General features: G+C 64.6%; 180 protein-coding genes and 1 pseudogene (1 of these 181 cut by a window edge). 103 read left to right on the top strand and 78 right to left on the bottom strand.

The window, feature by feature from the left end; translation table 11 throughout:
• A protein-coding gene (locus M3I54_RS00920) for a CdaR family transcriptional regulator (protein ID WP_254332256.1) crosses the window boundary here: on the top strand, positions 1–814 show its 3' portion. 428 nt of this gene lie to the left of the window's left edge; the window shows 814 of its 1,242 coding nt (coding positions 429–1,242); its start codon lies off the left edge, out of view; the stop codon is at positions 812–814.
• A gap of 289 nt (positions 815–1,103) precedes the next feature.
• Here the strand turns inward: M3I54_RS00920 and M3I54_RS00915 are convergent, their stop codons facing one another.
• The 3 genes from M3I54_RS00915 to M3I54_RS00905 all read right to left on the bottom strand — a co-directional run bounded on the left by M3I54_RS00915 (position 1,104) and on the right by M3I54_RS00905 (position 2,822).
• Positions 1,104–1,376 carry a hypothetical protein gene (locus M3I54_RS00915; protein WP_254332254.1) on the bottom strand — a complete coding sequence of 91 codons (273 nt, stop codon included), beginning with the start codon at positions 1,374–1,376 and terminating at the stop codon, positions 1,104–1,106.
• 487 nt (positions 1,377–1,863) lie between these two features.
• A complete protein-coding gene (locus M3I54_RS00910; protein ID WP_254332252.1) occupies positions 1,864–2,349 on the bottom strand; it encodes a hypothetical protein in 486 nt (161 codons plus the stop codon).
• Between the two features lie 110 nt (positions 2,350–2,459).
• Entirely contained in the window at positions 2,460–2,822 is a 363-nt protein-coding gene (locus tag M3I54_RS00905) for a hypothetical protein (protein ID WP_254332250.1), read from the bottom strand.
• Positions 2,823–2,920: 98 nt separating this feature from the next.
• On the opposite strand from M3I54_RS00905, the gene M3I54_RS45065 reads away from it, so the two are divergent.
• The 4 genes from M3I54_RS45065 (at position 2,921) to M3I54_RS00885 (ending at position 5,527) form a co-directional block, all read left to right on the top strand.
• Positions 2,921–3,391: a BON domain-containing protein gene (locus M3I54_RS45065; RefSeq protein ID WP_309249581.1), complete on the top strand. Its 471-nt coding sequence runs from the start codon at positions 2,921–2,923 to the stop codon at positions 3,389–3,391.
• A gap of 397 nt (positions 3,392–3,788) precedes the next feature.
• A complete protein-coding gene (locus M3I54_RS00895) occupies positions 3,789–4,115 on the top strand; it encodes a hypothetical protein (protein WP_254332248.1) in 327 nt (108 codons plus the stop codon).
• Positions 4,116–4,271: 156 nt separating this feature from the next.
• Entirely contained in the window at positions 4,272–5,117 is an 846-nt protein-coding gene (locus M3I54_RS00890; RefSeq protein WP_254332247.1) for an alpha/beta hydrolase family protein, read from the top strand.
• Between the two features lie 245 nt (positions 5,118–5,362).
• On the top strand, positions 5,363–5,527 hold the full coding sequence (locus M3I54_RS00885) for a DUF1328 family protein (RefSeq protein WP_028203076.1): 165 nt from the start codon (positions 5,363–5,365) through the stop codon (positions 5,525–5,527).
• Between the two features lie 80 nt (positions 5,528–5,607).
• On the opposite strand, the gene M3I54_RS00880 is transcribed toward M3I54_RS00885, so the two are convergent.
• The 5 genes from M3I54_RS00880 to M3I54_RS00860 form a co-directional block, all read right to left on the bottom strand.
• Complete coding sequence (locus M3I54_RS00880) at positions 5,608–6,402, bottom strand: SDR family NAD(P)-dependent oxidoreductase (protein ID WP_254332245.1); 795 nt, start codon at positions 6,400–6,402, stop codon at positions 5,608–5,610.
• A gap of 136 nt (positions 6,403–6,538) precedes the next feature.
• Positions 6,539–8,671, bottom strand: coding sequence for a phosphocholine-specific phospholipase C (locus M3I54_RS00875; RefSeq protein ID WP_254332243.1), 2,133 nt, complete (start codon positions 8,669–8,671; stop codon positions 6,539–6,541).
• 457 nt (positions 8,672–9,128) lie between these two features.
• Positions 9,129–9,479 (bottom strand): response regulator, encoded by a 351-nt coding sequence (locus M3I54_RS00870; RefSeq protein WP_254332242.1) that lies wholly within the window; start codon positions 9,477–9,479, stop codon positions 9,129–9,131.
• Between the two features lie 166 nt (positions 9,480–9,645).
• A complete protein-coding gene (locus tag M3I54_RS00865; protein WP_254332241.1) occupies positions 9,646–9,948 on the bottom strand; it encodes a DUF2795 domain-containing protein in 303 nt (100 codons plus the stop codon).
• A 120-nt stretch (positions 9,949–10,068) separates the two neighbouring features.
• Complete coding sequence (locus tag M3I54_RS00860; RefSeq protein WP_254332240.1) at positions 10,069–10,371, bottom strand: putative quinol monooxygenase; 303 nt, start codon at positions 10,369–10,371, stop codon at positions 10,069–10,071.
• 290 nt (positions 10,372–10,661) lie between these two features.
• Here M3I54_RS00860 and M3I54_RS00855 point away from each other — a divergent pair, with 290 nt between their 5' ends.
• Positions 10,662–11,831 carry a GGDEF domain-containing protein gene (locus M3I54_RS00855; protein WP_254332239.1) on the top strand — a complete coding sequence of 390 codons (1,170 nt, stop codon included), beginning with the start codon at positions 10,662–10,664 and terminating at the stop codon, positions 11,829–11,831.
• A gap of 589 nt (positions 11,832–12,420) precedes the next feature.
• Positions 12,421–13,722: an alpha-hydroxyketone-type quorum-sensing autoinducer synthase gene (cqsA, locus tag M3I54_RS00850; RefSeq protein WP_051481303.1), complete on the top strand. Its 1,302-nt coding sequence runs from the start codon at positions 12,421–12,423 to the stop codon at positions 13,720–13,722.
• Positions 13,723–13,808: 86 nt separating this feature from the next.
• Here the strand turns inward: cqsA and M3I54_RS00845 are convergent, their stop codons facing one another.
• From M3I54_RS00845 to M3I54_RS00830, 4 genes are all read right to left on the bottom strand, one after another.
• Positions 13,809–14,834, bottom strand: a complete 1,026-nt coding sequence (locus M3I54_RS00845) for a response regulator (RefSeq protein WP_254332238.1) — start codon at positions 14,832–14,834, stop codon at positions 13,809–13,811.
• Positions 14,831–16,192, bottom strand: a complete 1,362-nt coding sequence (locus tag M3I54_RS00840; RefSeq protein ID WP_254332237.1) for a sensor histidine kinase KdpD — start codon at positions 16,190–16,192, stop codon at positions 14,831–14,833. The genes M3I54_RS00845 and M3I54_RS00840 overlap by 4 nt, the downstream gene beginning before the upstream one ends.
• A gap of 294 nt (positions 16,193–16,486) precedes the next feature.
• Positions 16,487–17,308 carry an alpha/beta fold hydrolase gene (locus tag M3I54_RS00835; RefSeq protein WP_254332236.1) on the bottom strand — a complete coding sequence of 274 codons (822 nt, stop codon included), beginning with the start codon at positions 17,306–17,308 and terminating at the stop codon, positions 16,487–16,489.
• A gap of 14 nt (positions 17,309–17,322) precedes the next feature.
• Entirely contained in the window at positions 17,323–18,948 is a 1,626-nt protein-coding gene (locus M3I54_RS00830) for a benzoate-CoA ligase family protein (RefSeq protein WP_375542075.1), read from the bottom strand.
• 129 nt (positions 18,949–19,077) lie between these two features.
• Here M3I54_RS00830 and M3I54_RS00825 point away from each other — a divergent pair, with 129 nt between their 5' ends.
• The 5 genes from M3I54_RS00825 to M3I54_RS00805 all read left to right on the top strand — a co-directional run bounded on the left by M3I54_RS00825 (position 19,078) and on the right by M3I54_RS00805 (position 25,244).
• Complete coding sequence (locus tag M3I54_RS00825; protein ID WP_254332235.1) at positions 19,078–20,034, top strand: helix-turn-helix transcriptional regulator; 957 nt, start codon at positions 19,078–19,080, stop codon at positions 20,032–20,034.
• A 126-nt stretch (positions 20,035–20,160) separates the two neighbouring features.
• Entirely contained in the window at positions 20,161–21,846 is a 1,686-nt protein-coding gene (gene boxC, locus M3I54_RS00820; protein ID WP_254332234.1) for a 2,3-epoxybenzoyl-CoA dihydrolase, read from the top strand.
• A 57-nt stretch (positions 21,847–21,903) separates the two neighbouring features.
• Complete coding sequence (gene boxB / locus M3I54_RS00815) at positions 21,904–23,331, top strand: benzoyl-CoA 2,3-epoxidase subunit BoxB (RefSeq protein ID WP_254332233.1); 1,428 nt, start codon at positions 21,904–21,906, stop codon at positions 23,329–23,331.
• A gap of 52 nt (positions 23,332–23,383) precedes the next feature.
• Positions 23,384–24,643: a benzoyl-CoA 2,3-epoxidase subunit BoxA gene (gene boxA, locus M3I54_RS00810; protein ID WP_254332232.1), complete on the top strand. Its 1,260-nt coding sequence runs from the start codon at positions 23,384–23,386 to the stop codon at positions 24,641–24,643.
• Between the two features lie 151 nt (positions 24,644–24,794).
• The gene (locus tag M3I54_RS00805) at positions 24,795–25,244 is read left to right on the top strand and encodes a PaaI family thioesterase (protein ID WP_254332230.1); all 450 of its coding nucleotides are present in this window, start codon (positions 24,795–24,797) and stop codon (positions 25,242–25,244) included.
• 35 nt (positions 25,245–25,279) lie between these two features.
• Here the strand turns inward: M3I54_RS00805 and M3I54_RS00800 are convergent, their stop codons facing one another.
• Entirely contained in the window at positions 25,280–26,191 is a 912-nt protein-coding gene (locus M3I54_RS00800) for a ketopantoate reductase family protein (RefSeq protein ID WP_254332229.1), read from the bottom strand.
• A gap of 65 nt (positions 26,192–26,256) precedes the next feature.
• Positions 26,257–27,114: an NADPH-dependent oxidoreductase gene (locus tag M3I54_RS00795; RefSeq protein WP_254332227.1), complete on the bottom strand. Its 858-nt coding sequence runs from the start codon at positions 27,112–27,114 to the stop codon at positions 26,257–26,259.
• Between the two features lie 287 nt (positions 27,115–27,401).
• Between M3I54_RS00795 and M3I54_RS00790 the strand changes: the two genes are divergently transcribed.
• On the top strand, positions 27,402–28,262 hold the full coding sequence (locus M3I54_RS00790) for an oxidoreductase (protein WP_254332224.1): 861 nt from the start codon (positions 27,402–27,404) through the stop codon (positions 28,260–28,262).
• A gap of 9 nt (positions 28,263–28,271) precedes the next feature.
• Here M3I54_RS00790 and M3I54_RS00785 read toward each other — a convergent pair whose 3' ends face one another.
• The gene (locus M3I54_RS00785) at positions 28,272–28,913 is read right to left on the bottom strand and encodes a hypothetical protein (RefSeq protein WP_254332222.1); all 642 of its coding nucleotides are present in this window, start codon (positions 28,911–28,913) and stop codon (positions 28,272–28,274) included.
• A gap of 14 nt (positions 28,914–28,927) precedes the next feature.
• Positions 28,928–30,322, bottom strand: a complete 1,395-nt coding sequence (locus tag M3I54_RS00780; protein WP_254332220.1) for a selenium-binding family protein — start codon at positions 30,320–30,322, stop codon at positions 28,928–28,930.
• Positions 30,323–30,575: 253 nt separating this feature from the next.
• On the opposite strand from M3I54_RS00780, the gene M3I54_RS00775 reads away from it, so the two are divergent.
• Positions 30,576–30,911, top strand: a complete 336-nt coding sequence (locus tag M3I54_RS00775; protein WP_254332218.1) for a DUF4148 domain-containing protein — start codon at positions 30,576–30,578, stop codon at positions 30,909–30,911.
• A 121-nt stretch (positions 30,912–31,032) separates the two neighbouring features.
• Here the strand turns inward: M3I54_RS00775 and M3I54_RS00770 are convergent, their stop codons facing one another.
• Complete coding sequence (locus tag M3I54_RS00770) at positions 31,033–31,596, bottom strand: TetR/AcrR family transcriptional regulator (RefSeq protein WP_254332215.1); 564 nt, start codon at positions 31,594–31,596, stop codon at positions 31,033–31,035.
• 110 nt (positions 31,597–31,706) lie between these two features.
• Here M3I54_RS00770 and M3I54_RS00765 point away from each other — a divergent pair, with 110 nt between their 5' ends.
• The 3 genes from M3I54_RS00765 to pbpC all read left to right on the top strand — a co-directional run bounded on the left by M3I54_RS00765 (position 31,707) and on the right by pbpC (position 41,173).
• The gene (locus M3I54_RS00765; protein ID WP_254332214.1) at positions 31,707–32,495 is read left to right on the top strand and encodes an SDR family oxidoreductase; all 789 of its coding nucleotides are present in this window, start codon (positions 31,707–31,709) and stop codon (positions 32,493–32,495) included.
• A gap of 366 nt (positions 32,496–32,861) precedes the next feature.
• Positions 32,862–38,900: an MG2 domain-containing protein gene (locus M3I54_RS00760; RefSeq protein WP_254332212.1), complete on the top strand. Its 6,039-nt coding sequence runs from the start codon at positions 32,862–32,864 to the stop codon at positions 38,898–38,900.
• Between the two features lie 29 nt (positions 38,901–38,929).
• Entirely contained in the window at positions 38,930–41,173 is a 2,244-nt protein-coding gene (pbpC, locus tag M3I54_RS00755; protein ID WP_254332325.1) for a penicillin-binding protein 1C, read from the top strand.
• Between the two features lie 17 nt (positions 41,174–41,190).
• Here pbpC and M3I54_RS00750 read toward each other — a convergent pair whose 3' ends face one another.
• The 6 genes from M3I54_RS00750 to M3I54_RS00725 all read right to left on the bottom strand — a co-directional run bounded on the left by M3I54_RS00750 (position 41,191) and on the right by M3I54_RS00725 (position 47,443).
• On the bottom strand, positions 41,191–42,726 hold the full coding sequence (locus tag M3I54_RS00750; protein WP_254332210.1) for an efflux transporter outer membrane subunit: 1,536 nt from the start codon (positions 42,724–42,726) through the stop codon (positions 41,191–41,193).
• Positions 42,723–43,709 carry an HlyD family secretion protein gene (locus tag M3I54_RS00745; RefSeq protein ID WP_254332324.1) on the bottom strand — a complete coding sequence of 329 codons (987 nt, stop codon included), beginning with the start codon at positions 43,707–43,709 and terminating at the stop codon, positions 42,723–42,725. The genes M3I54_RS00750 and M3I54_RS00745 overlap by 4 nt, the downstream gene beginning before the upstream one ends.
• 7 nt (positions 43,710–43,716) lie before the next feature.
• Positions 43,717–43,926: a DUF1656 domain-containing protein gene (locus M3I54_RS00740; protein WP_027818583.1), complete on the bottom strand. Its 210-nt coding sequence runs from the start codon at positions 43,924–43,926 to the stop codon at positions 43,717–43,719.
• A 37-nt stretch (positions 43,927–43,963) separates the two neighbouring features.
• Complete coding sequence (locus M3I54_RS00735) at positions 43,964–46,102, bottom strand: FUSC family protein (RefSeq protein WP_254332208.1); 2,139 nt, start codon at positions 46,100–46,102, stop codon at positions 43,964–43,966.
• Between the two features lie 17 nt (positions 46,103–46,119).
• Complete coding sequence (locus M3I54_RS00730) at positions 46,120–46,584, bottom strand: MarR family winged helix-turn-helix transcriptional regulator (RefSeq protein WP_028203102.1); 465 nt, start codon at positions 46,582–46,584, stop codon at positions 46,120–46,122.
• Positions 46,585–46,756: 172 nt separating this feature from the next.
• Positions 46,757–47,443, bottom strand: a complete 687-nt coding sequence (locus M3I54_RS00725; protein WP_254332207.1) for an HAD family phosphatase — start codon at positions 47,441–47,443, stop codon at positions 46,757–46,759.
• A 234-nt stretch (positions 47,444–47,677) separates the two neighbouring features.
• Between M3I54_RS00725 and M3I54_RS00720 the strand changes: the two genes are divergently transcribed.
• Positions 47,678–48,436 carry a class I SAM-dependent methyltransferase gene (locus M3I54_RS00720; RefSeq protein ID WP_254332206.1) on the top strand — a complete coding sequence of 253 codons (759 nt, stop codon included), beginning with the start codon at positions 47,678–47,680 and terminating at the stop codon, positions 48,434–48,436.
• A 32-nt stretch (positions 48,437–48,468) separates the two neighbouring features.
• On the opposite strand, the gene M3I54_RS00715 is transcribed toward M3I54_RS00720, so the two are convergent.
• Positions 48,469–49,746 (bottom strand): alanine--glyoxylate aminotransferase family protein, encoded by a 1,278-nt coding sequence (locus M3I54_RS00715; RefSeq protein WP_309249580.1) that lies wholly within the window; start codon positions 49,744–49,746, stop codon positions 48,469–48,471.
• Between the two features lie 212 nt (positions 49,747–49,958).
• On the opposite strand from M3I54_RS00715, the gene M3I54_RS00710 reads away from it, so the two are divergent.
• Positions 49,959–50,360 (top strand): PaaI family thioesterase, encoded by a 402-nt coding sequence (locus tag M3I54_RS00710; RefSeq protein WP_254332205.1) that lies wholly within the window; start codon positions 49,959–49,961, stop codon positions 50,358–50,360.
• Positions 50,361–50,465: 105 nt separating this feature from the next.
• On the opposite strand, the gene M3I54_RS00705 is transcribed toward M3I54_RS00710, so the two are convergent.
• The 3 genes from M3I54_RS00705 to M3I54_RS00695 all read right to left on the bottom strand — a co-directional run bounded on the left by M3I54_RS00705 (position 50,466) and on the right by M3I54_RS00695 (position 53,309).
• Positions 50,466–51,260, bottom strand: coding sequence for an ABC transporter ATP-binding protein (locus M3I54_RS00705; protein WP_254332204.1), 795 nt, complete (start codon positions 51,258–51,260; stop codon positions 50,466–50,468).
• Position 51,261: 1 nt separating this feature from the next.
• Entirely contained in the window at positions 51,262–52,158 is an 897-nt protein-coding gene (locus M3I54_RS00700) for an ABC transporter permease (protein ID WP_254332203.1), read from the bottom strand.
• A 161-nt stretch (positions 52,159–52,319) separates the two neighbouring features.
• A complete protein-coding gene (locus M3I54_RS00695; protein ID WP_254332202.1) occupies positions 52,320–53,309 on the bottom strand; it encodes an ABC transporter substrate-binding protein in 990 nt (329 codons plus the stop codon).
• A gap of 1,010 nt (positions 53,310–54,319) precedes the next feature.
• On the opposite strand from M3I54_RS00695, the gene M3I54_RS00690 reads away from it, so the two are divergent.
• The 5 genes from M3I54_RS00690 (at position 54,320) to M3I54_RS00670 (ending at position 59,246) form a co-directional block, all read left to right on the top strand.
• On the top strand, positions 54,320–55,435 hold the full coding sequence (locus tag M3I54_RS00690) for a branched-chain amino acid ABC transporter substrate-binding protein (protein ID WP_028203110.1): 1,116 nt from the start codon (positions 54,320–54,322) through the stop codon (positions 55,433–55,435).
• A 137-nt stretch (positions 55,436–55,572) separates the two neighbouring features.
• Positions 55,573–56,499: a high-affinity branched-chain amino acid ABC transporter permease LivH gene (gene livH, locus M3I54_RS00685; protein ID WP_254332200.1), complete on the top strand. Its 927-nt coding sequence runs from the start codon at positions 55,573–55,575 to the stop codon at positions 56,497–56,499.
• Between the two features lie 7 nt (positions 56,500–56,506).
• On the top strand, positions 56,507–57,778 hold the full coding sequence (locus tag M3I54_RS00680; protein WP_254332198.1) for a high-affinity branched-chain amino acid ABC transporter permease LivM: 1,272 nt from the start codon (positions 56,507–56,509) through the stop codon (positions 57,776–57,778).
• Positions 57,775–58,545 (top strand): high-affinity branched-chain amino acid ABC transporter ATP-binding protein LivG, encoded by a 771-nt coding sequence (gene livG, locus M3I54_RS00675; protein ID WP_133180235.1) that lies wholly within the window; start codon positions 57,775–57,777, stop codon positions 58,543–58,545. The genes M3I54_RS00680 and livG overlap by 4 nt, the downstream gene beginning before the upstream one ends.
• On the top strand, positions 58,545–59,246 hold the full coding sequence (locus tag M3I54_RS00670; RefSeq protein ID WP_254332196.1) for an ABC transporter ATP-binding protein: 702 nt from the start codon (positions 58,545–58,547) through the stop codon (positions 59,244–59,246). Before livG ends, M3I54_RS00670 begins: the two co-directional genes overlap by 1 nt.
• A gap of 40 nt (positions 59,247–59,286) precedes the next feature.
• Here the strand turns inward: M3I54_RS00670 and M3I54_RS00665 are convergent, their stop codons facing one another.
• On the bottom strand, positions 59,287–60,498 hold the full coding sequence (locus tag M3I54_RS00665) for a helix-turn-helix transcriptional regulator (RefSeq protein WP_254332194.1): 1,212 nt from the start codon (positions 60,496–60,498) through the stop codon (positions 59,287–59,289).
• Between the two features lie 419 nt (positions 60,499–60,917).
• On the opposite strand from M3I54_RS00665, the gene M3I54_RS00660 reads away from it, so the two are divergent.
• Positions 60,918–61,520 (top strand): DUF4337 domain-containing protein, encoded by a 603-nt coding sequence (locus M3I54_RS00660; RefSeq protein ID WP_254332192.1) that lies wholly within the window; start codon positions 60,918–60,920, stop codon positions 61,518–61,520.
• A 4-nt stretch (positions 61,521–61,524) separates the two neighbouring features.
• Here the strand turns inward: M3I54_RS00660 and M3I54_RS00655 are convergent, their stop codons facing one another.
• Together M3I54_RS00655 and M3I54_RS00650 are read right to left on the bottom strand one after the other, a co-directional pair.
• Positions 61,525–62,079 carry a hypothetical protein gene (locus M3I54_RS00655; RefSeq protein ID WP_254332190.1) on the bottom strand — a complete coding sequence of 185 codons (555 nt, stop codon included), beginning with the start codon at positions 62,077–62,079 and terminating at the stop codon, positions 61,525–61,527.
• 65 nt (positions 62,080–62,144) lie between these two features.
• Positions 62,145–62,642, bottom strand: coding sequence for a DUF2501 domain-containing protein (locus M3I54_RS00650; RefSeq protein ID WP_375542074.1), 498 nt, complete (start codon positions 62,640–62,642; stop codon positions 62,145–62,147).
• A 652-nt stretch (positions 62,643–63,294) separates the two neighbouring features.
• Between M3I54_RS00650 and M3I54_RS00645 the strand changes: the two genes are divergently transcribed.
• On the top strand, positions 63,295–64,530 hold the full coding sequence (locus M3I54_RS00645) for a transposase (RefSeq protein WP_254332188.1): 1,236 nt from the start codon (positions 63,295–63,297) through the stop codon (positions 64,528–64,530).
• 59 nt (positions 64,531–64,589) lie between these two features.
• On the opposite strand, the gene M3I54_RS00640 is transcribed toward M3I54_RS00645, so the two are convergent.
• Entirely contained in the window at positions 64,590–66,110 is a 1,521-nt protein-coding gene (locus M3I54_RS00640) for a mannose-1-phosphate guanylyltransferase/mannose-6-phosphate isomerase (RefSeq protein WP_254332186.1), read from the bottom strand.
• A 499-nt stretch (positions 66,111–66,609) separates the two neighbouring features.
• Here M3I54_RS00640 and M3I54_RS00635 point away from each other — a divergent pair, with 499 nt between their 5' ends.
• The 10 genes from M3I54_RS00635 (at position 66,610) to M3I54_RS00590 (ending at position 79,502) form a co-directional block, all read left to right on the top strand.
• Positions 66,610–67,989 carry an undecaprenyl-phosphate glucose phosphotransferase gene (locus tag M3I54_RS00635; RefSeq protein ID WP_254332184.1) on the top strand — a complete coding sequence of 460 codons (1,380 nt, stop codon included), beginning with the start codon at positions 66,610–66,612 and terminating at the stop codon, positions 67,987–67,989.
• A gap of 77 nt (positions 67,990–68,066) precedes the next feature.
• Positions 68,067–69,482 (top strand): UDP-glucose/GDP-mannose dehydrogenase family protein, encoded by a 1,416-nt coding sequence (locus M3I54_RS00630; RefSeq protein ID WP_254332182.1) that lies wholly within the window; start codon positions 68,067–68,069, stop codon positions 69,480–69,482.
• A 53-nt stretch (positions 69,483–69,535) separates the two neighbouring features.
• Positions 69,536–69,985, top strand: coding sequence for a low molecular weight phosphotyrosine protein phosphatase (locus M3I54_RS00625; protein ID WP_254332180.1), 450 nt, complete (start codon positions 69,536–69,538; stop codon positions 69,983–69,985).
• Positions 69,982–71,157 carry a polysaccharide biosynthesis/export family protein gene (locus M3I54_RS00620; protein WP_254332178.1) on the top strand — a complete coding sequence of 392 codons (1,176 nt, stop codon included), beginning with the start codon at positions 69,982–69,984 and terminating at the stop codon, positions 71,155–71,157. Before M3I54_RS00625 ends, M3I54_RS00620 begins: the two co-directional genes overlap by 4 nt.
• Before the next feature lie 61 nt (positions 71,158–71,218).
• On the top strand, positions 71,219–73,465 hold the full coding sequence (locus M3I54_RS00615; protein ID WP_254332320.1) for a polysaccharide biosynthesis tyrosine autokinase: 2,247 nt from the start codon (positions 71,219–71,221) through the stop codon (positions 73,463–73,465).
• A gap of 40 nt (positions 73,466–73,505) precedes the next feature.
• Positions 73,506–74,432: a glycosyltransferase family 2 protein gene (locus M3I54_RS00610; RefSeq protein ID WP_254332176.1), complete on the top strand. Its 927-nt coding sequence runs from the start codon at positions 73,506–73,508 to the stop codon at positions 74,430–74,432.
• A gap of 34 nt (positions 74,433–74,466) precedes the next feature.
• A complete protein-coding gene (locus tag M3I54_RS00605) occupies positions 74,467–75,612 on the top strand; it encodes a glycosyltransferase (protein ID WP_254332174.1) in 1,146 nt (381 codons plus the stop codon).
• Positions 75,613–75,614: 2 nt separating this feature from the next.
• On the top strand, positions 75,615–77,096 hold the full coding sequence (locus M3I54_RS00600) for a glucose-6-phosphate isomerase (RefSeq protein WP_254332172.1): 1,482 nt from the start codon (positions 75,615–75,617) through the stop codon (positions 77,094–77,096).
• A complete protein-coding gene (locus M3I54_RS00595) occupies positions 77,093–78,313 on the top strand; it encodes a glycosyltransferase family 4 protein (RefSeq protein ID WP_254332170.1) in 1,221 nt (406 codons plus the stop codon). The genes M3I54_RS00600 and M3I54_RS00595 overlap by 4 nt, the downstream gene beginning before the upstream one ends.
• A gap of 31 nt (positions 78,314–78,344) precedes the next feature.
• Positions 78,345–79,502, top strand: coding sequence for a glycosyltransferase family 4 protein (locus tag M3I54_RS00590; protein WP_254332168.1), 1,158 nt, complete (start codon positions 78,345–78,347; stop codon positions 79,500–79,502).
• A gap of 77 nt (positions 79,503–79,579) precedes the next feature.
• On the opposite strand, the gene M3I54_RS00585 is transcribed toward M3I54_RS00590, so the two are convergent.
• The 3 genes from M3I54_RS00585 to M3I54_RS00575 are packed head-to-tail and all read right to left on the bottom strand — an operon-like array spanning position 79,580 to position 82,698.
• Complete coding sequence (locus M3I54_RS00585) at positions 79,580–80,536, bottom strand: GDP-mannose 4,6-dehydratase (RefSeq protein WP_254332166.1); 957 nt, start codon at positions 80,534–80,536, stop codon at positions 79,580–79,582.
• Complete coding sequence (gene gmd, locus M3I54_RS00580) at positions 80,523–81,566, bottom strand: GDP-mannose 4,6-dehydratase (RefSeq protein WP_254332164.1); 1,044 nt, start codon at positions 81,564–81,566, stop codon at positions 80,523–80,525. Before gmd ends, M3I54_RS00585 begins: the two co-directional genes overlap by 14 nt.
• Before the next feature lie 37 nt (positions 81,567–81,603).
• Complete coding sequence (locus M3I54_RS00575) at positions 81,604–82,698, bottom strand: acyltransferase (RefSeq protein ID WP_254332162.1); 1,095 nt, start codon at positions 82,696–82,698, stop codon at positions 81,604–81,606.
• A 409-nt stretch (positions 82,699–83,107) separates the two neighbouring features.
• Between M3I54_RS00575 and M3I54_RS00570 the strand changes: the two genes are divergently transcribed.
• From M3I54_RS00570 to M3I54_RS00560, 3 genes are read left to right on the top strand one after another with little or no spacing between them, the layout of a single operon-like run.
• Positions 83,108–85,276, top strand: coding sequence for a hypothetical protein (locus M3I54_RS00570; RefSeq protein WP_254332318.1), 2,169 nt, complete (start codon positions 83,108–83,110; stop codon positions 85,274–85,276).
• Positions 85,277–85,306: 30 nt separating this feature from the next.
• Positions 85,307–86,773, top strand: a complete 1,467-nt coding sequence (locus M3I54_RS00565) for a flippase (protein WP_254332160.1) — start codon at positions 85,307–85,309, stop codon at positions 86,771–86,773.
• The gene (locus M3I54_RS00560) at positions 86,770–89,247 is read left to right on the top strand and encodes a glycosyltransferase family 4 protein (protein WP_254332158.1); all 2,478 of its coding nucleotides are present in this window, start codon (positions 86,770–86,772) and stop codon (positions 89,245–89,247) included. Before M3I54_RS00565 ends, M3I54_RS00560 begins: the two co-directional genes overlap by 4 nt.
• Before the next feature lie 601 nt (positions 89,248–89,848).
• On the opposite strand, the gene M3I54_RS00555 is transcribed toward M3I54_RS00560, so the two are convergent.
• Positions 89,849–91,033, bottom strand: a complete 1,185-nt coding sequence (locus tag M3I54_RS00555; protein ID WP_254332156.1) for an acyltransferase — start codon at positions 91,031–91,033, stop codon at positions 89,849–89,851.
• A gap of 199 nt (positions 91,034–91,232) precedes the next feature.
• On the opposite strand from M3I54_RS00555, the gene M3I54_RS00550 reads away from it, so the two are divergent.
• The 4 genes from M3I54_RS00550 (at position 91,233) to M3I54_RS00535 (ending at position 96,323) form a co-directional block, all read left to right on the top strand.
• Complete coding sequence (locus M3I54_RS00550) at positions 91,233–91,376, top strand: hypothetical protein (RefSeq protein ID WP_199272116.1); 144 nt, start codon at positions 91,233–91,235, stop codon at positions 91,374–91,376.
• A 266-nt stretch (positions 91,377–91,642) separates the two neighbouring features.
• Positions 91,643–92,533 carry a UTP--glucose-1-phosphate uridylyltransferase GalU gene (galU, locus tag M3I54_RS00545; protein ID WP_254332154.1) on the top strand — a complete coding sequence of 297 codons (891 nt, stop codon included), beginning with the start codon at positions 91,643–91,645 and terminating at the stop codon, positions 92,531–92,533.
• 343 nt (positions 92,534–92,876) lie between these two features.
• Complete coding sequence (locus tag M3I54_RS00540; RefSeq protein ID WP_254332152.1) at positions 92,877–94,526, top strand: protease pro-enzyme activation domain-containing protein; 1,650 nt, start codon at positions 92,877–92,879, stop codon at positions 94,524–94,526.
• 123 nt (positions 94,527–94,649) lie between these two features.
• Positions 94,650–96,323: a S10 family peptidase gene (locus tag M3I54_RS00535; RefSeq protein ID WP_375542073.1), complete on the top strand. Its 1,674-nt coding sequence runs from the start codon at positions 94,650–94,652 to the stop codon at positions 96,321–96,323.
• 38 nt (positions 96,324–96,361) lie between these two features.
• On the opposite strand, the gene M3I54_RS00530 is transcribed toward M3I54_RS00535, so the two are convergent.
• Entirely contained in the window at positions 96,362–96,886 is a 525-nt protein-coding gene (locus tag M3I54_RS00530) for a nucleoside 2-deoxyribosyltransferase (protein WP_254332150.1), read from the bottom strand.
• 190 nt (positions 96,887–97,076) lie between these two features.
• Between M3I54_RS00530 and M3I54_RS00525 the strand changes: the two genes are divergently transcribed.
• The 9 genes from M3I54_RS00525 (at position 97,077) to recD (ending at position 113,921) form a co-directional block, all read left to right on the top strand.
• Positions 97,077–98,384: an MFS transporter gene (locus M3I54_RS00525; protein WP_254332148.1), complete on the top strand. Its 1,308-nt coding sequence runs from the start codon at positions 97,077–97,079 to the stop codon at positions 98,382–98,384.
• Between the two features lie 202 nt (positions 98,385–98,586).
• Complete coding sequence (locus M3I54_RS00520) at positions 98,587–99,495, top strand: transporter substrate-binding domain-containing protein (RefSeq protein ID WP_254332147.1); 909 nt, start codon at positions 98,587–98,589, stop codon at positions 99,493–99,495.
• A gap of 162 nt (positions 99,496–99,657) precedes the next feature.
• The gene (locus tag M3I54_RS00515) at positions 99,658–100,899 is read left to right on the top strand and encodes an NAD(P)/FAD-dependent oxidoreductase (RefSeq protein ID WP_254332146.1); all 1,242 of its coding nucleotides are present in this window, start codon (positions 99,658–99,660) and stop codon (positions 100,897–100,899) included.
• 316 nt (positions 100,900–101,215) lie between these two features.
• Complete coding sequence (gene ugpA / locus M3I54_RS00510) at positions 101,216–102,097, top strand: sn-glycerol-3-phosphate ABC transporter permease UgpA (protein ID WP_254332145.1); 882 nt, start codon at positions 101,216–101,218, stop codon at positions 102,095–102,097.
• Complete coding sequence (ugpE, locus tag M3I54_RS00505; RefSeq protein WP_254332144.1) at positions 102,097–102,942, top strand: sn-glycerol-3-phosphate ABC transporter permease UgpE; 846 nt, start codon at positions 102,097–102,099, stop codon at positions 102,940–102,942. The genes ugpA and ugpE overlap by 1 nt, the downstream gene beginning before the upstream one ends.
• Before the next feature lie 25 nt (positions 102,943–102,967).
• A complete protein-coding gene (locus tag M3I54_RS00500) occupies positions 102,968–104,044 on the top strand; it encodes a sn-glycerol-3-phosphate import ATP-binding protein UgpC (RefSeq protein WP_254332143.1) in 1,077 nt (358 codons plus the stop codon).
• A 237-nt stretch (positions 104,045–104,281) separates the two neighbouring features.
• Positions 104,282–107,866 carry an exodeoxyribonuclease V subunit gamma gene (gene recC, locus M3I54_RS00495; RefSeq protein ID WP_254332142.1) on the top strand — a complete coding sequence of 1,195 codons (3,585 nt, stop codon included), beginning with the start codon at positions 104,282–104,284 and terminating at the stop codon, positions 107,864–107,866.
• Complete coding sequence (gene recB, locus M3I54_RS00490; RefSeq protein WP_254332140.1) at positions 107,863–111,699, top strand: exodeoxyribonuclease V subunit beta; 3,837 nt, start codon at positions 107,863–107,865, stop codon at positions 111,697–111,699. The genes recC and recB overlap by 4 nt, the downstream gene beginning before the upstream one ends.
• Positions 111,696–113,921 (top strand): exodeoxyribonuclease V subunit alpha, encoded by a 2,226-nt coding sequence (gene recD, locus M3I54_RS00485; protein ID WP_254332138.1) that lies wholly within the window; start codon positions 111,696–111,698, stop codon positions 113,919–113,921. Before recB ends, recD begins: the two co-directional genes overlap by 4 nt.
• Positions 113,922–113,988: 67 nt before the next feature.
• Here recD and M3I54_RS00480 read toward each other — a convergent pair whose 3' ends face one another.
• The 4 genes from M3I54_RS00480 to M3I54_RS00465 all read right to left on the bottom strand — a co-directional run bounded on the left by M3I54_RS00480 (position 113,989) and on the right by M3I54_RS00465 (position 116,833).
• Positions 113,989–114,414 carry an organic hydroperoxide resistance protein gene (locus tag M3I54_RS00480; protein WP_254332136.1) on the bottom strand — a complete coding sequence of 142 codons (426 nt, stop codon included), beginning with the start codon at positions 114,412–114,414 and terminating at the stop codon, positions 113,989–113,991.
• Between the two features lie 280 nt (positions 114,415–114,694).
• A complete protein-coding gene (locus M3I54_RS00475) occupies positions 114,695–115,261 on the bottom strand; it encodes a TetR/AcrR family transcriptional regulator (RefSeq protein ID WP_254332134.1) in 567 nt (188 codons plus the stop codon).
• Positions 115,262–115,361: 100 nt separating this feature from the next.
• Positions 115,362–115,997: a LysE family translocator gene (locus M3I54_RS00470; protein ID WP_254332132.1), complete on the bottom strand. Its 636-nt coding sequence runs from the start codon at positions 115,995–115,997 to the stop codon at positions 115,362–115,364.
• A gap of 113 nt (positions 115,998–116,110) precedes the next feature.
• Positions 116,111–116,833, bottom strand: a complete 723-nt coding sequence (locus tag M3I54_RS00465) for a CerR family C-terminal domain-containing protein (protein ID WP_254332130.1) — start codon at positions 116,831–116,833, stop codon at positions 116,111–116,113.
• 95 nt (positions 116,834–116,928) lie between these two features.
• Between M3I54_RS00465 and M3I54_RS00460 the strand changes: the two genes are divergently transcribed.
• The 3 genes from M3I54_RS00460 to M3I54_RS00450 are packed head-to-tail and all read left to right on the top strand — an operon-like array spanning position 116,929 to position 121,172.
• On the top strand, positions 116,929–118,065 hold the full coding sequence (locus M3I54_RS00460; RefSeq protein ID WP_254332128.1) for an HlyD family secretion protein: 1,137 nt from the start codon (positions 116,929–116,931) through the stop codon (positions 118,063–118,065).
• Entirely contained in the window at positions 118,001–119,647 is a 1,647-nt protein-coding gene (locus M3I54_RS00455) for an MDR family MFS transporter (protein WP_375542072.1), read from the top strand. The genes M3I54_RS00460 and M3I54_RS00455 overlap by 65 nt, the downstream gene beginning before the upstream one ends.
• 16 nt (positions 119,648–119,663) lie before the next feature.
• Positions 119,664–121,172, top strand: coding sequence for an efflux transporter outer membrane subunit (locus M3I54_RS00450; RefSeq protein WP_254332126.1), 1,509 nt, complete (start codon positions 119,664–119,666; stop codon positions 121,170–121,172).
• Here M3I54_RS00450 and kdgR read toward each other — a convergent pair.
• The 3 genes from kdgR to kduI form a co-directional block, all read right to left on the bottom strand.
• Complete coding sequence (kdgR, locus tag M3I54_RS00445) at positions 121,169–121,990, bottom strand: DNA-binding transcriptional regulator KdgR (RefSeq protein ID WP_254332125.1); 822 nt, start codon at positions 121,988–121,990, stop codon at positions 121,169–121,171. The genes M3I54_RS00450 and kdgR overlap by 4 nt on opposite strands.
• 127 nt (positions 121,991–122,117) lie before the next feature.
• Positions 122,118–122,888, bottom strand: a complete 771-nt coding sequence (gene kduD, locus M3I54_RS00440) for a 2-dehydro-3-deoxy-D-gluconate 5-dehydrogenase KduD (protein WP_254332124.1) — start codon at positions 122,886–122,888, stop codon at positions 122,118–122,120.
• 43 nt (positions 122,889–122,931) lie between these two features.
• Positions 122,932–123,768: a 5-dehydro-4-deoxy-D-glucuronate isomerase gene (kduI, locus tag M3I54_RS00435; protein WP_254332122.1), complete on the bottom strand. Its 837-nt coding sequence runs from the start codon at positions 123,766–123,768 to the stop codon at positions 122,932–122,934.
• Between the two features lie 289 nt (positions 123,769–124,057).
• Between kduI and kdgT the strand changes: the two genes are divergently transcribed.
• Positions 124,058–125,074 (top strand): 2-keto-3-deoxygluconate transporter, encoded by a 1,017-nt coding sequence (gene kdgT, locus M3I54_RS00430; RefSeq protein ID WP_254332120.1) that lies wholly within the window; start codon positions 124,058–124,060, stop codon positions 125,072–125,074.
• A 47-nt stretch (positions 125,075–125,121) separates the two neighbouring features.
• On the opposite strand, the gene M3I54_RS00425 is transcribed toward kdgT, so the two are convergent.
• Positions 125,122–125,667 (bottom strand): cytochrome b, encoded by a 546-nt coding sequence (locus M3I54_RS00425; RefSeq protein ID WP_254332118.1) that lies wholly within the window; start codon positions 125,665–125,667, stop codon positions 125,122–125,124.
• Entirely contained in the window at positions 125,664–126,722 is a 1,059-nt protein-coding gene (locus M3I54_RS00420) for a catalase family peroxidase (protein WP_254332116.1), read from the bottom strand. The genes M3I54_RS00425 and M3I54_RS00420 overlap by 4 nt, the downstream gene beginning before the upstream one ends.
• A 215-nt stretch (positions 126,723–126,937) precedes the next feature.
• Between M3I54_RS00420 and M3I54_RS00415 the strand changes: the two genes are divergently transcribed.
• Positions 126,938–127,336, top strand: coding sequence for a GFA family protein (locus tag M3I54_RS00415; protein ID WP_254332114.1), 399 nt, complete (start codon positions 126,938–126,940; stop codon positions 127,334–127,336).
• Between the two features lie 35 nt (positions 127,337–127,371).
• Here the strand turns inward: M3I54_RS00415 and M3I54_RS00410 are convergent, their stop codons facing one another.
• The 4 genes from M3I54_RS00410 to M3I54_RS00395 all read right to left on the bottom strand — a co-directional run bounded on the left by M3I54_RS00410 (position 127,372) and on the right by M3I54_RS00395 (position 132,293).
• On the bottom strand, positions 127,372–128,814 hold the full coding sequence (locus M3I54_RS00410; protein WP_201700195.1) for an NAD-dependent succinate-semialdehyde dehydrogenase: 1,443 nt from the start codon (positions 128,812–128,814) through the stop codon (positions 127,372–127,374).
• 304 nt (positions 128,815–129,118) lie between these two features.
• Positions 129,119–131,248, bottom strand: coding sequence for a phosphocholine-specific phospholipase C (locus M3I54_RS00405; protein WP_254332112.1), 2,130 nt, complete (start codon positions 131,246–131,248; stop codon positions 129,119–129,121).
• 78 nt (positions 131,249–131,326) lie between these two features.
• A complete protein-coding gene (locus tag M3I54_RS00400) occupies positions 131,327–131,788 on the bottom strand; it encodes a hypothetical protein (RefSeq protein WP_254332111.1) in 462 nt (153 codons plus the stop codon).
• Positions 131,789–131,945: 157 nt separating this feature from the next.
• Positions 131,946–132,293: a DUF1330 domain-containing protein gene (locus M3I54_RS00395; RefSeq protein WP_254332110.1), complete on the bottom strand. Its 348-nt coding sequence runs from the start codon at positions 132,291–132,293 to the stop codon at positions 131,946–131,948.
• Between the two features lie 187 nt (positions 132,294–132,480).
• Here M3I54_RS00395 and M3I54_RS00390 point away from each other — a divergent pair, with 187 nt between their 5' ends.
• Complete coding sequence (locus tag M3I54_RS00390; RefSeq protein WP_028206128.1) at positions 132,481–132,699, top strand: hypothetical protein; 219 nt, start codon at positions 132,481–132,483, stop codon at positions 132,697–132,699.
• Positions 132,700–132,744: 45 nt separating this feature from the next.
• Here M3I54_RS00390 and M3I54_RS00385 read toward each other — a convergent pair whose 3' ends face one another.
• Entirely contained in the window at positions 132,745–134,880 is a 2,136-nt protein-coding gene (locus M3I54_RS00385) for a tetratricopeptide repeat protein (RefSeq protein ID WP_254332109.1), read from the bottom strand.
• Between the two features lie 318 nt (positions 134,881–135,198).
• Positions 135,199–136,263, bottom strand: a complete 1,065-nt coding sequence (locus M3I54_RS00380; protein WP_254332316.1) for an alcohol dehydrogenase — start codon at positions 136,261–136,263, stop codon at positions 135,199–135,201.
• 202 nt (positions 136,264–136,465) lie between these two features.
• Between M3I54_RS00380 and M3I54_RS00375 the strand changes: the two genes are divergently transcribed.
• On the top strand, positions 136,466–136,882 hold the full coding sequence (locus tag M3I54_RS00375; RefSeq protein ID WP_254332314.1) for a MarR family winged helix-turn-helix transcriptional regulator: 417 nt from the start codon (positions 136,466–136,468) through the stop codon (positions 136,880–136,882).
• A gap of 66 nt (positions 136,883–136,948) precedes the next feature.
• On the top strand, positions 136,949–137,098 hold the full coding sequence (locus M3I54_RS00370) for a hypothetical protein (protein WP_254332108.1): 150 nt from the start codon (positions 136,949–136,951) through the stop codon (positions 137,096–137,098).
• Positions 137,099–137,149: 51 nt separating this feature from the next.
• Here M3I54_RS00370 and zwf read toward each other — a convergent pair whose 3' ends face one another.
• Positions 137,150–138,625: a glucose-6-phosphate dehydrogenase gene (gene zwf / locus M3I54_RS00365; RefSeq protein WP_254332106.1), complete on the bottom strand. Its 1,476-nt coding sequence runs from the start codon at positions 138,623–138,625 to the stop codon at positions 137,150–137,152.
• A 227-nt stretch (positions 138,626–138,852) separates the two neighbouring features.
• Positions 138,853–140,178: an Nramp family divalent metal transporter gene (locus M3I54_RS00360; RefSeq protein WP_254332104.1), complete on the bottom strand. Its 1,326-nt coding sequence runs from the start codon at positions 140,176–140,178 to the stop codon at positions 138,853–138,855.
• Positions 140,179–140,415: 237 nt separating this feature from the next.
• Here M3I54_RS00360 and M3I54_RS00355 point away from each other — a divergent pair, with 237 nt between their 5' ends.
• The 3 genes from M3I54_RS00355 to M3I54_RS00345 all read left to right on the top strand — a co-directional run bounded on the left by M3I54_RS00355 (position 140,416) and on the right by M3I54_RS00345 (position 143,712).
• The gene (locus M3I54_RS00355) at positions 140,416–141,402 is read left to right on the top strand and encodes a beta-propeller fold lactonase family protein (RefSeq protein WP_375542071.1); all 987 of its coding nucleotides are present in this window, start codon (positions 140,416–140,418) and stop codon (positions 141,400–141,402) included.
• Positions 141,403–141,415: 13 nt separating this feature from the next.
• A complete protein-coding gene (locus M3I54_RS00350; protein ID WP_254332102.1) occupies positions 141,416–142,423 on the top strand; it encodes a sterol desaturase family protein in 1,008 nt (335 codons plus the stop codon).
• Positions 142,424–142,590: 167 nt separating this feature from the next.
• On the top strand, positions 142,591–143,712 hold the full coding sequence (locus M3I54_RS00345) for a 3-deoxy-7-phosphoheptulonate synthase (RefSeq protein ID WP_254332100.1): 1,122 nt from the start codon (positions 142,591–142,593) through the stop codon (positions 143,710–143,712).
• Positions 143,713–143,717: 5 nt separating this feature from the next.
• On the opposite strand, the gene M3I54_RS00340 is transcribed toward M3I54_RS00345, so the two are convergent.
• The 6 genes from M3I54_RS00340 to dbpA form a co-directional block, all read right to left on the bottom strand.
• Positions 143,718–144,380 carry a DUF2894 domain-containing protein gene (locus tag M3I54_RS00340; protein WP_254332098.1) on the bottom strand — a complete coding sequence of 221 codons (663 nt, stop codon included), beginning with the start codon at positions 144,378–144,380 and terminating at the stop codon, positions 143,718–143,720.
• The gene (locus tag M3I54_RS00335) at positions 144,370–145,017 is read right to left on the bottom strand and encodes an OmpA family protein (protein WP_254332097.1); all 648 of its coding nucleotides are present in this window, start codon (positions 145,015–145,017) and stop codon (positions 144,370–144,372) included. The genes M3I54_RS00340 and M3I54_RS00335 overlap by 11 nt, the downstream gene beginning before the upstream one ends.
• Positions 145,014–147,371 (bottom strand): DUF802 domain-containing protein, encoded by a 2,358-nt coding sequence (locus tag M3I54_RS00330; protein WP_254332096.1) that lies wholly within the window; start codon positions 147,369–147,371, stop codon positions 145,014–145,016. Before M3I54_RS00330 ends, M3I54_RS00335 begins: the two co-directional genes overlap by 4 nt.
• Before the next feature lie 22 nt (positions 147,372–147,393).
• A complete protein-coding gene (locus tag M3I54_RS00325) occupies positions 147,394–148,101 on the bottom strand; it encodes a DUF3348 domain-containing protein (RefSeq protein WP_254332095.1) in 708 nt (235 codons plus the stop codon).
• 162 nt (positions 148,102–148,263) lie between these two features.
• Positions 148,264–148,914 (bottom strand): DsbA family oxidoreductase, encoded by a 651-nt coding sequence (locus M3I54_RS00320; RefSeq protein WP_254332094.1) that lies wholly within the window; start codon positions 148,912–148,914, stop codon positions 148,264–148,266.
• Positions 148,915–149,009: 95 nt separating this feature from the next.
• Positions 149,010–150,416, bottom strand: coding sequence for an ATP-dependent RNA helicase DbpA (gene dbpA, locus M3I54_RS00315; protein WP_254332093.1), 1,407 nt, complete (start codon positions 150,414–150,416; stop codon positions 149,010–149,012).
• A gap of 596 nt (positions 150,417–151,012) precedes the next feature.
• On the opposite strand from dbpA, the gene M3I54_RS00310 reads away from it, so the two are divergent.
• On the top strand, positions 151,013–152,167 hold the full coding sequence (locus tag M3I54_RS00310) for a porin (protein WP_254332090.1): 1,155 nt from the start codon (positions 151,013–151,015) through the stop codon (positions 152,165–152,167).
• Positions 152,168–152,362: 195 nt separating this feature from the next.
• Here the strand turns inward: M3I54_RS00310 and M3I54_RS00305 are convergent, their stop codons facing one another.
• The 3 genes from M3I54_RS00305 to M3I54_RS00295 form a co-directional block, all read right to left on the bottom strand.
• Positions 152,363–153,652, bottom strand: coding sequence for an MFS transporter (locus M3I54_RS00305; RefSeq protein ID WP_254332088.1), 1,290 nt, complete (start codon positions 153,650–153,652; stop codon positions 152,363–152,365).
• A gap of 61 nt (positions 153,653–153,713) precedes the next feature.
• A complete protein-coding gene (locus M3I54_RS00300) occupies positions 153,714–154,523 on the bottom strand; it encodes a siderophore-interacting protein (protein WP_254332086.1) in 810 nt (269 codons plus the stop codon).
• 65 nt (positions 154,524–154,588) lie between these two features.
• Entirely contained in the window at positions 154,589–155,323 is a 735-nt protein-coding gene (locus M3I54_RS00295) for a helix-turn-helix transcriptional regulator (protein WP_375542070.1), read from the bottom strand.
• 198 nt (positions 155,324–155,521) lie between these two features.
• Between M3I54_RS00295 and M3I54_RS00290 the strand changes: the two are divergent.
• Positions 155,522–156,084, top strand: a pseudogene (locus M3I54_RS00290) (nitric oxide dioxygenase); the annotation flags it as partial.
• A gap of 7 nt (positions 156,085–156,091) precedes the next feature.
• On the opposite strand, the gene M3I54_RS00285 reads toward M3I54_RS00290, so the two are convergent.
• The 10 genes from M3I54_RS00285 to M3I54_RS00240 all read right to left on the bottom strand — a co-directional run bounded on the left by M3I54_RS00285 (position 156,092) and on the right by M3I54_RS00240 (position 170,609).
• Positions 156,092–156,994 carry a toll/interleukin-1 receptor domain-containing protein gene (locus M3I54_RS00285; RefSeq protein WP_254332084.1) on the bottom strand — a complete coding sequence of 301 codons (903 nt, stop codon included), beginning with the start codon at positions 156,992–156,994 and terminating at the stop codon, positions 156,092–156,094.
• 34 nt (positions 156,995–157,028) lie between these two features.
• The gene (locus tag M3I54_RS00280) at positions 157,029–158,396 is read right to left on the bottom strand and encodes a TRAFs-binding domain-containing protein (protein ID WP_254332083.1); all 1,368 of its coding nucleotides are present in this window, start codon (positions 158,394–158,396) and stop codon (positions 157,029–157,031) included.
• Between the two features lie 7 nt (positions 158,397–158,403).
• On the bottom strand, positions 158,404–158,988 hold the full coding sequence (locus tag M3I54_RS00275; RefSeq protein ID WP_254332082.1) for a hypothetical protein: 585 nt from the start codon (positions 158,986–158,988) through the stop codon (positions 158,404–158,406).
• Between the two features lie 51 nt (positions 158,989–159,039).
• Positions 159,040–161,064: a CHAT domain-containing protein gene (locus M3I54_RS00270; RefSeq protein ID WP_254332081.1), complete on the bottom strand. Its 2,025-nt coding sequence runs from the start codon at positions 161,062–161,064 to the stop codon at positions 159,040–159,042.
• A gap of 2 nt (positions 161,065–161,066) precedes the next feature.
• Positions 161,067–162,569, bottom strand: coding sequence for a metallophosphoesterase (locus M3I54_RS00265; protein ID WP_254332080.1), 1,503 nt, complete (start codon positions 162,567–162,569; stop codon positions 161,067–161,069).
• A gap of 281 nt (positions 162,570–162,850) precedes the next feature.
• The gene (locus M3I54_RS00260; RefSeq protein ID WP_254332079.1) at positions 162,851–164,866 is read right to left on the bottom strand and encodes a hypothetical protein; all 2,016 of its coding nucleotides are present in this window, start codon (positions 164,864–164,866) and stop codon (positions 162,851–162,853) included.
• Positions 164,863–168,078, bottom strand: coding sequence for a hypothetical protein (locus tag M3I54_RS00255; protein WP_254332078.1), 3,216 nt, complete (start codon positions 168,076–168,078; stop codon positions 164,863–164,865). Before M3I54_RS00255 ends, M3I54_RS00260 begins: the two co-directional genes overlap by 4 nt.
• Positions 168,075–169,277: a MoxR family ATPase gene (locus M3I54_RS00250; protein WP_254332076.1), complete on the bottom strand. Its 1,203-nt coding sequence runs from the start codon at positions 169,275–169,277 to the stop codon at positions 168,075–168,077. Before M3I54_RS00250 ends, M3I54_RS00255 begins: the two co-directional genes overlap by 4 nt.
• A gap of 37 nt (positions 169,278–169,314) precedes the next feature.
• Positions 169,315–170,037: an ATP-binding protein gene (locus M3I54_RS00245; RefSeq protein WP_254332074.1), complete on the bottom strand. Its 723-nt coding sequence runs from the start codon at positions 170,035–170,037 to the stop codon at positions 169,315–169,317.
• The gene (locus M3I54_RS00240) at positions 170,034–170,609 is read right to left on the bottom strand and encodes a toll/interleukin-1 receptor domain-containing protein (RefSeq protein WP_254332072.1); all 576 of its coding nucleotides are present in this window, start codon (positions 170,607–170,609) and stop codon (positions 170,034–170,036) included. Before M3I54_RS00240 ends, M3I54_RS00245 begins: the two co-directional genes overlap by 4 nt.
• A 731-nt stretch (positions 170,610–171,340) precedes the next feature.
• Between M3I54_RS00240 and M3I54_RS00235 the strand changes: the two genes are divergently transcribed.
• The 25 genes from M3I54_RS00235 (at position 171,341) to M3I54_RS00105 (ending at position 206,606) form a co-directional block, all read left to right on the top strand.
• Positions 171,341–174,028 (top strand): glycoside hydrolase family 15 protein, encoded by a 2,688-nt coding sequence (locus M3I54_RS00235; protein WP_254332070.1) that lies wholly within the window; start codon positions 171,341–171,343, stop codon positions 174,026–174,028.
• Between the two features lie 490 nt (positions 174,029–174,518).
• Positions 174,519–175,574, top strand: coding sequence for a sigma 54-interacting transcriptional regulator (locus tag M3I54_RS00225; protein WP_254332068.1), 1,056 nt, complete (start codon positions 174,519–174,521; stop codon positions 175,572–175,574).
• 379 nt (positions 175,575–175,953) lie between these two features.
• Entirely contained in the window at positions 175,954–176,211 is a 258-nt protein-coding gene (locus tag M3I54_RS00220; protein WP_254332066.1) for a hypothetical protein, read from the top strand.
• Positions 176,212–176,296: 85 nt separating this feature from the next.
• Positions 176,297–178,327 carry a phage tail sheath C-terminal domain-containing protein gene (locus M3I54_RS00215; RefSeq protein ID WP_254332064.1) on the top strand — a complete coding sequence of 677 codons (2,031 nt, stop codon included), beginning with the start codon at positions 176,297–176,299 and terminating at the stop codon, positions 178,325–178,327.
• 30 nt (positions 178,328–178,357) lie between these two features.
• A complete protein-coding gene (locus M3I54_RS00210) occupies positions 178,358–178,879 on the top strand; it encodes a phage tail protein (protein WP_254332062.1) in 522 nt (173 codons plus the stop codon).
• Between the two features lie 84 nt (positions 178,880–178,963).
• Complete coding sequence (locus M3I54_RS00205) at positions 178,964–179,695, top strand: hypothetical protein (RefSeq protein ID WP_254332060.1); 732 nt, start codon at positions 178,964–178,966, stop codon at positions 179,693–179,695.
• Positions 179,692–180,534, top strand: a complete 843-nt coding sequence (locus M3I54_RS00200; RefSeq protein ID WP_254332058.1) for a hypothetical protein — start codon at positions 179,692–179,694, stop codon at positions 180,532–180,534. The genes M3I54_RS00205 and M3I54_RS00200 overlap by 4 nt, the downstream gene beginning before the upstream one ends.
• On the top strand, positions 180,531–181,805 hold the full coding sequence (locus M3I54_RS00195; protein WP_254332056.1) for a Pvc16 family protein: 1,275 nt from the start codon (positions 180,531–180,533) through the stop codon (positions 181,803–181,805). The genes M3I54_RS00200 and M3I54_RS00195 overlap by 4 nt, the downstream gene beginning before the upstream one ends.
• Positions 181,802–183,769 (top strand): ATP-binding protein, encoded by a 1,968-nt coding sequence (locus M3I54_RS00190; protein WP_254332054.1) that lies wholly within the window; start codon positions 181,802–181,804, stop codon positions 183,767–183,769. Before M3I54_RS00195 ends, M3I54_RS00190 begins: the two co-directional genes overlap by 4 nt.
• Positions 183,760–184,218 carry a hypothetical protein gene (locus tag M3I54_RS00185; RefSeq protein ID WP_254332052.1) on the top strand — a complete coding sequence of 153 codons (459 nt, stop codon included), beginning with the start codon at positions 183,760–183,762 and terminating at the stop codon, positions 184,216–184,218. Before M3I54_RS00190 ends, M3I54_RS00185 begins: the two co-directional genes overlap by 10 nt.
• Positions 184,219–184,869 carry a hypothetical protein gene (locus tag M3I54_RS00180; protein ID WP_254332050.1) on the top strand — a complete coding sequence of 217 codons (651 nt, stop codon included), beginning with the start codon at positions 184,219–184,221 and terminating at the stop codon, positions 184,867–184,869.
• Positions 184,866–185,222, top strand: a complete 357-nt coding sequence (locus M3I54_RS00175) for a LysM domain-containing protein (RefSeq protein ID WP_254332048.1) — start codon at positions 184,866–184,868, stop codon at positions 185,220–185,222. Before M3I54_RS00180 ends, M3I54_RS00175 begins: the two co-directional genes overlap by 4 nt.
• A gap of 1 nt (position 185,223) precedes the next feature.
• On the top strand, positions 185,224–186,354 hold the full coding sequence (locus M3I54_RS00170; RefSeq protein WP_254332046.1) for a hypothetical protein: 1,131 nt from the start codon (positions 185,224–185,226) through the stop codon (positions 186,352–186,354).
• A 35-nt stretch (positions 186,355–186,389) separates the two neighbouring features.
• On the top strand, positions 186,390–186,896 hold the full coding sequence (locus tag M3I54_RS00165) for a phage baseplate assembly protein V (RefSeq protein WP_175163982.1): 507 nt from the start codon (positions 186,390–186,392) through the stop codon (positions 186,894–186,896).
• 38 nt (positions 186,897–186,934) lie between these two features.
• Positions 186,935–187,252, top strand: a complete 318-nt coding sequence (locus M3I54_RS00160; RefSeq protein WP_254332044.1) for a hypothetical protein — start codon at positions 186,935–186,937, stop codon at positions 187,250–187,252.
• Between the two features lie 32 nt (positions 187,253–187,284).
• Positions 187,285–187,650 carry a GPW/gp25 family protein gene (locus tag M3I54_RS00155; RefSeq protein WP_175163978.1) on the top strand — a complete coding sequence of 122 codons (366 nt, stop codon included), beginning with the start codon at positions 187,285–187,287 and terminating at the stop codon, positions 187,648–187,650.
• Positions 187,647–190,154 (top strand): baseplate J/gp47 family protein, encoded by a 2,508-nt coding sequence (locus M3I54_RS00150; RefSeq protein WP_254332042.1) that lies wholly within the window; start codon positions 187,647–187,649, stop codon positions 190,152–190,154. Before M3I54_RS00155 ends, M3I54_RS00150 begins: the two co-directional genes overlap by 4 nt.
• Complete coding sequence (locus M3I54_RS00145) at positions 190,151–193,147, top strand: putative baseplate assembly protein (RefSeq protein ID WP_254332040.1); 2,997 nt, start codon at positions 190,151–190,153, stop codon at positions 193,145–193,147. Before M3I54_RS00150 ends, M3I54_RS00145 begins: the two co-directional genes overlap by 4 nt.
• Positions 193,148–193,157: 10 nt before the next feature.
• On the top strand, positions 193,158–195,527 hold the full coding sequence (locus tag M3I54_RS00140) for a hypothetical protein (RefSeq protein ID WP_254332038.1): 2,370 nt from the start codon (positions 193,158–193,160) through the stop codon (positions 195,525–195,527).
• Between the two features lie 47 nt (positions 195,528–195,574).
• Positions 195,575–198,340, top strand: a complete 2,766-nt coding sequence (locus M3I54_RS00135; protein ID WP_254332037.1) for a DUF6519 domain-containing protein — start codon at positions 195,575–195,577, stop codon at positions 198,338–198,340.
• 47 nt (positions 198,341–198,387) lie between these two features.
• Positions 198,388–199,290 carry a DUF6734 family protein gene (locus M3I54_RS00130; protein ID WP_254332036.1) on the top strand — a complete coding sequence of 301 codons (903 nt, stop codon included), beginning with the start codon at positions 198,388–198,390 and terminating at the stop codon, positions 199,288–199,290.
• A gap of 194 nt (positions 199,291–199,484) precedes the next feature.
• Complete coding sequence (locus M3I54_RS00125; RefSeq protein ID WP_309249579.1) at positions 199,485–201,743, top strand: DUF4157 domain-containing protein; 2,259 nt, start codon at positions 199,485–199,487, stop codon at positions 201,741–201,743.
• Positions 201,744–202,222: 479 nt separating this feature from the next.
• Entirely contained in the window at positions 202,223–203,431 is a 1,209-nt protein-coding gene (locus M3I54_RS00120) for a DUF4157 domain-containing protein (RefSeq protein WP_254332034.1), read from the top strand.
• A 297-nt stretch (positions 203,432–203,728) separates the two neighbouring features.
• Positions 203,729–205,012: a DUF4157 domain-containing protein gene (locus M3I54_RS44730; protein WP_302058774.1), complete on the top strand. Its 1,284-nt coding sequence runs from the start codon at positions 203,729–203,731 to the stop codon at positions 205,010–205,012.
• An 844-nt stretch (positions 205,013–205,856) separates the two neighbouring features.
• Positions 205,857–206,606 carry a DUF899 domain-containing protein gene (locus tag M3I54_RS00105; RefSeq protein WP_375542069.1) on the top strand — a complete coding sequence of 250 codons (750 nt, stop codon included), beginning with the start codon at positions 205,857–205,859 and terminating at the stop codon, positions 206,604–206,606.
• Between the two features lie 70 nt (positions 206,607–206,676).
• Here the strand turns inward: M3I54_RS00105 and M3I54_RS00100 are convergent, their stop codons facing one another.
• Positions 206,677–209,991: an adenylate/guanylate cyclase domain-containing protein gene (locus M3I54_RS00100; protein ID WP_254332032.1), complete on the bottom strand. Its 3,315-nt coding sequence runs from the start codon at positions 209,989–209,991 to the stop codon at positions 206,677–206,679.
• Between the two features lie 186 nt (positions 209,992–210,177).
• On the opposite strand from M3I54_RS00100, the gene M3I54_RS00095 reads away from it, so the two are divergent.
• Positions 210,178–212,406 (top strand): SLC26A/SulP transporter family protein, encoded by a 2,229-nt coding sequence (locus M3I54_RS00095; protein ID WP_254332030.1) that lies wholly within the window; start codon positions 210,178–210,180, stop codon positions 212,404–212,406.
• A 20-nt stretch (positions 212,407–212,426) separates the two neighbouring features.
• On the opposite strand, the gene M3I54_RS00090 is transcribed toward M3I54_RS00095, so the two are convergent.
• The 4 genes from M3I54_RS00090 to M3I54_RS00075 all read right to left on the bottom strand — a co-directional run bounded on the left by M3I54_RS00090 (position 212,427) and on the right by M3I54_RS00075 (position 217,288).
• On the bottom strand, positions 212,427–213,788 hold the full coding sequence (locus tag M3I54_RS00090; RefSeq protein WP_254332027.1) for an MFS transporter: 1,362 nt from the start codon (positions 213,786–213,788) through the stop codon (positions 212,427–212,429).
• 243 nt (positions 213,789–214,031) lie between these two features.
• Entirely contained in the window at positions 214,032–215,636 is a 1,605-nt protein-coding gene (locus M3I54_RS00085) for an AMP-binding protein (protein ID WP_309249578.1), read from the bottom strand.
• Between the two features lie 217 nt (positions 215,637–215,853).
• Positions 215,854–216,396: a hypothetical protein gene (locus M3I54_RS00080; protein ID WP_254332024.1), complete on the bottom strand. Its 543-nt coding sequence runs from the start codon at positions 216,394–216,396 to the stop codon at positions 215,854–215,856.
• A gap of 76 nt (positions 216,397–216,472) precedes the next feature.
• Positions 216,473–217,288 (bottom strand): LytTR family DNA-binding domain-containing protein, encoded by an 816-nt coding sequence (locus M3I54_RS00075; RefSeq protein ID WP_254332023.1) that lies wholly within the window; start codon positions 217,286–217,288, stop codon positions 216,473–216,475.
• A 204-nt stretch (positions 217,289–217,492) separates the two neighbouring features.
• Here M3I54_RS00075 and M3I54_RS00070 point away from each other — a divergent pair, with 204 nt between their 5' ends.
• The 9 genes from M3I54_RS00070 (at position 217,493) to M3I54_RS00030 (ending at position 226,974) form a co-directional block, all read left to right on the top strand.
• Positions 217,493–218,371 (top strand): xanthine dehydrogenase family protein subunit M, encoded by an 879-nt coding sequence (locus M3I54_RS00070; RefSeq protein ID WP_254332022.1) that lies wholly within the window; start codon positions 217,493–217,495, stop codon positions 218,369–218,371.
• Between the two features lie 17 nt (positions 218,372–218,388).
• Positions 218,389–218,919, top strand: coding sequence for a (2Fe-2S)-binding protein (locus tag M3I54_RS00065; protein ID WP_254332021.1), 531 nt, complete (start codon positions 218,389–218,391; stop codon positions 218,917–218,919).
• A 17-nt stretch (positions 218,920–218,936) separates the two neighbouring features.
• Positions 218,937–221,351 (top strand): aerobic carbon-monoxide dehydrogenase large subunit, encoded by a 2,415-nt coding sequence (locus M3I54_RS00060; RefSeq protein WP_254332020.1) that lies wholly within the window; start codon positions 218,937–218,939, stop codon positions 221,349–221,351.
• 30 nt (positions 221,352–221,381) lie between these two features.
• Positions 221,382–222,017, top strand: coding sequence for an SRPBCC family protein (locus M3I54_RS00055; protein WP_254332019.1), 636 nt, complete (start codon positions 221,382–221,384; stop codon positions 222,015–222,017).
• An 8-nt stretch (positions 222,018–222,025) separates the two neighbouring features.
• The gene (locus M3I54_RS00050) at positions 222,026–222,922 is read left to right on the top strand and encodes a MoxR family ATPase (RefSeq protein WP_254332017.1); all 897 of its coding nucleotides are present in this window, start codon (positions 222,026–222,028) and stop codon (positions 222,920–222,922) included.
• On the top strand, positions 222,916–224,118 hold the full coding sequence (locus M3I54_RS00045) for a VWA domain-containing protein (RefSeq protein ID WP_254332015.1): 1,203 nt from the start codon (positions 222,916–222,918) through the stop codon (positions 224,116–224,118). The genes M3I54_RS00050 and M3I54_RS00045 overlap by 7 nt, the downstream gene beginning before the upstream one ends.
• Complete coding sequence (locus tag M3I54_RS00040; protein ID WP_254332013.1) at positions 224,115–225,221, top strand: XdhC family protein; 1,107 nt, start codon at positions 224,115–224,117, stop codon at positions 225,219–225,221. The genes M3I54_RS00045 and M3I54_RS00040 overlap by 4 nt, the downstream gene beginning before the upstream one ends.
• Complete coding sequence (locus tag M3I54_RS00035) at positions 225,218–225,847, top strand: NTP transferase domain-containing protein (RefSeq protein WP_254332011.1); 630 nt, start codon at positions 225,218–225,220, stop codon at positions 225,845–225,847. Before M3I54_RS00040 ends, M3I54_RS00035 begins: the two co-directional genes overlap by 4 nt.
• 131 nt (positions 225,848–225,978) lie before the next feature.
• Positions 225,979–226,974, top strand: coding sequence for an alpha/beta fold hydrolase (locus M3I54_RS00030; RefSeq protein ID WP_254332008.1), 996 nt, complete (start codon positions 225,979–225,981; stop codon positions 226,972–226,974).
• Positions 226,975–226,994: 20 nt separating this feature from the next.
• Here M3I54_RS00030 and M3I54_RS00025 read toward each other — a convergent pair whose 3' ends face one another.
• Positions 226,995–227,183: a hypothetical protein gene (locus tag M3I54_RS00025; protein WP_254332006.1), complete on the bottom strand. Its 189-nt coding sequence runs from the start codon at positions 227,181–227,183 to the stop codon at positions 226,995–226,997.
• Positions 227,184–227,432: 249 nt separating this feature from the next.
• Between M3I54_RS00025 and M3I54_RS00020 the strand changes: the two genes are divergently transcribed.
• The 3 genes from M3I54_RS00020 to M3I54_RS44725 all read left to right on the top strand — a co-directional run bounded on the left by M3I54_RS00020 (position 227,433) and on the right by M3I54_RS44725 (position 230,373).
• A complete protein-coding gene (locus tag M3I54_RS00020; RefSeq protein WP_254332004.1) occupies positions 227,433–227,720 on the top strand; it encodes a hypothetical protein in 288 nt (95 codons plus the stop codon).
• Between the two features lie 204 nt (positions 227,721–227,924).
• On the top strand, positions 227,925–228,545 hold the full coding sequence (locus tag M3I54_RS00015) for a glycine zipper 2TM domain-containing protein (RefSeq protein WP_254332002.1): 621 nt from the start codon (positions 227,925–227,927) through the stop codon (positions 228,543–228,545).
• Between the two features lie 277 nt (positions 228,546–228,822).
• Complete coding sequence (locus M3I54_RS44725) at positions 228,823–230,373, top strand: methyl-accepting chemotaxis protein (protein ID WP_309249577.1); 1,551 nt, start codon at positions 228,823–228,825, stop codon at positions 230,371–230,373.
• Positions 230,374–230,686: the final 313 nt, after the last annotated feature.

Genomic DNA, 230,686 nt, shown 5'->3' with positions numbered 1-230,686 from the left:
GAGCATCGCGCAAAGCTATCTCGAGGAGCAGTATCAGCAAGCGCGTTGGCGCGAGGCGTTGCGCCATCAGCTCTACAACATTGTCTTTTATACACCGGAAGATCACGACGGCTTTCGGGAAACCGCGGAAGCGCTGGGTCTCGATTCCACCGCGCCACGGGTGGCGCTCGCCATCGATATCGAACTGCCCGATCACACGTCCTACGAACGTGAACGGGAACTCGACCGCATCGCACTGGCGTCATCGCGTCATCTCGCTGCCGCGCCAGGCGATCTGGTGCGCGCGTGGCATCGTGGCCGGCTGATTCTGTGGGCTCCCTGCCTGCGAGGCGATTCGATCAACCGAATCGATCGCCTGACGGCAGAACGGGCCGGTACGCTGGCGGCTGCGGTGCCGGAGCTTCGTCGTATCGGCGTTGGCCTGATGAACGAGGGCGCGTCGGGTTGGGCGGCCACGGTCGACGAAGCGATCAGGGCATTGGACTTCACACCCAAAAGCCAGGGTCAGTCGCAGGTCGCAATGTATTCGAGTATCCTCATTGAAGAAAGCGCGCGTCACGCATCGAATGCGCGGCGCTACCTCGTCTCCCTGCTCGAACAGCTAGCCAATGAACCCGAACTGGTGGCGACGCTGCGGACCTATTTCGAACAGGGGCAGCGGCGCGGCCAGTCAGCGGCCGCACTTGGCATTCATCCAAACACATTGAACTACAGGATGGAACGCATTGAAGCGCTGCTTGGGGCGAGCCTGGATGACGTCGGCTGGATTGAGAAGCTCGATATCGCTCTGAAGTTACGCCGGGCGACGACGTGAATCCTCGGCTCACAGGTTGCCGTCAAGTCGTGGGTTGGCGCTCGTGATACGAAAGTTTAATTCGAATTGCGAGCCGATGCGCTGGTGGAAGCCAGCGTGGACTTTGCAGGGCATCAACGGGTCGACAAATGCACTCATAAGGAGGTCAACGCCGTTTCGTGGATGACCCTGTTTACGCATTCACGCTGTTCCTCTGCTTGACGGACGCGGTAAGGTGGGTGCGGCGTTTACCGGGAGCGACATCAATGCATGAACTTGCGGCACCGGTGTCATCCGGTCTGGAAACATGTCAGACCGCAAAATGAATCGGGCGTCTTCCGTCGAGCCAACTGTTGACCGACGCGAACCAGAATGCGAGCCGCCAGCCATCTTTCGTCTCATCAAACACACGCAGGACCCTGGCAAGGGTAGCTAACGGTCGGTACTGCCGGTCAGGATCGAGCCCGTAGGACGGAAAGTATTCGCCTTGTCCATGCCGGACAGAAAAGAGCTGCCCCTCCTGCTTCCAGCGCTCCGCCTGGAGAGGATGGGTATTAGCATCCGGGCAGGCGAGCCTGTCCACCTGCTCCGCTGTCAGCCAGTCGCACACGTCCAATACAGCCCGGTCGTCGGGCAGGTCGCGGTACGCCTCGGCTATCTACTGGTTGTCGATGTCGAGGGTGAATCACATATTGCCTCGATCGCCGTACAGGAATCGTCGAGTGTTCGTGGTAGAGCCTTCGACGAGTGCGCTCAGGTCCGTCTAGTCCTCTGATCGTCGCGTCGCGCCGGATCGGCGAACTGTATGCAATTGAAGCCGCGATTTGCGGCAACCCACCGGATGATCGAAGCACTCGCCAAAACGGCGCTCGTCCGGCGCGCTTACCATTTAACGCATGGCTGCCGAATGGCAACCTCCTGCATCAGCGAACTCACACTTTCGACCCGAAGCAGTCGGTCGGCGTTCTACAAAGCAGTCATTCAAACGTCGGTTTGGTGTCCACGACAATGAGAAAGTTTCATAAGCGAGTCTCCGTGGCAAGGTATGCGGAACGCCACGCCGCGACCGGTCACGAGAGCGATTCCCGAATGACCGTATCGCCAACTATTACGAGATGCTCACCGTCGCCGCTGGGAGTGAAAAATCGCCAATCCTCCCCATCCGCAATGCTGTCTGGCGTGATGACGATCTGCAAGCCTTTCGACAACACAAGCGATACACCGCCAGACTCACCCGCCTGCACATCGGCCACCGTTGCGGGAACAGACGCGACCACTAACGCGCGGATCTCTTCAGTCATCTGATTTATCTGGTCATCTGAACCACCAAAATCACTGTGTGTAGCGAGAACGTGATCTGCGCGCTCAATAGTCCACCTGCATTGGACATGTAGCGCCCACGCGCCAACTTGTTTTGTAGTGCCTCTGCGAGTAGTGACCGTTCTCAGCGGTCCGAAACTCAATGTGAGCATATCCGCAGCATGGCTAACGCCGCTTATTTCGAGGCCAACGAGAACCGCCAGAGAACGTTCAATTTCCCTATCGGGATGAGTCATTTCCTTTTCTCCCTGACGTGTATCACGCGCGCTTCGCCTTCCTGAAGCCCAAACTTCGACAACTTACCGGCAAATGTCGACCGCCCGCAAGTGGCCGATCGTCGCCTAACTTAGAGCACCGTTTTCGGAGAATAATCGGTGAATTTCGATGCGACCCATTCAGCATTCTCCGTATCGTAGGAGTATCCGGCAATCGGCATCACGCTCAGTTGATAAAGTTCATCTTCCTCGTCGGGCATAGCCTGCCATGCAGTCGGCTCGACACCGTACCCTTGCCCGGCATCTCGCTTGGCCTCGTCCAAAGTGGAATACCAGTGATCCCCTTCAACATCGCGAGTTGAAAACGAGAAGTAACGGATGAGTAGGACACCGTCGGTCAGCCCAAGGATCAGAACCGATTCTATGTTCGGCCACTCCCGTGAGTTGGCCTTGGCCCACAAGCGCATTGCTTCCTCGAATTCTTGTTCCCGCACACATTGTCGACGATCCAGCCCGTCGCGTCGACCGTCCGCTCCTGGCCGCACTGAGTCCCACGGCCTGCGACGTCGGATCCCCTCGCGCGCCTCGCTCCATGCAGAAGACATACCCCCTTGAGTCATTCACCGATAACGACGAACCTAAACGAAGACCGGACTTGTGGATCTATCGTCTTTTGCTGAAAGGGAGCATGAATATGAGCGGTGCGAGCGTCAAAATCTGCGCGATCCTGGCGATGGTCCCCATGAGTTGTGGCCCGATCCAGGCTGGCGCACACATGGGTGAGGACACGGGCGCTGGCGCGACAGCGCATCGGGTAGCGTACTCGACGTCGCGGCTTCAGAACAGGCCGGATAGTGCCGTGAGTCGTGACGTCCGCAGCGCCCTCGGGCGGACACCGAGCCTGGATGCTTCAGGGATTCGGGTCAGGGCGCGCCTCGGCGTCGTGACGCTCACGGGATGGGTGCCTGAGCGCAGGCAGATCGCGCTCGCCGGCAACGCGGCAAGATCGGTGCGCGGAGTCAGGTCGGTGACGAATCAGTTGACCTTGCGGAACAGCCGTTAGCCAGCGACTCGCGAAAATGAAGTGAGTACATCACTGGTAGGCCACGCGATGAACGCCACATAGCTTCAATGACCGGCTATACCGTTTGTATTCCTTGCGTTCCATGAGACACCTCGCGGAGCTAGTACGCTCCTTTCAAGGTGTCCACTGAACGTGGGTAAGATCAATCTTCTCGGCATAGAACAACGAGACAGACGAGTGACGTAGCAGATAGGCGTCGAAGTCGTATTCCTCTCCCATCAAGTAGGGGGTCTCTGGGGTCCTTGGATAACAATCCCATCCCAGCCAAGCCTTTGCCCGCTCAAATACCTCCTCAATGGTCCCGCGATTGCCAATCGGCCCGCCATGCTCCGACATGTGATAGGCTGTATAAATATACAGTGTTTTGGGGCGGAAAATGGGACGGGATCATCGTCACCTCCCTCCGCTCACGGCGGCGGATCTGGCTGAAATCTACGATCGGAATCCCTTGCCCGTCGTATTGCGGTTGCTATGGGAAATCCACCGGCTGCGCTCCACCATCAGCCGGGCGAACCAGATCCGGCTCACGATCGGTACGCGCGTCGGCACAGCGAATACGCCAGCGGGCATGTGGGAGCGTTTCGAGCAGGAACTCGACGCGGAGCCGTGTTTGACCGATCCGCTCACGGCGCGTCAAAAGGGTTTGCTGCACGAGGGCGAGCCGGAAGGACGGCTGCGGCGCAGGCGGCGCAATGGCGATTGACAGATAGCCGGCACGGCGTTTCATCTCCCACCATGTGGGTTCTCACACGCTCGCCAGCCATTCGAATGGCACGTTGAAATTTGGCTGTAAGTGGCCCTTGTTAGAGTCCTCGAAAGCAGTTGTCTTTCGTGGCAGTCAACACAAGAGCGACTTCTCATGGCTATTGTCCGCGCATGCTGGTTTGTTCTGGCTCTGCTTCTCAGTGCTCCCGTCTGGGCTTACCAGACGCGTATCGTTTCGATCCCCAGCGCCGCGATGCAGCGCTCGTTCGACGCGACCGTCGTCTTGCCCGACGACTACGCGCGCGGCAAGCCCGCCGCGCGCTTTCCGGTGATCTATGTGCTGCACGGTTCGGGCGGCAGTTATGCCGACTGGACCTCGAACACCCACATCGGCAAGCTCGCCGACCGCTATCACGTGGTGCTCGTGATGCCGGACGGCGGTCACGAGAGCTGGTACATCGACAGCCCGTTTGATCGGAGCAGTCGTTATGAAACGTATGTTGGCAGCGAGGTCGTGTCGTATATCGACACGCATTTCCGTACGATCGCCATGCGCGAGGCGCGCGCGATCACGGGTTTGAGCATGGGCGGTTTCGGCGCGCTGCGCATCGCGCTGGACCGGCAGGAGACGTTCGGCGCGGCCGGCAGCATTAGCGGCGCAGTCGATCCGCGCAACTGCGAAGACGAGCCCGGCATCGATCACGTATTCGGCGATCCCGCGCGGCACGCGTCGTTCTGGAACAGCAATGCGATCGTAGATAGCGCGCAAGCCTTCGAACACGCTCATATCGCGCTCACCATCGACTGCGGCGTGAGCGACTTCTTCGTGCAGTCGAACCGCACGTTGCATGAAAAGCTCGTCGAACTTGGCGTGCCTCACGATTACGCGGAACGCCCCGGCGGCCATACGTGGTCCTATTGGTCGAACTCGATCCGCTACCAGGTGCTTTTCTTCGCCACGGCGTTTCAGCGCGCCGGCTGGCATCCGCAAGTGGTGTAACGCATCACGGCGCGCGCTTTTCCGGCGCGCGAGCGTTTGCCAACATCCGTCCAACGTGATTGCGTCACACGATACCCGGGGGCGCGCAGCCGACCTCAGGCACCGCGCTTGCTGCAATGGTCCTGCAGGGGCGGGCGCGTAGATCCGTCCTGCTCAACCATATGCCGGGCATCAGGCGACCGCACGCGGCGCCGGGGCGCGGCGACCACCCTTGAGCCGGTTCGCACCGGATGCAGGAGGACGTCATGCTTCAATACGCTGTCATTTTCTTCATCATCGCGATCATCGCGGCCGTGTTCGGTTTTGGCGGCATCGCGGCGGGTGCGGCATCGATCGCCAAGATCCTGTTCTTCATCTTCCTCGTGATTTTCCTCGTCACGTTGTTGCTTGGCGTCGTGAGAAGGGGCTAATCAGCGAGCCACGCTTGCTGCAGTCGAATCGCAGCCCGCCCGCGCGGGCTGCGTTTTTGTATTCGACGGCTGCGTTCCTTTCACGCGATGGTATCCACCACGCCGCCGTCCACGCGCAAGGCCGCGCCCGTGGTTGCGGAAGCCTCTTTCGAGCACGCGTAGACGATCATGTTCGCCACTTCCTCCACGCTTGCGGCGCGCCGGATGATGGAAGAGCCTCGATGTGTCTGCACGAACTGCGCGGCGACTTCCTCGACGGTTTTTCCCGAAGCGGCCACTTCGTCCTTGAGCATCTGCGTCACGCCTTCTGAAAGTGTCGGGCCCGGCAGTACCGAATTGACCGTGACGCCCGTACCCGCAAGGCGCTTGGCGAGGCCGCGTGCAAGCGCGAGTTGCGCGGTTTTCGTCATGCCGTAGTGGATCATGTCGGCGGGAATGTTCAATCCCGATTCCGACGAGATGAACACGATGCGCCCCCAGCCGCGCTCGACCATTGCATTCACATAGGCGCGCGAGAGACGTACGCCCGACATCACATTCGTTTCGAAGAAACGCAGCCACTCGGCATCGGGAATCTCGAAGAAGTCCTGCAGCTGAAACACGCCGAGATTGTTCACGAGAATGTCCACCTGCGGATGCGCCTTCACGAGTGCGTCGCATCCTTGAGCGTTGGAAAGATCGCCGACGAAGCCCTGCACCCGCGCGCCGGGCGCAGCGGTACGCAGCGCAGCCTCGGCTTCGCGCACGCTTTCGGTGTGACGGCTGCTGACGATCACGTCGGCACCCGCGAGCGCGAGGCCTTTGGCCGCGGCAAGACCGATGCCTGCAGCCGAGCCAGTGACGAGCGCGAGTTTTCCAGTCAGATCGATTTTCATGCGAGCTCCTTGAGGGGAAAGGCTGGCCACGCTGCTGAACGCGAGTTGAGCGTGTGGGACGCAACGTCGCGCGCGGCCATCGTGAAGGGAACGGGCAGTGTACTGCGCAGGCGTTCTGGATGTTTTCTCAGGCGCCTCACGTACCCATCGCCGGATCGCTCACGCTGTCCTTGCCGGTTTCTACACGGCCCGCGAAGCGCCGTATCACACCGTTCTCCGCGCTCAGCGTGAAGTCGTACCAGCCCCCCGAATCCGCGAGCGCCCAGTTCGACTGAACCTGCTCGCCGGCGCGCAACGCGTAAGTCCAGGGCCCGTCGCTGCGGTACGCATTGGCCGTCACGCTCACGTTCGAAGCCGCGCTCGCGCGATTCGCGATGCTCAGCTCGAGTGCGTTGCTCGCGGCGTCGTAGCGCACGCGCACTTCGGGATTGGGTCCGTGCGCCGCCGCGCGCACGTTGCCCTCGAATGCGCGATGAAAGCCATTCGGCCCAAGCACCCACAGGCGGTATGCGCCGTCGTCGGCGGCGGTGGGCGTCCACGTGTCGCGCAGTGTCTTGCCTGCTTCGACGGTGTAGCGACGCGGTGGCTTATCGAGGTGAAGCGGGTCGTACACGTGAAAGACGGCGCCTGCTTTCCCTTCGTTACCGAACTCCAGTTGAACCTTGTGATGACGCCCCTCGACGCTCGCATCCACGTTGAGGCGGTACGGCAGTGCGCGCGAGGGCCGCGCCTTGCGCGCCTGCTGCGGCATGGTCTGCGTGTCGGGCTGTGGCACCGGCACGGGATTGAGTGCGTTCTGTTGCTTGTTCAGCGCATCGGCCTCGGCCGTCGTGGGTGCGGAAAACGCCTGTACAGGATTTTCGTTCGGTGTGCTGAAGTTGAATGCCGAGGTGAGGTCGCCGAAAACCGCGCGCCGCCACGGGCTGATATTCGGTTCGCGCACGCCGAAGCGCATTTCGATGAAGCGCAGCACCGACGTGTGATCGAAGACTTCGGAGTTCACATAGCCGCCCGCGCTCCACGGCGAGACGACGATCATCGGCACGCGCGGCCCGGGCCCGAACGGCAAGCCGTCTGGCGTGACCGGCTTGCCGTCGCCGGGAGGATTCGGCATGGTGAAGTATTCGTGGCGCGTACTGGCCGTGGATTTGCCTGCGTACTCGCCGTCCTTGATGCGCGAGGGCGGGCAAGGCGGCGGCATGTGATCGAAGAAGCAGTCGTTCTCGTCGAAATTCACGAAGAGTACGGTCTTGCTCCAGATGTCCGGGTTGCGCGTAAGCGCTTCGAGCAGCTTCTGGAGATAGTACGCACCCTGGCCTGGCGTCGAAACGGCGGGGTGTTCGGAATAGGCCTGCGGCGCGATGATCCAGCTCACCTGAGGCAACTGGTTCGCTGCAATGTCGTCGTTGAGCGCCTGCAGGAAGCCGCCATCGGGCATCGTATTGCCGACGCCCTTGTACAGCGGCTCGCGTGCGTCGAGCGCCTGGGTCCACGGCACGTTGGGTGAACCTTCGATTGCCTCGAGAACCTTGCGATAGCTCGCGAACCCGACGAGCGGATTGTCGCTGTAGTTTTCGGGCTGGTTTTCGTACACCTTCCACGTCACACCTGCGGCCTGCAAGCGTTCCGGATACGTGGTCCATTTCAGACCAGTGGACGGCGCGCCGATGTTGTCCCAACCGTTGTTGTCGACCACGGCATAAGGCGAGGCCGTGGGGCCATTCGTGCCGGTGAACAGAAAGAGCCGGTTCGAATTGGTGCCGCCGTGCAGCGAGCAATAGTAGGCGTCGCAGATCGTGAAGGCGTTGGCGAGCGCGAAGTGGAATGGCAGGTCGGAGGCTTGAAAATAGCCCATCGAGGCGTCGCCCTTGAACTTGGGCCAATGCGTCATGCGACCATGGGCCCAGGCCTCGTGGGCGTCGGCCCAGTTATGCGCGCCGCCCGCGAGCAACGCGTTGCCCTTGCGGCTGTCCAGGTAGAACGGCAGCAGCGTGCGTGCGCCGTCGCTCTGTTGCCACACGTTGGCGCCGTCGGGCAAGGGAATCGTGATGCGGTCCGAGAAGCCGCGCACACCGGGCAGCGTGCCGAAGTAATGGTCGAACGCGCGGTTTTCCTGCATGAAGACGACGATATGCTGCACGTCTTCGATCGTTCCGGTTGCGTTGTTTGCAGGAATGGCCAGCGCCCGCTGGATGGCGGGGGAAGCCAGGCTGAGCGTCGCGCCCGCGGCGGCGGCGCGAAGGAAATCACGGCGGTCCATCGAAGTCATGGTGTGTTCGCGTTGTTGTCGTTGTGCTCGCGAGCATTAGCATGACACGTTGGCGCCGCCGCGGGCGCTCGATGAACGGTTGTGGGTGAGCGTGCGCGCTCGTCAGAGCTTCACGCCTCCGGCCTCGGGCGGCCCGCGCGCGGCGCGCGCCGGTTATCCAGAAGGTTGCGGAAGTTGAGGGCACAACGATGCGCCCTGGCGGTCGTGGTCGCTTGCAGGGGGATTCAGTCGCTCTTGCCGCCGCCGTCCAGGCCGTTCGATCCCCATGCCGGCACGAACTGGACCGGCCACGCCGAATCCACAGCATCAGTCATGCCCTGGCTGCCAGGCGTGGCTATCGATCAGGAACCCAAAGCAAGGAAACGCCAGCGAGTGGGCGCGTTGCGCGCCCCCGTTTCGCGTCAGTCGCTACAACGACGATGTAAATCGTTCATGCGGTGTACGAGGCTCGAGCTTGTCAGGGCATGGCGACCCGGTGGAGGATGTCGAGCAGTTGCGAAACCGCGAAGGGCTTGCGCAGGAAGCCCACGACGTCGGCGTCGGGGGGCAGGGTGACGAGCGCGGAGACGAGCACGAGCGGCACGCTCGCGAGCTTGCTGCTGCGCCTCATTTCGCGCATGAGGGAGAGACCGTCCATGCGCGGCATCATGCAGTCGGAGATCACGACATCGGGTGGGTCGTCGAGCGCGCTTTGCAGCGCATCAGAACCGTCTGTGGCCGTTCTGACCCGGTAACCTTCCTGTCCGACCAGTTCCTTGAGTGCATCGAGCGCGTTGGTGTCGTCGTCGACTAGTAATACGGTAGCCATACGTTGCTTGCGTGAGCGGCCCGGCCGAACGTGGCGGCTGCGCCTTTGTTCTTCGTGATCGCGTCGCGGCGGGCCGAGAGGATCCGGCGACCGTCCCAAAGTGCGCAATTTCTGTTCCCGTGACGCGTAATCGAGGCCACGGTCGGCATCGTTTCGGTTTCGCCCGTCATCCTTGTGTTGCGGGACCTCGCTGGGCGGTGGAGTCGCGCGCGCTCAGTTGCGCCGCGACGATGAGTGCCGAGACTTCGGGAAAGCTGCCGAACGCCTCGTCGGGCAACCGGCGCAAGGCGTCGATCACGTCGCGCGGCGCCCCGCTGCGCTCGGCGCTTTCGATCAGCGTGGCGGGGTGCGCAGGCCAGGTGACGCATTCGAGGGCGTGCAGCACGCGCCCGGTCAGCACCTCGGCGTTCGAACGCGCCTGGTCTGGGTTGTCAGCTCCTGTTGCATCGCAAGCGGAAGCAGGCTTCATCGGCTTCTCCTTCGAAGATCCTGATCCCCCCGCAGATGCCATTCCTGCCGCCTTTTACCTGTGCTCCCCTATTTACGAATGTGGGCGCGCGCCGGTCCTCTCGGGCAATCTGGCGGTCGTTCAGGCGGGAAGCTTGTCGGCGAGCACATCGGCGCGGCGGATCTGTGGCGGCGCGGCCAGCAGTTCCCCCGCGCGCGCCATCAATGCCGCGGCCACCTGGCCGTTCAGATGCGCGTTGCGGCCGGCTTCATCGTCGAATGCGTCGAAGATCGCAAACGTCGTTGCGTCGAAGCGCACGCCGAACCAGGCCGCCGTGGCGGGCTCTGCATCGACCAGCGGCTTCGCGCTCGCGAGAAATGCCGCCAATTCCTCTTCCTTGCCGGGCTGCGCGTGCAGCTCGACGTACAACGCATGTTGGGTCATGACATGGCTCCTGTTACGACGTGGCGTCTCAGGCATGGTCGCGGTCCTTTGGGGTGTTCGTCAAGCGCCGGGAGGGCGCGGCGGGTTTTTCCTGTTTGCTGCGTGAAGATTACGATTCGTAGTCCAAATGGAGTCGGGAAGATTCAGGGTTCTTTTTCACTATGCCGAGTCACAGCCGCGCTTCACCCGGCCAGCCATCCAGTTTCGAATAAACCCTCTACACGGGGCCAGGACGAATGTTTTTCAAATTGATGCCGTAAACTCAGGCATATCTTCAGACCACGCCGTACATGTTAGATCCGGTCAATATTCTTCTCGTCACGGTGCTTTCGAGCATCATGAGCCTCGCCATTCTTGGCTCCCTGCGGCCTGCGGGTATTCCCGGCGTCGGGCGGTGGATCGGCGCCTATTTGATGGCGAGCGTGGCGCTTCTGCTTGCGGGCCTGCAACGGCTCGGCTTGCCCATCCTGACCGTCTTCGTTTCGAATACGTTGCTGGCGCTCGCCGTAGTACGCCTGCTCGAGGGCTGCCGCCAGTTCTTCGGGCTCAAGCCGCGCGTGCCGCTTGCCTACGCGGGAACCGTTGCGCTAGCAACGGGTATTGTGTGGTGGTATTGGGTGACGCCCAGTCTCGGCGCACGCGTGGCGGTCGTCTCCGCATTTCATGCGGCCATTTACACGTCGCTCGGCTGGCTCTCACTGCGTTGCCGCCCGCCCGAGCGCCCCGTGTACAGCTACCGGTTCGTGACCCTGGCGGCCTGGCTGGGCGCGTTCGCGCACGCGCTGCGCGGGGTGATGTATGGCAGCGGCTTCGTGAAGCAGTATGGGCTGCTCGACTTCACGCCGCTCAACGTGGCATGGCTCGCGCTCGGCATTCTCGTGCTGCCTTCGCTTTCGATCGGCATGGTCCTGCTCGCGCACGACCGTATGGCCGAGCGGCTCGAACGGCTCGCGAACCAGGACGAGCTGACCGGCGCGCTCACACGCCGCGCCTTTCTCGCCCAGGCGAACGCGTCGCTCGAAGCCGCGCGCGCGAAGGGCCAGCGGGTCGCGTTCGCGATTGTCGATATCGATCACTTCAAGTCGATCAACGACCGCTACGGACACGCCACAGGTGACCGCGTGCTCGCGCAGTTCTGCCGCATCGTGAAGGGCGGCGTGCGCGTAGAGGACCTGTTTGGCCGCCTCGGCGGCGAGGAATTCGCGTTGCTCTTCGTGGGCATGACCCGCGACGACGCCGTGAGGCGTCTCGATGAATTGCGCGTGTTGACGCTCTCCGTGTGCCGCAGCGCTGACGCTCACACCCGCGAATCCGCGCAAGTGGCCCATGACGGGCTGACATTCAGCGCGGGCGTGGATGAACTCCAGGCGCAAGATTCACTCGCCACGTTGACGGCGCGCGCCGACGCCGCGCTCTATGTCGCCAAGTCACGCGGGCGCGACCGCGTCGTGACCATCTGACGATTCTGTCGGTCTCCTTCGCGCAATCTATGCGTTGTGAATCGAGGCTCGCGCCCTTTCGCGGCGCGGCGGCCAAACCTTGTCGAAACTCCATGCGCTATGCATAGTTGCGCACGGCGAAGGTCTTAACAGCACTGTTTTTAAACGATAATTATCAATGGCGCGACTGACGTTGCGTGCAGCGTGAAGGCGCTTTCGCTGCATGACGTGCATGGTCCAGGTGGCCTGCGTGGCGCGCCTCAAAAATTTTCGGGCGGGCGTTTCTTCCCTTGTAACCAGTGGCGATCACGCGAAGCGGGATTCGTGCGGATATGAAGGCGCCTGCTCCTGGCGCCCTGCGCCCGCATTGGTTTTCTCTCAAGCGCGCTCTGGCGCCGCCGGCCGTGACCGCTCCCCGCCGCGCGCCGCGACTCACGCGCTCGCCGGTCATTGCATCACCCACATTCAAAAGTCCGCTGCCGAAACGTGCACGTCATGCCTCATCGCGCGTGTCGTTTCGCTGCGGGCACATTACGGGCCTGCCTTCCGGAATCCATTCTGACCAGACAAGTCGCCTCCGGGGCCGGCCTTTAACCACAAGGAGCCTGAGATGAAAGTTGGCAGCAACTGGCGTAACGCACATAACAACGACGCGGCATTGCCCGCATTCCTCGCAGCACGTGTCGATCGCTACTACACCGAGCGCGTGCAGGAAAGCTGGGCCGGGGGCCACATCATGAAGGGCCGTGTTGCCGATGCTGATGCCTTGCACCTTTCGAGTAACGACTACCTTTCGATTGCGCGCCACCCCGAGATTCTTGATGCAATGTGCATGAGCATCCGCTCGGAGGGCAACGGGCTTTTGATGTCGGGCGTGTTCCTGCACGGCGACGACTGCCCGCAACTCGCGCTCGAAGACCGTTTCGCGTCGTACATGGGGGCCGAAGCGAGTGTGTTGTGCCAGTCGGGTTTTGCCGCGAATACAGGGCTGATTCAATCGATCGCCAATGCGCAGACGCCGGTGTACGTCGACATGATGGCGCATATGTCGCTGTGGGAAGGCATACGCAGCGCCGGCGCACGCGCGATTAGTTTCTTCCACAACGATGTCGATCATCTCGAGCAGCGCATCCAGCGCTACGGGGCCGGGATTGTGATCGTCGATTCGGTATACAGCACAAACGGCAGCGTTGCGCCGCTCGCGGCGATCGCCGAAGTGTGCGCCGAGCACGACTGCGTGCTGGTCGTCGACGAGTCGCATTCACTCGGCACGCACGGCCCGCACGGCGCGGGCATGGTGGCCGAGCTCGGGCTCATCGACCGCGTGCATTTCCGCACGGCGAGTCTTGCGAAGGCGTTTGCCGGGCGCGCGGGCATCATCAGCTGTTCGCGCCGTTTTCAGGAGTATTTCAAGTGCGAGGCGCTGCCCGCCATTTTCAGTTCGACGCTGCTGCCGCATGAAACGGCGGGTCTCGCGGCGACGCTCGACGTGATCGAGCGCGAAGACTGGCGGCGCGCGCGTGTCGCGGCCAACGCGCGCTACGTGCGCTCACGGCTTGCCGAGCTTGGCTACAACCTGAACGGCAGCGAAACGCAGATCATCGCGCTCGAAGCCGGGCCGGAGCCGCAGACGATCGTGCTGCGCGACGCGCTCGAGGCGCGCGGCATTTTTGGTTCGGTGTTCTGTGCGCCCGCCACGGCGCAGAACCGCTCGCTCGTGCGGCTCTCGCTCAATGCGGCACTGTGCGAGGAAGAACTGGAGCGGCTCGTGGAAGTGTGTGCGGAGATTCGCGACGAGGTGCAGATGTGGAACTGGCCGTCCACGCGCCGCAACGAACGCAACGCGGGCCGTGCGCGCGTGCGTCTGCCGCAGGCTGTGGTGAACATGCCGATGGTGGCCGTCGCGGCTTGAGCCGCGCGCCGTTGAGGTGGCATGGAGCGAGACAGCGATAGCGTGGGGTGCGCCTGATTTACGGCCTGCGGAAAACGCAGCGTAAATCAGGGCGAGTCCCACGCCGCCTGGATCTCGCGGTCCAATTGGTCGAGATGCCGGTCGTAGGGCAGCACGTTGTCGAGCGCGAGCCCCGCCGGCTTCTTCACGACTGCGTAGAGATAACGGCGGTCGCCGTGAAATTCCGATGCGGGGTGCATATACGGCTGCCATTCCACGCACTGTGACGGGTAATAGCCTTCCGTGCGCCAGAAATAGGGCAGGCTGCGACGGCTGTCGAGTTCCGCGAGGAAGCTGATGGGCGCACCTTGTTCGACGGCGATTTCGCGCACGCCGCGCAGCGATTCGTCGGTGTGAATGACGAGCAGGTACGCCGTGCCGACACCGTCGAACATCAGGAGTCCGTGCGGTTGATACGAGAGATAGTGCTCGACGATGCCCAATGAATCGGCAATGCTCTTCACGTGCTCGGCGAGCGCATGATCCTTGAGGAATGCATATTCGGAAACGGCGAGCGCGTCTAGCACCGTGCTGCAGCAGCGGTCGAAATACGCGCGCTGCATATCGTCGATCGCCTGGTTCAGCGTTTCCACCGCATCGACCTCATGCTTGCGGATGAAGCGGTCGATCAGCCCTTCGTTAAAGCTCTTCACGGCCACGTGCTCGTCGGCTTTGCCGGTCAGCACGATTTTCCGGATCGACGGGTCGGTAATACGGCGGCAAAACTCCATGCCGTTGAGTTCGGGCATGTCGTAATCGACCACCACGACCGAAACCGATTCGAAGCGCGACGCGTTATGTACGAGACTACGTATCGCATCGACGCGCATGGCGATGACCTGGTGCGCATCGTTTTCTTCAGTACGGTCCAGATAGGGGCTGAAGATAGGCTCCGCCGCGCGGTCGTGCGGCGTACGGCCATTGAGGAACTTCAGCGCCTCCGAGGGCGAGCTGAACAGGCGGAAGGCCAGGTCGGGGTCGAGTTGCAGGCTCAGGTTCGAAAGGAACGCGGCGCTGTCGTCGACGAATGCGACGGTGGTCGGATAGGAGAACGGCTGAATGGCTTTCGTCATGGCGCAGGGAATGTCAAAACGAACTCGGTATATTCGCCTTTTACGGAAGAGCAGGCAATTGCTCCACCCATCGCTTGCATGACATCGCGGCAGAATGCCAGCCCGATTCCTGCTCCGAGCGTCACGTCATCGGTGGCGGTTGTCGAAGTATAAAAGCGCGTGAAGATGTGCGGCAATACCTCAGGGGAAATACCGGTGCCCGTATCACTGAAAATCAAACGATTGGCCCGTTGCCCTGATTCAAGACGAATCGAAATCTGCGCGCCGTCGATGCTGCCCATATGCCGGAAGGCATTTTTGAGCAGATTGAAGAGCACGTGAACGGTAAGCATTTCAGATCCGTGGAATTCGAAATCGGGGCGCAGATTGCAGATTACCCGACGCCGGTCGCCTTCGCGAAACGGAAAGCGCGCGAGCGCGGTTTCCACGCAATGTACGATCGAACACGTCGTTGCGTTTTGCATGTTGCCGCCCGTGAAGCGCGCCGTGGCGAGCAGCATGTCGATGATCGCGTTCGAATGCAGTGCTTCCTGTTCAATGCGGCCGACCACGCCTTGCAGGGAATGAAGATGCGCCACGCGTATTTTGGGCACGGGCAAGCGGCTGCGCTGGGCAAGCTGATAGGTGTCGAGCAGCGCGGGCAAATAGCGCATGAGGCCCGCGGCGCCCACGCGTATCGCCACGAGCGGGGTGCGCAGTTCGTGCGCCACGCTACCCGCTGTGGCCAGCATGGCGCGTTCCTGTTCGATCTGAATGCGGTCCTGATCGTAATTGGCCACCGCGCCGATCGCCACCGCGAACGAAAAAATCGCCAGATGCGTGAAGTAGTTCGGCCCGAGAACAATGGGGTACGTGGTGAGGCAATACGCGATCACAGCGAGGCTGATGCCCGCGAGAAACTGCAGCACGAGCATGAGCCAGTCGAGCAGCAGCACCATCACGAACGCCGCGATCAGCGCGCTTTCCACCCACACTTCGTTGCCGTTGTTCTTGAGCAGCATGAACGTGAAAAAGAACGGCAGTGCGTAGAGCGTGCAGAAGTACCAGTACCACGGCAGCAGCTTTTTCAGCGCGGCGGGCCAGCGCTCGAACGCCAGGATCGGCACGAACAGCAACGAGCCGATCAGGCGCAGCGTGAGATTTTCATACGGCTGAGGAAAGAGGTCTTTCCAGACGTAGTAGTAAAGCGGGAAGCCCACGCTCGCCACGACGGCGAGCGGGCGCATGCGGCGCTTCACGTATTGCAGGTTGCGCAGCGCGGGCGCGAAGGCGCGCACGAAGCGCGGACGCATCGACGCCCAGGCTCGCCTCAGTCGCACCGAGGTTCTTGAAACGTTCATCAGGATGGAATCGCTCATCGTTCTGGCCGGCGCGCGTGATCCGGCCGGTCTTCTTGCGTCTCGCTTTTTGGTGCCCCGTTTTACCGTTGGGTTCGCGTGGTCGGACCCCGTCTCCACCCCGCAAAGAAAGACAATATCACCAAAGGATTGCAGCGATGAGGCGGGTTTGGCCCTTAGTTTGGCCTTGGATGGGCTTCGGGACAGTGCTGGAAGGGGAGTTCTATGCGCGGTGCATCGGTTTACGCGCGGTTGGAGGCATTCGATGGGCGCTAGAGGGTCTTGCGGGGGCGCTGAGATTTGCGTGCGCGGCCTTCAGTTTGCCGGCTTCCGTTGTGCAAGAACGAATTGCTCGATGGCGTCGTCCAGCGGCTGCGGCGCGTCGCGATGCGGAGAGTGGCCGCCCTGCGCGAGCGTGTGGACGCGTGCGTGCGGCACGGCCGCGCCAATTGCCTCGACTTGCGCCATGGTGCCGTAGTGGTCGTCGAGGGCCTGCACGGCGAGCAACGGCGCGCGAATCGACGCCAGTTCGCCGACGATGTTCCAGGACCGGAAGGCGGGATCGAGCCAGATATCGTTCCAGCCATAGAACGCGGAATCGACATCGTCGTGATAGCGCGCGAGTTTTTCGCGCAGGTTCGTCGTTGCGTACGCAACCTTCGCCTCGCCGATGCTTTCGACCGAAATGTCTTCGACGAACACGTGCGGCGCAATCGCCACCGCGCCCGCGAGTGCTTCGGGGAAGGCGGCGGCGTAGAGCAGCGCGATGGATGCGCCGTCGCTATGACCGATCAGCCACATGCGCGCGCGCTCGCCGGCGCTTACGCCGAGCGCGTCGAGCAGCGCAGGTAAAACGCCGCGCGCCTGCGCCGACATGAAATCGACCGGCCATTTCACGCCTTGCGCGCGCGGTGTAGAACGCCCGTAACCCGGGCGCGAATAAACAAGCCCGCGCATGCCGAGGCGCTCGCAGAGCGCGGCAGGCCAGTCCCTCCACATCGCGATCGAGCCGAGACCCTCATGCAGGAACACGGCGAGCGGCGCATCGCTGGCGGCCGCCGCAATCCAGCGATATTCGATGCGCAGCGCTTCGCGCGTGGACGTGGCGGGCAGCTCGGCAAATTCGCTTTCGTTCATGGCGCTTGTCACTGTCACGACTGAAACTGCTGACGCAGCCGGAAACGCTGGATTTTACCGGTCGCCGTTTTCGGCAGATCGTCGACGAACAGAATGTCGCGCGGATACTTGTGCGGCGCGAGCCGCGTTTTGACGAACGCCTTCAACTGCTCGGCCAACGTGTCATGCGAGGTTTCCACTGCCAACGGCTTGAGGACGACGAACGCGCAGGTCTTCACGAGCCCGCCCTGATCGACGCCGATCACGGCCGCTTCGAGTACCGCGTCGTGCTGCATGAGCACCATTTCCACTTCGATGGGCGAGACATACTGGCCGCTCACCTTGAGCATGTCGTCGCTGCGGCCCGCATAGACATAGGCGCCGCCCGGCAGGCGCCGGTACTTGTCGCCGCTCCTCACCCAGTCGCCGAGGAAGGTCGCGCGCGACTTCTCGCGATTGCACCAGTACATCACTGCCGCGCTCGGGCCGCGGATAAAGAGGTCGCCGATCTCGCCGTCGGACACGAGCGCGCCGGTCTCGTCGCGCAGTTCGATTTCGTAGCCGGGCACGGGGCGTCCGGTGGTGCCGTATTCGACCGCGCCTGGACGGTTCGAAAGGAAGATGTGCAGCATTTCCGTGGAGCCGAGGCCGTCGAGAATGTCGCTGCCGAAGTGCTCCCTGAAGCGCTCGCCCAGTTCGCGCGGCAGCGCTTCGCCCGCGGAGGTGCACACGCGCAGCGCGACGTCGGCGCGTGCCGGGAGGTTGGGTGAGGCCATCATGCTCGCGTAAAGGGTGGGCACGCCGTAGAACACCGTGGGCCGGTGCTGCACGAGGCGCGCGAATACGGCGTTGGCGGTGGGGCGTTCGGCCATCAGGATCGTGGTCGCGCCTACCGACAGCGGAAACGAAAGGCCATTGCCGAGGCCATAGGCGAAGAACAGCTTGGCCGCCGAAAACACGATGTCGTTTTCGCGTATGCCGAGAATGGGCTTCGCGTAAGTCTCGACGGTCCAGTAGAGATTGGCGTGCGTATGCACCGTGCCTTTGGGTTTGCCCGTCGATCCCGACGAGTAGAGCCAGAATGCAATGTCGTCGCAGCCCGTTTGCGCGGCGCGCGGGGCGGGCTCGGCGCGCGCGATCAGATCGGCGAGAACGCTTTGTGGTTCTTGCAAAACGGGCTGAGAAGCGGGCTGAGAAGAAGGCTGAGAAGCGGGCTGCGAGACGATTAACTTGCAGTCCTCACAGTGTGCTTCGGTCAGCGCTGCGCTCACGGCGGGCAGCACCTCGCCCGACGCGATCACCACGCGCGCGCGGCTGTGCGTGAGCATATACACATAGTCGGCTGACGTGAGCAGCGTATTGACGACCACCGGCACGATTCCGGCATAGAGCGCGCCGAGAAACGCGACGGGCAGCTCGACGGTATCGAGCATCACGAGCAGAACGCGCTCCTCCGTGTGGACGCCCAGCGCGCGCATGGCGGCCGCGAAGCGGCGGGCCTGCGTTTCGAGTTCGCCGTAGTTCAGCGTGAGCGTGTCGTCGATATAAGCGGTCTTTGCGGCGCGCGCGGCGTTGAGCGAGAACAGGTGCGTGGCGAAGTTGAATTGCGCGGGCGGCGGCACGGCCGCGGCGTGTTCCGGCGACACTGCTTGGATTGGCACGGTGTTGTCTCCGCTCTGTCTGCCTCGATCGGATTTGTCGTCGATCAACCTTTTCGCGGAAAATTAGCGGTTAGTAAAATGCATGTCAAGCACTATAGTACATAAACGCAGGTTCAGGGATTCCCTAAGATGAAGCAAACTTACATTGCCGAGCTACCAGCGGAAGCCGTCGACGACGCCGCGCGCGGCGAGCGCACCGAACGCGATCCGTTCCTGACTGCCATGGGCGAGCGCGTACGCATGCTGCGCGCGCGGCGCGGCATGACGCGCAAGACGCTGGCGGCGGAAACCGGGCTCTCGGAGCGGCATCTGGCGAATCTGGAGTCCGGGGTGGGGAATGCCTCCGTGCTGGTGTTGCGGCAAATCGCGAACACGCTGAACTGCCCGCTCGCCGAGGTGACCGGCGACGTCACGACTTCGTCGGCGGAATGGCTCCTGATCCGCGAGTTGCTGCAGGGGCGCGATCCGGCTGCCTTGCAGCGCGCGCGCGTGGCGCTTGCCGAGATGTTCTCGCACACGAGCGCCGATCCACACCGCAACGAGCGCATCGCGCTCATCGGCCTGCGCGGGGCGGGCAAGTCCACGCTCGGGCGCATGCTCGCACAGGAGTTGAAGGTGCCGTTCGTCGAGCTGACACGGGTGATCGAACAGCTGGCGGGCTGTCCGCCTTCGGAAATCCATTCGCTGTATGGCGCGAGCGCTTATCGCCGCTACGAGCACCGGGCGCTCGAGGCCGTGGTCGCGGAGCACCCGCGCGCCGTGATCGCCTCGCCGGGCGGCCTCGTTTCCGAGCCCGCCACGTTCAATGTGCTGCTCGCGCATTGCTTTACCGTCTGGCTGCAGGCCGCGCCCGAAGAGCACATGCGCCGCGTCGTGGCGCAGGGCGACTTGCGGCCCATGTCGGGCAATTCAGGCGATAGCGAGGCGATGGACGACCTCAAGCGCATTCTGGCTGGCCGCAGCGAGCTGTATGGCCGCGCCGACATGACCTTCGACACCAGCGAAAAGACGCTCGCCGACGCCTATCTGCAACTGCGTGACCGGCTCGCCGCCCGTTTGGCAGCGGAGGCGCCCCGCATCGAGTGAGTGGCGGACGCGGGCTGCGGCATCGCGGGTTTACCCATTTCATGCATTAAAATGCACTAATATGCTTTACATGAGCATTCCATTGCACTATCGTTCATTGAAACGAAGTGTAGACAGGAGACGCTCATGGCCGCAGCCGAAACCGTCGTCGCCCCGCAGCGGGTCGATTACCGCACCGATCCCTCGCAGTACCGGCACTGGAAGCTTTCGTTCGACGGTGCCGTGGCGACGCTCGGCATGGATATCGCCGAGGACGGCGGCATTCGCGACGGCTACAAGCTGAAGCTGAACTCGTACGACCTCGGCGTCGATATCGAACTGCACGATGCGCTCCAGCGCATCCGCTTCGAGCATCCGGAAGTGCGCACCGTCGTGCTGACCAGCCTGAAGGACCGCGTGTTCTGCTCGGGCGCCAACATCTTCATGCTCGGCCTCTCCACCCACGCCTGGAAGGTCAACTTCTGCAAGTTCACCAACGAAACGCGCAACGGCATGGAAGATTCGTCGCGCCATTCGGGCCTGAAATTCATCGCGGCCGTGAACGGCGCGTGTGCCGGCGGCGGCTACGAACTCGCACTCGCCTGCGACGAGATCATGCTCGTGGACGACCGGTCGTCATCGGTCGCGCTGCCGGAAGTGCCGCTGCTCGGCGTGCTGCCGGGCACGGGTGGCCTCACGCGCCTCACCGACAAGCGCAAGGTGCGCCACGACCGCGCCGATATCTTCTGCACGGTGGTGGAAGGCGTTCGCGGCGAGCGCGCGAAGGCCTGGCGCCTCGTGGACGAAGTCGTGAAGCCCAATCAGTTCGGCCAGGCCGTGCAGGCACGCGCGCTCGAGCTGGCCGCCGGGAGCGATCGTCCCGCAGACGCGAAGGGCATTGCGCTCGCGCGCATCGAACGCGTGGAGCCCATGGGGAACGACGGCGGCCTGAGCTATTCAACTGTTGATGTGACGATCGACCGCGCGAAGCGCACCGCGACATTCACGGCGAAAGCGCCCGCCGTGGCACCTGTTTCGGATATCGAATCAATCGTCGCCGCCGGTGCATCGTGGTGGCCGCTGCAGTTCGCGCGCGAGTTGGACGACGCGATTCTCTCCATGCGCACCAACGAGCTCGACATCGGCACGTGGATTCTCAAGACCGAAGGCGACGCGCGTACCGTGCTCGCCGCCGACGCCGCGCTGCTCGCGCACCGCGACCACTGGTTCGTGCGCGAGACCATCGGCATGCTGCGCCGCACGCTGGCGCGCATCGATGTCTCTTCGCGTTCGCTGTTCGCGCTGATCGAGCCGGGCTCATGCTTCGCCGGCACCTTCGCCGAACTCGCGTTCGCCGCGGACCGCACGTACATGGCCGCGCTGCCCGCGAACGAAGACGAAGAACCGGCTATCACGCTCTCTGAAGCGAATTTCGGCCTCTACCCGATGGTCACGCATCAATCGCGCCTCGCGCGGCGTTTCTATGAGGAAACCGAACCACTCGATGCCGCGCGCGCGAAGATTGGCGAAGCGGTCAAGCCGGTCGAGGCGGAGCGCCTCGGCCTCGTGACGGCCTCGCCCGACGACATCGACTGGCCCGACGAAATCCGCCTCGCGCTGGAAGAGCGCGCGGTCATGTCGCCCGACGCGCTCACGGGCCTGGAAGCGAATCTGCGCTTCAACGGACCGGAGACCATGGAAACGCGCATCTTCGGCCGGCTCTCCGCATGGCAGAACTGGATCTTCAACCGGCCCAACGCCGTGGGCGAGAAAGGCGCGCTCAAGGTGTACGGCAAGGGCAGCAAGGCGCAGTTCGACGTCGCCCGCGTTTGATATCCGTATCCGCCGCCACATTTGCCGCGTCTGTCGAATATGCCGCAAGGAACCGCAATGTCCACGATCAATTACAGCGAAAAGATCCCGAACAACGTCAACCTCGCCGACGACCGCGCGCTGCAGCGCGCTCTCGAACAGTGGCAGCCGAACTTCCTCTCGTGGTGGGGCGACATGGGCCCCGACGGATCGCACGGCTACGACGTCTATCTGCGCACGGCGGTGAGCGTCGACGCGGGCGGCTGGGCGCACTTCGACCACGTGAAGATGCCTGACTATCGCTGGGGCATCTTCCTCACGCCGGGCGATGCGGATCGCAAGATCCATTTCGGCGCGCACAAGGGCGAGGCGGCGTGGCAGGACGTGCCGGGCGAGCACCGCGCGAATCTGCGCCGCATCATCGTCACGCAGGGCGACACGGAGCCCGCCTCCGTCGAGCAGCAGCGCCATCTCGGCCTCACCGCGCCCTCCATGTACGACCTGCGCAACCTGTTCCAGGTGAATGTGGAGGAAGGCCGGCATCTGTGGGCGATGGTGTATCTGCTGCATCGCTACTTCGGCCGCGATGGTCGTGAGGAAGCCGAAGCATTGCTGGAGCGCCGCTCGGGCGACGACGACAACCCGCGCATTCTCGGCGCGTTCAACGAGAAAACGCCCGACTGGCTGGCGTTCTTCATGTTCACGTACTTCACCGACCGCGACGGCAAGTTCCAGCTTTCGGCGCTATCCGAATCCGGCTTCGACCCGCTCGCGCGCACGACGAAATTCATGCTGACCGAAGAAGCGCATCACATGTTCGTCGGCGAGTCGGGCGTCTCGCGCGTCGTGCAACGCACCGCGCAGGTCATGAACGAGCTGAAGACCGACGACGTGAAACGCTTGCGCGCCGCGGGCGTGATCGACCTCGAAACGATCCAGCGTTACCTGAATTTCCACTACTCGGTGACGATCGACCTGTTCGGCGCCGACCACTCGTCGAATGCCGCCACCTTCTACAGCTCGGGCCTGAAGGGCCGCTATGAAGAGACCAAACGCGACGACGACCACCAGCTCGAAGGCCAGCAATACCGCTTGCTCGACGTGCAGGACGGCAAGCTCGTGGAGCGCGAAGTGCCGATGCTCAACGCCATGAACGAAGTGCTGCGCGACGACTACATCAAGGACTCGATTGCGGGCGTGAACCGCTGGAACAAGGTGCTGGAAAAGGCTGGTATCGATGTTCGCCTCACCGTGCCGCACAAGGCCTTCAACCGCCAGATCGGCACGTTCGCGGGCGTGCGCGTGTCGCCGGACGGCCGCGTGATCGGCGAGACCGAATGGGCCGCGAACGAAGCAAAATGGCTGCCCACCGCGGAAGACCGCGCCTACGTGGCCTCGCTCATGGGCCGTGTGATCGAGCCGGGCAAGTTCGCCAACTGGATCGCGCCACCGGCCATGGGCATCAATCGGCAGCCAATCGATTTCGAATACGTGCGCTTTAACTGAGGGGCGCGGCGGCGCGTAGCATCGCGTTCGCGCGCCGCGGTGGGAGACAATCATGAACGGTCCGCTACCCGTGGATATTCTCAGGCAACACCTGATCGATCCTGAAATCTGCATACGCTGCAATACGTGCGAGGAAACGTGTCCTGTCGACGCGATCACGCACGACGGCACCAACTATGTGGTGAAGGCCGATGTCTGCAACGCTTGCATGGCGTGTGTGCCGCCGTGCCCGACCGGCGCGATCGACAACTGGCGCAACGTGCTCAAGGCCGGGGCGTACACCATTGACGAGCAGTACACGTGGGACGAACTGCCCGCGCAGAATCCATCGGTGGGAGCGCCGGTCGTTGCGCCGGAATCGGGCGATGGGGCGAGCGTTGCGCAAGCGGCGCCGAATGCCGCCGATGCGCCCGTCGGCGGCTCCGACATGGTGCGTGGCTCGACCGTACCGCCGTGGTCGGCGGCGCGCCCCTATGTCCAGCTCTACACGCACAAGGCGCCCACCACGGCGACGGTGGTCGGCAACTATCGCCTCACCGACGACGCCACCGAAAGCGACATCCATCACATCGTGCTCGACTTCGGCGCCATGCCGTTCCCGGTGCTGGAAGGCCAGTCTATCGGCATCCTGCCGCCGGGCGCGAACCCGGACGGCCGGGCCCATCACGCACGCCAGTACTCGATTGCGAGCCCACGCGACGGCGAGCGCCCCGGCTACAACAACGTTTCGCTCACGGTGAAGCGCGTGACGCGCGATCACAGCGGCAATGCAACTGATGGCGTGTGCTCGAACTATCTCTGCGATCTGAAGAAGGGCGACGTGGTGACCGTGATCGGGCCGTTCGGCAATACCTTCCTCATGCCGAATCATCCGAACTCGCATCTGCTGATGATCTGCACGGGCACCGGTTCCGCGCCCATGCGCGCGATGACCGAATATCGCCGCCGCCGCAGGCTCAAGGGTGCGACCGGCAAGCTCATGCTCTTTTTCGGCGCACGCACGCAGCAGGAATTGCCCTACTTCGGACCCCTGATGAATCTGCCGAAAGATTTCATCGACACGAACCTCGCCTTCTCACGCACCCCGCGTGAGCCCCGGCGCTATGTGCAAGACGCCATGCGCGAGCGCGCCGTGGACGTCGCGCAACTGCTCAAGGACGGTAACACGCATGTCTATGTTTGCGGGTTGAAGGGCATGGAAGATGGCGTGCTGCAGGCGCTTCAGGAGATCGCCGAAAAGCACGGCATGGGCTGGGAGGCGTTGTGGGAGCGCCTCAAGCGGGAAGGGCGGCTGCATCTCGAGACGTATTGAAACGTCCGGCGCAATGAATCGAGGCCTGAATCCAGACACGCGAGAGGCGCGCGATAATTTAAGCACGATCGTTCTAAAAGCGTTACGATGGCGAATCGCAAAGGCGCGCACAGTTGCGAACAGACGCGCGCCGTAGACGGAGATCGCCTCGATGAACCTCGTTGCTGAAATGCCCGCCGGCCTGACCGGCGTCGAACAGTTGCGGCACATGCTGCACGGGACTCGTGGCCCGGCCATTGGCGAAACGCTCGGCTTCAGACTTGTCGAAGTCGAGGAGGGCCGCGCCGTGTTCGAGGGCACGCCCGGTCTACACGTGTACAACCCCATCGGCACGGTGCACGGCGGTTATGCAGCCACGCTGCTCGATTCCGCATGCGGGTGCGCCGCGCACTCGCGGCTCGGCCCGAATCAGGGCTATACCACGCTGGAGCTGAAGGTCGCGTACCACCGGCCCATGACCGCCGACACCGGCATCGTGCGCGCAGAAGGGCGCGTGCTCAGCATTGGCCGCCGCGCGGCCTTCACGGAGGCCAGCATCACGGATGCGCAGGGCAAGCTCTACGCGTCCGCCACCTCCACCTTGCTCGTGTTCGACCGCTGACGTATCGCGAACGGCGCGTCACCGGCGCGCGCGAGCTAGATCGCCGAGCGCGCCTTGTCCTCGATGAGCCGCACGAGCGTTTGCAGCATACGGTTCGCAGGCGTGGGCACGCCAAGCGCCGCGCCACGTTGCACGACATAGCCGTTGAGGTGATCGATTTCGCTGAGCTTGCCGCGCGCGAGATCCTGCGCCGTGGACGAGTATTGGCCCGGCATGGTCTGCGCGATGCGTGTCACCGCGCTGTCCATGTCCGGCGGCAGCGTTACGCCGTCGGCCTGCGCGACGGCCACGCATTCGCCCACGATGTCGCGCATCGTTTCGCTCACGCCCACGCCCTTCACGAGACGCCCATAAGGCAATTGCGTGATCGCCGAGAGTGCGTTGTAGGCGCAGTTCACGATCAGCTTCGCCCAGAGCGCGCCGCGCACATTGGGTGAGATTTCCGTGGGCACGCCCGCGTCGATGAGCGTGCGCGCAGCGGCGTCGCTCGCGCGCGAAGGCTCGATCACCAGCTCGCCGCGGCCGTGATGGCGTACGTGGCCGGGCCCCGCCATTTCAGTCGCGACATAGACCACGGCAGCCGCCACGTCCTGCGGAATCGCGGTGCGCAGGCGCTCCGCGTTATCCGCGCCGTTCTGCAGCGTGAGCACGAGCGTGTCGGCGCCCAGATGCGGTTCGATCGCGGCGCCCGCGTCTTCGGTGTCGGTCGACTTCACGCAGAACAGCACGAGGTCCGCGCCCGCCACGGCGGCGGCTTCGGTGCTGGCCGTGAGATGCGGCGCGCCGATGCGCTCGTCGAACTGCTGCGCTTCGAGGCGCAGCCCGTCGCGCGTAATGGCCTCGACATGCTGGGGCCGGCCGATCAAGACCACATCGTGTCGCGCGCGCGCGAGCATGCCGCCGAAAAAGCAGCCTACTGCGCCTGCGCCCATGACGGCGACTTTCATTTGCGTATCTCCTGTGTGGCGTGCGTGCTTCGTCGCCGGTGATGTCCCGCGATGTGTCCGTGCGTTCAGCGCAACTCGAAGCCGAGCGCGTTTAGCGCGTCGCGCAAGCGGTCGCGGCCGTGCAGCGACTCGCGGCTGCGCCAGCGCGCGAGCGAACGCACGGTCCAGCCCGCCGCGCTCAAACCCTGGACGGTCTGGAAGCCGCCCATGACTTCGTCGTACTGCGCAATGGCGGCCGCTTGCGAAGGCGCATCGTATTGCTCGCGATGGAGCACGACCTCCTGCGGCAAGCGCGGCTTCACATCCGCAGGGCGTGTTTCGTCGGGATAGCCCACGCACAGGCCGAACACGGGGAGCACGCGCGGCGGCAGACCCAGTTCCGCGGCCACCTGTTCAGGCCGATTGCGGATGCCGCCGATATACACGGCGCTCATACCGAGCGATTCGAGTGCGACCACGGCGTTCTGCGCGGCGAGCGCCGCGTCGATCATGCCGACGACCAGCGTCTCCATGTAGTGCAGACCTTCGACGCTCGCCCCGGTACGCGCACCGGCCGCTTCGAGGCGCGAGAGGTCCGCGAGCCATACGAGAAAGAGCGGCGCTGCGCGAACGTGCGACTGGCCGCCCGCGAGCTCGGCGAGGCGCGCCCGGCGCTCGGGGTTTTCGATGGCAACCACGCTCCACGTTTGCAGGTTAGACGAGGTCGAGGCCGATTGCGCCGCGGCGATCAGCGTTTCGAGCGTGCCATCGGGCAGCGGACGGTCCGCGTAGTTACGCACCGAGCGGTGCGCGAGCAGCGTGTCGAGCGTATCGTTCCAGGCCGGCAGCGGCGCGGACCACGGCGTGCCATAGCGCGCTTCGAGCGCGCGCATGGCATCGGCGATATCGGCGGCGGGTCGTGCGGGCGTGGTGACGGTGGACATCGGGTTTCTTCTCCGGCAAATGACAGTTGATTCGTGGCGCGCCGAAATCGATCACGGCGCCAAGCGCCGTATGGTACATGGCTCGGGCGATCGGCGCAGGCGCTCATCGGCACGGGCTCGAGGGCGCGCCAGCAGAGTTCGTGCGTGACCGGTATCATCAGATACTGCGCATGCGTTCGAACGGGCTCATTGACCTCTCAGTGACCTGCTTCGTGCGGCGGCGCCATCTTCCGCTTTCCCCTGTCTTCGGCAGCTTTGTCTGCCCCCTTCTTCCGGGAGGCCTTCCCATGTCCGTTGATGCCCCGAATGCAACGCCGGTCTGGTTCGTGAGCGGCTGTTCGACCGGCTTCGGCCGTGAGCTTGCCCGCGCGGTGCTCGCGCGCGGCTGGCGCTGTGTCGCGACCGCGCGCAACAAGGCGTCGCTCGACGATCTCGCGCCCGAGGCCGGCGATCGCCTGCTGCCCGTCTCGCTCGATGTGACCGACGCTGCGCAAATCGACGCCGCCGTCGCGGCCGCGCAAAAGCAGTTCGGCGCGATCGACGTGCTCGTCAACAACGCGGGCTACGGCTATCAGAGTTCGATCGAGGAGGGCGAGGAGCGCGAGATCCGCGCGCAGTTCGATGCCAACGCATTCGGCCTGTTCGCGCTCACGCGTGCGGTGCTGCCGGGCATGCGTGCGCGCCGCAAGGGCCACGTCATCAACATTACGTCGGTCGCGGGGCTCGCGGGCTTTCCGGGTTCTGGCTACTATGCGGCCTCGAAACACGCCGTGGAGGGATTCTCCGATTCGCTGCTGGCGGAAGTCGGCCCGCTCGGCATCAAGGTGACCTGCGTGGAACCGGGGCCGTTTCGCACGGACTGGGCAGGCCGCTCGCTCGTACAAACGGCGAGCCGTATCGATGACTATGCCGAAACGGCGGGCGCGCGTATGCAGCGCACGGCGCAAGGCAGCGGGCATCAGCCGGGCGATCCGGTGCGCGCGGCGCAGGCGATGATACGCATCACGGAAACCGAAAAGCCGCCGCGGCATCTCGTGCTGGGCGCATTCGGCGTGGATGCGGTGGCGAATCGCTTGCGCGCGGCGCTTGCGGATATCGAGGCGTGGCGCGAGTTGAGCCTTGGCACGGACTATCCGGCGGGGAGTTGAGTCAGTGGCTCACGCCGTTGCGATCATCAACGTGCCCGTGGCGACGAGCGCCCCGCGCCAGATCCAGTCGAAGTTGATCCAGCCTCGCCGCAGCACGCCAAGACCGAGATATTCGTAGGCGAGCAGCGCGATGGTGGCCGTGGTGGCGAGCGTCGCGACGGTATGCAGCGCGGTGAACGCAAACGAAAGCGCAAGCGGGTTCGCAAGGCCCGCAGCGCCGCCCGCTCCACCGCACAGCGGCAGCATGGCGGGCATCAGCATGAGTCCCGCGCCGTGCAACGTGGCCATCAACGCCGACCACGCCGCAAGCCCGACAAAGCCCACGGTCATTCCCACGCGCACGCGGTGCCGGTGCCCATACGCGTGCTGCCACGCGGCCCACGCGATCAGGAGCGCGCCCAGGCACCCATGCAGCGCTGCGCCCGGCAGGTGCGCACCCAGCGCCGCGGTGGAACTCGTGAACAGCAGAATGGACGCGGCGTGACCGAGTGCGATGGGCGGCAAAGCGAGCAGCAGCGCCGCGCGGCTCCCGCGTTGCAGCCCGAGCGCCGTCGCGAACAGCCAACCCATCGCCGGATTCACGCCGTGAAAGACGCCGCTGCCCACCACGGCTGCCCAGGCGCCCCAGTGCGCGCCGAAGACTCCCTCCATATCATGCTCCGCGCTTATGGGTAGCAGTACGAATCAGATGAGCAATCGCCGCCTTCGAGCCGGATCTGGTGCGGCCGGTGCGACTTCGGCCATTCGACAAAGAAGCGCTCGTCGAATTCGAGGCCGCCTTCCGGCGCGGCGTCGAGTTTCACCATCCAGCCGTCGATGCCTTCGGGATAGAACTGCGTGTCGATCGCGCCATAAAGCGAGTTGCTGAAATAGACGCGCCGGCCGTCGCGGCTCACTTCCACCATTTGCGGGCCGCCGTTCAGCGCGCGCCCGGGCGCAAACGGATGCGCCGCGCGCGCCGCGATGCCGCCAATGCGCACGCAACCTGTGAGGTGCGCATGTTCCGGGTCCGACACATCGTACTGGCGCAAATCGCCCGTTCCCCAGCACGCCGCGTAGAGGAAGCGGTCGTCGAGCGAGAGGGCGATATCGGTGACGAGCGGCGGCACGGCCGCAAATCCCTTGAGCATGGGCGGCAGATGCTCGGGGTCGGCCGGCTCGGCAGGAATTTCGATGATCTTGCGCGCGGCCCACTGGTCGCCGTCGAGATACCACTGCCAGATCGAGGCCGAAAGGTCCTTCAGGCTGATCACGGAGTTCACGAAGCCGTAGGGCCGCGTGGGGTTGTGCGCGGGGCGTAGCTCGAACACGAGCTGGTTTTCCGCGCCAAAGTCGAGCACCTGCTTGTGCTGGCGCGTGTGCAGATCCCAGAAGTGCAGGCGATGGCCATACTGGCCGCCGAGCAGGACCTCGGGCACGAGGCCATTCTCGAAGGTCGCGGGCAGTCCCCACTCGCTGGTCACGAGCGTGTCGTAGCCAAGGTGCCACCAGCCGTCGTAGGCGAGCTGTTGCTGGCCGCGGTCGATCTCCCACTGGCCGAGAATATCGAAACTCTCGTGGTCCATCAGGAAGACGCCGCCGGGCGCCTCGCCCTGGGCGTTCGCAAGCGACGTCACGTAAATGCCATCCGGCCCGCAATGCACGGTGTGCGGGCGCGTGTAGCCCGCGCGCTGCGCGACGCTCTCGGGCTCGTGCACGCGCGCGATATGCGGGCGGCGCGCATCAGGCTTCGTGTCGACAATATGAATGCGCGAGGAGCGTATGCCGGGCACGATGAGATAGCGGCGCTCGGTATGCGCGTGGGGGGCGTTGGGGCACAGGCACGAACTGCAGGCATTCCAGCCGAAATGGTGGAGTTCGTCGCCGACGTTGGGCATAGCCAGCCGATGCACGATGCGCCCGAATTCCGGCGAGCTAGGGTCCAGATCGACCACGTCGAGCGAATCGGGCACGCTGCGCGTGGGGTCGAAGCTGGCGACGTACGCCAGTGTCTCCGGTGGGGCATCGCCTGCCATGCGCGCAGACGGGTAGAAGGTCGGGTCCGGTTGCCACGTCGCCATTGCTGCCCCCTCATCGAAGATTCGGAAGAGTCCCTATCATGCATCAGAGTGGGACAGTGCGTTGCTCACATGTTCTATATTCCATCCGGATAGAAGCTTATGCATTGGGGCAATGAAAGCCGATTATCTGCGCTGAGAGAATAGTAAATTCGCCTTTGCAGCATTTATTCGAGAGGCCAACGTTCCTAGACTTGTACCCAACGGATGCAGACAAGCCGCTGCGCCGATTCGATCAAGTTACTGGAGGTTAGTCATGAGAACGCTCATCAAGGCCGTTGCGATCGCTGCGGTGTTTGCAGTGCCGGCCATTTCATTTGCACAGTCGCAAGGCAGCAATGGTCCTGTGACGCGTGCCCAGGTGCGCAATGAGCTGGTACAGCTCGAAGCCGCCGGTTATCGTCCTTCGGTGAACGACCTGTATTACCCCGCCGACCTGCAACAAGCCCAGGCGCGTGTAAACGCGCAAGGCGGTGGGGCCGCTGCGCAGGCGACCGGCTATGGCCCGGCCACGAGCGGCTCGTCGCAAAGCGGCTCGCGTAGCGACGGCGCGGTTAGCAGCTATTCGCCGCCCGTGTATAACGTACGTTGAGTGTTACGGCGGTATGAAGTCGATTCGTGCCGCATGATGAATATCGGCCCGCGACGGCGCGAAGGCGCACCGCGGGCTGATTCATTTCCGCCTGTGCACACAGCACACACAGCGGCCACACTCAGTTTGAGTCTCGCGGCGCCTCACGCTCGCCAATCCACATGCGCGTGGACTCGAGGATCTCGTTAGAGAGCGCGGGATCGTCGCACAGTCGCGCAAGCACGACCGCACCCACCATTGCGGCCCAGCCGCCTATTGCCGCCTGGCGCGCCGCTGCCGCGCCGGCGCCGTTCATGCCGCCGCTCAAGCGCTCGATCTGACGCTCCAAACCTGCCGCCATGACGGCACGCGCTTCGGGCGTTTGCCGCGCGGTTTCAGCGGCGAGCGCCGCGGTCGGACAGCCGGCCGCCACGTTGTCGCGATGTTCGGCACTGAGGTAGCGCGACGCATAGCGCGCCAGATCGGAATCGCCGCCTTCGCCCTGTGCAAAGACGTGGGCGAGCGTTTGCGCGATCAACTCGTCCTTCGATTTGAAATAGCCGTAGAAGCCGCCGTGCGTAAGTCCGGCGGCGCTCATTACGTCCGCGACGGTCACCGCATCGTAGCCGTGCTCGCGAAAGAGCCGGCCGGCGGCTTCCAGGATCTGCTGGCGATTCGCTTCCACCTGTTCGCGACTGACCCTCATTGTTCTCTCCGCTTGCCATTGTTCGACGCTTGACATTATACATGATGATCATCATGATTCCGTTTACATGACGTTCATCATGTAAACGGAATGCTCAAGGAGAAGTTTTGATGTCTGGTAAAGCTGCTGTTCTGATCACTGGCGCGTCCACGGGCATCGGCGCCGTCTACGCCGACCGCTTCGCAAAGCGCGGTCATGACCTCGTGCTGGTGGCGCGCGATCGCGCCCGCATGGAGGACCTCGCTGCGCGCCTGCGCGAGCGCGATGGCGTGAACGTGGATATCGTTCGCGCCGATCTGGCCTCGCATGCGGATCTTGCGCTATTAGAAGCGCGCCTCGCCGATGACGCACGCATCGGTGTGCTCATCAATAATGCGGGTGCGAGCCTGCCGGGCACGTTCGTCGAGCAGGGTCCGGACGCCGTGGGCGGCCTCATTGGTCTGAACGTCACGGCGCTCGCGCGCCTCGCCGCCGCGGTCGCGCCGCGTTTTGCGCGTGAAGGCAAGGGAGCGATCGTGAATATCGGTTCCGTCATTGGCCTCGCACCTGAGTTCCGCTCGAGCGTGTACGGCGCGACGAAGGCGTTCGTGCTGTATTTTTCGCAGTCGTTGAGTCTGGAACTCGGCGCCAGGGGCGTGTACGTGCAGGCCGTCGTGCCTGGCGCCACGCGTACCGAGATCTGGGAGCGTTCCGGCAAGGACGTGAATGCATTGCCGGCCGTGATGGAAGTGGACGATCTTGTCGACGCGGCGCTCGTGGGCTTCGACCGGCGCGAGACGGTAACGATCCCGCCGCTGCCCGACGCGCAGCAGTGGGACGATTACGAAGCCGCCCGGTCCGCGATGTTCGCGAACTTCGGGCAGTCGCAGCCGGCGGCGAGGTATCGCGAAGCCATGTAGTCCGATGTATTGCGGGCGGCCAGCGGCCGCCCGCGGTCGATGGCGAGCCGCGAGGCGCGGCAGCCGTCACAGCGCACCTTCACTCCGCCTTCACCTCTTCTCTCACCGGCTCGCGTTTGCAAGCCCGCCTAGCATCTTCCCCGCGGTCCTCCCTTCGTCTTGGCCCATTCGCTAATTCAGCGCTTTCCGATATCGCGAGTTCCCAATTTGCTGCATGCTGCGCGCCGGCGCTCGCGTTCGGCGTGAGCCGCCTGCGTGAGCGCGTGGCCGGCCCGTCCCGGCGCGCGGGCGCGCTGCGCCCTGTACCATTCACCGCACGCCGCACGGCAATGGCCACGCGGCGTGCGCGCAAACGAGGACCGGTCGATGCAACGAATAACACGAAAAACTGGCGGGTGGTGGACGTTGGCGCTTGCCCTGGTGCTGGGCATATGCCTGGCGTGGGCGTGGCGCGCCTATGCCGCGCGCGCGGTGAGCGTGTCGCCGCAGGGAACCGTGGCGCAGGTGCGCCAGGTGGTGGTGAAGTTCGACGAGGCCATGGTGGCGTTCGGCGCGCCCGATGCGAAGGACCCCGCGCGCCTGCAATGCACCAACGTAGCTGCCAGCGCGGGCCAGGGTCGGTGGATCGACGGCAAAACGTGGGCTTACGATTTCGCCGCCGACTTGCCGCCCGACGTGCAATGCAGCGTCATGCTCGCCGACGGGCTCAAATCGCAGGCGGGCAACGCAGTGACGGGCGTGCGCCGCTTCACATTCTCCACGGGCGGCCCGTTCCCGGTGAACGTGCGTCCCTACGGTGGCGAAATAGAGGAAAACCAGGCATTCGTGCTGAAGCTGAATGGCCCCGCCACGCCGGCTTCCGTGCGCGAACACGTATGGTGCGAGTCGGGCGGACTCGGCAACCGCATTCCGGTGCAGCCTGTCGATGCGTCCACGCGCGCGGCGCTGCTCAAGCATTTCCGGCTCGAAAAGGACAGCGCGAGCGTGCTCACGCTCACCTGCCAGCAAACGCTGCCCTCCAGCGCGAAGATGCAGCTCGTGTACGGAAAGGGCGTGCTCGGACCGAACGGCACGCCCAACGACGTGGAGCGCCGTTTCGACTTCACGGTGCGCGCGCCGTTCACCGCGAGCATGAGTTGCGAGCGCGAGAATGCGAAGGCGCCATGCACGCCGCTGCGGCCCGTGCGCATCGATCTGAGCGCGCCGATTGCGCGCGCCGACGCGCAGAAGTTCCGTTTGCAAGGGCCGAAGGGGGAAGTCGCGCCGACTTTCCGCCCAGACGACAAGGATAACGAAGTCAGCTCGATTTCATTCTCCGCGCCCTTGCCCGAGCGCGCGACGCTCACGATCACCGCACCCGCCGGCCTCAAGGACGCAAGCGGGCGAGCGCTCGCGAACGCCGATCTTTTCCCGCTGCATACGGCGACCGCGCCGATGCCGCCGCTCGCGAAATTCCCGTCCTCGACCTTCGGCATCATCGAGCGCTATGCGGAGCCGGGCACGCCGCCGCTCGTGCCGGTCACTTTGCGCAACGTCGAAGCCGACCTGCACGTGCAGGGGCTCAACGCGGGCGAGGCGAAGTTCGCAAAGCTCGCGGTGCAGTCCGATGCCGACATGCGCCGCTGGATGCGCCTCGTCGACCGATTCGACAATTTCGGCATGAGCGAGACGTCGATCGACAAGCTGATGCCGGGGCTGCTCGCGCGCGCGAAGTCGCCGGTGGTGATTCCGCGCACGACAGGCGAGGGGGGAGACGACGCGAAGGAGCGCATCATCGACGTGCGCTCGCTCTCGCTGCTCGAGGGCCAGCCCGGCGTGCAGACGCTCACGCTGCCCAAAGCCGATCCAAAAGCGTTGCGACCGTTCGAAGTGGTGGGCGTTCCCGTGCCGAAGCCGGGCTTCTACGTGATCGAACTCGCTTCGCCTTCGCTCGGCGCCTCCTTGCTCGGCAAGCCAGCGCCCATGTACGTGCGCACGACCGTGCTCGTCACCAATCTGGGCGTGCACTTCAAGCAAGGTCGCGAGAATAGCGTGGTGTGGGTCACATCGCTCGACAAGGGCGAGCCGGTAGCGGGCGCGGACGTGCACGTATCGGATTGCAATGGCGAGACGCTCGCCACGGGAAAGACGGATTCCCATGGACTACTGACGATAGACGGGCCGCTTTCGAATCGTCGTGACTGCGGCGAAAACAGCTTTAGCGGGCTGTTCGTTTCGGCGCGTATCGACGACCCGAAAACGGGTCCCGACATGGCCTTCGTGCAATCGGACTGGAATCGCGGCATCGAGTCGTGGCGCTTCAATGTGCCGACCGACACGAGCGTGGAGCCCACGGTGCGCGCGCGTACCGTGTTCGACCGTACGTTGCTGCGCGCGGGCGAGACGGTGTCGATGAAACACTTCATCCGCGCCCAGACGATGCATGGCTTCGTGTTCCCGCAGCAATACCCTACGCGCGTGACGATACGCCACGCCGGCAGCGGGCAGACCTGGCATCTGCCGCTCAAGTGGGCCGCAGACCATACGGCAGACTCTACCTTTGTGTTGCCGCCCGAAGCGAAGCTCGGCGAATACGACGTCTCGCTCGACGACGGGGACGCGAACGCGAGCACGGCAAGCGTTGGCAACGACGAAGCGGACAACGGCGCGGACGCCATTCATATGAGCTACGACAGCGGCAGCTTCCGCGTGGAAGCATTCCGCTTGCCGGTGCTCAAGGGCACGATCGCTGTACAGAACGAGAAAACTTCGCCGCTCGTCGCCGCCACGCAGGCGAGCGTTGCGGTGCAGATCGATTATGTGTCGGGCGGCGCGGCTTCAAATCTGCCCGTGCAGGTTTCGGCGCTCGTGAAGGACACGACGCCGTCATTCGCCAGCACGTACAGCGATTTCAGTTTCGCGCCGTATGTGAGCGGGAGCCAGGCCGACAACACGTCCGAAGACGAGGATAGCGGCCCACAGGAGGGCAACGCGGTTGCGAAGCTCGTGGCCGACAAGGAGCCGCTCACGCTCGACCGCAACGGTGCGGGTACGCTCGTGCTGAAGAACCTGCCGGGCGTGGATGCGCCAAGGCGCCTCGCGCTCGAAGCGACCTTCGCGGACCCGAACGGCGAAGTGCAGACCATCAGCGGCGCGGCCACGCTCTGGCCCGCTGCCGTGGTGGCGGGCATCAAGTCGGGGCATTGGGTCTCCGTGGGCAGGACGGTGCCGGTCACCGCGCTTGCGCTCGATCTGCAGGGCAAGCCGCACGCGGGCGTGAAGCTCGAAGTGCGTGGTGTGGCGAAGATCACGACGACTTCGCGCAAGCGCATGGTGGGCGGTTTCTACGCCTACGACAACCACACGGAAACGCGCGATCTCGGCACGCTGTGCAGCGGCACGAGCGACGATCACGGCTTGCTCACGTGCGACGCGAAACTCAAGGAAGCGGGCGACATCCAGCTCGTGGCCACGGCGCGCGACGGCGACGGCCATGCCTCGACGGCAACGACCTCGGTATGGGTCACGCGCGAGGACGAACTCTGGTTCGGCAGCGAGAACACGGATCGCATCGACGTGTTGCCCGAAAAGACGAGCTACGAACCCGGCGAGACTGCGCGCTTCCAGGTGCGTATGCCGTTTCGCTTTGCGACGGCGCTCGTGGCCGTGGAGCGCGAGGGCATCATCGAAACGCACGTGGTTCAACTCGACGGGCGCGACCCGACCGTCGAATTGAAGGTGAGCGACACATGGGGGCCCAACGTCTACGTTTCGGTGCTCGCGCTGCGTGGGCGCATTCACGAAGTGCCGTGGTATTCGTTCTTCACCTGGGGGTGGAAAGCGCCGCTCGAATGGGCGCGCGCGTTCTGGTACGAAGGCCGCCAGTACGAGGCGCCCACGCCGCTCGTCGATCTTTCGAAGCCTGCTTTCCGTTACGGGCTCGCGCAAATCCGCGTGGGCGACGCGGCGCACCGCCTCGCGGTGAGCGTGACGCCCGACGCGAAACGCTACGCGGTACGCGCAACGTCGCACGTACAGTTGCGCGTGCAACTTCCGGGCGGTCAGCCGGTGCCGGCGGGTACGCAGATCGCCGTGGCGGCCGTGGATGAAGCGCTGCTCGAACTCATGCCCAACCGCAGTTGGGATCTGCTCGACGCCATGCTGCAGCAACGCGCCTACGGCGTGGAGACGGCTACGGCGCAAATGGAGATCGTCGGGCGGCGGCACTTCGGGCGCAAGGCGGTGCCGGCGGGCGGCGGCGGCGGGCATGGCGCGACGCGCGAACTCTTCGACACGCTGCTCTACTGGAACCCGCGCGTCACGCTCGATGCGAAGGGCGAGGCGCAAGTGAACGTGCCGCTGAACGACTCGATCACGCGTTTTCGCATTGTCGCAATTGCGGCGAGCGGGGTGGCGCGCTTCGGCACGGGCAGCGCGACGATCGAGAGCACGCAGGATCTGCAGCTGATCTCGGGCCTGCCGCCGCAGGTGCGCGAAGGCGACATCTTCCGCGCGCAGTTCACGCTGCGCAATACGACCACGCGCGCGATGAAAGTGCTGGTCACGCCGAACGTGCCGCCGCTCGCGCTCGCCGCGCAGACCGTGGACCTCGCACCCAATTCGTCGCGTGAGATTGCGTGGACAGCAGCGGTTCCCGACGATCTCGCCGAAGCGGAGCGGCCCGCGCTCGTGTGGAACGTGAGCGCGGCGGAGCAGGGCGGCGCGCATGCGGCGGACGCGGTGAAGCTCGCGCAGCAGGCGAGCGCGGCAATCCCCGTGACGGTGCAGCAGGCCACGCTCGCGCAAGTGGACGGCACGCTCTCGATTCCCGTTGCGCCGCCGGCCAACGCGAGCATGACGCGTGCAGGCGTGGTGCGTGGCGGCATTGCGGTGTCGCTGCAGCCGAAGCTTGCGGACGGCCTGCCCGGCGTGCGCCGCTGGTTCACGCGCTATCCGTATTCCTGCCTCGAGCAGCAAACGTCGATAGCGATCGGCCTGCGGGATCCGGTGCGCTGGCAGGCGGAACTTGCGCGCATGCCGGTGTATCTGGACCACGACGGCCTCGCGAACTACTTCCCGCCTGCCGACGACAGCGCGAGCCGTGGCAGCACCGCGCTCACCGCGTATCTGCTCACAGTGAGCGACGAGGCGTCGAAGCTCGACCCGCGCTTCGCGCTTCCGGACGCGTTGCGCAGCAAGATGGTGGAGGGCCTCACGCGCTTCGTGGAAGGCCGCATCGAGCGCAACTCCTGGGCGCCGCGCCGCGATCTCGATCTGCGCAAGCTCGCCGCCATCGACGCCCTATCGCGCTATGGCGCGGCGAACGCACGCCAGTTCGGCTCGATCGAGATCGCGCCGAACCAGTGGCCCACGTCGGCGGTGATCGACTATGCGGAGAGTCTCGCGCGCATGCGCGATGTGCCGGATCGCGCGGAAAAGCTGGCGCAGCTCGAGCAGATCCTGCGCTCGCGTCTCACATGGCAGGGCACGCAGCTTACGTTCTCGACGGCCGCCGAAGACGATTTGTGGTGGCTCATGACGGGCACGGAGGTCAACGCGGCGCGCCTCGCGCTGGCCTTTGTCGATAACCCCGCGTGGAAGGAGGAAATGCCGCGGCTCGTGGCGGGCCTGCTCGCGCTGCAACGCAACGGCGCATGGAGCACGACGACGGCGAACGCGTATGGCTCGCTCGCGGTCGAGCGCTTCTCGCGCGTGTTCGAGCACGATCCGGTGACGGGCGTGACGAAGATCCAGTTCGGCGATACGTCTCGCGTCGTTGGCTGGAACGCGGCGTCGCAAGCGGCGTCGCAATCGGCACCGGGCGCCAGCGGGGCCACGGCGGCGACGCTAAACGCACCCGCGCGCAGCACGCTGCTCGCATGGCCAAAGCAGAACGCGGGCGCGCCGCTCACGTTGACGCAGGAAGGAAGCGGCAAGCCGTGGGCCACGGTGGAAAGCCTCGCGGCGGTCGCGTTGCGTGCGCCGTTCGCGGCGGGCTATCGCATCACGAAGACCATCACGCCGGTGGACGCCGCGGCGAAGGGCGTGTATACGCGTGGCGACGTCGTACGCGTGCGCCTCGACATCGACGCACAGACCGATATGACGTGGGTGGTCGTGAACGACCCGATTCCCGCGGGCGCGACGATCCTCGGCTCCGGGCTCGGGCGCGATTCGGCCGTGGCGACCCAGGGCGAGAAGCAGGACGAGAACGGTCCGTGGCCCGCGTTCATCGAGCGCGGCTTCGACGGTTATCGCGCCTATTACGAGTTTCTGCCGAAGGGCAAAGTCTCGGTGGAGTACACGGCGCGGCTCAACAACGTCGGCACCTTCGGGTTGCCGCCCACGCGCGTGGAGGCGCTCTACGCGCCGGCCACGTTCGGCGTCGCGCCGAATGCGCCGGTGGTTGTGAAGGCGGCGCCATGAGCGGCCCATTCGCGCTACGGCATCGCGGTATGGGGGCACTCGGCGTTGCCGCGCTGTGCCTCGTGCTGCTGCCGTTGCCCGCGTTCGCACTGCCGACTTTCGATGACGTGCGCGGCCAGTGGAAAAGCTCCGACTGGGTCCTGCTGGCGCGCGACGGCACGCCGTTGCAGCGCACGCGGGTGGAACACACCGCGAGGCGCGGCGACTGGGTCGCGCTCGCCGACGTTTCGCCCGCGCTGCGCGAGGCAATCGTCGTTTCGGAGGACAAACGATTCTACGAGCACAGCGGCGTCGACTGGCGTGGCGCGACGGCCGCCGCCTGGGCGAACCTGTGGAGTACTCGCACGCGCGGGGCATCCACGGTCACGATGCAGCTCACAGGCCTGCTCGACGACGACCCGAAGCACTCGGGCCAGCGCTCGCTCGCGCAAAAGGCCGTCCAAGCCGTGGACGCGCTGCGGCTCGAGCGCAGTTGGCGCAAGGATCAGATTCTCGAGGCGTATTTGAACCTCGTGCCGTTCCGTGGCGAGGCAGTGGGTCTTTCCGCGCTTTCGCAAACGCTGTTCGGCAAGGCACCGTCGGGGCTCGACGAACGCGAATCGGCCGTCGCCGCCGCGCTGATCCGCGCGCCCAATGCGCCTTATACGAAGGTCGCCATGCGCGCGTGCCGCATCCTGCGCGACATGCGCGCAGCGAACGTCGATAGCGGCTGCCCGAATCTCGATGCCTTCGTGCAGATGGCGTTCGCGCGCCCGGCCATCGCCGCCGACGACCCCTCGTTCGACGGGCGCAGCGAAAACTCGCCGCAGCTGGCACCCCACTTCGCGCGCCAGATCGCGAACGCCGTGCATCCCGCGCCCGGCATGCGCGTGCGCTCGACGCTCGACGCGAACCTGCAACGCTACGCGCGCGACACGCTCACGCGCACGCTCATCGAACTCAATGCGCGCGCGCATCCGCGCAATGTGCAGGACGGCGCGGTCGTCGTTCTGGATAACGCAACGGGCGAAGTGCGCGCGTGGGTCGGGTCATCAGGAGGCCTGTCGAAGGCGCGCGAGGTCGACGCGGCGCTCGCGTTGCGCCAGGCAGGCTCGACGCTCAAGCCTTTTCTTTACGCCGAGGCCATCGACGAGCGCCGCGTGACGACCGCGTCGCTGCTCGACGACGCCCCGCTCGATCTCGCGGCGGGCGGCGGCCTCTACATGCCGCAGAACTACGACAAGGGCTTCAAGGGCTGGGTGAGCGTGCGCACCGCGCTCGGCTCGTCGCTGAACGTGCCGGCCGTGCGCACGCTCGTGATGGTTACGCCGCATCGATTCGCGAAGACGCTCACGGCGCTCGGCCTGCCGCTCACGCAGGCGGGCGACTACTATGGCTTCAGTCTCGCGCTGGGCAGCGCGGACGTGAGCCTCGTCACGCTCACCAATGCGTATCGCGCGCTGGCCAATGGCGGCGTCGTGAGCCCGATCGCCGAATTGCCTGCGCCAGCGAAGTCCGCATCGAATAGCGCGTCGAAGCGGGTATTCAGCCGTGAGTCCGCGTTCATCGTCACGGACGTGCTCGCCGACAACAATGCGCGCACGCGTACCTTCGATTTCGACAGTCCGCTGGATACGCGCATGTTTTCCGCGGTCAAGACGGGCACGAGCAAGGACATGCGCGACAACTGGACCGTGGGCTTCACGTCGCGCTATACGGTGGGCGTGTGGGTCGGTAACGCGGATGGCTCGCCCATGTGGGACGTCTCGGGCGTGACCGGCGCGGCGCCGGTGTGGGCTGCCATCGTCGGCTATCTGCATCGGCGCGTGCCGAGTGTCGCGCCTGCCGCGCCGCCTGGCGTCGAGCGCGTGCGCGTGCAGTTCGCCAATGCGGTGGAGCCTTCTCGCAACGAGTGGTTCATCGCGGGCACGTCTACGCCGCTAGTGGGGCTCGCATCGAATGCAGCCGATCTCGCGCGTGGACCCGCGCAAATCGGCAGCCCCGTGGACGGCACCATTGTCGCGCTCGATCCCGACATTCCCGCGCAGCGTCAGCGTGTCTGGTTCGAGCGTGCGACGGGCTCGAATGCGCGCGTGAACTGGCGCCTGGACGGCAAGGCGTTGGGCGGCGCCGCGCGCGTCGCGTGGCTGCCCTGGCCGGGCAAGCACACGCTCGAACTCGTCGATGCGAGCGGGCAGGTGACCGATACCGTGCGCTTCGAGGTCCGCGGCGCGACTACGAAGCCACGGAAGTCGGTGCGCGCCGACGCCGCGCAAGGCGGCGTAGCGCGCTGAAGGAGAGGCAAGCGCCTTTAATTCGCGGGCGCGGTCGCAGCGGTTGCCGCCGGTGCCGGTTGGGTGCCTTGCGCCCCCGGCTGCTGCATCGTTTGCTGATTCCCTTCCCAGCCGCCGCCCAGCGCGAGGAACAACCGCACCTGGTCGAGCGCGACCTGGCCTTCGGCGGCGGCGACCTGCGCGTGCACACTGGTGAGCGTGCGCGTGGCATCGAGGTCGGAGAGGAACGCTTCGCGGCCCGCCCCATACAGACGATGCGTTTCGTCCGCCGACTGCTGCGCGGACGTATAGGCCGTGCGCAGCGCATCCGCGCGCTGGTCGTCGGCGGCATACGTCGCGAGGCTCGACTGCGTTTCGCGCAGCGCGTTGAGCACCACGCCGTCGAAGTGCGCGAGCGCGCCGCCCGTCGCGGCCTCTGCGGCGCGCACGCGGTCGCGCTGGCCGTTGACCGGGAAGGTCCAGCTGATCAGGGGGCCGAATGACCAGGCATTGGTCGCCGGGGTGAACAGGTCGCTGGTCAGGCCGATCGTGCCCACGCCCGCGCCGAACGTGACGTCGGGGTACATCTCGGCGATCGCTACACCAATGCGCGCCGTCGATGCCGCGAGTTGACGTTCCGCCTCGCGCACGTCGGGGCGGCGCTTGAGGAGCGCGGCGCCGTCACCGACGGGAATCGGCTGCTTGAGCCTGGGCAGGCGGTTGCACGCGAGCGCGGCGGGGGGCAGGTCCTTGGGCGCGCGCGCGAGCAGCATGGCGAGCTGGTATTGGGCGACGCGGCGGTGTCCCTCGAAGCGCGGGATATCGGCGGCGATCGTATTGGCCTGGGTCTGCCCGCGCGTCACGTCGGGCTGGTTGCCACGGCCCGCGTCGCGCAGGCGCTTCGTGAGCGCCACGCGCTCGTTCTGCAGCTTGAGCGATTCCTGCGCGATCTGCAGTTCTTCGGCGGCCGAGCACGATTCCACGTAAGCCTGCGCCACGTTGGCGACCACGGTGATGCGCGCGAGATCGGCCGCGGCTTCCACGGCCGCGTCGTCGGCGCGCGCGGCCTCCACGCCGCGCCGGAGCTTGCCGAACAGGTCGAACTCGTACGACACGTTGACGCCGAGGTCGCCCAAGGTCGCGACAGGCACCTTTTCGAACAGGAGAAACTGCTCGCCCGACACCTGCGCGCGCTCGGCGGAGGCATGCGCGTTGCCCGAGAAGCCGCCCTGTGCGTTGGCGACGTCGACCGCCGCGCGCGAGCGCGCGAGATTCGCCGCCGCCACGCGCAGATCCGTGTTCGACTTCAGCGCTTCCTGCACGAGTTCGTTGAGCGTGGGGTCGTCATAGAGCTGCCACCAGTTGGCGGGCACGCCCAGTTGCGAGACCGGCGCATGGTCCGCGCCTTCAATCGGCCCCTGCGCGAGCGGCGCATTGACCACGGCTTCCTGCGGCACGTGGTAGTTGGGACCGAGCGTGATGCACGCGCCCAGCGCGAGCGTGAGCGGCGCGAGCGCGAGCTTGGGTGAGACGTTTGGCCAGAAGCGGCGGCGCGAGAGGCTGCGGCGTGTCATTGCGAAGCTCCGGCAGCCTGGGAAGCGGGGGGGGCGGGGGCGCTCGCACCCGTAGCGGGCTGCGAGGCGACGGCGCCGCTGGCATTATTCGCGCGCGCGGCCTGGCGGTCGTTGCCCGCTTCGGTGCGCACGGCCACGGTTGCCGTGCGGCCCGCGATCATGCGGAAATCGTCGGGCACTTCATCGAGTGCCACGCGCACCGGAATGCGCTGCGCGAGACGCACCCAGCTGAACGCCGGATTCACGTTGGGCAGCAGGTTCGGCGCCGCCTGGCGGTCGCGGTCCTCGATCGCTGCGACGATGCTTTGCACATGACCACGCAGCGGGCGCGTCTCGCCCATCACCGTGATCTCCACGGGTTGGCCGATTTGAATGCCGTGCAGGCGCGTTTCCTCGAAGTAGCCGTCCACGCGGAACGAATGCATGTCCACCACGGCGACCACCGCGCGGCCTGCCGTGACGTACTCGCCAACACGCGGCGCGCGGTCGTTCAAATAGCCGTCCACGGGGCTCACGATCGTCGTGCGCTGAAGATTGAGCTTGGCGGTGTCGACCTGGACCTGGGCGTCGGCCGCCGCGGCTTCGCCCTGATCGACGCGCGTGCGGCTTTCCTCCAGCGTTTCCGCCGCCACGAGATTGCCGAGCGCGATATTGCGCGCGTACTCGCGCTTTGCCTGGGCGAGCGTGGCCTTGCGCTGCTCGAGCGAAGCCTGGGCGAGGCGCAGCGCGAGCGAATAGCGCGCCTGGTCGATCACGAACAGCACCTGGCCTTGCTTGACTTGCTGGTTGTCGGCTACGTCGACGCTGGTGATGAGGCCGCCGACGTCGGGCGCGACCTGGATCACGTCGGCGCGCACGCGGCCGTCGCGCGTCCAGGGCGAGAACATGTAGTAGTTGACGATGCGCCACAGCACGAGGGCGGCGACCACGACGACGATGAGCGTCAGCAGGATCTGTCCTGCGGAGAACCAGGTTTTTTTCACGTTCACGTTAATTCACGAAGCGATGCGACACGATGATGACGGCAGCCAGCACAAAGACGTAGATGCCGAGATCGAAAATGGAACGATGCCACACGAGCCGGTAAAAGCCGACGCGCGTGAGCACCTTGCCGATCACGACATTGATGAGGTACGCGATCAGCATCAGCACGAGCACGGCGGGCACGAACACGCCAAAGATATCGATTTCGCCGATCATGATGCGGGTTTCGAAAAAGGACGGGAGGGATGCGCGCTCATACCGTGGCCTCCGGGCTGGATGGCGATTGCGCCGCAAGAGCCGGATAGAGCGCGATGCGCAGGCCCACCAGCGCGTGCAGCGTGTCGCGCAGCCAGCGCTGCGAGACGAGCGCGCGCGGCGCGGGCTGGGCATCTGCGTCGGCAAGGGCGGCGGGCGGCAGTTGCGCGCGCGCGCGGGCCGCGACGCGGCGCATGGCGTCGTCGATGTTGGCGAGTAGCGCGGACGGGGCGTCCTGACGCGCGCTCGCCCGCGCGCAGCGCGCATAGTGGTCGCTTACGCCCGCGAGCACGCGGTCGATCGCGTCGGGCACGTCGCCGTCGAGCTTGTGGCGCGAGCGGCGCAAATCGAGCGAATTGAGCGCGATACGCAGGTCGCGGAAGCTCTCGATCGACGGATGGCGGTGCTCGTCGGAAGCCGCGAGACGCGGAATGAGCTGCATGAGGCGATCGACCATGCGCGAGGTGAGATTGCGCTGGTCCGCGACAGGCGTGTCCGATGCCGACAGCGCGACGTCGCTCCAGCTCGAGCGCAAGAGGCGCCGCGCCGCGAGTTCGGCGCCGAACGGGCGCGTGACGCGCGTCCAGAGATAGGCGAACAGGAGGCCCGCCACGCCGGCAATATTGCTATTCAGGAATATAAAGAAGTCTGACTCGTACGCACTCTGCACGCTGATGAAGGTGGCCGTGTTCACGGCCACGAGCATCGTCACCATGTTGAAGGCCGGGCGCGGAATGAGCGTGCCGATCAGGATGAACGGGCCTGCAAACAGCAGCACGAGCATCGCGAAGTCGTGCACCTTGGGCAGCGCGACGAAAAGATAAAGGCCCGCGAATACCACGCTCGCCGCGGTGGCGAGGAAAAAGCGGAACACCAGCGGCGCGGGCTCGTCGGACGCCGCAAAAAAGCAGCAGGCCACGGCCGCAAGCGTCACCGCGCCCGCGCCGTCGTGCCAGCCCGAACTGACCCATAGCCAGCAGGCCACGAGAATCGCGCTCACCGGCACGAGGCACGAGAACACCATGAGGCCGCGATCGTAGAAGCGTTCGGTGCCCCCAAGGCGCCAGTGACGATAGCGCGGCCGCCACGAGCCGATTTTCGCTTCGTGCGCGATGAGCGCGCGCAGTGCGCGGCAGTCCTGCCAAACGTCGATCACCTGGCCAAGCCGCCAGAGCGCGTTCGAGAGCAGCGCGCCTTCCCAGCTCGAGAGCGCATCGCGCGCGGGCTGCAGCGTCGCGATGCGCTTGCGCAGATTCTCTGCGGTCGGGTCGCCCGCGTCGTCGTGCATCTCGGCGGCGCGCGTGGGCAGCGGTTCGTCGAACCAGCGCGCCGCGTCGGCGAGCAGGCTATTCAGACCCTCTGGCCACACGTGCAGATCGCGGCGCAGCGCGACGAGCGGGTCGGCGAGCGCGGAGATCATCGGCAGAAAGAGCTGCATGCGCCCGCGCAGCGACTCGGCGCGCTCAAGGATTTCGGGGTGCGTGTGGTCGTAGCTCAGCTGGCTCAGCAGGAATTCGAGCTGGTTGACCGTGGCGGCGAGACGTTGACGGCAGGCCGAAAGCGCCTTGCCCGCAATATGGCCCGAGAGCGTTTCGCTGCCGTACCAGGCGGCGTCGCGGAACCATGCGTCGGCGCGCTCGATGAGCGTGGGCGCGAGGCGGCTAGGCAGGAAGTTGCTGCCCACCACACTCGCGCAAATGATGCCGACCGTAATTTCCTGCGTGCGCGCGATCGCCACGTCGAACACGGTGGTGGGATCGGTCACGGTGGGCAGCGCGATGAGGGGCATCGTATAGCCCGCGAGCATGAACACATAACTGCGCGCGGTGCGGTCGGAGATCGCCAGATAGAGCAGCGTGCCCGTCCAGGTCGCGACGATCGCGCTGAAGAGCAGCGGCGTTTCGACGAAGGGCGGCACGAGCACGATGGCGGCGGCCGCGCCGAGCGCGGTGCCGAGCGCGCGGTAAAGCGCCTTCGAGCGCGTGGCGCCCACGAACGGGTTCGAGACGATGTACACGCTGGCCATCGCCCAATAGGGGCGCGGCAGCTGAAATTTGAGCGCGATATAGAGCGCGAGCATCGACGCGGCGAAGGTCTTGACCGAAAAGAGCCAGTCGCGGATGGAGGGGTAGGTCATGAGTCCGCTGTCCGCTTTCAGTCGTGTAAGGCCCGGTCAGCCTGGTCTGCGGGAGGGGCTGCATTGAACGCGTTGAGCACGCGCAGCGTCGCTTCGAGGTCGGCGCGGCTCACGCCCTTGAGCACGCGGGCGCGCAGCGAGCGCAGTTCGTCCTCCATGCGCTCGGTCACGGCGCGGCCTTCGCTCGTGAGCGAGATCGTTTTCGCGCGGCGGTCGTCGGGGTCTTCGTCGCGGCGCACGAGGCCTGCGGCGCAGAGTTGGTCGAGCAGACGCACGAGCGAAGGGCCTTCGATGCCCACGTGCTCCGCAAGCGTCACCTGGCGCACGGCTTCGCCAAGCCGACCGGCGGTGAGAAGCGGCGCGGCGCATGCTTCGGAGACGTTGTATGCGGTGAGGGCGCCGTGCGTCGTGCGCCGCCATTTGCGTGCCGCCACGACGAGCGTACTGCTAACCGCAAGACGTAAAGTATGAAGATTTGACATCGGCGGATGATAGCCCAAAGCGATTCGATAGCAAACTATCTTTTTCTTTCGCGGCGCCACGAATCGGATGGTATGCGACTCGTGGGCAGCCTGCTTTCTATCTGGTGCGCGGTGACGCGTACGGCCAACAGTGCGCGAGGGCGCGGCTTTTTTGGCGTTGTTTTATACGCGCTTAACTATTTGACCAGCGGGAAAGCAGGGTGGGAAGCTGCACCATGTCGGTGAAGACGTGCGCAACGCCCGCTTCGAGCAGCGCCTGCGCGCTGCTGTGGCCGGGCTCGGGCGGGCTGTAGCCGAACACGGTGGCGCCCGCCGCGAGGCCCGCGCGCGCGCCCGTGACCGTGTCCTCGATCACGGCGCAGCGGGCGGGCTCCACGCCAAGACCGGCCGCCGCCGCGAGGTAGACATCGGGATGCGGCTTGCTACGCGGCGTTTCGTGGCCGCTGTAGATGTGACGGTCGAAGCAGTCGAGCAGGTTCACCTTGCGCAGTTGCAACTCGACCTTGCGCCGGTCCGCACCCGAGGCGACGGCGATGCGCCCATTCATTGCCGCGTGCACCGCGCGAACGGCCGCGGGCGCGCCCGGGATCTCGACGAGATCGCGCTCCAGCGCTTCATTGCGGCGCGCGCGAAAGCCTTCGAGCCAGGCGTCGGTAATCGCAAAGCCCGTATGCGCCTCGATGCGCGCGGCTTCGTCTTTCACGGCCTTGCCGACGAAGATGCGCATGGCTTCGTCAACCGGGAGCGTCCAGCCGAGTTCGCCCAGCATCTGCGTGAGCACCACGTGCGTAATGCGTTCCGAGTCGACGAGAACGCCGTCGCAGTCGAAGAGGATGGCGTCGAAAGGGATGGGGGACATCGTTTGCCTGCGGTTGCTGTTGCGGTCGTCATGCGGCGCGCATTGGTATCGCAGTCAGAGGACGGAAAGCGGGATCGCGCACGCGAGAGCGCGATGATAACCGGGGTCGCGTTTGCGTGGGCTTTTCGCGGGCAAGTCGCAGAGGCGGGCCGGCCCGCCGTGCAGGGTGCGGCGTTGGTCCGCCGGTGCGAAACGATGGACAATAGCGTACCCAATCGCCACCCAACCGCTCTCATGTCCACCGACGACAAGAACCCCACCACAGCGTCCGACGAACTCCCCGGCCGCGCCAGCTACACACAATTCGCCGAACGCTACGCCGAACAGGCCCCCGTCAAGCCGCACAACGCGCTCTACGAGCGGCCCGCCACTCGCTCGCTGCTTGGCGCGGTGGCGGGGCTCGACGTGCTCGACGCGGGCTGCGGGCCCGGCATCGTGAGCGCGGAACTGGCGGGCGACGGCGCTCGCATGCAGGCCTTCGACGTCACGCCCGCGATGGTCGAACTGGCTAAGGCGCGTTGTGCTGGCCTCGCGGTCGACATCGCGCAGGGCGACCTCGCGCGGCCGCTCGAATGGCTCGCGAGTGCTTCGGTCGATCGCATTGTGTGCTCGCTTGCCCTCGACTACGTCGAGCACCTCACGCCGACGTTTCAGGAGTTCCACCGTGTGGCGCGCCCCGGCGCGCAGCTGGTGTTTTCAATGTCCCATCCCATGCGCGACTGGATCGACACGCGCACGCGCGGTTCGCGCAGCTACTTCGAGACGACGCGATTCGGCCTGCATTGGGGCGGCTTCGGCGAGCCGAAGCCGTGGGTGGAAGCGTTCAGGCGCCCGCTTGCCGATATCTTCAACGCGCTCATGGAAGCGGGCTGGGCCATCGACCGCGTGCTCGAGCCCATGCCGCAACCGGAAATGAAGGCGGTGTCGCCGGCGCTGCACGCAGAGCTGGTGCAGGCGCCGGCGTTCATCTGCGTGCGCGCGCGGCGCGTTTGAGTGGTCGAGCGGCCGCGTGGCGCTGAAAGCGCTTAACGTCGCGTTTCGCGCGAGCCGGCGGAAAGCGACTCTTCGAGCGCGGCAACCCCAGCGGGCAGATTGACCTTCACGCCGAGATCGCTCATCGTGCGGCCAAGCGCGTGCACGGTGCGAAAGAGGTTGTGCTCGCGGCACTGCTCGCCCATCTGCCCGATGCGAACGATCGGGAGACCGAACGATCCCGCGATCTCCACCTGGTATTGCTGCGAGATGTGATTGCACACCTCGCGCGCGGTGACGCCCTCGGGCAGCCCGATGCCGACCACGGAATTCAGGCGGCACGTTTGCGGCGTATAAAGCGCGAGGCCGAGCGCGCTCACGCCGCTTTGCAGCGCGAGCGAGCAGCGCAGGTGGCGCGCGTAGCGTTTTTCGAGCGTTTCCGTGCACACGAGGCGCAGCGCCTCGTGCAGCGCCAGCACGCCCGAGACGGGCGCAGTGTAGTGATAGCCGGCGTTGTGCCAGAAGTTTTCGGCGAGCATGGCGTCGAGGCACCAATGCGTGTTCGGCGCGGTGCGCGTGCGCACGCGCTCCCAGGCGGCGTCCGAAAAGGCGATGAGCGAAACGCCAGGGATCGAAGAGAGGCCTTTTTGCCCGCCCGTGATGACGACGTCGATGCCCCAGGCGTCCATTTCCAGCGGCATGGTGCTCAGCGTGCAGACGGCGTCGACCACCACGAGCGCGCCGGCGGCCTTCGCGAGCTGCACGATTTCCTTGAGCTCGCGGTTCCACACTGTATTGGAAGTTTCGCCGTGCACAATCGTGACGACAGCCGGGCGCGTGCGCTCGATGGCTTGCGCCACGGCTTCGAGCGAGGCGATCTCGCGGTCGGCCACGTCGAGCGTGGTGACCTCGGCGCCGACGCGGCCCGCCATTTCGGCCATGCGTTGGCTGAAGAAGCCATTGACGATGGAGAGCACGCGGGTGCCTGGCCACGCGAGGTTCGAGATCGCCATTTCCATGGCCGCCGAGCCGGGGCCTGCCACGCCGAGCACCCAGTTCGAACGCGTCTGGAACACGTAGCGTGCCATCGTCTTCACCTGGTGAATGACGCGCGCCATGGTGTCGCCGAGGTGATTGATGACGACGGTGTTGGCCTTGGCCACGGCGTCGGGGATCGGCACGGGGCCCGCACCCATCATGAGGAGCGGCTCCTCGGGCAGGATGCGGTCGAGCGTTTCGACGATGGGGCAAGGCACGGGCGCGGCCTCGGCCGCTGCCGCCGCTGTGCGCGAAGTGGCCAGCGGATCGGGGTGGAGCGCGTTGTCGTTCATCTTGAGTACCTGGTTTTACCTTGAAGGGGGTTGCGTGAGACGCGCGCCTGGCGCGCCTTCAGGCAGTGTTGTGCGGCGCGGCAGCGCTGGCCATGTACAGTTGCGCGGTATTTTTCTGAACAGTCGTACGGGCGGCGCTGCGGCCCGCTGCGGCATTGCGGCAGCCACCCTATAATCAATCGCATCGCCAGATAATGCAAGGAAGACAGCGCATGTCGCAATTCGCCGTAGACAATCCGTTTCTTGAAACGCTCGGTGTGAGCGTCGCGCAGTGGCGCGAGGGCTATGCGGAACTCGTAATGCCCATCGACGCCTCGAAGCTCAATCGCCAGGGCGTGCTGCAAGGCGGCGCGATTGCCACGCTGCTCGACGCCGCTGCGGGCTACGCGGGGCTCTTCGCGCCGCTTGGCGACCCGCCGCGTCATGGCTTCACGCTCTCGCTCACGACCAACTACCTCGACAAGGGCCTTGGCCAATTCGTGCGCGCGAAGGGGTTTCTGGAGCGCGGCGGCCGCTCGATCTTCTTTGCGCGCGCCGAGGCGTGGGTCGATGACCGCGTGCTGATCGCGAGCGCGCAGGGGACCTTCAAGTATTCGTATCCGAACAAGGCATGATCGAAGCGTCTTCCAGTTGAATCGGTATCCGAAATAATTTCACCGATATGCAGAAGCCCGCCACTTCGACCGAGGGGCGGGCTTTTTAACGCTGCGCGCGGACACTTATCCCAGCAGCAACGCGTCGTCGTCGAGCTTCTCGTGGCGGTTCTGCTCGAACATGCGCAGCAAGTCCGGCACGTCGAGGCCACGGCGCGCATCGCCCGAAACGTCGAGCACAACCTGCCCCTGGTGCAGCATCACCGTGCGCTGCCCGTAGTCGAGTGCCTGGCGCATGCTATGCGTGACCATCATGGTCGTGAGCTTCGCCTCTTCCACAATCCGTGCGGTCAACTCCAGCACGAACGCGGCCGTTTTCGGATCGAGCGCCGCCGTATGCTCGTCGAGCAGCAGGATACGCGAAGGCTGCAGTGACGCCATCAGTAGACTCACCGCCTGGCGCTGGCCGCCCGAAAGCAGGCCGATGCGATCGGTCAGGCGATTTTCCAGGCCCAGATTCAAGAGACGCAGTTTCGCGCGAAACAGCTCGCGATCCTGCTTCTTCAGCGCGGGGCCGAAGCCGCGGCGCTTGCCGCGCGCCATCGCGAGCGCCATGTTTTCTTCGATGGTGAGCGCCTCGCAGGTGCCGGTCATCGGGTCCTGGAACACGCGTGCGACGAGATGCGCGCGGTCCCATGCCTGTTTCTTCGTGACGTCCTGGCCGTCGATGGTGATCGTGCCGCTATCCACCCTCTGGTCGCCGCTGATCGCGTTGAGGAACGTGGACTTGCCCGCGCCGTTCGAGCCGATGACGGCCACGAACTGGCCGCTCGGAATGTCGAGCGTGAGGCCGCGCAGCGCGCGTGTTTCGATCGGCGTGCCGGGGTTGAAAGTCAGTCTGAGGTCTTTGGCGCTTAGCATCTCATGCCCTCCCATTCTTGCGGCCAAACAGCTTCTTGCGCGTGGCGGGCAGCACGAGCGCGATCGTCACGAGCACGGCGGTGACGAGATTCAGGTCCTGCGCCTTCAGGCCGATGAAGTCGCTGTTGAGCGCAAGCGCAATGAAGAAGCGATAAAGAATCGCGCCGAGCACGGCGGCGAGCGTGGTGAGCATGAGCCGGCGCGCGGGCAGGATGCTCTCGCCGATGATCACCGCCGCAAGCCCGATCACGATGGTGCCGATGCCCATCGAAATGTCCGAGCCGCCCTGGGTTTGCGCGAAGAGCGCGCCAGCCAAAGCGACGAGCGCGTTGGAGAGCGCCATGCCGGCGAGTGTCGCGCGGCCGGTGGCGATGCCCTGTGCGCGCGCCATGCGGGGGTTCGCGCCAGTCGCGCGCAGCGCGAGGCCGTATTGCGACGAAAAGAACCCGTCCACGCCGAACTTCGCGGCCAGCACGACGACGAAGAGCGCGAGCGGACGCAGCACGTAGTCGGGCAGCCATGCGGGCTGGATGATCGTGAAGACCGTGGACTCGGAAATGAGCGGCACGTTCGGCGCGCCCATCACGCGCAGGTTGATCGAATAGAGCGCGATCATCATCAGGATGCTCGCGAGCAGATCCATGATCTTCAGGCGCACGTTGAGCCAGCCGGTGATGAAGCCGGCGATGGCGCCCGCCACGATCGCACAGGCCGTGGCGAGAAACGGATCGTGACCGGCTGCGATCAGCGTGGCCGCCACGGCGCCACCCAGCGGGAAGCTGCCGTCGACGGTGAGGTCGGGGAAGTTGAGGATGCGAAACGAGATCAGCACCCCGAGGGCCACGAGACTGAAGATCAAGCCGATCTCGAGCGCGCCCAGAAGCGAGTAGAGGGACATGGGGAAGAATCCTGTTGCGGTCTGCGGCGGCGGTGCGCCGGAGTCGACGCGCGGCGCACCGCCCGGATGGGGCGGCGCGCCGTTGCGCACGTAAGTGGCCTTTATCGGGCCTGGCAGTGTGACTGCGTGCGATGCGCCATGCCGGCGCCCACGCCTGCGGCTTACTTCACGACCGTGGTCGCGTCCTTGAGCAGGTCGGCGGAGAGCGTCACGCCCTGCTTTTGCGCGGCGGCCGGGTTCACGAACAGTTGCAGCTTGCTGCTGGTCTCCGAGGCGATCGCGCCGGGCTTCTCGCCCTTGAGAATGCGCACGACGACCTTGCCCGTCTGATGGCCGAGGTCGCTGTAGTCGATGCCGAGCGCGGCGATGGCGCCGCGCTTCACGCTGTCGGTATCCGAGGCGACGAGCGGGATCTTGGCGTCGTTGGCGACCTTCACGAGCGCTTCGTAAGCCGAAACGACGTTGTTGTCGGTGTTCGTGTAGATCACGTCGACCTTGCCGATCAGGCTCTTCGCAGCGGGGCCGATGTCCACGGTGCGCGGCGCGGCGGCTTCCTTGAGTGTCATGCCCTGTTGCGCGAGGAGTGCCTTGAGCGCCTTCACGACGACGACCGAATTCGCTTCGCCGGGGTTATAGACCATGCCGACGGTCTTCGCATTGGGTACGACGCGCTTGATGAGCGCGACCTGCTTGTCGAGCGGCAGCTTGTCGGAAACGCCGGTCACGTTCGTGCCGCTGGGCGTCCACGTCTTGACGAGCTGCGCGGCCACCGGATCGGTCACGCCCGAGTACACCACGGGCACGGACTTCGTTGCGGCTACAACGGCTTGTGCCGAAGGCGTCGCGATGGCAACGATCGCGCTCGGGTTGTCGCCCACGAACTTGCGTGCGATCTGTGCGGCGGTGCCGGTGTTGCCCTGCGCGCTCTGGTATTCCCACTTGAGGTTCTTGCCGGCGTCGTAGCCCGCGGCTTTGAGTTCATCGCGCACGCCGTCGCGGATCGCGTCGAGCGCGGGGTGCTCGACGATCGAAAGCACTTCCACAGTCGCGGTTTCGGCGGCGCGTGCGGCGCCCGAAGTCAGCGCGAGCGCGGCGGCGCTGGCGATCAGGGAAAGGGTGGCGGCAATGGTTGCCTGCTTGAAGGTCTTCATTCTGTTTGATCTCCCCCGAGTGCTGGGTTCTTGCGGTTTTTTGGATCTGCACGGTGCGGCGTCGCCGGCTTCACGCGTGGCGCGAGAGCACGCGGCATGCGCCGTAGTGGTGCATGCGGGCGCGGCGAGGGAGCGAGGATACCACCGTCTCTTGCGGGGCTGGAACGCGCTGGCGGGTCAGTGAGGCGGGCGCGCCACGGTGTCGCGCAGATTAATTCGAAATTACACGATCCGATTATGAGAAAAATCCGCGCTTTGGTGAAATATTTCTCATTTTTCGGATTGGGATGCAGAAATTGGAGTTGGTGTGAGATTTATGACGACAGTACGACAAATGCAAGGGTTTTATTTTAATGATTTCGTAATATTTATCCTTTTGGATCAATGATTTGGCGCGTTTTGCATTTAGGGTATTCCCGGAATCTTGATAATTAGACAGGCGATTTTATTGCGATAAAAATTAATCTTGAGTTTCTCGTGCAAGTTGCGATTCGTCGATCAGATTTTGTTGAAATTAAAATAACGATCGGGAGTGTGTAAAAATCAAAAAAACCGGTGATTCCGTACACCCGCGCCGGACGGTCATTCCAGCCTGGTGAGTGGCCCGCCCCCAGTCTGACGGGCTATTTTTCTGAGCTTTTTCAAGCGCTTTCCAGTACTCCCCTCAATTGACGGATGTAAAAACTCAAATCGATATCCGAAAAAACCCTTGGTTGCGGTGAAATTCGATTATTGATAGCATCCGCGGGTCGCTGATTCGGGCCGGTCCACCTTTCCGGTATGAATTGCAGCGAACGGGGCAGGCGGATCGCTTGCGCAACAGAGTCTGTAACTCAGCAGTCTCTCCGAACTCAGCCGCCTACCAGGGCGCTGATACACGCCGGGCCCCGTCACGTCTTTTTCTCTGGTGCTCGTCGTGGTTGTTCCCATTGAAGGTCATTGGGGCGCTGTTCGTTTGCGCAGGTCATTCCGTCTGACCGGTTGACCCGAAAACAATCGAGGAGCTCCTGATGATGTTGTCCCGTCTTACCGCTGTTTCCGTGGCCGCAGCGCTGCTCGCATTTGGTGCAAGCGCGAACGCCGACACCGTGAAGATCGCCATTGCCGGTCCGTTCAGCGGCCCGGTCGCCCAGTACGGCGACATGGTCAAGGCGGGCGCGCTGACTGCGATCGAGCAGATCAACGCCGCCGGCGGTGTGAACGGCAACAAGCTCGAAGCCGTCCTGATGGATGACTCGTGCGAGCCGAAGCAGGCTGTCGCCGTCGCCAACAAGATCGTTTCGCAGCACATCCAGTACGTGGTCGGCCACGTCTGCTCGGGCTCGACGATTCCCGCTTCGGACATCTACGAGAACGAAGGCGTCGTGATGGTCACGCCGTCGGCCACCGCGCCGCAGCTGACCGAAGGCAAGAAGCGCCAGTTCATCTTCCGCACCATCGGCCGCGACGACCAGCAAGGTCCGGCAGCCGCCGCCTACATCATCAACAAGGTCAAGCCGAAGAAGGTCGCGATCCTGCACGACAAGCAGTCGTACGGCCAGGGCATCGCCACGTCGGTCAAGGCCGCGCTCGACAAGGCGCACATTCCGGTCGTCGTGTTCGAAGGCATCAACGCCGGTGATTCGGACTACTCGGCAGTCGTCACGAAGCTCAAGTCGCAGGGCGTGGACTTCGTGTACTTCGGCGGCTATCACCCGGAAATGGGCCTGCTCATGCGCCAGTCGCGTGAACAGGGCGTGAAGGCCACGTTCATGGGTCCGGAAGGCGTGGGCAACAAGGACGTGACGGCCATCGCCGGCCCGGCTTCGGAAGGCATGCTCGTCACGCTGCCGGCCGACTTCGCCTCGGATCCCGCCAACGCGAAGCTCGTGAAGGCGTTCGCCGACGCCAAGCGCGACGCGAACGGCCCGTTCCAGATGCCGTCGTACGCGGCAGTCGAAGTGATCGCCGACGGCATTGCCGGTGCGAAGAGCACGGACCCGACCAAGGTCGCGGCCTACCTGCACAAGAACGCGTTCAACACGCCGATCGGCAAGGTCGAATACGACGCACAGGGCGACCTGAAGTCGTTCCGCTTCGTCGTCTACACGTGGCACAAGGACGCCACCAAGACCGCCGCGAACTGATCCCGGCGCTGCACGCTGCAAACGCCCCGCCTTTTCTTGCGGCGGGGCGTTTTTATAGCGGTTGTGCGCGCAACCAGAAAAAGGGTTGGTACGGTTCCAAAGGTCTCTCATCGGCTTCACGGCCGCGGGGCTTACGCATGAATGATTTTCTTCCTCAGTTTACCCAGCAGCTCGTCAACGGGCTCACGCTGGGTGCGATCTATGCGCTGATCGCCATCGGCTACACGATGGTCTACGGCATCATCGGCATGATCAACTTCGCTCACGGCGAGATCTACATGATCGGCGCCTATGTGGGCCTCGTCACGCTCACGGCCATCGGCACCTCGGCGGGTTATCCGCTGCCGCTCGTGCTGGGCGCGGCGCTCATCGTCTCGGTGGTGGTCACCGGGCTCTACGGTTTTGCGGTCGAGCGCGTGGCGTACCGGCCGCTGCGCGGCGGGCCGCGCCTCGTGCCGCTCATCTCCGCCATCGGCATGTCCATCTTCCTGCAGAACTACGTGCAGATCGGGCAGGGCGCACGCGACGTGTCCGTGCCGATGCTCATTTCCGGCGCGCTCGACTTCAACATGGGCGGCGACTTCGAAGTGACGATTCCGTACTCGCGCATGCTGATCGTCGGCGTGACGCTCGTGCTGATGATCGCGCTCACGCTCTTCATCTCGCGCTCGCGCATGGGCCGCGCGTGCCGCGCCTGCGCGGAAGACATGAAGATGGCGAACCTGCTCGGCATCGACACGAACCGCGTGATCTCGTTCACCTTCGTGCTCGGCGCCATGCTCGCGGCGGTGGGCGGCGTGCTGATCGGTCTCACGATCGGCAAGCTCAATCCGTATATCGGCTTCATTGCGGGCATCAAGGCGTTTACGGCCGCGGTGCTGGGCGGCATCGGCAGTATTCCGGGCGCGATGCTCGGCGGCGTGCTGCTCGGCCTCGCCGAAACCTTCGCCTCGGGATACATGCCTGCGGAGTACAAGGACGTCGTGGCCTTTGGCCTGCTCGTGCTCGTGCTGCTCTTCCGTCCCACCGGCCTGCTTGGCAAGCCGGACGTCGAAAAGGTGTGAGGTCGAAATGAGTCAGACTGTTTCGGTTCGCGTGGCAGCAGTTGGCCCGTCCTCGTCGCAAACGGTAAAGGGCGCGCTTGCGGCCGCCGTCGCGACCATCATCCTCACGGCGCCCATTCTCGGCCTGCAGCTCACGCTGGATGGCTATCAGGTCGTGCTGCAGCAGCACTGGCGCCCGGTGTGGATCGCGGCCGCTGTGGTGTTCGTGTTCCAGCTCGTCAAGCCGATGTTTGTGCGCGCAACGAGTCGCGTACGCTTGCCCAGGACCCCCGCGCTCGGCGCGCGTCAGCAGCGCGTGGCGATCTGGGTGCTGCTCGCGTTCGGCGCGGTGTTCCCGTTCCTCGGTTCGCGCGGCTCGATCGACGTGGCGACGCTCGCACTCATCTACGTGATTCTCGGCCTCGGCCTCAATATCGTGGTGGGCTTCGCGGGTCTGCTCGACCTCGGCTACGTGGGCTTCTACGCAGTGGGCGGCTATACATATGCGCTGCTCAACCAGTACTTCGGCTTCACGTTCTGGGAATGCCTGCCGCTCGCGGCGCTCGCCGCGGCCACGTTCGGCTTCGTGCTCGGCTTCCCGGTGCTGCGCCTGCGCGGCGACTATCTCGCCATCGTCACGCTCGGCTTCGGCGAGATCATCCGCCTCCTGCTCAACAACCTCACGAGCATCACGGGCGGCCCGGACGGCATTTCCAGCATTCCCAAGCCCACCGTGTTCGGCTTCGAAATGGCCCGCCACGCGAGCGTGGAAGGCGCAAAGACGTTCAACGAACTGATCGGCATCGAGTACAGCGGCGAGCACATGGTGATCTTCCTGTACCTGCTTGCGCTCGTGCTGGTGGCGTTCACGCTGTTCGTCACGAGCCGCCTGTTGCGCATGCCGATGGGCCGCGCCTGGGAAGCGCTGCGCGAAGACGAGATCGCGTGCCGCTCGCTGGGTCTGAACCCCACGCGCATCAAGCTCTCGGCGTTCACGCTGGGCGCGTCGTTCGCGGGTCTCGCCGGAGCGTTCTTTGCGGCGCGCCAGGGGCTCGTCACGCCCGAGTCGTTCACCTTCATCGAGTCGGCGCTCATTCTCGCCGTGGTGGTGCTGGGCGGTATGGGTTCGCAGCTGGGCGTGGTGCTCGCCGCGATCCTGCTCACGGCGCTGCCCGAAGTGGCACGCGGCTTTGCCGAGTACCGCATGCTGATCTTCGGTCTGGTAATGGTGCTGATGATGATGTGGCGTCCGCAGGGCCTGTTGCCCGCGAGTCGTCCGCATGTGGAGTTGCCGCAATGAGCGCACAAGCGTTGTTGAAAGTAGCAGGCCTGCAGATGCGCTTCGGCGGTCTGCTGGCCGTGGACGGCATCGACTTCGACGTGCGTCCGAACGAAGTGTTCGCGATCATCGGGCCGAACGGCGCGGGCAAGACCACGGTGTTCAACTGTGTGGGCGGCTTCTACAAGCCCACCGCGGGCGACATCGTGCTCGAAGGCCATGCCATCACGGGCCAGCCGAGCCACCAGGTCGCGCGCCGCGGCCTCGTGCGCACGTTCCAGAACATTCGCCTCTTCAAGCAGTTGACGGTGCTGGAAAACCTCATGGTCGCGCAGCACCTGAAGGTGAACCGCAACATGCTGAGCGGCCTGTTCGCAACGCCCGCGTATCGCCGCGCCGAACGCGCCGCGCTCGAACGCGCCGCGTACTGGCTCGAGCGCGTGGGCCTGAAGCAGGTCGCGAACCGCGAGGCGGGCACGCTTTCGTACGGCCATCAGCGCCGGCTCGAAATCGCGCGCTGCATGATCACCGATCCGCGTCTGTTGATGCTCGACGAGCCCGCGGCAGGCTTGAACCCGCAGGAGAAGGTCGAGCTGCAGCAGATGGTGGACGGCCTGCGCAACGAGTTCGGAATCTCCGTACTCCTGATCGAACACGACATGAGCCTCGTGATGGGCGTGTCGGACCGCATCCTGGTGATGGAGCACGGCAAGCCGATCATGATCGGCAAGCCCGACGAAGTGCGCAACGACCCGCGCGTGATCAAGGCCTATCTCGGAGAGGACTGATGCTGAAGCTGGAAAAGGTCCATACCCACTACGGCGCGGTGGAAGCGCTGGCGGGCGTGTCGATCGAAGTGAACAAGGGCGAGATCGTCACGCTGATCGGCAGCAACGGCGCCGGCAAGACCACGCTCATGATGACCGTGTGCGGCACGCCGCGCGCTTCTGCGGGGAAAGTGACGTTCGAAGGCGAGGACATCACGCGCATGCCCACGCATGAAATCATGCGCCTGGGCATGGCGATTTCGCCGGAAGGCCGCCGCGTGTTCCCGAGCCTTACGGTGTTCGAAAACCTGCAGATGGGCGGCTTCTTCGCCTCGCAGCACGAGATCGATTCAGGCATCGAGCACGTGTTCAAGCTGTTTCCGCGCCTGAACCAGCGTGCGAAGCAGCGCGCGGGCACGATGTCGGGCGGCGAGCAGCAGATGCTCGCCATCGGCCGTGCGCTGATGAGCAAGCCGCGTTTGCTGCTGCTCGATGAACCCACGCTCGGCCTCGCGCCGCTCGTGATCGCGCAGATCTTCGACATCATCCGGACGATTCGCGAGGAGGGCGTGACGGTGTTCCTCGTCGAGCAGAACGCGAACAAGGCGCTGCAAGTGGCCGATCGCGGCTATGTGCTGGAAACCGGACGCGTGGTGCTCGCCGATAGCGCCGACAATCTGCTCGCCAACGACAACATCAAGCGCGCCTATCTGGGCGGTTGATCGTCGCAGACAAGACCGCGCTGCGGCAACGAATGTTGGATCAATCGCCGCGGGCAATCGCAAGCTGCGCGATCAAACGCATCAGCTCGGCCTGGCGGCGCGTGGTGGTTTTTGCGAACACGTGATGCAGATGCGTGCGTACGGTCGAGGGCAGCACCTGCAGCGCTTCGGCCACGTCTTTCGGGTTGAGGCCCTTGCCGACCTCGCAGGCCACGCGCGCTTCCGCCGGCGTGAGGCCGAACAGCGCGATGAGTCGCGTTTCCACGCCGCGGCGCGACGACTGCGGATCGATCACGATGAGCATGGCCGTGCCGGCGCGCGCGCCGTAGGCGAAATAGTCGGCGTTCCGGTGCGCGCCTAGCGGCGAAATGAGCGCCTGGAGCGGCTCGTCGGGCGGCTGGCGGGCGATCAGCATCGCGCCGCCGGTGCGGCCGCGCACGTCGCGCCCGGCCGCGCGCGCGATCAGCGAGCGCAACTGCTGCGTGGCGGCAGCCGTGGCGGCGCTGAGCGCGGCGTGTTCGGTGCGCAGCCCGTTTGCGCGTGCGAGCTGCGCCGTGGCAGCGCGATTCGCGAACACGATGTGCGCATCGGCGTCGACGATCAGCACGCCATGCGCGAGCGCGTCGAGTGCGTCCGCGGGGGCATCTGCGCTTTGGTCGTGCGAGGCGAGGGTGCGGGCCGTGTGCCGCTGTACGCGCAAGGCATTGCGCAGATGCGGTAGCAGCGTGCGCAGCGCGTCCAGTTCGTCTTCGCTATAGAAGCGCGTTTCGTGACGCAGCGCGCCGAGCACGGCGGCCATATCGCCTTCGCGCAGCACGTTCGCGAAGGCCACTGTGTAGAAGCGCTGCGGGCGCACCCACTCCTGCACGAAGGCGCTGTGTTCCAGACTCCCCTGCGGGTGGATCATCGTGTCGGTGACGAGCGTGCCGGCGGCCCAGCGGCGCACCTGCGGCACGAGCGGATCGAAGCCGCCGTAGTGCTGCGCATACGAATGGGCAAACGAAGCGTCGATGCCGTCCCACTCGGCGAGCGAGAACGTGCTTTCGGGCGGCAGCATGGTGAGATTGACGTGTTGCGCGCCGATGCGTTGCGCAATGCGCGCGCACACATCCGGCCAGCGCTGCGCGTCGAAGCCGGCATCGTAGATCGCGTCGATCAGGCCGCCCGTTTCATCCGGCTCGCCAAGACCCACGCGCGCGCTGTGTGCAACAGTATCGATGGCGGCGGCGTGCGCGGCCGTTGTGGGCCCCATGATGGTTTCCAGGCTGGAATTTATTAACGGCAGAAGGCCTCAGGGCATGCCGTGCGAGGTTGCATATAGGGCCATGTGGCACTGCAACGACGCAGGGGGGCACTCAGGGCGCAAATCCACGTTTGCAAACGGCGGGCGGGAGGGGATGCACTGCAACATCCCGGGGTACCTATTCTGAATGAATAGACGATAAAACCTACGATTCGCTTTCGTCTGGAGAGATTTCGGGTTTCGTTACATCCAATGCATTTCGGGTACTGGACAAGCGCGCCGCGCTCACGATAATTGAGCGTCCCACACAGGCGCGCCGCACGGGGAAAAGGCGCCGCGCGCCGCGCCCGTTTGTCGCGACTACAGCGCAAACGAAGGGCGGCAGGGCGACGAGTCGGTGAAAGTCAGATAAAGCGGAGAGTCTTTGGATGTCTGAAGAGTACGAAGTGCACGGGCCGCACGACCACGCGGTCGAACACGCCGCGGCGGGCCATGGCGGCCACGGCGAGGGCGATGCGTTCCCGGGCCGCATGGCGGTGATGACGGCGATCCTCGCTTCCATTGGAGCGATCTTTGCCTACCAGAGCGGCAACAGCGAAAACCTGGCGCTCTATTACAAGAACGAAGCGGCGATTCGCAAGACCGAAGCCGCGAATCAATGGGCTTACTACCAGGCGAAGGGCGAGAAGCAGAATCTGGCGGAACTGGGCGCGCAACTTTCCGCGCTCGCGCCGAATTCGGACGCCGCACAGAAGCGCTTTGCCGCCGACGCCGACCGCTATCGCCAGCAGAAGGAGCCGATCCGCGCCAAGGCGGAGGCGCTCGAAAAAATCGTCGAGCAGGACGATGCGCAAAGCGAGCAGGTTTTGCACGGCCATCATCGCTGGGCTCAGGCCACGACGCTCATCCAGATCTCGATCGCGCTGACTGCGATTACGCTGCTCACGCGGCGGCGCTGGCTGCTCAATACCTCGGTGGGCGTCGCCATCGTGGGGGTGGGGCTGGGCGCTTTGGCGTTCTTCGGCGGCTGAGTGCTCACCCGCCGCACACGATCGCCGTGAGCAGCAGCGGCACGACCGATTGCACGGTGGCGTCGCTGTTGGCTTCGCGCACGCGCGAGCGCACCTTCTCCGCGGGCGCGGACACGACCACGCCATAAAGCGGCGAGGTGATCTCCTTGCCCGCGCCGCGCTTGAAGAGCGTGTCGTCGCGGTCGTAGCCGAGCACCACGTATATGGGGAAGCCGAAAGCGCTCAGGCGGGTTCCGGGCAAGGGGCTGAACGCGTTGACCGAATTCGCTTCGACCCGGCTCGGCTCGGGCTCGATGGATTTTTCGTCAATGAGCGACGAAATGAACGTGTGGGGATCGGACTTGCAGTCGAACTGCTGGTCGCGCATGGTGGATTGCGCATGCGCGGCCACCGGGACCAGCAGGGCGGCAAAAGCGGCAAGGCCGCTAAGCGCGCTCCGCAGCGTAGTGGCCGGCAACGCGAATATCACGGGAGTGTGGCGCTTGGTCATGGCTACGAGCAGCGATGCCGAGAGAAGACCGGTGACTCCATTCGACACCCAGACTTCGTTCGTGTTCAAAGCTTACGGCGCATAAATTGCGCGGGCCGTGCGCCCGCGCACATCCGCATGGCGGATCGGGGCGGCTATAGCATCGACTTCGCCTGGCTCAGGATCTTGTCGCAGACCTGCTTCGTGGCCTCCTCCTTGAGGCCGCCGCCGGTGAGGTCGAGCTTCTGTCCGTTGCCGGCCGTGAGGATGCCGCTCGTGCCCTGCGTATAGCCGCTATCCGACGTGTTCGCGCCGCCGGGCAGCTTGCTGAGCAGCGAGTCCTTCACGTTGCTCGCGGCGTCCGCGTTCAGGTAATTGTTCTTGATGCAGTACTGCAGCACGCCGGTGACATTGCCGAGACTGTTCGAGGTGAGCGAGGGCGCCGAAAGCGAGTTGCCGAGGCCGCCCAGATTGCCGAGCGCCCCCTGCGCCGAACCGCTGTTGCTGCCGCCCTGGTTGAGCAGGTTGCCGAGCTGCGCCTGTGCGGCGCCCCAGGGGGCGAGCAGCGCCACAGTCAGGGTGGCCATCAAGGCCGTGGCGATACGCGGCGTGGCGACGCGCGGCGTGGCGACGCCCGGAACAGAGGTTTGCATACACGAATCTCCGTGGTGGTTCAGTGCGCCCTTACTATAGACGGATTCGTTTGCGCGGCTTCGCTACGTGATGCCGCACGAGCGTTCGGTTAGCGGCGGTGCAACCGGAAGTGCGATCGCCGAGTCTCGCCGTGACCGTTTCGTGATGCATCTGATGATTTCATCGGCATGTCATTTGTTGCGGGCACAACGATAAAGCTGCAGGAGCAAATCCGGGGTCCGCCGAAGTCGATGTGTCTCAAGTGGTATGCACGCGTTTGGAATCGCGTAGGGCGCGGATCGTGCGCCGACAACGCAACGAATGAACCTGTTACAAGTGTATCCACGCCGTAAAACACTGCGTTTCAGGCCTTTTTCGGCAATGTTCCCGACGATTCAAGGTGGAGATTGTTTCTAACCGTAACACTTATTACGGCCCTCCTCATTGGCTGGTTTCAGGTGGTATGCTTCCTGCACAAATTCTCCCTTGCACGAGTGAGACCACGTGTATTGCGTCAATACAGTGAAAGAACGCACTGCCAGAGTGCGCATCTCGACGCAAATGAACACGTCATACAAGCATATGGTGCAACCGAGCTAGCAACGCGGGCAACAAGATCCGCAAGCCAATGCTCCGTCACTGCAGCCCCGGTCCGGCTGCGTGGAGAACAGCATGAATTTCGAAGAACTGAGCGACGACGAGTGGGTGCAGGTGTCCTCGCTCGTGTCAGATGAACCTCCTATTAGACTCAACCGGCGCGGCCGCCCTCGCGCCGAGCCACGCGTCGTGGCCAATGCCGTCCTGTGGATTCTCACCACCGGTGAGTCGTGGTCGCGCCTGCCCGCGCGTTATCCGTCCGGGCCCACCTGCCGTCGTCGTTTCGAGGAATGGCACGGTAGCGGCACGCTGATCGAACTGGTCGAACTGCTCTCGCAGCGCGGCCGCAAATTCGTTTATGTGCCCCAGCCGGCGCAGGCCGATGCGCAACCCGTTGCAGTCGCAGTCGAGGAAGTCGCCGAGGACGACGGCCAGCCGGCCGTATTCTGGAAGAGCCCCGAAGCATGGCAGGCGCCCGCCGCGCTCGCCGACGCGCCGCTTGCCGATCCCATGGAAAGCATGATGCGTCAGCTCGCTGGCGGCGGACCGGCATTGCCCGATTCGATCGACGCGCCTGTCGTGTCTGCTGCAACGAGTGCAACAACAGTTGCGAGTGCGAAGCGTTCGCAAAACGATGCGCCGTTTGCACCGTTCTCACCTTCCCGCGTGAGCAAACCTGTTGCGACTCGCGCGATGCCGCGCGACGCGTCGCTTCGCAGCGCGCACCCGGCGGCCGGCGTGGTGCAGGTCGCGGAATGGCGCGGCTATACGATGAGCCTCACCGTGCAGCCCGTGCGCAACCGCATGTTTCGCGGGGCCGTGGAAATTCTCAAGGATGGCAAGCGCATCGAGCGCTCAGGCCTGATCGGGCCGCCGTTCCAGGATCGCGAATCCGCGAGGAATTTCGCCTTCGACTGGGCACGTGAATGGCTCGATCGCGAAGGCTCGGGCGAGGCCGCGTCCGGCGTCTCGTGGCCGGGTTCGCATCTCGCCAGGCATGCCGCGTCGAAGGGCGCTGCCCAGAGCGGTTCGCAAACGACGTTGCCGGGCACCGCACCGCACGCGCCCCTCCAGGCGCCAGGCGTGACGCGCGGCGACCCGTCCAATGCCGCCGCCGCGCGCGCATTGCCTCCGGCCGTGCCGGGCAGCGTGCGGCTCGCGCCGCTGCAACCGCCGGTACAGCGTTACACCGCCGCGGGCGCACTGCTTTCGGGCAGCGAAGCTCGCGAAGCCAATACGGCGTCGTCCGGCACCGCCGAACGGCGCACCGCTGGCACCACCGGAACGCGCTACCGCACGTTTTCGCGCTGATCTTGCAAGGCCGCGCGCGCGGTGCGCACAGCCTTCCTGCATTGCCTCTACTGCGTTCTTCACTGCCTGCCGTACTGATCGTCGAGACGCACGATATCGTCTTCACCGAGATACGAGCCCGACTGCACCTCGATGATCTCGAGCGGCATCTTGCCCGGATTTTCCAGTCGATGCGACACGCCAAGCGGGATGTACGCTGACTCGTTTTCCGAAACGATGAAGCGTTCTTCCCCACGCGTGACGAGCGCTGTGCCGCGTACGACGACCCAATGCTCGGCGCGATGGTGATGCATCTGCAGCGAGAGGCGTGCGCCCGGTTCGACCACGATCCGCTTGACCTGGAAGCGCTCGCCGCTGTCCACGCTGTCGTAATGACCCCACGGACGATGCACGAGGCGGTGCGCCACGGCTTCGGTGCGGCGTTCCTGCTTCAGGCGTTGCACGATCTTCTTGACGTCCTGGGCGCGCGAGCGGTCGGCGACGAGCAGGGCGTCCGGGGTCTCCACGACCACGAGGTCCTTCGTGCCGAGGCAGGCCACGAGCCGGCCGTCCGAATGCGCGAAGGTGTCGCTGGCGCCTTCGAACATCACGCGGCCGTGCGCAACGTTGCCTTCGTCGTCCTTTGGCGAAACTTGCCAGACGGTGTCCCACGAACCCAGGTCGGTCCAGCCGGCCGTGAGCGGCACGACCACGCCGCTTGCGACCGTCGGGTCGCCGGCGAGCGGTTCCATCACGGCATAGTCGATCGAGTTCGAAGGCGAACGTGCGAACGCTTCGCTATCCACGCGGAAGAAGTCGCCGTCTGCCTTGCCGTGCTCGATCGATTCCGCGCATGCAGCGTAGATGGCCGGATGGAAATGGCGAATCGCCTTGAGCCAGGTCGATGCGCGCACGATGAAAATGCCGCTGTTCCACCAGTAGCGCTGCGAAGCGACGTACTGCTGCGCCAGCTCGAAATAGGGCTTTTCGACGAAACCGTTCAGACGCCGCGCACCGTTGGGTTCGGCGTTCGCGAGCGGCTCGCCCACGTGGATGTAGCCATAGCCCACTTCGGGATGCGTGGGCACGATGCCCATCGTCACGATCTGGCCGTTCGCCGCATGACGCACGCCTTCGGCCACTGCGTTCTGGAACGCTTCGAGGTCGGCGAGCGCATGGTCCGCCGGCATCACCACGAGAATGCCGTCTTCTTGCTTTGCCACCACCGACATCGCGGCGATCGTGAGCGCGGGTGCCGTGTCGCGGCCGGCGGGCTCGAGAATCAGACGCGCATGCTTGCCCGCCGCGCGAACCTGCTCGGCGGTGGTGAATCGATGTTCTTCATTGCAGACGATCAGCAGCTCATCTGCGAGCGTCACGCGCTCGGCGAGCGCATCGAGGCGGCCCGCGGTGTTGGTAAGGAGCGACTCCTCGCCAACGAGGTTGATCATCTGCTTCGGATATTGCTCGCGCGACAGTGGCCACAGCCGCGAGCCCGCGCCGCCCGCAAGCACCACAGGGCAAACCTGCAATGCACTGCGCGTTTCGGCACGCGTCTGTGACGCTTTCGCAGATGCCGTAGCGGAACCCGTATCTGTCATCTCGCTCTCCTGTAAAAGGTATCTGTGATGCGATTTGTAGCATGCTTAAAATCGTCATAAATAGAGTCGTAAAGAAGAAAACGGAAAATATTCGAATTAAATTTAATTCACCCTTCCGTCACACCGTAATTTCGATAAAAAATTCAATAAAAATTCCATTGCCGGTCGCCATATTTTCTTGTCAGAACCCAAAATCAGGGGTCCAGGCAGGAAAAATCTTCCGGGTTTTCCGGGGATGAGAGCCTATGCAGGAGCGCGTTCAGGAAATCTTTACCGACAAAATTCGCGAAAAATTGACCCGAAAGGGACGAAACAATTGGAGATACTTTTGAGGCTTGCAGGCGGAATTTTTATCGCGCCTTATTAGGGTTTATTCGGATCAGAATTCACGGCGCCATGCGTTTTCCTGTGGCGACGCAGTCCCAGAAACTTTTGAAGCGACCGGCCATGATTTGCAGTGCGTGGCCGCGATTCATTTTTTAAACCCGAGGTGCCGGACATGCTCAGCGTTCTAGCCAGAATTTTCGACGTTGCCGCCATTGCCGCTGGAGCGCTGCTCGCGGCCGCCTTGCACCGTGGCCAGGTTGTGCCGCTCACCGACGCGGAGAGCGTGGCGCTCGCGTTCAACTGCGTGCTCGCGATCTGGATGTTCCCGGCGTTTGGGATCTACAAGTCGTGGCGCGGCAAGTCACTCTACGCGCTCTTTGCGCGCGTGTGCGCCGCATGGCTCGCCGTGGAGGGCACGGGCATCCTGCTGAGCTTCAGCCTGCACCGCGCCGATTCGCTCTCGCGGCTGTGGCTCGCGTACTGGGTCGTGGCTTCGGTGGCGCTGCTGATCGTGTCGAAGGCGCTCGTGCACATGGTGCTGCGTGGCATTCGCCGCGAAGGCTACAACCAGAAGGCCGTGGCGGTGGTGGGCGGCCCGCGCTATGGGCGCTTCCTGATCGAGCACATGCGCTTTCACCCGGAAGCGGGCTTTCACCCGGCGCTCGTGTTCGACGAGGACAGCGACGCGGATGGCGCCGCCGCAATCGACGGCGTGCCCGTGGAGCGCAGCCTCCAGGCCATGCTCGAGTTCGTGCGCAAGAACGAAGTGCGCGAGCTGTGGCTCGCCTTGCCGATCACCAAGGAGCGCACGATCCATCGCATCGTCACGGCCTTGCGCAACGACTTCGTGAACATCCGCTTCATTCCGGATGTGCGCAGCCTCTCGTTCTTCAGCCAGCCCGTGGTCGATCTGCTCGGCGTGCCGGCCATCAATCTCGCGGCCTCGCCGGTCACGGACCTGCGCGTGCTGCCCAAGCGCGTGTTCGACATTGTGTTCGCGGGTGGCGTGCTGGTCGCGCTGGCGCCGCTGCTGGCGGTCATTTCAATCGCTGTAAAGCTCACGTCGAAGGGCCCGGTGTTTTTCAAGCAGCGCCGCAAGGGGCTGGATGGCAACGAGTTCGAAATCTACAAGTTCCGCTCGATGAAGGTCCATGCGGAAGTCGCGGGGCAGATCACGCAGGCGCGCCGCAACGATCCGCGCGTGACGCGCGTGGGCGCGTTTCTGCGCCGCACGAGCCTCGACGAGCTGCCGCAATTCATCAACGTGCTCAAGGGCGAGATGTCGGTGGTGGGTCCGCGCCCGCACGCGCTTGCGCACGACGACATCTACAAGGACCTCGTGCGCGGCTACATGGCGCGCTATCGCATCAAGCCGGGCATTACGGGCTGGGCACAGGTCAATGGCTTTCGCGGCGAAACCGATCGCGTGGAAAAGATGCGCGACCGCGTGCGCTTCGATCTGCACTACATGCAGCACTGGAGCTTCGCGCTCGACCTGCGCATCGTAGCGATGACCATGTGGAAGGGCTTCGCAGGCCAGAACGCATATTGAGGCGAAGCGAGTGCGCGCGCTGTTCGTGCGCGTAACGTTTCGCATGACACGAAGAACCAATCACTTTTGAGGTGGGCATGAATCTGACGATCATTGGCAGCGGTTATGTGGGTCTCGTGACGGGCGCCTGTCTCGCCGACATTGGCAACGACGTGTTTTGCCTCGACGTCGACGAACGCAAGATCGACCTGCTCAATCAAGGCATCGTGCCGATTCACGAGCCGGGCCTGAAGGAAATCATCGAGCGTAACGTGCGCGCGCGCCGGCTGAAGTTCTCGACCGACGTGGAAGCGGCGGTCGCGCACGGCGACGTCCAGTTCATCGCCGTGGGGACGCCGCCCGACGAAGATGGCTCCGCCGACCTGCAGTATGTGCTGGGGGCCGCGCGCAACATCGGCCGCCACATGACCGGTTTCAAGGTGGTGGTGGACAAGTCCACGGTGCCGGTCGGCACGGCCGCGCTCGTGCACGACGCGATCGCCTCCGAATTGCGCAAGCGTGGCGAGAGCCACATGTACTCGGTGGTCTCGAACCCCGAGTTCCTCAAGGAAGGCGCGGCAGTCGATGACTTCGCGCGGCCCGACCGCATCGTGCTCGGCTGCAACGACGACGTGCCCGGCGAGCGCGCGAAAGAGGTCATGAAGCGGCTCTATGCGCCGTTCAATCGCAATCACGAGCGCACGCTCTACATGGACGTGCATTCGGCCGAATTCACCAAGTACGCGGCCAACGCCATGCTCGCCACGCGCATTTCGTTCATGAACGAACTCGCGAATCTCGCCGACCGCGTGGGCGCCGATATCGAGGCCGTGCGCCGCGGCGTGGGCTCGGACCCGCGCATTGGCTACGACTTTCTCTATGCGGGCTGCGGCTATGGCGGCTCGTGCTTCCCGAAAGACGTGAAGGCGCTCATGCGCACTGCCGAGGATTTCGGCGAGCCGCTGCAGATCCTGCGCGCCGTGGAGTCCGTCAATGAAGCGCAGAAGCAGGTGCTCGCACAAAAGATCGTCACGCGCTTCGGCTCCGACCTCACGGGCCGCACGTTCGGGGTCTGGGGGCTCGCGTTCAAGCCGAACACCGACGATATGCGTGAGGCGCCGAGCCGCACGCTCATCGCCGAACTGCTCGCGCGCGGCGCCACCGTCAAGGCTTACGACCCGGTCGCGACCGCCGAGGCGAAGCGCGTACTCGCGCTCGATCTCGCGCACGCGCCGCAACATCAGGCGCGGCTGTCGTTCGTGAGCGACGCGATGGAAGCCGCAAGCGAGGCGGATGCCGTTGTGATCGCAACCGAATGGAAGGTATTCAAGGCGCCCGATTTCGAAACGCTCAAGTCGCAGCTGAAAATGCCGATCGTATTCGACGGACGCAATCTCTACGAGCCGTCCGCGCTGCAGGAACTCGGCATCGAGTACCACGCCGTGGGCCGTGCCAGCGCGACGCAGGCAAGCCGCGCGCGCGCCGAAACCGCCGCGGCGCAGGCGCTGGCCTGAGCGTTGCCGGGCTTCGTGCATAGCGTCATGTAAAGGAAGGGAGTCACGCGACCATGATCAAGAACGTGCTCATCGTTTGCCACGCCAACGTCTGCCGCTCTCCGGCGGCGGAGCAGCTCTTTCGCGAGCGTCTGAGCGAACAGAAAGGCTCACGGGCGGAATCGTTTCAATCGGCGGGCCTGCGTGCGCGCGATGGCGACGACATGGACCCCGTGATGCAGTGGCTGCTTGCCGAGCGCGGCGTGAAGGTCGGCGGGCACCAGTCGCGCCGCCTCACGAGCCGCCTCGTGCGCTCGGCGGACCTCGTGCTCGTGACCGAGCGTCGCCAGGTCGCCGCTGTCGAGCGCATTGAACCCACCGCGCGCGGCAAGGTGTACGCGCTCGGTAACTGGGAAAACTCTGATGTCAGCGATCCGCATGGGCTCCACGAGTCCGCGTATCGCCAGAGTCTTGAATTGATGGATCGTATGGTAAAGGGATGGTTGAGCCGAATATGCCAATGACAAAACTGAAACTGACGGCGGTGGTCGCGTTGAGCGTCTTCGTTTCCGCGTGCGCAACGGCGCCCGGCAACTATCTCGACACGTCGAGCCTGAAAGAACAGCCGAACAACCAGCCGCAGCAGCAATTCAACGTGCAGCTCATCACGCAGCAAGTCGTGCTGCAGCAGGCGCAGGCGGCCGCTGCCGAGCCGAAGGCGCCGCTGCCGCCCTCGAAGTTCGCGAATGCCGCCGACTACATCTATCACATCGCGCCGCAGGACATTCTCGGCGTGACTGTGTTCGATCACCCCGAACTTTCGACGCCGCAGGGCTCGACGTTCTCGGCGGGCGGCAACACCACGCAGACGGTGGGCCAGGCGCTCACGCAGCCCTATACCAACGCGCTGCCCGGACAGTCCGACCCGTACGGACAGACCGTCGCCAGGGACGGCACGATCTTCTTCCCGTTCGTGGGCCGCATCATGGCCGCGGGCAAGACGCCCGCCCAGATCCGCGACCAGCTCGCGGCCGGCCTCGGCCCCTACGTGAAGAACCCGCAGGTGGACGTGCGCGTGCTCGCGTACCGCAGCCAGAAGGTGCAGATCACGGGCGACGTGAAGACGCCGGGACCGCTTTCCATGAGCGACGTGCCCCTTACGCTGGTGGACGCCATCACGCGTTCGGGCGGCACGACCGACAGCGCCGACATCAACCGCGTGCGCCTCACGCGCAACGGCAAGCTGTACGTCCTCGACGCGAACCGCATGCTCGATGGCGGCGATTCGACCCAGGACGTGCTGCTGCAGAGCGGCGACGTCATCAATATTCCGGATCGTTCGGATAGCAGAATATTCGTGATGGGCGAAGTGAAGACGCCCACGCAGACGAACCTGATTCGCGGCAACCTCACGATCGCCGACGCGCTCACCCAGGCGGGCGGCATTCTCGATACCGACGCGAACCCGCGCCAGATTTTCGTGATGCGCGGCATGAAGGACAACCCAACGCAGCCCGAGATCTACCGTCTCGACATGACCAAGCCCGACGCGATCATGCTTTCGTCGCAATTCCAGCTCAAGCCGCTGGATGTGGTGTACGTGGGCACGGCCGCTTCGACGACCTTCAACCGTGTGTTGCAGCAGGTGCTGCCGACCATCCAGACCGTCTTCTATCTGAAGCAGATCGCGAAGTAAGCGCGCGAATCGGAGAGCTTCGAATGAAGACGCAGGAGCAACACCTAAACAACGGGATTGAATCGTGACCATACAAGCCAATAGCCAGGCGGCCCCGGCGGCCCGCACAGAGGAAGAGGACGTCGTCCTCGGCCAGTTGCTGCGCGTCATCATCGACGACATCGGCTGGCTCATCGCGATCGCTGCGGCGGTGATCGCCATGGCCGTGTTTTACTGCTTTGTCGCCAAGCCGGTCTATACGGCCGACACCCAGGTTCGCGTGGAGCCGTCCGACTACACGTCGCAGGCCCTCACGCAAACGCAAACGGGCGCGAACATCAGCTCTGGATCGTCGACGGGCAGTCTGCCCACCGACGCCGAAATCCAGATGATCAAGAGCCGCAGCGTGGTCGAGCCGGTGGTGAAGCAGTTCAAGCTGAACACCACCGTCACGCCGGTCACGCTGCCCTTGATCGGCAGCCTTTCCGCGCGTCTCGCGACGCCGGGCACGCCTTCGCGTCCGTGGTTCGGGTTCAGCAACTGGCTCAGCAACTATGCGTGGGGCGGCGAAGTCATCAACATCGACTCGATCGAAGTCACGCCTGAGCTCGAAGGCAAGAAGCTCACGCTCACCGCGCTCGACAACGATCGCTACGTAATTTCGACGCCGGACGGCGCGCGCCTGCTCGAAGGCGCCGTCGGCCAGGTCGAGCAGGGCGGCGGCGTGAAGCTGCTCGTGAACAAACTCGTTGCGCGTCCGGGCACCCGCTTCAACGTCGTTCGCCTGAACGACCTCGACGCGATCAGCGGTTTCCAGAACGCGATCCAGGTGCAGGAGCAGGGCAAGCAAACGGGCGTGATCGACATCTCGCTCGAAGACAACGACCCCGAGCACGCAGCTGCGATCGCGAACGCGGTGGCGCAGTCGTACCTGCGCGAACACGTGGCGACCAAACAAGCCGACGCGAGCAAGATGCTCGACTTCCTGCGCAGCGAACAGCCGCGCCTGAAGTCGGACCTCGAGAACGCCGAAGCGGCGCTCACGGCTTACCAGAGCAAGTCGGGTTCGATCAACGCGAGCGACGAAGCGAAGATCTATCTCGACGGCAGCGTGCAGTACGAGCAGCAAATCTCGGCGCTGCAACTGCAGATCGCCTCGCTCCAGCAGCGCTTTGGCGACCAGCACCCGGTGCTGATCGCCGCGCGCCAGCAGCTCGCGCAACTGCAGGGCGAGCGCGCGAAGTACGACACGAAGTTCCGCGACCTGCCGGCCACGGAAGTGAAGGCCGTGCAGTTGCAGCGTGACGCGAAGGTGGCCGAGGACATCTACGTGCTGCTGCTCAACCGCATTCAGGAGCTTTCGGTGCAGCGCGTGGGCACGGGCGGCAACGTGCATATCGTCGATCCGGCCTTGCGGCCCGGCAAACCGTCGAAGCCCAAGAAGCTGCTGATCGTCTCGGCGGCGTCACTGCTCGGCATCATTCTCGGCACGGGCTTCGTGCTCATGCGCCGCAACATGTTCAAGGGCATCGTCGATCCGGACCAGATCGAGCGCTCGTTCCAGTTGCCCGTGTACGGCCTCGTGCCGCTTTCTCCCGAGCAGATGGCGCTCGAAAAGCGCGGTCCGGTGCGCGGCGGCACGCGCCTGCGCGAAGTGCTCGCCAACGCGCGCCCCAAGGACCTCACGGTCGAAAGCCTGCGTAGCCTGCGCACCTCGTTGCAGTTCAGCGTGATGGACGCGCGCAATCGCGTAGTCATGCTGACGGGTTCGGTGCCGGGCGTCGGCAAGAGCTTTCTCACCGCGAACCTCGCCGTGCTGCTCGCGCATTCGGGCAAGCGCGTGCTGATGATCGACGGCGACATGCGTCGTGGCGCGCTCGAACGCTATCTGGGCGGCCCGCAGGAGAACGGCTTCTCCGAACTGCTCTCGGGGCAGATTGCGCTGGACGAGGCAATTCGCGCGACTGAAGTGGACAACCTGCATTTCATCTCGTGCGGCCGTCGTCCGCCCAATCCTTCCGAGTTGCTGATGTCGCCGCGTCTTGGCCAGTACCTCGAAGGCCTTTCGAACCGCTACGACGTGCTGCTCATCGACACGCCGCCGGTGCTCGCCGTGACCGACGCCGCCATCATCGGCGGCCATGCGGGCTCGACGTTCCTCGTGCTGCGTTCGGGCATGCACACCGAAGGCGAAATCGCAGAAGCGCTCAAGCGTCTGCGCAACGCCGGCGTGCGTGTGCAGGGCGGTGTGTTCAATGGCGTACCGGCGCGTACGCGCGGCAACTACGGCTACGGCTACGCGAACGTGCGCGAGTACCTGAGCGCATGACGCCTACGCCCCCATCAAGCACCGCAAAGGAGAACACGCGATGAAAGTGACCGTGCTCGTGCCGACGTATCGGCGTCCTGAGGATCTGTCGCGCTGTCTTTCAGCGCTCCTGCACCAGCAGCGAGCGCCCGACGAAATCGTGGTGGTGGCGCGCGCCGACGACGAGGCGACTCACGCGTGCCTCGCCGAACACGTCACGCCCCGCGTGCTCAATGTCGAAGTGGCCATCGTCGAGGAGCCGGGGCAGGTGGCAGCGCTCAATCGCGGCATCGAGGCCGCGACGGGCGACGTGATCGCCATTACCGACGACGACGCCGCGCCGCGCTCCGATTGGGTCGCGCGCATTGCGGCGGCCTTCGAGTCCGACCCGAAGCTCGGCGCACTGGGCGGCCGCGACTGGGTGCACGAAGGCGGCCGCATGATCGACGGCGAGCGCACGCTCGTGGGCAAGCTGCAGCGCTCCGGCCGCATCATCGGCAACCATCATCTGGGCGCGGGCGGCGTGCGCGAAGTCGATCTGCTCAAGGGCGCGAACATGAGCTATCGGCGCGCGGCGATCGGCGACCTGCGGTTCGACCGGCGCCTGCGCGGCACCGGCGCGCAAACGCACAACGACATGGCGTTCAGCCTGAGCGTGAAGCGCGCGGGCTGGAAGCTCGTGTATGACCCGCTCGTGGCCGTCGACCACTACCCCGCGCCGCGCCCGGGCGAAGACCCGCGCAACGCGCAGACGCTCGCTTCGATCCGCAACGCCGCCTACAACCTGCATCTCATCCTGCTCGGCCATCTCACGCCGCTGCGCCGCGAAACCGCCTGGTGGTGGTACGCGCTCGTCGGCACGCGCGTCTATCCGGGCCTCGTGCACACGGGCCTGAGCGCCGTACGCGGCGATTCCGCGGGCGCGGCGTTCGCACGCTGGCGCGCGGTGCGCGGCGGCGCACGAGAGGCGCGCCGCGCGCTCGTTTGAGCGGCGCGGCCAACGACTACACGGAGGACCCCGAATGAGCAGTACGCAAGTCCACGTCCACCTTTTCTATGGCGCCGATCCGCGCCGCTATCGCAAAGGGGAGAACATCGGCAGCCTGTACGGCTACCATCATGCGGAATCTGCGGAATTCGCCCTCAATTACGCGCAGGACGCGAGCGAGAGCTCGCCCATGCGCTACATGCGGCGCGCTCTGAAGGCCGCGTTCGGTTTCGACTTCATTCATGCCTGGCGCAATCGCCGCGCCATTCTGCAATCCGACGTCATCTGGACGCACACCGAGCAAGAGCATCTGGCCGTGGCGCTGGTGCTGCTGATGAACGCGAAGAAGGGTGGCGCGCGCCCGCTGCTGCTTGCACAAAGCGTGTGGCTGCTCGACCGCTGGCCGGGCTATGGCGCGCTGCGCCGGGCGTTTTACAAGCGGCTTCTCAAGCGTGCCGATCTGCTCACCACACTCGCGAGCGAGAATGCCGCGCTGTGCGGCGAGTATTTCGGGCGCGAGGCGCGCCACGTGCTATACGGGCTGAATACCAACGATTTTCCGCTGCGTCCGCCTTCGGAGTGGAAGCCGCATACGCCGGTGCGCGTTGCCGCGATCGGCAACGACCGCGACCGCGACTGGACCACGCTCGTCAGCGCGCTCGGCAACGATGCGCGCTACCAGGTGCGTATCGCCACGCGTCGGCGCATGCCGGCATCGGCGCGCGCGGACAACGTCGAAATCGTGCGCGTTTCCGGCATCAAGCAACAGCATGCGCTGTATGACTGGGCGGACATTATCGTCGTGCCATTGCGGCCCAACACGCACGCTTCGGGCATCACGGTGATGCTGGAAGCCGCGGCGCTCGGCAAGCCGATGATCGCGACGAAAGTGGGCGCACTCGAAGACTACTTCGACGAAAAGGCCGCCTCGTATGTCGAGCCGTTCAACGCCCAGCAGTTGCGCGACGCGGCGAATGCGCTCGTGGCCGACCCGGCGCGTGCGCTCGAACAGGCACGCGAAGCCTGCGAGCAGTTGCGCACGCGCGATCTCACGACGCAGCACTTCGCGCGGCAGCACGCGCAGCTCACGCGCGAGATGCTGCACGAGCGCGACGCGCTCAACGGCGAGTCGATCGCGAGCGAACCCCGTGGCCGGGGCGTAGCTGCGCGCGGGATGTGATCATGGAAGTCACGACCGCTATCCCGGCAGCCGCGCCGGCGAGTCAGCAAGGCCGCCGCCGCGGCGGCCTGCGCAGCCTGCTCGGTCGCGATACGCTGCCGCCGCTTGCCTTGTGGCTATTTACGGCGCTCTTGATCGGCGCGCACCAGGGCACCGTTCTTACGCTGGCGTTTCCCGTGCTCGCGATCGCCGTGGGTTTTTGGCTCTACTTCGTGAACCCGGTGCGCTATATCGGCTTCATGTGGTGGCTGTGGTTCCTGAGCCCGGAAGTGCGGCGCCTCGCCGACTACGGCAAGGGCGGATTCACGCCTACCAGCCTCATTCAGGTCGCGCCGCTCGCCGTCACGATGATCAGCGGCATTTCGCTGCTGCGCTACTACCCGATTCTCGGGCAGCGGCGCGGTCTGCCGCTCCTGCTCGCGCTGCTCGGCATTGGCTATGGGTTCGTGGTGGGCGTGGTGGGGAGCGGCCCGGCCGCGGCAGTCTATGACCTTGCCAACTGGATTTATCCGTTCCTGATCGGCTTTCACATCATGGTGCTCACGCGCCAGTATCCCGAGTGCAGCAAGACCATCATCAACACCTTCATCTACGGCATGCTCGTGATGGGCGCGTATGGTCTCGTGCAGTTCTTCATCATGCCGCCGTGGGATGCGATGTGGATGATCGGCTCGGACATGAACTCGCAGGGCGACCCCGTGCCGCTCGGCGTGCGTGTGTTCAGCACGATGAACTCGTCGGGCCCGTTCGCGTTCGCGATGATGGGCGCGATGGTGTTCGTGATGGCCGCGAAGCATCGCGTGCGCTGGGTCGCGGCGGCGTTCGGGTTCTTCTCGTTCGCGCTCTCGCTGGTGCGCTCCACCTGGGGCGGCTGGGCGATCGCCATGGTGATCCAGCTGATGAAGTCGAGCAACAAGGTGCGCATTCGCATCATCATCAGCGCGTTCGTGCTTGCGGGCGTGTGCGTGCCGCTGCTCACGTTCGGTCCCGTGGCGGACCGCATGCAGCAACGTCTGAATACGCTCGTGAACCTGAAGGACGACCAGAGCTACGAGGCGCGTAACCAGTTCTATGCCGACTTCGCGAAAAAGGCCTTCACCGACGTGACGGGCGAGGGCCTCGGCGCCACCGGCGCATCGACCAAGCTCTCCAGCAATAACGGCCAGCTCGGCCAATACGGCAGCTTCGACAGCGGCGTGATGAACATTCCGTTCGTGCTGGGCTGGCCCGGCACGCTGCTCTACATGTCGGGCGTGCTGTGGCTGCTCGTGCGCGCGGTGCGCGTGTCGTTTCGGTTTCCCGAGGACCGCTACGTGTGCGCGTGCCTGAGCCTCGCGATATCGATCTTCGCCATGCTCGTATTCACCAACTCGCTCGTGGGCACCGGCGGCCTGCTGCTCTTTTCGAGCGTGTTTTCCATTCTCAGCGCGGGGCATTGGGCGAAGCTTCAACGCCAGGCCCTTTCCACGGAGGTCTCCGATTGAGAGTCGCAATCGTCACGCATGTCGTGCGCCACAATGACGGCCAGGGCCGCGTCAATCATGAAATCGCGCGCGCCGCGCTCGACGAGGGGTTCGAGGTGACGCTGGTCGCCTCGCATGTCGCGCCCGAGCTGCTTGCCCACCCCAGGGTGAAATGGGTGAGCGTGCAACCGTCGCGTGCGTGGCCCACCAACCTGCTGCGCCAGCAGGTATTCGCGCTGAAGAGCGCGCTGTGGCTGCGCCGCAACCGGCGCGAATACGACGTGCTCCATGTGAACGGCTTCATCACCTGGGCGCACGCCGACGTCAACACCGCGCATTTCGTGCACGGCGGCTGGGCGCGCAGCAAGTATTACCCGTTCGGTCTCACGCGCGGCGTGTGGTCCGCTTACCAGTTCGTCTACACGCGCGCCAATGCGGTGCTGGAGCGTTGGGCGTACCGGCGCTCGCGCGTGATCGCGGCAGTTTCGCGCAAGGTCGCCGACGAAATTCGCGCCTCGGGCGGCAACCCTGTGGAGCGACTCGACGTGATCTACAACGGCGTGGACACGCGCGGCTTCTCGGCCGCGAGCGCGGACCGCGCGAAGTTCTCGCTGCCCGCCGACGCGTTCCTGCTGCTCTTCGTGGGCGATCTGCGCACGCCGCGCAAGAACCTCGGCACGGTGCTGCATGCCATGAAGCAGATGCCCGAAAACGTGCATCTGGCCGTGGCGGGCTACCTGCCTGGCAGCCCGTATCCCGAGCTCGCACGCGAGCTGGGCATCGAGTCGCGGGTCCATTTTCTCGGCCTCGTGCGCGAGATGCCCACGCTCATGCGCTCCGTCGATACCTACGTATTTCCTTCGCGTTACGAAGCAATGAGTCTGTCGCTGCTCGAAGCGATGGCGGCGGGCTTGCCTGTCGTCACAGCGCGCACGGCGGGCGGCGCGGAAATCATCACGCCCGATTGCGGCATCGTGCTCGAAGACCCCGACGACGTGCCGGCGCTCGCCAACGCCGTGCAAACGCTCGCCACCGACACGCCGCGCCGCCTCGCGATGGGCGAGGCGGCGGCTGAACTTGCCACGCAGTTCGGTTGGGCGCGCATGGCCGCGCAGTACATCGCGCTCTACCGGCAACTGGCCGGCGACGCGAGCGAGGCCGTGCGCCGCGAAGAGCCCGCATTCGCCGCTGCGACGCTGCCGGGCGGGCAATCGCTCCAGCGCGCAGAAACCCCCTGATAACCGCATACGTGCAGAATAAGGACACGCGATGACCACACAATCCATTCAATCGCTGCAGATCGGCATGCACTGGTTTCCCGAGCGCGCAGGCGGTCTGGACCGCATGTACTACTCGCTCGTCGGCGCGTTGCCCGGTGCGGGCGTGCGCGTGCGCGGCGTCGTGGCCGGCTCGCCCAAGGTGGCCCAGGACAGCGGCGGCGCGATTCATGGCTTCGGCTCCGCTTCGCGCTCGCTGCCATTTCGCCTCATGGACGCGCGCCGCGCGCTGCGCAGCGAGATTCGCCGCCACCGTCCTGACGTGATTTCCTCGCACTTCGCGCTTTACACCTTCCCTGGGCTCGACGTCACGCGCGGCATTCCGCAGGTTTCGCACTTCCAGGGACCGTGGGCCGACGAAAGTTTCGTGGAAGGCGCGGCCACGCTGAGCCAGCGCATCAAGCACTCGCTGGAGCAGTCGGTGTATGAGCGCGCCTCGCGGCTCATCGTGCTTTCGAAGGCGTTTGGCGACATTCTCACGCGCCGCTACGGTATTTCTCCCGAGCGCGTGCGCATCGTGCCGGGTTGCGTGGACACGGCGCATTTCGACCCGGCCTGTACGACGGCGGAAGCGCGTCTGAAGCTGCAATTGCCGCAAGGCCGCCCGATCATCCTGGCCGTGCGCCGCCTCGTGCGCCGCATGGGCCTGGAAGATCTGATCGACGCGATCAAGATGGTGAAGCAACGCCACCCGGACGTGCTCCTGCTGATCGCGGGGCGAGGCCGTCTGGAATCCGAACTTCAGCAGCGTGTCGACGAAGCAGGGCTTGCCGACAACGTGAAGCTGCTCGGTTTCGTGCCCGACGCGCACCTGCCTTCGCTCTATCGCGCCGCTACGCTGAGCGTGGTGCCGACGGTTGCGCTGGAGGGCTTCGGCCTGATTACGGTGGAGTCGCTTTCCGCAGGTACATCGGTTCTGGTGACGCCAGTGGGCGGTCTGCCGGAGGCGGTGGCGGGTCTGTCACAGGATCTCGTGCTGCCGAGCACGGGCGCGAACGCAATCGCCGATGGCATCGACGGCGCGCTCTCGGGCCGCATCAAGCTCCCGGACGAAGAGGCGTGCAAGGCCTATGCGCGCGAGCACTTCGACAACGCTGTGATCGCGAAGCGCGTGGCCGGTGTCTACGCGGAAGCCATTGCCGCCCACTGACGCGAGCAGATCGGCCAAACGAAAACCGCCGCTCGGGAGAGCGGCGGTTTATTTGTAGAAGGGAAGCGAGCGGCTAGCTATTGCGTTTCGAGCACGCGTTCGCGGGCTTCTTGGTACATCCAGCGCAACGTTTCTTCGAGGTGTTTGCGCGAGCTGTCACCGACGATGGAACGCAGCTTCGCGTTCGAGCCGATCAGCTGACGCACTTCGTTGGCGCGTACGAAACGCGGATCGACGTGCACCTCGATCTCGTATCCAGCGATGCGCGCGAGCATGCCGAGCAGCGCGCCAAGGGTCTGGCCACTGCCCGAGCAGACGTTGACGGTGGCGCCGCGCGGCGCGACTTCGACGAGCCGCGCATAGGCGTTCACCACGTCGCGCACATCGGAGAAGTCGCGGGCCACGTGGAGGTTGCCGAGCGAAATCTGCTTTTCGTGGCGTGCGTAGTGGTCGACGATCTTCGGGATCAGGAAGTCTTGTGATTGGCCCACGCCCGTGTAGTTGAACGGGCGCGCGATGATGATCGGCAACTTCGCCTGAAAGCGCCTCGCGACGTATTCCATCGCGAGCTTGCTGACCGCGTAGTCGTTGGCGGGCTGGGGCTCGGCATGCTCGTCGATCACGCCGTTCGTGGTGTTGCCGTAGACATTCGCGCTGCTGGCGAGCAGCACGGCGCGCGGCACGCGCTTCTGGTGTGCGAGCGCCTCGAGCAGGTTGCGGGTGCCGACGACGTTCACGACGTAGGTGCGCGCAACGTCGCTGTCGGCCACGTGGGCCACTGCGGCGAGATGCACGACCACGTCGGGCTGCACGGACTCTAGCGCATGGGCAATCGCGGCGCGGTCGAGCAAGTCGGCTTCGATTGCGGTGGCGCCGAACGGGAAGGCTTCAACGACCAGCGACTCGCCGGAGCGCACGGTGCCCCAGACACGGTAGCCGTCCGCCGCGAGGCGGGCGGCCATATAGCGGCCCGTAAAGCCGCCAATGCCCGTGATGAGCGCGCGCGGACGGCTAGCGGGATCAGAATGTGTCATGGCGTTCGTTGCGCGCAAGGTCGGCCGTGACCATCATCTGGCAGAGCTGCTCGAGCGAAGTCTGCGGTTTCCAGCCGAGTTTTTCCTGCGCCTTGGTCGCGTCGCCAATGAGCAGGTCGACTTCAGCGGGGCGGTAGTAGCGCGGGCTCACGCGCACGAGCGTGCGGCCCGTGGCGACGCAGATGCCGGTTTCGCGCTCGCCCTTGCCCGACCATTCGAGCTGGAAGCCGGCGGCGGCGAAGGCCATCTTCACGAAGTCGCGCACGGTTTCGGTGCGGCCCGTGGCGAGCACGTAGGTGTCGGGTTCGTCCGCCTGCAGCATGCGCCACATGCCTTCGACGTATTCGGAGGCGTAGCCCCAATCGCGCTTGGCGTCGAGGTTGCCGAGTTCGAGCATGTTCAGCTTGCCGAGCTTGATCTTCGCGACGCTGTCGGTGATCTTGCGGGTGACGAACTCGCGTCCGCGCAGCGGCGACTCGTGGTTGAAGAGAATGCCGCTCGTCGCGAAGATGTCGTAGGACTCGCGGTAGTTGATGGTGGACCAGTGTGCGAACAGCTTGGCCACGCCATAGGGGCTGCGCGGATAGAACGGCGTCTCCTCGCATTGCGGAATCGCCTGGACCTTGCCGAACATTTCAGAGGTCGATGCCTGATAGAAGCGCGTTTTCGGATTCACGACGCGAATCGCTTCGAGCATGTTCAGCACACCGATGCCGGTGACTTCGGCGGTCGTGGCGGGCTGGTCGAACGACACGCCCACGAAGCTCTGGGCGGCGAGGTTGTAGACCTCCTGCGCCCGGGCGCGTTCGACGAGGCGCAGGGTCGAGCCCGCGTCCGTGAGGTCGTGTTCGACGAGTTCGAGCGACGGATGGTCGAGGATCCCCAGCTCGTTCATGCGCCAGAAGTTGACGGAGCTGGTGCGGCGATAAGTGCCGGTGACGTTGTAGCCCTTGTCGAGCAGAAGGCGCGTGAGGTAGGCGCCGTCCTGGCCGGAAACACCGGTGATGATCGCTTTGCGACGTTCGTTCATGTGATGTGCCTTTGAAGTGTCGAACGGGATTCAGGAATTACGATTGCGGGCTCGACTGGCTCACACGCGCGGTGAGTTCGACCGGCTCGACCGCTGAGCGGCGGCGCGGGCCGCGCGTGAGGCGGCGCTCGAAGAGAAACCAGCTCGCGCTTGCATAAGCGAGCGTGAGGACGAGCGCAATCGCGGCGCTCTTGATGCGGCCGTAATGGAGCGGCCACACGGCATAAAGAATCGTGAGGTGAATGAGGTAGATCGTGTAGCTGATCGTGCCGATATACACGAGCACCGGGTTGGACAGCAGGCGCCGCACGATGCCTTTGGACTGCAGTGCGAACACGACGATGGAGGTGCAGAGCACGAGCGAAACGCTATAGAGCAGGGCGTTGGAGAGCGGCGTGTTCATGCCTCGAAAGCGCGGGTAGTGCAGGTGCAGCCAGGCCAGCACGCCGAGCGCCGCGAAAAAAAGCACGGCGGCGGGCCACTTGAAGGGCTCGAGCGCATTGCGGTCGCGGCGCACGAGCACGGCGAGCAGCGCGCCGGCGGCCAGCAGGTCCATGCGGAACGGCGTGAGGTAGTAAATCGGCCAGTACGAGTCGAACCACGGCGTCGCAACCGCGCGCAGCACGGGCACGAGAAAGATGAGCGCGGCGGCCACCACGGCCATGAGCCGTTGCGGCAGGAGCAGCACGACGAAGGGCCACACGATGTAGAACTGCTCTTCTACGGCAAGCGACCAGAGGATATTGAGGCTGTCGTGCCCGCTCTGGCCGAGTGCATCGCCGATATTGGTGGCGAAGAATGCATACCACGGCCAGTAGTGCGCCCAGCCGAAGCCAAACAGCAGCGACGAAACGATGAGCAGCAGCACGTAAGGCGGCAGGATGCGGCGCACCCGGCGCGCATAGAAGTAGCTGAAATACGATTGCCCACGCGCTTTGCGCTCGAGCAGGATGCCGGTGATGAGAAAGCCGCTCAGCACGAAGAACAGGTCGACGCCCATCCACAGCGGCGCGTGCAGCGCGTGCTGCGCGAACACGGCGAGCACGGCGAAAGCACGCAGGCCGTCCAGCTGGACGATGCGGTGGGAATGGTCGGCGGGGCCTTGTTGATTGACTAGGCGGCTAACGGTCATCGGTTCTCCGGTGGGTTCATGCATGCGCGATTGCTTCGCGATTCATTCTAGAAAGAATTAAATGTTCAAAAAGCCGAAATATATTGATTCTGGATTTTTGAATGTAAATGCCGGAATTTGCGCGATATGAAATGCGCATGCCGCCTGGAGATCGGACTGGATCCCGCCCAACACGTCACCACATGGGCTTTCGGGCGTTGTATCGGCTCTTGAGAATTTATTTCTGGAACACTCAGAAATGGGTCATAAAGACTGAATTTTTTTGAATTATTTTCCCTTTTTTGGGGGCGATTTTTCACGCGGTTTGTACGGCATGATCCTGGCAGATTGCCGTCACCAGACCGGAGGAATTGCCTTGCCGTTATCGAATCCCGATCGCCGCTTGCGCAGGACGTTGGCACTGGCCGCGATGTGCACGTTTATCTGCACGTCGTCGGTTCAGACCATCGCCGCGCCGCAACTCAATGTGACGACCTCGTGGATCGGCAACACCTTCGGTAACGGCCAGGGCACGTGGATGCAAATCAACGTCACGGCCATCGCCGTCACGCCCGAAGGCAAGGTGTTCACCAACGCGCCGTGGGACGAGAGCGGCGCCGAGATCAGCGCGTACCAGGACGGCAAGCCGCTCGGCTTTGCCGGCGGCACGCATGGCTGGGGCGGCGCAGGCGGTAACGCCGTGGCCGTGAATCATCGCTATCTGTATGCAGCGGTTGGCGTGGGCAACGAAAAGGGTCATCTCGTCGGCAGCGGTATCTGGCCCGCGAAGGGCAGCCAGTGGTACGGCATCACGCGCCGGCCGCTCGACGAGCCCAAGCGCGCCGCCGCGTTTCAGTCGTCGCCCGATCCGCTCAATCCGCATGCGCAGCTTTCTGCGTCGTTCCTGAAGATCAACGAGGTGCCCACGGGCACGCATGCCGATATTGGCGGACTCGCGGCGACGGATTCGACGCTCTATGTGAGCAACACGCCGATGAACCGCATCGAGGTGTACGACGCGAACTCGATGCAGCGCAAGGCGCAATGGGACGTGCAGGCGCCGGGCCGTATCGCGCTCGCGGCCGATGGGTCGGTGTGGGTACTGACGGGCACTGAAGCGGCTAAAGGCGGCGCTCGCCCGCGCGTCGAGCATTACTCGGCAGATGGCAAACGCCTCGACGACACGCTCGCGCTGCCCGACGATGCGGTGCCGGTGGATCTCGCGTTCGATCCGCAGCAACGTCTGCTGATCGCCGATAACGGGCCGCGTCAGCAGATCCTCATTTTTACGCGCAACGGCCGGGCGTGGACGCCGAGCGCCATGCTCGGCGAGAGCGGCGGCATCTACTCGGGCGTAGCGGGTCGGCCGGGGCCGGGCCGCTTCAACGGCCTTACGGGTGTCGGCAGCGATGCGCGCGGAAACATCTATGTCTCGACCAATGGTGTCGGGCCGCAGCACGACGACAGCATCGGCGCGGGTCTCGGTGCGACGCTGGAGGCCTATACGCCGGCCGGCAAGCGCCTGTGGAACCTGGAAGGCCTGCTGTTCGTGGATGGCGCGTGGGTGGACCCGCAGCGTCCCAATAGCGTCTATACGGGCAACAAGCGCTTCGAACTCGATTTGTCGAAGCCGCCGGGGCAGGACTGGAAATATGTCGGATTCCTGTCCAATCGTTTCCGCTATCCCGACGACCCGGTCTTTCACACCGACCAGTGGCCAGGCCTGCCTACCGCGCGCGCGTTGAACGGACACACGTTCCTGTTCCTCACCGACATGTACGCGGACCACCTGAAGATCTATCGCTTCGACGCGCAGCGCGACGGCGAGACAGCGATTCCCTCCGGCTTCATCGCGGGACGCGGCCGCGGGGTCCAGAACGTGCCGAACGCGCCGCCCGGCGGCGACTGGATCTGGCGCGATGCGAACGGCAACGGTGCGTTCGACGCCGGCGAATTCACGCGCAATCCGGGCCGCGACCATCTGGCAGGCGGCTGGGGCTGGTGGATCGATACGCGCGGCGACATCTGGCGCGCGCGCGACGACAAGGGCATCTGGCGCTTCCGCTTTGGCGGGCTCGACGCGAAGGGCAACCCGATCTACTCGTACGACAAGCTCGACAAGTACGCGATTCCCGCGCCGTTCACCGAGGTGCATCGCGCGATTTACGAACCGCAAACCGACACGCTCTACGTGACGGGCTATACGGCCGATGCGCCGCACGATCCCGGTTTCTGGAAGGAAGCGGGGCGCGTGCTGGTGCGCTACGACAAGTGGTCGAGCGGCCACCCGGAGCAGCACTACATGCTGCGCCTGCCGTGGGACCCGAAGGCGAAGCCGCCTGTCACGCCCGCGGGGCTCACGGTGGAAGGCCAGTACGTGTTCGTGGTCGAGCCCGCGGGCAACGTCCACGTGTACGACAAGGACAGCGCGAAAGAGATCGGCACCTTCGGCCCCGGCGCGGAAGTGGGCAACACCTCGGGTTGGGTCGACGTGCCGTTCGGGATCACCGCGCATCGCGAAGCGAACGGCGAATACCTCGTGTTCGTCGAGGAAGACGCGCGCGGCAAGGTGCTCATGTACCGCTGGAAACCGGCCTGACCCGCTACGGGCCACGCAACTGGATACCTAATGGATAAAGGAATACTGCGCAACGTCGCAATCAATCTGTTCGGTCTCGTGCTGCCGACCTTCGTGTCGCTCGTCACGGTGCCTTCGTATATCCGCCTGCTCGGCGTGGAGCGCTACGGCGTGATCGCGCTCGTCTGGACCCTGATCGGCTACTTCAGCGTGCTCGATCTCGGCATGAGCATGGCCGCGCAGAACCAGATCTCGAAAGCCTATGCGTCGAAAGACGCCAACGCCTGCGAGCGCGTGTTCTGGAGCGCCTTCTGGCTGAACTTCACGACCGGCGCGATCGGCGGCCTGCTGATCTATTCCGGCGGCGCGCTCTATACCGCGTATTTCACGCACGTCACGCCCGAATTGCGGCACGAAGTCTATCTCGCGCTGCCCTGGCTCGCCGTGGCGATTCCGGTGGCGAACGTCTCGTGGGTGTTCGCGGGCGCAATCAACGGCGCGGAGCGCTTCGGCATCTACAACACGAATCAGACGCTCGGCACGTTCCTGTTCCAGCTGCTTCCGCTCGCCGCCGCCTGGGCATACGAACCGAATTTGCAGACCGTGCTGGCCGCCGCCGTGTTCGCGCGTCTCGCGGCCGCCATCCTGCTTGGCCGCTCGGCGCTGCGCGTGCTCGGTATCCGCAAGGTGCGCGGGCCGCGCCTCGATACCTCGAAGGCGCTCTTCAATTTCGGCGGCTGGATGCTGGTCGCGAGCATCACGACGATGGTCGCGGATTCGCTCGACCGCATGATGCTGGGCGCGGGCCTCGGTGCGCGCTTCGTCACGTACTACACCGTGCCGCAGAACCTCGTCACGCGCCTGAACATGGTGCCCAATGCGCTCGTGCGCACGCTGTTTCCGCGCCTCTCCGCGCTGGGCCGCGAGCATGCGGATGAAATCGCCTCGCAGTCGCTGCAGTTTCTCAATGCCGTGTTCACGCCGATCGCCATCGGCGCGATCGTGGTGCTGCAGCCCTTCCTGCATGCGTGGGTCGGGCCCGTGATCGCCGGGCATGGTGCGCCGGTTGGACGCGTGCTGATCATCGCCGTTTGGCTCGTCGGGCAGGCAGGCGTCACGCGCATTCTCATCCAGTCGCAAAACAATCCGGCTGTCGCGGCGCGCGTCGGGCTCGTGGAGCTGCCGCTCTTTGCAGGTCTGCTGTGGCTCGGTATTTCGCGCTTCGGCTTGCCGGGCGCGGCCGCCGCCGTGCTGTTTCGCGCACTGTTCGACTACGTTGTGCTGCTGTGGCTTTCGCGCATTCATAGCCGCGCGATCATCGTCGATATGTTTGCACACCTGAGTTTTCTCGCCGCTGCGCTCGCTTTTGCGTGGTGGCTGCCGGACGCGCTGTACGCAATCGGCGCCGGTGTCGTGCTCGCGCTCGCCAACGTGGTGTGGTCTGTTGCGACCACGCCCATGCTGCGCGGCTACGCCCGTTCCCTCCTCTTTCGACTGAATTCACGGAAAAGCGCATGAGTCACGAACTGATCGACGAAGCGGCGCCGTCCGAAAGCGCCGCCGCGCCCATTCAACGGCGCGACGCCACCAAACCGCGACGCCCCGAAACGGGCGCCGTCATGCCGCTGCGGCCACTGCGGCCAGCCCTCGCCGCGGGCCGTGCGCCGCGCGTGGCCATCGTGCACGACTGGCTCGTGACCTACGCGGGCGCGGAGCGCGTGCTCGAGCAGATCCTTGCCTGCTTTCCGGATGCGGACCTGTTCTCGGTCGTCGACTTCGTCGATTCGAAGGACCGCACGTTCCTGCGCGGCAAGCGCGCCACGACCTCGTTCATCCAGAAGCTGCCGGGCGCGCGCAAGCGTTATCGCGCGTACCTGCCGTTCATGCCGCTCGCGATCGAGCAGCTCGACGTGTCGGGTTACGACGTGGTGATTTCGAGCAGCCACGCGGTGGCCAAGGGCGTGCTCACGGGACCGGATCAGTTCCATATCAGCTATGTGCATTCGCCGATCCGCTATGCGTGGGACCTCCAGCATCAGTACCTGCAGGAGTCGAGCCTCACGCGCGGGCCGAAGTCGATGCTCGCGCGCCTGATCCTGCACTACATCCGCAACTGGGACGTACGCACGGCGAATTCGGTGGACCAGTTCGTCGCCAACTCGGAGTTCATCGCGCGGCGCATTCAGAAGGTGTATCAGCGCCAGGCCGAGGTGGTCTATCCGCCCGTGGATGTCGACGCGTTCGAGCTGGAAACCACGAAAGAAGACTTCTATGTGACCGCCTCGCGGCTCGTGCCGTACAAGAAGATCGACCTGATCGTCGAAGCGTTCGCACGCATGCCCGAGCGGCGCCTCGTGGTGATCGGCGACGGCCCCGACATGCACAAGGTTCGCGCGAAGGCGACGCCCAACGTCGAAGTGCTGGGCTATCAGCCGTTCGCCGTACTGCACGACCGCATGCGGCGCGCCAAGGCCTTCGTGTTCGCAGCGGAAGAAGACTTCGGCATTTCCGTGGTCGAGGCGCAGGCTTGCGGCACGCCCGTGATTGCATTCGGCAAGGGCGGCGCGCTCGAAACGGTGCGCGACACCGGTTCGCGCCCCACGGGCTTGTTCTTCGAAGAGCAAAACGCGGACGCGATCATCGCGGCCGTCGATTCGTTCGAAAGCGATCCTGGCCGATTCCGCGCCGAAGATTGCCGCGCGAACGCCGAGCGCTTTTCTTCGCGGCATTTCCGCGAGCAATTTTTCGCGCGCGTGGCGAAGGCTGTGCCGGCGATTTCGCAGGCGGGCTCGGCACACGGCGCGGCACCGTTCGAGATCGATGCGGACGCGCCGCGCGTGCTCGCCATCGACCAGAGCGGCGTGCTGGGCGGCGCCGAGCTATCGTTGCTGGAAGTGGTGAAGGGTTTGCGCTCGCGTATCGACGTGCTGCTTTTCAACGACGGTCCCTTCAGGGAGGCGCTCGACAAAGCGGGCGCGCGCGTGGAGGTGCTCGATTCGGGCGCGTTGAGCAACGTGCGCCGTGATGGCGGCGCGGCACCGCGTCTGGGCGTGCTTGCGGGCATCGCCGCGCTGGTGCGCGAGACGCGCCGCCGCGCGCGCAAAGCCGACGTGCTTTACGCCAACACGCAACGTGCGATGGTGATCGGCGTGCTCGCGGGCAAGCTCGCGCGCAAGCCGGTGGTCTGGCATTTGCGTGACATCGTGAGCGACGAGCATTTCGGCCGCGTGCAGCGTGCCGTGATCAAGGGCTGCGCGAAGCTGGGACTCGCGCATGTGATCGCGAATTCGCATGCTTCGGCGAAGGTGTTCGCGCAGCTCACGCGCTTCGACACGAAGCGCATCGACGTGGTGCACAACGGCGTGGATGAATCGCCGTTCCGCGCGCTCGCGCGTGTGCCGCAGGCGCAATTGCGCGCGCAGATCGGGTTGCCCGGGGACGCGTTCCTCGTGGGTGCGTTCAGCCGTCTTGCGCGCTGGAAAGGCCAGCATGTGCTGCTCGAAGCGTTGCTCGACGAGCCGCGTGCACATGCGGTGTTTGTGGGTGCGCCGCTGTTCGGTGAGGATGCGTACGCCGCGGAGTTGCGTGCGTTTGTCGAGGCGAACGGTTTGCAGGAGCGCGTGCATTTTCTCGGCTTCCGGCATGACATTGCTGCTTGCATGCGCGCCGTTGATGTGGTCGCGCATACGTCTATTACGGCTGAGCCGTTTGGGCGTGTGGTGGTCGAGGGGATGCTGGCGCAGCGGCCGGTGGTCGCCTCGCGTGATGGCGGTGTGACTGAGATCGTCGAGCATGGCAAGAGCGGGCTGCTCTGTACGCCAGGTGATGCGAAGGAGCTGGCTGCGACCATCGCCAGGCTGCACGACGATGCTTCGCTGCGCGAGGCGCTCGCTGCGCAAGGGCTTGCTACTGCGCGGGAGCGGTTTGGGAAGCAGCAGTATGTCGATGCTGTCGAGCGTGTGTTGGATGGGGTTGTTGCTCGGGGTAGGTAAGTGGTTGCTTTTTTAGGCCTTTTGTCGCGGCTCTTCGCCGCTTTGGCCTTTCCTTGTATTCGCGTCGGTCTGCCTGGGTTGCCCCTGTGCGGGGCGGCACCTACTTTCTTTGCGGCGGCAAAGAAAGTAGGCAAAGAAAGCCGCTCAAACCGCTAGCGCCTGCCACAGTTCACATCGCACCACTAATGGTGAATGGCTCCGGAGCGTCTGTCGCCTCGCGCCTTCAAAGTTAGTGACAAGGCGCTCATACCTCCGGCGGCGCTGCGCGCGCCGTGGGGCATAACCCAACACCGTTGGGACGCGTGCATTATCGCGAAGCCTGAAATGCCTCTTGGTTTCCCATGCAGACCCGACCGCCGCGCGCGTAGCGAGCAGCGGGATGAATGACCGCCTTGTCACTAACTTGGGTGGTGCGAGGTGACAGACGCTCCGGAGCCACTACCGATGACGGCGAGTGGTGCAAGGGGACAGGCATTAGCGGGTTGAGCGGCTTTCTTTGCCTACTTTCTTTGCCGCGCCAAAGAAAGTAGGTGCCGCCCCGCACAGGGGCAACCCAGGCAGACCGACGCGAATACAAGGAAAGGCCAAGGCGGAGCGAAGATCAAACGGTAACGCGCTTCCTAAGCCGCGCAGCAGCATTAAGCGCTGGTCTTTCGAAGAGCCGACAGAACACCCAGGCAACAGGAATCACGGCGAGCGTGAACCCAAACGACGGCCAGATCGACGTTTGCAGCTCCGAGCGGAACAACAGCGAGCCGAGCAACACGAAGAGCGGCAAATGGATGAGGTAAAGCGAGTAGCTGAAATCGCCGAGTTTGGAGAGCAGCGAGTGCAGCAAGCCGGGGGACGCAGGCGCAGGCCGCGCAAGGGCCTTGACGAGATAGCAGGCAAACGCACAAGCCCAGAGCTGAAACGCCCCAAACTGCCCGAAGTGAAAGGCCACACAACCGGCCACACCGAAAAGCGCCGCAGCAGGATAGGCAAACCGAAACCCCGACGACCCGCGCAGACGCACTTCGGCGATCCACGCGCCGAGCATCCACGAGAACCAGTACGACGTGAAGACGATGATGTCGTGCCGCTCGAGCGTCAACCCGGATACCACATTGACGAGGGCCACGGCGGCGAGCACGACACTCAGGCCGAAACGGCGGCGCGCAGCGAAGAGCAGCGGGTACAGCAGGTAGAACTGCACTTCGAGCGAGAGGGTCCAGAGCGCGCCGTTCGATCCATACGTCTTACCGGCCACGCCTTGCAGCGAGAACAGGTTCACGAAGAAGTCGCGCGCCCCGATCTCGTTGATCTTGTGGCTCACAGGAAGCAGCGAGAGGCTGATCGAATCCACAGCCAGCGTGAGCAGCAATGCGGCGAGCAGCACCGGATAGATGCGCACGAAACGGCGCAGCCAGAACTGCCGCGCGTCGAGCCGGAAATTGGGGTTCGCATTCAGGCGCGCCGCGCCGCTGCGGTGAATGCAATAGCCGCTGATGACGAAAAAAATCGGCACGCCCGCCGATCCCCACGCAATCGGGAACGTCAGCCACGCGGCAAGGGTACCGGGGCTCGCGAGGCTGGCGTGCAACTGGTGGAACGCGCCCATGCCGATCCAGGTGACCTGGCGGCAATGGAAATAGGCCACCAGCAGGGCCGCAAAGCCGCGCAGGGCTTCGATCAGATGCTCGCCGGCAAGCTCGCGGGCCGCGGCCACGGGCCGCGCTGCAGTGGCAGCAGCGGTGGGCAGGGCGGAGGCAGGCGGCATGGCAGTTTGGAGTACGGGATCGCTCATCGGTGTCAGCCGGTCCTTGGGGAGAGTACCCGGCGATCTTAGGGGCGCGCGCGCGAGGGAAGTAAGCAAAATATTTACAAAATGTATTCGCGCGGAAAATAGAAATGGAGAAATAAATGGATTGAAAAACAAAGCGGTTTATTTATCGAATTTGGAATGCTAGTTTGAGTGTGATCGACTATGGTCGCTGGAGAATCCGATGAACCTGCACTTGCTGGCCGGCGTGGCCGTGCTGTTGATACTCGTGGGGGTGTCCGCGTATCGCGAGGCTTTGCGCAATGAGCCTATCCGGCGCGCACGCACGCGCTCCGGCGCCTTGCCGCCCGCCGACGAAGCGGAGTAGACTGCGCCCGAACGAGACGCGTCATTGACACAAGACGGAGCAGGAAATTCATGCCGGCCAGTCTGGAATTATTCGGCATGAATGGAAATAATTGCCGGTGTTATGCTGGAAGCGCACAATCCGAATTTATTGGCCTTTTTTTTATTCATTAAAAGGCGGTAAACAATCTTGTTCAATACAAGAATCTGCCACGGCAGAACCTCGGGGAAGTCGGCTTGCCTCGCAGCGAGACCGAGACTCAAACGAACGATCTGGGAATGGACATCATGCTGAAAGTAACCAAAGCGGTATTTCCTGTTGCAGGCCTTGGGACGCGCTTCTTGCCCGCCACCAAGGCGAGCCCGAAGGAAATGCTGCCGATCGTCGACAAGCCGCTCATTCAGTACGCGGTGGAAGAGGCGATCGCTGCGGGGATTACCGAAATGATCTTCGTGACCGGCCGCAGCAAGCGCGCGATCGAAGACCATTTCGACAAGTCGTACGAGATCGAATGTGAACTCGAAGCCCGCAACAAGCAAAAGCTGCTCGACCTCGTTCGCAGCATCAAGCCAGCCAATGTGGACTGCTTCTACGTGCGCCAGGCCGAGGCGCTCGGTCTGGGCCACGCCGTGCTGTGCGCGGAAAAGCTCGTGGGCGGCTCGCCGTTCGCCGTGATTCTCGCGGACGACTTGCTCTACAGCTCCACGCCGGTGATGAAGCAGCTCGTGAACACCTTCAATCACTATCACAGCTCGGTGGTGGGTGTTGAATCGATCGCGCGTGAAAACAGCGCGTCGTACGGCATCGTGGACGGGCGCGAGTGGGAAGAGGATGTGTTCAAGCTTTCGGGCATCGTCGAAAAGCCGGCGCCGGAAGTCGCTCCGTCGAATCTCGGCGTGGTGGGCCGCTATGTGCTGATGCCCACGATCTTCGAACATCTGCGCGCGCTGAAGCCGGGCGCAGGCGGCGAACTTCAGCTTACCGATGCATTGCAGTCGTTGCTCACCGAAGAACAGGTGCTCGCGTACCGCTATATGGGCACGCGTTTCGACTGCGGCAGCAAGCTCGGTTACCTCAAGGCGACGGTGGAGTTCGCGCTGCGCCATCCGGAGGTCAAGGAGGAGTTCGAAGCGTATCTGCAGGCGCATCTGCCGACGGCGCTGCCCGCAGCGGCATAAAAACTCCACAGCGTCACAACCACGCTACGGGGTGCTTGAAGCGCGCGGGCTCAGCGCCCGCGCGCTTTTTGCACATCTCGCAGTTCCTCCACGGCGATTTCCGTGACCTGGCCTTTCCGCGTCGCCGGGACAACTTTGCAATCGTCACCGGTGTATAACGGATCTGGCGGGCACGCCGAATGCGCGCAGCGCTGCGGGCCGCTCGTGCGGCGGCCATGCTGCGTGGGTATCCCAACGATTTTGTACGGCATTCCGGGCAGGTTTGGCGCGCGGAACTCCCGCAATTCAACGCGTGTCCGAGCGCCAGAATCCAGGCACGCGCTTCATGGAGGAGAAACCGGCAATGACCAGGCACCTTCCCGTGGCAGGCAGTGAACATCCCGCGCCCGCTGGCGCGCAGTGCGTCGGCGTTTGCGACCCGGCGGAGCGCTTCAGGATCGTGCTGATCCTGCGGCGTCAGGCGTCGGCAGAATTTCACGAACTGGTGGACCGGCTCACCGCGAACGATCCCGCCGCGCAGCCGATTTCCCGCGAGGACTACGAGCGGCGCTTTGGCGCCAGCGCTGCCGACATCAAGCGTGTCGAGCAGTTCGCGAGCGCGCATGGACTCGCCGTGGATCAGGCCGATGCGTCGGCGCGCCGCGTCGTGCTTTCGGGCACGGTGCAGCAGTACAACGCCGCCTTCGGCATCGACCTGCAGCGTTTCGAGCATCAGGTCGGCAAAACCACGCATCACTTTCACCAGCCGAGCGGCCCCCTGCATTTACCAGAAGACATGCACGAGGTCGTCACCGCCGTGGTGGGGCTCGACAATCGCGCGAAGGCGCAGCCGCACTTTCGCATCGTGCCGACGAACCTGGCCAATGCGCCAGCAACCGCGGCGACGGCAGCGGCAGACGCGTCAGGCGCACCCATCCGCCCGCCAATCCGCGCCGCGCGCGCGGTGACCAAGTCGTTCACGCCTTTGCAGCTCGCGGAGCTTTACGGCTTTCCTGCAGGCGACGGCAGTGGCCAATGCATTGCCCTCATCGAAATGGGCGGCGGCTATGACACGGCGGACCTCACCGCGTATTTCAACGAGTTGGGCGTGAGCGCACCGCGCGTGGAGGACGTCTCCGTGGATCAGGCGACGAACGCGCCGACCGGCGACCCCAACGGCCCCGACGCCGAAGTGACGCTCGACGTGGAGATCGCCGGTGCGCTCGCACCCGGCGCGCTCATCGCAGTGTATTTCGCGCCGAACAGCGAAGCGGGTTTCGTGGACGCGGTGAGCGCCGCGCTGCACGACAGCCAGCGTAAGCCTTCAGTCATCTCGATCAGCTGGGGCGCGCCGGAGTCGGCTTGGTCGCAGCAAACGCTCGGCGCGCTGAACGACGCGATGCAAACGGCCGTCGCGCTCGGCGTGACCGTGTGCGTGGCTTCGGGCGACAGCGGCTCGTCGGACGGCGTGAGCGACGGCGCCGATCATGTCGACTTTCCCGCGTCGAGCCCTTACGCGCTAGGTTGCGGCGGTACGCACATCGCGGCGTCGAACGGACGCATCTCGCAGGAAACGGTGTGGAGCAACGGCGAGGACGGCGCGACAGGCGGCGGCGTGAGCGCGACGTTCGCGCTGCCGGATTGGCAAAAGGGCCTGCGCGTCGTGCGCGGCAGCGGCGGGGCGGGCGCGCTGGTGCGGCGCGGGGTGCCCGACGTCGCCGCCGACGCCGATCCCGCCACGGGCTACGAAGTGCGCGTGGCGGGCGCGGATACGGTGGTGGGCGGCACGAGCGCCGTCGCGCCGCTGTGGGCCGCGCTGATCGCGCGTATCAACGCGGCGCGCGGCACGCCCGTGGGCTTCGCCAACGCGAAGCTCTATGCCCAACCCGGTGCCTTCAACGACGTGACGAGCGGCAGCAATGGCGACTTCTCGGCGGCGCCGGGCTGGGACGCCTGCACGGGCCTTGGCACGCCGGTGGGCAGCAAGGTGGCAGCCGCACTCGGCTCGGCGTAGGATGAGCGCGGCGCGCCGCCGCGACGAGCACGAAGCGGTGGGCGCGATGCGAGTTGCATGAGAGGTTGCATTCGAAGTTGCATTCACTGTCTCAAACGCGAACACACAGAAAGTGGAGACGACATGAACGACGAAGCGCAGTCCACCAAGGGCAACGGCGGCGCTCAAGGGGCCGGCCCCGCGAGCGGCAACGGCAAGCATCGCCCCCAGGCCGACCAGCCGTGCTTCGATCCCACCGCTTACGGCAACGGTCCCGACGACTTCGTCACCGACATGACCGAGAACGCCGCGATCACGCATCACGCCATTCAGATCGGCAAGGAAGTCATTGCCTATACGGCAACGGCGGGTCACCTCGTGACCGTCGATCCGAGCAGTTCGCAGCCCGACGCCAAGATCTTCTACGTGGCGTTCACGAAGGACGGCGTGCAGGCGCCGGACCGTCCCGTCACGTTCTTCTACAACGGCGGCCCGGGTTCTTCTTCCGTGTTCGTGCTGCTCGGCTCGTTTGCGCCCAAACGCATCAAGACCTCGATGCCGGGCTTCACGCCGCCCGCGCCCTATGCGCTCGAAGACAATCCGGACAGCCTGCTCGACAAGAGCGACCTCGTCTTCATCAATCCGGTGGGCACGGGCTATTCGGCCGCGATTGCGCCGCATCACAATCGCGACTTCTGGGGCGTGGATCAGGACGCGGATTCGCTCAAGCAGTTCATCAAGCGCTACCTCTCGGCGAACGATCGCTGGAATTCGCCGAAGTTTCTCTATGGCGAATCGTATGGCACCGCGCGCAGTTGCGTGCTGGCCTACCGGCTGCACGAGGACGGCGTGGATCTGAACGGCATCACACTGCAGTCGTCGATTCTCGATTACACGCAAAGCGGCAATCCGGTGGGCGCGCTGCCCACGGCGGCGGCCGACGCGTGGTACCACAAGCGTCTTGGTGTGACGCCCGCGCCGAAGGACTTGCAGGCGTTCGCCGCGCAGGTCGCGCAATTCGCGCGCACCGATTATCTGCAGGCGCTCTCGAAGTTTCCTGATCCGAACGACAAGAGCATTCCGGCGACGCTCAAGACGTTGTCGCAATACACGGGCATCGACACGCAAACACTGGAGTCGTGGAATCTCGACATCGCCTCGTACGACAGCCGCGGCAATTCGCTGTTTCTGACGACGCTCATGAAGGACAAGGGCGTGGCGCTCGGCTCGTACGACGGCCGCGTGACCGCCATCGACACGGGCATTGCCGGCAACATCGACCCCAACTCGGGCGGCAACGATCCCACCATGACGGCGGTGAGCGGCGTCTATACGGCGATGTGGAACAGCTACCTGAACGAGCAGCTCAAGTTCCGCACGAACTCGTCGTTCACGGACTTGAACGACCAGGCATTCAAGAACTGGAACTTTGGCCATATCGATCCGACGGGCGCGCAAAAGGGCGTGGACGCGCAGGGCAATATCGTGCTCTACACGGCCGGCGATCTCGCGGCGGTGATGGCGCTGAATCCGGATCTGCGCGTGCTCTCGGCGAACGGCTACTACGACTTCGTCACGCCGTTCTACCAGACCGTGATCGACCTGCAGAAGATGCCGCTTCTCGACCAGAAGGTGCGCAACAACCTGAGCGCGCGCTTCTATCCCTCGGGGCACATGGTGTATCTCGACGCCGGCTCACGCACGGCGCTCAAGGCCGATCTCGCGAAGCTCTATCAGGTCGCCGTGACGGACCGCCCTGCGGTGGCGCGCATTCGCGCCCTCCAGCGCATGAGCACGATGAGCACCATGCATCATTGATTTTTTTTGCCGGGGTCGGCGCACGCGCATGCACGCCGTTATTGCGTGCGCCCCTGCGCCATGGCTTCGAGACACGCGCGCGCGTCGCCCTGCACGAGACGCGCCGCGCACGCGATCATCAGGTTCTTGGCCAGGCCGAAATCTTCCACCAGATAGCCGCGTTCGCATACGCGTCCCTGCGGGTCGGGCACGGAAGGCACGCGTTCGATCAGCGTGCCTTCGTCGGATGAGTAGGCCCAGATTTCCTTGCCGAGTGCGGCCGCATAGCCGATCTCGAAGGCGGTGCCGGAGTCGGGCTCGCCGGGGCCGCGAAAGTCGTTGACGTTTGCCATCACGATATCGGCGGCGCGGATCGATTCGACGTTCGCGCGATAGATCCACGCGGCCTGGCGCGGGCCGTCGAGGTCCGGGGGCGCTTGTGCGTCGAGCGGATAGACGCCCTCGAAGCCAAATTCCGCACACGTGGCGACGAGGCGTGCGCCGTGCGCGAGCGCGTCGCGCCGGAAGACATCGAAGCCGGCGAGATACACGCGCGGGCGGCAGGGCAGCGGGGTCGAATTCATGGCGGGCGGTCCTCCATACAAGGGGTTCGTCGAGACCCGGTTCGGCGATTCTAGCGCCTGGTCCCGGGCCACGCGGTTTCGTGCATCTTCCTGTTGCTTACAAACGATTGACAACATTTGTTGCTTCTCGCTACGATGATGCACTTTGCATAGTGCCGTCCGGCACTGCCTTTGCACCATGTTGGAGACCATGAATACAATCGCCGGCGGCCAGTCGAAGGCCTCATTACAAAATCTCGAGACGCGCGCCTATTCCAGGGCGACGTTGCGTCTGTTGCCGTTTCTTTTCCTTTGCTATGTGGCCGCGTATCTCGACCGCGTCAACGTAGGCTTCGCCAAGCTCCAGATGCTCAGCGACCTGCAGTTCAGCGAAACCATGTACGGGCTTGGCGCGGGCATTTTCTTTATCGGTTACTTTTTCTTCGAAGTCCCAAGCAATATCCTCATGCACCGCGTGGGCGCGCGCGTGTGGATCGCCCGCATCATGATTACGTGGGCCGTGCTTTCGGCGGCCACGCTGCTCGTGAAGACGCCCATGCAGTTCTATTTCGTGCGCTTCCTGCTGGGCGTGGCCGAGGCGGGCTTCTTCCCCGGTATCGTGCTCTATCTCACCTACTGGTTCCCGGCCGCGCGCCGCAGCCGTATGAATGCGCTCTTCATGATCGGCATTCCGATCGCGGGCGTGCTCGGCGGCCCGCTTTCGGGCTGGATTCTCGCGGCCTTCACCGGCACGAACGGCTGGGCGGGCTGGCAGTGGCTCTTCCTGATCGAAGCGCTGCCCTCGCTCGTGCTGGGCGTGATTACGCTCTTCTATCTGCCCAACGGCATTCGTGCGGCGAACTGGCTTTCGGACGACGAGAAGGCCGTGCTCGAACGCAATATCGAGCAGGACCAGGCCGGCAAGGGCCACGCATCGATCGGCTCGGTGTTCGCCAATGGCCGTGTGTGGCTCATGGCCGTGATTTACTTCTGCTGCATGATGGGCCTTTACGGCATCAGCTTCTATCTGCCCACGCTCATCAAGGCGAGCGGCGTGAAGAGTGCGCTCGACGTGGGCCTGCTCACCGCCATTCCGTACGCGTGCGCGGTGTTCAGCATGCTGTTCGTCGCGAAGAGCGCCGACCGCACGGGCGAGCGCCGCTGGCACTTCGCCATCGCTTCGCTGGCATCGGCAATCGGCCTGTATTTCAGCACCGTTTTCGGCCACAACGTGCCGCTCGCCATGCTCGCGCTCTCGGTGGGCGCGGCCGGTATGCTTGCGACGATGCCCGTGTTCTGGACCTGGCCGAGCGCGATTCTCGCGGGCGGCTCGGCAGCCGCCGCCATCGGCATGATCAACTCGATCGGGAATCTCGCGGGCTTCGTGAGCCCATCGATCATCGGCTGGATGAAGGACGTGACGCAAAGCACGAACGCGGGCATGTACTGCGTTTCGGCGGCCATGGTGCTAGGCGCAGTGCTGGCGCTGCTGCAGCCGAGGAAGCTCGTCGACGGCTGATTGCGATCGCCGTGACGATTGCGCAGCATGAGCGATGAAAGCAGCGGCCACGTCCGCTGCTTTTTTTCATGATCGGTTTAACATCTCGGGAAATGCCTGGTATTTCCCGCATGTTGCGCGATGATCGATTGTGGCGACAAATGTATGCTTTGACGGCACAAGATGACGGCGAGAAACGAAGCGTGACGACGAGGACCGACCCATGAACCGACCGAAGCTGCTGTCGCTGGCTTGCTGGGCCATCGTGCCGTGCCTTTGCCTGCTGCAGCCGGCGGCCGCCCAGGTCGCGCAGCCCACGCTAGAGAAGATCCGCTCGGCGAACATCATCGCCATTGGTTATCGCGAGACTTCGGTGCCGTTCTCCTACGTGATCGGCGACAACCAGGTGATCGGCTTTTCGCAGGACATCTGCGACAAGGTGATCGACGCAGTCAAGCTCAGGACGAAGCGCCCGAACCTGCAGGTGCGTTTCATTCCCGTCACTTCGCAAAACCGCATTCCACTCGTGCAGAACGGCACCGTGGACCTGGAGTGCGGCGTCACGACGAACCTGAAGGCGCGCCAGGCCCAGGTGAGCTTCTCCAATACGTTCTTCGTCGCGACCACGCGCCTGCTCACGCGCAAGGACTCGGGCATTCACGACTTTGTCGATCTTGCGGGCAAGACGGTGCTCACGAACCAGGGCACAACGTCCGAGCGCATCTTGCGGCGCATGAACATCGACAAGCAGATGAACATGCGCATCATCAGCGCGCGCGATTATGGCGAGGGGCGCGCCACGCTCGAGTCGGGCCGCGCAGTGGCCTACATGATGGATGACGTGCTGCTCGCCGGTACGCGCTCGCTCACGGCGAAGCCCTCCGAATGGGTGATCGTGGGCACGCCGCAATCGTCGGAGGCCTATGCTTTCATGATGCGAAACGGCGACCCCGAGTTCCGGCAACTCGTGAACGATACGATGGCGGTGCTCATGAAGAGTGGCGAAATCAAGGCGATATACGCGAAGTGGCTCGAGAAGCCGGTGCCGCCCAAGGGCGTGAATTTCGAGTTTCCGATCAGCGAACAACTGCGCGCGCTCTATGCTGCGCCGAATGACCACGCCTTCGACTGAGAGCGGTGTGCACCTGCGAACCGTGAGATGATCTCGTTCCTGGCGCGGCGGACGGCGCGGGCGCTCATTGGCGCGAGGGTTCAAGCGCGCGTATGAGTCGTGGCCGCCGATGCGCGCGATGAATCGATTAACGTGTAGAAAGCGGGAAAAGCGGGAGCGGACATGCAAGAAGACGGCAGCACGGTGGTGATCGTTGGGGCAGGGCACGCGGGCGGCAACGCCGCGGCGCTGCTGCGGCAATATGGGTTTGGCGGCCGCGTCGTGCTGGTCGGTGAAGAACCGGTGCCGCCTTATCACCGGCCGCCGCTCAGCAAGGCCTATTTGAAGGGCGAGGCCGACGTCGAGCGCCTGTGGCTCAAACCGCGTGCGTTCTACGACGAGCAGCGCATCGAGCTGAAGCTCGGCGCGAGCGCGCAGTCGCTCGACCGCGCGAGCCGCACGCTCACGCTCGCCGACGGCAGCCAGCATCAATACGACAAGCTGATTTTCGCCACCGGCTCGACGCCGCGCGCGTTGACGGTGCCGGGCCACGATCTCGCGGGCGTGATCGCGCTGCGCTCGCTCGCCGACGCAGATGTGCTGCGCGAGCGCGTGAAGCCGGGCGAGAAGCTCGTGGTGATCGGAGCCGGCTATATCGGCCTCGAAGCGGCAGCGGCGGCGCGCCAGCTCGGCCACGAGGTCACGGTGCTCGAAGCCGCGCCGCGCGTGCTGGGCCGCGTGACGGGCGAGACCGTTTCCACGTTCTACGCGAACGAGCATCGCGCGCAGGGCGTGGAACTGCGCCTGAACGCGAAGATCGAGGCGCTCGTGGGTGAGGGCGACAAGCTCACCGGCGTGAAGCTTGCGGACGGCGAGATCGTACCCGCCACGCTCGCGCTGGTCGGCATCGGCATCCTGCCGAACGAGGCGCTCGCGAAAGCGGCGGGTATTACGTGCGCCAACGGCATTCAGGTGGACGACGACGCGCGCACGAGCGACCCGGACGTCTTTGCTATCGGCGATTGCGCGCACCGGCCGCTTGCGCACTACGGCCGCGCGGGGCGCCTGGAAAGCGTGCACAACGCGGTGGAGCAGGCGAAGCTCGCGGCCGCTGCGATCGTCGGCAAGCCGCGCCCCGCGTGCGACGCGCCGTGGTTCTGGTCCGATCAGTACGACCTCAAGCTGCAGACGGTGGGCCTGCTCGAGGGCTATGACGAGGCCATCGTGCGCGGCGACCCTGCCGCGCGGCGCTTCGCGGTGTACTACCTAAAGGACCGTGTGCTGCTCGCGGTCGACGCCGTCAATTCGATGCCCGATTTCCTGTGCGGCAAGAAGCTCGTGGGCAAGGGCGTGAAGCTCGACCTCGATGCGCTGCGCGATCCGGCCACGGACATGGGCAAATTTGCCGCGGCGGCGCTTGCCTGAGCGGCGAGTCGAACGATGGAGTCAGGGGGCGGTGACGTCCCCGCTATTTTCGCGATCGGGATACGCTGCGCGCCGGATAATCACTCCCCGCAGCCCGATCGCCCGGTGAATCCCTCCGTCAATCCCGCTCCCGGCGCCCAGCGCCCAGCGCGGCCTCCCGTCCCGCGCTTTGACCCGTGCTTTGACCCGCATTGTCATGAGTCTCGGCTAGAATGCGGACGCGGCGCCGCCCATGAAGCGGCTCAATTCGATCAACAAGCCGCGCCAACCGGTGTTCGCGCCCGTCCGAACGCCGCCACTCGAGGAGAGTGACGCAATGGAACAACGCTCCCGTTTTGGGGCGAGCCTGCTGCCGTACCTGCTCGTCGGCCCGCAGCTTGCGGTGACCGTGATCTTTTTCCTGTGGCCGGCCGGAGTGGCGCTCTTGCAGTCCACCCAGGCCCAGGACGCCTTCGGCACGTCGTCCATCTTCGTCGGCTTCGCCAACTTCACGCGGCTCCTGCGCGATCCGCTCTATCTGGCCTCGGTCCAGACGACGCTCGTTTTTACGGCGCTCGTCACGTTCGGCGGCCTCGCCATTTCGCTGCTGCTGGCAGCCATGGCGCACCATGTGACGCGCAGCAAACGCTTTTATCAAACGTTTCTCATCTGGCCGTATGCGGTCGCGCCCGTCATTGCCGCCGTGTTGTGGGGCTTTCTGTTCAACCCGAGCATTGGCCTCGTGACCTTCGCGCTCGCACGCTTCGGCGTGACGTGGAATCACGCGCTCAACCCCGGCCAGGCCATGACGCTCGTTGTAATCGCATCGGTCTGGCAGCAGATCAGCTATAACTTCCTGTTCTTCTACGCGGGCCTGCAGTCGATTCCGCAATCGCTTTTCGAGGCGGCCGCCATCGACGGCGCGGGCCCCGTGCGGCGGTTCTTCGGCATTGCGTTCCCGCTGCTCTCGCCCACGAGTTTCTTTCTGCTCGTGGTGAACGTGGTCTACGCGCTGTTCGACACCTTCCCCGTGATCGATGCGGCAACGGGCGGCGGGCCTGGCCAGGCCACGCGCACGCTCGTCTACAAGATCTTCGACGAAGGCTTTCGCGGGCTCGACATCGGCAGTTCGGGCGCGCAATCGGTCGTGCTGATGCTGATCGTGACCGCGCTCACGATCTTCCAGTTCCGCTTTATCGAACGACGGGTTCAGTACTGATGGTCGAGAACCGCAAATACTTCAACCTGTTCTGCCACGTCATGCTGCTGCTCGGCGTGGCGGTGGTGGCCTTTCCTGTGTACGTGGCGTTTTGCGCCGCCACGATGAACGAGAAAGAAGTCTTCTCGGTGCCGCTCTCGCTCGTGCCGAGCACCCATCTGCTCGCGAACATGGCCACCGTGTGGAACGTGGGAACGGGCAGCGCGGCGAGCCCGTTCGGCGTGATGCTCATGAACAGCGTCGTCACGGCGCTCGTGATTTCGGTGGGCAAGATCGCCATTTCGATCATCTCGGCCTATGCGATCGTGTTTTTCCGCTTTCCTTTCCGCCGTCTCGCGTTCTGGCTGATCTTCGTGACGCTCATGCTGCCCGTGGAAGTGCGCATTTTCCCCACGGTTCAAGTCGCGGCCACGCTGCATCTCACGAACACTTACGCGGGCCTCACGCTGCCGCTCATCGCCTCGGCCACGGCCACGTTTCTGTTCCGCCAGTTCTTCCTCACGCTGCCCAACGAGCTGATCGAGGCCGCGCGTATCGACGGTGCGGGGCCGCTGCGTTTTTTCTGGGACGTGGTGCTGCCGCTTTCAAAGACGAACATCGCGTCGCTTTTCGTCATCACGTTCATCTACGGCTGGAACCAGTATCTGTGGCCGATTCTCATGTCGAGCACGGCTTCGATGACGACCGCCGTGGTGGGCATCAAGAGCATGATTTCGAGCGGCGACGCGGCGACGCAATGGCATCTCGTGATGTGCGCGACGATGATCGCCATGCTGCCGCCGCTCGTGGTGGTGCTGGCCATGCAGCGCTGGTTCGTGCGCGGCCTCGTGGACGTGGAGAAATAAGTATGGATGCAATTCGGGGGATGACATGGCGGCATTGAGCATACGGGGCGTCACGAAGTCGTACGACGGCGCGCAACAGGTGTTGCACGGCATCGACGTGCAGGTGGCGGACGGCGAATTCATGGTGCTCGTCGGCCCGTCGGGCTGCGGGAAGTCCACGCTGCTGCGCATGGTCGCGGGGCTGGAGACCATCACGTCGGGCGAGATTGCCATCGGCGAAAAGGTGGTCAATCGCGTGGAGCCCAAGGATCGCGACATCGCCATGGTGTTCCAGAACTACGCGCTTTATCCGCACATGACGGTCGCGCGCAACATGGGTTATAGCCTCAAGCTGCAGGGGCTCGACCGCACGACAATCGATTCGCGCGTGGCGGCGGCCGCCGAAATCCTGGAACTGGGCAAGCTGCTGGAGCGCAAACCGCGCGAGCTTTCGGGCGGCCAGCGCCAGCGCGTGGCGATGGGCCGCGCGATCGTGCGCGAGCCCTCGGTGTTCCTGTTCGACGAGCCGCTCTCGAACCTCGACGCGAAGCTGCGCGTGCAGATGCGCCTTGAAATCCAGCGTCTGCATGCGCGTCTGCGCACGACGAGCCTGTACGTCACGCACGACCAGATCGAGGCGATGACGCTTGCGCAGCGCGTGATGGTGCTCAACGGCGGGCGCGCTGAGCAGATCGGCACGCCCAGCGAGGTGTACGACCGACCCGCTTCGATGTTCGTGGCGAGCTTCATCGGCTCGCCGGCCATGAACCTGCTGCGCGGGCGCGTGAGTGACGACGGCCGACGCTTCGAAATCGCGGGCAACGGGCCGCATCTGCCGCTTGGCGATGCGCCGGCCTGGCTGCCGAAGGGCGCCGAGTGCGTGCTGGGCGTGCGGCCTGAGCATATGCATGCGCGCGGCGCCAACGAGCCGGTCACGCTCGAAGTCGAGACTTGCGAGCTGCTCGGCGCGGACAACCTCGCCCACGGCCGCTGGGGCAGCGCGGATGTGGTGGTGCGTCTGCCGCACGAAACGCGGCCCACGCCCGGCGAGCGGCTGGCGGTGCACTTGCCGCCGGCGCGCCTGCATTTCTTCGATCCGGCTACGGGTAAGCGTTTTGGCTAGGCTGTGCCCGTCAGGGCCAAAACCGCGGCCTGCGCGCGGAGTCTCGATTGTCGTAAACTGTGGCATCGCGCGGGCGCAATGCCGCCTGCGCCATTCGTATCGGCAAGTACCGGCAAACACCGGTGCGTACCGGCACCAAACACGAACAGGCGACATGGCCGCAATCCCTTTTCTCCGCTTCCTCGCCCAATCTGCCCAACGCGCGCGTAACGTGCGTCAGGCGCGCCGGAGCCTCGCTTGAGCGCGCGCGAACTGCCCACAGGGCTGATGCTCGTTCACGGCAATCAGCCCGAGCGCATGCGCGACCTGATCGTGAGCTGGATCGGCCAGAACCCGATCGCGCCGCTCGAAAAGGAAATGTTCCTCGTGCAGAGCAACGGCATCGCGCAGTGGCTCAAGCTCGCGTTTGCCGCCGATCCCGAGGAGGGCGGCTGCGGGATCGCGGCGGCGTTCGAAATGTCGCTGCCGTCGCGTTTCCTGTGGCAGGTGTATCGCGCCGTGCTCGGCAACGACGCAGTGCCCGCGGTCTCGCCGTTCGACAAGTCGCGCCTCGTCTGGCGTCTCATGCGCATGCTGCCGGCGCTGCTCGACGAGCCGGGCTATGAGCCGCTCAAGCGCTTCATGGCCAACGACGAGGACCAGCGCAAGTGCTTCCAGCTCGCGCAGCGCGTGGCGGATTTGCTCGACCAGTACCAGGTCTATCGTGCGGACTGGCTCGCTGCGTGGGCCGCGAACGAGGACGTGCTGATCGATGCGCGCAACGCGCGCGTGCCGTTGCCCGAGGAGGCGCGCTGGCAGGCGGCGCTTTGGCGCGCGCTACTCGCGGATGTGAGCGCGCAGGCGCAAGACGGCATCGGCTTGCGTGACACGGGGCGCGCCGCCGTGCACGAAGCGTTCATGGAGCGCGCGCAGTCATGGCAGGAGGGCGACGCACGGCCGAAGGGCTTGCCGCGCCGGCTTGTGGTGTTCGGCATTTCGAGCCTCGCGCGCCAGTCGGTGGAAGTCCTCGCGGCGCTCGCGCGCTGGAGCCAGGTGCTGATGTGCGTGCATAACCCGTGCATGCACTACTGGGCCGACATCGTCGCCGACCAGGACCTGCTGCGCGCACGCCACGCGCGCCAGCGCCGCCGCGCGGGCGCGCCGGACCAGCTCGAAGAGGCGCAGTTGCATCTGCATTCCCAGCCCTTGCTCGCGGCCTGGGGCAAGCAGGGGCGCGACTTCATTGGCCTGCTCGACGAATACGATAGCGATGAAGCGCGCGAGACGTACACGCCACACTTCACGCGCATTGGCCAGCGTATCGATCTGTTCGACGGCGAAGATGCGCTCACGCTGCTCTCGCAGTTGCAGGACGACATTCGCGATCTGCGGCCGCTTGGCGAGACGCGCGCGCGCTGGGAACCTGTCAATGTGCAGGAAGACGAATCCATTCGCTTTCACATCGCGCACAGTGCGCAGCGTGAAGTGGAGATCCTGCACGACCGCCTGCTCGCCGCGTTTGCGGCGGACCCCGAACTGCGTCCGCGCGACGTGATCGTGATGGTGCCCGACATCGAGGTCTACGCACCGCATATCCAGGCCGTGTTCGGCCTGCTCGACGGCAACGACCCGCGCAGCATTCCGTTCAGCGTGGCCGACCGTGCGCAGCGCGCGTTCGACCCGCTCATCGGCGCGCTGGAAATGCTGCTTTCGCTGCCGTACTCGCGCGTGACGGTGAGCGACGTGCTCGATCTGCTCGAAGTGCCGGCTGTACGTGCGCGCTTTGACATCGACGTCGACGACGTGCCCACGTTGCGCAACTGGATCGACGGCGCGAATATCCGCTGGGGCCTGCATGCGGGCCAGCGCGCGAGCCTCGGGCTCCCCCAGGCCGACGAACTGAGCGCACCCAATAGTTGGGCGTTCGGTTTGCGGCGCATGCTGCTGGGCTACGCCGCCGGCGAGCGTGCGGGCGCATGGCGCGGCATCGAGCCGTACAGCGAAATCGGCGGGCTCGACGCCGCGTTGCTGGGACCGCTCACGCGCCTCGTGGATGCGCTCGACCACGCGTGGCGTACGCTGCGCGAGCCGGCCACGGTGGAAGTGTGGTGCGAGCGTCTGCGCGCGTTGAAGGCGGCGTTTTTCGCTGCGCAGGACGAAGACGCTTACACGCTCGACCGCCTCGACGGCGCGCTCGAAACGTGGCGCGAGGCCTGCGCCGAAGCCGCGCTCATGGAGACCTTGCCGCTTGCCATCGTCGCTGAGAACTGGCTCGCGGCGCTCGAAGGCGGCGGGCTCTCACAGCGCTTCTTCGCGGGCGCCGTGACCTTTGCCACGCTGATGCCGATGCGGGCCATTCCGTTCCGCCGCGTGTGCCTGCTCGGCATGAACGACGGCGACTATCCGCGCAGCCGCACGCCGCTCGACTTCGACCTCATGCGCCGCGACTATCGTCCCGGCGACCGCTCGCGCCGCGAAGACGACCGCTATCTGTTCCTCGAAGCGCTACTCTCGGCGCGCGACCATCTGCATGTTTCGTGGATCGGGCGCAGCGTGACCGACAACACGCCGCGCCCGCCTTCGGTCCTGGTCGGGCAGTTGCGCGATCATCTAAAGGCTGGCTGGCGGCTCGAAGGCGACGAAGACAACGATGGCGAAGCGCTGCTCGACGCGTTGACCATCGAACATCGCCTGCAGCCGTTCAGCCCGGACTATTTTCCGCCGCGCCCGGAAGAGGCGACGCTATACACGTACGCGCACGAGTGGGGCAAGCCGGCACAGGTGCGGCCTGCAGCCGAAGCGAACGCTGAAGTCCTCGCGCCGCCTGAGCGCGACGAGCCGCTTTCGATTCGCGAGCTCGGCGAATTCCTGCGCGAGCCGGTTCGCAGCTTCTTCCGGCAGCGTCTGCGCGTGGCCTTCGAAAGCGAAGACGCGGCGAGCGAAAATCACGAACCCTTCGAGGTGGATGCGTTGCAGGCGTGGCAACTCCAGGGCGAACTGATCCGCGCGCAGCTCCTGGCGATGGAGCGCGGCGAAGACGATCTCGAACCGGCCGCGCTTGCGCGCCTCGAGCGCATGCATCGCAGCGGCGACCTCGCGACCGGCGGCTTTGGCGAGGTGAGCGGCGAAGAACTGCTCGCGCCCATGGCCGAGCTTTTCGCCGAATATCGCAAGGCGCTTGCACGCTGGCCCGAGCCGCTAGAGCATCAATACGAAATTCGTCTCGATGCAACGCTCGAAGGCCGAATCGTTTCGCTCGACGACTGGCTCGACGACTTGCGTGCGGGCCCGGAGGGCGCACTCGGCCGCGTGATTCTGGAGCCGGGCACGCTAGTGAAGGACAGCCGCTATCGCAGCGACCGTCTCGTGCCCTACTGGGTCGCGCACCTGGCTGCGCAGATCGCGGCCGGGCCGGTGACCACGGTGATCGTGAGCAAGGTGGGTGTGGCGGAGTTCGCGCCGCTCGACGCGCGGGTTGCGCGCGACTATCTGCTCGCCTTGCTTGCCGCATGGGACGACGGTGCGCGCCGGCCCTTGCCGCTCGCGGTGAAGACCGCGTTTGCATGGCTGCGCAAGTTGCCCGATCCATTCGACGGCACGCGCGCGATGGTGCCTGCCGAAGCGTGGGAAGCGGCACGCGCGGCCTACGAGGGCAATGGCCGCACGCCCGGCGAGCGCGAGACGAATGCGTATCTGCGCCGCGCTTTCCCCGATTTCGACGCGCTCGTTGCCCACGACGATTTCATTACGCTCGCTATGACGCTGTTGCTGCCGGTAAGCCGCGCGCCGCTCGCGTCGTCGCGTGCGAAGCGTGCCTCGAGCGAGGCAGGAGAAACGGCATGAATCCGCTCGGGAACATGGACGCACACGTGCTGGAGCCGCTGCGCTTCCCGCTATACGGCAGCCGCCTGATCGAAGCGAGCGCGGGCACGGGCAAGACTTTCACGATTGCCATGCTGTACGTGCGCCTCGTGCTGGGGCACGGCGCGCTCAACGCAGCAAGCGACGAAGCGGATTTCGACGACGAGGCGCGCACGGCAGGCCGCGCGCTCACGCCGCCCGAAATTCTCGTCGTGACCTTCACCGACGCGGCGACGAAGGAACTGCGCGAGCGCATACGCGCGCGCCTCATCGAAGCCGCCGAATGCTTCCGTGTCGAGCCTGAAGACGTGCCCGAGCGCGAGCCGGGAGAAGACCTGTTGCACGACCTGCGCGAGGACTACTCGCCGGAGCAGTGGCCCGCGTGCGCGCGCCGCCTGCAACTTGCGGCCGAATGGATGGACGAGGCCGCGGTCTCGACGATCCATGGCTGGTGCAATCGCATGCTGAGCGAGCACGCGTTCGACAGCGACAGCCTCTTTTCGCAGACGCTCGAAACCGACCAGACGGAATTGCGCGCCGAAGTCGTGCGCGACTACTGGCGCACCTTCATGGCGCCCCTCGACGCGGCAAGCGCCGCCGAAGTGAGCGCATGGTTCGCGAGTCCCGACGAATTGCACGGTGCGATACGCGGACTGCTCGCGCACGCCGATCTTTTGCCCGATGCATGCGATCCCGATGCGGCGCTCGCACACGCCCGCAAGCGCGCAATCGACGAACTCGAAACGCTGAAGGCGCCGTGGCGCGTCTGGATCGACGAGGTCGAGGTGTTGCTCAACGCGGCGCGCGCAGCGAAGCAGTTCGACGCCAGAAAGCTTAATTCGAAGCACGGCGAAACATGGATCGGCAAGCTGCGCGACTGGGCCAACGATCCCGAGTCCGCGCATCCCGGCTTCGACGACAAGGCGGCCGTGTGGACGCGTCTGACGCCTACCGGCCTGGCCGAGATCTGGGTCAAGGGCGAGCCGCCCGAGCATGCGGCCTTCGTGGCGATGGAAAGCTTGCGCGAGTCGCTCGGTTCGCCGCCCGAGGCGAAACAGGACCTGCTGTGCCACTCGGCGCGCTGGGTGGCGAAGCGCTTCGAGGAAGAAGAGGCGCGCCGTTCGCAAATGGGCTTCGACGATCTGCTCACGCGGCTGCGCGCGGCGCTGCAGCGCGAGAACGGGCCACGTCTCGCGGAAATCATCCGCAAGCAGTATCCGGTCGCACTGATCGACGAGTTTCAGGACACCGACCCGGTTCAGTACCAGATTTTCGATGCGGTCTATCGTATCGCCGAACACGACACCGAGACGGCCATCGTCTTGATTGGCGATCCGAAGCAGGCGATCTACGCGTTTCGCGGCGCGGACATCTACACCTACCTGCGCGCGCGCCGTGCCTGCGAAGGGCGGCGCTATACGCTCAAGAAGAATTTCCGCTCCACGCGCGCGATGGTCGAGGCGGTGAACCGCTGCTTCGAGGCGGCGGAATCGCGGCCCGAGGGCAGCGGCGCGTTTTTGTTTCGCAACCCTGATGGAGGCGAAAACGCGTTGCCGTTCGTGGCTGCCGATGCGCATGGACGGCCCGATAAGCTCGTAGCAGCCGGTGCGGCGCTGCCCGCGCTCAACGTCTGGTGGATGCCGCCTGCCGCAGATGGCAAGCCGCTCAGCAAGGGCGCGTATCTCGCGGGCATGGCCGGCAGCTGCGCGACCGAGATGGTGCGCCTGCTCAATCTCGGCCAGGAGCAGGCAGCGGGTTTCTCGGGCGAACGCGGCATGCGGCCGTTGCAGCCCGCCGATATGGCGGTGCTCGTCAACAACCGCAGCGAGGCGCAAGCGATACGCGAAGCGCTGGCCGCGCGCGGCGTGCGCAGCGTCTATCTCTCGGATCGCGATTCGGTGTACCAGACGCCGCAGTCCGAAGAACTGCGCTTCTGGCTCGCGGCCTGTGCCGAGCCCGACGACGGCCGCCTCGTGCGCACGGCGCTCGCTACGGCGACGCTCGGGCTCGAATGGGCCGAACTCGACCGGCTCGGGCACGACGAGATCGCGTGGGAGTCGCGTGTGCTGCAGTTCCGCGAGTATCGCGAATGCTGGCGCAGGAAGGGCGTGCTGCCCATGTTGCGCCGCTTGTTCAACGACTTTCACGTGCCGCAGCGCTTGCTTGGCGAGGCGGCCGGCGCAGGGCTGAATGGCGAGCGCGCGCTCACGAACCTGTTGCATCTCGCCGAACTGCTGCAACAGGCGAGCACGCAACTCGACGGCGAGCACGCGCTGATCCGCTATCTCGACGAGCAGCGCGAAGATGAAAGCGCGGGCGGCGGGGGCGACGCGCGCCAGTTGCGTCTGGAAAGCGATGCGGGACTCGTGCAGGTGGTGACGATCCACAAGTCGAAGGGCCTGGAGTATCCGCTCGTGTTTTTGCCGTTCGCGTGCGCGCACCGCGCCGTCAAACCCGACGACGTGCCGTTCAAGTGGCACGACGATGAAGGCGAATTGCGCGTCACGCTAGAGGCCGACGCGCGCGTGCTGCGTCAGGCCGATCGCGAGCGCCTCGGCGAAGATCTGCGCAAGCTCTACGTCGCACTGACGCGCGCGCGTTACGCGACGTGGGTCGGCTATGGACCGGTGCAGGGCGTCGAGGCGAGCGCGTTCGGTTATCTGCTGGGTGGCGGCGCTGCCATTCCCGCTGAGGAAACCGAAGCATTGCTCGACACATTGCGCGGCCCGTGCGCGGACATCGCCGTCGCGCCCGCTCCCGAAGCGCGCCGCGACGTGCTCGCGCTGCGCGACACCGGCGCTGTGCGCGGCGAGGCGCGCACGCTCGTGCATCGCGAGCGCGAGCGCTGGTGGATCGCGAGCTATTCGAGCCTGAAAACGCTCGAAACGTCGATCGGTGCGGGCGTTCCCGTCGAAGCGGACGATGCGCGCGGCGCGCCCGACACGCGCAGCGAGGACGTGTTCCTCGAACTGCTCGACGCGAGCGTGCCGCCCGAGGACGACGAGGCATTCGCAGGCGCTGCCCAGGCGCTCGTCGCACCCGCGCTTGCGCCGATGCACGGGTTCGAGCGCGGCGCCGACGCGGGCACCTTTCTGCACGAACTGATGGAATGGGCCGCCAACGAAGGCTTCGCCGAAATCGCGCAAGACGAAGCGCGCGTGCGCGACATGGTCGCGCGCCGCTGCAGCGCGCGCGGCTGGTCGCACTGGATCGAGACGCTCACGGCGTGGATGCTGGAACTCGTGCGCACGCCGCTGCGTCTGCCGGACATCGAAGGCGAGCGCGTGGTGCCCGTGGCGTTCGCGGAGTTCGAACCCGGTGCGTATATGGCCGAACTGGAGTTCTGGGTCACGGCACATGCCGTCGATACACTCGCAATCGATGCGCTCGTCACCGAATTCACGCTGGACGGCGAGGCGCGCCCCGCGCTCGACGCCGCCACGCTCAACGGCATGCTCAAGGGCTTCATGGATCTCGTGTTCGAACACGAAGGCCGCTATTACGTGGCCGATTACAAGTCGAACTGGCTCGGCCCCGACGATGCTTCGTACACGAGCGCGAAAATGCGCGCGCAGATCCTGCATTCGCGCTACGAACTGCAATACGTGCTCTATCTGTTCGCGCTGCACCGGCTGCTCAAGTCGCGCCTGCCCGATTACGACTATGACCGCCACGTGGGCGGTGCTGTGTATCTGTTCCTGCGCGGCGGCCGCGCCCCGGGACAGGGGCTGCATTGCGAGCGGCCGCCGCGCGAACTGATCGAACGACTCGATGCGCTCTTCGCGCGTCGTAACGCGCGGGAGGATTTGGCATGACGAGGCGCCGCACGAAAGGGCAGGACGGCCTCACCGGCGATCTGTTCGAGAATCTGGACATGCCGGAGGCCGCGGCGGAACCGAGGCCAGGCGCCGCGCGTGAAACCGCCGTGCAAATGCTCGGCGTGCTCGACAATTGGGTCGAGCGCAGCTGGCTCCGTACGCTCGATGCCGCATTCGCGCGCTTTTTGTGGACTGAAGCGCCGCACAGTCCGCCATTGTTGCTGCTGGCGGCCGCGCTTGCGAGCCATCAGCTTGGGCGCGGTCATGTGTGTCTCGACCTGAAGGCCACGCTGGAAGACCCGGCGTTCGCGCTTTCCCTGCCGCCCGACGGGCCGCAAATGCTGGCCGCGGTGCCGGCGCAGCCGCCTGCCGAAGTGCTCGCGGGCGTCACGCTCGCGCAGTGGCGCGCGGCGCTCGCTGTGCCCGATCTCGTGAGCGAGGAGACGGCGGTCGTCGACGTTGCACAAGGCAATGCGCCGCTCGTGCTTGCGGGCACACGGCTTTATTTGCGGCGCTACTGGCAATACGAGCAGGACGTGCGTGAGGGCATCGAGCGCCGACTCACACGCGCTGCACAGCTTGAAGCCGCGTTGCCGCTCGAGATCGCGCGCGCGGCGCTCGACGCGTTGTTCGCGCCGCGTAACGGCGAGGCACGCGCCGATCAAGCTGCGCGCGCCGCCGACTGGCAGAAGCTCGCCTGCGCGCTCGCCGCGCGCAGCGCGTTCAGCATCGTCACGGGCGGGCCGGGCACGGGCAAGACGACTACGGTCGTGAGATTGTTGGCTCTCCTGCAGACACTCGCACTCGGCCGTGTGGGGCAGGGAACGCATGCCGCGCGGCCTTTGCGCATCCGGCTTGCCGCGCCCACCGGCAAGGCCGCGGCGCGTTTGAACGAGTCGATCGCGGGCGCGGTGGAGCGGCTGCCGTTCGATGCGCTGCAGGCACACGTGGACGCCGTGGCGCTGCGCAATGCGATTCCGACCGTCGTGACTACGCTGCATCGCGTGCTCGGCACGCGGCCCGGCAGCCGGCGCTTCAGGCACGACGCCGCGAATCCGCTGCCCGTGGACGTGCTCGTGATCGACGAGGCCTCGATGGTCGACCTCGAAATGATGGCCGCCGTCCTCGACGCGCTGCCGCCCTCTGCGCGGCTCATCCTGCTTGGCGACAAGGACCAGCTTGCTTCGGTCGAGGCCGGGGCGGTGCTGGGCGAATTGTGCGACCGCGCGCGAGAAGGGCACTACACGCAGGCGTCGCGGGCGTGGCTCGAAGCGGCCACTGGCGAGCGCATCGACGCGGCCATGCTCGATGCGCACGGCCTGCCGCTCGACCAGGCCATCGCGATGCTGCGCGAGAGCCATCGTTTCGCATCGGAAAGCGGCATCGGCGCACTGGCCGAACTCGTTAACACGGGCGATGCAGTGGGTGTCGCGAAGGTCTGGTCACGCGGTTACGAGGATCTCGCGCGCCTCGTGTGTCCCGCCGACAATGACGGACCGTTGCGCTCGCTGATCGTCGATGGCCGCGTGGGCGAACACAGCGCCGCGCACTCGCAGCGCCAGGGCTACCGCCACTACCTGGAAACGATGCGAACGACCCGGCCCGAGCCCGGCGCGACGCCCGAGGCGCTGTCCGGCTGGGCCGCTGGCGTGCTCGAGGCGCACAGCGCGTTTCAGCTGCTGTGCGCGCTGCGGCGCGGTCCGTGGGGCGTCGAAGGCCTGAACCGCCGCGTGGCGCGCCTGCTGCACGAAGAAGGGCTCATCGACCCGCACGGCGACTGGTACGCCGGCCGGCCCGTACTCGTCATGCACAACGACTACGAGCTTGGGCTCATGAACGGCGACATCGGCATCGCGCTGGAACTGCCCGTTGCGGCGGGGGAGCCGCCCGTGTTGCGCGTGGCCTTCCTGGCCGGCGACGGCTCGGGCGGCGTGAAGTGGGTGTCGCCGAGCCGCTTGCAGGGCGTGGAGACGGTGTTCGCGCTCACCGTTCACAAGTCGCAGGGCTCGGAGTTCACCCACGCCGCGCTCGTGCTGCCCGATACGTACAGCCCCATTCTCACGCGCGAACTCGTCTACACCGGCATTACACGTGCGCGTTCGTTTCTCACGCTCGCGGTGCCCGAGGGTCGCTCCGTGCTCGATCGTGCCGTGCTCGCCAAAGTGCAGCGCGCAAGCGGCCTCATGGCGGCACTCGCGCGCGACGCTCAGGCTGCGTGAGCGACCGGCAAAAGAATCGAGGGCCGCTTATGGCGGCCCTCGACTCGTGCTGCATGCTGCTCGCGGTTTAGACGATGGTCAGCGTCACGTCGATGTTGCCGCGCGTGGCGTTCGAGTACGGGCACACGATATGTGCCTTGTCGACGAGCGCCTGGGCGGCCGCGCGATCCATGCCGGGCAACGAAATCTTCAGTTCGACTTCAATGCCGAAGCCATTCGGGATCTGGCCGATGCCGACATTGCCGGTGATCGAGAGATCGGCGGGCAGGGCGATCTTGTCGCGCGCCGAGACGAACTTCATCGCGCCGATGAAGCATGCGCTATAGCCCGCGGCGAAAAGCTGCTCGGGGTTCGTGCCTTCGCCGCCCGCGCCGCCGAGTTCGCGCGGCGTGGTGAGGCTGAGGTCCAGGTTGCTGGCGGGAATGACGGCGCGGCCATCGCGGCCGCCGGTGACGTTGGCTTCGGCGCGGTAGAGGACTTTTTCGATCGACATAACAGGCTCCTTTGAGCAAAGACGGTTCGTTGAGGGTACGGCGGAGTACGGCATTCAATTTAGTGGCGCAAGGCGACAGCCATGTGCACCAGGGTCCAGCAGAAGAGCAACGCTTGCGAATTTCCGGTCGTCATTTTTTGCATTCTATCTATTACCAGATAGATTTCCGGCCGTCGAAACACGTTCATGATGCTCCTCTTTCTAGCTATCTATCAGAAGATAGAATTCACGGCCTAATAAAAGAGGCGGCTAGCCGCCCCGTCTTACCGGCAAGAATACTTCACAGAGCCACGCGCCACATGGCTTCGACATCTTCGAGGCGCGACTTCGTATGGAACAACCGGCTCGCCAGGACGCTGCCCTGTAATGCCGCGAACAACGTACGGGCCGCACTTTCGGGCTTGCCCCTCACGACCAGCGTGCCTTCTTTCGCGCCTTGAGCCAGCACCTCGGCCAGCCAGTTTTCGTTCGCGCGGAAGAACACCTGCACAGCCTGACGCACGGTTTCCGGCAGCGACTCGATGTCGGCGGCCAGCATGCCGCACAGACAGATCTGGTTGCCGTCGCCCAGCGTCTTGCCGAAGAGCCGCGTGTACGTAGCGAGCTTTTCGCGCGCCGGGAGCGCCGCGTCGATCGATTGCAATCCCGCCATGACTTCACTGCTGTACTGGCTCACCGCTTCCAGCACCAGGTCGTCTTTCGACGGGAAGTAATAGTGGATGCTCGACGTTTTCACGCCCACCAACTCCGACAGGTCGCGATAGCTGAACCCGTTGTAGCCGCGCAGCATCATGAGGGTGATGGCGTGGTCGAGAACCTGCTCGCGCACTGTCAACTTCGTATCCATGGGCGCTAATTTATCTACTGGAAGATAGATTGTCAAGCGCCTCACGAAAATTTTCCGGTGCGCCGGGCGCGACCTCCTGGCCGCGTCCGGCGGGGCGACGTCAGATCCCGCGATGCCCGGCGCTGAAAATGAGGCGCACGCCCAGCGCCCCAATCGCGCCGGCAGCAATGCGGTCGATCCCGCTCTTGGCGCGCAGATAGAGATCGCGCGGACGCTGGCTCGAAAAGCACAGCGCGACGACCGTGTACCAGCCAGTCTCGATCGCGAAGACGAGCGGCGGCAGCGCGAAGTAGCACCACAGCGGCGGGTTATGCGGCAGGAGCGCGACGAAGATGCCGCCGTAGGCAATGGCCGTTTTCGGGTTGCTCAACTGGGTGGTCAGGCCGCTCCAGTACGACTTGCCGGGGCGCTCGCCCGGTACGGCCGTCTTGCTCACCGTGACCGGCGAGCCCGCGCCGCGCCAGATGCGCGAAGCGATGTAGAGCAGATAGGCGCCCCCTGCGATCTTGAGCGCGGCGTACAGCCAGGCAACCGTGGCGAGCAGGGTATAGAGCCCGGCGAGCGCGATGCCCGCGAAGCAGATCGCGCCCGTGCCCATGCCTAGCGCTGTGGCGACGCCGTCGCGGCGCGAGAGACCGATCGAGTTGCGCGCGACGAGCACGAAGCTCGGGCCGGGACTCATGGCCCCGAGTAGAACAGCGAGGAGAATGCTGGCAACGGCGGCGAGGGGAGACATGCTGGCGGCTCCATGCGGGAGGGAATTTCGAACACTAACACGCGCGCAGAGGCGCCGCGAGGGTTCCCCACTGGCGCCGCGGGATCGTGCCAGCCGCACTGAATAGTGCTTAGTTATCTTGAGCGATTGTGCCTGTCGCGCTCGCGATTCCAGTGGTGTAACAGCACGCGCGTTTGTTCCGCGATGCTCTGCTTCAGAAAATCGGCCTTCGTTCTGTCGATGTCGTCCCAGCCGAGCATCGTGAGCGTGGAGCGGCGCGCGATGAAGAAAAGCAGAAACTGCCCATACAGGCTGAACATGCGCACCACGGTGAGCGGATCGTCGGCCGGCATGCCGGTAATGCGTTCGAGCAGTTCCACGTTGATGGTGTTCAGCGGCGAGCGCACGCGCTCACGCAGGATTTCCGAGCCGATTTCCGGTTCGCCGCCGCCCTGTTCGCGCGCGAAGAATAGACGCTGGTCCGGCCCGTGCTGCTTGACGAAGGAACGGTCGGCCACGGCCGACTGGATGTCGATGAAGGCGTCGATCAGCGCTTCGGTGTCCGCGTTGCGCTCAAGTGCAACGCGCGCGCGTTGCACGGCCGGCTCGAATGACTGCCACGATTCGTCGGCGATCGACTCCGCGCAGGCGCGGTAGAGGCCTTCCTTGTTTTCGAAGTAATACTGCAGCGCCGGCGCGTTCACGCCCGCGCGCGCGGCGATGTCGCGCGTGGAGGCGCCGTCGAAGCCGTGCTGACCGAACAGGCTGATGGCTGCCTCGATGATCTTGCGACGTGTCTCGTCGCCACGCGCATAGCCTCCTTCGGGCGAACGTCGCAGTTTCTTGCCTTCGCTCATGCATTTCCTTTCGTATCCCTGCGAAATATAACACTTGACACAGTTTTTCCAAGTGGAATAATTTTGCCGACTGGAATAAATTGAGAAACAACAACATGTCTACGACTGCAGGCGCGCCCGGACGCGACGTGCCGGACGCCGCCGCTGCGCCCGCGCGGAGCGGCGTGAAACGAACCCTTCTGATCCTGCTGGGACTGGCAGCGCTCGTCGCTGCAGCGGTGTGGCTGGGTCACTGGTGGGTTATCGGGCGCTTCATCGAATCCACTGACGACGCCTATCTGCAGGCCGACAGCGTGACGATCGCCCCGAAGGTGAGCGGCTATGTGACGGATGTCTACGTGGCCGACAACCAGGCCGTGAAGCCGGGCGATCCGCTTGTGAAGCTCGACGCGCGCCAGTATCAGGTGGCGCTCGACCAGGCGCAGGCCACTGTCGATGCGCGCACGGCGGACATCGAGCATGCGCAAGCGCAGATCGAGCAGCAACGGGCGAACGTCGCTCAGGCACAGGCACAGCAGGAAGTCGCCCAGGTGAGCTTGCGCCACGCGAACGACGAAGTGGCGCGCTACGCGCCGCTCGCGGCCACGGGTGCGGAAACGACCGAGCGGCTTGCCGAACTCAAAAGCGAACGCGACAAGGCGCAGGCCACGCTCGCCGCAGACGCAGCCGCCGTCACGTCCGCACGTTCGCAGATCTCGGCGCTGAACGCGCAGCTCTCGCAGGCGCGCGCTCAGCTCGAGGCGGCGCGTGCGAACGCCGCGCAGTCGCAACTCGACCTCGACAACACCGTGGTGAAGAGCGCGCTTGCGGGCCGGGTGGGCGACCGCACCGTGCGCGTGGGCCAGTACGTCCAGCCGGGCACGCGCATGCTGACCGTCGTGCCGGTGCAACGCACCTACCTCACGGCGAACTTCAAGGAAACGCAGATCGGCCGTATGCGCGCGGGCCAGCCCGTGGAACTGCACGTCGACGCGCTGCCCGGCCACACGCTGCACGGCGTGGTGGACAGCTTCTCGCCGGGTACGGGCGCGCAGTTCGCGCTCTTGCCGCCTGAGAACGCCACCGGCAACTTCACGAAGATCGTGCAGCGCGTGCCGGTGCGCATCCGCCTCGAAACCGGGCCTGAAACGCGCAGCGTACTGCTACCGGGCATGTCGGTGACGGTCGATGTCGACACGCGCTCCGCACGCGAGGAAGACCGCCGTATCGACCAAGAGAACCACCGTGGCTAATACGGCTCGCGCAGCGGTGCCGCATCCGCATGGCGAGCGCGCGAGCGTGGCCGACTGGGTCGCCGTCGCGGCGGGTGCGCTTGGCGCGTTGATGGCCACGCTCGACATTTCCATTACGAACTCGGCGCTGCCGCAGATCCAGGGGCAGATTGGCGCGACGGGCACCGAGGGCACGTGGATCTCCACGGGCTATCTGATGTCCGAGATCGTGATGATTCCGCTCGCCGCGTGGCTCACGCGGGTGTTCGGACTGCGAAATTTCCTGCTCGCGAACTCGGCGCTCTTCATCGCCTTTTCGATGATGTGCGGCTGGTCGAATACGCTCGGCATGATGATCGCCGGGCGCATTGGCCAGGGCTTCACGGGTGGCGCGATGATCCCTACCGGCCAGACCATCATCCGCACGCGCCTGCCGCTTTCGCAGCTGCCCGTGGGCATGACGGTGTTCGGCCTGATCGTTCTGCTCGGCCCGCTGCTCGGGCCCGTGGTGGGCGGCTGGCTCGCGGAGAACATCAGCTGGAGCTGGTGCTTCTTCATCAATTTGCCAGTGTGTCTCGCGCTCATCACGCTGCTCCTGGTCGGGCTCGAACCCGACCGGCCGCACTGGGAAGCCTTTCTCAAGGCGGACTGGCTCGGCATTGCCGGGCTGGCAATGGGGCTGAGTTCGCTGACCGTCGTGCTCGAAGAGGGCCAGCGCGAACGCTGGTTCGAGTCGCACTACATCGTCATGCTTACGTGGGTCTCGCTCGCGGGCATGGCGCTCATCGCGCTTTCGCAGTTCACCGCGAAAAAGCCCATTTTGCGTCTCTCGCTCATGCGCAATCCACGTTATGCGAGCGTCATCATTATCGTGTTCGCGGTGGGCGCCGGGCTTTACGGCATTTCGTACCTGCTGCCGCAGTTTCTGAGCCTCGTTGCCGGCTACAACGCGCAGCAGTCCGGCGCGATCATGCTGCTTTCGGGGCTACCCGCGTTCCTCGTGATGCCGATTCTGCCGCGCTTGCTAGGCAAGGTGGATTTTCGCATCCTGGTGGTGTCCGGGTTGCTGCTCTTCACGCTGAGCTGCATGCTCGACATTTCGCTTACGGCGCAGAGCGTCGGTCACGATTTCGTCTGGTCGCAGCTCGTTCGCGGCGTGGCGCAAATGCTCGCGATGATGCCGCTGAACCAGGCCTCGATGGCGGCGGTGTCGCGCGAGGATTCCGGCGACGCGGCCGGGCTCTACAACATGGCGCGCAATCTGGGCGGGTCGGTGGGGCTTGCGATCATCGGCACGCTCATCGACCGGCGCGAAGCGTTCCATACGGCCGTGCTGCGCGAATCGCTCAGCGCCAATTCGATTATCGGCCAGGAACGTGTGGCCGCGAGCGCGGCCAACTGGCTCACGCAGACGGGCGACATGGCGTACTCGCAAATGCAGGCGCTCGGCCAGATCGCGGCGCAGATCACGCAGCAATCGATGGTCATCACGTACTCCGAAACATTCTGGGTGCTCGGCGTCGCACTGGCGGCGTGCGTACCGCTCGCGCTCCTGCTCAAGAAGCCGCAGCCTGGCGCACAAGCGCCGTCTGGCGGCCACTGAAGATTATCACTGACTCATGACGGCAACCCGTTACTCCCGACTTCCCTACGCCGCGCTGAGCGCGTTCGCCGCTGCCTGCGCGCTGGCCGCCTGCACCGTCGGCCCCGACTATCGCGGCGCACCGGCCGTCGCGCCCGAAGCGGCGAACGCCGCTTCGTTCCTGCGCACGCCCGCGCAAGGCGTGACGCCCGCGCGTGCACCGAGTCAATGGTGGCTCGCGCTGAACGACCCGCAACTGAACACGCTGATCGAAGCGGCGCTCGCCCACAATCCCGACGTGCGCGCGGCGCAGGCGCGTTTGCGCGCCTCGCGCGCGCAACTGCAGCAGCAACGCGCCGCCGAACTGCCGAAGATCGGCGCGAGCGCGGCGGCGATCCGCATGCGCCAGCCGGACCTGAGTGCTTTGACATCGTCGAGCAGCAGTTCGGGTCAGGGCGGTTCTTCGGGCGGCGGCCCGATCACGTTCTACACGGCGGGCTTCGATGCCTCGTGGGAAATCGACCTGTTCGGCGGCACGCGCCGCGCTGTGGAAGCGGCGAGCGATGAGGCCGATGCGGTGAACGCCGATCTTGCGGACACCCAGGTATCGCTCGCGGCCGAAGTCGCGCAAGCCTACATTGACCTGCGCGACGAGCAGCAGCGCCTCGCCATCGCGCAGCACACGGCGCAACTGCAGCAGGAGATGCTCACGCTCACCGAGCAGCGCCGCGCGGGCGGCACGGCGGCCGAGGTGGACGTGGAGCGGCTCACCACCCAGGTGGAAAACACGCGCTCCACGATTACGCCGCTCGCGGCGCAAGTGGAAATATCGCTGGATCAACTGGCGGTGCTCACAGGCAAGGCGCCTGGCGCGCTGGACGCGGAGCTGGCAACGGCGCAGCCGCTACCCGCGCTGCCCGCAAGCGTACCCGTGAGCGATCCCACCACGATGCTCGCGCAGCGCCCCGATATTCGCGCGGCGGAGCGGCGCCTCGCCTCGAGCAACGCGCAGATCGGCGAGCACGTGGCGGACTTTCTGCCCAAACTCACGCTGTTCGGCGACCTCGGCTTTTCGGCCGCGGAGCCGGGGCACTTGTTCCGCAAGAGCAATTTCAGCTGGGTAGGGGCGCCGTATCTGCAGTGGAACGTGTTCGACTTCGGGCGCACGTTGGGCGCGGTGCGCGGCGCGCAAGCATCGCGCGACGAAGCCGAAGCGCACTACGAAAAGGCCGTGCTCGCGGCGCTACAGGACGCGAACGCGTCGCTCTCGCGCTATGGCTATCAGCGCGAGCATCTGGTGACCTTGCAGAAGGTGCAGGTTTCCGCCGAGCGTTCTGCGACGCTCATGCGCCAGCGCTATCGCGCGGGGGCGTCGAGCCTCGTCGATCTGCTCGACACGCAGCGCACGGAATTCGCGGCGCAACAGAACGTGGTGTCGGGCCAGGCCGATTTGCTCAAGGACTTCGTGTCGCTGCAGAAGAGCCTGGGTCTCGGCTGGCAGACCACTACGACGGCCACGGCCGCGGCAGCCGCCACGCCGGGCTAACCGGGTTCGGCAGGCGCATGCTCGTGCGCGGCCGGCTCGCGATAGCCGAGCCGCGCCGAGATCGCCGCGCCCGCGCGCTTGAGCAGGGCGACGTAGTGCGCTTTCGTGTCCGCGCCGCAGCGCATGGTCGGAAACGAGATCGAGAGGCCGGCGATCACATGCCCGAAGCGGTCGAACACCGGCACTGCCAGGCACTGCAAACCCTCTTCCTGCTCTTCGTTGTCTTCACCGTAGCCTTGCTCGCGCACATGCGGAAGAATGCTCAGCACCGCGTCGGCGGAAGTGAGCGTTTTCTGCGTCGACTTCCTGAATTCCACATGCGAAAGCGTTTCCTGCGCATCGGCGGGCGGCATGAACGCGAGCAGCACCTTGCCGATTGCGGTGCTATGCAGCGGATTGCGCCGCCCGATGCGCGACTGCATGCGCAGGCCGTAATCGCAGTCGATCTTGTGGATGTAGATGATCGCGTCTTCGTCGAATGCGCCGAGATGAACCGCTTCACGCGTGGCTTGCGCAATGCGCCGCATCTCGACGTCGGCCTCGCGCACGAGGTCGACGCTTTCGAGCGCTTTCGCGCCGAGTTCGAACAGCCGGATCGTCAGACGATAACGGTCGGTTTCGACTTCCTGCGCGACGTAGCCTAGCGCCTTCAGCGTTTGCAGCACGCGGTGCACGGTGGTTTTTGAAAGCGCAAGGCGCTGCGAAAGCTCGCTGATGCCAATCGGCCCGTTCTCGCCCAGTGCGCCGAGGATCGCAAACACGCGGCCGATCGACGAGACCGATTCGCCTTTCTCCGTGCCGCCGTCCATTTCGTTCATCGCGTGCTCCTGTGCGCTGCGCTGCCCCTTACCCAAATTTGCCTTTTTTTCCACGCTTGCTGCCATTGTTGCTGGTCCATGTGAATCTCTGACGGGAGCATACCGCGTCCCGTGCGCGTCGCGTGGGCTAGCGCGCAAGCCAGCCGCCGTCCACAGCGAGCGTGTGGCCATGCACGTAGTCCGATGCCGCCGAGGCGAGAAATACCACGGGGCCTGCGAGATCAGCCGGTTCGCCCCAGCGCGCAGCGGGAATGCGGCGGAGGATCTCGCCGTTGCGCTGGGCGTCGTCGCGCAATGCAGCCGTGTTTGCGGTCGCCAGGTAACCGGGCGCGATCGCGTTGACGTTGATGCCGTGGGCGGCCCATTCGTTGGCGAGCAGGCGCGTGAGGCCCAGCACGCCGCTTTTCGAAGCCGTATAGGAGGCCACGCGAACGCCGCCCTGGAACGACAGCATCGACGCGATATTGATGATCTTGCCGCCGCCGCCCTGCGCGACGAACTGGCGCGCTGCCGCCTGAGCGAGAAAGAACACGCTCTTGAGGTTGACGTCCATGACGGCGTCCCAGTCATCCTCGCCGAAGGCGAGGGCGTCTTCCCGGCGAATCACACCGGCATTGTTCACGAGGATATCGATCCGTCCACAGGCTTCGACGGCAGCGCGCACGATGTCCTCCACTGGCGCGATCGAACCGAGATCGGCACGCACGTCGACGAAGCTGCGGCCGAGGGCCTCGACACGCGCAGGCGTGTCGCCGGGCTCGCCCCGGCAAACGCCGACGATCTCGCAACCCGCCTGCGCGAGCGCGAGCGCCATGCCCGCGCCGAGCCCCGTGTTGCTGCCGGTGACGATGGCGATCTTGCCGCTGAGATCGAACGGATTGAACGTACTGAATGCCATGAGTGCGTGCGCCTCGTGTCGTAGGTCTATACCGGTGCGTGGTTCAGCGCAGATCGCGCACGGCGAGATGGCCCATGTCGCCGAACACCTGGTTCTCCCCAACCATGCCCCAGATGAACGTATAGGCGCGCGTGCCGACGCCCGAGTGGATCGACCAGCTCGGCGAAATCACGGCCTGTTCGTCGTGCACGAGGATGTGCCGCGTTTCGTGCGGCTCGCCCATCATGTGGAAGACGGCTGCGTCGTCGGCCACGTTGAAATAGAAGTACACCTCCATGCGCCGCTCGTGCGTGTGGCAAGGCATGGTGTTCCAGAGGCTGCCGGGTTCGAGTTTGGTCATACCCATCGAAAGCTGGCAGGTGGGCAGTACCTCCGGCACGATGAACTTGTGGATCGTGCGCCGGTTGCTCGTGGCCGCTTCGCCGAGCGTTTGCGGCAATGCTTCGGATAGCGAAATGGTTCGCGTGGGATACGCCGTATGCGCGGGCGCGCAGTTGAGGTAGAACTTCGCGGGCCGCGCCGGCTCGTCGCTGCCGAATGCGATGGCCTGCGTGCCCTTGCCGATATAGATTGCTTCCTCGTTGCGTACCGCGTGACGCACGCCGTCCACGTCCACCCAGCCGTCGCCGCCGATATTGATCGCGCCCAGTTCGCGCCGCTCCAGCAGATAGCTCACGCCGATCGACTTCCCGAGCGCGGCGCTCACCTCGACCGCGCGCGTCTCGGGAAACGCGCCGCCCACGATGATGCGGTCCACGTGGCTGTAGGTGAGCGTCAGCGCATCGGGCTCGAACACGCGTTCGATGAGGAACTCGCGGCGCAGTCCCGCCGTGTCGAGCGTCTTCGCGTATGCGCTGTTGAGGCTTTGTCTGACTTCCATGCCCTGCCTCCGTCGGACGGGCGGTGCGCCGTCTCTCGTGGACTATAGTGCAGATTCATGTTTTCGGAACATCGGTCCGGAAATGTTGCGACGCCATAGCGCGTTTGGCAAGCGGTCTGCCCAAATAGTGAATCCTCAGCGGGTAAACGTTGATGATTTTCAGCGTAAAAATCGGAACGACGTTCCTTTCACGCTGCTATCCTGTTTCCGGAAAGGGAGCACCGCGAGAAAAAGCTGGACGCGCCAATGTGCCGATCCGGCAACCGGATGCAAAGTCCACGGAGGAGGCATGAAACTGAAGAAGGCCATAGACCGCATACCAGGCGGCCTGATGCTGGTGCCGTTGCTGCTCGGCGCCTGTGTTCATACGTTCGCGCCCGGCGCTGGCAAGTACTTTGGTTCGTTCACCAATGGATTGATCACCGGCACCGTCCCGATTCTCGCCGTGTGGTTCTTCTGCATGGGCGCGACCATCGACCTGCGCGCGACCGGCACCGTGCTGCGCAAGTCCGGCACGCTGCTCGTCACGAAGATGATCGTGGCCTGGGTCGCCACGCTGGTCGCCGCGCATTTCATCCCCGTTGACGGCGTGCAAACCGGGCTCTTTGCCGGGCTCTCGGTGCTCGCCATCACGACCTCGATGGACATGACCAACGGCGGTCTCTACGCAGCCGTGATGCAGCAATACGGCACGAAGGAAGAGGCGGGCGCGTTTGTGCTGATGTCGGTCGAGTCGGGGCCGCTCGTCAGCATGATCATCCTCGGCGCGACTGGCGTGGCCTTTTTCGAGCCGCGGCTTTTCGTCGGCGCCGTGCTGCCGTTTCTGATCGGGTTTGCCTTAGGCAATCTCGATAGCGATCTGCGCGAACTGTTCGGCCGCTGCGTGCATCCGCTCATTCCGTTCTTTGGCTTTGCGCTCGGCAACGGCATCGATCTCAACGTAATCGTCACGAGCGGCATCCCGGGCGTGTTGCTTGGGCTTGGCGTGATCGTCGTGACCGGCATTCCGCTGATTCTTGCCGATCGCCTGATTGCGGGCGGCAACGGTGCCGCGGGGCTCGCGGCTTCGTCCACGGCGGGTGCGGCGGTAGCGAATCCGGCCATCATCGGCGAGATGATTCCGCGCTTCAAGCCGCTCGTGCCGGCGGCAACGGCGATGGTCGCCACTGCCTGCCTCGTGACCGCGATACTCGTGCCGATGCTCACGGCGCTGTGGGTGCGCCGCCGAAGCGCGCGCGATGCGCTGCTTCAGGAACTCATGGAACCGCCCGTGCCGCCCGTCGCGGGGCGCGATGCCCACGTTTGATTCACAGGCGAGGTCCCCGCGCGCTTTCCACGCGCAGGAACCTTGCGTCAGCTGCGTGCCTCGCCGCGCGCCATGCTGCCGAGCACGCCGTCGCGGCGAATGAGCGCGTGAAAGAGCGCGGCGCCCAGATGCAGCAGGACGGTCGCGTAGAGCGCCATGGCAAGCCACGTATGCGCGGCGCGCAGCCATGCATAAAGTGTGACGTCATGCGGCACAATCGGCGGAAGGTGCACGCCGCCGAACATCACGATGGGATAGCCGCCCGCGGATAGCATCGACCAGCCGATCAGCGGCATGGCGATCATCAACGCATAGAGCACGAGATGCGAGGCGTGCGCGCCAAGGCGCTGCCATATGGGCAGATCGGCGGGCAAGGGGGGCGCGCCGCGCGTGAGCCGCACGGCCAGGCGCAGGAGCACGAGCGCGAGCAGCGCGATACCCAGCGGCCGGTGGAGCGCGAGCAGGGTGTCATGCAGCCTCGAGACGGTCGAGACCATTCCCACGCCAACGAACAGCATCGTGACGATCAGGATTGCCATCGACCAATGCAGAAGGCGCTGGAGTGCGCTGAAGTGTTGGCCCGGTTGTTTCATGGCTGCGCGCCTCCATGCGTTTGCGCGAGGTTGGCTTCCTCACGCGTGCGTCGATTGAACGAAACGGAATACGCTGCCGAACGGGCGGCGAGCAAGGGGTCGTCCGAAGGCTTCAGGCCGCTCGGCAAGATGGTCGGATCGTAATTCACGTCGCGGCACATGCCGTTGGCTTGCGGTTCGGCACGCTGCAATACCAGTGTGCCGGCGTCGATCTGCTGGCGGTCCGCGGGCCATGACTGGGTGGCGTCGTTCGTGGGGTCGCCGGGTGCTGCGACCGTGAGCACCAGATGCCAACGTAGCGGCCCCCCAGCGAAACGCGTGGAAAAGTCGTCGGCGAGGAAGTTCGGGTCGGCTTTTTCTGCGGGCGTTTGCGGTGCGTAGGCCACTTCGGGCACGGTCTGCCAGCGCACGGCATGCGGGTTGCCGGCGGCGTCGGTCGCGATGAACGCATTGACGCTGTAGAACGCCGTGTTAGCGAAACTGGAGGAGGGCGGGTGCGCCTTCAGCCACGTGCGGAACGGCAGCGTTTCCGGGTTCGCCTGGAAGAAGGCGTCGAGCTTCGCGGGGTCGGGCTTGCCCGTTGCCGGATCCGGTTTCGAGGCGACCAGTTGGCTATAGAACTGCTTCGGGGTGCGAACGACGAAGATTGGCACGGAATTCATGCCGGTGCGCCACTGCTCGCCGTCCTGCAACTGGAAGAGTAGCGCCATGCTGCGCACGGGCGTGCTCGCGTCCGGCGCGGCAGGGTTGCTGCCGGGAATGGCGAAGCGTCCAATCACGGGCGTGCGTCCTGGCGCGAACACCGCCGCTCGCGAGACTTGCGCGCCGTTTCCGTTGCTTTCGAACCAGCCTTCCACGCAGAGTCCCTTGGCGTGATTGCGCCGATAGCCCGTATGGATACCGTAGTTCGACTCGAACGTATTGATGATGTGCGGCGCGGTTATGCGATTCGGCGTAAGCCAACCGGCCGTCCATGCAAACGCCGCGCCAGCGCAACCCACCACGGCAGCGATGGCCGCGAGCCGGCATGGCACGCAGATCGAGGTGCGGTTCACGGGCGTGCTCCGGCGTGCGCGCGCTGCAACGCAAGCGAAAGCGAAATGTGTGCGAGTGTGTGCATGATGGATCCAGTCGATGGCGCCAGGGGCGTTACTGGCGTCAACAACACGTCTGCGCGTTTTATTCCATGCGCGAAGCAAAATCGTGCAACCATGCTCGAGCTTACACCGCTGAAAGCGTTGAGCAGATCAGGTGCACGAAGGAGAGAGCGATGCTGACTGGCGGCTGTTTATGCGGCAAGGTCCGCTACCAGATTTCGGCTGCGCCGGTTGGCAGCACGGTGTGCCATTGCGTGGATTGCCGGCGCGCAACGGGCGCGCCGTTCGTCGGCTGGATCAGCGTGCCCTGGAGTGCGTTCCGGCTCGTTGCGGGCGCAACGAAAACGCATGCGTCGAGTCCGGGCGTCGAGCGCGCGTTCTGCGCCGATTGCGGCACGCCGCTCACCTACCGGCATGCGACGTTCGCGGGCGAGATCGACGTTGCGACAGGCACGCTCGATCGTCCCGACGACGCGCCGCCCGACAATCACAGCTGGACCTCGCAAAAGCTTGCCTGGGTGCAACTCGCGGACGGCTTGCCGCACTATCCGCGTGCGCTTCCCGCACCGTAAGCCGGAAAAGCGCGCGCGTTTTCAGCGTGAAGCGATCAACGATGCTCGGAAACGAACTTCGTGACGAGATAGGCTTCCATCGCTTCGCTGCCGCCTTCCGAGCCGTAACCCGAATCCTTCACGCCGCCAAACGGCGTTTCCGGCAGGGCGAGGCCATGATGGTTGATCGACAGCATGCCGGTTTCCACGTCGTCGGAGAGTGCGGCCGAGGTCGCGCTCGAACGCGTGTAGGCATACGCGGCGAGACCGTACGGCAGACGGTTCGCTTCGACGATCGCGTCCTTGTAGCTCGAGAAACGCGAGATCGGCGCGATCGGGCCGAACGGCTCTTCGTTCATGATGCGCGCGGAAAGCGGCACGTCGGTGAGCACAGTCGGCGCGAAGAAGTAGCCTTCGCGGCCCACGCGCTCGCCGCCCGTCAGCACCTTCGCGCCCTGTTCGCGCGCATCGGCCACGAGGCGTTCCATTGCGGCGAGGCGGCGATCATTCGCGAGCGGGCCCATCTGCACGCCGTCTTCGAGACCGTTGCCCACCTTGATCGCGCGCGTCGTCGCGACGAAGTGCTCGACGAACTCGTCATACGCGGCGTCTTCCACCATGAAGCGCGTGGGCGAGATGCAAACCTGACCCGCGTTGCGGAACTTCGCGCTCGCGAGCAGCTTCGCGGCGCGCGGCACGTCGGCGTCGGCGAACACGATGGCGGGGGCGTGGCCGCCCAGTTCCATCGTCGCGCGCTTCATGTGCTCGCCGGCCTTCGAGGCGAGCAGCTTGCCCACCGGCGTCGAGCCCGTGAACGAGATCTTGCGGATCGCCGGATGCGCGATCAGGTACGACGACACTTCCGAAGGCACGCCGAACACGAGGTTCAGCACGCCTGCGGGCAGGCCCGCGTCGGCGAACACCTTCACGAGTTCGGCGCAGCTGGCCGGCGTTTCTTCCGGTCCCTTGAGCACGACGGTACAGCCCGAGGCGAGCGCGGCCGACACCTTGCGCACGGCCTGGTTGAGCGGGAAGTTCCAGGGCGTGAACGCGGCGACCGGACCCACCGGCTCGCGCGTGACGATCTGGCGAACGGCGTCCGAACGCGACGGGATCACGCGGCCGTACGTGCGGCGGCCTTCTTCGGCGAACCAGTCGATCGTGTCGCCGCCTGCGAGCGTTTCGAGCTTCGCTTCGCCAAACGGCTTGCCCTGCTCGCGCGTCATGATCGCGGCGATGTCGTCTGCGCGATCGCGCAGCAGTTGCGCGGCGCGGCGCATGAGCTTGCTGCGCTCGAGCGGCGAGACCTTGCGCCATTCGCGGAAGGCGCGCTCGGCTGCGGTGGCCGCATCCGAAAGGTCCTGCTCGCTTGCGAGGCTCAGGCGGCCGATTTCCGCTTCGGTCGCGGGGTCGATCACAGCAATCGTCTTCGCGCCGGCGCGCCATGCGCCGTCGATGTAGATCTGGGTGTTGGGATAGGGCTTCACGCTGGAACTCATGATGGGACGATCCTTTTCAACGGTTCAACGACAGGCTCCCGCCGCGCGCACGGCAAAGCGCGCAGGCGGGAGCCGGAAAATGCGGAGCGCCCATTGTGCCACTGGTTCGCAGATGCTGCAGGGCGTGCCATTGCGAAGGATACGTTGGCCCTTTTTAACCCACACTATGAGAAGAAGCGCATCAACGGGTCAAAACTCGAGCGTTGCGTTGGCCACGAAGAAGACAGGAAAAAAAAGCGGCGCCCGAAGGCGCCGCAAATAGGGAAACAGAAAAGAAATCGTAAGGCCGTGTCTTGCGTCGGGCTCAGCTCAGCTTCGTGACCGGCGCAACGGCCGCGGGGTCGCTGATGCTCGGCCGGCCGTTCTCGATGTGTCCGGCGAAGCGCCAGGCGAACGTGGCGTCGTCGCGGCTCGTGACCGTGAGGTCGTACCAGTGATGGCTCGCGGCGAGGACCCAGACTTCGTCGACTTGAGCGCCGGCCGGCACGACCACGTTGCGCTCGTGCGCGCCATAGGCGTTGTCGCTCACGTTCAGGTGCGCGACGCTGCTGCCCGCGTTCGAGAACCTGAGGAAGAGGTTGCCGTTGGCCACGTCGTAGTGCGCAGTCACGGCAGGCGCCGGTGCGCGGCCAGACTTGCCCGGACCCGATTGCGCGGCCGTACCCGCAAAGCGGCGCAGGAAGCCGTTCGGGCCATGCACCTCGAACGCATAGACGCCGTTCGTCACGCTCAGGTCCCACGTGTCGTCGAGCGACTTGCCCGCTTCGACCGTATAGCGCCACGGGCCGTCACTGCGGTTCGTGCCGTACACGTAGAAGTGCGCGCCCTGACGGCCCTTGTTCGCGAACGTGATCGAAAGCGTGTTGTTCTGCGCTTCGGGCTTCGCGTTCACATGAAGCTCGTAGGGCAGCGCGCGCGCGTAGCGCACGCCGGGCTCCTGCGCGTCGATCGGCAGCGGCGTGGCCGGCACCGTGGGCGCCGAGTTGGCCGAGCACTGGTTGTCGGCGAGCGTCATGTAGTTGCTCGTGTCGGGCAGCGTGGGCATCGTGGCGTCGGGCGTGCGGAAGTCGAAGCACGTGGTGAGGTCGCCGCACACCGCGCGGCGCCACGCCGTGATGTTGGGCTCCTGCACGCCGAAACGCGCCTCGATGAAGCGGATCACCGAAGTGTGGTCGAACACCTGCGAGCAGACGAAGCCGCCCTTGGTCCACGGCGAGACGACCGTCATCGGCACGCGCGGTCCCAGGCCATAGGGCAGGCCGTCGGCGGTGTATTTGCCGCCGCGCAGCGGGTTGACCACGTCGTGGATCTCGCCGTCCACGTTCACCGTCGACTTGCCCTGCGTGGACGTCGTGGGCGGCTGCGGCGGCACGATATGGTCGAAGAAGCCATCGTTCTCGTCATACATGATGAAGAGCACGGTCTTGCTCCACACGTCGGGGTTCGAAGTCAGCGCTTCGATGATCTGCGAGGTGTATTCCGCGCCATAGGCCGGCGTGTACTTCGGATGCTCCGAGAACGCGGCCGGCGGCAGCAGCCACGAGACTTGCGGCAAATTGTTCTGGAGTACGTCGTTTTTCAGGTCGGCGATGGTGCGCACCGTTTGCGCGCGCTGGTAGAGCGCCGAGCCGGGCTGCGCGTTGATGAAATTCGCGAAGTTCTGCAGGATGTTCGTGCCGTAGTTGCCGTTCAGCGGGTCGCTGCCGTTCGTGCCCTGCTGGTAGATCTGCCAGGAGACGCCGGCGGCCTGCAGGCGCTCGGGGTAGGTCGTCCACGAAAGCAGTTGATACGTCGGCGGCACGTCGCCGTCCACGAAATCGTTGTTGTCGAGCAGCGGGCCGCCCATCGTGCCGCTCGGATCGACCATGCCGGTCATGAGATACGAGCGGTTCGGGTGCGTCGGGCCAGGCAGCGAGCAGAAGTAGTTGTCGCACACCGTGAAGGCGTCGGCCAGCGCGTAGTGGAACGGGATGTCCGCGCGCAGGTAATAGCCCATCGTCATGTCGGTCTTGTACTGCGGCCACTGGTTGTACAGACCGTTGTTGATCGCGTACTGCGTCGGGTACCACGAGTGGTCGAGGTCGCCCACGCATTGCGCGCTCGTCTTGAACGTGTCGAGGTGGAACGGCAGCACGGGCTTCGTGGCGTCTTCCTTCGAAGGCTGATACCACACCGGCAGGCCGCCCGGCAGCGCAATGGGCAGGCGGTCGTTATAGCCGCGCACGCCGCGCATATGGCCGAAGTAATGGTCGAACGAACGGTTCTCCTGCATGAACACGACGATGTGCTCGACATCGCGGATCGTGCCCGTGCGCGAATTGGCCGGAATGGCCAGCGCATTGCGGATCGACTCGGGAAGAACGGTCATCGCTGCGGCGGCGGCGCCCGATTGCGCGACGGTCTGCAGGAAACGGCGACGGCTGTTTGACGTCATTGTTGCTCACCTTTCTGCTTGGGGTTGGAGTGTCGTGCCCGACGGCGTACTGGCCCACGGGCACGCAGGTGCAATGCTTCAATGGCTGGACGTTGCGGGACTGCTTGAATCGTTGCCGTTGCTGGCCTGGGTCTGCGCGCTGTCTCCAGGCGCGTAGCTCAAGACTGGCGTGACCTGGTCGCTGTCGGCGGCGAGGCTGGCCTGTGCGCCTTGCACGGGGTCGCTCGCGGTGTTCGCGGCGGTTGCCGCGTTCGCGCCATAAGCGGGTATGGCGCTCGGGTTCGTCGAGGTGTTCGTTGAGGCGTTCGCCGACGTGCTCGCCGGCGTGTTTGTGTCGGACGTTGGCAACGGCACTATCCGCGCGCTATTCGCCAATGGCGATTGCGCTGCGGCGCTCTGGTTTTCCGATGTATCCGGCGTCGGCGAAGCCGCCGACGAGCCGTAGCCCGGGCCGCATGCATCGAGCATGATGGTTGTGAGTACAACGATCGTCGCGGTCGACAGGGTCGTCGACACGCGCTTGGGAAGGCGTATTCTCATGTGCGCATCCGTTCTGTGGGGATGGGGCGCGCACAGTTTCGCCGTCGTTGAAGAAAGAATTGTGAAATGCACGAAAACGTTTGCAGGCGATGAATTTCCTTTGCAAACGTGCTGTGCGAAAAGCATTCGCTGCCGGTGGTCAGCTAACGAAAAGCTTTCACTTCGCGGAGCCGATTTCGTGAGCGGGACGCAGCACGTCGGTCGCGCGATGCGGCATCGCGACTTGATCGATCAGGAACACTTCGCCGCGCGAGTGCTCCGCGCGCAGCGGCAGGATCGCTCGATAGGCGCTGGAGCGATACCACGCGCGCGCGATCTCGCGGCTGGCGAATTCGATCATGATGAGGTCGCCGGAAAACTTGCCCTCGAGCTGCTCCACGCGTCCACCGTGAATGATGAAACGGCCGCCGAAAGGGGCGAGCGTGGCGTCGATCTTCTCCAGATATTCGACGATGGCGGGGCAAGGTTCGACGTCGCGCAGATGGGCAATGGCGTAGGCGGTCATGGCAGGTCTCGTGAGCGTGAAAGGGCGGGTCAACGCTTACGAGAATAGGGCGCGCTGGGTAGGGAATCGATTACCTGGCAGGTAAAGGCGCCGCTGCGTCGGGCTTAGGCTGAAGGCGTGCGGCGGGGTAAAATACACACCATCCGAAGTCCGGACCGAGACGTTTTCGCTTTTCGCCACCGCCGCCATGAACCCGTCACCCGAGAATAAACCCGCGCGCAAGCAGCCGCCCACGTGGCTGCTGAACACCCTCACGGCGCTCGTTGGCGTGCTTACGCTCGCGCTGGGTATCGGCTGGATCGTCTACAAGTGGGTCGTCGATCTGGAGATTCCGTACTTCGCCATTCCGCTCGTGATGTGCGTGCCGGTGATCGCCGCCGTGGCGTTCCGCAACATCTGGGATTGAGGCGCGCGAGCACCTCTCGCATCCCCCGGATTTTCAAACCCCGTTTCAAACGCCGAAGCGCTCCGCGCACGCCGCGCGCACGCGCTCCACTACGGCGCTCCATGCTTCGTTCATGCGCTGGCGGAACAGGCGGATCGTGCCCGGATACCACGGCGAATCTTCGCGGTCGTGCATCCAGCGCCAGTCCAGGTCGTACTGCGGCAGCAGCACCCAGCACGGCTTGCCGAGCGACGCCGCCAGATGCGCCGTGGACGTATCCACGCAAATCACGAGATCGAGCTGCGCGATGATCGCCGCGGTATCGACGAAATCGCCCACATCGGTGCCGAGGTGCAGCAGAGGCAGGCTTGCCGGCGGATTCTGCGCCTCGTCTTCTCCCTGACCTTTTTGCAGGCTCACGAACTGCACGTCCGGCAGGTTCCAGAGCGGAGCGAGCGCGGCAAGCGAGGGTAGCGAGCGGTGCGCGTCGTTGAAATGCTTCGGGTTGCCCTTCCAGACGATGCCGATGCGCCGGCCTGGCGAGAGCGTGGCGAGGCGCGCGCCCCAGTGCTCGACGAGCGCGGGCTCGGGCGTATAGACGAGCGGCGCGGGGATCGTCTCCATCGTCGTGCCTAGACGGTGCGGCGCGCTGATCGGGCTCACCCAGTAGTCGAAGTGGCCGGCTGCAGCCGCGCCGGCTTCGTGGTCGAGCACGGCGTCGATGCCTTCCACGCCGCGAAAGAGCCGATGCAGGGGCGGCTGGCAGGCGAACGCGACGTGCGCCGCGCCCTGCGCCTTGAGCACGCGCGCATAGCGCCCGAATTGCAGCATGTCGCCGAGGCCGTCTTCCTGCCACAGCAGCAGCGATTTGCCAGCGAGCGGCTCGCCGTGCCACGCGGGACATTGCAGCAGACGTTGCGTCGCGTGATGCACGAAACCGGGCATCGTATAGCGGCATTCGTAGCGCGCGAAGCCTTCTTCGAAGCGGCCCATGCTGATGAGCAGCGTGGCGAGGCGGAATTTCGCGTCGCCGTATTCGGGGTTCGTAGCAAGCGCGCGGCGGTAGCCGGCCTCCGCTTCGTCGAGCCGGCCGTACTCCTTGTGCAAGCTCGCGATATTGAAGTGCGCCTCGGCGAAATCGGGCCGTACGGCCACGGCTTCATGGAGCACCTCGAGCGCTTCGCCGCGGCGCCCGAGCGCCATCAGCACACAGCCGAGATTGTTATAAGCCTCGACGCGGCCCGGCAGGCGGCGCAGCGTCTCGCGATACGCCGCCTCGGCCTCGGGTAGCCGCTCGAGCGTATGCAGCGCGACGCCGAGGTTGTACTGCGCTTCGGCGTGGTTCGGCGCGAGTGCGAGCGTCTGGCGGAAAGCCACCTCCGCCTCGGGTACGCGCTTGAGGTCGGTGAGCACGCAACCGAGGTTGTTCAGCGCATCGATGAAATTGGGGCGAATCTGCAGCGCCAGGCGAACCGCGAGTTCCGCTTCGGTGAGCTTGCCGGACGCCTTGAGCAGCGTGGCGAGATTGTTGAGCGCCTCCGGATACTGCGGGTGGATCAGCAGGGCCTGCCGAAAGGCCTCGGCGGCCTCGTCGCCGCGCGCCTTATCCCGCAGCAGTGTGCCGAGCGCGTTGTACGCCTTCGCATGGCGCGCATTCGCGGCGATGGCGCCGCGAAACGCGCTTTCGGCTTCTGCGTGGCGGCCTTGTCCCTGCAGCAGGAGGCCGAGGTTGTAGTGGGCGTCGGCGTGAGCAGGGCAGTCCGCGAGCACAGCGCGAAAGGCAGCTTCCGCTTCGGCGTGGCGCGTCTGGCGCTGCAGGACGACGCCCAGATTGCTGCGTGCGTCGGCGTCGGCGGGCGCCAGGCTCAGCAGCCGTTCATAGAGCGCCTGGGCTTGATCGAGGACGCCGAGCGCCGCAAAGAGTGCGCCGAGACCGCTGTACGCCTGCGCGAAGTCGGGCTTTGCCGCGAGGCAGCGCTGCCACAACGCCTGGGCGCGCGCCGCGTCGCCCGTGCCCATTGCGCTCAGCGCCGCGAGATTGAGCGCCGGCGCGAGCGCGGCGTCGTCCGTTGCCCCGTGTTGGCCGCCGACATGCGGTTCGAGCAACGCAAGCGCGTCGGCAAAGCGGTGCGCTTCGCAGTGCGCATTGGCTTCGCGCAGGATGTCGTCGGGGGCGGGCGCGAGGGGCGTCGAAATGGTCACAGTGAAAATCGTAAGAGACGGGGCGCGGCGCGTGGGCGACACGGACAATGCGGCAGTGTCGAGATTACGACAGCTCGTGCTCAGTCAACGGTGCGAATTGAGCGCATCCGGTGCGCTTATTCGGGCGATAAGCATATCTGGCCCGGAAACGCTTGCAGATCGCTTGCGAATGGAGCGGACGCCGTGGGTAGACTGTAAGGGGGCGTTCCCGGCGCGTAGAAAGGGGATCGTCGCCGTGGGCCAACCTGCCCGATTGATTAGACTTCCGAACGATATGCCATCGCGCGCGGCGAACCGGGCCGCGCGCGATGGCGCGTATCAGGGCACCAGCACCTGCCGCCCGACCACCTTGCCCCGCACGAGCGCATCGAACGCCTCGTTGATTTCCGTGAGCGGTCGAATAGAGACCGGCGAGGGCTGCATCTTGCCTTCGCGCATCAGCGTCACGAGTTCGCGCAGCTCGGGCAGTGTGCCCACGTAGCTGCCCTCGATCTTCAGCGGCCGCATCGGGATGATGGGCAGCGAGAACGTGAGGTCGCCGCCCATCAGCCCGACGATCACCACGTGGCCGCCGCGCGCGCAGGCGTCGAGCGCGAGCTTGACGGTGGGCGTCGCGCCCACGAGGTCGAGCACCGCTCGTGCGCCGCCGCCCGTTGCGGCGATGATCTGTTGCACGGCATCGTCCGCGCGCGCATCGATGGCCGCGAGCGCGCCCGCCGCAAGCGCGGCTTCGCGCTTGGCGGGGTCCACGTCCACCACGATCGCGCCTTGTGCGCCGATCGCCTTGAGCACTTCGAGTGCCATCATGCCAAGGCCGCCCGCGCCGATCACGACCACGGGGCCGTCATGGATGCGCGCGCCGAACTTCTTCACTGCCGAATACGTCGTGACGCCCGCGCAGGCGAGCGGCGCGGCCTTCGCGGGATCGAGGCCGGCGAGGTCCACGAGATAGCGCGGATGCGGCACGATCACATAATCCGCAAAGCCGCCGTCACGCAGTACGCCGAGCGACTGCGGCTTCGCGCAGATATTCTCTTCGCCGCGCTTGCAGGCCGCGCATTCGCCGCAGCCGATCCACGGATGCACGACGGCCGACGTGCCCGCCGCGAGCGCTTCCGGCGCGGTTTGCGCGTCGGGGCCGAGCGCCGCGACCTCGCCGCAGATTTCATGGCTCGGCGTGAGCGGCAGCTTGATGCCGCGGTCGGCGAGCGAGAGCTTCTTGCCGCCGCCCAGGTCGTAATAGCCCTCCCAGATATGCAGATCGGAGTGGCACAGCCCCGCGGCCTTCACGCGCAGCAACACCTCGGTGCCCTTGGGCTCGGGCACGTCGCGCTCGACCAGTTCGAGCGGCTTGCCGTGATGGATAACGCAGTAACAGCGCATTTGCATCGATGTCTCCGTGAGTGTTGTGTACGGCGGCCAGGCACGGCCAGGCGATTGCAGCGTCTTTGCATCATAGCCGATGCGATATAAATCCGTCCGGTCGTTCTATTTGTGCTGCTGCGCGCTTGATTGGTCAGAAGGCCGACCTGTGCATGAGACCTATATCGTTGCATAGCTAACTATATTGAGTTATGCTGTGCGCATGTTCGATCATTGCCTTTACTTCAACACCACGGCACTCGCGCGGCGCCTGGAGCGCGAATGGGCGCAAGCGTTCGAGCGCTTCGAGCTAACGCCGCCGCAGGGTTTCATGTTGCGCGCCGTGCTGGAGCGTCCCGGTTCGCCGCAGCGCGAACTGGCCGATCTGCTTTCCATCGCGCGGCCCACGGCCACGCGCGTGCTCGACGGCCTGGAGGCGCGCGGCTATGTGGAGCGCCAGCGCACGGATGGCGACGGTCGCGAAGTGGCGATCGTGCCCACGGCGCAGGCCATTGCGATTCGCGAGGCGCTCAATGCCGCGAGCGCGACGGTCGCGAGCCGCCTGAAGCGCACGCTCGGCGGCGAGGCGTTTGTGGATACGGTGTCGCGCCTGCGCACGGCGCGCGCCACGTTGGGCTGAAAGCGCGCGGCGCGCGTTACGCGCATCAGCGCTTCAGAAGGGCACTAAAGAGTAGGGAGTGGCATCATGCGGCGCATCGGCGCTTTCTGTATTTCAACCTGGCTTGCGGCCGCGGTTCTTTTTCTCGGGCGCCATTCGGTGCCGTTGATCGCGCTGAGTGGCGTGATCGTGTTCGCCGGCTTCGATCTTTTTCGTCCTGATTCGGTCGACCACTAAAGCCATGCTGCGAGCGCCCCGCATGCGGCGCGGCGCTCGCGCTCGGTCACATTACATCTCTTCGGCCCACGACATGTTTTCGCGCGCGAGCAGCGCTGACGATGCCGCCGGCCCGAAGGTGCCCGCCGTGTACGTGCGCGGGCGATCGTTCAGTTCCTTCCAGCCGTTCAGAATCGGCTCGACCCACGTCCATGCGGCTTCCAGTTCGTCGCGGCGCATGAAGTGCGTGAGGCGGCCGCGGATCACGTCGATCAGCAAGCGCTCGTAGGCCTCGGCGCGGCGCTCGGGAATGGCCTGCTGCAGGTCGAGATTCAGGCTCACGGGCAGCATGTTCATGCCGCTGCCCGGTTCCTTCGCGAGCATCTGCAACTGGATCGACTCTTCCGGCTGAAGCTGAATCACGAGACGGTTGCCGTAATGGCGCGGACCGCTCGGGAAGATCGAGAACGGCAGGTCCGCGAATTCGATCACGATTTCCGACTGGCGGTTCTGCATGCGCTTGCCCGTGCGCAGGAAGAACGGCACGTTGGCCCAGCGCCAGTTGTTGATGTTCGCGCGCAGCGACACGAACGTTTCCGCCTTGCTGTCGGGCGGCACGTTGTCTTCCTGCAGATAACCCTTCACCGGCTGGCCGTCCACGGCGCCCGCAGCGTACTGGCCGCGCACGGTGTCGCGCGCGATATCGGCGAGCGACATGGGGCGCAGCGAGCGCAGCACCTTGAGCTTCTCGTCGCGCACGGCGTTGGGGTCGAGCGAGACGGGCGGCTCCATTGCCACGATGCACAGCAGTTGCAGCAGGTGGTTCTGCACCATGTCGCGCAGCGCGCCCGTGTGATCGTAGAAGCCCGCGCGGCTGCCCACGCCCACCGTTTCCGCCACCGTGATCTGCACGCTGCGGATGTACGGCGCCTGCCACAGCGGCCCGAAGATCGGATTGCCGAAGCGCAGCACCATCAGGTTCTGCACCGTTTCCTTGCCCAGATAGTGGTCGATCCGGTAGATCTGCGATTCGGCGAAATGCCGGCCCACCGACTCGTTGATCTCCTGCGCCGAGGCGAGATCGTGGCCGAGCGGCTTTTCGAGCACCACGCGCGAGCTGCCGTCGATCAGACCGCCCGCCGTGAGGTTGTCGCAAATCGTCGTGAACAGTTCCGGCGAAGTCGAGAGATAGAACACGCGCAGTGCATGCTCGCGCGACGCCGCCTTCAGGTTCGCGTAATTGACGGGATCGTTCACGTCGATGATCACGTACTGGAACAGGCTCAGATAGCGGTCCCACGCTTGCGCGTCGAACGCTTTCGCGTCGATGAACGGACGCGATTGCTCTTCCATGAACTTGCGATAGTCGTCGATCGTCCAGTTCTTGCGGCCCACGGCGATGATGCGCGTTTCCGGCGGCAGGTTGCCGTGCAGGTGCGCCATGTAGAGCGCGGGCAGCAGTTTGCGCGCGGCCAGGTCGCCTCCGCCGCCGAAAATGATCATGTCGACGGGCTGTTCGGGCAAGGCTTGGGCAGGCTGATTCGTCATGGCAGGTCGGAGGTGACGCGCGCTCGCGTAACGCTGTTGAGCACGACCGCTAGCGCGCGGTTGCAAAACCCGCACCCGTCGCAAGAGCGGGGCGCGGCGAAAACGCTAATGGTGCATGGTTTTGTGCGAGTTTGCACGCATAGCGCGAACGAGGCGTTGCGCGAGACGTCTTCGTCGATAAACCGACCGGCCGTTCATGCATGCATCGCGCGGCATTGCGCCGATCTTTACCCGAGCCCCGGCACCGCCACGCCGAAGGTCGTGAGCACCAGCAGGACATTGAGCGAGAGCACCGCGACCGCGCCCGCCAAGGCTCCCACAGCCGTGAGCGCGCGGTTGCGATGGGGTCCCATCACATCGCGGCGGCACGTGAACCACACGAGCGCGGCCATCGGGAACGGCAGGGCGAGGCTCAGCACGACCTGACTCATGACGAGCGCCTCGGTGGCGTTCACGCCCAGTGCCACCACGATAAAACTCGGCACCATCGTCACCGCGCGGCGCAGCCACAGCGGAATGCGAAAGTTCACGAAGCCTTGCATGATCATCTGCCCCGCGAGTGTGCCGACCACCGAACTCGAAATGCCCGAGGCGATCAGCGAGACGAGGAAGATGCTGGCGGCCGCCGCGCCCAGCAGCGGCGCGAGCGTGCGGTAGGCGGTCTCGATTTCGGCGACATCCGCATAACCCTGGTGGAACGCGCCGGAGGCCATCACCACCATCGCCATGTTGATGAGCCCGGCCACCGAAAGCGCGACCACGACCTCGACGTTAGAAAACTTCACGAGGCGTTTGCGCTCGGCGTCGTTGCGCGCGAGCACACGCGCCTGGGTGAGCCCCGAGTGCAAAAAGAGCGCATGCGGCATGACCGTTGCGCCGATGATGCCCACCGCGATCGTCACGGCTTGCGCGTCGGGCAAGCGTGGCGTGGCGAGGTGGCGCAGCAGGCTCTGCCACTCGATCGGCGTGATGAAAAGCTCCAGAACATAGCAAATGCCGATCACGCCCACGAGCGCGCCGATTAGCAGCTCGAGCGGCCGGAAGCCCGCGCGCTGGAGGAACAGCAGCGCGTAGGTCACGACGGCTGTCACTGCCATACCGGCGAGCAGCGGCAGATGAAAGAGAAGCGCAAGGCCGATCGCGCCGCCGAGGAATTCGGCAAGATCGGTGGCCATGGCCGCGATCTCGCTCACGATCCACATGAGCCACACGAGCGGCGCGGGCAGACTGTCGCGGCAGAGTTCGGCGAGATTGCGCCCCGTGGCGATGCCGAGCTTTGCGGAAAGCCCCTGAAACAGCATGGCGATGACGTTGGCGAGCAGCACGACCCATAGCAGCGCGTAGCCGTAGCGGGCACCGGCCTGGATGTTGGTCGCGATATTGCCGGGGTCGATATAGGCAACGGAAACGACCACGGCCGGACCCGCAAGCGGCAGCAGAAGGGCGACGCCGCGGCGGCGTCCTTCGAGCGCTTCGCGCACTGCGGCGGCCGTGCTGCGGGTGAGGCCGTCGGGAGCGCGCTGCGCCTCGTCATCGCGGGCGCGATGATCCATGCAACTTCTCGCGCGTGCCGGGGTCTGTATGCGCAGCCCATCGCCCTATGGCACGCATCGAAGATTTGCGAATACGTTGAAAGTGCGTCATCGGAATCGGGCCCTCACGCGTTAAGCAGGCAATCCGCGCGCCTGCCTTGGCACTATCTCAGCACAAACCGGCGCGGCGCGCCGTCGCTGCTCTCTTTCCCTTACGAAATGCCTGAATTCCCGATCTTTTCGTTTACACCGGCTCACATGAAAAAAACGCTCGCGACTGCGCTGCTGATGGGCGGCCTCGCATGGGGCGCGCTCGCCCACGCCGACGACAAGGTCATCGTGCTCGACTCGGGCGAGGCGAAGCTCACGCTTATCGACCAGGCGAGCCGCACGGTGGTCGGCACCGAACCCACGGGCAAGGAACCGCATCACCTGATGATCACGCCCGATGGCAAGTCGCTCATCGTCGCCGACTCGGTGTCGAACGACCTGCTGTTCCTCGACCCGCATACGGGGCAGATACAGCGCCGTCTGGAAGGCATTGAAGATCCGTATCAGCTTGGCTTCTCGCCCGACCACAAATGGTTCGTGACCGCGGGCCTGCGACTCGACCGCGTGGACATCTATCACTACGACGGTCAGAACCTCACGCTCGCAAAGCGCATTCCGCTGGCGAAAACGCCGAGCCACATCACGTTCGCCTCCGATAACAAAACGGCGTTCGTCACGCTCCAGGACACGGGCGAAGTGGCCGCGATCGATCTGCCGACGCAAACGGTGCTCTGGAAGCTGCCAGTGGGCAACACGCCCGCGGGCCTGTGGATGACCCCGGGCGACAAGTACCTGCTCGTGGGCATGACGGGCGAGGACAACGTGGCCGTGGTGGACTGGCACAACCGCACGGTCGTGAAAAAGATCCAGACTGGCCGCGGCGCGCATAACTTCCGCAATCTCGACGATGGCAAACATATCGCCGTGTCGAATCGCGTGGAGAGCACGATCAGCATTCTCGACTACACGACGCTCACGAAAGTTGCCGACATCACGGGCCTGCGCCCCGGCCCCGACGACATGGAACTTTCGGCAGACAAGCGTTACCTTTGGGTGACGTTCCGTTTCGCGAAGCACGTGGGCATCATCGACCTGAACACGCGCAAGCTGATCGATACGATCGCGGTGGGCCGCTCGCCGCACGGCATCTACTTTGCGAACAGTGCGCCGGTGTACGCGCCGAACCCGGATTGATTGAGGCCTCTCGATGCTCGATACGCTGATTTCGCAGGCCGACAACCTCGTTTCGTGGCTGCAGACGCTCGTCTACGTGGACGTGGTGCAGCCGATCTTCTACAAGGTCGGCCTGATGGGCTACGACGAGGACACTTACGACGCGCTCTACTGGGTGATCGTCGGCGCGCTTCAGATCTGCGCCTCGTATGTGCTGCTGCGCCCGCTCGAAGCGCTGCGGCCCGCGGAAGACTGGGGCAATCGCCGGGCGCTGCGCGCCGACGTCTGGTACACGTGGATCGCGAAACTCGGCATTCTGAACATCGCGTTCTTCTTTCTGCTCACGCCATTGTTCAATCACTGGCAGAGCCTGATGGCGATCTACAGCGTGCCGAACATCGACGTGGACAGCCTCTGGCCCGGCGTGACCGACAAGCCGCTCGTGTCGTTCCTGATCTATCTCGTCGTGCTCGACTTCGCGGGCTACTGGTATCACCGCTGGCAGCATCGCTTCGGCGTGTGGTGGGAACTGCACGCCGTGCATCACAGCCAGCAGCAGATGTCGCTGTGGTGCGACGATCGCAACCATTTCATCGACGACATCATTCAGGCCGCGTTCTTTGCGGGTATCTCGCTCTTTATCGGCGTGCCGCCCTCGCAGTTCGTCGTGCTCGTGGCCGTGAGCAACTTCATGCAAAGCGTGCAGCACGTGAACGCGCGGCTCGACTTTGGCTGGCTGCTCGAGCGCATCGTGGTGAGCCCGGCGTTTCATCGCCGCCATCATGCGATCGGCTACGGCCACGAAGGCACGCGCTACGGCTGCAACTTCGGCGTGCTGTTTCCGTGGTGGGACGTGATGTTCCGCACGGCATCGTGGAACAAGGAGCATGAGCCTACCGGTATTCGCGACCAGTTGGCCGCGCCGCACGGCCGAGGCGCGAACTATGGCGAAGGCCTGCTCGCGCAGCAGTGGTTTGCGCTCGTGCGCATCGCGCGGCGCCTCGCGGGCAAGGGGTATCCGCTGGGAGACGCGGCGCGCTAATCTGCGCGGCGTTCGTTGTGGTTCCTCGTGCGAGGCGGTCTTCGGGCCGCCTCGTTTCGTTTCAGGATGACGTTTCGGGATGCCGCTGGCGCGCCGGATGCGATAATCACGCATTCATCCCCCACACATGCATGATGCGCGCGTCAAAAGCGCAGTTGGAGAACATCTTGAGCCGTATCGACAATCCGCAGCACGACCAGGAAGTCGGCGTGGCCGACGCTACCCAGGACACGACCCGCATCGACGACACGCGCATCGGCGCCGTGCGGCCGCTCATCTCGCCCGCGCTGCTGCTCGACGAGCTGCCGGTGCCGCAGGAGACGCAAACGCTCGTCGAAACGAGCCGCGGCGAGATCGCCGAAGTGCTCGCGCAGCGCGACGACCGGCTCGTGGTGGTGGTGGGCCCGTGCTCGATCCACGACCACGACCAGGCGATCGAATACGCGAAGCTGCTCAAGGCGAAGGCCGATACGCTCGAGGACGACCTGCTGATCGTCATGCGCGTGTACTTCGAGAAGCCGCGCACCACGGTGGGCTGGAAGGGCTATATCAACGACCCGCGTCTGGATGGCAGCTTCCGCATCAACGAGGGCCTGCGCGCCGCGCGCCAGCTGCTGCTCGACATCAACGCGCTCGGCCTGCCCACGGCCACGGAATTCCTCGATCTGCTGAGCCCGCAATTCATCGCCGACCTCGTGGCGTGGGGCGCGATCGGCGCGCGCACGACGGAAAGCCAGAGCCACCGGCAGCTCGCCTCGGGCCTTTCATGCCCGATCGGCTTCAAGAACGGCACCGACGGCGGCGTGCAGGTGGCCGCCGACGCCATCGTCGCAGCGCGCGCGAGCCACGCGTTCATGGGCATGACGAAGATGGGCATGGCCGCGATCTTCGAAACGCGCGGCAACGACGACTGCCACGTGATTCTGCGCGGCGGCAAGAGCGGACCGAATTACGATGCGGCTTCCGTGGCGGCGTGCTGCGCGTCGCTCGCGAAGGCGGGGCTGCGCGAGCAGGTCATGATCGACTGCTCGCACGCGAACTCGAACAAGGCGCATCAGCGCCAGATCGACGTGGCGCGCGATATCGGCGTCCAACTGGCGGGCGGCGACAAGCGCATTGTCGGCGTGATGATCGAGAGCCATCTCGAAGAGGGGCGCCAGGATCAGAAGCCGGGCGTGCCGCTCAAGCGCGGCGTCTCGATCACCGATGCGTGCATCAGCTGGGCGCAGACGGCGCCTGTGCTGGATGGGCTGGCGCAGGCGGTGCGGGAGCGGCGCAAGCTGCGGTGAGGGCGCTAACGCCCCTTTCCGCGTGAGCTTTTCTTCGCGGACGTTGCCCGCGGCGCTTCCTTCACCGGCGCCGCAACCCCCACACTCGCATTCAGCTGCTCGAGCGACGAAAGCGCATCGGCGTAGGCGAGAAATTGCTGCAGATACCCCGGCGACACTTCGCGCATGAGCGAGAGCGCGCGATGCACGAGGCTGCTCGAATTGAGCGGCCCGGCGTTTCTGGGTACCTGGTCTAGCGACTGCCGCAGCTGCTTTTCGGAGCGCACGCGCGACCACGTCTGCCGGAAGTATTCGACCAGCTCCGGGTCCGGCTCGTGCCGCACGCGTGTCGCCGGTTGTGCGGGTTCCGCCCGCGCGAGCGAATCGACGAGGCGGCCCAGTTCGCTTCTCGCCGTATCGTCGCCGAGCCCGTGCGTGATTTTCGATGCCTCGCGCGCGAGGTCGTCGGCAAAGGCGTTGAGCACTTGTGCGAGTCGCGCGTCGATGAGCCGGCGCGCTTCGCCCGCGTGTGCGGCGGCGCGGCGCTCCAGCGCCTCGATGAAGTGAAAGCGCACCGGGTCGAGCTGGTCCGCGCCGCGGGCGCGCCAGGCGTCGAGCAGGGCGCGTGCGTCGGGCGCGGCGGCGCGTGCGGCCGCTTGTGTGAACCGCGGGCCCGCATCATTGGCCATGCTTGCCCTCGCCGACGGTCGGCCGCGGCACCGGCGCGATCTCCACGCGGCGGTTCTTCGCGCGGCCAGCCTCGTCGGTGTTGGCGCTCACCGGCTGCTCGGAGCCGAACGCCGCCGCGAACACCGACGACGCGGGAACGCCCGCGTCGATGAACGAGCGCGTGACCGTCAGCGCGCGTTCGGCCGAAAGCTCCCAGTTGTCGGCGAAGCGGCGGTTGCCTGCGTGCACTTGCTGGTCGTCGGCGAATCCGCTAACCATCAGGATTTCGTCGCGGCTCTTCAGATACGCCGTGAGCGGCCCGGCGAGGCTCTTGAGCAGATCGCGGCCTTGCGGCGTCAACTGGTCCGAGTTCAGCGCGAACAGCACGCTGCCGCTAATGCCGATGCGTCCATTCACGAGCGTCACGCGCCCCGCCGCGAGCGGGCCCGCAAGCGCCTCTTCGAGCGTCTTGCGGCGCTCCGTTTCGGCCTTGCGCTGTTTCACCTCGTTCGCGAGCCGGCTCGACAGTTCGAGCTGCATGCCCACCACGCCCACGAGGATCAGCAGGAACGCGCCCAGCAGCACCGACATCAAGTCGGCGAATGCGGGCCAGACCGGCGCAGCGGGGGCCGCGCCGCCGTCGATGTCGTCGTTCATGCCGCGTCCGCTCCGGCAGTGGCGCGCTGGCTCGCGAGTTGCTGCAGGTTCTCGACGATCTGCTTCTGCGACAGCATGCTCAGGTCGATGACCTCACGCGCCTGCGCCACGTAGTAGGCGAGCTGGTCGTCGCTGCGCGCGAGCGACTTGTCGAGCGCGGCCTCGATGCGCTCCAGATGCGCGACGAGTTTGTCGTTCGATTCGCCAAACACGCTCACGGCCGCGCCGAACGCGTCGCCGAGGCTCGCCACTTCCACTGCGCTGCCGCTCACCTGCGCGGCGATCGCGCCCAGCTTGCCGCTCCCGGCTTCGACGTTCGCGCTGAACTGGCCGCCCACGCGCGTCAGCAACTCCGACGATGTGGAGACGAGCGCGTCGATCGCCGAGCGCTGCTCGGTGGAGGCGCGGTTCACGGCGTCGAGCAGCGTTTCGAGCGTGGCGAGCAGGCGGTTGCGCTCGTCGAGCATCGCGGTGTCGCGGACCATGCTGTCCGAAAGTCTCTGGCGCAGTTCGGCGATGACTTCGGCTGCTGCCTGCGGTGCGACCGACGCGGCCTGCACGAGGCTGCCGATTTCGGCGATCGTGCTGACGTTATGGGCCTGCGATTGCGTGGTGATGTCGCTGGCGGTCTGGGCGAGCGTTGCGCAGATTTCCTGCTGGCGCTGCGCGGTGGCCGCGCTCGTGGCTTCCCATTCCTTGCGCAATGCGGCCGACATCGTGGCAAGCGACGCGCTCCATGCTTCGAGGCGTTGCTCGTCGCGCGAAGAGATTTCCGCATGCAGGTTTGCGGCGGCCTTTGGAGCCTCGGCGGCCGCTTCGACCAGACGATCGATCTCGGCGATCGTCTTGCTCGCGTGCTGCTGCGACTGCGCGGCGATATCGCTCGCGGTTTGCGCGAGCGTCGCGCAGATTTCCTGCTGACGTTGGGCCGAAACCGCGCTGGTTGCTTCCCACTCCGTGCGCAACGTGGCGGCCATCGCCGCGAGCGCTTCGGCCCAGCTTGCGAGCCGCGCTTCGTCGCGCGCGCCGAGCTTCGTCTGCAGCTCCGCGTGGGATGCATCGACTGCGCGCAGCAGCGATGCCGAGTGCTGTTCGAACGTCGCCGCCGCCGTGGCGAGCGCCTGCTGGTTGCCTGCGGCGAGTTCTTCGCCGGCGCGCGCTTGCTGTTCGAGCGCCGCCTGCCACGCCTGCGACATCGTTCCCGATGCGCTCTCGAAGCGCGTCGACACGCCATCGAGCAGCCCCGCGGCACGTTGCTCGAAGCTTGCGTTGAAGCGCTCCAGCGCGCCGCCCAGGTCGGCGGCTAGCGCTTCGTTGGTCTGGCGGTGCTGCGCGAGCGCGCGGTTCCAGATGTCGGCGACGTTCGCCGTCGATGCCGCGAAGCCGCTCGCGAGCCCTTCGAGCTGCTGCTGCACCGCTTGCGTGAGCGCGCCCTGCATCGACGCCGATTCGCGCGCGAGGCCCGCCATGGTCGCTTCGACTACGGGCTGCAGCGCCGCGCCGGCGGCGCGTGCGCTTTCGGCGGCGCTCGACTTGAGTGACTGGCCCACGGAAGCCGCGAGGCGGTTCCAGGCGGCTTCGGCGTTCGCGGCAAAGGCCTGTTGGGTCGCGATCTGCTGTTCGTGCTGCGCAGCGCCCTGGCGTTCGATCAGCGTCATCAGCGCGCCAAGCTTGTCGACCAGCGCGGGCATGGCGTCGGCCTGGCGCTGCAGCAGCTTGAACGAGGCTTCGCGCTGATGGGCAGGCGAGAAAGCGCGCAGCGTCGTCGCGATCCTCACGTCGAGCTGCTGCGCGGCTTCGATGCGTTCACGGCGGCAAAGCGCGGAGAGCAGGCCGAGCATCGCGGAGGTGGCCACACCCGCGATCGAGGTGCCGAACGCAAAGCCGAGACCGTTCACCGGCGCGGCGAGCGAGGCACGGATGGCGTCGAGGTCGGTGGCGCTTTCCAGCGCCGCGCCCGTGCCCTTGAGCGTGACGACCATGCCGAGCAGCGTGCCGAGCATGCCGAGCAGCACGAGCAGGCCCGTGAGGTAGGGCGCGAGCGCCGGGCCCGGCAGGGCCACGCGCTCGCCTTCGATGCGCGCACGCACGGCATTGCGCAGGCCCGGATGTAGCGTGTCGAGCCAGCCGGCCAGGCGCGCGGGCGGCGCGTTCAGTTGCGCGATGCCCTGGGCGAGCGTGGTCGTGGCCTGCTGAAAGCGATAGAGCTCCCAGGCGCCCGTGACATAGCACGCGCCGATCAGTAGCGTGACGGCGCTCGCAAGCGGGTTCGTGACCGCGTAGCCGGCGCCGATCCAGCACACGGCGGCGAGACCCACGACGAAGACAACAGGTTCAATGCGAAATCGGGACATAGCGCGGGACATAGCGTTTGGGTTAGCTGGTGCGAAGGGCGGCAAGCAACCCCTCCACCGGTTGAAACCGAATCTCAAGTTCGGCGAGCAACACGCTCTGCATATCTTTGCGAAAGCCGGCGAGCCAGGCGTGAGGCGCGGCTTCGCTGGCGGACTCCGCGGCGGCCGCTGCGCGCTGCCGCTCGAAATGCGCGCCAAGCAGCGCGGGCACGCCGGCGAGCAGGCTGCGTTCGCGCGCGCCGAGCGCCTGCTCCATCACGGCGTCCACCGTCGCGAGACGCGCGAGCGCAGGCGCACGGGCTGCCAGCGCGGCGCGCAGACGGGTGCGCAGCATGGCGATGTCAGTCTCCATCGACTGTTGCAGGGCGACGTAGCGCTGGCGGAAATCCGCGAAATTGGGTTCCACATCGGCAGGCGCACTGGCGGCTTGCGTGCGCCGTCCGTCGCGCCGCGCAGGCGCGCCTTCGCCCGAAATCGCCTTTCTCAGCGCCGCGCGCACGCGCTCGCTCTGGCTTTGTTCGGCACTGGCGCCCACGCGCGTGGCTGGCTCGCCGCCCGGCGTCTGCACGCTCAGCGCCGTCGAAAGCGCGATGGCGTCCGTCCAGCCGAGCCACTGGCTCAGATGGTCCGAGATCGATTGCCGGGATTCGGGCACGTCGGCGTCGCCGAAGCGGGCAAGTAAGCGCACGAGCGTCGGGCCGCTCAACGCGAGGCGTTGCGGGGCTAGCACTTTTCCACCTGGGCAAAAAACCCGTTAGTTTACACGCCCGCGAGGGGGCGGCCAGCATCGGCCGTCCGCCGGGCGCGTGAATGATGACGCGGCGGCCCGTGAAAGAGGGGCGCTCGCGGGCGCGAGGCCGCGCCACACGGGGGCTCCAGGCGCCTGCGCCGTTCAGGCCTTGGCGCTCTCGGCCAGGATCTGCTGGATCGCTTGCTCGAAGGTTTCGACGGGTTGGCCGCCGCTGATCAAATACTGCTGGTTGAAGATGATCGCCGGCACCGACTGGATACCCGACGCCTGGTATTCGTGCTCTTCGGCGCGCACTTCGTCGGCATACTGGCCACTTTCCAGGACTGCACGCGCTTGATCCGCGTCGAGCCCCACGGACTGCGCCGCCGCGACGAGCACCGCGTGGTCGCTCGTGTCCTTGCCCTCGCCGTGATACGCACGCAGCAGCGCGAGCTTGAGCGGCAACTGCTTGCCCTCGATACCGGCCCAGTGCAGCAGACGATGCGCGTCGAAGGTGTTGTAGATGTGCTCGCGCGGCCCGAACGCAAAGCCGACGCTCGCGCCGCGCTCGCGGATCATGGTCTGCGTTTCGGCGATCTGCTCGGCCGTGCGTCCGTACTTCTTGCCGAGATACTCGAGCACGGATTCACCGCCCGGGCCCATCTGCGGATTCAGTTCGAAAGGGTGCACGACGATCTGCGCATCGACGGTGTCGCGCAGCCGTTCGAGCGCGAGGTTCAGCGACGAGAGGCCGATTGCGCACCACGGGCACGCGATGTCGGAGACGAAATCGATTCTGAGCGGTTGTTTCATGGCTTTCCTGATCCGGTTGAACGCGGGGTCACTGAGACGCGGCGCTTCGCGGGTGCGCAAGCAGCGTGCGCACCCGGCGTGGATGATTCGTCAGTTCATTCGTCCATCATGCGGGCCTTGACCTTCTTGCCCTTGACCTTGCCCGCGTTGAGCTTGCGCAGCGCATCGCGCGCGATGCTGCGCTCCACGGCTACATAGGTCGAAAAGTCGGTCACGTTGATCTTGCCGATCTGCGCGCCGCTGAAGCCGGCTTCGCCGGTGAGCGCGCCCAGCACGTCGCCGGGGCGGATCTTTTCCTTGCGGCCGCCCAGGATCTGCAGCGTTTCCATCGGCGGCAACAGCGGCTCGTTGCTGGCGGGCTTCAGTTCCGCGAGGGGGCTCCACTCGACTTCGCGCTTGAGCGCCTGCTCGATGCCGCCCACGCGGCCCATCTCGTTCATGCTCGCGAGGCTGAGCGCCCAGCCGTCCTGGTCGGCGCGGCCCGTGCGGCCGATGCGGTGCACGTACACCTCCGGGTCGGGCGTGACGTCCACGTTGATCACGGCTTCGAGCTGCGCGATGTCGAGGCCGCGCGCGGCCACGTCGGTCGCCACGAGCACCGAGCAGCTGCGGTTGGCGAACTGGATCAGCACCTGGTCGCGCTCGCGCTGGTCGAGCTCGCCGTGCAGCGCGAGCGCATGAAAGCCCTGCGCGCGCAGCACGTCGAGCAGGTCGCGGCATTGCTGCTTGGTGTTGCAGAACGCGAGCGTGCTCACGGGGCGGTAGTGGTTGAGCAGCATGCCCACGGCGTGCAGGCGTTCGTCTTCCGTTACTTCATAGAAGCGCTGGCGGATCTTGCTGTCGTCGTGATGCTGTTCGAGCTTGACTTCCTTTGGATTGCGAAGGAACTGCTGGCTCAGCTTCGTAATGCCTTCAGGATAGGTCGCCGAAAAGAGCAGCGTTTGGCGCTCCTTGGGACATTGGCGCGCCACGGTGGCGATGTCGTCGAAAAAGCCCATGTCGAGCATGCGGTCGGCTTCGTCGAGCACGAGCGTATTGAGCGCGCCGAGCGCGAGGGTGCCGCGCTCCAGATGGTCCATGATGCGGCCCGGCGTGCCCACGACGATATGCGCGCCGTGTTCAAGGCTCGCCGCCTGCGGACGCATGGGCGTGCCGCCGCACAGCGTGAGCACCTTGATGTTCTCTTCCGCGCGCGCGAGGCGCCGGATTTCCTGCGTGACCTGGTCGGCCAGTTCGCGCGTGGGGCAGAGGATCATGGCCTGCACGTCCTGACGGCGCGAGTCCAGGCGCGAGAGCAGCGCGAGCGAGAAGGCCGCAGTCTTGCCGCTGCCGGTCTTGGCCTGGGCGATCAGGTCGTGGCCCGCGAAAGCAATGGGCAGGCTCGCCGCCTGGATCGGCGTCATTTCGACGTAGCCGAGGCGGGTGAGGTTGGCGAGCATGGCGGGCGCGAGCGGCAGCTCGCTGAAGGGCTGGGCGTGCGTAGGAGTGGCTTTGTTTGTCATGACGGGGTCTCGCGCCGGACGGGTGAGGGCGACGCGGCCGTTCGTTAGAAGTGGCGTCGATGCGGGTGGTGCGCGCGCTATGGGCGCGAGCGTTCCGGGATTTTAACGGATGCGGGCGCTCGCGCCCGCGCGCGTGCCGCGCGAGGGGCGATGACGAGCACCACGGAGGAGGCCGAAAATCATTCGCTTGTTAATCGCGATTTCACGCAATAATAATAGCTGTATATAGCAATAATGCACGCGCGCGATAGGACTAACATCATGGTCATAAAGTTTCATCGACCCGGAAATTTTAATCGCGTGATATTGCCCGCAATTAATCCACTTTCCACAATAATCGAATTGCCGCGCTGATCCGGGCGTCGCGTGTTTGCCACACGGCCTAGTCGGGCCGACCGATGCATTACTCCGTATTTCCCATTTGAGACAAGGACTTACGGATTATTATTCTGATATTTCCAGATTTAGCAAATATCTGTTACAGCGTTTGCCAAGGTGATTTAAAGCCTTTGACACGTAGACTTCGCCCGGGATTGCCGGTGTGGCTCCAATACCCGGAGCCGCGTCAGTGCGGTCTGAATGTCATAAGGAAAGTCATGAAGAATACTTTGATTATCGCGGGCGTCCTCGGCGCATTCGCAGCCTCCGCTCACGCACAAAGCAGCGTTACTCTCTACGGCGCACTGGATGCGGGTATCGTCTACGCGAACAATGCAGGCGGCCACGCCGCATGGAACCAGGGTAGCGGCACCGTTGGCGACACGTACTTCGGCCTGAAGGGCAGCGAAGACCTGGGCAGCGGTCTGCATGCGATCTTCACGTTGGAAAACGGCTTCAACCTGAACAACGGCAAGGACACTGAGAGCGGCACGATGTTCAACCGTCAGGCGTTCGTCGGTCTGCAGAGCGACCGCTTCGGTACGCTGACACTTGGCCGTCAGTATGACTCGATGGTCGACTACCTGGCCCCGCTCTCGGAAACAGGTAGCGGCTACGGCAACAACCTCGCCGCTCACCCGTTCGACAACGACAACCTCGACCACTCGTTCTCGATCAAGAACTCGGTCAAGTACCAGAGCGTCAACTACCAGGGCTTCAAGTTCGGCGGCATGTACGGCTTCAGCAACGACGCTGGCCAGTTCGCGAACAACCGCGCATGGAGCGCTGGCGCATCGTACGGCAACGGCCCGCTGAACTTCTCGGCTGCCTACCTGCAGATGAACAATTCGCGCAGCGGCAACACGAACGGCGCGAACTCGGCATCGAACGGCAACAACTTCAACCTCTCGGCTGAAACGCAACGCACGTTCGGCGCAGGCGTGAACTACAACTACGGTCCGGCAACGGTCGGCTTCGTGTGGACGCACACGCAGTACCAGGATCTGATCGCTGGCGGCCAGGGCGGCACCACGTTCTCGATCCCGACGGGCACGAACCTGCACCTCGACAACTTCGAGCTGAACGGCGCCTACGCGCTTACGCCGGCGCTCGCCCTGAACGCGTCGTACACGTTCACGGACGGCAAGGTCACGGGTTCGAACGGTTCGGGCGATCCGAAGTGGCACACCGTCTCGCTGACGGCTGACTACTCGCTCTCGAAGCGCACCGATGTGTACGCTGGCGCCGTGTACCAGCACGCTTCGGGCGAACTCGGCGATGCCGGCGCGAACGTTGCAATGATCAACACGCTGTCGCCGTCGACCTCGCAGAATCAGGTCGCAGCAACGGTGGGTCTGCGTCACCGCTTCTAAGCAGTATTTGCTCGCTCCCTCGTGGAGCGACGAAGCGCGAGCACCCGATCGGCCGGTCGGGTCCCGCGCTTCACGCGGCCAATCTACCCGAGGCCCGCGGTTTCACCCGCTTTCTACCAGAAGGACGACCGGTTCGCGGTGCGTGGCGCGCTCATGAGGCGCGCCACGCACCGCGAACCGGTTTTCTTTTGTGGCTCAGGATTTCGAAGCCGCAGCCGCAGCCGCAGCCGCAGCCGTAGGCGCTGCGCTCGCAGGCGCGGCTACGCCATTCGACGCGTCTTCCGACGCCCCCCGCACCCGCGAAACCCACAGCACCGCCACGCATGTGAGCGCCGCAGCGATCCAGCCGTTCTGCCCGAAGCCGATGATCGCGCCGTTCGCGCCATTCGCGAGCCACTGGCCGCCCAGCCACGCGCCGATGCCCGTGCCGAGCGCCTGCACCGCGCTGTTGGCGCTCAGGAACGCGCCGCGCCGCGCGGGCTCGGGTATCGTCGTGAGCAATGCCTGCATCGGCACCATGCGGCCCGACATCGAGATCATGAACAGTGCGAAGAACGCCACGAGCGCGACGAAAGGCAACGCAGGCAGATGCGTGACGAACAGCACCGGCACGAGCGAAACGAGCGCCATCACGCGGAACACGCGGCGTTTGCCGTAGCGGTCCGCGAGACGGCCCACCGCGCGCGATGTCATGAACGTCGCCGCGCCGCCCGCCATATAGAGCCAGGAGAGCTGCTGCGGCGCGATGCCATGATTGCCGACGAGCATCGGCGCGATGAACGGGATCACGAGCATATGGCCGCCCATCATCGTGAAGGTGAGCGCAAAGGCCTTCAGGTGACGCGGCAGTGTGAGCAGCTGCCAAAGGTTTGGCAGCACTTGCGCGAGCGGCGTGCGCTGGCCGAGATGCCCGGTGAGCGAGGGCACGACGCGCGAGCCCGCGAGCCAGATCGCCACGGAGAGCACCACGAGCAGCATGAACGGCGCGCTCCAGCCGTAGTGCGCGCCGAGCAGCACGCCGGCCGGCACGCCCGCGATGGCGGCGATGGAGAACGCCGTCATGATGACGCCCGTGGCCGCGCCGCGCCGCGCGGCGGGAATCACGTCGCTCACGATCGCCATCACGATCGAGCCGAGCACGCCGCCGGTGAGACCCGCGAACGCACGCGCGGCGAGCAGCAGATGAAAGTTCGTGGCGAGCGCGCAGGCGAGATTGGAGAGCGCGAACAGTGCGTAGGCCGCTTGCAGCAGGCGGCGGCGATCGAAACGGTCGATATACGTCGCAGCAAGGAGTCCTGATAGACCCGAACAGAGCGAATACGCGGAAACGGCCGTCGCGAACGCCGCGGGCGTGATCGCGAACGCGTGCATGATCTGCGGGCCGAGCGGCATCATCACCATGAAATCCATGATGACGGTGAACTGCGTGAGCGCCAGCAGCCAGAGCAGGGTGCGTTCGCGCAGCGGTGCGAGAGAAGGGGTCATGTATTGGCTTGGAGCCTGAAAGTAAAAAGGCGCGGCAGTGTTGCCGCGCCAGCGAGATCGATCAGTCGTCGATCGTTTCGTGGGCCCCCTGCGCGCCGCGCCGCCAGTAGGCGGATGCGCGAATGCGCTTCTTGTCGACGCCGCGCTCGTTGCACAGATGCGCGCGCACCGCGCGGATCGCCGAGGCTTCGCCGGCGGCCCAGACGTACCCCTCGCCAGGCGGCAGCCACACTTCGGACGCGCCGTCCACGAGCGGATGCTCCGACTCGCTTTCGTCGCGATAGCACCACGTGGCGTAAAGATCGGCTTCGGTGGGCAGCTCGATGCGGGCTGCGCGATTCGCCACTTCGACGACCACGGCCACACGCGCGCCAGCCGGCAGCTCCGTGAGGCGCCGCTGAATGGCGGGCAGCGCCGTTTCGTCGCCGACCAGCAGATGCCAGTCGAAGCCCGTGGGAATCACCATGGAGCCGCGCGGGCCACCCACGCCGAGATACTGGCCGGGCTGCGCTTGTGCCGCCCATGCCGTGGCCGGGCCGGCTTCGTGCAGCGCGAATTCCAGTTCGAGTTCGTTGCTTTCTGTATCGAAGCGGCGCGGCGTGTAGTCGCGCGCGGCGGGGCGCTCGACGCCTTCGGGGAACACGACGCCGTCGGGACCCAAAGTTGGCAGTACTGGCTTTTCCTCACCGGCGGCGGGAAAGAACACCTTGATGTGATCGTCGAACGACGCCGAGACGAAGTCGCTCAGATCGCCCGTGAGCGTCACGCGCACGAGCGAGGGCGAGAGCGCCGTGACGCGCGCCACGCGCAACAGTCGGAATTTCAGCGGGTGACGCACACGGACGACTTCGAGTTGGGACGGGTTCTGCATGTAGGGCTCCGATGATGTTGGCGTGGCGCAGCGTGGGCCGCCGCGTGGCGCGCAGAAGCGGGTTGTCAAACGTCGCTGTTCTCGCTGCCGTTTTCAATTTCCTGGGTGGCGCGCGCAAGAATCGCGGCGATGCGGCGCTGCTCCTCCGGCGCGACGTCGGTGCGGCGCAGCAGCGCGCGCTTGAGCGCGCGGCGCGCCTCGATCAGCTCGCGCACCCAGCCGCTGCCTTCGGCTGGATCTTCGCCGGCCATGGCGCGGCGCATGACTTCCATCTTGCGGCCGAAGTGCGCGAGTTTCGCGAGGATCAGGTCCGCGCGTTCGCGGTTGGCCTCGAGGTACGCGCGGCCTTCGGGCGAAAGCTCGTAGCGCTTGCGATTGCCTTCCAGCGTCACGCTCACGTAGCCCAGTTCTTCCAGGTACGTGAGGGCCGGATAGACCATGCCGGGGCTCGGGCTGTAGAAGCCGTTCGAACGCGCGTCGAGCGCCTTGATGAGTTCGTAGCCGTGGCTCGGGCGCTCGGCGAGCAGCACGAGCAGCATGAGTTGCAGGTCTTCGGACGTGAACTTGCGGCCACGGCCAAAACCGTCGCCGTCGCCGAAACCGCCGAAGCCGCGGCCGAAACCGTCGCCGAAGCGATCGCCAAAGTCGCCGGGACCTTCGCCGCCGCGATGGCGGCCCATCGCGTGGCGCAGCGCGTGAAGCGCCTGCATGGCCGGGTGGCGGCCGCCGAAGAGGTCGCGCGGATCGCGCGCGGGGGGGCCGTGACGGCCGGTATGACCAAAGTGCGAATGGTGGCGCATAGGGCCTCCTTATCTCTTGAGTGTCTTAAAACATGTCTTAAGATATATATCGTAAGAGCGTTTGTCAAAGAAAATATTTGGGGTATCGGCGCACAACTAAGTCTGCGGGAACGCAGCAAACGTCGTTCAGAGACAAAAAAGTCTGCGGGAACGCAGAAATCCGGTGTGCACCGCACAATAGATAGAGGAGGGTTGTGAAGCTATCGGATCTCGGTGAAGCATGAGAGCGGCGAGGCCGGGCGGCCGTCGGGCTATGTGTCGTCACTGCTGCACGATCACGTGAACGTCGGCGACGAGGTGAAACTGGCGGCACCGTACGGCACGTTCTACATCGATGTCCATGCGAAGACGCCAATCGTGCTGATCAGCGGCGGCGTCGGTCTGACGCCGATGGTCAGCATGTTGAAGCGCGCGATTCAGGACCCGCAGCGGCGCGTGGTGTTCATTCACGGTGCGCGGAACGGCGCGGTGCACGCGATGCGCGATCGTTTGCAGCAGACCGCCGCCACCCAGCCGAATTTCGCGCGATCGTGTTCTACGACGCGCCGCTCGCTACCGACGTGCAGGGCCGCGACTACGACAACGCGGGCTTCATCGACCTCGGCAAGCTGCGCGACGAGATTCTGTTGGCCGACGCCGATTACTACATCTGCGGTCCTGTTCCTTTCATGCGGCTGCAGCACGACGCACTGAAAAGCATGGACATCCACGAGTCGAAGATTTACTACCAGGTGTTCGGCCCGGATCTGTTCGCCGAATGATTTCTCTCTAATGCCTGTTTGCATTGAGTGCCTTGACGAAGGCCTCGATATCCATCAATGGCAGTTCGCGATTCGTGCCATCGCCGATGGGTTGCCCGGCGTTGCCAAATCCAGGCTCCAGAGTCATCCCAGGATGGTCGCGACCATTTTCTGCCGCGCGTTCGTCTGAAGACATCACCTTGCGCATCGAATCAAAGACAGGAGAGCGAAACTGAGGACTCCAGGAAACCCGCAAATCGTCCAGTTGCACTTTCACGCCCGCGAAATAGTCGGCCCACACGTTGACACCTCGGGTCCGCCAGAATCGATCCGCATGATCGGCATACCACTCGGCAATGCCGAGACTGACGTTGACTGGGTTCGCGACCCACTCCTCGGCAAGGTTCTGCAGCCACACGAATGCACCCGACACGTTGTCGATGCGTCGCTTCCGCAATGCATTGCGATCCAGAAAGTCTTTGAGATCGGAGTCGCTCAAGGTCGGGTAGATCTGCAGGTACTCGCTACCATTGAAGTAGTCCTTGGCGTTGAATCCATCGGGCTTGCCATCGGGTAGATAGACTCCGATCCGGGACGAAACGTTTCCGTCGAAAAATCCCAGCTCCCACGGCGTCCAGACTCCGACACCCTGTGCAGATGCAGAACCGGCAGGATTCCCGGAGGCTTTCTGCTGCGTTGGATACAACAGGAGCAGACAGGTTGCGCGCGATATTCTGTTGCAAAGGATCTCGACCTTTTTGCGTGTCACGTTGCCCGTATCGGCGAGCTCGGCAAAATCCGTATCGAGGAACGGTGTGAAACCGTAGCCGCGAATCGTCGTCGCGAGTTGCTGGGCTTTGTCCTTGTCGCGGTGACGATAAGAGATGAACACATCAAAGAACTCAGGAACGCTATCTTGATCTTCTGCCACGGTAACCTCAGCCAAGACTGCATGTCCGAACGTTCTATGTTGCGCCGTTTTCCAAACCCGATTGCGCGGCCAGCCAGTCGGCCACCGCGCGAAGCCGCGCGCGTTGAGCCTCATCCGCAACCAGCGGTAGACTCACGCGCAGATCGGCCAGCACACTCACTATCTTCCAGCGCGCCACATCTTCGCTGGCCATTTTTTTCGCGAGATCCTCGGCAAGATCGGCGTTGCCGTCGTCGAAGGCAAGAGCCAGCCACGTCGGCCTTAGCCATTCGTCCGTGACGCCACGCCGGAATGCGCGGTCGCAAGCGGCGTTCGCGAGCATCGCCGCGGAGTGCGCGCGCTTCAAGTCGCCGTCGCCATTGCGCTCGCGGTACAGACGCGGAAGATTCGACGAGCAGTAGTACTCGTTGAGGTCAAAATCCATGCCCCGTTCGTAGTAGTCGATAGCCTTGTCGCGCAATCTCGACTGTCTTTTCGAATCGCCGGCTTCTTTGTATAGTCGTTTGTATCGGCCTCCCAGCAAGCCGAAACGTTCAGCCGACGGCCCGGCGATCGCCATCAGACCCTCGAGTTGATTGATCGCGTCCTGGACGTCGCCCGTCTGCGAAATGGCGAACGCGCGCTGAGCTCGTACCTCGGGCTTCTCGCGATATTCCTGCGGTAACTGGTCGATGAAGTCGAGCAGCTTGCTCCAATCGGTCTTTTCGTTCATCGAGTCGCGCAACAGCAGCAGCAACGCGAATACGACACTCGCCATCAAGGGCGGCACACCGTGCTCCTTCACGAGTTCCTGCGCCGCCTCCATGCGCTCTTCCCTGGGCAGTTGGCGCACGTCGCGCACGGCGGACTGGAACACCGCCAGGTCCATCATCTGCTGCTTCATCGTGGATGCGAGGGCCGGTTCGGGCTTGTCCGGGAAGCCGCTGATCGCCGTGAACATCGGCGATTCGCCATTCGCGAGCGCGCGGATGCCCGGCACGATGCATTCCTGGATGCGCTGCGCGGTGTCATTGTCGATATTGCCGGTCGAAAGCGGATAGCGGACCGTGCGCATCTGCGCCACGTCGAACAGCGGTTGTGACCAGTCGGCCGCGAGCAGCACGCAGCCGGTCCGCGTCGCCGCGTGGCGGATGCCGACCTCGTAGTAGACATTGCCATTGGGGATGGTCATGTCCGCGAGCACGAGGTCCGCGTAGAAGATGCGTTCGAGCATCTGCGTGACGATCATCGAGCCGGTGTCCTGATCCGCGCGCACGGGCTCGTAGCCCAGCGCCTGGATTGCAGGCACGTAGGCGAGGTCCCACAAGGCGTTGAAGTCGATCTCCCCCGGCGCGTGCGCGGTGTCCGCTTGGGTCCGCTTGCGCCCGTAGGGCATGATGGCGAAGCAAATGGGTTTCAGCATGATCGCCTCACTGTTTCGATCCGAGCGGATGGATGGGCCGCCCGGCAACGCCGCCCGCCGCCTCGATGGCCTCGTACATATGCCCGGTTCCGCCCGGCCCGTCGCCCGCCTCGCCGTTCCAGACGCAAATGAAATGAACCTTCTGCGCCCCGTATCCCAGCGCACGCTCGAGCATCCACAGGTTATTGCGCTCGTAAGGGGACGCCTGACGCTCCACCTCGGTCCATGGTTCGGGCAGCACGAAAGTGCGGGCATACGCATGCGTCCGCACGGCCTCGAAGCGCGCGTGCCAGCGCGAGTTCGCAAAGTCGACTGAGTCCTTCACGAACACCTGCGGCTCGAAGGGCAGATAGAGATCGAGATGCGCGCCGCGCGCAAGCATGAGTTCCGCAAAGATCAGATCGCCGCCGCATGCACCGCCGCAGATGGCGAGGTCGGCGCTCCCAGCCTGGAGATCGTCGAGCGCCGCGGCGACGTCGTTCGTCACCGCGCCTTCCCGTTCGGGTGGGAAACGCGGCTGCGGGCGGTCGGGACGATCGATCATGTGCCCGCTGAAGAAAAAGACACGCTTCGTCGAAAAGTTGTCAGTCACCTTGGAGGTCCTTGGCGATGGGCGTCGAAAGGCGTCCGGGGTGCGCTGTGCTCAATAGTTCCATTCGGGCTCTTCGCAAACTGGCATTACATCGAGCATCTGTTCCGCGAGTTCTTGCAGCGCGAACCAGTTGGGATCTACCATGGGGCCGAACCATTCCAGATAGCGAAGGATCTGTCGCCGGGTGGAGAACACGTGAAACGATGAAGGGCCCGCCAGCTCAACCACGCTGCGGCAAGCTTTGATCGCTTTGTCGATCGTCCCCGGCTCAGGAGGTAGTGGAACGTCTTTCAGCCAGGGTTCGATCAGGCTCAACTCTGCGATATTGCCGTAGGCCCAGGCGCGGTCGCAGGCGGAACCGTTCTCGGCGTCGTTCCTCGATTGCGAGTCCGCCGTGAACCACAAGGGCTTGACCTTGGCCTCACCCCAATCCGAACGCGAGAGGCGGCCCGAAGTGCGCAGGAACAACGTGAGCGACACATATTGCACCAGTTCCCACGGATGCGACCGGTTCAACAGATAGGCTTGCCAATACCAGGTTCGCGCGCGCTCCAGCTTGTCCAGCACTTCGTTGCCGCCTTTCTTCGTCGTGCGGCTAGCGGACCTGCGCGAGTGGAAGAGCATCTGCGCTTCGCGCTTCTCGGTGCTTGCGAGTTGCGCGAGAATCCGGGCCCTCTGCGCTGGATACGCTTCATTCGCCGCTTCGAGCCGCTCCTTGGCGTAGGCCACCTTTCTCTGCACATGCCGGAGCATCTCCTGCCGCTTATCGTCGGCGAGCATCTGATGACGCCCAGTGGAGCTGGACTCCCGGTCGGAAAAGGCCACCATCACGCGATCCGACGCACGCAGCGCAATATTGATGCTGCTCATGGCCTGCTGAATGCACGCGTTGGCCAACTGATCGTCGAAATTGGGGGGCAGGGATGCGTACGCGACGATGCTCGCCCAGTCGTGCTGGTCCTTGAAGCAGGAGTGCAGCCTCCTGCGCAGGCCGACCAGCAGCTTGCGCGGGTCCTCGCCCCAGAGCAGGCCCTGATAGAGGTCCTGCACTAGCATCACCGAGCCGCCGAACGACAGCGGATACTGGCTCGCGATCACGAGCGGAATGCCTGCCTCGTGCAGCGCATGCCCGACACTCGCCCCGACACCCGTCACGCCGCCGACGTTGCCGCCGTTGCAGCTCGCAAGCGTCACGACGGCGGGCCGCACGAACTTGCCGGCCTTGTCGCGACGTGGCGTGCGCAGAATGCTCGCGAGCCGCGCACCGGAGACGACCTCATAGCCCTTCGGATCGGTGTGCGAGATCAGCGCGACGCCGTACCGCTGGTCGTACCCGCCAGGCAGATCGACGCCGTGCGCGAGGATGTGCACATGCGTGTAGTCGCTGGACGCGCATGCGCGCTCCAGGCTCTCGACCGTCGCGTCGGGGAGCACAGACAGCCGTTCTCCGATGATCTCGAGCCGCTCGTCGTCGTCGAGGTCGTCCGATAGCGCGAGCCACGGCGCGAGCGCGTCGCGCAGCGCAAGCAGATGCGCCGCGGCCGGCACTTCCTCGAAGGTGGGCGGGGACGCATAGGCGAACAGTACGCGCGGCTTGCTCGGCCAGCGGATGAATTCCTCGGGCACGCGCCGCGTCTCGCGTGTGACGCAGATGAGCTGCTGGGTCTGCAGGACAAGCGGCTGGCCTTCGCCGGGAAAGCCGCTGGGCGCGGTCGCGAGCTCGAAGGGCAAGAGCGCGAGCTCAGAGGCGGACAGGATCAGCCGCAGATGCGTGACCGGCTCATCGCCCGTCGCGGAATCGACACCGCGGCGGTTGAGGTCGGCGGTCAGCCCGGGAATCTCGCCGAGCAGCTTGCCCAGCACCAGCGCGGTGTCGCCGAGCTGAAACTCCCGCGCCTCCGCTCCGAGCTGATAGCTGAGCGCGCGCAGCCGGTAGAGCATCTGGTTGTGCTCGAACGGAACATGGAGCGTCACCGCGCTATGGTTTTCGCACAGTGCGATATAGGCCGTGAGCGGCGACAGCAGCTGGTTGTGCGAGGGGCCCTGACGGAGCAGTTCGAGTGTGATCTTGCGCATCGTCAGTCATCCAGAAGGCTGTTGGCCGTGGTATCTAGTGTGAACCCGCTTGTCACGTTGTTGACCACGTGACGCAGTTCGGCATTCGCGCCGCCGCCGTCCTTCTTCCATATGGCCACGACCGTGCAGAGGCGCACGACCAGCGATCCGGAGCGAAAGCCGTCGAGCGTCGCCATGTTGCCGCCATTGAGCACGTCGAAAAATTCCGCGAAGGCTTTTGAGTCGCTCCGGGTCTTCGGATCGATGCGGATCAGCCGCGCCCAGGTCCCACTGTTGAAGTATCGCCCCTTGCCGTTCTGGCGGTGCAGGGCGCGCGCGAGATGGGTATGCCCCGCGACGACGATGTCGATCTCCGGGCCGATCTCCTTGTCGAGCAGCGTGGCTGTTTCGTCACGCGCGGAAATGTCGAAGCTACGATCCTTGTCCAGCCTCTCGAGCGCCTCGCGCAGCACTTCGCTCGTCGGCGCGTCGCGCGACCACTTGATCAGAGCGGTCACCATGTCGAGCCGCTTGCCCTGCTCGTTCGCGACGAACTCGAGCGGATCGACGCCCTGGCGGACCAGCGCATCGGCCGCGGCAAGCATCGCGCGCCCGTCGCGCTCCTGGCGCGAAGCGGCCAGCTCCACCGGATTGAGCAGACCGCCGGGCATGGGCGTGGGCCGCACCGGATCCCCGGCTGCCAGCTCCTCGGCCCCCAGCATGCCGCCCGGCTTGTAAATGCCAGCCCACGCACGCGCGAACCCCACGTTGGCGAGCCGGATCGCGCTGTTGAAGTTGCGCATGGCTTCGGGTGCGCAGGCGGCGAGCGTCGGCACGACACCGTCCGTTTCAGGCTTGAGCAGATCGACGAATGGATACTTGCGCTTGATAGGATTCATCACGTCGATCACCATGCGCGAGCCGGCGTTGGGAATCCACGGGTCGACTGGGCGGCTCAACTGCTTATCGCGGCCGATTTGCCTGATCTTCTCGAAGTCGGCCGGATTCCACCGGTCCACCTCGTTGCCATGCACGCACAGCACCGAGCGTCCGCCGACGTCGCACCGCACGCCCGAACCGTCGAACACGAAATGCAGGCGCGCGTGCGCGCCGCTCGAGGAGGGCGCGTCCTTCGTCAGGATCTGCACGAGGCGCTGGCGCACCCAGGGCAGCGCGAGCTCCAGATCGTGATTGCCGAGGTTGACGATCAGACGACGCCTGTCCTGCTTGAGAAAAGCCGGAAACGCATCGAACACGGGCTTGAACGTGGGATCCTGCAACGCGATCCGCTCGAGCTTCGCGACGGCACCATCCGGGTCGAAGTAGGTGGCGTTCGGTTCGGCCAGGAAATCGATGAAGTCGCCGTTGATGACGAGCGCGATCTCCTGTTCGGGATCGCGTAGGGCAAGGTCGTTGATCAGCCACGCGAGTTCGCCCGCGGAGCCGAAGATCTGGAAGCCCGGCGTGCCGCCGAGATGGAGATCGGAAATGACGTAGAGCTGATCGACGCTGTGAACCGGATTCACTTCGGTCTCCTCTTATCCAGGTCCATCAACGCGCGACGCGGGGCTCGCGCTCGGACGCAGGCGCAATAACGTGTGCGCGATCTTACGCCGTGTCATGTTCGCCCCTTTGGTATGAAAAAGACAGCTGACGCGAATTGGGCGCTGAGACACGATGTGTGTGGAATGTGTGGCGTCGCACACAGGAAGTATTCCCTACTTCTTACAGAATCGGTCACGATGTTTGTCTACACCAAAAGGTTCTGGGCAATCTCCGCTGATTGCTGGCGCGAGCCGTGCCAGAGTCAAACAATGGTGGGCGGTTCGCTGGACGTTTTGAACGACGGCTTCGTGTGTTCTTCCGGCGCCGCGGTTTGGGTTTTCTGCGTGCGCGCGCGCAGATTCCGGCGATACCACGCCGGCCATGTATAGCCGAATAGCGCGCCGATTCCGGCGCTCACCAACACGGGCGTCCACGATCTCACCGGTATGTTCGGCCGGACCCGCACGATGTCCGGCATGACCCAGTTGATCACGAGCCAGCCCGCGATCGCCATCACGCAGGCGAGGGAGACGCTTTCCAGCGGACGCAGCCACGGCGGATCGGCGGGTTGGAGCACGTAGTCGTCGCATAGCGATGCGAGCGTCACGGTGAGCGTCACCGAAAGCAGTAGCCACTTGGCCTGGGAGAAAAACGGCGTCATCGGCGCATTGCCGAAGTGCACCCGGATCGGATAGATCATGGCCGATAGCGCCAGCAGAATGATGAACGTCGCGAGGCCCGACAGCGCGTAGGCGCCCTTGGGCCTACCACTCCAGAAGGTGCGGCGCGCGAAGCTTAGATAGCGCTTCGGCAGGATTGCCACCGCCGCGGCGATGCAATGGTTGATGGCCACCAGGACGGCAACGATCATCGTCGTGGTGGCCCGATGGTTGAATCCATGATTCAGCAACGCGCCGAGCGCGAATAGCGCACACACGCCGAGGCCATTCCACGCAAGCGGTGCGCCGAGATAAAACGCCGGCCAGTCCGGCTCTTGCGGCATGGACTTGCCCTCATGCCGGCCGATGTGCTGCTGTAAGCGATTGGCGGCGCGTTTGAAGCTGTCCCTGCCGACCGCGGCGATCCGCACGATGCTCAAGCCCTGTAGCGTCGCGGGAACCTCTTCGCCGGTCAGCGCGTACGTGCGGCTGATGGGAAGGCTCGCGCGGATCGCATCGAGCCGCCTCGATGCGTCGCCGATCGTGACGAGATCGTGGCTTTCGGCGACGAGCAGAACCCACGTCGATGGCGTCAGCAGCGAGCGGAAGTAGTCGGTCCACAGCGACGGGGCGGGATAGCACTCCCGCACGGCCACCCCCTTCCATTCCTCATCGCGCGGAAGCTCTTTTCGTGCGTAGTTCAGGTCGCCGACGGTCTTGGGGAACAGTGTCTCCAGGCAGTTCACGCGCGCGGCGACGCGGGCATGCGCGCCGTAGTAGTCGATCGCATTCGATGCAGGCGCCATGAGCGTGATCGGTCCGAGCAACCATCTGCCGGAAAAGAGGTTGATAAAGTTCCGCAGCGCGCGCGAATTCCGGTCTTCCAGCAGCACGATGACGAGCGACGGTGCGCGCTCGGGCCTTGGCCGCGATAGCGCGACGCGCGTAAAAACGAATCCCGTTACAGCCGCTATGTCACTGACAGGCCGGTAGAAGCTGTCGGGTTCCCAGATGACATTGATGGCCAATCCGGCGAGCGCGCCGAATGTCCAGATGATCGCTGCGAACCACACGCAGTCATCGGCGGCGCGGCCCGTGATCCGCCCATCCAACTGAAGTCGCGCCAGCGCGCGCGGCAGCGCGACGAGTAGCACGATCAACACCGTGGCATTCACGATAGCGGCAATGATCCGCAGGCTGGTGGTCAGACTTTCGAACCGAGTATCCCGAAGCGTTTGCGATATCACGTCGTAGAGGTTATTGGAACCCGCGAAAGCCAGGCGCAGCATGAATAACCCCCCCGCGCCATAGTAAAACGCGATCCATACATAACGCATGGACGTGCTGCCAAACGGCTTGCGGCGTTCAAGCGTCATGAACGACCACGCCAGAATCCACGTGAACAGCATGCTCCCGACATTGATCCAATACAGCTGCCCGACATCGGTGCTGAGGTCGCTCGTCCAGAAGAATTCACGGTAGACGAAATCGACCGCGCCAGACGCCACCATCGACGCGGCGATCGCGCCGACGCGTCGCAGCGAACGCAAGAGCGGCAGCGGGTGCAGCGCGAGGTGAGCATCGACCACGGTATCCACGGTTCCTCCGCCCTGGTTCATGGACTGCTGAATTTCATCACCCGGTGGCGCAACCCGCGTGCGTTCAGCCACACGATGATCGCGATCACGAACGCCCACAGTAGGGTCGGCACGAGTGGATATGTGGTCATCAGCGCGGACACGAGGCCATGCATCGCATCCAGATCCATCAGCGACATGGCGAAGCTGGTTTTTACACCGCTCCATAGCGTGGCTCGATCCGCGTCGCCGATGACGAGATGCTGGCCGTCCGGGCTGAAGTCGACATCGCTGATCGGACTGCCGCTGTGCCAGACCTTGAGCCGCTTGGGGCCGGAGCGCGCGCTCCAGAGCTCGACGCTGCTGTCGTTGGCGATCATGAACTGGCTGCCGTCCGGGCTCACTGCGGCGTGGGTTATGGATTGCAATGTCTTGGGAGGGCAAATAGACGAGCCATTCGCAAGATTCCAGAGGCAGGTGACGTCATCGCCGATCGCGATCACGTTGTTGCCGTCAACGCTGATGAACGCATTGATGAAATCACCGGACCAACCGAGAATCAACGAAGTTTTGTCATTACGCCATGCCCACGACGAGACACCGCGAGAACTCGCGACGATGACGGAGTCCCCGTCATTCACGAATCTGGCGGCGCGAGCCCCATAGCCGAAGCCGCGACTTGCCACTTGTTGCCTTGCCCCGACGTCCCAGATGTCGACCGCCGCCGTGTCGTACGTCACGGCGAGAAACTGACCGCCCTCATCGCATGCGACGGATGTCACGCCGCCGCCGCCAGGCCCCCCCAGTGGGTCGCCATCGCGAACGCCGAGCGACACGTCCCAGAGCTGGATCGCGCCTGCCGAAGTCGCGGTCACCGCGGTACCGCCTCGGCCGCAGAACGCGATGCGCGTCACGGACGAAGAGCCGTGCATCACCGCGCCGCGCGGCTCGCCTGTGCGCACGCTCCAATTCTGCAGGTCGCCATCTTCGCCTCCGGTCAGCACGTATTTGCCATCCGAGCTGAATCCGTACGCACTCACTCGCGTTCCACGCATCTCGTAGCTGATCGGATGATGCTGCTCGGAAAGCAGCATTCGCGCGTGAGAACCCTTCCTTTGCATAGACGCAGCGACGAGTAGCAGCGTGCAGATCATCAATCCCGCGACGACGGTCCACAGCGCGCCGCGCGCGCCGTTGCGCACCATACCGCCGCGATACGCGAGTTCGGCCCACGCCCCGTTGAGCTCGTCGCGAAGCCCGCTCGCCGCATTGCGCCACGTGAATCGGCGAGCGGGTTTGCGAGCGGGGCGTGCGCGTATCCAACTCGCCCATGTCTCGGGAATACGCATGGCAAGCCGGCGCGCGGGCATTCCACCCAGGTAGCCAAGACAAATGGCGACGCTCTGAGCGCCCACGGGCACGCGAGCGCCGTGCGGATCGGGCACACTATCCAGTTCGATGACCATGCCCGGGCCTTCGGTGGGTGAAAGCGGTTCCAGCAGGTCGCGCACGACTTCGCGAATGCGCTCGTGCGTCTGCGGCGGCAACTCTTCCAGCAGCAACAGCCGAAGCCAGTTCGGCATGCATTGCCTGCTCAGCCAGGGAAGCCGCGCGAGCCGCCGGTAATTGCGCGCGATCAGATAACGCATTTCAGCTTCGTGCTGGACGTTCGCGAGGCGGAAGAACCGTTCTCCGATCAGAAGCGTCAGCGGATGCCGTACCACCGGCGCGACCGCGAGTGCCGCGAGCCATTGGAAGCCGTTGTCGCCCAGATAGAGCTTCAACTGCGCGATCAGGCGTTCAGCGACCTCCTTGTTGCCGAAATCGTCGCTGAGAAAGTCGTACCGGCCTTCGGCTAGCAGGCGCGGATAGCGCTGCGGTTCGCTCAGCACGATGTTCGGCAGTTCCCCCGAAACCAGCAGCGTCGCCCATGCGCGCAGCGCGTCTTCTTCGAGCGGCAGAACCAGAAAGCCGGGATCGGCGGCGCGCTCGGGCTGTTCGATCAATTGCTCGCGCAGGTCCCAGTCTTGTGGTTCGATCAGCGTAAATAGCGCGCGATTCCGCCAGCGATAGAAACGCGCGGACTCGACCCATGGCAGGAGACGACCATCCTGACCCGTGAATGCTTCGCGATCCGACACCACGATGAGCCGCTGACCGACGGGAGGATCTGGCAGTCGATCGAGGGACTCGCCGTGCGCGTCATCGAGTTTTCCGCGTGCAGCGAGCCGATACGCGACCGGCGCCGCTCCTTCACGGCGATGAAACATTCTGATGTCGACATCCAGCCCTTCCTGCCGAAGCCGGTTTGCCCACATGTAGAAGAGGCGCCCGCGCGGATCGGCCTCGTCTTCCGCATCGATCAGCATCAAATAGGATGGCCGCAGATTCGTGTGCCGGAAATGCAGCTCCGGAATGCCGAAGTTGCGCATCGTGGCTTCGATCGTTCGGCGCATGTGCAGCGGCGCGCGGCGAGCGAGCGTGCCGCGCGCCGTGCGCGATTCGCGCGTGTGACGTTCGAGCGGGGTGGCGATGTCGGCAGCGAGAGTCGGAACGATGTGCTGCGTCGCTTCGTGCAGCGAGCGCTCGTCGAGCTTGATGCTTGCGGACATCTGGCGTCGCCGGGTGCGCGCGAGGAACCACGCTGGCGCGCACACGATCAGCAGGACCGCGACCACCAGCAGGAAAATGGCCCAGACGATCGATGTATTCACTTCGTCGTTCGAGCGGGCCGCGAGATAGTACTGGTCGACCTGCCGCGGCACCGGGATGGGCTTCGTGATCAGTTGCTCCAATTGCGGGAGTTTCAGTTCGGGCCTCTGGCGCTCATCCGCAGGCATTCCCAACTTGACCGCGATCGCAAACACGGTCACTACGACGAGGAGCGCGGCAAAGTACCAGACGATCTGGGGCGACTTCGTGTAGAACGACGTGAACTTGCGCCACGCGCTCTCATTTGGAATAGCGGGCGGTGGATCGACGCCCGTGCTGGTGGTGCCCCTTGCGTCGATCCACTCGCGGAATGCATCGTCGAAACGGCTCTGGTCTTCGCGCGACTTGCAGAAGATCGGGCGCAGGCGCGCGCGCAGCGTGTCGGGCGAGAGCGCCTCGCCGCGCTCCTCCAGATACCGCAAAAGCCGCCCAGCGTTGACGAGCTCGGTCGCACCCGGCGAAAAACACGCGTCGCGCAGGTGTTGCACGAGTTCGATGAACGGCGGCCAGGACCTTGGCGCCGTCGTGTCGGGCGACGTCATGGGCGTCTCGCCCATTCGTCGATCGCCCGCAACATCAGCCCGCGATCATCGCGATGTTTCGCCACGGCGGAGAGCGCGCGTTTCACGCCTGCGATGCTGTCGCGAATGAGTCTATCGCTGGGCACGCCTGAGCTGCGCAGCGATTTCGCCCAGTCGATCAGCTCCGAGGTACCCGACTGATAGCGCAACTCGGGACCGCAGCGCTCGCGGCAATCGACAAAGAACTCGAGCAGGTCCTCATAGAGGCGCGTCGAGCCGGCGACGGCGATTTGCGATTGATCGCCCGCGCTGCGTTCGCTCATGTATCTCTCGGGGAAGACGCGCGCGAACAGAATCTTGCGCAGCGTCTCCTCGTCGGGATCTTCGATATGAAAGTACACGCAGCGGCGCAGAAACGGATCAGGCAAATCGCGCTCGGAATTGCTCGTGATGACGACAATGGGCCGCAGGCGGGCGTCGCGCGGTGCGGCGACCAGCCGGTCGCGCATCTCGCGAATGCGGAAGTCGAGGCGCTCGATGCCGTTGAGCAAGTCATTGGGGAAATCGCGGCTTGCCTTGTCGATTTCATCGATCAGCACGACGCTCGGACGCGGCTCGGCCATGTATGCGGATTCGTCCGGAAAGGCGACGGCCAGCAGATCCTCGTTATCCTCGGGCGCGGCGCGCAGAACCGCCTGGCCAAGCGGCCCGAACGTGATGAAGTTCTCGGGTCTCAGTTTCGCGGGGATCGGATCGCCGTTGCCCGGCGCCTGGCCCGTGCTCTGGAACGTCAACTGCGCGCGCGCGATTTCGACATCGCCGAGTTGCGCGACCAGATCATAGCGATAGAACAGGTCGGGCGATTCGCTCATCGATTGGGCTTCGAAGCGCAGAACGGGCGCAAGATTGAATTCCCACGCGATGCGGTCGGCCAACTGGCTCTTTCCCGTGCCTGGCCGTCCCGTCAGCAGGAGCGGCTTGCCGAGAATGACCGCGGTGTTGACCGCTTCGGCTAATTCCGTGCTGGCGGAATAGCCTTCGGGATGATCGGTGAAGTTATAGATGACAGAGGCGGCTTCGGCGTGGTCAGCCTCGTTACCGTCGGAGGGCGCCTCGCGCAGGTCGGCTCCGTTGCCTGCCACGCTCGCGTCTGGCTTGCCGGGCATTTCTGCGCGGCTGCCGCGCCCGATGAAAACCGGGAGTTCGATCTGGCGATTCATGGCTCCTCCATTCCCTGAAAGACGCGGTCCGACGGCACTACGTCGCACCCCGAAAGAAGCGGCGAAACCAACTCATCCTGGGTGCGACGTCGGGTTCATTCCCGGCGGTCCCGTGCTGATGGCAGCATTTGCCGCAGCCGAGCCGCTGATGTTCGCGCAGACGCGTCGCGGCTTTGTGCAACTGTTTCTTCAAGGTCTCGCCCGATACGTCGCCCAGCCGCAGATAGTCGTTACCGTCGAGCAGTTCGTGCCACCAATCGGGGGACGTGTCGGCGACGAGCGCGTATTCCCTCGGATCCGACATTTTATGAACGAGAATCAGCCACATGGCCAGCTCCCTTTGCTCGGCGCTTTCCGATGAGCCTTGCTCCCACGCGGCCTCTTCGATGCGCTTGCGCCTGACGAACTGGCTCAGATCCACCAGTTCGGAAACGTGCGGCTCGGCGGCAATGTAGTCGTCCGTCAGGAAGGCGATGACATCGGTGACATCTTTCATGTTCTCGATCACCATCAGCGGACTGATTCGTGCGTTGGCGAGATCGCCCGCCATCGGCGGCTTGAGCTCCTGACGCGGCCGATAGATCGTCTTGAGCGGCGTTTTGTACGCGTCGTACGGGTAGCATTTGAGCTTGACCCAGAAATCTTTCGCGCTTTGGTCGGCTTGCCCCAGGCGGTCCGACACCCAGGACAGGTAGATGATGCGTTCTATCTGGAGGCACTTTTCGATCTTGGTGCCTGCGGTGAACGTGACGTTCGTCATGGCCGGTTCCCCATAGTCCGCGCGGTTTGTGTATCGAGCGTCGGCAGTGTTTCCTTGAGGCGCTTCACGAGTTGCGTCAACTGCTCGGCGAAGCGCGCGGCCGAATCCTGACTGAGCGGTTCGAGCCGGAGGTTGTCGTCGAACGGCCCGAGGAAATTCACGTCGCTGACGGACTGAATGACACGCACGCCGTCGCCCGGCAGGCCGAGCCTGTCCGGGCGGCCCGTATCGTCGAAAGTCAGGTATTCGGGGCTCGTCGCTTCGGCCAGCACGAACAGCAACCGCGGCTCGCTTGTCGCGCGGAAGCTCTCAACGGCGAACATGAGTTCGCGTTGGCATTCGATCGATTCCCAATATTCGTCGCAGAGCATGCAGACGAAGTGCGTCGTTGCCTGAAGTTGCTGCCTTAGATGCTGCGCCCACAGCTCGCCCGCACCCATGCCTTCGTCGATGAACAGATCGAAGCCAAGCGCCTTTGAGACGTTCTTCAAACGAACTTGCAGGCGACGAGTCAACTCCGTCCACGGTTCGCCGTGGCGGTAGGAAATGAAAACGAGGGGCCGTTTTGGCATGGGTCGCCTCTTCCTAGATGGAAACCGGAGAATAGTTCTTTGGATTTCCTAATTTTCCCTACTCAATCTAGCAGATTTTTTCTGGCCGCCAAGTACCAGTTATGGACTCCGGGCGCCAAAATAACTCATTTGTTCGCTACACCGCGAGCCGGCCAAAAATCCGCACACTGTCTGGATCGGAAAATCGCCTTGCTCGTTGCGAAGCAGCACTAACTTACAGGACGAGCAAAAGAGAGAATTTTTCAAATTGCCGAGTTCCATCTGCGTTTTCACGCAGCCCCGTGTGTTTGCTAACGCTGTATGCAGTACGTTCGGGCCGCGTTGTATGCAGTGGTAGTGCCGGATTGTTTTGTCATTGAAAGGCGAAAATCAGATCATCGTCGAGTCGACCTGAAACCCTGTTCGAGATGCGTTAGATTGAGATTCCTCTCCCGAATCATGGCGGACTGCAGATTGGAAAAGGCGCTTCCATGCTAGCCGTTGCACTGAATTCGATGGACGCTGTACTAATATGAATGCGGAAACCCGCCGGCGCTCACGGCGGCGCTGCACACGCTCGACCGCACTCGGTCCAGAACGGCCCGAATCGCGGCATCCACCCGCAGTTCATCCGGATTGCTGAAGTTCGCTAGCCCGAGCGATGACGCGCTATCGCAGTCGGCGTACAATGCGCGGCACTCGCCTCGCGCGTCGAACCGGGCATCCAATCCACGAGCCATCAGGGAATGCCTATGAGCCCGACTTCGCCTTCGGCCACCTCCACGCGTGCGCTGTATCTATCGAACTGGCGTGATCTCGTTGGCGTGTGGAAAACCGCGAAGCTCAGCCAGATCGATACCTCATGGACCGGACCATGCCTGAGCGAACTCCATTGTCTGCGCGGCTCTCTCGCGCGCCGGACGGTGAACCAGATCGTCGACTACACCGGTTTCTTCCGCGACGAAACCAACTCGATCTCCTACAGCCACGCCGAGAAGTTTGACTCCGAAGCGTGGTTCGAAAGCGGCGCAGATGACGCCGGCGTTCTGACGACGCACTATCTGAGCTATCAGGACGCGTCGCTGCCACCTCGCCTTGACCTGACCCGCAGCTTCGCGGCGGCGCCCGATCAGCCGTTCTTTATCGTTCGCTACACGCTGACCAATCCGACGGCGGAGAGCGTTACATTCAACGTGCTGGATCAGGTTCATCTCAACAACGTTGATGCGAGCAAGCCAGTGCACGCGTGGTACGACGCCGGACAAAACGCGTTCATCGCGGATATGACGGCCTCCGGTCAGTTATTCGTGCTGCTGGGCGCACTGCAACCGAGCGGCGGCTATCAGGCCGGCAACAACGCCGACGCATCGACACAAAGCGGGACCGTGTCGGGCTGGTACAGCTTCGACGCCGACGGCACGCTGAAAAACAACGCCGACGTCAGTGCGCCCGACGTATCGCTCGCGTTCAGCAAGCGCGTGGAGGTCGCGCCAGGCGCATCCGCGACGCTCTACTTCTATCTCGGTGTATGCGAGACGCAGGCCGATGCCACCGCCGCGATCGCCGCCGCCCGGGCATCTTCGGGCGACGCCTGGATGACGGCGGTCGCATCCGCGTACAACACCTGGCTCGCGAACGGCAATCAGGGCAGGCGCGTGCATTTCGACGACGATGCGCTCAACCAGATGTTCGACCGCGCGCTGATCCTGATGAAGAACATCCAGAACCCCGTACTCGGTACGTTCGCCGCGACCACGAATCCCGTCGCCTATCAATATCGCACCTGGGTGCGGGATGCGTGCATCGCGGCTATCGGGCTCGACGCCAGTGGCCATCACGACGAAGCGCAACTGTACTGGCGCTGGATGAGCGGCAGCCAGGGCGGCGACGGCACTTGGAAGACGACTTACAACGCATGGGACGGCAGCTATCTACCCTTTGTCGAGCCCGAGTACGACTCGGTCGGAGCATTTCTGTACGGCGTCTATCAGCACTACGCGCTGACCGCTGACGCGACATTTCTGCGCGACCTGTGGCCGAGCGTCAAGCGGTCGGCGGACTGGATCGTCAGCCATATCCAGCCGAACGGATTCGGCCAAGCGGACTACAGCATCTGGGAAGAAAGCGACAATCTGGAGCACAACAGCTATACGCAGAGTTGGTATGTCGTCGGCATGTACGCGACGCAGGCCATCTCCGAGGGGCTCGGCGAGACATCTCTGACCGACTGGTATGCGGGCGGCGCGGCTTCGATTCTCACCGCTCTTCAGCGTCCGACGGACTGGTATCCGCCGGGCTCCTGGAATCCGCAGGGATATTTCTGTCGCGCGGTGAACGTGAACGACACGCCGCGCACGATGATCGACAGCTCGTCGGACATGCTGATCGCGCTGGGTGTGATCGATCACGAGTCCGGCCGCGCGGCGAGCCATGTCAACACGATCCTGAGCGCGCTCACGCAGCAAAGCTATGGCATCGCGCGCTATCCTTGCGACACGTTCTACTACACGGCGAGCTGGAGTCCGGGCGGCAACGAGGCTCTCGGGCCGGAACCGGCGTGGCCGCAGATGAGCCTGTGGGTGGCCGTCTACGACATCCTCCGCGGCCATGCCGCCGACGCGTTGGCGCGCCTGCAATGGTGCGCCAGCATCTGGGGCAGGGGCTACATGCCACCCGGCGAGGCGGTTTCCAACGTGACGAAACAGCCGCTCGTGAGCTCGATGTGCGAACCGCTGACGGCCTCAGCGTTCATTCTGGTTGCGCTGCTCTACGAAAAGCAGGTGCGCTTTGGCTGCGTGCCGCCGTCGTACAACGCGGGTACCTTCAAGACGATGAGTGTCAGCTTTGCGGCGGCGGGAGACTGGAATCAGTGGTCGAATGTTCCGTACTTCGTGGGCGCGCAGACTGCGGGTGTGTCGCCGATGTGTTCGATCAAGCGCGTATACGTCACCAACGACGGCTCGAATCTCTATGTGCGGATCGACAACGTATCGGGGACGCTTACGCGCTTCGCGCAGGCCCCCTTGTTCGCGGTGCAGGTATACAGCCAGGATCTGGCACAAGGCGGCGCGGCCACCAGCAGCTTCGGCATCTTCAATCAGGCGTTGAGCCGGCCGATGAGCTTCCTGGTCGAACGTCGCAGCAATTCGGATTCGTTCTCGCGCTGGCGCGTCGCCAACAATGCATGGAGCGCCGACAGCAACGTCGATTATGTCGAAGCGCCCCAATGGGATCCCGGCAGTGGAAGAATCGAAGCGATCATTCCGCTCGCCGCGCTGGCGAGCGCGAGTCCTTCGTTCGGGAGTTGGACCGACATGCTGTTCGTGCTCGCCGCTTGCGACCCGGCCTCCGGCGCGTGGTCCGAGACGGATCGCATGCTGATTCACTATCGGCTCAGCACCGGCGCTCAGGACTGGATCTATGGGAACATCGAAGTTTGACTGAGGTGGAGCGGGCCGAACGCATCGTGTCGGGCTACCCGGCGCCATGCCGTGAGCGGATGATTTTTCATCCGCACCTTCGATATCACGTGCGCGACTCCGATCACACCCAGCAGGATGCGGGCGCAAGGGAAACTCTTTAAACCGGGCATAGGTCGGATACGGCGTTTGATAACCGGTCACATCGAATTTTCAACGTCATTCACCGAGTGGAATTCCTGATCAGTGTCGGTTTAATTTGGCGTTCGAGTTTTTCGTTATGTTGCCGAGGGCCAGGCGAGATTCACAGACTTTTATCTGGACAAAAGAAAGTCTGAAGCTAGACTAATTCAGTACTGCCAGCTTCCGGATTTGCACCACAGAAAGCTCGCACTTACGCCTCGCGCATGTGGCTCTTCCCTTCGATAAAGGACACCGTACGTTTTTCACGCCGCATCCACGCATCCGACAAAGGACGAGTGGGCAATGGTGCAACGCGGGCGTATCTGGCATGCTCGCTGGCGAGGAGTCGTTTCCGATGATTGGACGCTCGCAATCGTTTCTGGAAGCCCAGCGGGTGATCGAACGGTTTGCCCGCTGCGACGTGCCGGTGCTGATAGAAGGCGAAACCGGCACCGGAAAGGAACTTGCCGCCCGTGCGATCCACTACGGTGGGCAGCGCTCATCGGGTCCGTTTGTTCCCGTCAACTGCGGCGCGCTGCCCGATGGGCTCGTCGACAACGAGTTGTTCGGCCACAAGCGCGGCGCTTTCACCGACGCGCACATAGAGCAGGCAGGCCTTATCGCTCATGCGAGCGGCGGCACCCTGTTCCTGGACGAAGTGGATGCGCTTCCGCTGAAGTCGCAGGTGATCTTGCTCCGTTTCCTGCAGGATCACCAATATCGGCCGTTAGGCGCGCCCGAAAGCCGGCATGCCGATGTCAGGCTGATGGCGGCAACCAATACCGATCTGGCTGAGCGTGTCGAGGAGGGACTGTTCCGGCTCGATCTGCTGTTCCGCTTGCGTATTCTCGTAGTGAAATTGCCCCCGTTGCGCGAACGCGATCGAGATATCGAACTGCTGGCCGACAACTTTCTTCACGTCTGTGCGCAACGCTTCGGCAATGGCGACAAAGTGCTGCATCCGGCAACGCTCGACTGGATGTACCGCTATGACTGGCCTGGCAACATTCGCGAACTCGAAACGCTGATTTGCCGGGGCTACCTGCTAAGCGACGCTCGAGTCATCGAGATCGGGCCGCCGGACCCCTTCATCTCCGATCGATGCCAGCCGGGCATGCTGCATCTTCAACCGCCTTCGCTGTCTGGGTCGCTGCGTCAATTGGAGGCGCGCACCATGCTTGCGCATGAAGACTTCAAGACCGCAAAAAACCGGGTTATCACGGAGTTCGAGTGCCGTTATCTGGCCGATGCGCTGAGCGCCGCGGGCGGCAACGTGACAAAGGCGGCGAGGATCGCGGGCAAAGAACGCCGGGCATTCGGCAAGCTCCTGAAGAAGCACGGACTCGCGCCAGCTCAGAGCGCTTTCGACGGCCCGCTGCTCTGAGCGCTGTGCGCGCTCGTACGACTGCGCCGGCCGCTGCCACGGCGATCGAGCGCAGACAGCCTGTCCGCATCGCGGTTTCGACTTCCCACGTGTGCTCCATTGCAGCCCGCATCGGCTCGGGGAGAATGCGCGTCTTCACCCGGGACACGCTTGACCCGTGCCCGGGTCAGGCGTGCGGCATCCCGCAAATTCTTTCGTGCATCGTCCAGGTATGTCAAAACGTCTTCCCCGCACTTTAGCGGGTGGGTTTGCTTTGACCCGCGGGGCGTTCACGCTGGCGCCAGGATTCGCTCCTGGCAAGCATTCGTCGACACTTGCCAGATGGAATGGAGATTGCATCGGGCGCTTTGCCTGTAATGAGCCACAAGCCGGTGCTCAAGTGAATAGCCAAGAAGCGCGTGTGGAGCGTATCCGGGATTCGATCGAATCGTATCTGGTTCACCATCCCGGTGCCGCGGATACCGTCAATGGAGTGTTGAGCTTCTGGCTGCCAGTAGCGTGCAGCGACGCGACGCTGGCTGATGTCGCCCTCGCATTGGGACAGCTCGTCGACGAGGGCTACCTCGCGCAGAGCGAGCTGCCAGGTGGTCCGGTGTTGTACGAACGAGCCCCCGTTGCAGGCAACACCACGCAGTGAGGCGATCGGGACTCGCGGCACCGCCGGACCGACCGTGGCCTGGATGGTGCAACTTGCTTCGCTTTCTCCGAAAAGGAACCTCGCCATGCCCGCAACGCTCACGTATCCCGGCGTCTACATCGTCGAGTTGCAGAATCCCATGCACAACATCACGGGCGTGGCGACATCGATCACCGCGTTCGTCGGTTACACGGCAACGGGAATCGATAACCGGGCGCAAGCAATCTACAGTTTCTCCGATTTCGCGCGTCTGTTCGGCGGCCTCGCCATCGACAGCGAACTCAGTTATGCGGTCCAGCAGTTCTTTCTGAACGGCGGGACGACAGGGTATGTCGTACGCGTGCCGCATCACAATGCGACGCCGGCGACCGTCGAAGTGACCGGTGCGAGTGCCATCGACCTGACATTCACCGCGCTTTCCAGCGGCGTTTGGGCGAATGGCCAGATCATGATCGACATCGATTACGACGGCATCGACTTCTCGCTGCCCGGCGTCGACCCCAGTACATTCAATGTGACCATAACGAATCTGTCGGGAAACGTGGTCGAGACGTTTCCGCAAGTCTCGCTCAATGGCACGAGGCAGAATTACGTCGGTAACGTGATCAACGACTTCGATACTGGATCGCAACTGGTGAAAATGAGCGAGTCCGCCGATCCAACGAACCCGCTGCGCAAGAACACACCTGAGGTATCGGGAGTACTAGGCAAAAGAATCCAACGCAACAGCGGAGAACTGCTCTTCTTCGACACGACCAAGCCCAAGACCACGCCGCAGCTCATCGACAAAAACTACACCTTAACGCTACAGGTTTCGAAGCCGACGAATTCGCTGCCCAACATCAACAACGTGAACGTACTGCTTCAGGGTGCGCCTATACCGGTGTCGTCCGCGGCGATTGCTTCCCAGGTTCAAAGCGCCCTCGCCAATGCGGTCGCGCTGAACTGGAACGGTGCGACCTTGCGTTTCATTGCGACGAAGAGCAATGCGGACGACGTGCTGCGCGCCGTCGCGAGCATCCCTACGCTGCCGGATGCACAAATCGCATTTAGCGGAACCGCAGCCGCGCCGCTCGGGCTCGATGTCACCCCGACCAACGTTGCACATTACGCGCTCGGGACGGGCAACGCGATCGAAGGACAGAAGTCGTCCGTGGTCGGTACGGACCCGGGCAATCAACTGCCGTTTTCGGTCGATCTCGTCGGCGACCCGGCTTCGTTCACCGGTATCTACGCATTGGAAAAGGTCGACCTCTTCAACCTGCTCGTGATACCGGACGCGACGCGCGCGCTTGCCGGCAGCCCGGCCACGCCCGATCCCAACGTGTCCGGCGCCGATGTCTTCCCGCCCGCGATTGCCTATTGTCAGCAGCGGCGTGCGTTCCTGCTCGTCGATCCACCTCCCAATGCGACGACCGTGACGGCCGCGCTCGACTGGAAGACGAGCATGGCTATCACGCCTCCGGAAAACGGCGCGTGCTTCTTCCCGCGGCTACGCCTGCCAGACCCGGTGAACAACTATCAGTTGCGCACGTTTGCGCCGAGCGGTGTCGTCGCGGGGCTGTTTGCGCGTATCGACGGATCGCGCGGCGTCTGGAAGGCGCCAGCCGGTACCGAGGCAACGCTGACCGGCGTCCAGGCGCTCGCCTATCGTCAGTTGACCGATATCGAAAACGGCGTGCTCAATCCGATCGGTGTGAACTGCTTTCGCAACTTCCCGATCTACGGGCCGGTGCTGTGGGGTTCACGCACGCTCGCGGGTGCGGATGTCGAGGCGAGTCAGTGGAAGTACGTGCCCGTGCGCCGGCTTGCGCTCTATCTGGAAGAAAGCCTTTATCGCGGCACCAAGTGGGCCGTGTTCGAACCCAATGACGAGCCGCTTTGGGCATCGTTGAGACTCAGCATCGGCGCATTCATGAACGTACTCTTCAGGAAGGGAGCGTTCCAGGGACAGTCGCCCAATGCGGCTTACTTTGTGAAATGCGACAACGAGACGACCACGCAAAACGACATCGACAGCGGTGTCGTCAACGTGCTCGTCGGTTTCGCGCCATTGATTCCAGCGGAGTTCGTCGTGATCCAGATTCAGCAGATGGCAGGGCAGGTACAGACCTGATCCAGCGATTCCCTTTCGGAGGTATGCGTCATGGCCGAGTTCACCGTCAATCCACAGCGATTCGACCCGTACAAGAATTTCAAATTTCGCCTCAAGTGGGACAACAAATACGTCGCCGGGATCAGCAAGGTGTCGGGTGGCCTCAAGCGCACGACGGAAGTCGTCGAGCATCGCGAGGGCGGCGATCCGAGCACGGGCCGCAAGTCGCCGGGACGCTCGAAGTTCGAAGCGATCACGCTGGAGCGCGGCGTCACGCACGATCCGGAGTTCGAGCTCTGGGCGAACAAGGTCTGGCAGTTGAACGCCGGGCTCGGCGCGGAAGTTTCGCTGGCGGACTTTCGCAAGGACATCATTCTCGAGGTCTACAACGAGGCCGGGCAACTGGCGCTTGCTTACAAGCTCTATCGCTGCTGGGTGTCGGAGTATCAGGCGCTCCCCGATCTGGACGCCAACGCGAATGCGGTCGCGTTGCAGCATATCAAGCTCGAAAACGAGGGCTTCGAACGCGATCCTCAAGTCAAGGAACCGACTGAACCGACCCTGTCGCCATAGGCGACACGCGGTGTCGCCCCGGCTTTGCCGCCAGCCGGGTCGCATCTTGTCACGGGCGGCGCCACTTGATTGATGAGACGGGACATGCGTCCATTGCACGGCCAGAATCTGTTGTTCGCATGGGAGCGGGGCAGTTCGCCCGCCCACCTGCCGGCGCTGCATCGTGCACTGTCGATGCTCGAGGTGGCCTGTCCGGAATGTTCGCGGACCGCGCTCGCGGCGCTCGGCATATCGGCGCGTGACAGGCTGCTTTTGCAGATGCGGGAAGCAAGCTTCGGCACACGTCTCGACTGCCGTTTCGATTGTCCTCAGTGCGGCGCAGCCCTCGAGTTCACGGCGTCGACCGAGGCATTGCAGCCGCCTTGCGCGAATCAGTCCGACACGGAATTCGGTGCTTACCGGTTGAGCCTGCGCGAAGCGACCAGCGAGGATCTATGTGTGGCGGCTCGCGAAGCCGACGGTGGCGAGGCGCTGCGTGTCCTGACCGAACGCTGCGTGCACGTCGAAAACGAGCAGGGACAGCTTGAACCGCCGTCGACGTGGCCCTTCGATTTGCGGCAGCACGCGGGCGAATGCCTCGAAACGCTCCACGCGTCTGCAGCGATCGTGTTGCAGTTCGACTGTCCCGCATGCCGTCGCCACGATGCACAGACTTTCGACGCCGCCGCCTTCGTGTGGCGCGAAGTCGTTCATCACGCGCAGCGTCTGCTCGACGATGTGCACGCGCTTGCCTGGGCCTACGGGTGGTCGGAAGCCGCTGTGCTGCGCATGCATCAACGGCGCAGGCAGGCGTATCTGGATCGGGCGGGCTTATGACTGGGCAGACTGCGCTCGGCGGACTGCTCGATCGCGCACGCGGCGCGGTTTCCAGTGTGCGGCCAGCGCTTGAACCGCGCTTCGCGCCTCGCTACGTCGAGCCCGAGGAGTCGGATAATGCGGACACCTCGACGCGCGTGCGCGCCAACGTCGAGATGAGCACGGCGTTGCGCGAGCACGAGTTGTCGCTGCCAGCGTCACCGGCTGAGATTCGAGGGCCGGTGCCAATGCCGATGCCGAATCCCGTGCCGATGCCGGATCATATCCATGCGGACGAACCGCCGTTTGCAGGATCGAGTGACGTGCGAAGCGTCCATGTCAGTGCGCCCGTCGAGACGCGGCATCAAGCGACCCTTTCCGTCCCGCTTCGCCCGGCAGCGGTCTCGATGCCGGTGGAGCGCGATGTTGCCCGACACGAAACCGTGTCGCTGCGCACGACCCCGATCGAGCCCGCGTTCGTCCGGAGCCAGCCAGTGCCTGCGAGTGAAGCACATGCTTTGCCTGGGCGTGATACCGGACGGCGGCTGCCTGAAGCGGTGCTTCAGCAAAGCGATCGCAACGTGCAGCAGGCGATGTCCCGCCAAACTGCGCCGCTGCCGGTGGCTGCGCCGGCGTATGAGGCGCAGCCTTCGTCACCTGGCGTGCCCAGCTTGCCGCCACCGTCACCGCGTTTCGTTCAATCCGCGAGTACCGCGCCGCCGCGTGTGCAGGTGAGCATCGGCCGCGTCGAAGTCCGGGCCGCGCCTGTGCGCGCGGCGCCGGCCGCCGCTCCCCCAGCCGCGAGTGCGGCGCTGTCGCTGCATGCTTATCTGCAACGCTCGCGAGGAGGCCACTCGTGAGCGACTATTTCGCCGTCGCGGCTGTCACCGCGGTCATGCGAACCATCCTGCAGGACGCGCTTGCGCAGTCCGCGCTTCCGGGTCAGCTCGCCAACGCGACGATCACCGCGCTGCCGCCCGATCGCATCGTGATAGGCAATGAGGAAAAGCCGCAACTGAACCTCTTTCTCTATCGGCTTTCATCGAATACCGGCTGGTGCAATGAAGGGCTGCCTTCGCGTGATGCGAGCGGGCAACGCATCGCCAATCCTCCGCTCGCGCTCAATCTTCACTACATGATGTCGGTGTACGGTCCAAACCCGTTCGACGGCGAACTGCTGCTCGCGTGGGCGATGCAGATCTGGCATGAGACGCCCGTACTCACCCGGGACATTCTGCAAACCGCGCTCACGGAGATGGCCAAACCGATCGCCCAACCGGCGCCGGAAGAGCAGGCGCTTGCCACGACGACGCTCCCCGACCAGGTGGAACTGATCAAGCTCGTGCAGGAGCCGCTCGGCATCGAGGAGCTGTCGAAGATGTGGACCGCGTTTCAGGTGAGCTACCGGCCGACAGTCGCCTATCAGGCGTCGGTCGTACTGATCCAGCGCCGCGCCGCGACGCGCATTGGGCCACCCGTGCAGAAGCGGCATATCAAGGCGGTGCCGTGGCGGCAACCGGTCATCGAGGACGTCTCGCCCGCGATCGCGAGAACGGGCGACATCCTGACGCTGCGGGGGCGCAATTTCATCGGCGATACGCCGGCGTCGACGGGCGTCTCGTTCGACGGTGGCGTGCCGGTCGCGCCCGCTCAGGTGCAGGGCAACGCACTGCGCGTGCAGGTGCCCGCCAGCTTGCCCGCGGGCATCGCAACGGTGGCCGTCAGACAGTCGATCGCGCTTGGCGATCCGCCGACGCCGCATGTCGGCTCCATGTCCAACCTCGCGTCCTTCACGCTCGCACCCACCGTGCTGTCGCCACTGTCCGGGTCGTTCAAGGCGGGCACCACGGTGACGGTGCAGACCGACGTGCAGATCGGTCGGATGCAATCGGTGTCGCTCGTGATCGGCGTGTCCGAACTGCCGATCGACATCCGGCCAGCGAGCGGGCCGCCGAGTTCGTCGAGCGTGGACATTCCGATTCCTGTCGACTTCCCGTTCGTGCAGCCGGAGGCCAGTGTGCCGCTCTATCTGCGCGTGGACGGCGCACAGAGCAAGCTGTACATCGATCAGGACACGACGCACCCGACCCACGGCCAACTCGTGCCGCAGATCACGGTGACGGCGCCATGAACGCGCGCACACCATCCTGGCCGGAGGCCAACCAGGCTGCTCTCGCGGCGGCGCTCGCGCGCGTGCTGCGCATGCTCGTCGCGGCACGCACGATACAGGGCGAGGACGGCCTGTCTGGACCGGCGACCGAAGCCGAAGCGCCCACGACGCCGTCCGACGACGACAGCGCACTTTCGGCGCTGACAGCGCGGCTCGGGTTGAGCGCCTTCGAGCGCGACCTGCTGTTGCTATGCGCGGGCGTCGAACTCGACAGCGCCTTCATGCCGGCTCTAGCCGCCTTATTCGATGAACCCGGCCGCACCCACCCGACCTTCAGCCTTGCGCTCGCGATCCTGCCGGGTTCGCATTGGAGCGCCTGTACGCGCGACAGGCCGCTGCGCTACTGGCGCCTGATCGACGTCGAGCCTGGCGCGACGCTGCTGACGAGCCCGCTTTGCATCGACGAGCGCATCGTCCACTATCTCGCGGGACTCGATCCGCTCGACGCGCATCTCGAGGGCATCGTGCGACGCTGCGCGCCGGCATTCGCCGAGCTGTCCGACGTGCCGGCGTTCTTGCAACCCGCTGTGGTATCTGCCGCGCGTGCGTTGCAGGGCGCCGCGCCGCGCGTCGCGTTGCTCGGCCGTTCCGCGCGCGGCCGCAACGAGGTCGCGGCGCTTGCCTGCGCGCTTGCGGGTCGCGAACGCTTTTCGCTGCGCGTGGCCGACATTCCGACCGCCGCGGCCGAGCGCGAACTGATCACGCGGCTGTGGAACCGCGAAGGACGACTGACGGGCGCGGTCCTCACGATCCAATGCGGCGACTTCGATGAACCGGCCGACTCGCTGCGCCAGCTCGCGTCGTTCGTCGAACGCATCGACATGCCGTTGTTGCTCGAACTACCTGAGGATGCATTGCCGGCGAGCTTCGACGCAATCAGGATCGATGTGCCCGAATTGCCGCCGTCCGAGCGGCGTGCGTTCATAGAGGCGCGGCTCGGGCCGCTTGCCGAGCGCATGAACGGACGCGTGTCTGTGAGCGCCGAGCAGTTCCGCCTCGACCTGGCGGCCGTCGAAACCGTGACGATGCTGACCCGCGAATTGAGCGACGCTTCACCCGATGCGCCGCTCGACCGCGCATTCTGGGATTTCTGCCGCCAGCAGGCGCGCCATTCGATGGAGCAGCTTGCACGGCGCATCGAGCCGAAGGACGAATGTCTGCACCTCGTGTTGCCGGCTCAGCAGGCAAGCGTGCTCGATCAGATCGCCGCACACGTGCGCCAGCGCAGCACCGTGCACGAGACCTGGGGATTCGCCGGCTACTGCTCACGCGGTCTTGGCACGACCGCGCTCTTCTCCGGGCTACCCGGGACCGGCAAGACGATGGCCGCCGAGGCGCTTGCCGCGATGCTCGAACTCGACCTGTACCAGATCGACCTCGCGACGGTGGCAAGCAAATACATCGGCGAGACGGCCAAGAATTTGCGCCGCATTTTCGACGCCGCCTCCGAAAGCGGCGCGATCCTGCTCTTCGACGAAGCCGATGCGCTCTTCGGACAGCGCACCGAGGTCAAAGACAGCCACGACCGCTACGCGAATTTCGACGTCAGCTACCTGTTGCAGCGCATGGAGTCGTATCGCGGACTTGCGATCCTGACAACCAATATGAAGCATGCGATCGACAACGCGTTTCGCCGCCGCATCCGCTTCGTGATCGACTTTCCGTTTCCCGACGCCGAGAGCCGCGAGCGCATCTGGGCAAGTGCCTATCCCGCTGCCACGCCGACCCTGGATCTGGATCTCGCGAAGCTCGGACGACTCAACGTGGCGGGCGGCATCATCCACAACATCGCGATGCACGCGGCCTATCTCGCGGCCGATGAGGACGTCCCAGTGCAGATGAAACACATCCTGCGCGCCGCGCACGTCGAATACGCGAAGCTCGAACGGCCGCTCACCGCATCGGAGACGCAAGGATGGTTATGAAACCCACGCCTTCGTTACCGTCGAGCGGGCCGGGCTGGGGCGTGCCGCGGCATGACGTCATGCATTGGCGTGCGCGCCGCGACACCGGTGCGCCGTGGCGGCATGCCGATAACGTCCCGCAGACGACTGCGCCACGCGATCCGCCGCGGGCCATCGATCTGCACATCGACACCCTCGTGCTCGACGGCTTCGCAACGAGCCAACGCGCGCGCGTCGTGCGCGCGCTGCGGGCGGAACTCGACTTGCTTTGCGTGAACCTGTCGCGCCTCGGCACCGACCTCGATGCACGCTCGTGGCGCTCGGCTGCCGCGCAATTCGTGCAGACCGGAGCGCCCGACGCGGACGGCCGCGCGATCGCGCGTGCGATCTTCCGGGCGCTACGGCTCGACGAGTCCGAACGGCCCGGTGAACGCAATATCGCGCATTCCGACTTATATGGAGGCGACTGAATGTCGGCGATCTCTCCTCGCACGCTCAAGGGCGGACTCGTAATGCTGGATCCGGACACGGCGATTCCGCTCGGCGCGGTGATCCTGCAGTACAACCCGGATTCGCTCACGCGCAAGCTCCAGCCGCAAAGCGTGGCGGAGCCCGCAGACCGCTCGGAAGTGCTGCGTCTGAAGGGGCCGCCGATCGAGACCATCAACCTGAGCGCCGAACTCGACGCCACGGACCAGCTCGAATTCCCCGCACAGAATCCACTGGCCGTGCAATTCGGCATTCAGCCGCAGCTCGCCGCGCTCGAAATGCTGGTCTATCCGTCGAGCGTGCGGATCATCGTCAACGAGGCGCTGAGCCTGCTCGGCACGATCGAAGCCGTGCCGATGGAGTCGGCACTCACGCTGTTCGTCTGGAGCGCGACACGCGTGATCCCGGTGCGCGTGACGGACCTCGACATCACGGAAGAAGCTTTCGATCCGAATCTCAACCCGATTCGTGCGAAGGTGAACCTCGGCATGCGTGTTCTCAGCGTGACCGATGTGAACTTCGTGAGCCCCGCAGGCGCGCTCTACATGATCTATCAGATCGGCAAGGAGGCGCTTGCGGCAGCCAACACACTCAACACCATCGCCGATCTCGGCGCGGGAGCCTTGCAATGAGCGATTCGCTGGGCGCGCTGATCAAGGCAGGTGTGCAGATCGGCTCGCCGACCACGCCCGACAGCCGTTACTACGGAGCGTCGACGCTGTCGTACACGCAAGCCGACGGCACCGTCGTGCGCTATCTCGCACGCCGTCTCGTGCCGCAGCCGGAGCAGTACACGTCGATCCAGCAGTTCGTCGTCACGCAGGGCGTGCGGCTGGACAACATTGCCGCCAAGACCTTGGGTAATCCGCTGCTGTTCTGGATGTTGTGCGACGCCAATTTCGCGATGGACCCGGACGACCTCACGAGTCAACCGGGGCGCTCCATCGCGATTCCGCTTGCGACCGCCGGGCCTAAGGGAGGCTAGCGTGCTCAACGGTGTCTATGTCTCCCTTCTGATCGGGCCGATGGTTCCTGTGCCCGCACCGAAGCCCGTCGTCGACGCGCTCACGTCGATCGAAGTCGAGGTTCACGCGGGCCAGCGCAGCGGCTTCAAGCTCGTGTTCACGCTGGCCGATTCGTCGCCGTTGCAAACACTGTTCCTGCTGACAGGCGGCGCGCCGCTGCCGGTGCTGCGAGTGGTGATCGTCGTGACGGTGAACGGCTTGCCGCAAGTGCTGATGGATGGCGTCGTGAAGCATCACCAGGTCGAGCCGGGCTCGAACGGTGCGGCGAAGCTCACCGTGATGGGCGAGGATCTCACGGCGCTGATGGATCTGCAGGCGCTCGACGGCTTTCCCTTTCCCGGCATGACGACCGACGCCCGCGTGCTTCTGATGCTCGCGAAGTACGCCGTGTTCGGCGTCACTCCGAACGTGATTCCGGCCATCGTGCCCGATGTCGAAACGCCGGTGCAAAAGTTCGCGAGCCAGCGCGGCACCGATTACGCCTACATCGGCGCGCTCGCGAAGGCGGCGGGCTATGTCTTTTACCTCGAACCGGGACCGCTGCCCGGCGTGAGCCAGGCGTACTGGGGACCGGAAATCAAGTTCGGCGTGCCGCAACCCGCGCTAGCGATCAATCTCGACAGCTGGAGCAACTGCGAGTCGCTGAACTTTACGTATGCACCCGAAGGCGCGAAGGAGTTCGTCGTGTATATCCAGGAGCCCATCAGCAAACAGGCGATCCCGGTCGCGATTCCGCCGGTCACGCCGCTCAATCCGCCCCTCGGTGCCGTCATCGCGACGCCGCAGAGCGTGGAGTTTTCCCTCGACACCGCCAAGCTCCAGCCAGGCCAGGCGCTGATGCAGGGGATGGCCGCGACCTCGGCGAGCGCGGACGTGGTGACAGGCACGGGCACGATCGACGTGTTGCGCTACGGTCAAGTGCTGAAGGCGCGCCAGCTCGTGGGTGTGCGCGGCGCCGGACTCGCCTACGACGGCCTGCACTACGTCGAAGGCGTGACCCACTCCATTTCACGCGGCGCCTACAAGCAGAACTTCACGCTCAAGCGCAACGGCCTCATCAGCACCCTACCGGTGGTGCCGACGCTGTTCTAGCGCCGCCGTCACGCGAAGAGACAGAGGAGGCGCAATTGCAGAAATATTTTGGCAAGTACCGCGGCACGGTGCTCAACAACATCGACCCGATGCAGATGGGACGGTTGATGGCGACCGTCCCGGACGTGACGAACATCGTGCCGGGCACATGGGCGATGCCGTGCGTTCCGTTCGCGGGCATCCAGGCAGGACAGCTGGTCGTGCCGTCGATCGGAGCTGGCGTGTGGATCGAGTTCGAACAGGGTGATCCGGACTATCCGGTCTGGACGGGTTGCTACTGGGGATCCTCGGCGGAACTGCCGGCGCTTGCGCTGGCGGCTACGCCCGGAACGCAGCAACTCGTGTTGCAGACGATGCTGCAGACCACCTTGATGGTGAGCGACATGCCGGGGCCGACGGGCGGCATTCTGCTGAAGACCGCGACCGGCGCGCTGATCTCGATCAACGAGACAGGCATCACGATCAGCAACGGACAGGGCGCCACCATCGTGCTCGCCGGGCCCAGCGTGACGGTCAACGAAGGCGCGCTCGTCGTGACCTGAGCGCGGCGCGAACGCAGATAAGAGCGAGGTGAACGATCATGCCAGGCTTGTTACTGCATGTGGGAGCGACGGTGCTTTGCGCTCATGCCGGTCAGGCGCAGCCGAGCGTGCCGAATGCCAACGTGCTGGTGAGCGGCCAGCCGACCGTGACGATCAGCGGGCCTTATCTGATTGCCGGCTGTCCGTTCGTGCCGCCTCTGCCTGGGCCGTGCGTGACGGCGCAGTGGATGGTGGGCACGACACGCGTCACGTCGTTCGGGCAGCCCCTCGTGATTCAAACCGGGCAGGCCGTGTGCGCACCGACGGGCACGCCGCTCGTGCCGCTCGTGTGTCAGACCAGAGTGCTGGCAACGTGACTGCAACTCCAATCATGACTGGATGAGTTGACATGAACCTCAGCTTTCCTTACGGATTCGATCTGTCCGGGCGCACGCAGCTTTCGGATCTGCCGCGCCATATCGAGGACATGGTCGAACTCGTGTTGCTGACTTCGCCGGGCGAACGCGTGAACCGGCCGACGTTCGGCAGCGGGGCGGCACAACTGGTGTTCGCGCCCAACAGTGACACGCTGGCGGCGGCTTTGCAGCAGATCATCAAGGCTGGATTGCAGCAATGGCTCTCCGATCTGATTCAGGTGCAATCGGTACAGGTGGACAACAATGATTCGACGCTTCTGATCACGGTGCAGTACACGGTCATTCAGACCCAACAACCGCAGACCTCCGAGTTCGTATTCGGAGCGGGGGCGCCATGATCTACTTCTGCGCTCAGAAGGTACGTCGCGCGCTCGTACTGGGACACGCGGGCCTCAACGGTATCGACTTTCTCGAAGTCGACCCGGATGCGCCGACGCAACTCCAGGTCGTATTCCTGAAATGCGATGGTCTCGCGCAGCTCCAGGCCGCCGAATTCTTGATTACGGGCGGGGAGACCGTCTCGGGCATCGTTGCGAACTCGCTTGCCATCACACCTGACGCGCCGAACCGGGTCATCGTCACCGTCAACGAAGCCGGAGATTTCTCCGGGTACACACTGAAATTGAACCATCTGGCCACGTCTGGCGATCCGCACGTCGAGGGGCCGCCGGACGGATTCGATCCCGCACTCGCGAGGATCGACTTTTCGTTCAAGGCGGGCTGCCCGACGATCGGCGATTGCAAGGTGGACAACTGTTGTCCGTCGCCCGCGCTGAGCGCCCCCGACATCAACTATCTGGCAAAGGACTTCCAGGGCTTTCGCCAGGTGATGCTCGACCGCATGTGGACGCTGATGCCGGACTGGACAGAGCAGCACGCGGCCGATCCGGGCATCGCGGTCGTGGAAGCGCTCGCTTACGTGGCCGATCATCTCAGCTACCGGCAAGACGCGGTCGGCACGGAGGCGTATCTCGGGACGGCCAGGAGCCGTGTGTCACTGCGCCGGCATGCGCGGCTCGTGGACTATACGGTAAGCGACGGCTCGTGCGCGCACGTCTGGTTGCAGATCCTGCTCGTACAGAGCGGCGTCGTGACGGACGACCAGCCCGCCGCGATAGTCCGTGCAGGCACGCAGGTCTACTCGCGCGTCGCCGGCATGCCGCCGTGCGTGGCGCCCGACACGAAGGAGGCCGACACGCTTGCGCGGAGTGCGTCGAGCGTGTTCACGACGCTCGCCGACGTGCAGTGTTTCTACGCGCACGACAAGATGCAGTTCTATACATGGAGCGATGCCGACTGCTGTCTGCCGGCCGGCGCGACCGAGGCGACGCTGGTTGGCAACCTGAAGAAATTGCAGGTGGGTGACGTGCTGATCTTCGAAGAAATGCTCGGCCCGAATACCGGTCAGCCTGAGGACGCGGACCCGACCCATCGCTGGGCTGTGCGGCTCACCGCTGTCCGCTTCAACGACTATCTCGGCAATCCGCTCCTCGATCCGCTCGATAACACCGCGATCACGCATATCGCCTGGAACGCGTCGGACGCACTCCCGTTTCCACTCTGCATCTCGTCGACTTTCGACAATGGTTCCGGCACCACCGAACTCGACCAGGTCAGCGTGGCGCGCGGCAATGTGGTGGTCGGCCGGCACGGCATGCGGATCGCGCAGCCTGAATGTCTCGGCCCGGTGCCGGCCGCGCCGCCCACGCCCGTCGGCAATCCGGCCGGCTACTGCTGCGGCACGAGCGCGGTCGTCACGACGCGGCCGCGTTTTTACCCGGCGCTCGCCGGCCAGCCACTCTCGTTTGCCGCACCTGTCGACCCGAGCGCGCCGGCCTCCGCGCTAACCGTGCCCGCGCCGCCCGCGCCCGGTGTCGATACGCAGGTCGTTCCGCTCATCAGTCTCGTCGACGACCAGAACGCACCCTGGACGCCGGTCGCCACGCTGCTCGGCCAGACCGAGCCCGGCAACAATTTTGTCGTCGAGATCGAGCGTGACGGGACGGCGTTCCTGCGCTTCGGAGACGATCAATTGGGCGTCGCGCCGCTCGAAGGCACGCGGTTCCACGCCGACTACTGGATCGGCAATGGCAGCGCCGGCAACGTCGGGCGCGAAGCGCTCGTGCACATCGTCTCGAACGATGCGGCGGTGCGCGGCGTGTGCAATCCGTTGCCGGCGGCGGGCGGCGTCGACGCGGAATCGATGGAACATATCCGCCAGGCCGCGCCCGTCGCGTTCAACACGCAGATGCGCGCCGTCACCGAGGACGATTACGGCGAAGTCGCGCTGCGCGATCCGCGTATCAAGGCCGCGCGAGGCACGTTTCGCTGGACCGGAAGCTGGCGGACGACATTCGTCACGCTCGAACCGTCGGTAGGTCAAATTGCGGACACGACCCTGATCGACGACACCCTGACGCGGCTCGATCTTTTCCGCATGGCCGGCACCGACCTCGAAGTCGAGGCGGCCGTGATCGTGGGATTGAAGATCGTGCTGCACGTGTGCGTCGATTCGCAGCATTTCCGTACCGACGTGCGACAGGCGTTGACGCGGATCCTGATTTCCGGCGACGTATGCGACGGCACGCCGGGCCCGCTCGCGCCAGTCAACTTCTCGCTCGGCGAGACGGTCTATCTGAGTCCGCTGTTGGCGGCGGTGCAGGCCGTGGAGGGCGTGACTTCCGTCAATGCTCTGGCCTTCCAGCGGCTCGACGATCCGTTGAGCGACGCAGTCGCAAGCGGCTATATCACGATGAACCGGCTCGAACTGGCCAGTGTCGCGAACGACCCGAGCCGGCTCGATCGCGGCTATCTCACGCTCACGATGGACGGCGGAAAATGAGCAATCCCTGCGAGTCCGCGTCGGTTCAGTTGTGCGGCTGCTGCGAAGGAGTCGGCCGGGAGACGCCCGCGCCCATCTACAACCGGCCAGCGCTTGCGCAAATCGTCTATCGCGCGGGGGTGTTCGCCACGTTCAAGGCGAGCATGATCGCGGCGCTCTCGAACCCGCAGTATGGAGTGCTGAGCGCCCTGACGACCCGCGATGACGGCGACTTCTCGATCGCGCTGATCGACGCATGGGCGCTCGTGTCGGACATCATCACGTTCTACCAGGAGCGTGCCGCCAACGAGGCGTATCTGCGCACTGCAACAGCCACGCGCTCCGTGTTCGAACTCGCGCGGCTGGTTGGCTATCAACCCTCGCCGGGCGTGGCGGCATCCGTGCCGCTCGCCTTTACGCTGAACGATGCGCCGGGCGCCCCGGACCCGGTGGTGATCGCATCGGGCAGCCGTGTGCAGAGCACGCCTGGCGCCGGACAGTCGCCGCAGACCTTCGAAACCTCCGCGGACCTGACCGCGTACATTGCACACAACGCGCTTGCCGCCACCACGACGGGGCCGGTCGATCTCACGGCGCTGATCGGCAATTCCGCGGCGGCTCAGGCTTCGGCCGCCGTTTCAGGTGCGAGCGTGGCCTCGGCCGCCGACCAGGACGACCCGGCTATCTGGCTCGCGGGCACCTCGACCGGGCTCAAGGTGGGAGACGGCGTGCTGTTCATTGCCGACGACGACTGCGTGCAAAACGCCGACAGCTCCAACTGGACGTTTTGCCACGTGGTCAGCATGAGCGTGGATTCCGCCAGGCAGCGCACCCAGATATCGCTCGATACGCCGCTGGCCGCGTCGCTGGCGTCGGCGACGAGCGTGACACTCTATGCGATGCGAAAGCGCGCGGCGCTGTATGGCTACAACGCGCCCGATCCAAAATTGCTTGCCGACCAGACGCTGGCCCATTTTCCGTCGGGTACGTTCACGCCGGCGGGAGCGCCGACTACTCCGACGGGTGCTACGACGCCTGACTACAGCACGATCGCAGACTGGAACTTCGCACCGACCTTATCGGGCACGACCATTACGCTCGACCAGGTGTACCAGGGCATCGTGACTTCGGCCAATCCAGTCAACCCGACGTGGATCGTGCTCGTGGCCGACGGTGGGCAGACGCAGTTCTATCAGGTGAAGAGCGTGGCCGAAGGTGCCTTCGACCTCTACGCGATTTCGTCCAAGGCGACGCAAGTCACGCTGAATGCACCCGATGGCACGAAAGCGAATGGGGCACTGGCGCAGTTCGTGACACCCACTCCGCGCATGACGGTCGCGTTCGTGCAGAACGAATCGCTCACGGTGGCCGACCAGCCCGTGACGCAAACGTCGATCGACAACGGCACGGCTAGCGGCGGCAGCACGGGCACGCCGCAGACCCTTCAGGCCGGCATGCTCACGCCAATCTTCGGCAATTCGGTCGAGGTGAGCGGTGGCCAGCGGTTGACTGCCGGGCGCACGGTCGCGATCTCGGGCAAGCGGTTGCGGATCGCGGTGATTCAGGCCGGCGCCTACCTGATGCCGGCCGACGGACAGGCACCCATTCTCCTCAACGCCGGGGACACCTTCATTCTCGATTCGTATCCGCCGGTGCAGGTGGCCGTGCCGCCCGCGTTGCAGTGGCTTTCGAGCGCGCTCGCCGACCTCACGAGCCTGTACGCCTGGAGCGTCATTACGACCACGGGTCAGCCCGGCATGCTCTATGTGGACCCCTCGCAGACCGTGCTCGTCCCGCCAGACAAGAATGATGCGCTCGCCAGTGAAGCCGCCACGCTGGATAGTCTCGACAAGAACGGCACGAGCACCACGCTCGGTTTGCTCGCGCCCCTCGCTCGCATTTATGACCGCGAGACGTTCGCCGTCAATGCGAACGTCGTCGAGGCAAGCAACGGGCAGACGGTCAACGAGTTGCTCGGCAACGGCGACGGTACTCAGGCCGGTCAGACTTTCACGCTGAAGCAGAGTCCGCTCACCTACGTCAGCACGTCGAACGGCGAGGGCGGTCAATCTACCCTTGAAATCTGGGTCAACGAATTGCAGTGGCACGAGGTGGCGAGTCTCCTCGATCAATCGAACCGTGCCCGCGTGTTTGTCACGCGCGTGGCGCAGGACGGTACGGTCACCGTGCAGTTCGGCGACGGCGTGCACGGCGCGCGCCTGCCAAGCGGGCAGATGAACGTGCGCGCGGTGTATCGCAAGGGCATCGGCACAGCTGGCAATGTGCCGGCCGGACAATTGAACCAGCCGCTCGATCGCCCGGCGGGTCTGAAGTCCGCGAGCAATCCGGCGCCGGCCTCGGGCGGCGCCGATCCAGCCACGCTAGCCGACGCGCGCACGAGCGCGCCGTTGCTCGTACAGACCATTGGACGTGTGGTGTCGCTCGAAGATTACGAGAACTACGCGCTGGCGTTCTCCGGCATCGCGAAGGCTCTGGCGACCTGGACCTGGTTCGGCCGCACGCGTGGCGTGTTCGTCACCGCGGCGGGCGCCGATGGCGACGTGCTCGAACCGGCTGGGACGACGCTCGCGAATCTGGTGGCGGCCTACCGTCGCTACGGTTCTCCCTATGTGCCGATCCGGGCGATGTCCTATCAGCCGCGCTGGTTCCGGCTCGGCGGCAACGTGAAGGTCGATGCGTGGAACTACGATCCGCCCACCGTGCTTGCCGCCGTGCGCGACGCGCTGACTCGGGCCTTCGGTTTCGATGCGCGCGCGCTTGGCGAAGGCGTCGCGGCAAGCCTGATCGTCAGGATTGCGATGCAGGTGCCGGGTGTCCAGGCAGTCCAGCTCACCGTGTTCAACCGTGACGATCAGGGCGTCAGTCCCGGCGCGCCACTGCTCAATTTCCTGGCCGCATTTTCACCGGTGCCGGGCGACCGGCAGGCGATCGTTCCCGCCGAACTGCTGCTGCTCGATACGTCGTCGTTGAAGGGGTTGCAACCGTGGTCATGAGGGAGCCGTCATGAGTCTCGGAGTCGAAGAAGTCTATGCGCTGCTGCCGGCGATCTTCCGCACTCGCGACGCCGCGGCCGGCGAGCCGCTGAAGAGTCTGATCGGCGTGATCTGCGAGCAGGTGGCCGTGCTGCAGAACGACCTCGACGGCCTTTATGACGACGCCTTCATCGAGACCTGTTCTCCGTGGGTGATTCCGTATATCGGCGATCTCGTCGGCTGGCAGGCGATCACGCCCGCGTCGCGCTCCGAAGTCGCGGATACGATCGGCTATCGGCGACGCAAGGGTACGCTCGTCGCGCTCGAACAGATTGGACGCGATGTGACGGGACGGCCGACACACGTCGTCGAGTATTTCAGAAGACTCATCACGGCAGAGAGCATGCATCATGTGCGCCCTCGCCACGCCAGCACGCTGAACTTGCGGCGTGGGACCGCGCTGGAAAACGTCAGTGCCGCGGCCATGCCGTTCGACGACTCGAACCGCACGATCGACGTGCGGCGCATCGCACCGCGGGCACGGATGAGCGACTCGAGCGCGGCGTCCGCCGATGTGCCCGACAACGCGCCGCTCGACGTCTTGCTGCATGGCGCTGGACGCTACAACATACCGGAGGCCGGCGCGTTCCTGTGGCGCTGGCAGGCCTTCCCGGTTCGCAACCAGCCTGCGTTCCGGATCGACGAGCACCGCTTCATGTTCAGCCCGCTCGGCAACGACATGCCGCTCTTTAATCAGCCTTCCGGCATCACGCTGTTCGCCGCGCTTTCCACGCGCCTGAATGTGCCGCAGCCGATCGGCCGGCGCGAGTTCTTCGACGCGCCCGCGACGTTGTACGGCAGTCTCGACGACACCGGCAAGAGCGTGCGGATCATCCGCGATGGCGTGCCCGTGCCGCTGTGCGATATCTGCGTGTGCGACCTCGCGAGCGATGCGCTGGACAGGTGGCCCGCGCCGCCCGCCGGCCGCGTCGCGCTCGATCCGGTACTCGGGCGAATCGCGTTTTCATCGGCCGACGCCGCACCCGCCGATGTGAAACTCGACTATTGCTACGGCTTTCCGGCTCACGTCGGCGGAGGCAGTTACGACCGTACACCGAATCTCGCAATGCCTGAAGACGGTTTCGACTGGACGATCGTGGTCGGTGACGCGACGCCGTCCGGCGTGCCCACGGCCGACAGCCTCGACGACGCGGTCGCGCTATGGAACACGCTGCCGTCCGCGGTGCGCACGGGTCGTATCGTGCTGCTCGACATGTACACGGCGCACATCGATCTGAGCGGCGCGCGGGCGGTGAAGATCGGCGCGGGCTGTCAGCTCTGGATCGTCGCGGGCGAGTCGCATGTCGACGCGAATCAGGCGTTCGTACCTGGCTTCACGGGCAGCCGGGCGACGCTCTTCGGCGATATCGACGCCATGGGCGGTGCGAGCGACGCGACCACTGCGGGCGAACTGTGCCTGAGTGGCGTGCAGCTCGCAGGTGGTGTGACCGTGTCGTGTGGCGCGCTGACGCTGCGCATCGTCGACTCGACGCTCGTGCCGGGTCGTGGCATTGCCCGCGACAACGAGCCGCTCCGTCCGGGAGAGCCGTCGATCGTCGTGAGTTCGCCGGGCGCGACTGTCTGCCTCGTCAACGCCATCAGCGGGCCGCTGCTCGTTACGCCGGCAGCCAGCATCGTGCGGATCTGTTCGTCGATTGTCGATGCGACCTCACCCCATGGCGTGGCGTTCGCGGGCCTCGACGGGCTGGGCGAGGGCGCGACGCTGCACGTCGAGGACAGTACGGTGATCGGCAAGGTGCACACGTACATGATGGAACTCGCGTCCAACTCGATCTTTCTTGCGCATGCGCGACTGTCCGGAAGCTGGCGCGCGGCACTCTGGTGCACCCGCAGGCAGGCGGGATGTGTGCGGTTTTGTTATCTGCCCGCGCTGGCGCTCCTGCCGCGCCACTACGAGTGCGTGCAGGGCGAGCCGCAGCAGGAGGGCACGTTGATGCCGCACTTCGTGTCGCTGCGTTTCGGGCGGCCTTCCTACGGGCTCCTATCCGGCGACTGTCCGATTGCGATCTGGCAGGGTGCCGACGACGAGGGCCAACTCGGCGTCTATCACACGCTCGACGAAACGCAGGCGGTCACGAACCTGTTCACGCGGCTTGGAGAATATCTGCCGTTCGCGCTCGAGGCGGGCATCTTCCTGATCCCCTCGCGTGGCGAGCGGCGACGCCCGCGTGCCGGGTTCGCTTACTACGGCTATCCATTCGGCGCCGCGCCCGCATTGCGGGTGTCCGGCACCCCGGACGCTTGCACGGCGATCGACGAACGCGATGTCGACGACGATCTGACTCAGGGTTACGTGGGCATTGGCGCACATCTGATCTGAATCGCCGCCGGTCCGCCGTGACCGGAGCGACTTCGAAGGGGAACACCATGAAGGGCGATTTCAGTCGGCTTCGTTTCAACCGCGCGAGGCACTATACGTCGGTCCTGACCCAGCAAGGCCGGGTCGAACTCGATTCCGACGCGAACGAACAACGCGCGATCGACGAGCACCTGCGCAAGACCGAGACCATCGACATCATCGGACAGTCGGGAGCGCCGATCGATCATGCGGGTTTTGACATCGAGCTGACTGCTGACCAGTCGTCGCTGACGTTTTCGGCGGGCCGCTATTACGTCGACGGACTGCTCTGCGAGAACCCCGCACCGGGCGACTACACCACGCAGCTATATCTGCTCGGTGCGACGGGTATTGCCAGTATGCTCACGGCGTTGCGCCAGGGCACCTTGAGCGCGCTCCAGGTCTATCTGGAGGTGTGGCAGCGCGTCGTCACGCCGATCGACGACCCCGGCATCAAGGAGGTCGCGCTCGGCGAAGCCGACACCACCGATCGCCTGCAGACCGTCTGGCGGGTCGTGGCAGAGCCGGTCTTCGCCGAGGGTTCGCCTACGACGACGCCCGCTCCCGCCGGGTCGAGCATCAACAGCTCGACGTTCAGCCGCCTCAAGCTGACCAACCGTATCCCCAACCTGAGCGCGGCGGCGACTAGCGCGCTCAGCGCCGCGTCCAACCGGTCGTTGAATCTGAGTGCTATCACGTCGCGGGCCACCAACACATCGCTGATCGATAACGCCGCGGGGCTCGGCTCGTCCGAGGGAACGGTCGGTACTTCGGGGCCGGTCGGCACGCAGAGCGCCACGGTGCAGACATCGGACGGCAGCTCATCGGCCACGACGCCGGCGCTTTCATGCTGCGAACAGATGGCGCCCGCGCCCACGCCCGTTGCGCCTGGCAAGATGGGCGTGCTCACGGGCAGCGCCGACGCGGCCGCGAGCCCCTGCTTGCCGGTGCCTTCGGCGGGTTATCGTGGTCTGGAGAACCAGTTGTATCGGGTGGAGATTCATCACGGCGGGACAGCGGACGTCGCCACGTTCAAGTGGTCGCGCGACAACGGATCGGTCGTGACCTCTGTCGTGTCGACAAGCGCGGGCTCGGTCCACGTGGATAGCCTCGGCCCAGACGCGAATCTTGGCTTTTCGCCCACACAGTGGGTCGAACTGATCGACGACAGCAACGAGTTCGGTCTCGTGCCGAACCAACCCGGACAGTTGCGGCAGATCGAAAGCATCGACACCACCGACCTGAAAGTGACGTTCGACGCGGACGCCGACGCGTTGCCGATCGATCTCGACGTAGTGGCGGGTCATGCCAAGCTGCGTCGCTGGGATCAGTTCACATCTGCGGCATCGTCCGACGGCGTCCCGCTGTCGGCGGGCAACTGGATCGATCTGGAAAACGGTATTCAGATCTGCTTTTCGACCACGGGGACCTACACGGCGGGAGACTACTGGCTGATACCGGCGCGCACGGCGACGGGCAATGTCGAGTGGCCACCTGCTGACAGCGATGCCTCGCGCTTCCAGCCGCCGCACCAAACGACGATACACCGCGCGCCGCTTGCCTGTATTAACATTGCCAACCGGCAATTGGTGATCGAACCGTGCAGGCGGCTCTTTTATCCGCTCGTCGACCTTGCGCCCGCTGCTGCCGTGCCTGCGCTGCACGTGACGAAGATCAATTGGCCGAACGACGGGATCTATACTGTCGCGCAGTTACTTCAAAAAGGCCTACTGGTTGCATTCGACACAGCGCCGAGCGTAGCGTTGACATCGGCGAACTTTATCGTCGAAGCGAACGTGCCTATCAGCAAGCTCGACAAACGCGAGCTCCAGTCGAACTGGGCGGGCTCGCTGCTGTTTGCGACCCCTGTGCTCGAAATCAGTGGGACCGTTACGCAGCAGGCCGCCACGCCAGTTTTCCAATGGATGCCACCCACGATGCCCTACGTGGTCTGGTATTCCGATCTGCTCGAACTGGCCCGAAGCAGCCTGTTCGTACGCATCCGTGTGACGCTCAAGGGACGGTTCATCTTCGCGCCGTCGGGCGCGCAGACCTTGTACCTCGACGGCCGTGCGCTCGGTCAGCCGGGCACGGCGCTGGACGGTAAGACGCCGCGTATCGATCTCGTCTTGCCGTCGGGCGAGGGCGCGCAATGCAGCGACTTCGAAAGCTGGTTCACACTCGTGCCGCCTCTCGAGATCGTGTCGCTCACCGTCGCAGCCAATACGCCGGCGGTCGCGCCAGCGGCCGGTACGACGCCGATCACGCCGCTGACCACGCCCTTGACGGAGGTCGGGGCGGCGGTGCGCAACGCGCTCGCACCGACTCCCGCGGGCGCAGCGGCGAGCACCGCGCCCGCTGCGGCGACCACGGTTGCATCAGGCACCGCTGCTGCTGGTGCCGCTGCACCGAGCGTAGCCGGCAATCTCGCGACTGCGGCTGCGAGCGTGAACACATTCACGCTCGCCAGCCAGCCCGACGAATTCACGCAAATCGTCGACCCGGTGTTCCGCGCCACGTTGATGGGTGAAAGTACGACCTGTCAGGTCACACTCCTGTATCCACCGCTGTTTGACACCACGGTGCAGCTCTCGGTCAGCAACGCAGGCGGATACGAACAATACGTATCGTTGCCGTCTTCCGTGGTGGTGAGTGCGGGAACGACGAGCCAAACGTTCATCGTGCGGGTCATCGTGATCGGGCAACTGAAGGCGAGCCCGCCGACGATCGTCGCTTCGCTGACGGACTCGGGCGGTCAGATTTCGACTCAGTCGCTCACGCTCAAGGTGGGTTGAGCCCATCGCGAAGCCCGCGCGAAATGTTCGACATCAAGGATGAAATCATGCGCGCTGTCTGGTCGTTCTGGAGCCGTCCGTTCGACAACTTCTACAAGGGTGCATGGCTGAGCGAATATCACCACCTGCTCGCATGGGTGATCTCAGTCAACGTCGCGCGCAGGCACTACCCCGACACGCTGCTCGTCACCGATATCGCTGGAAAAAGGCTGCTCGTCGAGCAACTCGGCTTGCCGTTCGCGAGCGTATCGACCGCGCTGGAAGGGCTCGCCGACATCGATACGCGTTGGTGGGCGGTTGGCAAGCTCGTCGCCTATGCGTTGCAAAGCGAACCATTCGTGCATATCGACACGGATGTATTCATGTGGAAGCGCCTGCCGCGCTGGCTCGAGGAAGAACCGGTGATTGCCCAGCATCCGGAGTATTTTTCCGAGAACGACGGTTGCTATCAGCTCGATGCGGTGGAAGCGGCGATGCGGGAGACGGGGGGCATTCTTCCCGAAGAATGGCTTTGGACACACGCGCGGGGGCCGCATCAGCGTTCGGAGAATTGCGGAATTTGCGGCGGCTCGGATGTGCGGTTTCTGAGTTATTACGCAAACCTTGCCAGATCGGCGGCGTTGCGTCCCGAGAACGAGCAGGGATGGCTCAGGCAAGCCAACACCTGGGTCCACAACATGATGGTCGAGCAATACGTGTTGGCGGCGTGCATCGAGTATCACCGGCACAGTCCCGACTCGCCGTTCCACCACGTGCGCCCGGGGTACGTCTTCGCCTCTTGGGATGATGCCTGCAATCAGGCGCGAGCTGCGCAAGCAGGCTATACGCATTTGCAGAGCGGCGCGAAGCGTCATCCGGCGGTTGGGGCGCGCATCGAGGCGCGCGTGCGGCGCGATTTTCCAGGGTACCTCTCGCGCTGTCGAGAGATCGCGAAAGTGGGGGCGGGATAGTGGGTGGGTTGGATTGTCGAACAGGCATGAACGTATTTGTCGGCAATCGGAGTGTCGAGCGCGTGGGGAGACGTCGGACGGCGCCACTGCGACGTGTCGCTTGCATTCAGCGGAGAAGTAGAACCGTCGTCAGGTTCCGTTCGATAGATTCGCGATGACCGAGAAAATCGCGATGTGTTTCGGAGGCAGCAATCATGTTTGCTTCGAAGATCGGCAGGCCGCAGACGACGTCCGCGCAAAAGCCAACAGCCGCAATGGCCACCTGGCGACACGCTCTCGCGAAGCATCGACTTGGCCATCGTCCAGCGGAACAGGTAGGCTTTCTTCACCGCGCGATCGACGTCCGCACACCCCTCTCGCTGTTTCAGCGAGGGACTGGAGCGGAGGCGAGCACTCCCATCAATGGGCAAGAGCAAGAAAGGGATGGACACAATGCGCCGTCCCGGGCCACACCCCGCGGCACCTCATGGGCTATCGCAAAGATCGTGCCGTCCAACCTTGGATCAACACTCCCAGCGCAACCATCCTCGAGGAAAGGCCATCAGTCGGCGATGCAACCGAAGCTCGCGATCGGATCAGTCGACGACCCCTTGGAACGCGAGGCTGACCGCGTCGCTGATGAAGTGATACGGATGCCGGATTGGCATGGGCAAGTCACTTCATCGCCCGTGCGGACAATGCGAAAGTGCGCAGCTTGCGAGGAAGATGCCGAGAAAAAGCTCCAAATGCGACCATCGACTGCGCCAGCGAGTGGAACTGTCGATGCTCTCACCTCAGTGCAAGACGTGCTAACGTCGGCGGGGCAGCCGTTGGATCCCACGGTGCGAGCCTATCTCGAGCCCCGGTTCGGGCACGACTTTTCACGCGTTCGGGTGCACACCAACGATCGCGCAGCTAAGTCTGCGCGATCGATCGGCGCTTCCGCTTACACGACCGGATCGGATATCGTGTTCGCGACTGGTCGGTATGATCCAGGCAGCAGATCCGGCCGACTCCTCTTGGCGCATGAGCTCACTCACACTATTCAGCAGCGCGCATCGATTCCTAAGGTCCTTCGTCAGGCCGATGACGCGACGGATATCGCCGATGCGGGTGCGGATCCAACGGCAAGTCTCGAGGATCGTGCCGGGCGCCCCGCGAGTAAAGCGATCATTCACGCATTAAATAGCCGCAATCCCGAGGCGTCGGGTGGCATCGAGATCGGTGACTTTCCGGAGGCATTCCGCATTCTGAATTCCCTGGCAATGTTCGATATCCTGGCCACGCTCGATGAACTCAAGAACTTGAGCGAGCTCCAGGTGCTGAGGGACCACACTAACGATGCGATCGGGGTTGATCTCCCGCGGATTGAAGTGGGCATCGCGGCGGTTGCTGAGCGTACGACGATTACACAGAAAGGGTGGCCACCGGCTCAGGGCGAGGCATTCGCAGCCCTGCCTCCTGAGCAGCAAAAGGACGTTACCGATTTCCTTGGCACTACGCCGAACACGCAGGCTACAGCACCGCTTTTCACCGCGGAGGACGCTGTTATCATCGGAGTAGTCGTCGGCGCGCTCGCCGTGGGGGTGATAGCAGTTATCGTGGTGCCTGAACTCGTCGCGGTCGCCGCTCCCGCAATAGCTCGAGTGGGAGCGCCTGTGATTATTAGAGTAGCGGCCGGTCTTGCGACCGCTTCGGGGATCGCGACAGCGGGAGAAGGTGCGGTCCTTACCGGAGAGATCACCGCCATTGAAGCCGCACCTGCTGCAGTGGAGACTGCGAGCGGGGCCACCCGCGGAGTACAAGTTCTGCGAGTGGTCATGCAGGAAGCGCCCGCAACCGTTACTGCGCCAGCATTGCAGGCGAGTCAGGCGGTTATCAGTATTAGCAGTTCCGCGTCGTCCATACCTCAAGCAGCGATTTTGACGGCGGGTGCTGCCGCAGGTACGCTATCGAGTGATAGTTCGACCGCACCGAGGGATCGAGACAAGAAAGAGAAAAAGTCGGTTTGCGACACGGAAACGCCAACTGGCGAGCTTACATCGTGGATTGGCTGGGGAACCGATCCTGATTACGCAACGATAGGCATGTGGAGGCAACAGCTACTGCCGCTGACAACAGATTTTTCTGGTTGCGAGGTCTTCGAAACAGACCCGGGTGGCGGAACAGACTCTTGCTGGTATAACTATTCGGCAATATATCCTTACAACAAAGTCAGCGGTGGTCCGCCGTGGACTGTCGAACCCGGTAATTATTGGAAAACAGATTACGTCGGCTGGCACGACTACGCTGTGGACTTCTACCGGAAGGATGGAAGAGCGCCTTGCGGATCCAGTTTCATGCAATCCATGCATATCAGGCGTCCATCAGGGGGTGATCAGGAATATACCCGGAATCAGCTGGCCGCTGAATTCGACGCAAATCAGGTATCGAGTTCGCGGGCCGGCCAGACGGAGATTAGAAATTGGCCATAGGTTTGAATGGGTCGATGGAATAAGATCGACGGACTGAATTGTGCATGCGGCTAGAACGTGTGCTTCGGTGGAAGCCGGATCTGGATCATCTGGCTCATATGAGATACCGGAAAAACGGACTAGATGTGTGCGGAGCGTTGGCAGCCGTCAATTGGGATCCGGGTCATCAATCGCCAAGAGTTAAGGAATCTTGATCGACGGAACACATTCTTGACGCGGCAAAGACCATTGGCCGAAACTCATTGCGAGCCATGGTGAGAATCCGCTCGAAGACGAGACAAACCGTCGCTGATTTGTCGACGCGAATGCCTGTGAGTTGGAGTTCCTCATTCGCCTTGCCAGTTTAGATTAAGGAGGTCCCGATCATGTTTGCACACCAGTACGCCAGGGCACAGATGAAACCTCCTGCGAGTCCGGCGAGCACACTTGGGCGTCCGAATCAGCTACGCCGGCCTCGACCAACCGCTTCCAGCGCAAAGTTGGGCACTATTCAGTGCGAGCTCGTTGTCGGAGCGGTTAATGACCCGCTGGAGCATGAAGCCGACCGCGTCGCTGAACTGGTGATGCGAATGCCTCATCCAGCGCTTTCCATTGGCGCGGGCCCCCCAAAGATCGCTCGCAAATGCGCGGCTTGCGCCGAAGAAGAACAGGCCACAGCCCTCGACAGCGTGCAAGTGCGGAGGCAGGCAGACGATCCGGCCGGAGCCGATGAGGATGAGGAGGGCTACAAAGACGTGGACGGTTTAACTGTGCGGCGAGAGGTAGACGCAAGTCCCCGTGCCAGCGGGCGGCGTGCCGTTTCGCAACAAGCTATGAGCATGCGTGATGCCACTTGTGGCCAAGGCGAGCCTCTGGCGCCGTCATTGCGGCGGTTCTTCGAACCTCGGCTAGGGCACGACTTTTCCCGCGTGCGGATACACGCCGATAGGACAGCCGCCGAGTTGAACCGGGACCTGCATGCCAAGGCGTTTGCAATCGGGCAAGACATTTATTTCGGCGAAGGGCAATCCCAGCCGCACCCAGGGAAGCTGTTGGCGCATGAACTCGTCCACACGCTCCAACAGAACAAGCGGGTCTTTGGAGGGGCGGGGCCGACGCCAGTTCAAGAAAGTGCCGGGCTTGTACGCAGGCAGCCGCTGGATGCACCTGACGACCCGATTGCTGCGGATGTGCCACAGGTATCCCAAGCTCCTTGTCCGAACAGCGTGTCGCTAGGGACCGTCTCTCACCGCAATTTTGCAGATCAGTCATCGGCAGACCAGGCGAAGTTCAGAACCTACCTGAGCGCGAAGGCGACCATGAACGTTGGCCCGGGACCCGACCACACGGGCCATTGCATGAAGGAGGAGTTGACGGAGGTGTCGAATACCTGCCCCGCGGCGGCCATAGCGCTGCTCAATTCGCCGCCTTGCTCCTCGAGCATCTGCCTCGACATCAACAGATTCGGAAGCGGCCCAACGGCCTTCCTGGACGAGCATAAAACGAAGGGGCCGAGCAGCATTTTAGAGGGGACCGGCAAAAACTCCTGCACTGCCATTTGCGATCAGATTTACAAGTGCGATCGCACGCAAGCGACGACCGGCAAGTTTCGGATCACGCGAAACTTCAAGGCTGAAGACGTCACGGGCGCCGACGGCTCGAAAATAAACGTCACAACCGGAAGAGTCGAAAAAACGGCGCTCCCATAGCCCGACCCACGCCGCAGTCATTGAAGAAAAGATATGACTCAGGCAAGCCAATATTTAATCCAGATGTGATGGTCGAAAGATTTATTCATGCAAAGAGTGAAGCGCCATTCGCCGCCACCGGTTTGCGCTCAAGCCCAATAGGGCATAGGCTTAGCTAATCCCGCTGTCGTGACCACCGAATTGAGTTATCGGCTCCAGTTCCGAACCCCGATTGCGCAAGTACCCGATGGAAGTTGAGACGCAAGCGTATCGTCCATCCGCGTGTCGGCTCACTCGTTCCGAAAACTGAGACTAGGCATGAAGATTGCCGCTCCGCAAAGGTATAAACCAGCAGCACGGGAGCCGCTTCCCTCCTCGACGCGAGCGCTAACTCGCCCGCCAGCGCGCAAATGTACCCACGTCGAAGGGGCTGGATCGAGCGCCGCATGTACGAAATGTAGCGAGAGGTGGTTGCAGCGACGCTCGCTCACTCACACCTTACCCTCCGTCGTCCCGCCTATCGTCCACGAAGTGCTGCGTACACCTGGCCGACCCCTCGATCTGGCTGTCCGTGGCTTCATGGAACCGCGCTTTGGACATGACTTCAGCCAGGTACGGGTGCATACAGATACCCAGGCGGCAGAATCTGCACGAACACTCAGTGCACAGGCCTACACAGTTGGGAATCATGTGGCGTTCGCACATGGACGCTACGCCCCTGCGACGAACACCGGGACACGACTCCTCGCGCATGAATTGGCGCATGTCATGCAGCAGTCGACGAATGTTTTGAACATGCAGGATGAAACGCCCGTGACGGGTGAGGGTGCGCCAACTGAACAAGAGGCGGATGCCGCGGCCGACGCCGTGATGACAGGGCGTCGGCCGCATATCACCAGCCACACCGACGTGGCACGATTGCACCGCCATAAGGATGACGCCGTGGCGTACACAGGTGGACAGAGCGGAAGCTTATTCGTCATCAAAGCGGGTAGTCTGATATTCACCGGGCCCGCGGTTTCGGGCCATCCGGGGCACGGTGAATGGGAGCCTTCGATCGGGCCGACCCCCACAGGCAACTATGTCATCCATCCTGGAGTTCAACGCCCAACGGTTGCTTCGCTTCAAAGCGGAGTTTGCGGTGCACGTGCGATCAGTTCCGGTTATCAGGAGATCACGAGTACCGATCCAAGCCCCTGCAGCGGTGCTCACTATTGCAATGTGTCTTGCCCGACACCAACGGATCCGACCCGAACGTGCTTCACGCCGCAGGATTGTTGGGGGCCGATGCGTATCAAGATCGAAGGTTCTGCCGACGTCGCGACGCCCGCGGGCGGAGTTGTGCATCGCGATGGCTTCTATCTCCATGGTGGCAACCCCAGTGATGCCGTGAGTAGCGGTTGTATCAAGACTCTTGATAACGCGGTCTTTTTAAAAGTGCGTATGCTGACGGGCGAGAAGGGAGCGGTGCCGTTTTGTGTGGGAAATGCTTGTCCGCAAGCCGTAAAGGACGTGATGGCGAAGGAGTACACGAGGCAGGCGGTGGAAAAGATTAAATCAGTACTCGAATCGACGGGGTTACCTCTTCCGTTTGTAGAGTGAAGAGGCAATCGTGCCTTGAAGTCGCGCTGCACTCCGAGTGTCAGTCGGCGTATTAGTCTCTTGCTTTCAGGCAAATATCCGTCTCGTATCGCCGCCGGTGCCTTGCGAATTCGAATTCTTCGCGTTTTCACTGATGCATCATCGAATACGTCGCCACGCATCGTGGGTACGGGAGGCGTTCGCGTTGTGCCTTGCTGCCCAGTTAAACAGTTCACTCGGCTCGCATCGGGTTGTCGTTTTAATAGTTCTTGGCAATTGACTGGCGAAATTGATTGCGTAGATGCGTGCCGGGGACTGAGGTTGCGGCCGTCGCAATGGTTCATCGCGGAGACCGAGGACCGGCTCCAAATCGGATACATCCCATACTTGACTTGGACGCATAGTGAATTGTTGCGCCGCAGCTCAAGCACTATTTGACCCTTTGCAGTGGTGCTAGTGTAACGCCCGCAGGGCGGGCTTCCCGCACACTTTATGTTCCCGAGATTTTGACAGTTAGGGACTCGCGAGCCGCTCCCGCAGACTTTGCCGATTCATTGCAGCAGTAACAGCAACGAAACAACGAGCTTAAGAGCCATTTTTTCCCGCAGACTTTAATGTGCGCAAATATGGGGTATGGGCGCACAGCAAGCTGGGCCGGGCGCGGCGTCCGCACTCGGCAACACCATCGAAATACCGCCACACTTGTTACTCCCAACCTGCGATTTCCGGGGCCAAACTACCTCACGTCACACAACAGGCGACGCGTAGCGGACGCAATCGCGCCGCAGGAATTTGCCCAATTCAGGAGGTCGCAAAAACCATGAGTCCATCAGCCGAAAACGGAAGGAAAGGCGGACAGCCTGCCATGCTCACACCACCGGTCGTCTCATCCGAGGCGTGGGAGGCAGCGCGCCAGCAGTTGCTTGTGAAAGAAAAGGCGCTGACCCGTGCCCGAGACGCCCTGGCCGCCGAGCGCCGCCGAATGCCCTGGATGGCGGTGGAGAAGGCATATGCATTCGAGGGGGCTGCGGGCAAGGTCAGCCTGCCGAACCTGTTCGACGGTCGGCGTCAACTGATCGTCTACCGCGCTTTTTTCGAACCGGGCGTGTTCGGCTGGCCCGACCATGCCTGCCGGGGCTGCTCCATGGTGGCCGACCAGGTCGCCCACGTCGCCCATCTGAACGCCCGTGACACCACCCTCGTCTTCGTCTCGCGTGCGCCTCAGGCCGACATCGCGCGACTGAAGGCGCGAATGGGCTGGGAGATACCGTGGTTCACGCTCACGGACAGCTTCGACGCCGACTTCGGTGTGGACGAGTGGCACGGCACGAACGTGTTCTACCGCGACGGCGAGCGCGTATTGCGCACCTACTTCATCAACAACCGCGGCGATGAGCAAATGGGGGGCACCTGGAACTACCTCGACATGACGCCGCTGGGTCGCCAGGAGGTCTGGGAGGACTCGCCCGAGGGATATCCCCAGACCCCAACCTACAAGTGGTGGAACTGGCACGACAGCTACACCGCAGACGCGCCGCCCGACAAGAAGTGGGTCGAGGTGTCGGACGCAGGCGAGGCTGCGTTCCGGAACCAGCACACGAACGGAACGCCTTGAGCCAGACCGGTTCTGCCCGGCGGGCAAGAGTCGCGCATCGGGTTGCGTCTGCCGCGGCGAGGCGTATGCCTCAAGCGGCAAGCGCTGCATCGACCGCGGCCAGGTATTGCTGGAAGCCAGCCTGCAGCAGCACGGTTCGCACGCGCGCGAGCTCGCATCGCGCGGCTTCGTCCGGGGGCGCCTGCAGGGCGCGCGCGAGCGCGCGTCCGCGCGCCGCAAACAGGTCGGCCCAGGGCAGCGGTTCGCGCCGCGTGTAGTCCTCCAGCGCGCTCACATAGCGCAGCACGCCGGCCGGATCGCGGGCCGATAGCATCGCTTCGATCGCGTCGCGGTAGAACCAGAGATGGTTGTGGCCGACCGCGCCGAGGCGCAGGAGCTCCTCGCCTTCTGCCAGGAGGCGTGTCCGCTCGTCATTCTCGTCGACCGCGCGGGCGAGGGCGCCCAGCGTCTTCGGCGCGCAGAACTGCGTGCCCACTTCGCGCGAGATCGCCAGCGCCTCGCGCAGCGCTTCGACGGCTTCGCCGCGGGATCCGTTGGCGAGCCATACACGTGCCTGCATTTCCAGGTTCTGCGCTTCGAACCGGCGCGCGCCCAGTTGCCGGATCACGCGCTTTTCCTGCTCCAGATGGACCTGCATGCCCTGCATATCGCCTAGCTCGTAGCGGGCGAATACGCCGAGCGTCTCGCCTAGCAATTGCGCGCGCGGCTGCCCGATCAGCTCGGCGGCGCGCACGGCGGCAACGGCGTCTTCGCGCGCCTGCAGCGGGTCGTTCAGATAAATGCGGCTGAAGCCCTGCATCGAACGATTGGCGACTTCGATCCGGCCGCACCCGTGTTCGCGGCTCAACGCCACGCAATCGCTGAAATGGCGGAATGCGGTGCGCATCCGCCCTTGCGCGTACGCGGCATCGGCAAGGCCGCCTAGCGCCCGGGCCTCGGCCTCCGGCAGGCCGAGGCGCCGCGCATAGTCGAGCCCGCGTTCGTGCTCGGTGCTGCAGGCATCGATCTTTCCGAGCGGAAAGTAGATGTTGCCGCGCAGGTAGTGAAGGCTCGCGAGCTCGGCCACCCGGTCGTCGCGCTCCGCGATCCGCTGCGCAGCCTCGAGCAGGTCCAGCGCTTCGTCGAGACCTTCGCTCACTCGCAGGCCTTCCGCGAGCCCGAGCTGGCAGCGGCACAGACTGGCGTCGTCGGGGGCGGCCGCCAGCGCCGCGCGCCAGGTAGCGATCGATCCCGCGATGTCGCCGAGGTCGCGCTGGAGCTCGCCCTTGCAACAACTCAGGGTGTGGCGGTCCGCCTCTGTCTGCGCGATCTCGAGGCCCCGCTCGGCGAGGCGCAGCGCGGCTTCGAGCAGGTGGGCCGAGCGCTGCGCGAGCGCGGCGGCCAGGTAGGCCTGCGGCGCGCGCTCGTCCTCGGCACGGTCGAGATGCTGGGCGTGCAGTGTGGGGTCGCCGTGCGCGAACCAGTCGGCCGCGCCGCGGTGCAGCTCGCGGCGACGCGCGCGCAGCAGCGTCGAATAGGCGCTCTCCTGGATCAGCGCATGAGCGAACAGGAATTCTTCGCCCTCCGGCAGCACGAGCGCGTTGGCGAGCAGGCCGTCGCAGACGTAGCCGGGGTCGTCGATGAGCCGCCGCAACAACGCGATGCCGAAACGCTGCCCGATCACGGAGGCCGCCTGGAAGGCCAGGCGGTCGCGCGGCGCGAGCCGGTCCATCCGCGCGAGCACGAGGCTGCGGATCGAGCCAGGCACGCCGTTGCCGCTGCCTTCCTCGGCATTGCGCAAGAGCTGCTCGAGGAACAGCGGGTTGCCGCCCGCGCGCTCGATGCAGGCGAGCGCGACACGCTGCGTCGCGTCGATGAAGTTGCCTGCGAGGCTCAGTGCCTCGTCCTCGCGCAATGGCCCGAGGTCGATCGTCGCGAACGAGGTGTCCCGGCAGCGCGCGCGCCACGTCGCATCGATCGGATCGCCGTCCACGCGCGAGGTCGTCACGAGGAGGCCCGGACCGTTCGCGATGCCCGAGGCGAAGGCCGATAGATAGTCGAGCACTTCGGGCTCGGCCCAATGCAGGTCTTCTACGACGATCAGCGTTGCAGCCCGCCTGCAGGCGTCGCCGGTCAGTCTCGCGGCGAGCGCCTGCTTGCCGCGCTTGCGCGCGCCGTGGTCCATGGCGTCGTAGAGGGTCCGCCACTCGTGCGCGAGCGGCAGGTCGAGGAGGTCGTGGAGAAATGCGTGCTGCCCGGCCTCGACGATGCCTTCGGCGGCGAGCCGCGCGGCGGCGGCCAGCCGCGCGTCGCTCGACGCGCCGGCCGGCAGGCCGAGCAGGCTGCCGGCGATCGTGTGCACGGGATCCTGCCCCTTGCCTACGCCGAAATCGAGCACGAGGCCCCGATGGATCTCGAAGCCCTGCGACTGCGCGTAGCGGCGCATCTCGTCGACGAGACGCGTCTTGCCGATGCCCGCTTCGCCGCGCACATGGACGATGTGGCCGGCCCGCCGCGCGACACACGCGCGGACGATACCGTGAAACTGCTCGAGTTCGGCCTCGCGTCCGACGAAAAGGCTCTGACTCGCCTTCGCCGATTCGCTCGCCGGGTCGCTCGAAATCGCGCGCAGCCGCCATGCGCGCACCGGCGTGTCGATGCCCTTGAAGCGCTGCTCGCCGAGCGCGTCGCAGACGGCGGCGTCGCCGAGCGCGCGCGCCACGTCATCGGAAAGCCAGGTCTCGCCGGCCGGCGCCGCGACCTGGAGCCGTGCGGCCAGGTTCACCGGATTACCGGTCACGGTGTAGTCCCGCGCGTCGACGCAGCCGAGCGCGCCGGCGACGACCTCGCCGCTCGCGATGCCGATATGCGCCTGCAACGTCCGCGCCGCCTGCGCGCTCAGCGACGTCAGCGCCTCATGGATGTCGAGCGCCGCGCGAGCCGCGCGCAGCGTGTCCGTCTCGTGCGCGCGAGGCGCGCCGAATAGCGCCATCACCGCGTCGCCGATATGTCTGTCGGTCGTGCCGCCCCAGGCGAGCACGATACCGTCGACGAGCGCCGTGAAGCGGCCGATCAGCGCTCGCACCTCCTCTGGATCGAGCGTACGCGAGAGCGCGGTGAAGCCGCAGAGATCGGCAAACAGGATGGTGACCTGCCTGCGTTCGTCCGCGGGGATGTCCAGCGCGGTGGGTGCGCTCGGCGCTTGCGCCGCTGGCGAAGCCGCTGCCGCAAGGTTCGGCGCGGCGGCAGCGAGGATGCGTTTGCGGTGGCCGAGCGACTGGACCCCGAGTTCCCTCAGATCCGCGTCGGTCAGCTGCGCGAGCAGCGAGAGATCGATATCGTTTGCCGCGAACGCCTGCGCGTACTGCTCAAGTCCCAGGGCGTGCAGCCATTGCTCAATATCCATGTTCGCCGCCTGGATCCCATGCCGGTTGCCTGATGCGAACCGCCCCGAGCCCGTCGGGGATCGTGCCGGTGAATATCCAGTGTAGGCGCGCGCCACGGGCCGCGTACGGCGTTTGACAGGCTTTCGACCGCGGACGGATACTGGATCGCTCCCCATCGCGCCTCGCGCATTGCACCGGGAATTCACGTGAAGCCGGGCAAGACCGTTACCGTAGCCGACGTCCCACCGCGCTCGCGCGTCGCGGCGCTGCCCGGCGATCTGGCGGCCGGCGCAGTATCGGCGCTCGTCATGCTGTGCTACGCGATGAGCCTCGGCACGATGATCTTCAGCGCCGATCTTGCCCGCTACGCCATGCTCGGCGTGCCCACCGCGCTCGTCAGCTGTGTCGTCACGGCGCTTGTGATTGCCTTGACGAGTTCGATGCGCCTGAACATCGGCGGCCCCGACAGCAATGCGGCGGCGTTTCTCGCGGGCGTGGCGGCAGGCGTCGCGAGCAGCGTACGTGCGGACGGCGGTTCCTCGCAGACGCTCCTGCTCACCGTGCTGATCGCAATCGCGCTTTGTTCGATCGTGACGGGCATCGTGCTCTACGCGATCGGTTCCTCGAAGCGCAGCCGCTCGCTGCAGTTTCTGCCTTACCCGGTCCTCGGCGGGTTTCTCGCCGGCACGGGCTATCTGCTGCTCGCCGGCGCGTTTCGCGTCATGACGGGCGAGTCCCTGCAATGGCACACGCTCGCGCTGCTGACGCATCTTCACTGGCTCGCATGGCTGCCTGCGCTCGTCGTAGGCGTGCTGGCCACTTTCCTGATGCGCAGCTGGAAGCACGTTGCAGCGCTGCCGCTCACGCTGGCCTTCGGCATCGTGCTTTTCTACGTTCTGCTGCGCGCCGCGGGCCTGTCGATCGACGAAGCGCGCGCCATGGGGCTGCTGCTGCCGCGCGTGGCGCTGCGGCTCACCGGGCTGCCCGAGCTGCACTTGAGTGCGCAGCTCGGGCAAGGTGGCATCGACTGGACGGCGATCGCCGCACACCTACCGGAGAGCCTCGTGGTCACGACGGTTTCGGCGGTCACGATCCTGATGAATTCGACGGCAATGGGCGCGGCGACGGGCGAGGAAGTCGATCTCAATCGCGAGATGCGGGCCGCGGGCCTCGCCAATCTCGCAAGCGGGCTGTTGGGCGGCATGGTCGGCTACCAGTCGTTCAATCGCTCGATGCTCAACGCGCGCGTTGGCGCGACGAGCCGGATGGCAGGCGTGTTCGCATCGCTCGCGTGCCTCGTCGTGCTGGCTGCGTCGCCCGGTTTCGTCGCGCTCTTTCCCGTGCCGGTGCTCGTCGGCCTCCAGTTGTTCATGGGGCTGCGCCTCATCGTGCACTGGGTTGTCGGCGCCTGGGCGAAGCTCGCCTGGTACGAGTACCTGCTCGTGCCCGTGATTCTCGGCACGATCGCCGCCTGGGGCGTGCTCATCGGCGTGGGCGCAGGTGTGATTGCCGCGTGCGTGATGTTCACGCTGCTCTACGGGCGCGTGAGTTGCATACGCATGGAGTTCGACCTTCGCACCCGGACTTCGAATGTCGAGCGCAATATCGAGGAGACCGAAGCGCTGCGCGGACTCGGCGCACAGGTGTGCGGCATGTGCCTGCAAGGGTTTCTCTTTTTCGGCACGGCCAATTCGATCCTCCAGCGCATACGAGAACGCCTCGCCGCGCGCGGGCCGGGGCTGGTTCGATTCGTCGTACTTGATTTTGCGTCGACCCAGGGCATAGACGCGTCGGTATCGATCAGCTTCGTCAAGCTGCGGCAGCTCTGTGCGGCGATGGACGCGGACTTGATCCTGACCGCGCTGCCGCCGCGCTCGCGCGATCTGCTGACGAAAACCGGCACGCTCAATCTGCGGATTCGTGAATTTGACACGCTCGATGCGGGCCTGGAATGGGTAGAGGACAAACTGCTCGCGCCAGGCGCGCTCGCGCCGAAGCCCGGTGCCGACCTTAACGCGTTGCTCGCGCCGCATTTCACGGCCGGCGCGCTGAACACGCTCTCCACCTGGCTCGACGTGCAGGATCTGCAAGCGGGCGAGGCGCTGTTCCATCGCGGGGACCCGGGCGACGCGCTGTACATCATCGAGCGCGGGCGGGTCGCCGTTTCGCTGCCGCTCGGAAACGGGCGGTCGGTGCGGGTGCGCGCCTGCCTCCCGGGCACGGTCATAGGGGAAATGGCCGTGTACACGCAGCAGCCGCGCAGCGCGGACGTGTTCGCCGAGGTGCCGACGCGGGTGCGCAGGCTGTCGCTGGCCGCGCTCGTTGCGCTCGAGCAGGACGACCCCGCAGCCGCCCAGCAGTTTCATCGCTTTCTGGTGAAAGTCATTGCGTCGCGCCTTGCCCTTGCCACGGAGGCGCTGCGCGCGGCTTACTGAGTGGTGGACGAGGGCTCGCGTCAGACTGAATTGTGCGGTGCGTCTTGCAGACCTCGCGCCGCAATGTGTTCCGTCACACCTTCATGCGGGTGATCATCAAGCGATATCCGCGACGTTTCCGGCAAGGATATACCGCCAACCAGTGCCAGCAGCGAGACGGCGATGAGGTAGAAAGCGGGCGAGATGCTGTTACCCGTCGTCTCGATCAGCCAGGTGGCGACGAGCGGCGCCGTACCGCCAAAGATCGTATAGGCGAGGTTGTAGGTGATCGCCGAAGCGGTATAACGAGTCCGGGTCGGGAAGACTTCGGAGAGCAGTGCCGCCGTGACTACGCCCGACAAGACCGCGCCGAGCGCAAGCAGGCATGCGCCAGCAATCGCGGAATGAAAGTGCCCAGACCCTCCCAGCACGAAAGAAGGGTAAACAGCGGCGATCAGGATGGCGCATGCCGTGAAAACGGTTTTTCGTCTTCCCACTGCGTCCGAGTAGAGACCGGCAAGCGGGCAGATTGCGGCGGCGAATATCAGTGCGATGACCGTCACCAATAACGCAGTGGACCGGCTCAGATGACCGACAACCTGAAGATACGTGGCAAAGTAGGTCGTAAAGGTATAGAAGGAGAGCGCAGTCACGGACACAAAGGCACCCAGACGCACAATCGCGCTTGCGTGGGTCTTGAGCGTTTCGCGCAGTGGGGCGTGAGCCAGGTCGTGATCGTGTTCGACGGCAGCAAACGATGGGGTTTCGCCAAGGCGCGTGCGCAGATACAGTCCGACCAGGCCGATAGGCGCCGCAGCGATGAACGGGATTCTCCAGCCCCAACTGCTCATCGCCTCTGCCGATAACGCGGCGTCCAGTCCGGATGCCACCACGGCGGCGCTCGCGAACGACAGGAACGTGGAGACCGGAAGGAAGCTTCCGTAGCGCGCGCGCTGGTGCTTCGGTGCATGTTCCATCAGATACGCGCAGGCGCCTGCGTACTCCCCGCCGGCGGAAAAACCTTGCACGCATCGGACGATCGCGAGCAGCAAGGGGGCGAGCATGCCGACCGATGCGTAGGTCGGCAGGAAGCCGATGACCGTTGTTGCGCCTGCCATGATCAAAATGGTCAGTGCGAGCGTTTTCTTGCGGCCTACCCGGTCTCCCACCACGCCGAAGAAGACGCCGCCGAGCGGTCTGAATGCAAAAGCGACGGCGAAAACCGCGAAGGTCTTCATCAACGCGATTGCCGGGTCGCCATTCGGAAAGAATTGGTGCGTCAGCAGTGTTGCCAGAAATCCGTAAACGGCGAAGTCGAACCATTCGACAAAATTGCCTACCGCAGCGGCAATGATCACCTTGCGAAGCGTCTTTGGGTCCACGTTTGGCTGATACGCTTTCATTCTCTGGCCGTCTCTTGTGCGTTGAATAAGGCGTGCGTATCACCCTGATTGGCCAAGCCATTCGAGGCGAGCGGTTTAACGCTGAAGTCGCACGGTGATGGTTCGCACAGTTAACGCGACCATAAATGTCGCTCCTAGAACGCAGGCGACATGGTGAAGCGCTGGAAGCGACATCAGGTTGTGTTATCGCGCGATGGCAAGATAACGTCGGTTTTCGAATGGTTTTTTCGGCGGCGGAGGACGTCAGATTGGGTTCACCAGCCGGTCTCGCAATTGTCGCCGCAGCACTTTTCCAACCGGTGTTTTCGGCAGATCGTTCACGAAGACCACCTGCTTCGGCACTTTGTAGGCGGTGAGGCTCGTGCGCGCAAACTCGATGACTTCCGACTCGGTCAGCCCCGCTTCCTTTTTCACCACGAAGGCAACAGGCGTCTCGCCAGATTGCGAATCTGCCAGACCGACGACCGCGACCTCCAGAATGCCGGGATGCCGGAAGAGCACGCCCTCCACCTCGTTTGGATAGACGTTGAAACCGGAGACCAGGATCATGTCCCGCTTGCGGTCGACAATCCTGATTACACCGCGCTCGTCCATGATCCCGATATCGCCGGTCGCGAAAAAGCCATCGGTGCCGATCGCCTGCGCCGTTTCCTCCGGCCGGTTGAAGTAGCCTTGCATGACGACGGGCCCCGCAACAAAGATTTCGCCCGGCATACCTGCACGTACGGTCGCGCCGCTTTCGTCGCGGATTTCAATGCGCATGGAAGGCAGCGGCACGCCGATCGTGCCTTCGAAGGCCGTCTGCGTGACGGGATTGGCCGTCACCGCGCCGGCGGCTTCCGAAAGCCCGTAGACTTCCACCACCGGGGTGCCGGTGAGTTTCTGCCAGCGTTCGGCAACGGCCGGCTGGGTCGCGGTACCGCCTCCGAAGGTGCTGCGCAACGCGGAGAAGTCGAGCGCGCCAAAGGCCTCGTTGTTCATCAGCGCGGTAAATAGCGTGTTGAGGCCGCCGAACACGGTTGGCCGGTGCGTGGCAAAGTCCTTCACGAGGGCGGGAATGTCGCGCGGGTTCATCACCAGAACGCAGCGGGTTCCCAGATGAAGCGAGACGAGGCATTGGCACACCAGGGCAGCCACGTGGTACAGCGGCAGCGCGACGAGCGTGATTTCGCCGCTCGCCTGGAACACCGGCTTGAGCCACGCGGCAAATATCAGCACGTCCGCGACTACGTTGCCATGCGTCAACACGGCCCCTTTGGGCTGGCCGGTCGTGCCGCCGGTGTATTGCAGGAATGCTCGTGTCTCGCGGTTCAGCGCCGTCCTCGTGAAGTCCGCGGCCGGGCGCGCGGTCATGGCGGTCCTGAAGGCGATCGCACCGGCAATCGTCCAGTGCGGGACGAGCTTTTTCTTTTTTCGTACGACGTAGTCGACAAGGATGGATTTCGGGAAGCTCTGCATCTCCGCCACGCGCGCGACGATCACATGCTCAATGGCGATATGGACGAGCGCCTGCTCGAGGGTGGCTGCGGAAACCTCCATGACCACGATCGCACGCGCACCGGAATCCTTGAATAGATTCGCCAATTCCGGCGCGGTGTAGAGCGGGTTGACGTTGACCACGGTGAGCCCAGCCCGGAGTGCGGCAAACATCGCGATGGGGTGTTGCAGGCAGTTCGGCAACATTAGCGCGATGCGGTCGCCGGGCTTCAGCCCAAGGTCTTTCTGGAAATAGGCGGCCAGGCGCGCGGAGTGCTCTTCCAGCTCGCGATAGGTGAGATTCACGCCGAACTGATGAAAGGCGACCCTGTCGCCGAAGCGTGCGACGGCCTGTTCCAGCAGGGCTGCCATCGAGGAGTAGTCGTCGAGATCGATGTCCGCCGCAACGCCAGCGGGGTATTGCGAAAGCCAAGGCAAGTTTGACATTTCGTCCTCCGCTGCCGGACTGCTTCGGCGTTCGCTGCTTCTAATTTTGGACTCCTAGCGTATTCTCGCTGCGGCTTCCCAAGTGTGCTGTAGCGCACGTACGCGCGCGATCGGATACGCGTTCTCGCGCGAAGCACGACGGCTATTCGACAGGAGCCGGCTGAACGTTGATTTCCAGAGGTTCGCCGGGCATTTGCGACGCGGGCGCGACGTCTTCTTCCGGCGTCGGCTCGACGGTTTGAACGGCGGGCGGTGGGACGCTTTTGATCACAACGGGTGCCTCGGAGACGGGCGCGGGCGCTTTGGGCTGCCCGCTATGGGCGGCGGTCATGCCCGTACCGACGTTCGAGCCCGTGCTGTTCGCGCTTTTTAGGAGACCCTGTTGATCGAACAGAAACACGGCCGCGGACGAGTGTGTGTCGGCACCGGCGACTAGCGAGCCGATGAACGGGATATAGCTTTCCGGGTGCGGACGCGACGTCACGTAGGTATAAACGAGCAGCGTCGAGCCGTCGTCCAGCGCGGTCTCGACCGACGCCGGACCGAGCGCGGTGATCACGTCTTGCAGTGTCGTTACGCCGTGCCTGAAGTTTGCCATCTGCTCGGGCCTGACCTCGACACCGGCTGTCACGCAACCGGTGAGTAGTGCGCCGCACAGTAGCCCAGTGACCACTTCGCGATTCATGTCGCCTCGCCCCCCTGATATAGATTCTAGGACGAACGAGTCTGGCCGGATGACGTAAAACAATCGGCGCCTGCCTTCAAACCACGCCAAGCCACTCTTTCAGTTGTGCGGCGCGTGACCGGCTCACCGGCACGACGCTGCGTTCGCCGTCGTCCATCACGAGGTTCACGCTGTCGTCGGCTTTGACGAGTTCGACCGCGTACGGCAGGTTGACGATGTGGCTGCGATGCACGCGCAGAAACGTATTGCTGTCGAGCCGCAGTTCGAGGTCCGCGAGCGACAGGTTGGAGAGGTAGCGATCGTCCTTCGTGACGATGGTCGTGTAGTGGCCGTCGCCCTGAAAACGCACGACGTCCTTCAGGTCGATCAGGATCACGCGGTTCTTGCGGTACACCGGAATCTTGAAGAGCCGCCGGGGCGGCGTGGGCGCGCCGGCAAGCGACTCCGCCGTTGGCTCAGCCGACGGCTCGGTCGTGAGGTCGGTGAGGTCGTAAAAAATCATGCAGGTGCCGCAGGTGCCGTTCATGTCCGACATGCGAGACACCTTGAGCATGAGAATGCGGTCGGGAATGTTGATCATCATCGCGACCGGCGGGGGCGACTTCACGGGGCAGCCGCCAACGTCGCGCGACTGCAGCAGGAAGCGCAGCTTGTCGCGGCTTTTTGCCGGGTGCAACTGCACGACGTCGATGCCGAACAGCTTGTCCTGGGCCACGCCCAGCGACTGCTCGCCCGCAGGTCCGAGAATTTGCAGTGCAACGTCGTTGAACGCGCTGACGCGCCCCTGCGCGTCGAGCCATACCACGCCCGGATTGAACTGCTCCAGGCGGTGCTGAAAAGTCTCGGCGCGGCGCGTGTCGGTGGTCGGCATGGCGTGCTCGAACGGTTTCATCCAGGGTTCTCCCCGATGCTGCCGCGGCGTTGTGCGCGGCGTCTGCGGCGGCGGGACGCTGCCTCCGTTTTATGTCCTTTCCCCCTTTCACGCAAGTTTTCCGGCACCCGGCGCAAGCACGCCGCCGTTCGCGAAAACCCGTTGAATTGCTGCGTTGCATTGTGAAATCCTGACTTTCAGGACGATGCCAATAAGGTGACCAGTGTGATTCCCCGCCCATTCGAATACCACGCTCCACAAACCTTGTCCGAGGCGTTCGCTTTGCTCGGCACACACGGCGAAACGGCGAAGCTGCTTGCGGGCGGGCATAGCCTCCTGCCGATGATGAAGCTGCGCTTCGCGCAGCCCGATCATCTGATCGACCTCGGCCGGCTGGCCGAACTCAAGGGTATCCGCGAGGAAAACGGCACGCTGTGGATCGGCGCGATGACGACCGAGAACGAGCTGATCTGGTCCGCGGTGCTGCAGGCGCGCTGTCCGCTCATCGTCGAGGGCGCGCGGCAGATCGCCGACCCGCAGGTTCGCTATCGCGGCACGCTAGGCGGCGACCTTTCGCACGGCGATCCTGGCAATGACCATCCCGCGTTGATGATCGCACTCGATGCTTCGTTCGTGCTGCAAGGTGCGGCGGGCGAGCGCGTGGTGCCCGCGGACGGTTTTTTCGTCGGCACCTATGCGACGCTGCTCGAACCGGGCGAAATCATGACCGGCATCCGCATTCCCGTGCCGCAGCCTGGCACCGGCTATTGCTACGCGAAGCTCAAGCGCAAGACCGGCGACTTCGCGACCGCGGCGGCGGCCGTCACGTTGCGCCTTGGCGGCGGCCATGTCGAGCACGCGCGCATTGCTCTGACGAATGTCGGCGACACGGTGATTCGCGCGGTGGACGCCGAGCAGGCCCTCATCGGCAAGCCGTTCGACGCACGCGCGCTCGACGAAGCGGCGCGGCTCGCGATGGCGGCGTGCAATCCGGTCGAGGATCTGCGCGGCGACGCCGACTACAAGCGCGCGATGACGGGCGAGATGACCCGCAGGGCGCTCAATACCGCATACGAACGGGCCGCGAACGCAGCACGCCCCTGACTCACGGAGAACGCGAGATGGCCAGCAAAACCATGGTGTCGTTCAGCCTCAACGGTGGCGAGGTCGACGTCGTCGTCGAGCCGCGCGAACTGCTGATTCACACGCTGCGCGAAAAATGCCAGCACACCGGAGCGCATATCGGTTGCGAGACGTCGCATTGCGGCGCCTGCACCGTCGATTTCAACGGCATGTCCGTGAAGTCATGCACGCTGCTCACCGTGCAGGCGCAGGGTGCTCAGGTCCGCACGGTCGAAGGGCTTGCCGAAGGCGGCGCGCTGCATGCGCTGCAGGAGGGCTTCATGCAGGAGCACGGGCTGCAATGCGGCTTCTGCACGCCTGGCATGCTGATGCGCGCGTACCGCTTGCTCCAGGAGAATCCCGATCCCACGGAAGCGGAAATCCGCTACTGGATGGCGGGGAACCTGTGCCGCTGCACGGGCTATCAGAACATCGTGACGGCCGTGCAATACGCGGCGCGCAAGCTGCGCGGCGAAGCGGTCGAAACCTCGCATCCGCTCATCGAAGCGGGCGCGGTACAGGCGCACTGAGCGCCGGGAGACACGTCATGAACAATCCCGACGCCAATCTCGAACGTCTCGCCGCGCTCGAAGGCATGGGCTGCTCGCGCAAGCGCCGCGAGGACCCGCGTTTTATCCAGGGCAAGGGCAACTACGTGGACGACATCAAGATGCCGGGCATGTTGTTCGGCGTGATGGTGCGCAGTCCCTACGCCCATGCGCGCGTGAAGCGCATCGACAAATCACGGGCGCTCGCGCATCCCGGCGTGCACGCCGTGCTCACGGCGGATGACCTCAAACCCCTCAAATTGCACTGGATGCCGACGCTCGCAGGCGACGTGCAGGCGGTGCTTGCCGACGAAAAAGTCTGCTTCCAGAATCAGGAAGTCGCATTCGTGGTGGCCGACGATCGCTACGTCGCCGCCGATGCGGCCGAACTCGTCGAAGTCGAGTACGAGGAACTGCCCGCGCTCGTCGATCCCATGAAGGCGCTTGCGCCCGACGCGCCCGTGATTCGCGAAGACATCCGCGACAAGGACAGCGGCGCGCACGGAGCCCGCAGGCATCCCAGTCATATTTTCACGTGGACGATGGGCGACCGCGACAAGACGGACCGCATGTTCGAGAACGCGGAAGTCACGGTCAAGCAGGATATCGTCTATCCGCGCGTGCATCCATGCCCGCTCGAAACCTGCGGCTGCGTCGCGTCGTTCGACAAGGTGCGCGGCGATCTCACGGTCTACATCACGTCGCAGGCCCCTCACGTCGTGCGCACCGTGGTCGGGCTGCTGTCGTCGATTCCGGAGTCGAATATCCGCATCATTTCGCCCGACATCGGCGGCGGCTTCGGCAACAAGGTCGGCGTGTATCCGGGCTACGTGACGTCGATCGTGGCGTCCATCGTGCTCGGGCGTCCGGTCAAGTGGATCGAGTCGCGCAACGAGAACCTCTCCAGCACCGCGTTCGCACGGGACTATCACATGACCGGCGAGCTGGCCGCCGACAAGGACGGCCGCATCAAGGCGCTGCGCGTGAACGTGGTGGCCGACCACGGCGCGTTCGACGCGTGCGCCGATCCGACCAAGTGGCCTGCCGGCATGTTCCATGTGTGCACGGGCTCGTATGCGATCCCGAATGCGTTCGTCAGCGTCGACGGCGTGTATACGAACAAGTTTCCGGGCGGCGTCGCCTACCGCTGCTCGTTCCGCGTGACCGAGGCCGTCTACCTGATCGAGCGGATGGTGGATGTGCTCGCGCAGAAGCTGGGCATCGACAAGGCGGAGATCCGCTTGCGCAACTTCATCGGCCGCGACCAGTTTCCGTACACGACGCCGCTTGGCCTCGAATACGATTCGGGCGACTACGAAACGGCGCTGAAAAAGGTGCTGGCCGCCGTCGATTACGAAGCGCTGCGCAAGGAGCAGGCGCAACGCCGCGCCGATCCCGATGCGGAGTGGCTCATGGGAATCGGCGTCGTGAACTTCACCGAGATCGTCGGGGCTGGGCCGTCGAAAATGTGCGACATCCTCGGGGTGGGCATGTTCGACTCATGCGAGATCCGCGTGCATCCGGACGGCTCGGCTATCGCACGCATGGGCACGATCACGCAGGGCCAGGGACACCAGACCACCTACGCGCAGATCATTGCATCGGAAGCGGGCATTCCGGCTTCGAAAATCACGGTGGAAGAGGGCGATACCGCCACGGCGCCATACGGTCTCGGCACCTATGGCTCGCGTTCGACGCCCGTTGCGGGTGCCGCGGTGGCGCGCGCCTCGCGCAAGATTCGCGAGAAGGCGCGCCGGATCGCCGCTCATCTGCTCGAAGCGAGCCCGGACGACGTCGAGTTCGATCTGGACCGCTTCGTGCTGAAGGGCTCGCCCGACCAGTTCAAGAGCGTGAAGGAGGTGGCGTGGGCCGCCTATAACAACGTTCCCGAGGGGCTGGAGATGGGCCTCGAGGCTGTCGACTATTACGATCCGCCCAACTTCACGTTCCCGTTCGGCGCCTACGTATGTGTGCTCGACATCAACCGCTATACGGGCGAGATCCGCGTGCGCCGCTTTTACGCGCTCGACGACTGCGGCACGCGGATCAACCCGATGATCATCGAGGGGCAGATTCATGGCGGCCTGACCGAAGGCTTCGCCGTCGCACTCGGGCAGGAACTGCCGTATGACGAAGCGGGAAATCTGCTCGGCGCGACGCTGCTCGATTACTTCGTGCCGACGGCCGTGGAAACGCCGCATTGGGAAACGGACTTCACGGTGACGCCATCGCCGCATCACCCGATCGGCGCGAAGGGCGTGGCCGAATCGCCGCACGTGGGCTCGATTCCGTGCTTCACGTCGGCGGTGGTCGATGCCTTCGCACATCTCGGCGTCACGCACATGAACATGCCGCACAACGCGTACCGCGTGTGGCAGCAATGCCGCGAGCTCGGATTGACGCGGCCCGCCTGAGTCGATGCACACGCGCATGAGGAGTCCAGAATGAAAGTCGTACTCGACAAGGCATTTCCGCTCGACGCAAGCCCGGATCGCGCCTGGGCGCTGATGCAGGACATCGAGGCGGTGGCCGGCTGCATGCCGGGCGCGAAGATCACCGAGCGCGTAGACGATACGCACTACAAAGGAACCATCACGGTGCGGCTCGGGCCGGCGACGATGTCGTTCAAGGGCGACATCGAGGTGCTCGCGCTCGATGCCGCGGCGCGCAGTCTGCATTTGCTCGGCAAAGGCACGGATTCGACCGGTAGCTCGGCGGCGACGATGGATCTCACGGCCAGCGTGCAGCCCACGGGCGAAACCTGCACGCTGGCCGGCAGGAGCGAGGTGACGATGAGCGGCAAGGCCGCCGCGCTGGGTGGGCGGCTCATGGGGCCGGTGTCGGAGCAACTGCTCAAGCAGTTCGTCGCGAACTTCTCGGCGCGTCTGAGCGCCATGGCGCCGCCGCAAACCGCGCCAGGCGCTGCCGCGAGTGCAGTCGAGGAACCGGCATCGGGGCCGGGTTCCAGGGCGGCTGCGGCGCCTGCGCAATCCACCGAGCTGAATGGCATTGCGTTTGTCTGGGCCATCATTCGCGACTGGCTGCGCGGGCTCTTCACGCACAAGGCGCAAGGCCGCTGAGGCACGCCATGACGCAAACCGACCGCATGCCGGACGTCCTCGCGCTACAGGCGAAGCTGGCGGGCCACCGGTTCATCGTCGAGCGCAGCTTCGCGGCTGCGCTGTTGCTCACGCTGGAAATGCGCCGCCCCCTGCTGCTGGAGGGCGAGGCGGGCGTAGGCAAGACCGAGGTTGCGAAGGCGCTCTCGCGCCTGCTCGACGCGCCGCTGATCCGCCTGCAATGCTACGAGGGGCTCGACGCGCACGCGGCGCTTTACGAGTGGAACTACGTCCACCAGCTGCTCGCGATCAAGCTCTTCGAGCAGGACACACGGCCGCTGCGCGACAAGGAGCAGGACATCTTCTCCGAGCGCTATTTGCTCAAGCGTCCACTGCTCGAAGCCATTACGACCACGCCCGCGCCCGTGCTGTTGATCGACGAAATCGACCGTACCGACGAGGCGTTCGAGGCCTACCTGCTCGAACTGCTGTCGGATTTCCAGCTTTCGATTCCCGAGCTTGGCGTGATCCGCGCGACCGAGCGGCCCTATGTGATCCTGACCTCGAACGGCACGCGCGAGATCTCCGACGCACTGCGCCGCCGCTGCCTCTACCAGTACGTCGACTACCCGTCGTTCCAGCGCGAACTCATGATCGTGCGGACCCAGGTTCCCGAGGTGCCGGAGGCACTCGCGGCTCAGATCGTCGAATTCGTGCATGCGGTGCGCGAGATGGCGCTGCGGCGCAAGCCCGGCCTCGCGGAAACGCTCGACTGGGTGGCGGCGCTGCTGCGCCTCGGCGTGAGCGCGCTCGACGAAAACGGCGTAGACCGCGTCATGGATTCGCTCGCCGCGCTCGTGAAAACGCGCGAGGATCAGGCCGGTCTCACGCGGCCCGTGGTCGAAAAACTGGTGGCATCATGCTGACCGGCATCGACGGCACGCTGCCCGGCGCGGCGCCGCGCGACCTCGCCGATCGCCTCGTGGCGCGCTATGCGGGCTTCGCGGGCTGGCTGCGCGCGAACGCGTTCTGCGTGACGAGCACGGACGTTGCTGCAACGCTCGAGGTGGTGCAACGCATGGGCCAGACAGAGCGCGACGTGCTGCGCTGGAGCCTGCGTGCGCTGCTGTGCTCGCGCGCGCAGGAGTGGCGACGCTTCGACGAACTGTTCGACGCGTACTTCCTCGCGCCGAACCGGCGCAAGCTCGCCGAAACCCGCGCTGGCGGCGCAGGGCCGCTTGCGCGCGACGACGCGGCCTGCGGGCCGCCCGATGCGAGCGAGGGCATGCCGATTTCGCTCGCGGGACGCGGCAACGGCGCGATGCAAGAGGGTTCCGCCGCGAACGAAGGCGCCACGCGGACAGCGTCGCTGGCGCACGCGGATTTCCGCCACCTGAACGATCGCAGCGAACTCTTCGCCATCGACGCCGCAATCCGCCGCTTCGCCCAGCGCCTGCGCGGCATCCAGATGCGCCGCGAGCAACGCGCGAGTCTCGGGCGCACGATCGATCTGCACTGGACCCTGCGCCGCAGCGTCTCGCGTGGCGGGCTGCCGGTTGAGCTCGGGTGGCGGCGCAAGCGCCGGCAGCGCCCGCGCATCGTTCTGCTGCTCGACGTGAGCCGCTCGATGAGCCTCTACAGCTTCTTTTTCCTGCGGCTCGCGCGCGTGCTGAGCGGGCGTTTGCCCGACGTCCACAGCTTCATCTTCCATACGCGGCTCGTCTGCGTCGACGAAGCACTGCGCGACCCCGATCCGCGCCGCGCCCAGGAGCGCCTGCACCTCATCTCCGAGGGCTGGGCCGGCGGGACGCGTATCGGCGAGAGTCTCGCCGGCTTCAATGCGCACTACGCACCGCGCTTGCTGCACTCGCGTACCGCGGTCGTGATCGTCAGCGACGGCTACGACGCCGGCGATGTGGCGCGGCTCGGCGAGTCGCTTGCCGCGATCCGGCGGCGCTGCCATTCGCTCGTCTGGCTCAACCCGCTCGCCGATCGTCCCGGATTCGCGCCAGTCAGCGCGGGCATGCAGGCCGCGCTGCCGCATCTCGACCTGTTTGCCGGGGCCCGCGACCTCGCGGGTCTCGAACGGATCTTTCCTCAAATTCTCGAGGCGCTGCAATGAATGTCCAAGCCGAATCCAGCGAGACCCTCACGGACGCCGCGGATCTGCTGCAGCGCGAGCAGCGGCTGATCGATGCGGGCGCACCGTTCGCGGTCGTCACCGTGATCCGCGCGGCGCCGCCAACCTCGACGCACGTCGGCGCCCAGGCGCTGGTGGAGGCCGACGGCGCGCTGCATGGCTGGGTAGGCGGGGGCTGCTCACAAACAATCGTCATCGAGGCCGCGCGCGAGTCGATCCGCACGGGGCAGCCACGGCGCGTACGGATCAGCAACGAGCCGGCGGCAGCCGACGCCGAAGTCGAGGCGCATGCCATGCCGTGCGCGAGCAACGGCGCACTGGAACTCTTCATCCAGCCCACCGTGCCCGCGCCGCTCGTGGCCGTCCTCGGCGCAACGCCCGCGGCGCAGGAAGCGTGTGTGCTTGCACGGCGCGTCGGGTTTCGCGCGTGCATGGCGGCCGATGTGGCGCGAGCCGGGCAGCCGGGGTTTGACGCCGCCGCGCTGGATCGCGCCGGTACGTCGTTCGTGCTGATCGCCACACAAGGCGAGCGCGACGAGGATGCGCTCGAAGCCGCGTTGCGCAGCGCCGCGGTGGCGGTGCTCCTGATCGCGAGTCACAGAAAGGCCGAGCGATTGCGCGCAGCCATGCGCCTGCGCGGCATCGACGAGGCCCGGCTCGCGGCGCTGCACGCACCGGCGGGGCCGGCGATCCATGCGCACACGCCGCAGGAGATTGCACTTGGCGCCGTGGCGGGACTTGTCGCGCTGCGGCACGAGACAGACGAAGTGGCCGAGGTGGCGGCGCGCGCGCAGGCCACGGCACCGCGGGCCACGATCGCCACGGAAACCGTACCGCCATTGCCGCCGTGCGAGGCGCTCGGCGCACCCTTGGCAGAGGCAGAGGCGGGGTGCTACGTGAACCCCGTGTGCGGGATGAGTGTCGAGATTGCGAAGGCGAAACATGTCGTCGACTATGGCGGACGCAAGGTGTACTTCTGCTGCGACTGCTGCAAGTCCGAGTTCGAGCGCGCCCCCGAGCGCTATCTGGGCGCCACCCCAGGCGCGGCCGGTTGCCCGGACGGCCTCCCCGCGGAGGAGCGATGAGCGGCGCGACGTTTTCGGCTGTCGTGCTCGCGGCGGGCCTGTCCGCGCGCATGGAGGGGCGCCACAAGCTGTTGTTGCCAGTCTGCGGCGAGCCTGCCGTGCGGCGCGTCCTGCGCGCGATCGTCGCGGCACGACCGCAAGAGGTTGTCGTCGTGACCGGATACAACGGCCGAGCCGTATTCGACGCGCTCGACGGCCTCGACGTGCGCTTCCAGAGCAACCCACGCTACCGGGAAGGACAGATGACGTCGGTCGCGAGCGGCGTTGCCGCGCTGCAGGCGCCTTGCGACGCCGTGATGATCTGCCTCGCCGACCAGGTGCTCCTTGAAACGGCCGACTATCGAGAGCTGATCGAGGCCTACGCGTCGATGCCGTACGGTTCTATCCTGGTGCCGATGTTCGACGGCGCACGCGGCAATCCTGTCGTGTTTGCGTCGAGCTATTGTCCCGAGGTCGTCGGCGGCCGCGTGAATCCGGGCTGCCGCAAGCTGATCGCCGAGCATAGTGGCGAAGTGTTTCTCCACGAGGCGGCGCACGATCGCTTTTGCGTCGACATGGATACACCCGCCGATTACCTGAGCGTCATTGCGCGAGTGGAGGGCCGCACTGCACGCATCGATCCTTGATATCCCGGCTCACTCTCGAATCGGGTCCGCGGCGGCCCGGCGAGCGACGACTGGTGTGGTTGAAGCATTGCGGTGCTGCATTCACAATGATCGCCAGACGTTTCCCCATCGCTCGAGACGAGGTCGACTCCATGATGAACGGGCTGCAACAGAAGTTCACGTACGTCAACGGCATCCGCATGCACTATGTCGAAAAAGGCACGGGCCCACTCGTGCTGCTCTGCCACGGCTGGCCGGAGTCCTGGTATGCGTGGCGCTGGCAGATGGACGCGCTGGCGGCCGCAGGCTATCGCACGGTTGCGCCGGACCAGCGCGGCTATGGGCTCACCGATGCCCCGGAATCCATCGAGGCTTACGATATTCTGAATCTGGTCGGTGACCTGGTGGGCCTCGTCAAGGCGCTCGGCGAAGAGCGGGCGATTCTGATCGGGCATGACTGGGGTGCTGCCGTCGCCGCTTACGCGGCATTGCTGCGCCCCGACCTGTTTCCCGTTCTCGGCCTGCTGAGCGTTCCTTACATGCCTCGACGTCCGGTGCGTCCATCGGTGCGCTTTGCGCAGCTCACGCAGGAGTGTCATTTCTATCAGGACTATTTTCAGTTGCGGGGGCGCGTCGAGCGTGAACTGGAAGAAGATGTCCGCCGTTCGATGCTTGGCATTCTGTACACGGCGTCGGGAGACCCGGTGGTGAAAGGGCAGCCGGCCAATTTCGCGACCTTTCCCAAATCGACTCGACTCGTGGACAACCTCACGTTGCCCGACGAGCTTCCGCCATGGTTGACCGAGACGGATCTGCAATATTTCGTCGCTCAGTTCGAGCGGAGCGGCTTTCGTGGGCCAATCAACTGGTATCGGAATATCGATCGAAACTGGGCGCTGACCAGCTTCCTCGACGGGGCCCGGATCATGCAGCGCACGCTCTTTCTCGCGGGAGAGTTAGACGGCGTCGTGAAGATGGCCGCGAAGGACTACGACGCGCTGGAACACAACGTTCCCAACCTCTGGAAGAAGCCTCTGATTGCGAAAGCGGGTCACTGGGTGCAGCAAGAGCGTCCGGACGAGGTGAACGAGATCATCTTGAACTTCCTCGCCGGATCGGCTCGCTCGCTGGCAAGTGCCAGTAAATAGACGCTGAACAGCGTTGAGCGTCAGTGGGTGGCAACGCTGACGGCGACGATTTCGTATCCGGGGTCGGCGTGCTCGTTCGCCGCCTTTTCCGCTTCCTCGTGTGAGAGAAAGGACTTGGCCCCGCCAATTTCAGGTGCCATGCCAATATCGCCGTCCTCTGCGCAGCAGAGGTACTGCTCACCCGTCTTCACCACGTAGACAGTCGTCATGTTTCCCTCCATGGTTCGCAGGGAACTTCCAGTCTAGCAGGTCAAACCCGCGCCCGATGCCGGGCCGATTGCCTTTACGCTATCAGCTGGAACCTTCGATTCTATTCGCTTCACGATGGACGGCAACCCCTCCGTTGTTTCGAACCCAACACCGGCCTTCGTCGTCCGGCAGATTTGTGCTGGATGTGCAACGATAGGCGTGCAACTCGCAGCTGTCTGAAGAGCTGGACAACCCAACGGGGAGGGTACATGAGAGAAAACGCCGAGACACTATTCGTCGCTTCCGAAGACATCGCAACCGCGTTGAACCTGCTGGAGAGCATCGAGGTCGAGGTCGGATTCGACAGCGAGGATCCGGAGAGCATCGAGCAGGCGATTCTCGCCGTCGAGGAGGCGATCGATACGCGCCTGAGGGGCCATCGCGGCGACGCACGTATCGAATCAGCGATCCTTCGCGTCAAGTTCGACTTCCGGTGTGCGATCCTCGATCAAGCCGCGTCCGATGATGAGGCCGGCAGCGTCCAAACCCTGCATTGAAAATATCGGGGAATCCGACGTCTGACTGATTCCAACGGGTGAGCGGCGCCGCGTGCGGTGCGCCGCCATTCACCCGGCAACGGACTTTACATGTTGTTACCCTCATGCAGCGGACGTCCGGGCGGGCTTTCCGTATACTGCCGCGCAATCGCCATTCCTCCTGATGCTTGTCGTGCCCGCAGCGGCGGCAACGCGAACCCCACCGTGATGTTCATGCTCTCTACCAAGTCCGCCCTCACCGCCGCGCTGGTCGCGGCAGCCAGTCTTTCGTTGTCCGCATGCGTTGCCCCGGGCTACACGCCGTACGGCGCGCAGCAAAGCTACCAGGGCCAATATGCGGCACCTGCGTATAGCCAGCCCGCTTACGCTCAACCGGGCACCGTGCAGCAACCCGCCTACGCGCCGCCGCCTGCGCCGCAACAGCCGTATGACTCGCAAAGCAACGCTCAGTACGGTGCGCAGTACAACTCGCAATACGGCAACCAATATGGCACGCAGTACGGCACGATCTCGAGCATCCGGCCGTTGAGCAACGCCACGGGGGCTTCGGGCATCGCCGGAACCGTGGTCGGCGCGCTGGTTGGCGGCGTACTCGGCAATCAGGTCGGCGGCGGCCACGGCCGCGACGCCGCGACCGTCATCGGCGCGCTCGGGGGAGCCTATGCAGGCAACCAGATCGGCCAGCAGATGGGCCAGCCCGCAGGATTCCAGATCGACGTGCAATTGAGCGACGGCTCGACCCGCGCGTTCAACGTGCCGACGCCCGGCGACCTGCGCGCGGGCGACCGCGTGCAGGTCAACGGCAGCCAGCTTGCGCGCTACTGATTCTGGCGGCTGTCGCTTACATGAAGGTGTCCTGACTATCTCGCTGGCGTCGATCAGGAAAGTCGGGGCGCGCCAAACCGTGGCTTGTTCCAGGGGCGATGTTACACAAGTTGACAGAAAGCTTTCTTGAAAGGTTGAAAAAATTCGCTTCTGTTAGGTCCGCAAAATATCCTCAAGTATCGTGAGTTCCATGCCGATATGCCGGTCGTAGTCGCAGCGGTATCACCCACCGCGCGACTACCCGCAGTCACAAAAAAGCTGGCATTTGGGGACAGAAGTGGGCAAATTTCGGATCAGTACTATCCTGACCGCAGTGCTGACGCTGCTGGTTGTCATGATCGGCGTCAGCAATCTCATGGCGCTCAAGGGGGTGCGAGAGACTGCGGCCTCAGTCGAGGCGATGAGCCAGGCGACCGTCGAGGTGACCGACGTGACCGAGGCGTTCGCCGCCACGCAACGCGCCCGCGTGTCGATCTCGGCTGCACAGAGCGCGGCCCAGATCGGTCAAACCGCGGTGGCCAGGAACTTGACGGAGACCGTCGACGCCCGGCTGGCACAGGGCCAGGCACGCATCGACGCGTTCGCGAAGATTCCGCGCTCCGACCCGGACGACCAGGAACTCGCCCGCCGTATCGTAGAGACGTACAACGCGCTGAACGATAGCGTGCGCAACGAACAGAAGGCGCTCGCGGCCAACGACATGGCCACCTTCAATCACATCAGCGCGATCGAAAGCATCGCGGCTTCGCGAGCGTTCAACGACGAGATGGACAGGTTCGTCAAGCGCGCCACCAAACGCGGACGTGCGGCAAAGGAGGCCGCGGATGGCACGACGTCCTTCCTCCAGGTCACGATTGCGATATTCCTTACCCTCACCGTGGTGGTCGCGGTGGTTGTGCGCCGGGCGCTGTCCCATGTCGTTCAGAAACCGCTGCAAGCCCTGGGCGAGCATCTGGACCGCGTCGCCCAGGGCGACCTGACCGCGCGCATTGGCGAACACGGCCACAATGAAATCGGCATGCTTGCCTCGGCTGCGAAGCGCATGCAGGAGAGCCTCGTCGGCGTGATCGGCACCGTGCTTTCGTCGACCGCGTCGGTCAGCACGGCTTCGAAGCAGATCGCTGCGGGCAATCTCGATCTGTCGTCGCGCACGGAGCAGCAGGCCGCGTCGCTGCAGGAGACGGCTGCGTCCATGGAGGAGCTTACGTCGACGGTGCAGCAGAGCGCGTCAAACGCACAGCATGCGAACGACCTCGCGGCGTCGGCGTCGGACGCGGCGGGCAGGGGCGGCGCTGTGGTCTCCGAGGTGGTGGACACGATGAAATCCATCAACGAGTCGTCGCGCAAGATCGTCGACATCATCGGCGTGATCGACGGTATCGCCTTCCAGACCAACATTCTTGCGCTTAACGCAGCCGTCGAGGCGGCGCGCGCCGGCGAGCAGGGACGCGGCTTCGCCGTGGTTGCTTCCGAGGTTCGCAGTCTTGCGCAGCGCTCCGCGGCTGCCGCCAAGGAAATCAAGGCGCTGATCGACGACTCGGTCGCGAGAGTCGACACGGGCAGCGCACTGGTGGCGCGCGCCGGTTCGACGATGTCGGAAATCGTCGAGAGCGTGGGGCGCGTGACCGGCATCATGGCCGAGATTTCGGCGGCCACCCATGAGCAGACGGAGGGGATCGAACAGGTCAACCGGGCGATCAGCCAGATCGACGAAGCGACGCAACAAAATGCTGCGCTCGTGGAGCAGGCGTCGGCGGCGGCGCAATCCATGCAGGATCAGGCGCGGCTGCTCGAAAGGACGGTGAGCGTGTTTCACCTCGCCGCCTGACTGTAGACACCGCTGCGTTCGTCCAACGGGCGAGCGCAGCGGGAGCGTGAAAAACTTGGGGCCCTAGCAGGTTGCGGAAATACATCCCCGGCGGAAGCGGTGCGCCTCGATGTACGCGCCCGCCAGTCGCAAACTTTCGCATTGTGCAATCTCAACGCGAATTCAACGTTCTTTCGGCGGCTTGAGGCCGACTTCTGACCTCCTTGCCACGCTTTCCGCCACTTATAAGCGGATTTGTGCCAGTGATCGCATGCGCACGAGGTTGTATGCCGCCATGTTCAACACGAACATCTGGTCCACCTTCTTCAAGCCA

This window comes from Paraburkholderia sp. CNPSo 3274, assembly GCF_024206475.1.
Lineage (GTDB): Bacteria > Pseudomonadota > Gammaproteobacteria > Burkholderiales > Burkholderiaceae > Paraburkholderia.
The sequence above is the reverse complement of the archived record's forward strand: the minus strand, read 5'-3'. Positions and strand labels throughout refer to the sequence as shown.

What these genes read in the sequence shown, in the direction of transcription:
- M3I54_RS00335 (WP_254332097.1), bottom strand. Translation starts at nt 145,017, where the DNA reads ATGAACGACGACATCGACGGCGGCGCGGCCCCCGCTGCGCCGGTCTGG.
- M3I54_RS00565 (WP_254332160.1), top strand. Translation starts at nt 85,307, where the DNA reads ATGGATAAAGGAATACTGCGCAACGTCGCAATCAATCTGTTCGGTCTC.
- M3I54_RS00330 (WP_254332096.1), bottom strand. Translation starts at nt 147,371, where the DNA reads ATGTCCCGATTTCGCATTGAACCTGTTGTCTTCGTCGTGGGTCTCGCC.
- livG (WP_133180235.1), top strand. Translation starts at nt 57,775, where the DNA reads ATGAGCGCACAAGCGTTGTTGAAAGTAGCAGGCCTGCAGATGCGCTTC.
- M3I54_RS00405 (WP_254332112.1), bottom strand. Translation starts at nt 131,248, where the DNA reads ATGACGTCAAACAGCCGTCGCCGTTTCCTGCAGACCGTCGCGCAATCG.
- kduD (WP_254332124.1), bottom strand. Translation starts at nt 122,888, where the DNA reads ATGGCATTCAGTACGTTCAATCCGTTCGATCTCAGCGGCAAGATCGCC.
- M3I54_RS00395 (WP_254332110.1), bottom strand. Translation starts at nt 132,293, where the DNA reads ATGACCGCCTACGCCATTGCCCATCTGCGCGACGTCGAACCTTGCCCC.
- M3I54_RS00205 (WP_254332060.1), top strand. Translation starts at nt 178,964, where the DNA reads ATGCGTCCATTGCACGGCCAGAATCTGTTGTTCGCATGGGAGCGGGGC.
- M3I54_RS00870 (WP_254332242.1), bottom strand. Translation starts at nt 9,479, where the DNA reads ATGGCTACCGTATTACTAGTCGACGACGACACCAACGCGCTCGATGCA.
- M3I54_RS00055 (WP_254332019.1), top strand. Translation starts at nt 221,382, where the DNA reads ATGAAAGTCGTACTCGACAAGGCATTTCCGCTCGACGCAAGCCCGGAT.
- boxC (WP_254332234.1), top strand. Translation starts at nt 20,161, where the DNA reads ATGGCCGCAGCCGAAACCGTCGTCGCCCCGCAGCGGGTCGATTACCGC.
- M3I54_RS00720 (WP_254332206.1), top strand. Translation starts at nt 47,678, where the DNA reads ATGTCCACCGACGACAAGAACCCCACCACAGCGTCCGACGAACTCCCC.
- M3I54_RS00665 (WP_254332194.1), bottom strand. Translation starts at nt 60,498, where the DNA reads ATGGGGCCCACAACGGCCGCGCACGCCGCCGCCATCGATACTGTTGCA.
- M3I54_RS00355 (WP_375542071.1), top strand. Translation starts at nt 140,416, where the DNA reads ATGAAAAAAACGCTCGCGACTGCGCTGCTGATGGGCGGCCTCGCATGG.
- M3I54_RS00575 (WP_254332162.1), bottom strand. Translation starts at nt 82,698, where the DNA reads ATGACCGTTAGCCGCCTAGTCAATCAACAAGGCCCCGCCGACCATTCC.
- M3I54_RS00270 (WP_254332081.1), bottom strand. Translation starts at nt 161,064, where the DNA reads ATGCGCAAGATCACACTCGAACTGCTCCGTCAGGGCCCCTCGCACAAC.
- M3I54_RS44730 (WP_302058774.1), top strand. Translation starts at nt 203,729, where the DNA reads ATGAAGATTGCCGCTCCGCAAAGGTATAAACCAGCAGCACGGGAGCCG.
- M3I54_RS00875 (WP_254332243.1), bottom strand. Translation starts at nt 8,671, where the DNA reads ATGACTTCGATGGACCGCCGTGATTTCCTTCGCGCCGCCGCCGCGGGC.
- M3I54_RS00570 (WP_254332318.1), top strand. Translation starts at nt 83,108, where the DNA reads ATGTGCACGTTTATCTGCACGTCGTCGGTTCAGACCATCGCCGCGCCG.
- M3I54_RS00600 (WP_254332172.1), top strand. Translation starts at nt 75,615, where the DNA reads ATGGAAGTCACGACCGCTATCCCGGCAGCCGCGCCGGCGAGTCAGCAA.
- M3I54_RS00425 (WP_254332118.1), bottom strand. Translation starts at nt 125,667, where the DNA reads ATGAAACAACCGGGCCAACACTTCAGCGCACTCCAGCGCCTTCTGCAT.
- M3I54_RS00535 (WP_375542073.1), top strand. Translation starts at nt 94,650, where the DNA reads ATGAACGACGAAGCGCAGTCCACCAAGGGCAACGGCGGCGCTCAAGGG.
- gmd (WP_254332164.1), bottom strand. Translation starts at nt 81,566, where the DNA reads ATGAACGAACGTCGCAAAGCGATCATCACCGGTGTTTCCGGCCAGGAC.
- M3I54_RS00150 (WP_254332042.1), top strand. Translation starts at nt 187,647, where the DNA reads ATGATCTACTTCTGCGCTCAGAAGGTACGTCGCGCGCTCGTACTGGGA.
- M3I54_RS00050 (WP_254332017.1), top strand. Translation starts at nt 222,026, where the DNA reads ATGACGCAAACCGACCGCATGCCGGACGTCCTCGCGCTACAGGCGAAG.
- M3I54_RS00240 (WP_254332072.1), bottom strand. Translation starts at nt 170,609, where the DNA reads ATGCCAAAACGGCCCCTCGTTTTCATTTCCTACCGCCACGGCGAACCG.
- recD (WP_254332138.1), top strand. Translation starts at nt 111,696, where the DNA reads ATGACGAGGCGCCGCACGAAAGGGCAGGACGGCCTCACCGGCGATCTG.
- M3I54_RS00740 (WP_027818583.1), bottom strand. Translation starts at nt 43,926, where the DNA reads ATGATCGGCGAAATCGATATCTTTGGCGTGTTCGTGCCCGCCGTGCTC.
- pbpC (WP_254332325.1), top strand. Translation starts at nt 38,930, where the DNA reads ATGGGGGCACTCGGCGTTGCCGCGCTGTGCCTCGTGCTGCTGCCGTTG.
- M3I54_RS00770 (WP_254332215.1), bottom strand. Translation starts at nt 31,596, where the DNA reads ATGAGGGTCAGTCGCGAACAGGTGGAAGCGAATCGCCAGCAGATCCTG.
- M3I54_RS00560 (WP_254332158.1), top strand. Translation starts at nt 86,770, where the DNA reads ATGAGTCACGAACTGATCGACGAAGCGGCGCCGTCCGAAAGCGCCGCC.
- M3I54_RS00625 (WP_254332180.1), top strand. Translation starts at nt 69,536, where the DNA reads ATGATCAAGAACGTGCTCATCGTTTGCCACGCCAACGTCTGCCGCTCT.
- M3I54_RS00890 (WP_254332247.1), top strand. Translation starts at nt 4,272, where the DNA reads ATGGCTATTGTCCGCGCATGCTGGTTTGTTCTGGCTCTGCTTCTCAGT.
- M3I54_RS00090 (WP_254332027.1), bottom strand. Translation starts at nt 213,788, where the DNA reads ATGAAAGCGTATCAGCCAAACGTGGACCCAAAGACGCTTCGCAAGGTG.
- M3I54_RS00030 (WP_254332008.1), top strand. Translation starts at nt 225,979, where the DNA reads ATGATGAACGGGCTGCAACAGAAGTTCACGTACGTCAACGGCATCCGC.
- M3I54_RS00760 (WP_254332212.1), top strand. Translation starts at nt 32,862, where the DNA reads ATGCAACGAATAACACGAAAAACTGGCGGGTGGTGGACGTTGGCGCTT.
- M3I54_RS00280 (WP_254332083.1), bottom strand. Translation starts at nt 158,396, where the DNA reads ATGCTGAAACCCATTTGCTTCGCCATCATGCCCTACGGGCGCAAGCGG.
- M3I54_RS00640 (WP_254332186.1), bottom strand. Translation starts at nt 66,110, where the DNA reads ATGACAGATACGGGTTCCGCTACGGCATCTGCGAAAGCGTCACAGACG.
- M3I54_RS00790 (WP_254332224.1), top strand. Translation starts at nt 27,402, where the DNA reads ATGTCCGTTGATGCCCCGAATGCAACGCCGGTCTGGTTCGTGAGCGGC.
- M3I54_RS00080 (WP_254332024.1), bottom strand. Translation starts at nt 216,396, where the DNA reads ATGAATCGCGAAGTGGTCACTGGGCTACTGTGCGGCGCACTACTCACC.
- M3I54_RS00470 (WP_254332132.1), bottom strand. Translation starts at nt 115,997, where the DNA reads ATGTCTCCCCTCGCCGCCGTTGCCAGCATTCTCCTCGCTGTTCTACTC.
- M3I54_RS00800 (WP_254332229.1), bottom strand. Translation starts at nt 26,191, where the DNA reads ATGAAAGTCGCCGTCATGGGCGCAGGCGCAGTAGGCTGCTTTTTCGGC.
- M3I54_RS00140 (WP_254332038.1), top strand. Translation starts at nt 193,158, where the DNA reads ATGAGTCTCGGAGTCGAAGAAGTCTATGCGCTGCTGCCGGCGATCTTC.
- M3I54_RS00590 (WP_254332168.1), top strand. Translation starts at nt 78,345, where the DNA reads ATGACCACACAATCCATTCAATCGCTGCAGATCGGCATGCACTGGTTT.
- M3I54_RS00845 (WP_254332238.1), bottom strand. Translation starts at nt 14,834, where the DNA reads ATGACGAAAGCCATTCAGCCGTTCTCCTATCCGACCACCGTCGCATTC.
- M3I54_RS00710 (WP_254332205.1), top strand. Translation starts at nt 49,959, where the DNA reads ATGTCGCAATTCGCCGTAGACAATCCGTTTCTTGAAACGCTCGGTGTG.
- M3I54_RS00530 (WP_254332150.1), bottom strand. Translation starts at nt 96,886, where the DNA reads ATGAATTCGACCCCGCTGCCCTGCCGCCCGCGCGTGTATCTCGCCGGC.
- M3I54_RS00605 (WP_254332174.1), top strand. Translation starts at nt 74,467, where the DNA reads ATGAGCAGTACGCAAGTCCACGTCCACCTTTTCTATGGCGCCGATCCG.
- M3I54_RS00730 (WP_028203102.1), bottom strand. Translation starts at nt 46,584, where the DNA reads ATGTCAAATCTTCATACTTTACGTCTTGCGGTTAGCAGTACGCTCGTC.
- M3I54_RS00025 (WP_254332006.1), bottom strand. Translation starts at nt 227,183, where the DNA reads ATGACGACTGTCTACGTGGTGAAGACGGGTGAGCAGTACCTCTGCTGC.
- M3I54_RS00660 (WP_254332192.1), top strand. Translation starts at nt 60,918, where the DNA reads ATGTCTGAAGAGTACGAAGTGCACGGGCCGCACGACCACGCGGTCGAA.
- M3I54_RS00370 (WP_254332108.1), top strand. Translation starts at nt 136,949, where the DNA reads ATGCGGCGCATCGGCGCTTTCTGTATTTCAACCTGGCTTGCGGCCGCG.
- M3I54_RS00360 (WP_254332104.1), bottom strand. Translation starts at nt 140,178, where the DNA reads ATGGATCATCGCGCCCGCGATGACGAGGCGCAGCGCGCTCCCGACGGC.
- M3I54_RS00840 (WP_254332237.1), bottom strand. Translation starts at nt 16,192, where the DNA reads ATGAGCGATTCCATCCTGATGAACGTTTCAAGAACCTCGGTGCGACTG.
- zwf (WP_254332106.1), bottom strand. Translation starts at nt 138,625, where the DNA reads ATGACGAATCAGCCTGCCCAAGCCTTGCCCGAACAGCCCGTCGACATG.
- M3I54_RS00305 (WP_254332088.1), bottom strand. Translation starts at nt 153,652, where the DNA reads ATGACCCCTTCTCTCGCACCGCTGCGCGAACGCACCCTGCTCTGGCTG.
- M3I54_RS00500 (WP_254332143.1), top strand. Translation starts at nt 102,968, where the DNA reads ATGGCGGCATTGAGCATACGGGGCGTCACGAAGTCGTACGACGGCGCG.
- M3I54_RS00880 (WP_254332245.1), bottom strand. Translation starts at nt 6,402, where the DNA reads ATGAAAATCGATCTGACTGGAAAACTCGCGCTCGTCACTGGCTCGGCT.
- M3I54_RS00245 (WP_254332074.1), bottom strand. Translation starts at nt 170,037, where the DNA reads ATGACGAACGTCACGTTCACCGCAGGCACCAAGATCGAAAAGTGCCTC.
- M3I54_RS00350 (WP_254332102.1), top strand. Translation starts at nt 141,416, where the DNA reads ATGCTCGATACGCTGATTTCGCAGGCCGACAACCTCGTTTCGTGGCTG.
- M3I54_RS00185 (WP_254332052.1), top strand. Translation starts at nt 183,760, where the DNA reads ATGGTTATGAAACCCACGCCTTCGTTACCGTCGAGCGGGCCGGGCTGG.
- M3I54_RS00255 (WP_254332078.1), bottom strand. Translation starts at nt 168,078, where the DNA reads ATGACGTCGCCCGACACGACGGCGCCAAGGTCCTGGCCGCCGTTCATC.
- M3I54_RS00175 (WP_254332048.1), top strand. Translation starts at nt 184,866, where the DNA reads ATGAGCGATTCGCTGGGCGCGCTGATCAAGGCAGGTGTGCAGATCGGC.
- M3I54_RS00540 (WP_254332152.1), top strand. Translation starts at nt 92,877, where the DNA reads ATGACCAGGCACCTTCCCGTGGCAGGCAGTGAACATCCCGCGCCCGCT.
- M3I54_RS00250 (WP_254332076.1), bottom strand. Translation starts at nt 169,277, where the DNA reads ATGAATCGCCAGATCGAACTCCCGGTTTTCATCGGGCGCGGCAGCCGC.
- M3I54_RS00460 (WP_254332128.1), top strand. Translation starts at nt 116,929, where the DNA reads ATGTCTACGACTGCAGGCGCGCCCGGACGCGACGTGCCGGACGCCGCC.
- M3I54_RS00620 (WP_254332178.1), top strand. Translation starts at nt 69,982, where the DNA reads ATGACAAAACTGAAACTGACGGCGGTGGTCGCGTTGAGCGTCTTCGTT.
- M3I54_RS00180 (WP_254332050.1), top strand. Translation starts at nt 184,219, where the DNA reads ATGTCGGCGATCTCTCCTCGCACGCTCAAGGGCGGACTCGTAATGCTG.
- livH (WP_254332200.1), top strand. Translation starts at nt 55,573, where the DNA reads ATGAATGATTTTCTTCCTCAGTTTACCCAGCAGCTCGTCAACGGGCTC.
- M3I54_RS00075 (WP_254332023.1), bottom strand. Translation starts at nt 217,288, where the DNA reads ATGAAACCGTTCGAGCACGCCATGCCGACCACCGACACGCGCCGCGCC.
- M3I54_RS00515 (WP_254332146.1), top strand. Translation starts at nt 99,658, where the DNA reads ATGCAAGAAGACGGCAGCACGGTGGTGATCGTTGGGGCAGGGCACGCG.
- M3I54_RS00885 (WP_028203076.1), top strand. Translation starts at nt 5,363, where the DNA reads ATGCTTCAATACGCTGTCATTTTCTTCATCATCGCGATCATCGCGGCC.
- M3I54_RS00320 (WP_254332094.1), bottom strand. Translation starts at nt 148,914, where the DNA reads ATGAAACAACCGCTCAGAATCGATTTCGTCTCCGACATCGCGTGCCCG.
- M3I54_RS00375 (WP_254332314.1), top strand. Translation starts at nt 136,466, where the DNA reads ATGTTCGATCATTGCCTTTACTTCAACACCACGGCACTCGCGCGGCGC.
- galU (WP_254332154.1), top strand. Translation starts at nt 91,643, where the DNA reads ATGCTGAAAGTAACCAAAGCGGTATTTCCTGTTGCAGGCCTTGGGACG.
- M3I54_RS00635 (WP_254332184.1), top strand. Translation starts at nt 66,610, where the DNA reads ATGCTCAGCGTTCTAGCCAGAATTTTCGACGTTGCCGCCATTGCCGCT.
- M3I54_RS00035 (WP_254332011.1), top strand. Translation starts at nt 225,218, where the DNA reads ATGAGCGGCGCGACGTTTTCGGCTGTCGTGCTCGCGGCGGGCCTGTCC.
- M3I54_RS00695 (WP_254332202.1), bottom strand. Translation starts at nt 53,309, where the DNA reads ATGAAGACCTTCAAGCAGGCAACCATTGCCGCCACCCTTTCCCTGATC.
- M3I54_RS00260 (WP_254332079.1), bottom strand. Translation starts at nt 164,866, where the DNA reads ATGAACCAGGGCGGAGGAACCGTGGATACCGTGGTCGATGCTCACCTC.
- M3I54_RS00455 (WP_375542072.1), top strand. Translation starts at nt 118,001, where the DNA reads ATGTCGACACGCGCTCCGCACGCGAGGAAGACCGCCGTATCGACCAAG.
- M3I54_RS00400 (WP_254332111.1), bottom strand. Translation starts at nt 131,788, where the DNA reads ATGAGAATACGCCTTCCCAAGCGCGTGTCGACGACCCTGTCGACCGCG.
- M3I54_RS00725 (WP_254332207.1), bottom strand. Translation starts at nt 47,443, where the DNA reads ATGTCCCCCATCCCTTTCGACGCCATCCTCTTCGACTGCGACGGCGTT.
- M3I54_RS00475 (WP_254332134.1), bottom strand. Translation starts at nt 115,261, where the DNA reads ATGGATACGAAGTTGACAGTGCGCGAGCAGGTTCTCGACCACGCCATC.
- M3I54_RS00680 (WP_254332198.1), top strand. Translation starts at nt 56,507, where the DNA reads ATGAGTCAGACTGTTTCGGTTCGCGTGGCAGCAGTTGGCCCGTCCTCG.
- M3I54_RS00085 (WP_309249578.1), bottom strand. Translation starts at nt 215,636, where the DNA reads ATGGCAGCCCTGCTGGAACAGGCCGTCGCACGCTTCGGCGACAGGGTC.
- M3I54_RS00855 (WP_254332239.1), top strand. Translation starts at nt 10,662, where the DNA reads ATGTTAGATCCGGTCAATATTCTTCTCGTCACGGTGCTTTCGAGCATC.
- M3I54_RS00715 (WP_309249580.1), bottom strand. Translation starts at nt 49,746, where the DNA reads ATGAACGACAACGCGCTCCACCCCGATCCGCTGGCCACTTCGCGCACA.
- kdgT (WP_254332120.1), top strand. Translation starts at nt 124,058, where the DNA reads ATGAAACTGAAGAAGGCCATAGACCGCATACCAGGCGGCCTGATGCTG.
- boxB (WP_254332233.1), top strand. Translation starts at nt 21,904, where the DNA reads ATGTCCACGATCAATTACAGCGAAAAGATCCCGAACAACGTCAACCTC.
- M3I54_RS00550 (WP_199272116.1), top strand. Translation starts at nt 91,233, where the DNA reads ATGAACCTGCACTTGCTGGCCGGCGTGGCCGTGCTGTTGATACTCGTG.
- M3I54_RS00865 (WP_254332241.1), bottom strand. Translation starts at nt 9,948, where the DNA reads ATGAAGCCTGCTTCCGCTTGCGATGCAACAGGAGCTGACAACCCAGAC.
- M3I54_RS00155 (WP_175163978.1), top strand. Translation starts at nt 187,285, where the DNA reads ATGAACCTCAGCTTTCCTTACGGATTCGATCTGTCCGGGCGCACGCAG.
- M3I54_RS00480 (WP_254332136.1), bottom strand. Translation starts at nt 114,414, where the DNA reads ATGTCGATCGAAAAAGTCCTCTACCGCGCCGAAGCCAACGTCACCGGC.
- M3I54_RS00835 (WP_254332236.1), bottom strand. Translation starts at nt 17,308, where the DNA reads ATGAACGAAAGCGAATTTGCCGAGCTGCCCGCCACGTCCACGCGCGAA.
- M3I54_RS00410 (WP_201700195.1), bottom strand. Translation starts at nt 128,814, where the DNA reads ATGAGTTCCAGCGTGAAGCCCTATCCCAACACCCAGATCTACATCGAC.
- M3I54_RS00450 (WP_254332126.1), top strand. Translation starts at nt 119,664, where the DNA reads ATGACGGCAACCCGTTACTCCCGACTTCCCTACGCCGCGCTGAGCGCG.
- M3I54_RS00415 (WP_254332114.1), top strand. Translation starts at nt 126,938, where the DNA reads ATGCTGACTGGCGGCTGTTTATGCGGCAAGGTCCGCTACCAGATTTCG.
- cqsA (WP_051481303.1), top strand. Translation starts at nt 12,421, where the DNA reads ATGAAAGTTGGCAGCAACTGGCGTAACGCACATAACAACGACGCGGCA.
- boxA (WP_254332232.1), top strand. Translation starts at nt 23,384, where the DNA reads ATGAACGGTCCGCTACCCGTGGATATTCTCAGGCAACACCTGATCGAT.
- M3I54_RS00465 (WP_254332130.1), bottom strand. Translation starts at nt 116,833, where the DNA reads ATGAGCGAAGGCAAGAAACTGCGACGTTCGCCCGAAGGAGGCTATGCG.
- M3I54_RS00910 (WP_254332252.1), bottom strand. Translation starts at nt 2,349, where the DNA reads ATGACTCATCCCGATAGGGAAATTGAACGTTCTCTGGCGGTTCTCGTT.
- M3I54_RS00780 (WP_254332220.1), bottom strand. Translation starts at nt 30,322, where the DNA reads ATGGCGACGTGGCAACCGGACCCGACCTTCTACCCGTCTGCGCGCATG.
- M3I54_RS00670 (WP_254332196.1), top strand. Translation starts at nt 58,545, where the DNA reads ATGCTGAAGCTGGAAAAGGTCCATACCCACTACGGCGCGGTGGAAGCG.
- ugpE (WP_254332144.1), top strand. Translation starts at nt 102,097, where the DNA reads ATGGTCGAGAACCGCAAATACTTCAACCTGTTCTGCCACGTCATGCTG.
- M3I54_RS00705 (WP_254332204.1), bottom strand. Translation starts at nt 51,260, where the DNA reads ATGCTAAGCGCCAAAGACCTCAGACTGACTTTCAACCCCGGCACGCCG.
- M3I54_RS00295 (WP_375542070.1), bottom strand. Translation starts at nt 155,323, where the DNA reads ATGCGCCACCATTCGCACTTTGGTCATACCGGCCGTCACGGCCCCCCC.
- recB (WP_254332140.1), top strand. Translation starts at nt 107,863, where the DNA reads ATGAATCCGCTCGGGAACATGGACGCACACGTGCTGGAGCCGCTGCGC.
- M3I54_RS00300 (WP_254332086.1), bottom strand. Translation starts at nt 154,523, where the DNA reads ATGCAGAACCCGTCCCAACTCGAAGTCGTCCGTGTGCGTCACCCGCTG.
- M3I54_RS00860 (WP_254332240.1), bottom strand. Translation starts at nt 10,371, where the DNA reads ATGACCCAACATGCGTTGTACGTCGAGCTGCACGCGCAGCCCGGCAAG.
- M3I54_RS00065 (WP_254332021.1), top strand. Translation starts at nt 218,389, where the DNA reads ATGGCCAGCAAAACCATGGTGTCGTTCAGCCTCAACGGTGGCGAGGTC.
- M3I54_RS00130 (WP_254332036.1), top strand. Translation starts at nt 198,388, where the DNA reads ATGCGCGCTGTCTGGTCGTTCTGGAGCCGTCCGTTCGACAACTTCTAC.
- M3I54_RS00785 (WP_254332222.1), bottom strand. Translation starts at nt 28,913, where the DNA reads ATGGAGGGAGTCTTCGGCGCGCACTGGGGCGCCTGGGCAGCCGTGGTG.
- M3I54_RS00610 (WP_254332176.1), top strand. Translation starts at nt 73,506, where the DNA reads ATGAAAGTGACCGTGCTCGTGCCGACGTATCGGCGTCCTGAGGATCTG.
- M3I54_RS00020 (WP_254332004.1), top strand. Translation starts at nt 227,433, where the DNA reads ATGAGAGAAAACGCCGAGACACTATTCGTCGCTTCCGAAGACATCGCA.
- M3I54_RS00645 (WP_254332188.1), top strand. Translation starts at nt 63,295, where the DNA reads ATGAATTTCGAAGAACTGAGCGACGACGAGTGGGTGCAGGTGTCCTCG.
- M3I54_RS00310 (WP_254332090.1), top strand. Translation starts at nt 151,013, where the DNA reads ATGAAGAATACTTTGATTATCGCGGGCGTCCTCGGCGCATTCGCAGCC.
- M3I54_RS00235 (WP_254332070.1), top strand. Translation starts at nt 171,341, where the DNA reads ATGAGCCCGACTTCGCCTTCGGCCACCTCCACGCGTGCGCTGTATCTA.
- M3I54_RS00340 (WP_254332098.1), bottom strand. Translation starts at nt 144,380, where the DNA reads ATGGCCAATGATGCGGGCCCGCGGTTCACACAAGCGGCCGCACGCGCC.
- M3I54_RS00380 (WP_254332316.1), bottom strand. Translation starts at nt 136,263, where the DNA reads ATGCGCTGTTACTGCGTTATCCATCACGGCAAGCCGCTCGAACTGGTC.
- ugpA (WP_254332145.1), top strand. Translation starts at nt 101,216, where the DNA reads ATGGAACAACGCTCCCGTTTTGGGGCGAGCCTGCTGCCGTACCTGCTC.
- M3I54_RS00210 (WP_254332062.1), top strand. Translation starts at nt 178,358, where the DNA reads ATGGCCGAGTTCACCGTCAATCCACAGCGATTCGACCCGTACAAGAAT.
- M3I54_RS00105 (WP_375542069.1), top strand. Translation starts at nt 205,857, where the DNA reads ATGCTCACACCACCGGTCGTCTCATCCGAGGCGTGGGAGGCAGCGCGC.
- M3I54_RS00060 (WP_254332020.1), top strand. Translation starts at nt 218,937, where the DNA reads ATGAACAATCCCGACGCCAATCTCGAACGTCTCGCCGCGCTCGAAGGC.
- M3I54_RS00125 (WP_309249579.1), top strand. Translation starts at nt 199,485, where the DNA reads ATGTTTGCTTCGAAGATCGGCAGGCCGCAGACGACGTCCGCGCAAAAG.
- M3I54_RS00145 (WP_254332040.1), top strand. Translation starts at nt 190,151, where the DNA reads ATGAGCAATCCCTGCGAGTCCGCGTCGGTTCAGTTGTGCGGCTGCTGC.
- M3I54_RS00765 (WP_254332214.1), top strand. Translation starts at nt 31,707, where the DNA reads ATGTCTGGTAAAGCTGCTGTTCTGATCACTGGCGCGTCCACGGGCATC.
- dbpA (WP_254332093.1), bottom strand. Translation starts at nt 150,416, where the DNA reads ATGACAAACAAAGCCACTCCTACGCACGCCCAGCCCTTCAGCGAGCTG.
- M3I54_RS00135 (WP_254332037.1), top strand. Translation starts at nt 195,575, where the DNA reads ATGAAGGGCGATTTCAGTCGGCTTCGTTTCAACCGCGCGAGGCACTAT.
- M3I54_RS00825 (WP_254332235.1), top strand. Translation starts at nt 19,078, where the DNA reads ATGAAGCAAACTTACATTGCCGAGCTACCAGCGGAAGCCGTCGACGAC.
- M3I54_RS00895 (WP_254332248.1), top strand. Translation starts at nt 3,789, where the DNA reads ATGGGACGGGATCATCGTCACCTCCCTCCGCTCACGGCGGCGGATCTG.
- M3I54_RS00650 (WP_375542074.1), bottom strand. Translation starts at nt 62,642, where the DNA reads ATGCAAACCTCTGTTCCGGGCGTCGCCACGCCGCGCGTCGCCACGCCG.
- M3I54_RS00190 (WP_254332054.1), top strand. Translation starts at nt 181,802, where the DNA reads ATGAACGCGCGCACACCATCCTGGCCGGAGGCCAACCAGGCTGCTCTC.
- M3I54_RS00585 (WP_254332166.1), bottom strand. Translation starts at nt 80,536, where the DNA reads ATGACACATTCTGATCCCGCTAGCCGTCCGCGCGCGCTCATCACGGGC.
- M3I54_RS00520 (WP_254332147.1), top strand. Translation starts at nt 98,587, where the DNA reads ATGAACCGACCGAAGCTGCTGTCGCTGGCTTGCTGGGCCATCGTGCCG.
- M3I54_RS00805 (WP_254332230.1), top strand. Translation starts at nt 24,795, where the DNA reads ATGAACCTCGTTGCTGAAATGCCCGCCGGCCTGACCGGCGTCGAACAG.
- M3I54_RS00690 (WP_028203110.1), top strand. Translation starts at nt 54,320, where the DNA reads ATGATGTTGTCCCGTCTTACCGCTGTTTCCGTGGCCGCAGCGCTGCTC.
- M3I54_RS00525 (WP_254332148.1), top strand. Translation starts at nt 97,077, where the DNA reads ATGAATACAATCGCCGGCGGCCAGTCGAAGGCCTCATTACAAAATCTC.
- kdgR (WP_254332125.1), bottom strand. Translation starts at nt 121,990, where the DNA reads ATGAACGAAATGGACGGCGGCACGGAGAAAGGCGAATCGGTCTCGTCG.
- M3I54_RS00630 (WP_254332182.1), top strand. Translation starts at nt 68,067, where the DNA reads ATGAATCTGACGATCATTGGCAGCGGTTATGTGGGTCTCGTGACGGGC.
- M3I54_RS00735 (WP_254332208.1), bottom strand. Translation starts at nt 46,102, where the DNA reads ATGACCTACCCCTCCATCCGCGACTGGCTCTTTTCGGTCAAGACCTTC.
- M3I54_RS00390 (WP_028206128.1), top strand. Translation starts at nt 132,481, where the DNA reads ATGAACCCGTCACCCGAGAATAAACCCGCGCGCAAGCAGCCGCCCACG.
- M3I54_RS00555 (WP_254332156.1), bottom strand. Translation starts at nt 91,033, where the DNA reads ATGAGCGATCCCGTACTCCAAACTGCCATGCCGCCTGCCTCCGCCCTG.
- M3I54_RS00040 (WP_254332013.1), top strand. Translation starts at nt 224,115, where the DNA reads ATGAATGTCCAAGCCGAATCCAGCGAGACCCTCACGGACGCCGCGGAT.
- M3I54_RS00100 (WP_254332032.1), bottom strand. Translation starts at nt 209,991, where the DNA reads ATGGATATTGAGCAATGGCTGCACGCCCTGGGACTTGAGCAGTACGCG.
- M3I54_RS00215 (WP_254332064.1), top strand. Translation starts at nt 176,297, where the DNA reads ATGCCCGCAACGCTCACGTATCCCGGCGTCTACATCGTCGAGTTGCAG.
- M3I54_RS00700 (WP_254332203.1), bottom strand. Translation starts at nt 52,158, where the DNA reads ATGTCCCTCTACTCGCTTCTGGGCGCGCTCGAGATCGGCTTGATCTTC.
- M3I54_RS00160 (WP_254332044.1), top strand. Translation starts at nt 186,935, where the DNA reads ATGCCAGGCTTGTTACTGCATGTGGGAGCGACGGTGCTTTGCGCTCAT.
- kduI (WP_254332122.1), bottom strand. Translation starts at nt 123,768, where the DNA reads ATGGAAGTCAGACAAAGCCTCAACAGCGCATACGCGAAGACGCTCGAC.
- M3I54_RS45065 (WP_309249581.1), top strand. Translation starts at nt 2,921, where the DNA reads ATGCAGAAGACATACCCCCTTGAGTCATTCACCGATAACGACGAACCT.
- M3I54_RS00045 (WP_254332015.1), top strand. Translation starts at nt 222,916, where the DNA reads ATGCTGACCGGCATCGACGGCACGCTGCCCGGCGCGGCGCCGCGCGAC.
- M3I54_RS00750 (WP_254332210.1), bottom strand. Translation starts at nt 42,726, where the DNA reads ATGACACGCCGCAGCCTCTCGCGCCGCCGCTTCTGGCCAAACGTCTCA.
- M3I54_RS00795 (WP_254332227.1), bottom strand. Translation starts at nt 27,114, where the DNA reads ATGTCCACCGTCACCACGCCCGCACGACCCGCCGCCGATATCGCCGAT.
- M3I54_RS00225 (WP_254332068.1), top strand. Translation starts at nt 174,519, where the DNA reads ATGCTCGCTGGCGAGGAGTCGTTTCCGATGATTGGACGCTCGCAATCG.
- M3I54_RS00775 (WP_254332218.1), top strand. Translation starts at nt 30,576, where the DNA reads ATGAGAACGCTCATCAAGGCCGTTGCGATCGCTGCGGTGTTTGCAGTG.
- M3I54_RS00200 (WP_254332058.1), top strand. Translation starts at nt 179,692, where the DNA reads ATGACTGGGCAGACTGCGCTCGGCGGACTGCTCGATCGCGCACGCGGC.